Annotated in this window: 219 protein-coding genes, 4 tRNA genes, 1 rRNA gene and 1 pseudogene (1 of these 225 running past the window's edge); 163 read left to right on the top strand and 62 right to left on the bottom strand. The window is 67.7% G+C overall.

Annotation, left to right across the window (positions count from 1 at the left end; all coding sequences use genetic code 11):
- From rrf to ASF63_RS15980, 18 genes are all read left to right on the top strand, one after another.
- Nucleotides 1-91 (top strand): 5S ribosomal RNA (rrf, locus tag ASF63_RS15900); the annotation flags it as partial.
- A 72-nt stretch (nt 92-163) separates the two neighbouring features.
- Nucleotides 164-2,356: a hypothetical protein gene (locus ASF63_RS19510; RefSeq protein ID WP_235560833.1), complete on the top strand. Its 2,193-nt coding sequence runs from the start codon at nt 164-166 to the stop codon at nt 2,354-2,356.
- Nucleotides 2,356-3,393: an HAD-IIA family hydrolase gene (locus tag ASF63_RS15910; RefSeq protein WP_056516345.1), complete on the top strand. Its 1,038-nt coding sequence runs from the start codon at nt 2,356-2,358 to the stop codon at nt 3,391-3,393. Before ASF63_RS19510 ends, ASF63_RS15910 begins: the two co-directional genes overlap by 1 nt.
- 78 nt (nt 3,394-3,471) lie before the next feature.
- Nucleotides 3,472-3,648 carry a hypothetical protein gene (locus ASF63_RS19375; RefSeq protein WP_167347478.1) on the top strand — a complete coding sequence of 59 codons (177 nt, stop codon included), beginning with the start codon at nt 3,472-3,474 and terminating at the stop codon, nt 3,646-3,648.
- Nucleotides 3,645-4,442 (top strand): TlyA family RNA methyltransferase, encoded by a 798-nt coding sequence (locus tag ASF63_RS15915; RefSeq protein ID WP_056516347.1) that lies wholly within the window; start codon nt 3,645-3,647, stop codon nt 4,440-4,442. Before ASF63_RS19375 ends, ASF63_RS15915 begins: the two co-directional genes overlap by 4 nt.
- Nucleotides 4,439-5,353: an NAD kinase gene (locus ASF63_RS15920; protein WP_056516351.1), complete on the top strand. Its 915-nt coding sequence runs from the start codon at nt 4,439-4,441 to the stop codon at nt 5,351-5,353. The genes ASF63_RS15915 and ASF63_RS15920 overlap by 4 nt, the downstream gene beginning before the upstream one ends.
- The gene (gene recN, locus ASF63_RS15925; protein WP_056516354.1) at nt 5,350-7,041 is read left to right on the top strand and encodes a DNA repair protein RecN; all 1,692 of its coding nucleotides are present in this window, start codon (nt 5,350-5,352) and stop codon (nt 7,039-7,041) included. Before ASF63_RS15920 ends, recN begins: the two co-directional genes overlap by 4 nt.
- Before the next feature lie 17 nt (nt 7,042-7,058).
- Entirely contained in the window at nt 7,059-8,756 is a 1,698-nt protein-coding gene (locus ASF63_RS15930; protein WP_056516356.1) for a CTP synthase, read from the top strand.
- Between the two features lie 14 nt (nt 8,757-8,770).
- Nucleotides 8,771-9,349, top strand: a complete 579-nt coding sequence (locus ASF63_RS15935) for an NUDIX domain-containing protein (protein WP_056516359.1) — start codon at nt 8,771-8,773, stop codon at nt 9,347-9,349.
- Nucleotides 9,350-9,351: 2 nt separating this feature from the next.
- Nucleotides 9,352-10,254 (top strand): site-specific tyrosine recombinase XerD, encoded by a 903-nt coding sequence (gene xerD, locus ASF63_RS15940; protein ID WP_056516362.1) that lies wholly within the window; start codon nt 9,352-9,354, stop codon nt 10,252-10,254.
- A 166-nt stretch (nt 10,255-10,420) separates the two neighbouring features.
- Nucleotides 10,421-11,254, top strand: a complete 834-nt coding sequence (locus ASF63_RS15945; RefSeq protein ID WP_056517281.1) for a ParA family protein — start codon at nt 10,421-10,423, stop codon at nt 11,252-11,254.
- Nucleotides 11,238-12,125 carry a segregation and condensation protein A gene (locus tag ASF63_RS15950; protein ID WP_056516365.1) on the top strand — a complete coding sequence of 296 codons (888 nt, stop codon included), beginning with the start codon at nt 11,238-11,240 and terminating at the stop codon, nt 12,123-12,125. The genes ASF63_RS15945 and ASF63_RS15950 overlap by 17 nt, the downstream gene beginning before the upstream one ends.
- Complete coding sequence (scpB, locus tag ASF63_RS15955; RefSeq protein WP_056516368.1) at nt 12,115-12,717, top strand: SMC-Scp complex subunit ScpB; 603 nt, start codon at nt 12,115-12,117, stop codon at nt 12,715-12,717. The genes ASF63_RS15950 and scpB overlap by 11 nt, the downstream gene beginning before the upstream one ends.
- A gap of 70 nt (nt 12,718-12,787) precedes the next feature.
- On the top strand, nt 12,788-13,576 hold the full coding sequence (locus tag ASF63_RS15960; protein ID WP_056516371.1) for a pseudouridine synthase: 789 nt from the start codon (nt 12,788-12,790) through the stop codon (nt 13,574-13,576).
- Nucleotides 13,573-14,718: a prephenate dehydrogenase gene (locus tag ASF63_RS15965; protein ID WP_082478276.1), complete on the top strand. Its 1,146-nt coding sequence runs from the start codon at nt 13,573-13,575 to the stop codon at nt 14,716-14,718. The genes ASF63_RS15960 and ASF63_RS15965 overlap by 4 nt, the downstream gene beginning before the upstream one ends.
- Nucleotides 14,711-15,385 carry a (d)CMP kinase gene (gene cmk / locus ASF63_RS15970; RefSeq protein ID WP_056516374.1) on the top strand — a complete coding sequence of 225 codons (675 nt, stop codon included), beginning with the start codon at nt 14,711-14,713 and terminating at the stop codon, nt 15,383-15,385. The genes ASF63_RS15965 and cmk overlap by 8 nt, the downstream gene beginning before the upstream one ends.
- Nucleotides 15,378-16,898: a ribosome biogenesis GTPase Der gene (gene der / locus ASF63_RS15975; RefSeq protein ID WP_056306901.1), complete on the top strand. Its 1,521-nt coding sequence runs from the start codon at nt 15,378-15,380 to the stop codon at nt 16,896-16,898. Before cmk ends, der begins: the two co-directional genes overlap by 8 nt.
- 284 nt (nt 16,899-17,182) lie before the next feature.
- Nucleotides 17,183-18,121, top strand: coding sequence for an NUDIX domain-containing protein (locus ASF63_RS15980; RefSeq protein WP_056516377.1), 939 nt, complete (start codon nt 17,183-17,185; stop codon nt 18,119-18,121).
- Between the two features lie 233 nt (nt 18,122-18,354).
- Here ASF63_RS15980 and ASF63_RS15985 read toward each other — a convergent pair whose 3' ends face one another.
- From ASF63_RS15985 to ASF63_RS16010, 6 genes are read right to left on the bottom strand one after another with little or no spacing between them, the layout of a single operon-like run.
- Entirely contained in the window at nt 18,355-19,809 is a 1,455-nt protein-coding gene (locus tag ASF63_RS15985; RefSeq protein ID WP_056516380.1) for an HNH endonuclease signature motif containing protein, read from the bottom strand.
- Between the two features lie 38 nt (nt 19,810-19,847).
- Complete coding sequence (locus ASF63_RS15990) at nt 19,848-20,234, bottom strand: RNA-binding S4 domain-containing protein (RefSeq protein WP_056516383.1); 387 nt, start codon at nt 20,232-20,234, stop codon at nt 19,848-19,850.
- Nucleotides 20,234-20,899: a lysoplasmalogenase gene (locus ASF63_RS15995; RefSeq protein WP_056516386.1), complete on the bottom strand. Its 666-nt coding sequence runs from the start codon at nt 20,897-20,899 to the stop codon at nt 20,234-20,236. Before ASF63_RS15995 ends, ASF63_RS15990 begins: the two co-directional genes overlap by 1 nt.
- 37 nt (nt 20,900-20,936) lie before the next feature.
- A complete protein-coding gene (locus tag ASF63_RS16000) occupies nt 20,937-21,392 on the bottom strand; it encodes a hypothetical protein (RefSeq protein ID WP_056516389.1) in 456 nt (151 codons plus the stop codon).
- A 20-nt stretch (nt 21,393-21,412) separates the two neighbouring features.
- Nucleotides 21,413-21,610 carry a hypothetical protein gene (locus ASF63_RS16005; protein WP_056516392.1) on the bottom strand — a complete coding sequence of 66 codons (198 nt, stop codon included), beginning with the start codon at nt 21,608-21,610 and terminating at the stop codon, nt 21,413-21,415.
- Nucleotides 21,607-22,191 carry a GNAT family N-acetyltransferase gene (locus tag ASF63_RS16010; RefSeq protein WP_056516393.1) on the bottom strand — a complete coding sequence of 195 codons (585 nt, stop codon included), beginning with the start codon at nt 22,189-22,191 and terminating at the stop codon, nt 21,607-21,609. The genes ASF63_RS16005 and ASF63_RS16010 overlap by 4 nt, the downstream gene beginning before the upstream one ends.
- A 118-nt stretch (nt 22,192-22,309) precedes the next feature.
- On the opposite strand from ASF63_RS16010, the gene ASF63_RS16015 reads away from it, so the two are divergent.
- Nucleotides 22,310-22,386, top strand: a tRNA-Pro gene (locus tag ASF63_RS16015).
- Nucleotides 22,387-22,549: 163 nt separating this feature from the next.
- On the top strand, nt 22,550-22,717 hold the full coding sequence (locus tag ASF63_RS19180) for a hypothetical protein (RefSeq protein ID WP_157534413.1): 168 nt from the start codon (nt 22,550-22,552) through the stop codon (nt 22,715-22,717).
- An 87-nt stretch (nt 22,718-22,804) separates the two neighbouring features.
- Here the strand turns inward: ASF63_RS19180 and ASF63_RS16020 are convergent, their stop codons facing one another.
- A complete protein-coding gene (locus tag ASF63_RS16020; RefSeq protein ID WP_056516395.1) occupies nt 22,805-23,080 on the bottom strand; it encodes a hypothetical protein in 276 nt (91 codons plus the stop codon).
- Nucleotides 23,081-23,144: 64 nt separating this feature from the next.
- Nucleotides 23,145-23,630, bottom strand: a complete 486-nt coding sequence (locus ASF63_RS16025; RefSeq protein ID WP_235560834.1) for a MarR family winged helix-turn-helix transcriptional regulator — start codon at nt 23,628-23,630, stop codon at nt 23,145-23,147.
- 75 nt (nt 23,631-23,705) lie between these two features.
- Here ASF63_RS16025 and ASF63_RS16030 point away from each other — a divergent pair, with 75 nt between their 5' ends.
- Nucleotides 23,706-24,605: a VOC family protein gene (locus ASF63_RS16030; RefSeq protein ID WP_235560835.1), complete on the top strand. Its 900-nt coding sequence runs from the start codon at nt 23,706-23,708 to the stop codon at nt 24,603-24,605.
- Nucleotides 24,606-24,671: 66 nt separating this feature from the next.
- Here ASF63_RS16030 and ASF63_RS16035 read toward each other — a convergent pair whose 3' ends face one another.
- Nucleotides 24,672-26,261 (bottom strand): amidohydrolase, encoded by a 1,590-nt coding sequence (locus ASF63_RS16035; protein WP_056516400.1) that lies wholly within the window; start codon nt 26,259-26,261, stop codon nt 24,672-24,674.
- A complete protein-coding gene (locus tag ASF63_RS16040) occupies nt 26,261-27,499 on the bottom strand; it encodes an MFS transporter (protein WP_056517292.1) in 1,239 nt (412 codons plus the stop codon). The genes ASF63_RS16035 and ASF63_RS16040 overlap by 1 nt, the downstream gene beginning before the upstream one ends.
- 183 nt (nt 27,500-27,682) lie before the next feature.
- Here ASF63_RS16040 and ASF63_RS16045 point away from each other — a divergent pair, with 183 nt between their 5' ends.
- Nucleotides 27,683-28,285 carry a TetR/AcrR family transcriptional regulator C-terminal domain-containing protein gene (locus tag ASF63_RS16045; protein ID WP_056516402.1) on the top strand — a complete coding sequence of 201 codons (603 nt, stop codon included), beginning with the start codon at nt 27,683-27,685 and terminating at the stop codon, nt 28,283-28,285.
- A 324-nt stretch (nt 28,286-28,609) separates the two neighbouring features.
- Nucleotides 28,610-29,002: a hypothetical protein gene (locus ASF63_RS16050; RefSeq protein WP_056516406.1), complete on the top strand. Its 393-nt coding sequence runs from the start codon at nt 28,610-28,612 to the stop codon at nt 29,000-29,002.
- Nucleotides 29,003-29,045: 43 nt separating this feature from the next.
- Here the strand turns inward: ASF63_RS16050 and ASF63_RS16055 are convergent, their stop codons facing one another.
- From ASF63_RS16055 to ASF63_RS16065, 3 genes are read right to left on the bottom strand one after another with little or no spacing between them, the layout of a single operon-like run.
- Nucleotides 29,046-32,519, bottom strand: coding sequence for an error-prone DNA polymerase (locus ASF63_RS16055; protein ID WP_056516410.1), 3,474 nt, complete (start codon nt 32,517-32,519; stop codon nt 29,046-29,048).
- A complete protein-coding gene (locus ASF63_RS16060) occupies nt 32,519-34,057 on the bottom strand; it encodes a DNA polymerase Y family protein (protein WP_056516413.1) in 1,539 nt (512 codons plus the stop codon). The genes ASF63_RS16055 and ASF63_RS16060 overlap by 1 nt, the downstream gene beginning before the upstream one ends.
- Nucleotides 34,054-34,851, bottom strand: a complete 798-nt coding sequence (locus ASF63_RS16065) for a hypothetical protein (RefSeq protein WP_235560836.1) — start codon at nt 34,849-34,851, stop codon at nt 34,054-34,056. The genes ASF63_RS16060 and ASF63_RS16065 overlap by 4 nt, the downstream gene beginning before the upstream one ends.
- A gap of 132 nt (nt 34,852-34,983) precedes the next feature.
- On the opposite strand from ASF63_RS16065, the gene ASF63_RS16070 reads away from it, so the two are divergent.
- Genes ASF63_RS16070 through ASF63_RS16090 form a run of 5 tightly spaced genes read left to right on the top strand, consistent with a single transcriptional unit; the run spans nt 34,984 to nt 38,264 of the window.
- A complete protein-coding gene (locus tag ASF63_RS16070; protein ID WP_056516416.1) occupies nt 34,984-35,454 on the top strand; it encodes a prepilin peptidase in 471 nt (156 codons plus the stop codon).
- A gap of 35 nt (nt 35,455-35,489) precedes the next feature.
- Nucleotides 35,490-35,702 (top strand): hypothetical protein, encoded by a 213-nt coding sequence (locus ASF63_RS16075; protein WP_056516419.1) that lies wholly within the window; start codon nt 35,490-35,492, stop codon nt 35,700-35,702.
- On the top strand, nt 35,695-36,339 hold the full coding sequence (locus tag ASF63_RS16080; protein ID WP_056516424.1) for a CYTH domain-containing protein: 645 nt from the start codon (nt 35,695-35,697) through the stop codon (nt 36,337-36,339). The genes ASF63_RS16075 and ASF63_RS16080 overlap by 8 nt, the downstream gene beginning before the upstream one ends.
- 54 nt (nt 36,340-36,393) lie before the next feature.
- The gene (locus tag ASF63_RS16085; protein WP_056516426.1) at nt 36,394-37,548 is read left to right on the top strand and encodes a type III polyketide synthase; all 1,155 of its coding nucleotides are present in this window, start codon (nt 36,394-36,396) and stop codon (nt 37,546-37,548) included.
- Nucleotides 37,545-38,264: a methyltransferase domain-containing protein gene (locus tag ASF63_RS16090; protein WP_056516428.1), complete on the top strand. Its 720-nt coding sequence runs from the start codon at nt 37,545-37,547 to the stop codon at nt 38,262-38,264. Before ASF63_RS16085 ends, ASF63_RS16090 begins: the two co-directional genes overlap by 4 nt.
- 57 nt (nt 38,265-38,321) lie before the next feature.
- On the opposite strand, the gene lpdA is transcribed toward ASF63_RS16090, so the two are convergent.
- Together lpdA and ASF63_RS16100 are read right to left on the bottom strand one after the other, a co-directional pair.
- Nucleotides 38,322-39,719, bottom strand: coding sequence for a dihydrolipoyl dehydrogenase (gene lpdA, locus ASF63_RS16095; RefSeq protein ID WP_056306947.1), 1,398 nt, complete (start codon nt 39,717-39,719; stop codon nt 38,322-38,324).
- Between the two features lie 9 nt (nt 39,720-39,728).
- On the bottom strand, nt 39,729-40,379 hold the full coding sequence (locus ASF63_RS16100) for a copper resistance protein CopC (RefSeq protein WP_056516429.1): 651 nt from the start codon (nt 40,377-40,379) through the stop codon (nt 39,729-39,731).
- Between the two features lie 99 nt (nt 40,380-40,478).
- Here ASF63_RS16100 and ASF63_RS16105 point away from each other — a divergent pair, with 99 nt between their 5' ends.
- From ASF63_RS16105 to ASF63_RS16115, 3 genes are all read left to right on the top strand, one after another.
- Complete coding sequence (locus tag ASF63_RS16105; protein ID WP_056516430.1) at nt 40,479-40,964, top strand: FHA domain-containing protein; 486 nt, start codon at nt 40,479-40,481, stop codon at nt 40,962-40,964.
- Nucleotides 40,964-41,650: a MerR family transcriptional regulator gene (locus ASF63_RS16110; protein ID WP_056516431.1), complete on the top strand. Its 687-nt coding sequence runs from the start codon at nt 40,964-40,966 to the stop codon at nt 41,648-41,650. The genes ASF63_RS16105 and ASF63_RS16110 overlap by 1 nt, the downstream gene beginning before the upstream one ends.
- 99 nt (nt 41,651-41,749) lie before the next feature.
- Nucleotides 41,750-42,295, top strand: a complete 546-nt coding sequence (locus tag ASF63_RS16115; protein WP_056516435.1) for a MerR family transcriptional regulator — start codon at nt 41,750-41,752, stop codon at nt 42,293-42,295.
- An 81-nt stretch (nt 42,296-42,376) separates the two neighbouring features.
- On the opposite strand, the gene ASF63_RS16120 is transcribed toward ASF63_RS16115, so the two are convergent.
- Nucleotides 42,377-43,189 carry a ParA family protein gene (locus ASF63_RS16120; protein WP_056517297.1) on the bottom strand — a complete coding sequence of 271 codons (813 nt, stop codon included), beginning with the start codon at nt 43,187-43,189 and terminating at the stop codon, nt 42,377-42,379.
- Between the two features lie 93 nt (nt 43,190-43,282).
- On the opposite strand from ASF63_RS16120, the gene ASF63_RS16125 reads away from it, so the two are divergent.
- The 3 genes from ASF63_RS16125 to def all read left to right on the top strand — a co-directional run bounded on the left by ASF63_RS16125 (nt 43,283) and on the right by def (nt 49,497).
- Complete coding sequence (locus ASF63_RS16125) at nt 43,283-46,690, top strand: pyruvate carboxylase (RefSeq protein WP_056516439.1); 3,408 nt, start codon at nt 43,283-43,285, stop codon at nt 46,688-46,690.
- 66 nt (nt 46,691-46,756) lie between these two features.
- Nucleotides 46,757-49,006, top strand: coding sequence for a MinD/ParA family protein (locus ASF63_RS19380; RefSeq protein WP_235560837.1), 2,250 nt, complete (start codon nt 46,757-46,759; stop codon nt 49,004-49,006).
- The gene (gene def / locus ASF63_RS16135) at nt 49,006-49,497 is read left to right on the top strand and encodes a peptide deformylase (RefSeq protein ID WP_056516443.1); all 492 of its coding nucleotides are present in this window, start codon (nt 49,006-49,008) and stop codon (nt 49,495-49,497) included. The genes ASF63_RS19380 and def overlap by 1 nt, the downstream gene beginning before the upstream one ends.
- Before the next feature lie 63 nt (nt 49,498-49,560).
- On the opposite strand, the gene ASF63_RS16140 is transcribed toward def, so the two are convergent.
- A complete protein-coding gene (locus tag ASF63_RS16140; RefSeq protein WP_056516446.1) occupies nt 49,561-51,393 on the bottom strand; it encodes an AMP-dependent synthetase/ligase in 1,833 nt (610 codons plus the stop codon).
- Between the two features lie 151 nt (nt 51,394-51,544).
- On the opposite strand from ASF63_RS16140, the gene ASF63_RS16145 reads away from it, so the two are divergent.
- On the top strand, nt 51,545-52,243 hold the full coding sequence (locus ASF63_RS16145; protein ID WP_056517303.1) for a lysophospholipid acyltransferase family protein: 699 nt from the start codon (nt 51,545-51,547) through the stop codon (nt 52,241-52,243).
- Between the two features lie 37 nt (nt 52,244-52,280).
- Complete coding sequence (locus tag ASF63_RS16150; protein ID WP_056516449.1) at nt 52,281-53,621, top strand: class II 3-deoxy-7-phosphoheptulonate synthase; 1,341 nt, start codon at nt 52,281-52,283, stop codon at nt 53,619-53,621.
- A gap of 127 nt (nt 53,622-53,748) precedes the next feature.
- On the opposite strand, the gene pknB is transcribed toward ASF63_RS16150, so the two are convergent.
- Nucleotides 53,749-55,695, bottom strand: coding sequence for a Stk1 family PASTA domain-containing Ser/Thr kinase (gene pknB / locus ASF63_RS16155; RefSeq protein ID WP_056516452.1), 1,947 nt, complete (start codon nt 55,693-55,695; stop codon nt 53,749-53,751).
- 79 nt (nt 55,696-55,774) lie between these two features.
- Nucleotides 55,775-56,968: a LysM peptidoglycan-binding domain-containing protein gene (locus tag ASF63_RS16160; RefSeq protein ID WP_235560838.1), complete on the bottom strand. Its 1,194-nt coding sequence runs from the start codon at nt 56,966-56,968 to the stop codon at nt 55,775-55,777.
- Between the two features lie 221 nt (nt 56,969-57,189).
- Between ASF63_RS16160 and ASF63_RS16165 the strand changes: the two genes are divergently transcribed.
- On the top strand, nt 57,190-57,534 hold the full coding sequence (locus ASF63_RS16165) for an Rv2175c family DNA-binding protein (RefSeq protein ID WP_414843770.1): 345 nt from the start codon (nt 57,190-57,192) through the stop codon (nt 57,532-57,534).
- A gap of 56 nt (nt 57,535-57,590) precedes the next feature.
- Here ASF63_RS16165 and ASF63_RS16170 read toward each other — a convergent pair whose 3' ends face one another.
- Complete coding sequence (locus tag ASF63_RS16170; RefSeq protein WP_056516455.1) at nt 57,591-58,691, bottom strand: polyprenyl synthetase family protein; 1,101 nt, start codon at nt 58,689-58,691, stop codon at nt 57,591-57,593.
- A gap of 85 nt (nt 58,692-58,776) precedes the next feature.
- Between ASF63_RS16170 and ASF63_RS16175 the strand changes: the two genes are divergently transcribed.
- The 27 genes from ASF63_RS16175 to ASF63_RS16305 all read left to right on the top strand — a co-directional run bounded on the left by ASF63_RS16175 (nt 58,777) and on the right by ASF63_RS16305 (nt 87,681).
- Nucleotides 58,777-59,148 (top strand): DUF3040 domain-containing protein, encoded by a 372-nt coding sequence (locus tag ASF63_RS16175; protein WP_056516456.1) that lies wholly within the window; start codon nt 58,777-58,779, stop codon nt 59,146-59,148.
- Nucleotides 59,149-59,445: 297 nt separating this feature from the next.
- Nucleotides 59,446-59,877: a division/cell wall cluster transcriptional repressor MraZ gene (gene mraZ / locus ASF63_RS16180; protein WP_056516460.1), complete on the top strand. Its 432-nt coding sequence runs from the start codon at nt 59,446-59,448 to the stop codon at nt 59,875-59,877.
- A 117-nt stretch (nt 59,878-59,994) separates the two neighbouring features.
- Nucleotides 59,995-60,933: a 16S rRNA (cytosine(1402)-N(4))-methyltransferase RsmH gene (gene rsmH, locus ASF63_RS16185; RefSeq protein ID WP_056516463.1), complete on the top strand. Its 939-nt coding sequence runs from the start codon at nt 59,995-59,997 to the stop codon at nt 60,931-60,933.
- Nucleotides 60,930-61,517: a hypothetical protein gene (locus ASF63_RS16190; protein ID WP_056516466.1), complete on the top strand. Its 588-nt coding sequence runs from the start codon at nt 60,930-60,932 to the stop codon at nt 61,515-61,517. Before rsmH ends, ASF63_RS16190 begins: the two co-directional genes overlap by 4 nt.
- Nucleotides 61,518-61,556: 39 nt before the next feature.
- Complete coding sequence (locus tag ASF63_RS16195) at nt 61,557-63,338, top strand: peptidoglycan D,D-transpeptidase FtsI family protein (protein ID WP_056516469.1); 1,782 nt, start codon at nt 61,557-61,559, stop codon at nt 63,336-63,338.
- A gap of 28 nt (nt 63,339-63,366) precedes the next feature.
- The gene (locus ASF63_RS16200) at nt 63,367-64,779 is read left to right on the top strand and encodes a UDP-N-acetylmuramoyl-tripeptide--D-alanyl-D-alanine ligase (protein WP_056516472.1); all 1,413 of its coding nucleotides are present in this window, start codon (nt 63,367-63,369) and stop codon (nt 64,777-64,779) included.
- Nucleotides 64,776-65,888: a phospho-N-acetylmuramoyl-pentapeptide-transferase gene (gene mraY / locus ASF63_RS16205; RefSeq protein WP_056516474.1), complete on the top strand. Its 1,113-nt coding sequence runs from the start codon at nt 64,776-64,778 to the stop codon at nt 65,886-65,888. The genes ASF63_RS16200 and mraY overlap by 4 nt, the downstream gene beginning before the upstream one ends.
- The gene (murD, locus tag ASF63_RS16210; RefSeq protein ID WP_056516477.1) at nt 65,878-67,416 is read left to right on the top strand and encodes a UDP-N-acetylmuramoyl-L-alanine--D-glutamate ligase; all 1,539 of its coding nucleotides are present in this window, start codon (nt 65,878-65,880) and stop codon (nt 67,414-67,416) included. Before mraY ends, murD begins: the two co-directional genes overlap by 11 nt.
- Nucleotides 67,385-68,623, top strand: a complete 1,239-nt coding sequence (ftsW, locus tag ASF63_RS16215; protein WP_056516480.1) for a putative lipid II flippase FtsW — start codon at nt 67,385-67,387, stop codon at nt 68,621-68,623. Before murD ends, ftsW begins: the two co-directional genes overlap by 32 nt.
- A complete protein-coding gene (locus tag ASF63_RS16220; protein WP_056516485.1) occupies nt 68,620-69,696 on the top strand; it encodes a UDP-N-acetylglucosamine--N-acetylmuramyl-(pentapeptide) pyrophosphoryl-undecaprenol N-acetylglucosamine transferase in 1,077 nt (358 codons plus the stop codon). Before ftsW ends, ASF63_RS16220 begins: the two co-directional genes overlap by 4 nt.
- Before the next feature lie 64 nt (nt 69,697-69,760).
- A complete protein-coding gene (gene murC, locus ASF63_RS16225) occupies nt 69,761-71,158 on the top strand; it encodes a UDP-N-acetylmuramate--L-alanine ligase (RefSeq protein ID WP_056516487.1) in 1,398 nt (465 codons plus the stop codon).
- A gap of 3 nt (nt 71,159-71,161) precedes the next feature.
- A complete protein-coding gene (locus ASF63_RS16230) occupies nt 71,162-72,103 on the top strand; it encodes an FtsQ-type POTRA domain-containing protein (protein WP_082478278.1) in 942 nt (313 codons plus the stop codon).
- Between the two features lie 176 nt (nt 72,104-72,279).
- Nucleotides 72,280-73,431 carry a cell division protein FtsZ gene (gene ftsZ / locus ASF63_RS16235; RefSeq protein ID WP_056306990.1) on the top strand — a complete coding sequence of 384 codons (1,152 nt, stop codon included), beginning with the start codon at nt 72,280-72,282 and terminating at the stop codon, nt 73,429-73,431.
- A gap of 50 nt (nt 73,432-73,481) precedes the next feature.
- Nucleotides 73,482-74,132 carry a YggS family pyridoxal phosphate-dependent enzyme gene (locus ASF63_RS16240; protein WP_414843791.1) on the top strand — a complete coding sequence of 217 codons (651 nt, stop codon included), beginning with the start codon at nt 73,482-73,484 and terminating at the stop codon, nt 74,130-74,132.
- A gap of 43 nt (nt 74,133-74,175) precedes the next feature.
- Nucleotides 74,176-74,649 carry a cell division protein SepF gene (locus tag ASF63_RS16245; protein WP_056516495.1) on the top strand — a complete coding sequence of 158 codons (474 nt, stop codon included), beginning with the start codon at nt 74,176-74,178 and terminating at the stop codon, nt 74,647-74,649.
- A 45-nt stretch (nt 74,650-74,694) separates the two neighbouring features.
- On the top strand, nt 74,695-74,952 hold the full coding sequence (locus ASF63_RS16250; protein WP_056517310.1) for a YggT family protein: 258 nt from the start codon (nt 74,695-74,697) through the stop codon (nt 74,950-74,952).
- Nucleotides 74,953-75,106: 154 nt separating this feature from the next.
- On the top strand, nt 75,107-75,709 hold the full coding sequence (locus ASF63_RS16255) for a DivIVA domain-containing protein (protein ID WP_056306996.1): 603 nt from the start codon (nt 75,107-75,109) through the stop codon (nt 75,707-75,709).
- Between the two features lie 96 nt (nt 75,710-75,805).
- Entirely contained in the window at nt 75,806-76,369 is a 564-nt protein-coding gene (gene lspA, locus ASF63_RS16260) for a signal peptidase II (RefSeq protein WP_235560840.1), read from the top strand.
- Between the two features lie 2 nt (nt 76,370-76,371).
- Nucleotides 76,372-77,292: an RluA family pseudouridine synthase gene (locus ASF63_RS16265; RefSeq protein WP_056516501.1), complete on the top strand. Its 921-nt coding sequence runs from the start codon at nt 76,372-76,374 to the stop codon at nt 77,290-77,292.
- Between the two features lie 97 nt (nt 77,293-77,389).
- On the top strand, nt 77,390-77,989 hold the full coding sequence (locus tag ASF63_RS16270; RefSeq protein WP_056516504.1) for a GNAT family N-acetyltransferase: 600 nt from the start codon (nt 77,390-77,392) through the stop codon (nt 77,987-77,989).
- 31 nt (nt 77,990-78,020) lie between these two features.
- Nucleotides 78,021-78,608, top strand: a complete 588-nt coding sequence (locus ASF63_RS16275; protein WP_056516507.1) for an RNA polymerase sigma factor — start codon at nt 78,021-78,023, stop codon at nt 78,606-78,608.
- Nucleotides 78,595-79,731: a hypothetical protein gene (locus tag ASF63_RS16280; protein ID WP_056516510.1), complete on the top strand. Its 1,137-nt coding sequence runs from the start codon at nt 78,595-78,597 to the stop codon at nt 79,729-79,731. Before ASF63_RS16275 ends, ASF63_RS16280 begins: the two co-directional genes overlap by 14 nt.
- Before the next feature lie 75 nt (nt 79,732-79,806).
- Entirely contained in the window at nt 79,807-83,325 is a 3,519-nt protein-coding gene (gene dnaE / locus ASF63_RS16285; RefSeq protein WP_056516513.1) for a DNA polymerase III subunit alpha, read from the top strand.
- 116 nt (nt 83,326-83,441) lie between these two features.
- Complete coding sequence (locus ASF63_RS16290; protein WP_235560841.1) at nt 83,442-84,860, top strand: hypothetical protein; 1,419 nt, start codon at nt 83,442-83,444, stop codon at nt 84,858-84,860.
- Nucleotides 84,860-86,167, top strand: a complete 1,308-nt coding sequence (gene hisD / locus ASF63_RS16295) for a histidinol dehydrogenase (RefSeq protein WP_056516516.1) — start codon at nt 84,860-84,862, stop codon at nt 86,165-86,167. The genes ASF63_RS16290 and hisD overlap by 1 nt, the downstream gene beginning before the upstream one ends.
- Before the next feature lie 10 nt (nt 86,168-86,177).
- Nucleotides 86,178-86,648, top strand: coding sequence for a transcriptional regulator NrdR (gene nrdR, locus ASF63_RS16300; protein WP_056516518.1), 471 nt, complete (start codon nt 86,178-86,180; stop codon nt 86,646-86,648).
- Nucleotides 86,649-86,658: 10 nt separating this feature from the next.
- On the top strand, nt 86,659-87,681 hold the full coding sequence (locus tag ASF63_RS16305) for a quinone-dependent dihydroorotate dehydrogenase (protein WP_056516522.1): 1,023 nt from the start codon (nt 86,659-86,661) through the stop codon (nt 87,679-87,681).
- A gap of 73 nt (nt 87,682-87,754) precedes the next feature.
- Here the strand turns inward: ASF63_RS16305 and ASF63_RS16310 are convergent, their stop codons facing one another.
- The gene (locus ASF63_RS16310; protein WP_056516525.1) at nt 87,755-88,342 is read right to left on the bottom strand and encodes a DUF3043 domain-containing protein; all 588 of its coding nucleotides are present in this window, start codon (nt 88,340-88,342) and stop codon (nt 87,755-87,757) included.
- 46 nt (nt 88,343-88,388) lie between these two features.
- On the opposite strand from ASF63_RS16310, the gene ASF63_RS16315 reads away from it, so the two are divergent.
- From ASF63_RS16315 to ASF63_RS16335, 5 genes are all read left to right on the top strand, one after another.
- Complete coding sequence (locus ASF63_RS16315) at nt 88,389-89,810, top strand: dipeptidase (protein ID WP_235560842.1); 1,422 nt, start codon at nt 88,389-88,391, stop codon at nt 89,808-89,810.
- A gap of 71 nt (nt 89,811-89,881) precedes the next feature.
- Nucleotides 89,882-90,247, top strand: a complete 366-nt coding sequence (gene erpA, locus ASF63_RS16320; RefSeq protein WP_056307018.1) for an iron-sulfur cluster insertion protein ErpA — start codon at nt 89,882-89,884, stop codon at nt 90,245-90,247.
- Nucleotides 90,248-90,343: 96 nt separating this feature from the next.
- Nucleotides 90,344-91,246, top strand: a complete 903-nt coding sequence (coxB, locus tag ASF63_RS16325) for a cytochrome c oxidase subunit II (RefSeq protein ID WP_056307020.1) — start codon at nt 90,344-90,346, stop codon at nt 91,244-91,246.
- A gap of 3 nt (nt 91,247-91,249) precedes the next feature.
- Complete coding sequence (ctaD, locus tag ASF63_RS16330; protein ID WP_056516527.1) at nt 91,250-92,983, top strand: cytochrome c oxidase subunit I; 1,734 nt, start codon at nt 91,250-91,252, stop codon at nt 92,981-92,983.
- Nucleotides 92,984-92,986: 3 nt separating this feature from the next.
- Nucleotides 92,987-93,421: a cytochrome c oxidase subunit 4 gene (locus ASF63_RS16335; protein WP_056516530.1), complete on the top strand. Its 435-nt coding sequence runs from the start codon at nt 92,987-92,989 to the stop codon at nt 93,419-93,421.
- A gap of 79 nt (nt 93,422-93,500) precedes the next feature.
- Here the strand turns inward: ASF63_RS16335 and ASF63_RS16340 are convergent, their stop codons facing one another.
- The 7 genes from ASF63_RS16340 to ASF63_RS16370 all read right to left on the bottom strand — a co-directional run bounded on the left by ASF63_RS16340 (nt 93,501) and on the right by ASF63_RS16370 (nt 99,416).
- Nucleotides 93,501-93,920, bottom strand: coding sequence for a rhodanese-like domain-containing protein (locus ASF63_RS16340; RefSeq protein ID WP_056517315.1), 420 nt, complete (start codon nt 93,918-93,920; stop codon nt 93,501-93,503).
- An 85-nt stretch (nt 93,921-94,005) separates the two neighbouring features.
- Nucleotides 94,006-94,509, bottom strand: coding sequence for a GNAT family N-acetyltransferase (locus tag ASF63_RS16345; RefSeq protein WP_056516535.1), 504 nt, complete (start codon nt 94,507-94,509; stop codon nt 94,006-94,008).
- A complete protein-coding gene (locus tag ASF63_RS16350) occupies nt 94,506-94,919 on the bottom strand; it encodes a RidA family protein (protein ID WP_056516539.1) in 414 nt (137 codons plus the stop codon). The genes ASF63_RS16345 and ASF63_RS16350 overlap by 4 nt, the downstream gene beginning before the upstream one ends.
- Nucleotides 94,920-95,014: 95 nt before the next feature.
- Nucleotides 95,015-96,829 carry a cytochrome b gene (locus tag ASF63_RS16355; RefSeq protein ID WP_056516542.1) on the bottom strand — a complete coding sequence of 605 codons (1,815 nt, stop codon included), beginning with the start codon at nt 96,827-96,829 and terminating at the stop codon, nt 95,015-95,017.
- Nucleotides 96,826-97,902, bottom strand: coding sequence for a ubiquinol-cytochrome c reductase iron-sulfur subunit (locus ASF63_RS16360; protein WP_056516544.1), 1,077 nt, complete (start codon nt 97,900-97,902; stop codon nt 96,826-96,828). Before ASF63_RS16360 ends, ASF63_RS16355 begins: the two co-directional genes overlap by 4 nt.
- A gap of 36 nt (nt 97,903-97,938) precedes the next feature.
- Nucleotides 97,939-98,742, bottom strand: a complete 804-nt coding sequence (locus ASF63_RS16365) for a cytochrome c (RefSeq protein WP_056516548.1) — start codon at nt 98,740-98,742, stop codon at nt 97,939-97,941.
- Nucleotides 98,743-98,762: 20 nt separating this feature from the next.
- Complete coding sequence (locus tag ASF63_RS16370) at nt 98,763-99,416, bottom strand: heme-copper oxidase subunit III (protein WP_082478282.1); 654 nt, start codon at nt 99,414-99,416, stop codon at nt 98,763-98,765.
- A 192-nt stretch (nt 99,417-99,608) separates the two neighbouring features.
- Between ASF63_RS16370 and trpD the strand changes: the two genes are divergently transcribed.
- Nucleotides 99,609-100,673 (top strand): anthranilate phosphoribosyltransferase, encoded by a 1,065-nt coding sequence (gene trpD / locus ASF63_RS16375; RefSeq protein WP_056516555.1) that lies wholly within the window; start codon nt 99,609-99,611, stop codon nt 100,671-100,673.
- Between the two features lie 9 nt (nt 100,674-100,682).
- Nucleotides 100,683-101,669 carry a PHP domain-containing protein gene (locus ASF63_RS16380; protein ID WP_056516558.1) on the top strand — a complete coding sequence of 329 codons (987 nt, stop codon included), beginning with the start codon at nt 100,683-100,685 and terminating at the stop codon, nt 101,667-101,669.
- Between the two features lies 1 nt (nt 101,670).
- Here ASF63_RS16380 and ASF63_RS16385 read toward each other — a convergent pair whose 3' ends face one another.
- Nucleotides 101,671-102,606, bottom strand: a complete 936-nt coding sequence (locus tag ASF63_RS16385) for a 5'-3' exonuclease (protein ID WP_056516562.1) — start codon at nt 102,604-102,606, stop codon at nt 101,671-101,673.
- Nucleotides 102,607-102,810: 204 nt separating this feature from the next.
- On the opposite strand from ASF63_RS16385, the gene rpsA reads away from it, so the two are divergent.
- The 12 genes from rpsA (at nt 102,811) to ASF63_RS16445 (ending at nt 116,232) form a co-directional block, all read left to right on the top strand.
- A complete protein-coding gene (gene rpsA / locus ASF63_RS16390; protein WP_056377208.1) occupies nt 102,811-104,265 on the top strand; it encodes a 30S ribosomal protein S1 in 1,455 nt (484 codons plus the stop codon).
- 146 nt (nt 104,266-104,411) lie between these two features.
- The gene (locus ASF63_RS16395) at nt 104,412-105,266 is read left to right on the top strand and encodes an ABC transporter ATP-binding protein (RefSeq protein ID WP_056516565.1); all 855 of its coding nucleotides are present in this window, start codon (nt 104,412-104,414) and stop codon (nt 105,264-105,266) included.
- Entirely contained in the window at nt 105,263-106,309 is a 1,047-nt protein-coding gene (locus ASF63_RS16400) for an aliphatic sulfonate ABC transporter substrate-binding protein (protein ID WP_056516568.1), read from the top strand. The genes ASF63_RS16395 and ASF63_RS16400 overlap by 4 nt, the downstream gene beginning before the upstream one ends.
- The gene (locus ASF63_RS16405) at nt 106,306-107,166 is read left to right on the top strand and encodes an ABC transporter permease (protein ID WP_056516571.1); all 861 of its coding nucleotides are present in this window, start codon (nt 106,306-106,308) and stop codon (nt 107,164-107,166) included. Before ASF63_RS16400 ends, ASF63_RS16405 begins: the two co-directional genes overlap by 4 nt.
- A 1-nt stretch (nt 107,167) precedes the next feature.
- Nucleotides 107,168-109,168, top strand: a complete 2,001-nt coding sequence (gene acs / locus ASF63_RS16410; protein WP_056516574.1) for an acetate--CoA ligase — start codon at nt 107,168-107,170, stop codon at nt 109,166-109,168.
- Nucleotides 109,165-110,469: an O-acetylhomoserine aminocarboxypropyltransferase/cysteine synthase family protein gene (locus tag ASF63_RS16415; RefSeq protein ID WP_056516577.1), complete on the top strand. Its 1,305-nt coding sequence runs from the start codon at nt 109,165-109,167 to the stop codon at nt 110,467-110,469. Before acs ends, ASF63_RS16415 begins: the two co-directional genes overlap by 4 nt.
- Nucleotides 110,466-111,050 (top strand): CoA-binding protein, encoded by a 585-nt coding sequence (locus ASF63_RS16420; protein WP_082478284.1) that lies wholly within the window; start codon nt 110,466-110,468, stop codon nt 111,048-111,050. Before ASF63_RS16415 ends, ASF63_RS16420 begins: the two co-directional genes overlap by 4 nt.
- A 32-nt stretch (nt 111,051-111,082) precedes the next feature.
- Nucleotides 111,083-111,682, top strand: a complete 600-nt coding sequence (gene coaE, locus ASF63_RS16425; RefSeq protein WP_056516581.1) for a dephospho-CoA kinase — start codon at nt 111,083-111,085, stop codon at nt 111,680-111,682.
- Nucleotides 111,679-112,893: an MFS transporter gene (locus tag ASF63_RS16430; RefSeq protein WP_082478286.1), complete on the top strand. Its 1,215-nt coding sequence runs from the start codon at nt 111,679-111,681 to the stop codon at nt 112,891-112,893. The genes coaE and ASF63_RS16430 overlap by 4 nt, the downstream gene beginning before the upstream one ends.
- Nucleotides 112,894-112,948: 55 nt before the next feature.
- On the top strand, nt 112,949-113,740 hold the full coding sequence (locus ASF63_RS16435; RefSeq protein WP_056516586.1) for an acetyltransferase: 792 nt from the start codon (nt 112,949-112,951) through the stop codon (nt 113,738-113,740).
- 67 nt (nt 113,741-113,807) lie between these two features.
- Nucleotides 113,808-115,880 (top strand): excinuclease ABC subunit UvrB, encoded by a 2,073-nt coding sequence (uvrB, locus tag ASF63_RS16440; protein ID WP_056516589.1) that lies wholly within the window; start codon nt 113,808-113,810, stop codon nt 115,878-115,880.
- Between the two features lie 19 nt (nt 115,881-115,899).
- Nucleotides 115,900-116,232, top strand: a complete 333-nt coding sequence (locus tag ASF63_RS16445; protein WP_082478288.1) for a TfoX/Sxy family protein — start codon at nt 115,900-115,902, stop codon at nt 116,230-116,232.
- Between the two features lie 11 nt (nt 116,233-116,243).
- Here the strand turns inward: ASF63_RS16445 and ASF63_RS18910 are convergent, their stop codons facing one another.
- Nucleotides 116,244-116,486: a hypothetical protein gene (locus ASF63_RS18910; RefSeq protein ID WP_082478290.1), complete on the bottom strand. Its 243-nt coding sequence runs from the start codon at nt 116,484-116,486 to the stop codon at nt 116,244-116,246.
- 44 nt (nt 116,487-116,530) lie between these two features.
- On the opposite strand from ASF63_RS18910, the gene ASF63_RS16450 reads away from it, so the two are divergent.
- From ASF63_RS16450 to ASF63_RS16525, 16 genes are all read left to right on the top strand, one after another.
- Nucleotides 116,531-116,974 (top strand): MarR family winged helix-turn-helix transcriptional regulator, encoded by a 444-nt coding sequence (locus tag ASF63_RS16450; protein ID WP_056516593.1) that lies wholly within the window; start codon nt 116,531-116,533, stop codon nt 116,972-116,974.
- A 20-nt stretch (nt 116,975-116,994) separates the two neighbouring features.
- Nucleotides 116,995-117,726, top strand: coding sequence for a DUF4129 domain-containing protein (locus tag ASF63_RS16455; RefSeq protein ID WP_056516595.1), 732 nt, complete (start codon nt 116,995-116,997; stop codon nt 117,724-117,726).
- Nucleotides 117,723-118,262: a hypothetical protein gene (locus ASF63_RS16460; protein WP_157534414.1), complete on the top strand. Its 540-nt coding sequence runs from the start codon at nt 117,723-117,725 to the stop codon at nt 118,260-118,262. The genes ASF63_RS16455 and ASF63_RS16460 overlap by 4 nt, the downstream gene beginning before the upstream one ends.
- Nucleotide 118,263: 1 nt before the next feature.
- On the top strand, nt 118,264-119,229 hold the full coding sequence (locus ASF63_RS16465) for an AAA family ATPase (protein ID WP_056516601.1): 966 nt from the start codon (nt 118,264-118,266) through the stop codon (nt 119,227-119,229).
- Nucleotides 119,226-120,485, top strand: a complete 1,260-nt coding sequence (locus ASF63_RS16470; protein ID WP_235560843.1) for a DUF58 domain-containing protein — start codon at nt 119,226-119,228, stop codon at nt 120,483-120,485. Before ASF63_RS16465 ends, ASF63_RS16470 begins: the two co-directional genes overlap by 4 nt.
- Nucleotides 120,482-121,015, top strand: a complete 534-nt coding sequence (locus ASF63_RS16475) for a hypothetical protein (protein WP_157534415.1) — start codon at nt 120,482-120,484, stop codon at nt 121,013-121,015. Before ASF63_RS16470 ends, ASF63_RS16475 begins: the two co-directional genes overlap by 4 nt.
- Nucleotides 121,016-121,073: 58 nt before the next feature.
- Entirely contained in the window at nt 121,074-123,962 is a 2,889-nt protein-coding gene (uvrA, locus tag ASF63_RS16480; RefSeq protein ID WP_056516610.1) for an excinuclease ABC subunit UvrA, read from the top strand.
- Entirely contained in the window at nt 123,962-125,878 is a 1,917-nt protein-coding gene (uvrC, locus tag ASF63_RS16485; protein WP_056516613.1) for an excinuclease ABC subunit UvrC, read from the top strand. Before uvrA ends, uvrC begins: the two co-directional genes overlap by 1 nt.
- 30 nt (nt 125,879-125,908) lie before the next feature.
- Complete coding sequence (rapZ, locus tag ASF63_RS16490; protein WP_056516616.1) at nt 125,909-126,781, top strand: RNase adapter RapZ; 873 nt, start codon at nt 125,909-125,911, stop codon at nt 126,779-126,781.
- Nucleotides 126,782-126,849: 68 nt separating this feature from the next.
- A complete protein-coding gene (gene whiA / locus ASF63_RS16495; protein WP_056516620.1) occupies nt 126,850-127,827 on the top strand; it encodes a DNA-binding protein WhiA in 978 nt (325 codons plus the stop codon).
- 186 nt (nt 127,828-128,013) lie between these two features.
- Entirely contained in the window at nt 128,014-128,640 is a 627-nt protein-coding gene (locus ASF63_RS16500; protein WP_056307086.1) for a superoxide dismutase, read from the top strand.
- A gap of 115 nt (nt 128,641-128,755) precedes the next feature.
- The gene (gene gap / locus ASF63_RS16505; protein ID WP_056516622.1) at nt 128,756-129,766 is read left to right on the top strand and encodes a type I glyceraldehyde-3-phosphate dehydrogenase; all 1,011 of its coding nucleotides are present in this window, start codon (nt 128,756-128,758) and stop codon (nt 129,764-129,766) included.
- Nucleotides 129,767-129,776: 10 nt separating this feature from the next.
- Nucleotides 129,777-130,991 (top strand): phosphoglycerate kinase, encoded by a 1,215-nt coding sequence (locus ASF63_RS16510; RefSeq protein WP_056516625.1) that lies wholly within the window; start codon nt 129,777-129,779, stop codon nt 130,989-130,991.
- On the top strand, nt 130,982-131,773 hold the full coding sequence (tpiA, locus tag ASF63_RS16515; protein WP_056307090.1) for a triose-phosphate isomerase: 792 nt from the start codon (nt 130,982-130,984) through the stop codon (nt 131,771-131,773). Before ASF63_RS16510 ends, tpiA begins: the two co-directional genes overlap by 10 nt.
- A gap of 81 nt (nt 131,774-131,854) precedes the next feature.
- Nucleotides 131,855-132,103 (top strand): preprotein translocase subunit SecG, encoded by a 249-nt coding sequence (secG, locus tag ASF63_RS16520; RefSeq protein ID WP_053096652.1) that lies wholly within the window; start codon nt 131,855-131,857, stop codon nt 132,101-132,103.
- Nucleotides 132,103-132,456 carry an RNA polymerase-binding protein RbpA gene (locus tag ASF63_RS16525; protein WP_056307093.1) on the top strand — a complete coding sequence of 118 codons (354 nt, stop codon included), beginning with the start codon at nt 132,103-132,105 and terminating at the stop codon, nt 132,454-132,456. Before secG ends, ASF63_RS16525 begins: the two co-directional genes overlap by 1 nt.
- 72 nt (nt 132,457-132,528) lie before the next feature.
- Here the strand turns inward: ASF63_RS16525 and ASF63_RS16530 are convergent, their stop codons facing one another.
- Nucleotides 132,529-133,734: a hypothetical protein gene (locus ASF63_RS16530; RefSeq protein WP_056516628.1), complete on the bottom strand. Its 1,206-nt coding sequence runs from the start codon at nt 133,732-133,734 to the stop codon at nt 132,529-132,531.
- Nucleotides 133,735-133,842: 108 nt separating this feature from the next.
- Nucleotides 133,843-133,913, bottom strand: a tRNA-Gly gene (locus ASF63_RS16535).
- Between the two features lie 109 nt (nt 133,914-134,022).
- Between ASF63_RS16535 and ASF63_RS16540 the strand changes: the two genes are divergently transcribed.
- The 11 genes from ASF63_RS16540 to ASF63_RS16590 all read left to right on the top strand — a co-directional run bounded on the left by ASF63_RS16540 (nt 134,023) and on the right by ASF63_RS16590 (nt 143,955).
- Nucleotides 134,023-134,096: transfer RNA gene (locus ASF63_RS16540), tRNA-Pro, on the top strand.
- 62 nt (nt 134,097-134,158) lie between these two features.
- On the top strand, nt 134,159-135,685 hold the full coding sequence (gene tig, locus ASF63_RS16545; protein ID WP_056516631.1) for a trigger factor: 1,527 nt from the start codon (nt 134,159-134,161) through the stop codon (nt 135,683-135,685).
- Nucleotides 135,686-135,766: 81 nt separating this feature from the next.
- A complete protein-coding gene (locus ASF63_RS16550; RefSeq protein ID WP_056516633.1) occupies nt 135,767-136,264 on the top strand; it encodes a tetratricopeptide repeat protein in 498 nt (165 codons plus the stop codon).
- Nucleotides 136,265-136,345: 81 nt separating this feature from the next.
- Nucleotides 136,346-136,942: an ATP-dependent Clp protease proteolytic subunit gene (locus ASF63_RS16555; protein ID WP_056516636.1), complete on the top strand. Its 597-nt coding sequence runs from the start codon at nt 136,346-136,348 to the stop codon at nt 136,940-136,942.
- 20 nt (nt 136,943-136,962) lie between these two features.
- Nucleotides 136,963-137,604, top strand: coding sequence for an ATP-dependent Clp protease proteolytic subunit (locus tag ASF63_RS16560; RefSeq protein WP_045253790.1), 642 nt, complete (start codon nt 136,963-136,965; stop codon nt 137,602-137,604).
- Nucleotides 137,605-137,756: 152 nt separating this feature from the next.
- Nucleotides 137,757-138,692, top strand: a complete 936-nt coding sequence (locus ASF63_RS16565; protein ID WP_056516639.1) for a sugar-binding transcriptional regulator — start codon at nt 137,757-137,759, stop codon at nt 138,690-138,692.
- Nucleotides 138,689-139,690 (top strand): deoxyribose-phosphate aldolase, encoded by a 1,002-nt coding sequence (gene deoC / locus ASF63_RS16570; protein WP_056307105.1) that lies wholly within the window; start codon nt 138,689-138,691, stop codon nt 139,688-139,690. Before ASF63_RS16565 ends, deoC begins: the two co-directional genes overlap by 4 nt.
- An 11-nt stretch (nt 139,691-139,701) precedes the next feature.
- Nucleotides 139,702-141,144, top strand: coding sequence for an aldehyde dehydrogenase family protein (locus ASF63_RS16575; RefSeq protein WP_056516642.1), 1,443 nt, complete (start codon nt 139,702-139,704; stop codon nt 141,142-141,144).
- The gene (locus ASF63_RS16580; protein WP_056516645.1) at nt 141,141-141,992 is read left to right on the top strand and encodes an aldehyde dehydrogenase family protein; all 852 of its coding nucleotides are present in this window, start codon (nt 141,141-141,143) and stop codon (nt 141,990-141,992) included. Before ASF63_RS16575 ends, ASF63_RS16580 begins: the two co-directional genes overlap by 4 nt.
- 161 nt (nt 141,993-142,153) lie before the next feature.
- Nucleotides 142,154-143,422 (top strand): ATP-dependent Clp protease ATP-binding subunit ClpX, encoded by a 1,269-nt coding sequence (gene clpX, locus ASF63_RS16585; protein WP_056516648.1) that lies wholly within the window; start codon nt 142,154-142,156, stop codon nt 143,420-143,422.
- Nucleotides 143,419-143,955: an NUDIX hydrolase gene (locus ASF63_RS16590; protein ID WP_056516652.1), complete on the top strand. Its 537-nt coding sequence runs from the start codon at nt 143,419-143,421 to the stop codon at nt 143,953-143,955. The genes clpX and ASF63_RS16590 overlap by 4 nt, the downstream gene beginning before the upstream one ends.
- Before the next feature lie 26 nt (nt 143,956-143,981).
- Here the strand turns inward: ASF63_RS16590 and ASF63_RS16595 are convergent, their stop codons facing one another.
- Nucleotides 143,982-146,033 carry a M3 family metallopeptidase gene (locus ASF63_RS16595; RefSeq protein WP_056516655.1) on the bottom strand — a complete coding sequence of 684 codons (2,052 nt, stop codon included), beginning with the start codon at nt 146,031-146,033 and terminating at the stop codon, nt 143,982-143,984.
- Nucleotides 146,030-146,938: a LysR family transcriptional regulator gene (locus ASF63_RS16600; RefSeq protein WP_056516658.1), complete on the bottom strand. Its 909-nt coding sequence runs from the start codon at nt 146,936-146,938 to the stop codon at nt 146,030-146,032. Before ASF63_RS16600 ends, ASF63_RS16595 begins: the two co-directional genes overlap by 4 nt.
- 81 nt (nt 146,939-147,019) lie before the next feature.
- On the opposite strand from ASF63_RS16600, the gene tdh reads away from it, so the two are divergent.
- From tdh to ASF63_RS16620, 4 genes are all read left to right on the top strand, one after another.
- Complete coding sequence (gene tdh, locus ASF63_RS16605) at nt 147,020-148,063, top strand: L-threonine 3-dehydrogenase (protein ID WP_056516660.1); 1,044 nt, start codon at nt 147,020-147,022, stop codon at nt 148,061-148,063.
- Nucleotides 148,063-149,241: a glycine C-acetyltransferase gene (locus ASF63_RS16610; protein ID WP_056516663.1), complete on the top strand. Its 1,179-nt coding sequence runs from the start codon at nt 148,063-148,065 to the stop codon at nt 149,239-149,241. The genes tdh and ASF63_RS16610 overlap by 1 nt, the downstream gene beginning before the upstream one ends.
- Nucleotides 149,242-149,313: 72 nt before the next feature.
- Nucleotides 149,314-149,937, top strand: a complete 624-nt coding sequence (locus tag ASF63_RS16615) for an ArsR/SmtB family transcription factor (protein WP_056516666.1) — start codon at nt 149,314-149,316, stop codon at nt 149,935-149,937.
- Entirely contained in the window at nt 149,934-150,152 is a 219-nt protein-coding gene (locus ASF63_RS16620) for a hypothetical protein (protein ID WP_056516668.1), read from the top strand. Before ASF63_RS16615 ends, ASF63_RS16620 begins: the two co-directional genes overlap by 4 nt.
- A gap of 67 nt (nt 150,153-150,219) precedes the next feature.
- Here ASF63_RS16620 and ASF63_RS16625 read toward each other — a convergent pair whose 3' ends face one another.
- The 8 genes from ASF63_RS16625 to ASF63_RS19240 form a co-directional block, all read right to left on the bottom strand.
- Nucleotides 150,220-150,435: a hypothetical protein gene (locus tag ASF63_RS16625; RefSeq protein WP_056516671.1), complete on the bottom strand. Its 216-nt coding sequence runs from the start codon at nt 150,433-150,435 to the stop codon at nt 150,220-150,222.
- Nucleotides 150,435-153,029: a valine--tRNA ligase gene (gene valS, locus ASF63_RS16630; protein ID WP_056516674.1), complete on the bottom strand. Its 2,595-nt coding sequence runs from the start codon at nt 153,027-153,029 to the stop codon at nt 150,435-150,437. Before valS ends, ASF63_RS16625 begins: the two co-directional genes overlap by 1 nt.
- Nucleotides 153,030-153,126: 97 nt before the next feature.
- Nucleotides 153,127-153,600 (bottom strand): hypothetical protein, encoded by a 474-nt coding sequence (locus ASF63_RS16635; protein ID WP_157534416.1) that lies wholly within the window; start codon nt 153,598-153,600, stop codon nt 153,127-153,129.
- Nucleotides 153,593-154,066 (bottom strand): hypothetical protein, encoded by a 474-nt coding sequence (locus ASF63_RS16640; protein ID WP_056516680.1) that lies wholly within the window; start codon nt 154,064-154,066, stop codon nt 153,593-153,595. The genes ASF63_RS16635 and ASF63_RS16640 overlap by 8 nt, the downstream gene beginning before the upstream one ends.
- A gap of 1 nt (nt 154,067) precedes the next feature.
- A complete protein-coding gene (locus ASF63_RS16645; RefSeq protein ID WP_056516683.1) occupies nt 154,068-155,639 on the bottom strand; it encodes a hypothetical protein in 1,572 nt (523 codons plus the stop codon).
- On the bottom strand, nt 155,636-155,959 hold the full coding sequence (locus ASF63_RS16650; RefSeq protein WP_056516685.1) for a hypothetical protein: 324 nt from the start codon (nt 155,957-155,959) through the stop codon (nt 155,636-155,638). Before ASF63_RS16650 ends, ASF63_RS16645 begins: the two co-directional genes overlap by 4 nt.
- A 43-nt stretch (nt 155,960-156,002) precedes the next feature.
- Nucleotides 156,003-156,296: a WXG100 family type VII secretion target gene (locus ASF63_RS16655; RefSeq protein ID WP_056516690.1), complete on the bottom strand. Its 294-nt coding sequence runs from the start codon at nt 156,294-156,296 to the stop codon at nt 156,003-156,005.
- Nucleotides 156,296-156,703, bottom strand: coding sequence for a YbaB/EbfC family nucleoid-associated protein (locus ASF63_RS19240; RefSeq protein ID WP_056307144.1), 408 nt, complete (start codon nt 156,701-156,703; stop codon nt 156,296-156,298). The genes ASF63_RS16655 and ASF63_RS19240 overlap by 1 nt, the downstream gene beginning before the upstream one ends.
- A gap of 157 nt (nt 156,704-156,860) precedes the next feature.
- Between ASF63_RS19240 and ASF63_RS16665 the strand changes: the two genes are divergently transcribed.
- The 4 genes from ASF63_RS16665 (at nt 156,861) to ASF63_RS16680 (ending at nt 161,830) form a co-directional block, all read left to right on the top strand.
- A complete protein-coding gene (locus ASF63_RS16665) occupies nt 156,861-158,471 on the top strand; it encodes an ABC transporter substrate-binding protein (protein ID WP_056516694.1) in 1,611 nt (536 codons plus the stop codon).
- Between the two features lie 103 nt (nt 158,472-158,574).
- Complete coding sequence (locus ASF63_RS16670; RefSeq protein WP_056516696.1) at nt 158,575-159,516, top strand: ABC transporter permease; 942 nt, start codon at nt 158,575-158,577, stop codon at nt 159,514-159,516.
- A complete protein-coding gene (locus ASF63_RS16675) occupies nt 159,513-160,325 on the top strand; it encodes an ABC transporter permease (protein ID WP_056516698.1) in 813 nt (270 codons plus the stop codon). Before ASF63_RS16670 ends, ASF63_RS16675 begins: the two co-directional genes overlap by 4 nt.
- Nucleotides 160,322-161,830, top strand: a complete 1,509-nt coding sequence (locus tag ASF63_RS16680; protein ID WP_056516701.1) for an ATP-binding cassette domain-containing protein — start codon at nt 160,322-160,324, stop codon at nt 161,828-161,830. Before ASF63_RS16675 ends, ASF63_RS16680 begins: the two co-directional genes overlap by 4 nt.
- Nucleotides 161,831-161,842: 12 nt before the next feature.
- On the opposite strand, the gene ASF63_RS16685 is transcribed toward ASF63_RS16680, so the two are convergent.
- The gene (locus tag ASF63_RS16685) at nt 161,843-162,493 is read right to left on the bottom strand and encodes a pentapeptide repeat-containing protein (protein ID WP_056516703.1); all 651 of its coding nucleotides are present in this window, start codon (nt 162,491-162,493) and stop codon (nt 161,843-161,845) included.
- Nucleotides 162,494-162,813: 320 nt separating this feature from the next.
- On the opposite strand from ASF63_RS16685, the gene ileS reads away from it, so the two are divergent.
- The 4 genes from ileS to ndk are packed head-to-tail and all read left to right on the top strand — an operon-like array spanning nt 162,814 to nt 168,356.
- Complete coding sequence (ileS, locus tag ASF63_RS16690; RefSeq protein WP_056516705.1) at nt 162,814-166,179, top strand: isoleucine--tRNA ligase; 3,366 nt, start codon at nt 162,814-162,816, stop codon at nt 166,177-166,179.
- Nucleotides 166,176-167,528: a bifunctional folylpolyglutamate synthase/dihydrofolate synthase gene (locus ASF63_RS16695; protein WP_056516707.1), complete on the top strand. Its 1,353-nt coding sequence runs from the start codon at nt 166,176-166,178 to the stop codon at nt 167,526-167,528. The genes ileS and ASF63_RS16695 overlap by 4 nt, the downstream gene beginning before the upstream one ends.
- Nucleotides 167,525-167,938, top strand: coding sequence for a DUF4233 domain-containing protein (locus tag ASF63_RS16700; protein WP_235560844.1), 414 nt, complete (start codon nt 167,525-167,527; stop codon nt 167,936-167,938). The genes ASF63_RS16695 and ASF63_RS16700 overlap by 4 nt, the downstream gene beginning before the upstream one ends.
- Nucleotide 167,939: 1 nt before the next feature.
- Nucleotides 167,940-168,356 (top strand): nucleoside-diphosphate kinase, encoded by a 417-nt coding sequence (gene ndk, locus ASF63_RS16705; protein ID WP_045254652.1) that lies wholly within the window; start codon nt 167,940-167,942, stop codon nt 168,354-168,356.
- 45 nt (nt 168,357-168,401) lie between these two features.
- On the opposite strand, the pseudogene ASF63_RS18920 reads toward ndk, so the two are convergent.
- Both ASF63_RS18920 and ASF63_RS16710 read right to left on the bottom strand, forming a co-directional pair.
- Nucleotides 168,402-168,482 (bottom strand): annotated as a pseudogene (locus ASF63_RS18920) (pyruvate kinase); the annotation flags it as partial.
- Nucleotides 168,455-169,009: a vitamin K epoxide reductase family protein gene (locus tag ASF63_RS16710; RefSeq protein WP_082478292.1), complete on the bottom strand. Its 555-nt coding sequence runs from the start codon at nt 169,007-169,009 to the stop codon at nt 168,455-168,457. The gene ASF63_RS16710 and the pseudogene ASF63_RS18920, both read right to left, overlap by 28 nt.
- Nucleotides 169,010-169,292: 283 nt before the next feature.
- Here ASF63_RS16710 and ASF63_RS16715 point away from each other — a divergent pair, with 283 nt between their 5' ends.
- Nucleotides 169,293-171,785 carry an Rne/Rng family ribonuclease gene (locus tag ASF63_RS16715; RefSeq protein WP_056516715.1) on the top strand — a complete coding sequence of 831 codons (2,493 nt, stop codon included), beginning with the start codon at nt 169,293-169,295 and terminating at the stop codon, nt 171,783-171,785.
- Here the strand turns inward: ASF63_RS16715 and ASF63_RS16720 are convergent.
- Nucleotides 171,750-172,016 (bottom strand): DUF4031 domain-containing protein, encoded by a 267-nt coding sequence (locus ASF63_RS16720; protein ID WP_056516719.1) that lies wholly within the window; start codon nt 172,014-172,016, stop codon nt 171,750-171,752. The two genes, ASF63_RS16715 and ASF63_RS16720, sit on opposite strands and share 36 nt — an antisense overlap.
- A gap of 213 nt (nt 172,017-172,229) precedes the next feature.
- Between ASF63_RS16720 and rplU the strand changes: the two genes are divergently transcribed.
- From rplU to ASF63_RS16775, 11 genes are all read left to right on the top strand, one after another.
- Entirely contained in the window at nt 172,230-172,538 is a 309-nt protein-coding gene (rplU, locus tag ASF63_RS16725; RefSeq protein ID WP_028501602.1) for a 50S ribosomal protein L21, read from the top strand.
- Nucleotides 172,539-172,557: 19 nt separating this feature from the next.
- Entirely contained in the window at nt 172,558-172,815 is a 258-nt protein-coding gene (rpmA, locus tag ASF63_RS16730; protein ID WP_028501603.1) for a 50S ribosomal protein L27, read from the top strand.
- A 143-nt stretch (nt 172,816-172,958) separates the two neighbouring features.
- Complete coding sequence (gene obgE / locus ASF63_RS16735; RefSeq protein ID WP_056516723.1) at nt 172,959-174,461, top strand: GTPase ObgE; 1,503 nt, start codon at nt 172,959-172,961, stop codon at nt 174,459-174,461.
- Entirely contained in the window at nt 174,458-175,243 is a 786-nt protein-coding gene (gene proB, locus ASF63_RS16740; RefSeq protein ID WP_056516726.1) for a glutamate 5-kinase, read from the top strand. The genes obgE and proB overlap by 4 nt, the downstream gene beginning before the upstream one ends.
- Before the next feature lie 9 nt (nt 175,244-175,252).
- Nucleotides 175,253-176,506 (top strand): glutamate-5-semialdehyde dehydrogenase, encoded by a 1,254-nt coding sequence (locus ASF63_RS16745; protein ID WP_056516728.1) that lies wholly within the window; start codon nt 175,253-175,255, stop codon nt 176,504-176,506.
- Nucleotides 176,507-176,572: 66 nt separating this feature from the next.
- Nucleotides 176,573-176,797, top strand: a complete 225-nt coding sequence (locus ASF63_RS16750; protein WP_056516731.1) for a hypothetical protein — start codon at nt 176,573-176,575, stop codon at nt 176,795-176,797.
- Nucleotides 176,798-176,803: 6 nt separating this feature from the next.
- Entirely contained in the window at nt 176,804-177,406 is a 603-nt protein-coding gene (gene nadD, locus ASF63_RS16755; protein ID WP_056516734.1) for a nicotinate-nucleotide adenylyltransferase, read from the top strand.
- Nucleotides 177,403-178,728: a hypothetical protein gene (locus ASF63_RS16760; RefSeq protein ID WP_056516737.1), complete on the top strand. Its 1,326-nt coding sequence runs from the start codon at nt 177,403-177,405 to the stop codon at nt 178,726-178,728. The genes nadD and ASF63_RS16760 overlap by 4 nt, the downstream gene beginning before the upstream one ends.
- Nucleotides 178,728-179,108, top strand: a complete 381-nt coding sequence (gene rsfS, locus ASF63_RS16765; RefSeq protein WP_056516741.1) for a ribosome silencing factor — start codon at nt 178,728-178,730, stop codon at nt 179,106-179,108. Before ASF63_RS16760 ends, rsfS begins: the two co-directional genes overlap by 1 nt.
- A 1-nt stretch (nt 179,109) precedes the next feature.
- Nucleotides 179,110-179,802, top strand: a complete 693-nt coding sequence (locus tag ASF63_RS16770) for an SDR family oxidoreductase (protein WP_056516744.1) — start codon at nt 179,110-179,112, stop codon at nt 179,800-179,802.
- 159 nt (nt 179,803-179,961) lie between these two features.
- A complete protein-coding gene (locus ASF63_RS16775) occupies nt 179,962-180,186 on the top strand; it encodes a hypothetical protein (RefSeq protein WP_235560845.1) in 225 nt (74 codons plus the stop codon).
- 49 nt (nt 180,187-180,235) lie between these two features.
- Here ASF63_RS16775 and ASF63_RS16780 read toward each other — a convergent pair whose 3' ends face one another.
- Both ASF63_RS16780 and ASF63_RS16785 read right to left on the bottom strand, forming a co-directional pair.
- Nucleotides 180,236-180,415, bottom strand: coding sequence for a hypothetical protein (locus tag ASF63_RS16780; protein WP_056516749.1), 180 nt, complete (start codon nt 180,413-180,415; stop codon nt 180,236-180,238).
- A gap of 141 nt (nt 180,416-180,556) precedes the next feature.
- Entirely contained in the window at nt 180,557-181,687 is a 1,131-nt protein-coding gene (locus ASF63_RS16785) for an AI-2E family transporter (RefSeq protein WP_082478329.1), read from the bottom strand.
- Nucleotides 181,688-181,960: 273 nt separating this feature from the next.
- On the opposite strand from ASF63_RS16785, the gene ASF63_RS16790 reads away from it, so the two are divergent.
- Nucleotides 181,961-182,344, top strand: a complete 384-nt coding sequence (locus ASF63_RS16790) for a hypothetical protein (RefSeq protein WP_157534417.1) — start codon at nt 181,961-181,963, stop codon at nt 182,342-182,344.
- A 92-nt stretch (nt 182,345-182,436) separates the two neighbouring features.
- Here the strand turns inward: ASF63_RS16790 and ASF63_RS16795 are convergent.
- Nucleotides 182,437-182,509, bottom strand: a tRNA-Ala gene (locus ASF63_RS16795).
- 108 nt (nt 182,510-182,617) lie between these two features.
- Between ASF63_RS16795 and ASF63_RS16800 the strand changes: the two genes are divergently transcribed.
- The 6 genes from ASF63_RS16800 (at nt 182,618) to ASF63_RS16825 (ending at nt 187,450) form a co-directional block, all read left to right on the top strand.
- The gene (locus ASF63_RS16800) at nt 182,618-183,058 is read left to right on the top strand and encodes a GNAT family N-acetyltransferase (RefSeq protein ID WP_056516755.1); all 441 of its coding nucleotides are present in this window, start codon (nt 182,618-182,620) and stop codon (nt 183,056-183,058) included.
- A 42-nt stretch (nt 183,059-183,100) separates the two neighbouring features.
- Nucleotides 183,101-184,165, top strand: a complete 1,065-nt coding sequence (locus tag ASF63_RS16805; RefSeq protein WP_056517321.1) for an NAD(P)-binding domain-containing protein — start codon at nt 183,101-183,103, stop codon at nt 184,163-184,165.
- 63 nt (nt 184,166-184,228) lie between these two features.
- On the top strand, nt 184,229-185,020 hold the full coding sequence (locus tag ASF63_RS16810) for a hypothetical protein (RefSeq protein ID WP_056516758.1): 792 nt from the start codon (nt 184,229-184,231) through the stop codon (nt 185,018-185,020).
- Complete coding sequence (locus ASF63_RS16815) at nt 185,017-185,544, top strand: hypothetical protein (protein ID WP_056516761.1); 528 nt, start codon at nt 185,017-185,019, stop codon at nt 185,542-185,544. The genes ASF63_RS16810 and ASF63_RS16815 overlap by 4 nt, the downstream gene beginning before the upstream one ends.
- Before the next feature lie 45 nt (nt 185,545-185,589).
- On the top strand, nt 185,590-186,246 hold the full coding sequence (locus ASF63_RS16820) for an SDR family oxidoreductase (protein WP_056516763.1): 657 nt from the start codon (nt 185,590-185,592) through the stop codon (nt 186,244-186,246).
- A gap of 4 nt (nt 186,247-186,250) precedes the next feature.
- Nucleotides 186,251-187,450 (top strand): glycoside hydrolase family 3 N-terminal domain-containing protein, encoded by a 1,200-nt coding sequence (locus ASF63_RS16825; protein ID WP_056516764.1) that lies wholly within the window; start codon nt 186,251-186,253, stop codon nt 187,448-187,450.
- Between the two features lie 2 nt (nt 187,451-187,452).
- Here ASF63_RS16825 and ASF63_RS16830 read toward each other — a convergent pair whose 3' ends face one another.
- The 3 genes from ASF63_RS16830 to ASF63_RS16840 are packed head-to-tail and all read right to left on the bottom strand — an operon-like array spanning nt 187,453 to nt 190,031.
- Complete coding sequence (locus ASF63_RS16830) at nt 187,453-188,328, bottom strand: hypothetical protein (RefSeq protein WP_056517323.1); 876 nt, start codon at nt 188,326-188,328, stop codon at nt 187,453-187,455.
- A gap of 1 nt (nt 188,329) precedes the next feature.
- Entirely contained in the window at nt 188,330-189,355 is a 1,026-nt protein-coding gene (locus ASF63_RS16835; RefSeq protein ID WP_056516767.1) for an App1 family protein, read from the bottom strand.
- 4 nt (nt 189,356-189,359) lie between these two features.
- Nucleotides 189,360-190,031: a DedA family protein gene (locus ASF63_RS16840; RefSeq protein WP_056516771.1), complete on the bottom strand. Its 672-nt coding sequence runs from the start codon at nt 190,029-190,031 to the stop codon at nt 189,360-189,362.
- A 41-nt stretch (nt 190,032-190,072) separates the two neighbouring features.
- Here ASF63_RS16840 and ASF63_RS16845 point away from each other — a divergent pair, with 41 nt between their 5' ends.
- The 4 genes from ASF63_RS16845 (at nt 190,073) to ASF63_RS16860 (ending at nt 195,310) form a co-directional block, all read left to right on the top strand.
- On the top strand, nt 190,073-191,407 hold the full coding sequence (locus tag ASF63_RS16845) for an anthranilate synthase component I family protein (RefSeq protein ID WP_200934037.1): 1,335 nt from the start codon (nt 190,073-190,075) through the stop codon (nt 191,405-191,407).
- A gap of 33 nt (nt 191,408-191,440) precedes the next feature.
- Nucleotides 191,441-194,017, top strand: coding sequence for a leucine--tRNA ligase (gene leuS, locus ASF63_RS16850; RefSeq protein ID WP_056517336.1), 2,577 nt, complete (start codon nt 191,441-191,443; stop codon nt 194,015-194,017).
- A 117-nt stretch (nt 194,018-194,134) separates the two neighbouring features.
- On the top strand, nt 194,135-194,734 hold the full coding sequence (locus tag ASF63_RS16855; RefSeq protein ID WP_056516774.1) for a ComEA family DNA-binding protein: 600 nt from the start codon (nt 194,135-194,137) through the stop codon (nt 194,732-194,734).
- Between the two features lie 60 nt (nt 194,735-194,794).
- Complete coding sequence (locus tag ASF63_RS16860) at nt 194,795-195,310, top strand: hypothetical protein (RefSeq protein WP_056516778.1); 516 nt, start codon at nt 194,795-194,797, stop codon at nt 195,308-195,310.
- Between the two features lie 107 nt (nt 195,311-195,417).
- On the opposite strand, the gene ASF63_RS16865 is transcribed toward ASF63_RS16860, so the two are convergent.
- Nucleotides 195,418-196,692: an FAD-dependent oxidoreductase gene (locus ASF63_RS16865; RefSeq protein WP_056516781.1), complete on the bottom strand. Its 1,275-nt coding sequence runs from the start codon at nt 196,690-196,692 to the stop codon at nt 195,418-195,420.
- 316 nt (nt 196,693-197,008) lie between these two features.
- Here ASF63_RS16865 and ASF63_RS16870 point away from each other — a divergent pair, with 316 nt between their 5' ends.
- Complete coding sequence (locus ASF63_RS16870) at nt 197,009-199,300, top strand: ComEC/Rec2 family competence protein (RefSeq protein ID WP_235560846.1); 2,292 nt, start codon at nt 197,009-197,011, stop codon at nt 199,298-199,300.
- A gap of 40 nt (nt 199,301-199,340) precedes the next feature.
- Nucleotides 199,341-200,378 (top strand): DNA polymerase III subunit delta, encoded by a 1,038-nt coding sequence (gene holA, locus ASF63_RS16875; protein WP_056516784.1) that lies wholly within the window; start codon nt 199,341-199,343, stop codon nt 200,376-200,378.
- Nucleotides 200,379-200,512: 134 nt separating this feature from the next.
- Here holA and rpsT read toward each other — a convergent pair whose 3' ends face one another.
- A complete protein-coding gene (rpsT, locus tag ASF63_RS16880) occupies nt 200,513-200,773 on the bottom strand; it encodes a 30S ribosomal protein S20 (RefSeq protein WP_053096545.1) in 261 nt (86 codons plus the stop codon).
- A 291-nt stretch (nt 200,774-201,064) separates the two neighbouring features.
- On the opposite strand from rpsT, the gene ASF63_RS16885 reads away from it, so the two are divergent.
- The gene (locus ASF63_RS16885; RefSeq protein ID WP_414843792.1) at nt 201,065-202,339 is read left to right on the top strand and encodes an MFS transporter; all 1,275 of its coding nucleotides are present in this window, start codon (nt 201,065-201,067) and stop codon (nt 202,337-202,339) included.
- A 134-nt stretch (nt 202,340-202,473) separates the two neighbouring features.
- On the opposite strand, the gene ASF63_RS19185 is transcribed toward ASF63_RS16885, so the two are convergent.
- From ASF63_RS19185 to ASF63_RS16910, 6 genes are all read right to left on the bottom strand, one after another.
- Nucleotides 202,474-202,626 (bottom strand): hypothetical protein, encoded by a 153-nt coding sequence (locus ASF63_RS19185; protein WP_157534418.1) that lies wholly within the window; start codon nt 202,624-202,626, stop codon nt 202,474-202,476.
- A gap of 229 nt (nt 202,627-202,855) precedes the next feature.
- A complete protein-coding gene (locus ASF63_RS16890; protein WP_056516791.1) occupies nt 202,856-203,584 on the bottom strand; it encodes an alpha/beta fold hydrolase in 729 nt (242 codons plus the stop codon).
- Between the two features lie 64 nt (nt 203,585-203,648).
- Entirely contained in the window at nt 203,649-205,358 is a 1,710-nt protein-coding gene (locus ASF63_RS16895; RefSeq protein WP_056516794.1) for an ABC transporter family substrate-binding protein, read from the bottom strand.
- 116 nt (nt 205,359-205,474) lie between these two features.
- Entirely contained in the window at nt 205,475-207,418 is a 1,944-nt protein-coding gene (locus ASF63_RS16900; protein WP_056516797.1) for an ABC transporter ATP-binding protein, read from the bottom strand.
- Nucleotides 207,415-208,341, bottom strand: a complete 927-nt coding sequence (locus ASF63_RS16905) for an ABC transporter permease (RefSeq protein WP_235560847.1) — start codon at nt 208,339-208,341, stop codon at nt 207,415-207,417. Before ASF63_RS16905 ends, ASF63_RS16900 begins: the two co-directional genes overlap by 4 nt.
- 1 nt (nt 208,342) lies before the next feature.
- Nucleotides 208,343-209,326, bottom strand: coding sequence for an ABC transporter permease (locus tag ASF63_RS16910; RefSeq protein ID WP_056516800.1), 984 nt, complete (start codon nt 209,324-209,326; stop codon nt 208,343-208,345).
- Nucleotides 209,327-209,566: 240 nt separating this feature from the next.
- On the opposite strand from ASF63_RS16910, the gene lepA reads away from it, so the two are divergent.
- From lepA to hemW, 3 genes are all read left to right on the top strand, one after another.
- Nucleotides 209,567-211,420, top strand: a complete 1,854-nt coding sequence (gene lepA / locus ASF63_RS16915) for a translation elongation factor 4 (protein ID WP_056516803.1) — start codon at nt 209,567-209,569, stop codon at nt 211,418-211,420.
- Nucleotides 211,421-211,490: 70 nt separating this feature from the next.
- Complete coding sequence (locus ASF63_RS16920; RefSeq protein ID WP_056516806.1) at nt 211,491-212,144, top strand: DUF1990 family protein; 654 nt, start codon at nt 211,491-211,493, stop codon at nt 212,142-212,144.
- A gap of 51 nt (nt 212,145-212,195) precedes the next feature.
- Complete coding sequence (gene hemW, locus ASF63_RS16925; protein ID WP_056516809.1) at nt 212,196-213,413, top strand: radical SAM family heme chaperone HemW; 1,218 nt, start codon at nt 212,196-212,198, stop codon at nt 213,411-213,413.
- Between the two features lie 16 nt (nt 213,414-213,429).
- Here hemW and ASF63_RS16930 read toward each other — a convergent pair whose 3' ends face one another.
- Nucleotides 213,430-214,845: a carboxylesterase/lipase family protein gene (locus tag ASF63_RS16930; protein ID WP_056516811.1), complete on the bottom strand. Its 1,416-nt coding sequence runs from the start codon at nt 214,843-214,845 to the stop codon at nt 213,430-213,432.
- Nucleotides 214,846-214,936: 91 nt separating this feature from the next.
- On the opposite strand from ASF63_RS16930, the gene hrcA reads away from it, so the two are divergent.
- The 10 genes from hrcA to leuA all read left to right on the top strand — a co-directional run bounded on the left by hrcA (nt 214,937) and on the right by leuA (nt 224,856).
- Complete coding sequence (gene hrcA / locus ASF63_RS16935) at nt 214,937-215,968, top strand: heat-inducible transcriptional repressor HrcA (RefSeq protein WP_056516814.1); 1,032 nt, start codon at nt 214,937-214,939, stop codon at nt 215,966-215,968.
- Between the two features lie 39 nt (nt 215,969-216,007).
- A complete protein-coding gene (dnaJ, locus tag ASF63_RS16940; protein ID WP_056516817.1) occupies nt 216,008-217,123 on the top strand; it encodes a molecular chaperone DnaJ in 1,116 nt (371 codons plus the stop codon).
- Between the two features lie 14 nt (nt 217,124-217,137).
- On the top strand, nt 217,138-217,866 hold the full coding sequence (locus ASF63_RS16945; protein ID WP_056516820.1) for a 16S rRNA (uracil(1498)-N(3))-methyltransferase: 729 nt from the start codon (nt 217,138-217,140) through the stop codon (nt 217,864-217,866).
- Between the two features lie 43 nt (nt 217,867-217,909).
- Nucleotides 217,910-218,257 carry an HIT domain-containing protein gene (locus ASF63_RS16950; protein ID WP_056516823.1) on the top strand — a complete coding sequence of 116 codons (348 nt, stop codon included), beginning with the start codon at nt 217,910-217,912 and terminating at the stop codon, nt 218,255-218,257.
- Between the two features lie 64 nt (nt 218,258-218,321).
- Nucleotides 218,322-219,347: a PhoH family protein gene (locus ASF63_RS16955; RefSeq protein ID WP_235559979.1), complete on the top strand. Its 1,026-nt coding sequence runs from the start codon at nt 218,322-218,324 to the stop codon at nt 219,345-219,347.
- Nucleotides 219,348-219,363: 16 nt separating this feature from the next.
- The gene (ybeY, locus tag ASF63_RS16960; protein WP_056516826.1) at nt 219,364-219,822 is read left to right on the top strand and encodes an rRNA maturation RNase YbeY; all 459 of its coding nucleotides are present in this window, start codon (nt 219,364-219,366) and stop codon (nt 219,820-219,822) included.
- On the top strand, nt 219,819-221,114 hold the full coding sequence (locus tag ASF63_RS16965) for a hemolysin family protein (RefSeq protein WP_056516829.1): 1,296 nt from the start codon (nt 219,819-219,821) through the stop codon (nt 221,112-221,114). The genes ybeY and ASF63_RS16965 overlap by 4 nt, the downstream gene beginning before the upstream one ends.
- Nucleotides 221,107-222,003 carry a GTPase Era gene (gene era / locus ASF63_RS16970; RefSeq protein ID WP_056311591.1) on the top strand — a complete coding sequence of 299 codons (897 nt, stop codon included), beginning with the start codon at nt 221,107-221,109 and terminating at the stop codon, nt 222,001-222,003. The genes ASF63_RS16965 and era overlap by 8 nt, the downstream gene beginning before the upstream one ends.
- The gene (locus ASF63_RS16975) at nt 222,003-222,947 is read left to right on the top strand and encodes an NADP-dependent oxidoreductase (RefSeq protein WP_056516831.1); all 945 of its coding nucleotides are present in this window, start codon (nt 222,003-222,005) and stop codon (nt 222,945-222,947) included. Before era ends, ASF63_RS16975 begins: the two co-directional genes overlap by 1 nt.
- 154 nt (nt 222,948-223,101) lie before the next feature.
- The gene (gene leuA, locus ASF63_RS16980; protein WP_056516834.1) at nt 223,102-224,856 is read left to right on the top strand and encodes a 2-isopropylmalate synthase; all 1,755 of its coding nucleotides are present in this window, start codon (nt 223,102-223,104) and stop codon (nt 224,854-224,856) included.
- A gap of 69 nt (nt 224,857-224,925) precedes the next feature.
- On the opposite strand, the gene ASF63_RS16985 is transcribed toward leuA, so the two are convergent.
- Nucleotides 224,926-225,621, bottom strand: coding sequence for a trimeric intracellular cation channel family protein (locus ASF63_RS16985; RefSeq protein WP_056516839.1), 696 nt, complete (start codon nt 225,619-225,621; stop codon nt 224,926-224,928).
- Nucleotides 225,622-225,655: 34 nt separating this feature from the next.
- Here ASF63_RS16985 and recO point away from each other — a divergent pair, with 34 nt between their 5' ends.
- On the top strand, nt 225,656-226,402 hold the full coding sequence (recO, locus tag ASF63_RS16990; RefSeq protein WP_056307262.1) for a DNA repair protein RecO: 747 nt from the start codon (nt 225,656-225,658) through the stop codon (nt 226,400-226,402).
- Nucleotides 226,399-226,547: the 5' end (the start) of an isoprenyl transferase gene (locus ASF63_RS16995; RefSeq protein ID WP_056516840.1), read on the top strand. Its footprint extends 655 nt past the window's final position; only the first 149 of its 804 coding nucleotides appear in the window; the start codon lies at nt 226,399-226,401; the stop codon falls past the right edge of the window. The genes recO and ASF63_RS16995 overlap by 4 nt, the downstream gene beginning before the upstream one ends.

Here is a 226,547-nt window from a genome sequence, read left to right on the forward strand (position 1 = left end):
GCCCGGTTACATTCCGAACCCGGAAGCTAAGCCTCACAGCGCCGATGGTACTGCAGGGGGGACCCTGTGGGAGAGTAGGACACCGCCGGACTTCTTTTAAGCAAATGGCCACCCATCGTTGGGTGGCCATTTTGCGTTAACAACATCTAGAACAGGGAGCATCATGCCGGAAGACCAAGAGCGCCGTCCGCGTCGCAACGACGACAATGGATCGCGCGGTCACCGTCCTTCCGGTCGACGCCCCGACCAGAACCGCAGCAGCGGCCCCCGTCGTGATGACGCACCCCGTTCGGGGGGGTACAACCGTGATAGTGGTGCTCCTCGCACGGGTGGGTACAACCGGGATAGCCGTGATGGTGGTGCTCCTCGCACGGGTGGTTACAACCGCGATAGCCGTGACGGTGGCGCACCCCGCTCCGGCGGCTACAACCGTGATGGTGGTGCTCCCCGTTCGGGTGGGTACAACCGTGACAACCGTGACGGTGGCGCTCCCCGCTCCGGTGGATACAGCCGCGATAACCGCGATGGCGGTGCTCCCCGCTCGGGTGGTTACACCCGCGATAACCGTGACGGTGGCGCACCTCGCACGGGCGGTTACAACCGGGATAACCGTGACGGTGGCGCACCTCGCACGGGTGGCTACAACCGCGACAACCGCGACAGTGGGGCACCCCGCTCCGGCGGCTATAACCGTGATGGTGGTGCTCCGCGCTCGGGTGGTTACAACCGTGACAACCGTGATGGTGGTGCTCCGCGCTCGGGTGGTTACAACCGTGACAACCGTGACGGTGGCGCACCCCGCACGGGTGGGTACAACCGTGATGGTGGTGCTCCCCGTTCGGGTGGCTACAACCGTGACAACCGTGACGGTGGCGCACCTCGCACGGGTGGGTACAACCGGGATAGCCGCGATGGTGGCGCACCCCGCTCCGGCGGCTACAACCGCGACAACCGCGACGGTGGCGCACCCCGCACGGGTGGTTACAACCGCGACAACCGCGACGGTGGCGCACCCCGCACGGGTGGTTACAACCGTGACAACCGTGACGGTGGCGCTCCGCGCTCCGGTGGATACAGCCGCGATAGCCGCGATGGTGGCGCACCCCGCACGGGCGGCTACAACCGCGATGGTGGCGCTCCCCGCTCCGGTGGTTACAACCGCGACAACCGCGATGGTGGCGCTCCCCGCTCCGGTGGTTACAACCGCGACAACCGCGACGGTGGCGCACCCCGCACGGGTGGTTACAACCGCGACAACCGTGATGACCGTGCCCCCCGCCAGGACCGTGAATCGTCTCGCTCGTACCCGCAGCGCGGAGGAGTGGGCCGCGAACGTCCGATTCAGGCTGATGGCGACCGTCCTCGGTTCAACGACCCGCACATCCCGGACGACGTCACTGCGCGCGATCTGCACACCTCTGCTCGCAACGAGCTGAAGACGCTGAGCAAGGAGAACGCCGACCTCGTCGCGCGTCACCTGGCCATGGCATCCCGTCTCATCGACGAAGACCCTGCGCTCGCTCACGAGCACGCCCTCGCGGCGTCGCGTCGCGCAGGTCGTATCGCCATCGTCCGCGAGACGCTCGGCATCACGGCCTATGCGACCGAGGACTTCGCTCTTGCGCTCCGTGAGCTGCGCACGTACCGACGCATCTCCGGCAAGGACGATCAGATCGCCCTCATGGTCGACAGCGAGCGCGGGATCGGTCGGCCCGACCGTGCGCTCGAGACCGGCCGAGCGATCGACCGGGCCGCTCTCACCACACCTGTCCGGGTCTCGCTGGCGATCGCCATGTCTGGCGCACGCCTCGACCAGGGCGACCTGGAACTCGCACTCGGCGAGCTCGAGATCCCGGAGCTCGACCCGGATCGCGCGTTCGAGTGGAGCCCCGCGCTCTTCGCCGCCCGCGCCGCCGTTCTCGAGGACCTGGGACGCACAGATGAGGCCGAGTTCTGGGCGCACCGTGCCGAGGTCGCCGCCGAAGCGCTCGGAGTGGACGAGGCCGGCGACGAGGAGATCATCATCGAGGACGGCCTCATCGAGGGCGACTTCGACGACGAGGACCACGCAAAGCAGCCCGTGGCTGAAGACTCGGACGCTGATGCGGCTGAAGCGGTCACGGATGATGCAGATGCAGATGCAGATGCAGATGCAGATGCAGATGCAGATGCAGATGCGGACTCGGACGCAGATGCGGACTCGGACGCAGACATCGAGCCCGAGCCGTCGATCGACGACGAGGTGCGCGAGCTTCTCGGCGAGGACGAAGACGACGACGCGCTCGAGTCCGACGAGTCCGATTCCGCCCCGGAGGACGAGAAGCGCTCCGCATCCGACTCCTCCGAGGAGGCGTAGTGGGGTTGTTCTCGAAGAAGCCTGCGCTTCGGACGCCTCTCACCGGGGTCGATGCCGTGCTGGCCGACCTTGACGGTGTCGTCTACGCGGGTCCGGGCGCACTTCCGCACGCCGTGGAGAGCCTCAACGCCGCCGCGGCGTCCGCGCGACTCGGGTACATCACGAACAACGCGTCGCGCACGGATGCCTCGGTAGCCGAGCACCTGACCAGCCTCGGGCTCGATGTCGCCCCGGCCGATGTGATCACCAGCCCGCAGGCGGCGATGCGCCTGCTCGCCGGGATCGTCCCGCCTCCGGCGACGCTGCTGATCGTCGGGGGAGCAGGTCTCGTCGACGAGGCGGAGAAGGCCGGTTACACCGTGACCCGCAGCGCAGAGGATGCTCCGGATGCCGTCGTGCAGGGCTTCGCTCCCGAAGTCGCCTGGACCGATCTCGCCGAGGCAGCCTTCGCGCTGAAGGTGCCTGAAGAGGACGGAGGCATCCCCTGGATCGCCACCAACACCGACTGGACGATCCCTCGTGAACGCGGCGTCGCCCCCGGGAACGGCACGCTCGTGTCCGCCGTGCACACGGCCATCGGTCGCCTCGCGACCGTCGCGGGAAAGCCGGAGACTCCGATCTTCGAAGAGGCGACGGAGCGTTTCGGCGCGAAGAAGCCGCTTTTCATCGGCGACCGCCTCGACACCGACATCCTCGGTGCCGTTCGTGCAGGCATCGACTCCGCGCTCGTGCTCACGGGCATCGACCGTCCCAAGCACGTGCTCGCGGCTCCTGAAGGATCCCGGCCGACCTACATCCTCAGCGACCTCCGGGAGCTGCACGAGCCGTATCCTGAGGTCACGTCGAAGGACGGCATCCATTCGGTCAACGGCGCATCCGTCCGCGTCGTCGGAGCGGACGTCGAGATCGTCGCCGAGGGCGACTCGCAGATCGACCTGCTGCGTGCCGGTGCGGCCGCGATCTGGGCATCCGGAACCCCGGTGTTCGTGCTTCGCGTACCCGAGCGTCTCTACGACGACCCGTTCCACCGTCCCTGATCGGCGCCGGCGCGGGCCAGGTGGCTCGCGCCGCCGTGGCTTCGCCGACGTGTCGGCCCCGCCGCGTACAGTAGAACCGTGAGCGAAGAGACGACGAACGCACCGACCGACGGTCTGTGGAGTCGCCTGCGCCTGATCGAGGGGCAGCCTCTCGCTGCCCGTGCGGGCGCATACTCCGGGCTGCATGACGAACTCTCCCGCCGCCTCGACAGCGGCGCGAAGCTCGATCAGCGCGACGCACCGGGCGCCCGATGACGCGACTCGATGCCGCCCTCGCCGCGCGAGGTCTCGCCCGTTCGCGCACTCATGCCGCCACTCTGATCGCAGAAGGCGTGGTGAGCATCGACGGCCGACCGGTGGTCAAGGCCTCGACGCCCGTCGCTGATTCCGCCGAGATCACCGTCGCCGCGACAGATCACTACGTCGGCCGGGCGGCCCACAAGCTGATCGCCGCACTCGACGGCTTCGCGATCTCTGTCGAAGGGCGTCTCGCGCTCGACATGGGAGCCTCCACGGGCGGATTCACCCAGGTGCTCCGCGAGCGCGGAGCCCGTAGGGTTCTCGCTGTCGACGTCGGCCACGACCAGATGGCGGCGTCCATCGCGGCCGACCCCGCCGTCGTGCTCGTCGAGGGCTACAACGTCCGTCACATGACGCCCGAGAGCCTGAAGGATGTCACGGGTGAGACCGAGGCTCCCGACTTGGTCGTCGGCGATCTCTCGTTCATCTCTCTCGAGCTCGTCCTTCCCGCAGTCGCGGGCATCGCCGCGCCCACGTCCGACATCGTGCTGCTGGTGAAGCCGCAGTTCGAAGTCGGGCGCACCGCGGTGCGCGGCGGGCTCGTCACCGACCCCGCGACTCGTGCCGATGCCGTGGCACGCACCGCATGGAGCGCATTCGACGCAGGACTCGGGATGCTCGGCATCCTTCCCTCCCCGATCCTGGGGACGCACGGCAACTCGGAGTATCTTCTGCACCTCGCGCCGGGGCGCGGAAGCGATCCGTCAGAATGGTCGGACCGCATCAACACACTGGCAGGGAGACGATGAACGAGCGCAACATCCTGGTCGTCGCCCACGCCGGGCGCGAGGACACGGTCGATGCAGCCCGGAAGGTGATCGACGAGTTGCGCGGCGCCGGTGCGCGCCCGGTGCTCGCGGCCGACGACAGCGTCGACCTGCGTGCGGTCGACCCTCGCTTCGCCGACGTCGACGTGCTCGGCGAGACGGTGCAGCAGGACGAGCTCGAACTCGCCATCGTCCTCGGAGGCGACGGCACGATCCTCCGTGCCGCCGAGCTCGTGCGCGGCTGTGCGGCACCGGTGCTCGGCATCAACATGGGACACGTCGGGTTCCTCGCCGAGATCGATCGGGACGACATGGATGCGGCCGTGCGCCGCGTCATCGACCGCGACTACGAGGTCGAGGACCGTCTGGCGCTGTCGGTTCGGGTCAAGGACGTCGACGGCACGGTCGTCTACGAGACCTTCGCCTTGAACGAGGCGACGGTCGAGAAGGCCAGCCGTGAGCGCATGATCGAGGTCGTGCTCGAGATCGACGGACTCCCGCTGTCGAGCTTCGGCTGCGACGGCATGGTCGTGTCGACCCCGACCGGGTCCACCGCCTACAACTTCTCGGCAGGCGGCCCTGTCATCTGGCCGAGCGTCGAGGCCATCGCTGTGGTGCCGCTCTCAGCCCACGCGCTGTTCGCGAAGCCGCTCGTCGTGAGCCCGGATGCCGCAGTGGCGATCGAGATGCTCGAAGGCACTTCGGGCGCCGGCATCCTCTGGTGCGACGGACGACGATCGCACGACCTCCCGCCGGGTGCGCGTGTCGTGGTGCGGCGATCGTCGCGCCCCGTGCGGCTCGCCCGTCTGCACCCCACCGAGTTCACGAACCGATTGGTGCGCAAGTTCCAGCTGCCGGTCGCGGGCTGGCGAGGACAGGGGCCGATCGCATGATCGAGGAGATGCGGATGCAGGGGCTCGGCGTGATCGCCGACGCCGTGCTGCCTCTCGGCGCAGGGTTCACCGCGATCACCGGCGAGACCGGTGCGGGCAAGACCATGGTGGTGACGGGTCTCGGGCTGCTGCTCGGGCAGCGTGCGGATTCCGGTGCGGTGCGCGCAGGAGCGACGCAGGCATCGGTCGCCGGAGTATGGATCGTCCCCGAGACGGGCGACGTCGCCGACATCGTCGCGGACGCCGGGGGAGAGCTGGAACCCGCAGGAGCGGGCGCTGCCGAGCTCTACGTGTCGCGCACGCTCAGCGCCGAAGGGCGCAGCCGCGCGAGCGTCGGAGGCCGCGCAGCGCCTGCCGGGGTGCTCTCCGCCCTCGCCGAGGAACTCGTCGTCGTCCACGGACAGTCCGAGCAGCTTCGACTGCGCTCATCCGCGGCTCAGCGGGATGCTCTCGACCGCTTCGGAGGTGCCTCGATCGCCACAGCGCTCGAGGCGTACGCCTCGTCGTTCGCGCGCTGGCGCGAGCTCGACGCAGAGATCACCGACATCACGGAGAACCGCGATCGGCGGGCCGAAGAGGCCGCGCGTCTGCGCGAGGCGCTCGCCCTGATCGAGGCCGCTGCGCCCGAACCCGGCGAGGACGTCGAGCTGTCCGCGCGGGCCGAACGTCTGGCGAATGCGGAAGAGCTCCGACTCGCCGCCTCCCTGGCCCACGGCGCGCTTTCGAACGAAGAGGGCGAACCCGACGCATCCGCTCTGATCGCCGAAGCGCGTCGAGCGCTCGAGCGCGTCTCCGACACGTCACTCACCGAGATCTCCGCCGGCCTCGCCGACATCGGCTATCGCATCGCCGATGTCGCAGGCCAGCTGTCCGCGTACCTCGCGGATCTCGATGAGACCGGCCCGCATGAGCTCGCAGCGGTCGAGGAGCGCCGTGCAGCCCTCGGAACCCTGATCCGTGCGCACGGCTCGCTCGATGAAGCACTGGAGCTCTGGCAGACGGGGTCTGCTCGGCTCGCCGAGCTCGACGACGACGGCGAGCGACTGGATCGGCTCGAAGCCGAACGCGACACCGCTCGCGCCGAACTCGACGCCCGAGCCGATGCGCTGACCGCAGTGCGCACGGCAGCCGCCGCGAAGCTCGGCGTCGCCGTGAGCGATGAGCTGCATGCGCTCGCGATGCCCGACGCCCGACTCGAGGTGGCCGTCACGCCGGGCGCCGAGAGCGCACACGGCCGCGACGACGTCGCGATCCTGCTGGCACCGCACCCCGGAGCAGAGCCGCGATCGGTCGGCAAGGGCGCGTCCGGGGGAGAGCTCTCGCGCGTCATGCTCGCGATCGAGGTCGTGATCGCCGGAACAGACCCCGTGCCGACCTTCGTGTTCGACGAGGTCGATGCCGGCATCGGCGGGGCCGCAGCGATCGAGGTCGGACGACGACTCGCCCGACTTGCCGAGAAGTCGCAGGTCATCGCGGTGACACATCTCGCGCAGGTGGCGGCGTTCGCCACGAACCATCTCTCGGTCGTCAAATCCCACGACGGCGCGGTCACAGCATCCAGCGTCCGCCGTCTGGAGGGGGAGGAGCGCGAGGCCGAAATGGCCCGACTGCTCTCCGGACTGACCGATTCGGACGCCGCGATCACCCACGCTCGGGAACTTCTCACCCTCGGCACCTCCACCGACTGATAGGATCGAAGCCCGTGATGAACTCTTCTTCTGCGGGGCCCAAGAACGACACGACCAAGCACATCTTTGTGACGGGTGGTGTCGTTTCGTCTTTGGGTAAGGGGCTCACTGCCGCAAGCCTCGGAAACCTTCTGACGGCACGCGGACTCCGCGTCGTCATGCAGAAGCTCGATCCGTATCTGAACGTCGATCCGGGCACGATGAACCCGTTCCAGCACGGCGAGGTCTTCGTCACGGACGACGGCGCCGAGACCGATCTCGACATCGGACACTACGAGCGCTTCCTCGACATCAACCTGTCGCAGGCGGCCAATGTCACGACCGGTCAGATCTACTCGCAGGTGATCGCGCGTGAGCGCCGCGGCGAGTACCTCGGCGACACCGTGCAGGTCATCCCGCACATCACTGACGAGATCAAGCGGCGCATGCGTCTGCAGGCGACCGAGGACCCCCGTCCCGACGTCATCATCACCGAGGTCGGTGGAACGGTCGGTGACATCGAGTCGCAGCCGTTCCTCGAGGCGGCACGTCAGCTCCGCCATGAACTCGGTCGTGACAGCGTGTTCTTCGTGCACGTATCGCTCGTGCCGTTCATGGGTGCGTCCGGCGAGCAGAAGACCAAGCCCACCCAGCACTCGGTCGCAGCCCTCCGCCAGGTCGGCATCCAGCCCGACGCGCTCGTGCTGCGCAGCGACCGTCCGGTCAGCGAGAGCAATCGCAACAAGATCGCGCTCATGTGCGACGTCGACGCCGAGGGCGTCATCAACACGGTCGACCTGCCGAGCATCTACGACATCCCCTCGACGCTGAACGATCAGGGCCTCGACTCGTACATCGTGCGCCGTCTCGGCCTCGACCAGAAGGCCGCAGACGAGGTCGACTGGTCGCGCTGGAGCAAGGTGCTGCACGCGGTGCACAACCCCAAGCACGAGGTGACGATCGGCCTGGTCGGCAAGTACATCGACCTCCCCGACGCCTACCTCTCGGTCACCGAGGCCCTCAAGGCCGGCGGCTTCGCCCAGGAGACCAAGGTCAACATCCGCTGGATCCCCTCGGACCGCTGCGAGACCCCCGAGGGCGCGCAGGAGCAGCTCGCCACACTCGACGGCATCTGCGTCCCCGGTGGATTCGGCATCCGCGGCATCGAGGGCAAGCTCGGCGCACTGAAGTTCGCGCGCGAGCAGGGGATCCCGACCCTCGGTCTCTGCCTCGGCCTGCAGTGCATGGTCATCGAGTACGCCCGTGACGTGGCCGGCATCGCCGGAGCATCCTCGAGCGAGTTCGACCCCGAGACCACCGAGCCCGTCATCGCGACCATGGCCGAGCAGGTCGAGATCCTCGACGGCGGCGACCTGGGCGGCACGATGCGTCTCGGCCTCTATAAGGCTGCGCTGGCCGAGGGGTCGCTGGCGAGTGAGCTGTACGGTGCCTCGGAGGCCTCGGAGCGCCACCGCCACCGCTACGAGGTCAACAACGCGTATCGCACGCGTCTGTCCGAGGCCGGTCTCGTCTTCTCGGGTCTGAACCCGGAGCTCGACCTCGTCGAGTACGTCGAGCTTCCGCGCGACGTGCACCCGTACTACATCGCCACGCAGGCCCACCCCGAGCTCCGCTCGCGTCCGACCGACCCGCACCCGTTGTTCCGCGGCCTGGTCGGAGCTGCGATCGAGCGTCACCGGGCGAGCGAGCTGTTCGACGTGGAAGCCGATGCCTGAGTTCGGCGGAGCCGATGCCTGATCTCGACGCGCTGCGGGACGAGCCCTTCGAACCCGAGGTCCTCCACAGCGAGGTCGGGTTCGAGGGCGTCGTCTGGAACGTGCGCGACGACCGCGTGCGCTACGGCGATGGTGAGATCCGTCGCCAGTACGTCGCGCACACGGGCGCCGTCGCGATCCTCGCGCTCGATGACGTCGGACGCGTGCTGCTGATCCAGCAGTATCGGCATCCGATCCGTCACCGCGACTGGGAGCTGCCCGCCGGCCTGCTCGACATGCCGGGGGAGGAGCCCGTCGAGGCTGCCCGGCGCGAGCTCGCCGAGGAAGCCGACCTGGTCGCCGCGGAGTGGGAGCCCCTCGTCTCGTCCTGGACGACACCCGGCGGCAACGACGAGGTGATCCACATCTTCCTCGCGACGGGCATCTCGGCAGCGCCGTCCGCGCATGCGCGGGAGGACGAAGAGGCTGACATCCGCGTCGAATGGGTTCCGCTCGACGAGGCCGTCAGGGCCGTGCTCGACGGCCGCATGCGCAACGGCATCCTCAGCATCGGTGTGCTCGCGGCCGCGCAGAGGCTGCGCGACCGGAGCTGAGCATGCAGCTCGACCGTGCTTTGGACACGTATCTGCGCCACGTCACGATCGAGCGCGGGCTGAGCGAGCACACGATCTCGGCCTATCGCCGCGACCTCGGCGGCTACCTGGAGTGGCTGGATGCCGAGAACATCGTCGACACCGCCGAGATCACACCGGCGGTCGTCGGACGCTTCATCGCGGATCGCTCGTCCGCCGACCCGACGCCTGCCGCGACGAGCCTCGCCCGATTGCAATCGTCCGTGCGGGGATGGCATCGGTTCCTCGCCCGCGAGGGCATCGAGGTCGACGATCCCAGCGGCCGTCTGAGGCCGCCCAAGGCACCGCGCCGGCTGCCCAAGGCGCTGACCATCGACCAGGTGGAGCGGCTGCTCGGAGCGCCGAGCGCCGAGGATCCGATCGGCATCCGCGACCGCGCCCTTCTCGAGCTGCTCTACGCGACCGGCGCCCGAGTGTCGGAGGCCGTGGGCCTCGACGTCGACGACCTCGCCCACGGCGACGTCCTGCGGGTTCGGGGCAAGGGCTCGAAGGAGCGCATCGTCCCGATCGGATCGTTCGCCCGCACGGCGGTCGACGCATACCTCACGAGGGTGCGGCCGGGGCTTGCGGCGAAGGGGAGAGCGTCGGCCCGCCTGTTCCTCGGCGCGCGCGGTGCCCCGCTGTCTCGGCAGAGCGCGTGGCTCGTGATCCGTGCGGCTGCCGAGCAGGCGCACATCACCGCCGAGGTCTCGCCGCACACCCTGCGCCACTCGTTCGCGACGCATCTGCTGCAGGGCGGCGCCGACGTGCGCGTGGTGCAGGAGCTTCTCGGGCACGCGTCGGTGGCGACGACGCAGATCTACACGCACGTGTCGGTGGACACCCTGCGCGACATCTACGCGACCTCCCACCCCCGCGCCCGCTGACCCGCCACGCGCGGGCGGCGCGGCGAAAACGCGGGATCGCCGGGGCTGAGGCGTCGATCCCCCCGGGCGATCGCTAGAATCGACCAAGCACGAAGGAGCAGGAGAATCGGTGGCTGAGAACGCGGCGAAGTCCAGGGCGAAGACGTCGAAGACCGACGACACACCCATGGGACCCACCGGGCGTCCCTATCACGGCTTCGCGACCCCGGAACCGCTCGCCTCGCACGGTCCCGCTCGCATCATCGCCCTGTGCAACCAGAAGGGCGGCGTCGGCAAGACGACGACGTCGATCAACCTCGCCGCGGCGCTGGCCGAATACGGTCGCAAGGTGCTCGCCGTCGACTTCGACCCCCAGGGTGCGCTGTCGGCCGGCCTCGGCATCCAGACGCACGACGTGCCGACCATCTACGACCTGCTGCTCGACACGAAGCGCGACGCACACGACGCGATCGTGCACTCAGGCGTCGAAGGCCTCGACGTGATGCCCGCGAACATCGACCTGTCGGCAGCTGAGGTGCACCTCGTCAACGAGGTCGCGCGCGAGACGATCCTCGCCCGCGTGCTGCGTCAGGTGGCGGGGGAGTACGACGTCATCCTCATCGACTGCCAGCCGTCGCTGGGTCTGCTGACCGTCAACGCGCTGACCGCCGCGCACGGCGTGATCATCCCGCTCGAGTGCGAGTTCTTCGCGTTGCGCGGTGTGGCGCTGCTGATCGAGACCATAGACAAGGTGCGCGACCGGCTGAACCCGTCGATCACGATGGACGGCCTCCTCGCCACGATGTACGACCCGCGCACCCTGCACTCGCGCGAGGTGCTCGAGCGTGTGGTCGAGGCGTTCGGCGACGACGTGCTCGAGACCGTGATCGGGCGCACGGTGAAGTTCCCCGACGCATCGGTCTCCGGTGTGCCCATCACCGAGTTCGCACCGGAGCACGCCGCCGCCCAGGCGTACCTGCGGCTGGCGCGGGAGCTGGTCGCCCGTGGCGCTGTCGCCTGAGGTCGAGCCGTCCGACACCGCGGCTGAGGCCGCAGCCACGGCTGCCGAGGGATCGGCACCTGCCGATCTCAGCGAGCCACCTGTCGCCGATCCCGGATTCCGGGTGTCGTTGACGAACTTCGACGGACCGTTCGACCTGCTGCTCACTCTCATCTCGAAGCATGAGATGGACATCACCGAGGTGTCGCTGAGCGCCGTCACGAACGAGTTCATCGCGTACCTCAAGGAGCTCGACGACGACGAGGAGCTCGACCAGGCCTCCGAGTTCCTGGTGGTCGCGGCGACCCTGCTCGACATGAAGGTCGCCGGTCTCCTGCCGCAGGGCGAACTGGTGGATGCCGAGGCCGTGGCGCTGCTCGAAGCCCGCGATCTGCTTTTCGCACGCCTCCTGCAGTACCGTGCGTTCAAAGAGGTCGCGACGTGGTTCGCCCGCTGCCTGCAGCGCGAGGATCGCCGCCATGTGCGGGCCGTGCGTCTGGACGAGAAGCATCGCAAGAAGACACCCGAGCTCGTCTGGTCGCTCAGCGCCGACGACTTCGCCGCGCTGGCTCTGCTGGCGTTCGCGCCGAAGGAGATCCCTCACGTCGGGCTCGATCACCTGCACGCCCCGCTCGTGAGCATCCGGGAGCAGGCCGCAATCGTCGTGACCCTGTTGCGCGCCACCGAATCCGTGAGCTTCCGCGAGCTGGTCGCGGGGGTGACCGAGCCCGGGATAGTCGTCGCGCGTTTCATCTCCGTTCTGGAGCTGTACCGTCACGCGGCGCTGTCCTTCGAACAATTGGAACCGCTCGGCGAGCTGACGCTGCGCTGGGCCGCCGACTCCTGGTCGGACGAGACTCTGGCATCTCTGGGAGCCGACTATGACCGATGACGTGACAGAAGCCCCGACCGACGAGGTCGTTCGCGAATCGCCTCTCTCCGAACGGATCGAGGCGATCCTGCTGATCATCGACGAGCCGATCGGTCTCGTCGCTCTCGCGGCCGCGGTGGGCTCGCCCGTCGCTGCGGTGCGTCAGACGATCGAGACGCTCGTCGACGACTACGACGGCAAGGGGCAGGGGCCACGGCGCGGGTTCGAGCTCCGCGAGGTCGGCGGCGGCTGGCGTCTGTACGTCCGCGAGGACCACGACGACGTGGTCGCCGAGTTCGTCGGTGGCCAGGCGCCCGCACGGCTGTCGCAGGCCGCGCTCGAGACACTCGCGGTGATCGCCTACAAGCAGCCGGTCACTCGCAGCCAGGTGGCGTCGATCCGTGCGGTGAACGTCGATTCCGTGGTGCGCACGCTGCTCGCGCGCGGACTCATCACGGAGCTCTTCGCGGACTCCGAGACCGGCGCGATCAACTACGGCACCAGCGACGCACTCCTGCAGCACCTGGGCATCAACTCGCTCGACGAGCTGCCCCCCATCTCTCCTCTGCTCGACGACGGCGCGGACGGCTTCGACGAAGGGACCATCCGATGATCGGGGTCCCGGCGACGGCCGGTCGCGTGGTCTCGACGCAGAGTTTCAGTTTCGACGAAGGGACCATCCGATGAGCGGCTTCGAGACATCCGAGGGCGTGCGCCTGCAGAAGGTGCTGTCAGCGGCGGGCGTGGCCTCGCGGCGCGTGATCGAGCAGTACATCGTCGAAGGGCGTATCCGCGTCAACGGCGTGACCGTGACCGAGCTCGGCCGCCGCGTCGACCCCGAGAACGACCTCATCGACGTCGACGGCACCGCTGTGCAGCTCGATGTGTCGAAGCGCTATGTGATGCTCAACAAGCCCACCGGCGTCGTGAGCAGCCTGCGTGACGAGAACGGCCGCCCCGACCTCCGCCGGTTCACCGACGACTATGAGGAGCGCCTCTACAACGTCGGACGTCTGGATGCCGAGACCAGTGGCCTGCTGGTCCTGACGAACGACGGCGACCTCGCACACGTGCTCGCGCACCCGTCGTTCGGCGTCACCAAGGTCTACATCGCCAAGGTCGAAGGCGAGGTGACGGCTCAGACGATCTCGAAGCTCACCAAGGGGATCGAGCTCGAAGACGGGCCGATCGCCGCAGACAAGGCCCGCCTGCTCGACACTTCCCGCGGGTCGAGCCTCGTGGAGCTGACCCTGCACTCGGGGCGCAACCGGATCGTGCGCAGGATGCTGGCCGCGGTCGGCCACCCCGTCACCGAGCTCGTGCGCCGGCAGTTCGGCCCGCTGCACCTGGGAACCCTCCCGGTTGGGAAGACGCGCGAACTGACTAAAATCGAACTGGGCGCGCTCTTGACTCTGTCGCGCCGTGATTCCGGTGTCGCCGAGGCGCCAGGCGAGCAGCAGGAGAACGAGTGACCGATACGACGAGTGCGCCCACGGGGGCTCGGAGTTCCGTCGCGCCGCGAATCGCGGCCAGGCTCTCCGGAACCGTGCGCGTCGTCGGCGCCGGTCTGCTCGGTGCGAGCATCGGCCACGCGCTCCGCGCCAAGGGCATCGACGTCGTCCTCGCCGACACCTCACCCGCGCAGCTGCGTCTGGCGATCGACTACGGCGCCGGGCGTGCCGTGGCCGACGACGACGCACCGACGCTCGTCGTCGTCGCGGTGCCGCCTGACGTCACCGCCGACGTGATCGAGGCGGAGCTCGCCCGATTCCCCGATGCCGTGGTCACGGACGTCGCGAGCGTGAAGCTCGAGCCGTTCCGCAGTCTGCGTGACCGCGGTGTCGACATCACGCGCTACATCGGGTCGCACCCTCTTGCCGGACGTGAGCGCGGTGGGGCGATCTCCGCACGCGCCGACCTCTTCATCGGTCGCCCGTGGGTCGTCTGCCGCGATGCCGACACCAGGGCCGCAGACCTCGCTCTCGTCGAGGCGCTCGCTCTCGACGTCGGCGCGATGCCGCTCGAGATGACCCCGGAGGAGCACGACCGCTCCGTCGCGCTCACCTCGCACGTCCCGCAGGTCGTCGCCAGCCTTCTCGCCGGACGGCTCGCCGAGGCCGACGAGGGCGCGCTGCGCCTGTCGGGCCAGGGAGTGCGTGACACGACGCGCATCGCGGCATCCGCTCCTGAACTCTGGGTGCAGATCCTCGGCGCGAACGCCGAACCCGTCGTGGAGATCCTCGACGCTTTGGCCGCCGATCTCCGCGAGGTGTCGGACGCGCTGCGCGCCCCCGAGGCGCCCGGCGCCCGGCGCGTGGTGGCCGAGACCATCCGGCAGGGCAACGACGGCGTCGAACGTCTGCCGGGCAAGCACGGTCAGAACCAGAGGTTCGAGTCCCTCGTCGTCATGATCGACGACACCGCAGGTCAGCTCGGTCGACTGTTCGGCGAGCTCGGCGAGCTCGGCGTGAACGTCGAGGACCTCCGCCTCGAGCACTCGCCGGGTGCGCAGTTCGGTCTCGCCGAGATCAGCGTAGAACCCGCTGCACTGCACGGGGCGATCACCGGACTCCAGGAACGCGGCTGGCGGATTGCAGGTACCACCAATGACTGATTTCATCGCCATCGACGGACCCGCCGGCTCCGGCAAGTCCAGCGTCTCCAAGGCCGTCGCCCGCAAGCTCGGATTCGGCTACCTGGACACCGGTTCCGCCTACCGCGCACTCGCCTGGCATGTTCTCGACCGGGGTGCGGACACAGCGGATGCGGACGCCGTCCTCGCCGCCGTCGCCGAGTTCCCGGTGCGACTGGGCCTCGACCCCGACGACCGCACGGTGCAGGTCGGCGACGCGGATGTCACGGACGCGATCCGCGAGCCGTCTGTCTCGGGAGCGGTGAGCGGTGTCGCACGAGTGCCCGAGGTGCGCGAGCAGGTCAATCGACTGTTCCGTTCTCTCGTGGCCGACGCGCCGTACCCGGCTGTCGTCGTCGAGGGGCGGGACATCACGACCGTCGTCGCCCCGGATGCGCCCGTGCGCATCCTTCTCACGGCCGCACCCGAGGTGCGCGCCGCACGACGTGCCGGCGAGCTCGCCGGCGAGAACGCCGAGGCCGTCGCCGCCGCACTGCACAAGCGCGACGCATCCGACAGCGCCGTCGTCGACTTCCTGAACGCCGCAGAGGGCGTCGAGGTCGTCGATTCGACGGAGCTCGATTTCCCACAGACCATCGACGCCGTCCTCACGGTGATCGAACGAATCCGAGGAGTACACCATGGCTGACGACGAATACGAAGGCGGCCCCGACCAGCTCGCCGAGAAGATGGAGCAGCTCGACGAGCAGCTCGCCGAGGCACGCGCCGAGACGCTGCGTGCAGGTCTCGCCGACTACGACCTGGACGATGAGGATGCAGCCCTCCTCGCCGGGATCACGATGGGCGAGGACGGGATCCAGTTCTTCCCCGCCCTGCCTGTGGTGGCGATCGTCGGTCGGCCGAACGTCGGAAAATCCGCACTCGTGAACCGCATTCTCGGCCGCCGTGAGGCCGTCGTCGAGGACACCCCCGGTGTGACCCGCGACCGCGTGACGTACAAGGCCGAGTGGGCCGACCGTCGCTTCTCGCTCGTCGACACCGGCGGATGGGAGCCCGACGCTCGCGGTATCGACCGCTCCGTCGCCGCGCAGGCCGAGGTCGCGATCGATCTCGCCGATGTCGTGCTGTTCGTCGTCGACGCGATGGTCGGGGCCACGTCGACCGACGAGCACGTGGTGAAGCTGCTGCGCAAGAGCGGCAAGCCCGTCTTCCTCGTCGCGAACAAGATCGACGACGCCCGCCAGGAGCCCGAGGCCGCGGCACTCTGGAACCTCGGACTCGGCGAGCCGCACCCGGTCTCGGCCATTCACGGTCGTGGAGTCGCCGACCTGCTCGACGCTCTGCTGAAGACGCTTCCGGATGTCTCCGCGGTCGCGAAGGCGGAGATCGGCGGACCTCGTCGCGTCGCGATCCTCGGTCGCCCGAACGTCGGCAAGTCCTCGCTGCTCAACAAGGCAGCAGGCGAGGAGCGCGTGGTCGTCAACGACCTCGCGGGTACGACCCGCGACCCGGTCGACGAGATCGTCGAGCTCGGCGGCAAGCTGTGGCGCCTGGTCGACACCGCCGGCATCCGTCGTCGCGTGCACATGGCGCAGGGCGCTGACTTCTACGCCTCGCTGCGCACCTCGGCTGCTCTCGAGAAGGCCGAGGTCGCAGTCGTCGTCCTCGATGTCTCCGAGACGATCAGCGAGCAGGACGTGCGGATCATCGATCTCGTGCTCGAGTCCGGTCGCTCGCTCGTGCTCGCGTTCAACAAGTGGGACCGTCTGAACGACGACGACCTCGAGAACGCCGACCGCCGACGCTACCTCGAGCGTGAGATCGAGCAGGATCTCGCGCACGTCGCCTGGGCCCCGCGCGTGAACATCTCGGCCAAGACGGGCCGTCACCTCGACAAGCTGGTGCCTGCGCTCGAGACGGCTCTCGAGAACTGGGACCGTCGCATCCCGACGGGTAAGTTCAATGCCTTCCTCGCCGAGCTCGTCGCCGAGCACCCGCACCCGCTGCGTGGAGGAAAGCAGCCGCGCATCCTGTTCGGCACCCAGGCGTCGACGCGTCCGCCGACGTTCGTGCTGTTCACGACCGGCTTCCTCGACCCGGGATACCGCCGATTCATCCAGCGTCGCCTTCGCGAGCTGTACGAGTTCGACGGAACCCCGATCGTCATCAACATGCGCGTCCGCGAGAAGCGCCAGCGCTGAGTCGCGGCCGAGCCGCCAGCTGTGCCCGCGCGAACCCGCGCGGGCACAGCTGTTTCTGCGTGCATCCGCCCGAATGCTCGGGAGGTGCGATCTGCGGATACGGCTGTTCCCGCGTGCTGCCTGCATCCGCCGAATGCTCAAGACATGCGATCTGCGGGCGCGGCTGTTCCCGCATGCTGCGTGCATCCGCCGAAATCTCCACGACATGCCGCCTGCGGATACGGCTGTTCCCGCATATGACCCGCGCGGATGCCGATACCCGGATGCTGTGACAGGCTGAAGGGGTGACTGTCGTACCTCCCGCTGCCGGTGAACCTCGTCGCCCGGACGGGCCGCGGAATCCTGGCGATGCCTGGGTGATCGCGCCGTCGGGGGAGAAGTACTGGGGGCGCTTCGGCGCAGCCGGTCTGCTGGCGGTCGATCCGGGCCGCGGGATCCTGCTGCAGCATCGGGTCTCCTGGAGCCACTTCGGGGGCACTTGGGGTCTGCCTGGTGGTGCTCTGCACGCGGGCGAGAGCGCGATCGTGGGCGCCGTGCGCGAGGCGCAGGAGGAAGCAGGTGTTCCTGACGGCTCCGTGCGACCCCGGTTCACGAGCGTCCTCGATCTGGATGTCTGGTCGTACACGACCGTGATCGCCGACGTGGTGCGGCCGTTCGAGCCGGTGATCAGCGACCCGGAGAGCGTGGCTCTCGAATGGGTGCCGGTGGACGAGGTCGACTCGCGTCCGCTGCATCCGGGGTTCGGCAGCGCCTGGCCCGTTCTGCGGGAACTGCTCGGCGTACGCCCGGCGCTGGTCGTCGACAGCGCGAACGTCGTCGGTTCCGTGCCGGACGGATGGTGGAAGGACCGTGCCGGTGCCGCGACGCGCCTTGCCTCGCGTCTGGACGGACTTGCCGTATCGGCGTCTGATCTCGGCCTCGGCGGAACGACCTGGTTCCCGGAGATCGCTCTCGTGGTGGAAGGGCAGGCGCGAGGGATAGCGACGCCCTCATCCGATGCTGCTGCGGAGGCACCCGAGCTGCTCCCTGCGGGCGGCGTCTCGATCGTGCGCGCTGAGGCGGCAGGAGACGATGCGATCGTCGCCGAGGTCGAGCACCGAGTGCACGCGGGACAGCATGTCGTCGCCGTCGCGAGCGACCATGAACTGCGGGGTCGCGTCGAGGCGGCAGGCGCGGCGCAGATACACTCGGCCGGCTGGCTGCTGGATGTGCTGCCGCAGTAGTCGGCGCCGGGGCAGCACGCAGACAGATGGCGCGCGCAGACTGATGGCGCGCTCGGACTGATGGCGCGTGTGGAGAGTGATGGCGCGCGCAGACGGATGCGGCGTGGAGTCCGGCTGTCTTTGTGGACGCGGGCACGGGCGCGGGCGCGGGTACTGCGCGGTGGCAGAGAGTGGGGTGCTGCTCGTCGCGCGCGAGGCAGCGCATGCGCGGGCACGAGAACGAGGCGCAGCTCTCAGACGAACATGACCCGTCGACGCGGTGGGTCGGCGTAGCTCCGGCCCAGCGGACTCGTCCAGGTCACCGTCCCATCGGGAGTCTGCAGGGCGGTCCATCGGTAGCGTTCATCGATGTCGGGGTGCTTGAGCGAGTGGTGTGTGGTGCAGAAATGGCTGAGGTTGTCGATGCGTGTCCGCCCACCGCGCGCATGGTCGTGGTTGTGGTCGATCTCGCATCGGTGCACCGGCATCCTGCACCCGGGGAACCTGCAGTGCTCATCCCGCGCTCGAAGGAACCGCTTCATCTGCTCTGTGGGGGAGTAGGAGTCGGTTTCGGTGACCAGGCCGGTCGCGGCGAGGAACAGGCGCGCCCATCCTTTGCAGTGGCCTGCGAGACCGCGGGCGACATCGGGATCCAGCGGTCCGTGGCCGTCGAGTTCGGCTGGTCGGTCGTCGTCTCCGGCGAGAGTGCTCGCGGCGACGGTGACCTGGATGCGGGCCGAGATGTTCTCGAGCCCGGTGCCGTTCGCTTCACTCGGGTCGGCGGCGAGCAGCAGGTCGGCGAGAACATCGGCGCGGATCTGATCGAACGTGCGCATGTCGCCGGAGAGGTGCTCGATATCGGGGCTGGTCGGATCGGTCATCGGGTCGATCAGCCCAGCGAGCGGGTCGATGACGAAGGTGCCGTCGGCGGCGATGACTCCGGCTTCGAAGTAGGCGTCGTATCGCGGGTCATCGGGGGAGAGGTCGGAGAGGCGGAGCGGATTCTCGCTGTCGTCGAGCGGCTCGAGGATCGGCTCGCGCTCGTCGCGGGTGCGAGCGATCTGTCGCGCCATCTGCGTGAGCCGATCGGAGATCGCCACGGCGACCCACTCGGGCAGAATCGCTGTGAGCGCCGCCAGGCCGTCGCCGACGGACCTGATGCTGACGCAGCGTTCGGCTGCCGCGCGCCGCTGAGTCTCGACGACGGTCTCGCCGACGAGGCCCGCCGCGACCTTGCGAGCGTGGGGCTTCGTGCGCGAAGCCGTGTCGTGTTCGGCGACCACGAGCACCGCGGCCTCGTAGAGCCCCATCGTCGCGGCTTCCACACGGCCGTCTCGGATGGCGTCGTCGACGACCTCGCTGGCTCGCACGATCTCACGGACATGGTGCGCACTTATCGAGCCCGCGGCGAAGGAGGCCTGCACGGCAGGGAGCGCTCGTGACACGGTGCGCGCGTCGGTGAAGGCGTATTCGATCGACCCCTTCGGGATGCGCGCGGCCGCGGAGTACTCCGCGATCATCGAGCGATAGATCGCATCGCGGTGGTGAGGGCTGTCGGAGACGTCGCCGTCGTGGACGCCGATGCGCTCGACGAGGAGCGCGTAGGACTCGGCCTCGAGGGCAGCGATCCGACGCCGCGTGTCGACCCACTCATCGAGCAGGCGGCAGCGCTCCTCGAGATCGAGGTCGAGGTCGGTGCGCTGAGCCATGCCCCCAGTCTAGAAGATATGTTCGAAGTGGCCCAGGGCTAGCCGTGGAATATGCCGTCATCCTCCGCGCTGCGTCCGCGTAGCCGGTCGATGTCCCGGCGCTCGCGTTTCGTGGGCCTGCCAGCTCCTCGATCGCGCAGTCCCAGCGCCGCCTGCGGCTCGCGCTCCGGAGTGCGGTCCTCATATGCCAGCGCGGCGAGTGGAGCGCCGACACGCTTGACGAGCAACTGGCGGACGAAGAGGATCCGGTCGAAACCCGCGATGCGCACGCGCAGTTCGTCGCCGATCCGGATGTGCTGCGCGGCCTTGACCTTGTCGCCGTTGACGCGTACATGCCCTGCACGGCATGCAGTCGTCGCGGCGGAACGCGTCTTGTAGACGCGGATCGCCCAGAGCCAGCTGTCGACCCGTGCGGCATCAGCCATCAGGCATCTCGCTTTCTCAGTGTGATCAGCGCGCCCGCGATGATCAGTCCCTGCCCGATCGTATAGGTCGCCATGATCGCGGGGTTGCTCCAGGCGGGGAGCGAGTCGGGGAGGAAGAGGCGGAGCGCCAGCAGCGTATCGCTGGCGAGGAAGAACGCGCCGCCGACGGCGACGAGCGGGTGGCACCGGGTCGAGAACGCGGCGGTCGCGCCCAGGACGAGCCCGTAGACGGCGACGGCGATCAACAGTCCTCCCGTCTGCGGGCCGAGGAAGACCAGCATTGCGATCCACCAGGCGGCGTAGATGAGTGCCCACCACGGCATCCTTCGCACGCCGACGCGTCGGACGAAGAGGGCGATGTATGCCAGATGTGCGATGCCGAAGAAGAGGAGCATGAGCGGCACCTCGGGAGCGTCGGGGAAGAGCGCGCCCACGCTGTCGCCGAGCCAGGAGAAAACGATCGCCGCGAAGAGCAGCGCCAAGGCGGCGCGTGATCGGATCGCGCGCACCGACACGAGCACGGGGATCGCGAGCAGCGGCATCAGCAGGAGCTTGCTCGGGCCTGCGGCGGGGCTCCCGAGAGCGAGCAGCACCACATGGATCGCCGACACCGTGATGTAGGGGACGAAGGCCCACAGAGGCGGGGCGGGCGAGCGGCGTTGCATCCACCCATCGTATGGCGGGTGGCGAAGACGCCTGCTGTCAGGACTCGACGGTCACCTGGGTGATCTGGCCGTCGGGGCCGAGATGCACTGCAGGCCAGTATCCCTCGGGGAAGTGCTCGCCGCAGGAGTCGATGAAGTGGAGCACGACCGTTCCGTCGGCGGATGCCTCGAGTGTCTCGAGGGTGAGATCGGATGCGGCATCGTCGAGCTCGTGCTGCTCCGGCGTTCCCGTGCTGAACGCCGTGACGATGGCGTCGGATGCGAGGCGTCGGAGAGCCGCGAGAGCGGCGATAGTTTCGTGGACGTGGGGGAGCAGCGCACTCGCCTCATCTGTGTTCGTGCCTTCGACCATGAGATCGAGGGGTGCGCCCTGGGTGACCGTTCCGCCGGCGTACCAGTCGTGGGTGAGGACCGTGCCGTCGGTGAGCTCGGTCGTCGCGCGGGTGAGGGTGCCGAGCTCGGGGTCGTCGATGGTCGGATGCTCTTCGCTCATGCCCCCACGCTAGCGGTCGGTCAGGGCGCGAGCGAGCGGCTCTGGAGCTCGAGATGTTCGCGAAGGATGCGGATCGCCTTCGGCCCGACGCCGTGAATGGCAAGGAGTTGACGCTCGGAGGCGTCGTCGAACTGGTCGAGGCGCGTGAAGCCGTGCAGAGCCAGCTCACGTCGCGCGACCTTGCCCATCGAAGCGGGCAGGTCGGAGTCGTCGCTCATGCGGTCAGCTCCAGCGCGACGAGCGTTCGACCGGGCTTCATCTCGGTCTGCTCCGCGAATCCCGCGGCCAGGAACGTGCTCAGCGTCCCGTGGAACAGATCGTTGGTGCGCTTCTTCTCGCCGCGGGTGTCGACCGGATAGCCCTCGATGAGCCGCGCTCCGGATGCTCGCGCGAAACCGACCGCAGCACGCAGCAGCTCGTGGTTTAGCCCCGACCCTCGATGCTCGCGGCGGACGACGAAGCACGTCACCGCCCAGACCGAATCGTCGTCGAACGACTCGTCGGTGGCAGCTGCGATCATGCGGGTGCGCGGAATCCGCGCCTGCAACGAGCGCGGGCCGATGCGGATCCATCCTGCGGCCTCGCCGTCGACGTAGGCGATCAGGCCCGGAGGAGGGCCTTCGGCGATCTCGTCGCGGAGCATCTCCGTTCGCTGCGGAGTGGTCGTCTCGTTCCAGTCCTTATTGCTGAGCATCGGCCAGATGCACTGACAGCTGGCGCCGTCGCCGCCACCGGTGAGCGCATGCTGAACGTCATCCCACCGGGCGGTCGTCGCCACCTCTGTCGTGATCGTCACCATGCATGCGACCGTACGCCGGCCCTCCGACACCCCGCAACGCCCGGCGGGCGCTCGGTTCGCGGAGCGCCCGCGAGTGGGGCTAAGATAGGGGAGTTGCCTGCGCGAGAGTGCAGAACAACGGGCTGTGGCGCAGCTTGGTAGCGCACTTGACTGGGGGTCAAGGGGTCGCAGGTTCAAATCCTGTCAGCCCGACCACGAAGCCCCGGAGGACCGCAAGAATCAGGCGGATCTCCGGGGCTTTTTCCGTACCTGGGATACGCGGATCCCCACATCATCCGGATCCCGCCGCCCGTCAACCCCCTCCGCCGATCGGACGCCCACGCGTAGCGTCGGGTCTTCACCGAACAGAGGAGATGCGATGAGCGATCTGCAGAACACGCACGGAACGCCCGGTGGCGACGAAGAGGCGGACACGGCCTCCGGCGGCGCTCCTGAGGAGTCGTCGTCGAAGAGCACCGACGAGATCCTCGAGGACGAGACCACAGACGAAGACGGCAAGCCGCTCGAGAATCCGTCCGGCGGCTGAGTCGATCCCGGACCCAGACGAAACGAGGCCCCTGTCCAGCCTCCGGGCCGGATGGGGGTCTCGTGTGTACGGGAAGGGCCCGTCGAGCTACGCCGTGCGCACCGTGAGCATCCGCCAGCCCTCGGGGACCTTCGCCCGGAGGGATGTCATGTCCTCGGCTTCGATCTGCTCGATGCCGTCGACGCGCTTGAACGTGCCCATGGCCTCCATCTTCGCCTCGCCCTTGAGCATACGCACGGGGGCCGACGTCAGATCGAACCCGGGCTTGCGATGCTGCTCGAGCTCCACGAGCACCTCTGCGAGGGTCGTCCCGATCACGTCGGCGGTGCTGGACTCGACGGGGCGGATCAGAGCGATGAGCATCGTCCCAGCCTATGCCGCGATCGCAGCGCTGCCCGATGCCGCACCGGAGCGGATCGCCGAGCGTTCACCGAGGCGCAGGGGAGCGGTGCTCTCCACCCGTGAGGCGTGCGGTGATCGCCCCCGTGATCTCGGCGAGCGATTCCAGCTGCGCGGGCGTCAGCGCATCGATCACGAGCCGCCGGGCCGTCTCGATGTGCCCGGGCATCGCATGGATCAGCTCTCGTCGCCCCTCGGCGGTGAGGCGCACGTCGGTCGCGCGCCTGTCTTCGGGGCTGGGGAAGCGGTCGACGATGCCGCGGGTCGCGAGCCGGCTGCAGACATGTGAGAGCCGGGGGAGCGTGGCGTTGGTCGATGCGGCCAGCTCAGTCATCCGCAGAGTGTTCTCGGGCGCGAAGCGCAGAGCGGTCAGCACCGTGAACTCGAAATGCGTCAGGTGCGCGTCCCTCTGCAGCTGCGAGTCCAGCGCGGCGGGAAGCAGCTGCGATACGGCGATCAGCCCGAGCCAGGCTTCGGACTCGCGCTCGTCCATTCGAGGAACCCGGAATACCATGGGCTCATCGTACGTTAGTTGTAGCAACAATCAATTGAGACGACGCCCCACATCTCGGGCGGAACGGAGCCGATCATGACAGGCACGATCGACGCCTGGCGTGCCCCGGCCGTAGCCACGGCAGGCTCCGCGCCCGACGGGGCTCGGATGAACGCGGTCGAGCTGCTGGTCCGAGACCTCGACGCGATGACGGACTACTACCAGCAGGCCGTGACCCTCGACGTCCTCGACCAGTCCGGCGCGACTGCGACCCTCGGTCGTGCCGGCGAACCGATCATGCGGCTGCGCCAGGAGAAAGACCTCCCGGCGGCCGATCCCCGCGCCGCCGGGCTGTACCACACGGCGATCCTGTTCCAGGATGAGTCGCGCCTGGCGGCCGCGCTGCTGTCGGTGGCCCAGCGCGCGCCGCAGACCTTCACGGGGTCGGCCGACCACCTCGTCAGCGAGGCGTTCTACTTCACCGACCCCGAAGGCAACGGGCTCGAGCTCTATCACGACCGTCCGCGCGAGCAGTGGCAAGTCGCTCCGGACGGCTCGGTGCACATGGACTCGCTCGCACTCGACCCGAATCAGTTCCTCCGGCAGTGGCTGGCGCCGGAGGCCGTGGACGACGGCCAGACGGCGACGATCGGCCACGTGCACCTGCAGGTCGGAGACATCCCGACGGCCCGCCTGTTCTACTCCGACATCCTCGGATTCGACGTCACGGCTGCTCTCGGGAACTCGGCGCTGTTCGTGTCTGCGGGCGGATATCACCATCACATCGGCATGAACACCTGGCAGAGCGCCGGAGCAGGACCACGCGCGGCCGCCCTCGGACTCGGCGACGTGCGCGTGAGCGTGCCCACTCGCTCCGACATCGACGAACTCGCCGACCGCCTCTCGTTCCACGGCGTCCCGTCGGAGGACGACGGCCGCACGCTGCGGCTGAGCGACCCGTGGGGAACCCGGCTGGCGCTCACTCCGGACGACTGATCCGAGCTGATCGCCGACGGGCGGAGAGGCCCCAGCCGGGCAGGCCGACGATCCTCCGTCTCCTTCTCAGGCCTCGTACGCCGCGCGTCCGGCGATCACCGTCCGCACGACCCGCGCTGTGAGCAGGGAACCACTGCCCGCAGTGAACGGATCGGTGTCGAGCACCGCGAAGTCCGCTGCCTGACCGACCGCTATGCGGCCCCGCCAGGCTCCGTCGCCGATCGACGCCGCAGCATCCCGTGTGGCATGAGCGATCGCGCGATCGAGTGGCAGTGCGAACTGCGGATGCACGGCCGGCGAGTCGGGATCCAGGGCTGATGCCCGCGTCGCGGCGACATACATGTTCGCGAGAGCCTCGTGCGGGGCGGTCGGCGCATCGGTCGAGAACGCGAGCAGCGCTCCGGCATCTTCGTACTCCGGCCAGGCGAACGCACGATCGGCGCGGTCGTCGCCGAGCTGCGCGGCCCAGTTCGCGAAGATCGCCGGGTCGGCATGCACCGGTTGCATGGATGCCGTCACGCCGAGGCGCGCCATCCGCTCGGCCGTCCCGGGCGCCGCGTACTCGAGGTGCTCGATCCGGTGGCGACGCGGGAGGTCGCCGTTGACCGCGATCGCATGCTCGATGGCGTCCAGCGCGAGGGTGCTCGCCTCGTCGCCGATCGCATGCATCGCCACCTGCAACCCGGCGGCATCCGCTGCGGCGACCACCGGCAGCAGGCGCTCGGCGGGCCAGATCGGAGCCGCGTTCGTCCCGTCGGCGTAGGGCGCCCGCATCGCGGCTGTGCACGCGTCGATCGTGCCGTCGAGGACGAGTTTGATGCCGATCACCCTGACACCGGTGGTCTCAGCGTCGGCGAGTCGCGTCGCCTCGGCGACCTGAGCCAGGTTGGCCTCGTCGTCGCCGGTGTTCGCGACGAACCAGTGCGCGGCGATCCGCAGCGGGAGCCCGCCCCGTTCCGCCGCTCGTCTGAGCGCTTGCAGGGCGAGACCGTCGAATGCCATGTCGACGGCGCCGGTGACCCCGGATGCGAGGTAGGCCTCGACGACCCGCTCGACGGCGGCATCCCGCTGCGCGTCCGTGGTCACAGCGTCGCGGTGGGCCCAGGCATGCTGCTGCGCCGCGGTCTCGTAGAGCATCCCGGTCGCCTCGCCGTCTGCATCTCTTTCGATCCTTCCGCCGATCGGATCCGGTGTGTCGCGGGTGATGCCGAGGGCGCTCAGCGCGGCCGAGTTCACCCAGCAGGAGTGATAGTCGTTCGCGTCGAGGTAGACCGGGATGTCCGAGACGACGGCGTCGATCATCGCGGATGTCGGTGCGCCACCGGGTATCGCGTCGAAGAGCCATCCACGTCCGCGCAGTTCTCCGTCGGCGCTCTGTCGCGCCCGGCTCAGTCTGCTCTGGATCTCCTCGAGCGAGCCCGCGTCGGTGAGTCCCACCTGTCCGAGCGCCTCGCCCATCATGAGCAGGTGGGTATGCGCATCGGTGAATCCGGGGAGCACTGTGCGGCCACCGAGGTCGACGGTCTCGTCGACAGGAGGCGCGTCGGCTGCTGCGCCGACGAAGGCGAACGACTCCCCGTCGACGACGACGGCATCGGCCCAGGCGACGTCGTCGGCGGTGAAGAAGCGGGCGTTGCGGAAAAGCGTGCGAGCCATCAGAGGGTCTCCCGAGCGGTGTCGGCGGCACGCTCGAGGCGTGTGGAGAGGAGGGCGATCGCGCTCGCGGGCACCGCGAGGACGAAGCTCGCGATGCCGAGAGTGACGGCGAAGCCCTGGAACCCGAGAACGCTCACGAGCGCGGCGCCGATCACAGGCGTGAGTGCCGAGCCCACCAGGTAGACGGCGAGGAGCGGTCCCGACCAGCGACCGTCTGCGTCGAGTGCCGCCGAGGTCGCCACGAAGTACATGAAGGCGATCGCGTACACGGTGTTCCAGGCGATGAAGACGACGATGAACGCGGTGGGGTCGGTCGTGAATCCCTCGACGATCTTGAGCACACCTCCGGAGAGCAACAGCACCGCGAGCGGGACTGCTCGACCCAGCCGGGACCCGACGATCATCAGCAGCACAGACCCGACGAGTCCGCCCGCCGTCGCGCCGCTGAGCGCGAGGCCGAGTCCTTCCGGTGTCAGCCCCGTCTGTTCTGCGCCCATCACGCCGGCCATCGCCCAGAGCGAATCCTCACTCGCCGCCCACAGGGCGAACACGACGAGCAGACCGAAGCCGGCGATCGTGACCGTGCGCGAACGCGCGGGGGAGAGTCGGACCGTGCCGGTCGGCGGCACCTCGATCGGCATCGCTTCGGCCACCGCAGCCGCTGCCCGAGGATCCACGACCGGGGCGGCCGGCAGCCAGGCAGAGACGAGGAGACCGAGGACGCTGAACAGTGCCAGCGCGCCGAAGACGTCGATCGGGGCCAGGCCGACGAGGGGGATGACCGCGAGGACGATCGTGATCACGCCGCGGTTCGCGAGACCGTTGAAACCGGCGACACGGTCGGGGTTGCGGAAGGCGGCGAGGGCGGCGCCGGATGCCGCGACGGCACCGCCGGCGCCCGCCCCGCCGAGGAGGAGCGCCGGAAGCATGAGCGAGGGGACGAGGGCAGCCGCGGCGAAGCCGACCGCCGCGATCGCGAGCCCCGCCCGCGCGACGGTGCGTCGGTGCGCGCCGGCGCAGAGCGGCGCGATGGCGAGGCCGGTCACCGCGGTGAGCAGCAGAGTCGCGGTGACGAGCCAGCTCGCGGCGAGCACGTCGATGCCGAGACCGGTCTGCGCGGCCGTGATCATGTAGGGCGACAGGTTGACGCCGAGGTAGCCGGCGATGCCGATCGCGAAGGTGGCGGTGGCGGTGGGCAGCCGAAGGGGGACTCGGGTGCTGAGGTCGATGGCGGTCATGAATCTCCCACGGAGAGGGGGCACGTCGATGTGCGCGGATGTGATGCCGGAGTGCGTCGGGTGGGGCACGATCTCGTAAACGAATGGTGTTCGTCAACGAATGGTGTTCACTATTATGCACAGGAGGGATGCTGCGGGGAAGGACTTTCTCGCCACCCCACCGGATCAGAGAGCGAGCGTGCGATGCCCAGGCCGTCGAGTCCCCTTCTGTCGCCCGAGATCATCGGCGCGGCCGGCCTCGAGCTGTCGAGGGCGGGAGAGCCCTTCGGAGTGAATGCGATCGCCCGCAGGCTGGGCGTGCGCCCCTCGTCTCTGTACAACCACGTCGACGGCATGGACGGCATCATCGAGCTCATGCGCGGCAGGCTCATCGAGGACTACCGCGTCGAATCGCACGACGAACCCTGGGATCGGTTCCTCATCGAACTGCTCCGGCGGCAGCGGCACATGTACGCCGACCACCCGTCGCTCGTGCCTCTGCTGATCGGCAAGACCATCACCCACCCCGCGGTGATCGCGGCCTATGACGACCTCGCGACCGTGCTCGTCGAGGGCGGCTTCCCCGACGACGAGGTGCTCACGGTGATAGCGGTCATCGACGCCTTCGCGATCGGCTTCGGCCTCGACCTGGCCTCACCGGACGAGGTGTGGGAGCCCGGGGAGGGCACTCGCACACTCGGTCGGGTGCTCGACGGGGCGGAGCGTGGCACCGCCAGGGCCGACCGCACGTTCGAACTCGGCGTCGGGCTGCTTCTCGACTCGCTGCGTGCGCGCCTCGTGCGCTGAGCCGGATCGGGACGGCGACGGCGGATGATCGCACGCGCGTGCGCCCCGAGCTGAGCGGGACTGGTTGCCCTCTCGAGTCATCCAAACCCCATTTTGGATCGCTCGAGAGGGCTCACCGTCCTTCCCGGACGGTAGGGGAGGCGGCGAAAGACTTTTCGCTGCTCTCTCGACTGATATCCCCAGATGTTCAGCCGGTAGCCCCCGCTACTCCTTGCAGAATATCGCTTAATCGTCTTGTCCGCCATTTGGGGGACAAATAAATCTACGAATGTTTCTTCCGAGACTGGGGTTTGCCGCGAGAACGTCCACTCATAGAGTGGTTTCATGGACAGAAAGCTCGTGGTCAACGCGCCCCTCGCCATCGCGCACGGACACCGTGTCGAGGTGTCGGAGCACGTCGACGAGCTGACCGGTGAGTCCGTGATCCTCTCTGTCATCGACCTCGACACCCGCATCCGGTATCGCCGCCCCGAAGAGCAGCGGGAGCGGGTCAGCCGGTGGCTGGGCCGTGTCGTCGATTGCACCGTGACGATCGGTGTCGGCCACGGGACGCGCACAGTGCTCACGGTCGACATCGACGGCGACGGACGAGGTGCGACGAGCGCACGAACGGCTCTGCACGGCGCGGATGCCGCGGTGGACGCGGCGAAAGCCGAAGCAGACCGCTGGGGTGGCGGGGATCGCGTGCCCGAACCGGAGCCTGAGCGCTTCTGGTGAGCACTCCGCGGATCCCCTGAGCGGCGGTGCGCCGACAGCACGCTCATCGGAAGTCCCGCGAGCGATGGGTCACTCCGGTGCGGAGGTCCTCGAAGGCATCTGCGAGGACGTTCACGACGCCCTCCGCCGAGCGCTCGAGGATGCCGCGGATGATGAGAGCGGGCGAATCACGGGCCACCCGGTGATATCGGCTCCACACCCCTGTCGAGCAGATGACGTTGACCAGGCCGCTCTCATCCTCGAGGTTGAGGAACGTGACGCCCGCTGCGGTCGCCGGGCGCTGACGATGCGTCACGAGGCCTGCGACCTCGATGCGTCGTCCTGTCTCGTGGCCCTGGAGGTCGAGGGAGGTGAGCACGCCCCTCTCGCGGAGGAGTGCGCGGAAGTGCGCCATCGGGTGGTCATCGGTCGAGACGCCGGTGGCCCACAGATCAGCGGAGAGCCGCTCGTAGCTGGACTGATCCGTGAACAGCGGCGGCTGCACGGCGACGGTCGTTCCCGGGAGGAATCGCGAGCGGTCCTCCGCGGCCGCTCCGGACAGCCAGATCGCCTCTCGGCGCTGGAGTCCGAGACACTCGAACGCACCGGCGGTCGCGAGGGCCTCCAGCTGCGCAGCAGTGGCATCCGTCCGCCTCACCAGATCGTTCAGATCGCGGAAGAGGCCGCCTGACTCGCGCTCGGCGACGATCCGCTCAGCCAACGGCAGACCGATGCCGCGCACTCCGCCGAGTCCCATGCGCACCGCATACCCGCCGTCTCTGCGATGTGCCGCCGATTCGTCGGGCAGGGATCGGTCGAAGCGCGGCACGCGGGGTTGCAGCGGGTCGGGGCAGGAATCCAGTCCTGTCGGAGCTCGCAGGGGTGCTCCCTCGAGTGGTTCCAGGGTCTCGGTCGCACCCGAGGAGTGCAGATCGGGACGCCGGACCTCGACTCCGTGTCGACGAGCGTCTGCGGTGAGCGTCGAGGCGGAGTAGAAGCCCATCGGCTGCGACCGCAGCAGCCCAGCGAGGAACGCAGCCGGGTAGTGCAGCTTGAGCCAGGAGCTGGCGTAGACGAGCAGGGCGAAGGACAGCGAGTGCGATTCGGCGAAACCGAAGTTCGAGAACGCCTGGATCTGCGCGTAGATGCGATCCGACTGCTCGGCGGAGAGCCCGCGCCTGGTCATCCCCGCATAGAGCTTGTCGCGGACCTTCTCGATCTTCTCGAGTCCGCGCTTGGATCCCATGGCGCGTCTGAGCAGGTCGGCTTCGTCGGCTGTGCAGTCGCCGATGGCCGTCGCCATCTGGATCAGCTGCTCCTGGAAGATCGGGATGCCCAGCGTCCGCTCGAGGATCGGCTTGAGATCGTCGTGCGGATAGGGGATCTCGAGCACCACCGGGTCTTCGCCCCTGGCAGCCCTGGCACGGTTCTCCTCGTCGAGTGCGTCCTTCGCCATCTTGCGGCGGACGAAGGGATGCACCGCCCCGCCCTGGATGGGCCCAGGACGGATGAGCGCGATCTGGATGGCGAGGTCGTAGAAGGCCCGAGGCTGCAGCCGGGGGAGCAAGCCGATCTGCGCACGCGACTCGACCTGGAACACCCCGATCGAATCCGCACGGCAGAGCATGTCGTAGACCGCCGGCTCTTCTTTGGGCAGCGTCTCGAGGGTCCACCGTTCGCCCGTGGCATCGTGGATGAGGTCGAAGCAGTGCTGGAGGGCTGCCAGCATCCCGAGGCCCAGCAGATCGAACTTGACGAGCCCCATCCAGGCCGCATCGTCTTTGTCCCACTGGATGACGGTGCGGTTCTCCATGCGCGCATGCTCCACGGGCACGACCTCGCCCACGGGTCTGGCAGTCAGCACCATGCCGCCGGAGTGTATGCCGAGATGCCGAGGCGCCTTCAGCAGCTCGCCCGCATACTCGAGCACGTTCGCGGGGATGTCGTGCTCCTCGGCGACCTCGAGCCCTGTGCTCCATCCGTCGACCTGCCGAGACCAGGCGTCCTGCTGTCCGGGCGAGTAGCCGAGAGCCCTCGCCATGTCGCGCACGGCGTTCTTCGGTCGGTACTGGATGACATTCGCCACCTGCGCCGCGCGTTCCCTCCCGTACTGGCGGTACACCCACTGGATGATCTCCTCGCGTCGGTCGGAGTCGAAGTCCACATCGATGTCCGGCTCCTCCTGGCGTGTGGTCGCGAGGAAGCGCTCGAAGGGCAGGCGGTAGAGGATCGGGTCGACGGCGGTGATCCCGAGCAGATAGCAGACGGCGCTCGCCGCAGCCGAGCCGCGACCCTGACAGAGGATGCCGAGACGCTTCGCCTCGGTGACGATCCCGTGCACGATGAGGAAGTAGCCGGGGAAGTCCTTCTCCTCGATGACGTCGAGCTCGCGGCCGATCCTGCGGCGACCGTCGGCATCCAGGCGCGGATACTTCGTAGGCACGGCCTCCCACACCAGGTGTCGCAGCCAGCTCATCGGAGTGTGGCCGTCCGGCACCTCCTGCTTCGGGAGCGCAGGGCGCGCCCGGCGGAGAGGGAAGGCGGATGCCGCGGCGAGCTCCAGCCCGTACGAGATCGCGCCGGGGTGACGCCGGAAGCGCGCCGCCATCTCCGCACCGCTGCGCAGATGCGCCCCTCCGTGTGCGGGGAGCCAGCCGTCGAGATCGTCCATGCTGCGCACGGCCCGCACCGCGGCGACGGCTTCGGCGAGCGACGCCCGCTCGGGTGCGGCGTAGTGCACGTTGTTGGTCGCCACCACGGGCAGCCTCATCCGTCTGGCGAGGTCTGCGAGAGCATCGTTGCGTCGTGAGTCCTGCGGATCGCCGTGGTCGAAGAGCTCGACGGCGACGTGGTCCTGCCCGAACAGATCGACCAGGCGGCGCAGCGGGGTGTGTGCGTCACCGGCTTCGAGTCCGCGGCGGACGCCGCCCTTGCGGCACCCGGTGAGGATCGTCCAGTGCCCGTCTGCGGTGGCGGCCAGCTCGTCGAGGTCGTAGACGGGGCGGCCCTTCTCTCCACCGCGGAGGTGCGCGGCCGTCATCGCTCCGGAGAGCCGGTGGTAACCCTCCAAGCCGTCGGCGAGCACGAGCAGATGGTCGCCGATCGGATCGGGGGCGCCCCGCTGAGGTGCGTCGAGTCCGAGGGAGAGCTCGGCCCCGTACACGGTCTGCACCTTGACATCCATCAGCTCTGCGACCTCGGCGAAGCGGGCCGCACCGTAGAAGCCATCGTGGTCGGTGAGCGCCAGAGCGGTCAGGCCCAGCCGCTCGGCCTCGGCGAGGAGATCTTCGGGGGAGGAGGCGCCGTCGAGGAAGGAGTACGACGAATGCGCATGCAGTTCGGCGTAGGGGACGGCGTCCGCCGGTCGTCCGACCGTGGTCGGAGGAGTCCTCTTGCGCCGGGTGCTGATGGGGCCGGGGTCCGGACGCGTGCCCGGTCGCGTGCTCGGTGGTGTCCCGCCGGTCGGGTAGGGCGACTCCTCACCGCTGAGGGTGCGTTCCAGCTCGTTCCACGACAGAGGCGGATTGTGCCAACCCATCAGCGATACCTCCCCTCGGCCCACCAGCGATCGCCCGTGCAGAAGACCAACCAGGCGCGGTCATGATCGTCGATGATCTGCAGGCGGTGTCCTCGCTTGCCGCCGGTGGCATCCCATCGGCGCTCGTGGATGGGCCACGGGCCCGCCCATGCCTGCACATCGTCACCGTCGATGCGGCTCGGTGCCGCGGAGAGCGCCCCTCGCTCGTCGACGAGGACCGTCGCACCATCGGGAGCGAGCACTCCGATCGGCCGAGGTGGTCGGAACACCTCGGCGGGAAGCGGATCCGGAAGGCTCCCCGGCCAGGGGCGGCCGGGGTCTCGGGGTGCGACCGCGCGTTCTCCCCAGGGCGTGAGCACCTGTCGGTCGGCGAGCCAGCGCCCGCCGGAGAGCGCTGCGGTCACGACGCCCTCGTGGCCGAGCATCGTCTGCACACGGGAGATGGCGTGGTGCAGACGCTCATCGGTGCCTGAGCCGAAGAGGCCCGGCTGGTGGTGTGCGGCATCATCGACGGCCACGGGGATGATCCGCACCAGTTCGATGCCGCCGAAAGCCCGCGCCTCGTCGATCGGCTCTTTGGCGGACTCCGTCCCCAGGGCTTCGAGCTGCCAGCGGACCCTGTCTACGAGGTCGGCCGCATCGAAGCAGGTCGGGTGCAGCCAGGGGCGGGAGAACACCGCGCCGTTGTCGTCGATCAGGTCGATGCGCACCTCGGTGCACACGACCGATGCGTCGCCGAGAGCGAGCATCACCGCATCTGCCGTCTGCCGGACCGCGAATGCCACCTGATCGGCCCCGGCCAGAGCAGGCTCGAACTCGACGGAGCGCACGAGCTCGGGGTCGGGTGGCCGCGGCACCACGGCGCGGGAGTCCGCTCCGGCGGCGAGGGCGTGCAGGCGGGCGCCGCGCTCGCCGAAGCGATCACGCACCTCGATCTCGTCGAGGCCGGCGAACTCGCCGAGCGTTCGCACCCCCAGCCGGATCAGAAGACCGGTGAGCTGTTCGTCGCGCAGCACGCTCACGGGCAGCGGGTCGAGGAAGTCCTTCGCGTGCCCCGCGGGCACGACGGTGCAGGGTGTGCGCCCCCTGGCGGCGAGTTCTGCCGTGAAGGGCCCGTCGGCGATGCCGACTCGAACCTCGGGGAAGCCGGCGTCGGCGAGGACGTCGATCAGCGCCCGACCGGCTTCGGCTTCACCGTCGTGGTACCGGGAGATGCCCCGTGCGCGCACTGCCGCGAGCCCCGGACGCAGCAGAGCCGCACCGGGGGCGTGCTTCTCGATGATCTGCAGCACCGGCAGGAAGGCCCGCTCGTCTCGGGCGGCATCGTGGGCAAGCACGCGCAGCGACGAGATGTGTCCCTGCGCGACGCGGCGACGCTGACCTGCGCGTACGCCGTGCTCCCTGGCCGATGCAGTGCAGGCGATGACGGTGTTCGCCTGCACCAGGGCTGTCGGCGCATGCGGTGGGGGTCCGCCGAGAGCTGCTCGCAACGGCCAGTCGGGGAACCACAGGACCAGGACACGGAGAGGCGAGGTCATCCGGCCACCGCCAGGGGCGGGTACTCGCGCGGGGTGCCGGCTACGCCGCGCAGACCATGCAGCGTGGTCGGCTCGGCCGTGATCTCTCCGGCCCTCTTCTCGGTCGGCAGCTCCTCGACCGCTCCGTGGGTTCCGGGAAGGCGCACACGGACGCTCGAGGACAGTGGGCTGTGCCTCGTCCTCGCGGTCACTGTCGCCGTCGATCCCTCGATCAGCCCCCACCCCTCGCCGACCCCGAGCCAGTGCTGGTCATGGAGCCGGATCGCGCCCTCGCTCTGTGGCCAAGCTCCCGTGGACGTGGACTCGGTGACCAGGAGCGTGCTCCCACGATCGCGGAGTCGGGCGCTCAGACGGGACACATCGGCATCGCGTGCTCTGCTGCCCGGCTGCACCGCGATCAGCGGCACGACCTCGGCGAGTGCGGAGGTCGCGGCGAGCCAGCGGTCTCCCGGCTCGGGGACGAGGATCAACCGGGCGAGTTCGATGCCGAAGGCGGCTGCGGCCTCGACCCCCAGTGTGGGCATACCCACCACTGCGCACCAGTGCCCCTTGCTCGACGCGGCGGCGAGCAGGGCGAGGACGAGGCTGGGTGAGGGTGAGACGGTGTAGGCCGTGCCGGTCTGCAGTCCCTCTTCGGGGAGCAGGGAGGAGAAGGCCGGATCGAGGGGCAGCAGCGGATGCTCGCTGCGTCTGCGCTGCATGCGGCTGATCTCCCGGCGCAGCCGAAGCACCTCTCCGGCGCGGGAGTCGCCAGCCGGAGAGAGCGCGGTCACCGCATCGAGCCCGATCCCCATGAATCCATCCTCGAAGATATGTACTAATAAAGCAACTGGAGATGATCACGATAGTTCGAACCTCCGACATGGGGGCAGGGGGTTATCCACACCCGGCCGAAGACGGCATCCGTCTTCTCCTAGCCTTCCGGGATGGATCTCCGCAGCGTGCTCGTCGTGACCGTCCACCTGCTGCTGTTCGTGGTCGGCTGCCGACTCGTCGTGATCGACATCCGCACCCATCGGCTGCCGGACCGGATCGTCCTGCCCACCCTCGCCGCTCTCCTCGTGCTCAGTGCGGTCGATGCCCTGGTGTCCGGTGATAGCGGCGCGCTGACAAGAGCTGCGCTCGGCATGCTGATCCTCGGCGGTTTCTACGCGATGCTCCGTCTGCTCGGCCGAGAGGGGATGGGCGGGGGAGATGTGAAGCTCGCCGCCGCGATCGGTCTGGTGCTCGGATGGCACAGCTGGCAGGCGCTCGCCGTGGGCGCGGCATCGGCCTTCGTCCTCGGAGCGCTGTACGCGCTGGCGCTGATGGCATCGCACGCGGCCGACCGATCCACGCGCATCGCCTTCGGGCCGTGGATGATCCTCGGCGCGCTCCTGGGCATACTCGGGGGATGACCCCTCATCCGCGATGACGGGGATAGGGTGAGCACATGGCACTCGCACGACTTCACGGCGGCCCGCTCGACGGGCAGATCATTCCTCTCGGCGACGCGGACGACAAGCTGATCGTCCCCTACAGCGAGACCCAGGTGGTGTACAACCGACGCGGCGAGGAGCAGAACACCGGCGACGCCGACGGGCCCACCGAGATCGACTACTGGTTCGACGAGTCCCTCGAGGACCTCACTCTCACGGATGACTGAGAGCGGCCCTCCTTCGCAGTCCGGCTCCGAGCCGACCAGGGTCGTCGAAGTCGAGCGCAAGTACGACGTCGATGAGGGCACGCCCCTCCCCGAGTGGGTCGGACTGCCCGGTGTCGACGCCGTGTCCGAGGGCGAGGTGCGCGAGCTCGACGCGCGCTACCTCGACACCGATGACGCCGATCTCTCGCGTGCCGGGGTGGCGGTTCGCCGCCGCACCGGCGGCCCGGATGCAGGATGGCACATCAAGGGACCCCGCGAAGGCGACGGACGTCTCGAGATCGGCTGGCCGCTGGGCGACGACGACAGTGTCCCGGATGCGGTGACCGACACCCTCTCCCGCTGGACGAGGGGAAGGCTGACGCCACTCGCGCGCATCGAGAACAGCCGCACCGCCTATCTGCTCTCCGGAGCAGACGGCGTGATCGCCGAGTTCGTCGACGATCACGTCCGCGCGACGGACCTCCGGCAGGGCCTCCGGCGCGAATGGCGAGAGTGGGAGTTCGAACTCGGCCCGGCCGCTCCGGCGGATGCAGTGGGGCGTGCGGCCCTGTTCGATGCCGTCGAGAGGGCGATCTTCGCCGTCGGCGGTCGTGAGGCGGCATCCGGTTCGAAGCTCGCCCGTGCTCTGGGTTTCTGACACACGGCGCAAGCCCCTTCCGTCTCGCCGCGCGATGGTGCTTGAGTGACTGACATGAGCCGCCACGCCGTCCTCCGCTCGCTGCAGACGATCGTTCCCGACACTGTCCTCGAGCAGAACGAGGTGCGCGACATCTTCGCCTCGCAGCCGGATGTCGGAAGGCTCGCGCAGCGGATCATCGGCGCCTCCTTCAACGGCTCGGGAATCGACACGCGGCACACGGTCATCGACGAGTTCTCGTCGCATCCGCGGCCGGGCGAACCGATGTTCTTCGAGCGGGAGAAGAACCTTCTCCGCTCACCCGGGACCAAGGCGCGCAACGACCTCTACGTGAGGGAGGCGTCGCGTCTCTTCGTCGAGGTCGCGCGTCGCGCCCTCGATGCCGACCCCGACGTGTCCGCCGCCGACGTCACGCACGTCATCACGGCATCGTGCACGGGATTCCATGCCCCCGGCCCGGAGTACGAGATCGTGCGGGGGCTCGGGCTCCCTGACAGCGTGCAGCGCTATCACCTGGGTTTCATGGGGTGCTACGCCTCGATGCCGGCGCTCCGCGCTGCGAGCCAGTTCTGCGCGGCCGACCCAGACGCCGTGGTGCTGGTCGTCAGCGTCGAGCTGTGCACGGTGCACCTGAGATCGACCGAGGACCCTGACCTCATCGTCGCCAACTCCCTCTTCGCCGACGGAGCGGCCGCGGGCATCGTCACGGCCCGTGATCTTCCCACGCCGACTCCCGGGGTCCGTCTCGACGGCTTCCACACGGCTATCGCCGCAGAGGGCGAGCAGGACATGGCATGGACGATCGGTGACAACGGCTTCGAGATGATCCTGTCGACCAGGGTTCCGCAGATCATCGGCGAGACCATCGTCGGGGCGATCCGCCCGCTCTACGCGCGCGAAGGAGAGCTCGCCGAGGCCTTCGACGAGGGGCGCGTCGGGGACCGCGTCGAGCACTGGGCCATCCATCCCGGTGGCCGGAGCATCCTCGATCGGGTGCAGGAGCGACTGAATCTGTCGGATGCTCAGCTGCATCCCGCGCGCGAGACGCTGCGGGTGAACGGCAACATGTCGAGTGCGACGGTCCTCTTCGTCATCAAGCGCATCCTCGACGACGGCGCAGCCGACGGGTCGCGCGTCGCGGCGATGGCCTTCGGGCCGGGGCTGACGGCCGAGAGCGCCCTGATGACGGTCACCGCCGGCGTCGCATGATTCACGACCTCTCGACCCGCGCGTCCGATGCGCGAGAGCTCATGGACGACCCCGATGCGGACATCGCCATGCTCGAGCGCACCTACGAGCGTTTCCGCCTCGTGAACGCCCTGGTGTCGGGCCCGGGGGAGCTCTATCGTCGAGACATCCGCCCCCGTGCCCGGCGCGGTCCGATCCGCATCCTCGACATCGGAGCCGGCGGCGGCGACGTCTGCCGGATGATCGCGGCGAGGCTGCAGCGCGACGGACTGACCGCCGAGATCACCGCGCTGGATGCCGATGAGCGCGCGATCCGGTGGGCCGCCGCTCACGACGGGGGATCCGGCGTGCGATACCGCCGCGCGCTGTCGGAGGAACTCGTCGCGGAGGGGGAGCAGTACGACGTGGTCTTCTCGAATCACCTGCTTCACCACCTCACGACGCAAGAGCTGCAGAGCCTGCTGCTCGACTCGCGACGGCTCGTCGGCGAAGACGGGCTCGTGGCGCATCGTGACATCGCCCGAAGCAGGGCTGCATACATGCTGTACAGCGCGGTGACCTGGCTCTTCTCCGGCACGCTCTTCCGAGGGTCATTCATCCGCGAGGACGGCCTCATCAGCATCCGCCGCTCATACACATCGAAGGAGCTGACGTCGATCGTGCCGCCCGGGTGGGCCGTGCGATTCAGTCTTCCGTCGCGGCTCGAGCTGAGACGCGACGGCCGCGCCGGACGGTGATGCACGAAGGCCCGGTCACGCGTGAGCGTGCCGGGCCTTCGTGCTGATCGGGTGGGATCAGAAATTGATCATGTGACCCGCGAGGCCGTGGAAGCCCTCCTGCAGCGCCTCCGACAGAGTCGGGTGGGTGTGCACGTTGCGGGCCAGCTCGAGAGCGGTGAGGTCCCACTTCTGCGCCAGCGTCAGCTCGGGCAGGAGCTCGGAGACGTCGGGGCCGATCATGTGGGCGCCGATGAGCTCGAGGTGCTCGGCGTCGGCGATCAGCTTGACGAAGCCGACGGGCTCGCCGAGTCCGTGCGCCTTGCCGTTCGCCATGAAGGGGAACGTCGCGACCTTGATCTCGCGCCCCTCGTCCTTGGCCTGCTGCTCGGTGAGGCCGAACGAGGCGACCTGCGGCGAGCAGAACGTCGCGCGGGGCATCATGCGGTAGTCGCCGAGCGTCTGGGTCTCTGCGCCGCCGATGGTCTCTGCCGCGACGACACCCTGAGCCTCTGCCACGTGCGCGAGCTGCAGCTTGGCGGTGACGTCGCCGATCGCGTAGATGCCCTCGACGTTGGTGCGCATGTGGTCGTCGATGTCGATCGCACCGCGCTCGGTGAGCTTCACGCCGGTGGCCTCGAGTCCGAAGCCCTCGATGTTCGGGGCGAAGCCGACGGACATGAGCACCTTGTCGGCCTCGATCGACGACTGCTGCCCGTCCTTGCCGGTGTACGAGACGGTGACGGACGAGCCGTTGTCGACGACGGACTCGACCTTGGTGGAGGTCAGGATGTCGACGCCGTAGTTCTTGTACTGCTTCGCGATCTCCTTCGACACGTCCGCATCCTCGTTGGGGAGAGCGCGGTCGAGGAACTCGATGATCGTGACCTTGACGCCGTAGTTGGTCATCACGTAAGCGAATTCCATGCCGATGGCGCCGGCGCCGACGATGACGATCGACTTCGGCAGTTCGCGGCTGAGGATCTGCTCCTCATAGGTCACGACATTGTCGCTGAGCTGCACTCCGGGGAGCAGGCGGACCTTCGAACCGGTCGCGATGATCGCGTTGTCGAAGGTGACCTCTTCGGTGGTGCCGTCGGCCTTGGCGACCGAGATCGCCTTCGGGCCGGTGAAGGTGCCGCGACCGTCGTACTCGGTCACCTTGTTCTTCTTCATCAGGAAGTGGATGCCCTTGACGCGCCCGTCTGCGACGACACGGCTGCGATCGAACGCCTTGCCGTAGTCGATCGTGAACTCACCCGAGATGCCGAAGAAGTCGGCCTTGTGGTTGAGCGTGTGTGCGAGCTCCGCGTTCTTCAGAAGAGCCTTGGAGGGGATGCAGCCCACGTTGAGGCACACACCACCCCAGTACTTCTCTTCGATGATGGCGGTGGACAGACCGAGCTGCGCGCTGCGAACCGCAGCGACGTATCCGCCAGGACCTGCACCGAGGATGACGACATCGTAGTGTGGCATGCCTTAAGCCTATCGTTCCGTGGGGGCGTCGGAATCGGTCGAACCGCGGGGGCGGCGGCCCTGGATCACGAGCCAGACGACGATGCCGACGATCACGAGCACGCCGGCGATCGCGAGCACCCAGATCATGGTCGTCGCGGGGGACGAGTCGCTCTCCTCGGGTGCGGCCGTGGCGTCCGTTCCGGGGCCGGCGGTCGCGGCGGGAGTCGGCTCGGCGGTCGTGGGGGATGCCGTCGGCTCCGCGGTCGCGATGCTCTCCGTGCCGGTCGTGACGGTGAAGTCGAACTCGCCGGAGGTGGGGTGGCCGTCGCTCGAGACGACCTTCCAGACCACGTGGTAAGCACCTGCCGGCGCCTCGGCTGCGAGCGGCTGGGTGACGACCGCACCGTTCAGGGTCGGAGCGCCGTCGGTGACGGGGCTGCCCGCGGGATCCGTCACGACGATCTCGGTCGCGCCTTCGCCGTCGATGAGCTTCGCGCTGAAGGTGAGGGTGAGCTCGGTCGGCAGCGTCTCGACCGTGCCGTCGGCTTCGGGGGACGACGCGAGGAGGCTGTCGTGCGCTGAGGCGGAGAGCGGCGCGAACAGCACCAGGAACGCTGTCAGAAGGGCTGCTGCGAGAGCGATCGGGGCTGCGGGGAGGCGGCGAGCTGTGGTTTTCACATGCTCAGCCTATGAAGCATCGGTATGTGATGGCTGAGTGTGAAGGGAGCTCCCGCGTGGGGTCGCTGATCAGTTAGTCTGGAGGACTAGGAGGGCAAAGTGACAGACAGCGAAACCCGATCGGGCGGAGACGCCGCGATCCATCGTGCCGGCGAGCAGAGGCACGACGTGACGCAGACGTTCGGGCATGACTCGGACCTTTCCTTCGTGCCCTTCGGCGCGGAGCTGACGGATGTGGAACAGACCGCCATCGCGGCACTTCCCTCCGGTTCCGCACTGCTTCTGGTGCGTTCCGGAGCACTGGCAGGCGCGCGTTACCTGCTCGACACGGACGTGACGACCGTCGGTCGCCACCCCGAAGCCGACATCTTCTTCGACGACGTCACCGTCTCGCGTCGTCATGCCGAGGTCACCCGCACCGGCTCGACCTTCGAGATCATCGACCAGCGCTCTCTCAACGGCACGTATGTGAACGGTGAGCGCGTCGACCGCAGTGCTCTGGTCGACGGCACCGAGCTTCGCGTCGGCAAGTTCCGGCTGAACTTCTTCGCCTCTCCCGTCGATCGCGTCGCGGCGATCGACTGATGGCGGCTTCCCCCGCCCGCGAACGCTCGGCGTCCGCGGGTCTTCTGAGCATCGGTCAGGTCCTGGCGCGACTCACGCCAGAGTTCCCCGAGCTCACTTCGAGCAAGCTCCGCTTCCTCGAAGTTCAGGGGATCGTCACGCCGTCGCGCACCGAATCGGGCTACCGCAAGTTCTCGCAGGCCGACATCGAGCGGCTGCGCCTCGGTCTCACGCTGCAGCGGGATCACTACCTCCCTCTCAGCGTCATCCGCGAGCAGCTCGACGAGGCTGAGGCGAACGGCGAATCGGCGGCTCTCGTGCCGCCGCCCTCGATCACTCCGACGCCGCGTCGCTACCGTCGCAGTGAGCTGCTGTCGGCGGCAGGCGCGGGTCCGCAACTGCTCAACGACGCGATCAGCACCGGCGTGATCGTGGCACAGGAGAGCTACCCGGAATCCACGGTCACGTTGCTGCGCGGTCTCGTCGCTCTCGACCGCCACGGCATCGAGCCCCGGCACCTTCGCTCACTGCGACAGGGTGCCGAACGCGAGGTCGCGCTGATCGAATCGGCCTTGTCTTCACTGCTGCGCCGCACAGACGCCACGTCGCGCGCGAAGGCGAGCGACATGGCGCCGAACCTGGCCGCGAAGATCGACGAGGTGCGTTCGCTCTTCGTCAAAGACGCGATCGCACGGCTGCTTTCGTAACGAACTGATTGCGACACACCTTCGGTGTCGTACGGATGTCATTGCCGGTGCCGGAGGGCTGCTCTAGCGTGGAGGTAACGGCTCCAGGGAGGATTTCAGATGAATGCGGATGAGCGTGCAGGCGACCCGCGGTTCGTACCCGAACTCCTCTTCACCGACGGCCTGCCGGCCATGGATGACGAGGTCGGCTATCGCGGTGCCGTCGCTGCTCGTGCAGCGGGCATCACCTACCGTCAACTGGACTACTGGGCGCGCACCGAGCTGGTCGAGCCCACGGTTCGCGGCGCGAGCGGCTCCGGCTCTCAGCGCCTCTACGGCTTCCGCGACATCCTCGTGCTCAAGCTCGTGAAGAGCCTGCTCGACACAGGCATCTCGCTGCAGCAGATCCGTACCGCGGTCGACGAGCTCCGCCGCGCGGGCATCCGCGATCTGGCGGGAACGACCCTCATGAGCGACGGCGCATCCGTCTACCTCTGCACGTCGAACGACGAGGTCATCGACCTGGTCAGCCGCGGACAGGGAGTATTCGGCATCGCCGTCGGCAAGGTGCTCCGCGAAGTGGAGTCCACACTGGTCGCGTTCGATGCGACGGCACCGGACCCGGTCGACGAGCTGTCGGCGCGCCGCACCAAGCGCTCCGCCTGAGCATCCGCGGCCTCGAGCCGCGCACAGACGAAGAAACGGCCATCCTCGCCGGAGGATGGCCGTTCTGCTGTCTGCGGTCGGTCAGGCCTGAGCGCCCGTTTCCGCGACCTGGATGCGCCCCGTGCGGATGATCCGGTCGAGCAGCTGGTCGAAGTCCGAGGCGAGCTCCTGAGCCGAGTCGCCCGGCCAGATGTGGAGCGGCTTGGCCGCACCCTGTGCCTGCTGCAGCGAAGTGCGCTCGGGCAGCTGAGGGGAGAGGACGAGCGGACCGAACATGTCGCGCAGCTCCTTGATGCGGAACTGGTGCTCGATCGACTGAGGACGGACGCGGTTGACCACGATGCCGAGCGGCTGAAGGCGAGGGGAGAGACCTCGACGGATCTCCTCGATCGCGCGGAGAGCACGGTCGGCGGCGGCGACGGAGAAGAGGCCGGGCTCGGTGACGACCATCACGCGGTCGCTCGCGGCCCAGGCCGTGCGGGTGAGGGCGTTCAGCGAGGGCGCGCAGTCGATGAGCACCAGGTCGTAGTCCGCCTCGACGGCAGCCAGCGCCTCTTCGAGCTTCCAGACGTCGCGCACGCTCGGGTGCGGTCCGTCGAAGTTGATCGCGGAGGGGCTTCCGATCAGCACGTCGATGGTTCCGGGGTGCACCTTCGCCCAGCCGCTGGAGGTGATCGCCTGACGGACGACCTTCTCCTTCGGGTTCGCCAGGACATCGGCGATGTTGAGCCGACCTGCCACCTGGATGTCCATCCCGGTGGACACATCGGACTGCGGGTCGAGGTCGACGACGAGCGTTCGGACACCACGGGCGAAGGCCGCTGAGGCCAAGCCGAGGGTCACGGTCGTCTTGCCGACGCCTCCCTTGAGAGAGCTGACGCTGAGTACGTGCACGAACACCACGTTACCTTCCCCTAGGCTGGGTGCACACTCAGCCCCGCCCCATGCGCGACGATTCAGGCGTGCATCGAGCCCCCAGAGGTGTGCATGTTCCAGAAGATCCTTGTGGCGAACCGCGGCGAGATCGCGATCCGTGCCTTCCGTGCGGCATTCGAGGTCGGAGCCAGGACCGTCGCCGTCTTCCCTCATGAAGACCGTGGGTCGGTCCATCGGCTCAAGGCCGATGAGGCGTACGAGATCGGCGAGCGGGGCCATCCGGTCCGCGCGTACCTCGATGTCGATGAGATCATCCGCGTCGCGAAGGATGCGGGGGCGGACGCGATCTACCCGGGCTATGGGTTCCTCTCAGAGAACCCGGAGCTGGCGGAGAAGGCAGCCGCGAACGGCATCACCTTCATCGGCCCGCCGGCGAAGGTGCTCGAGATGGCGGGCAACAAGGTCGAGGCCAAACGTCACGCGATCGAGGCCGGTGTCCCCGTGCTCCGGTCGACCGAGGCATCTGACGACGTCGAGGCGCTCGTGGCTCAGGCGGCAGAGATCGGGTTCCCCCTGTTCGCAAAGGCCGTCGCCGGCGGTGGCGGACGCGGCATGCGTCGGGTCGAGTCGGCGGCGGAGCTGGCCCCCGCACTCGCCGAGGCGATGCGTGAGGCCGAGAGCGCGTTCGGCGACCCGAGGATGTTCCTCGAGCAGGCCGTGCTGCGTCCTCGCCACATCGAGGTGCAGATCCTCGCCGACAAGTCCGGTGAGACCGTTCATCTGTTCGAGCGCGACTGCTCGGTGCAGCGTCGCCACCAGAAGGTGGTCGAGATCGCACCGGCCCCGAACCTCGACGACAGCATCCGCACGGCACTCCACGGTTACGCCGTCGCATTCGCCCGCTCGATCGGATATGAGAATGCCGGGACGGTGGAGTTCCTTCTCGAGACGGCGGGGGAGCGCACCGGCGAGGTCGTCTTCATCGAGATGAATCCGCGCATCCAGGTCGAGCACACGGTCACGGAAGAGGTCACCGACGTGGACCTCGTGCAGAGCCAGATGCGCATCGCCGCCGGTCAGACGCTCGCAGAGCTGGGACTCGAACAGAAGAACCTGCACGTGCGGGGCGCCGCTCTGCAATGCCGCATCACGACCGAAGACCCTACGCAGGGGTTCCGACCCGACACAGGGAAGATCACGACTTACCGCTCGCCCGGTGGAGCCGGCATCCGCCTCGACGGCGGCACAGTCCACCAGGGCGCGCAGATCAGCCCGCACTTCGATTCGATGCTGGCGAAGCTGACCTGCCGCGGTCGGGACTTCCCGGCGGCCGTCGCCCGCGCGCGGCGTGCGCTGGCGGAGTTCCGCATCCGCGGCGTCTCGACGAACATCCCCTTCCTGCAGGCGCTGCTGGACGATGACGCGTTCATCGCCGGCGACGTGAGCACCTCGTTCATCGACGAGCGCCCTGATCTGCTCCGAGGGCGCGAGTCGAAGGACCGCGGCACGAGGATCCTCAACTGGCTGGTCGACGTCACGGTCAACAAGCCGCATGGCACGCACCCGGGGTCGCTCGACCCGCGGACCAAGCTGCCGGCGCTCGACCTCTCCGTCGAGCCGGCCGCGGGGTCGCGCCAGAGGCTCCTCGAACTCGGCCCCGAGGGATTCGCGAGAAGCCTGCGCGAGCAGAGTGCTCTCGCCATCACCGACACGACGTTCCGCGACGCGCACCAGTCGCTGCTCGCCACTCGAGTGCGCACGCGGGACCTCGTCGCCGTCGCCCCGCACATCGCCAGGATGACGCCCGGACTGCTCTCGGTCGAGGCCTGGGGCGGCGCGACCTACGATGTCGCGCTGCGGTTCCTCGGGGAAGACCCGTGGGAGCGCCTCGACAAGCTCCGTGCGGCACTGCCGAACGTCGCGATCCAGATGCTGCTCCGGGGACGCAACACTGTGGGGTACACGCCGTACCCGACAGCCGTGACGGAGGCATTCGTGCAGGAGGCGGCAGCCAGCGGCGTCGACATCTTCCGGATCTTCGACGCGCTGAACGACGTCGAGCAGATGCGCCCGGCGATCGAAGCCGTCCGGAACACCGGCACAGCGGTCGCCGAGGTGGCGCTCTGCTACACCGGAGACCTTCTCAACCCCGCCGAGGACCTCTACACGCTGGACTACTATCTGACCCTCGCGGACCAGATCGTCGCAGCCGGCGCCCACATCATCGCCATCAAGGACATGGCAGGACTGCTGCGCCCCGCCGCAGCGGCGAAGCTCGTCGCAGCACTGCGAGAGCGCTTCGACCTCCCCGTCCACCTCCACACGCACGACACCCCGGGCGGACAGCTCGCGACTCTTCTGGCCGCCAGCGCTGCGGGCGTGGATGCGGTGGATGCGGCATCCGCACCGCTCGCCGGCACGACGAGTCAGCCGTCGCTCTCGTCGCTCGTCGCGGCGCTCGCGCACACCGACCGCGACAGCGGCATCGATCTCGGCAGCGTCTCGGATCTCGAACCGTACTGGGAGGCAGTCCGTCGGGTCTACGCGCCGTTCGAGTCCGGTCTGCCCGGACCCACGGGGCGCGTCTACCGCCACGAGATCCCGGGCGGCCAGCTCTCCAACCTCCGGCAGCAGGCGAAGGCGCTGGGCCTCGCAGACGACTTCGAGCTCATCGAGGACATGTACGCCGCCGCCGACCGCATCCTCGGACGCGTTCCCAAGGTGACTCCGTCGTCGAAGGTCGTCGGGGACCTGGCGCTGCACCTCGCGGCGGTCAAGGCAGACCCCGCAGACTTCGAGGCGAACCCCGAGAAGTACGACGTGCCGGATTCCGTCGTCGGATTCATGGCCGGCGAGCTCGGAGATCTTCCCGGCGGCTGGCCAGAGCCCTTCCGTACCAAGGTGCTGGCAGGTCGGTCGGTGCGCACCGGACTCACCGAGATCTCGGCGGACGACGAAGCCGCACTCGCGGGCGACAGCGCAAGCCGTCGCGCTCGTCTGAACACCCTGCTGTTCCCGGCTCCGATGCGCGAATTCACTCAGATGAGGGAACAGTTCGGCGATCTCTCGGTGCTCGACACCAGCGACTACCTCTACGGACTCGTGCAGGGGCAGGAGCACCTGGTCGAGATCGACCGGGGAGTGCAGCTGTTCGTCGGTCTCGAGGCCATCGGCGACGCGGACGACAAGGGCATGCGCACAGTGATGACCACCCTCAACGGTCAGCTGCGACCGGTTTTCGTGAGGGACAGGGCGGTGGCCGTCGACACCCACGAGATCGAGAAAGCCGACACCTCGGTCGCGGGGCACGTGGCTGCGCCGTTCTCCGGTGTCGTGACGCTCAAGGTCGAGGTCGGCACCGCGGTAAGGGCCGGCGAACCGGTCGCATCCATCGAAGCGATGAAGATGGAGGCGGCCATCACCGCCTCCGTCGACGGCGTGATCGAACGCCTCGCCATCGGGACGACGCAGCAGGTCGAAGCAGGAGATCTTTTGGTCGTCATCAGCCCGGCGCACTAATCTTGTGCGGGCGAGGCCGCGCTCGACGCAGCGCACCCGAGGCCCGCACAAGCTTGGAGCGACAACGTGACCCCGAAGAACGTGGCAGATACGCCGGACGAGGAGTCCAGAGGGGTGCTCGACGACGCCGCATCCCTGGACACCTCGGGCATCGGCATCCTCGGCAACACCGCTCAGGTGAGCGTCATCCTCCCGAAGGACGACGATGACGACCTCGAAGACGACAGCGTCGTCGACGGTGAGGTCGTCGCTGATCTGATCATCGACGAGCCCGTGGCCGCTGCCAAGGCGGCAGCTGAGATCGCGGCCGCCGAGGTATCGCCGCCGGTGCTGGGATCTGCCCCGATGATCATCGAGCTTCCCGCGGAACCTGCGGGTGCGGCGGCAGAGTCCGATGCTGATGCTGATGCTGATGCTGATGCTGATGCTGATGCTGATGCTGATGCTGATGCTGATGCTGATGCTGATGCTGATGCTGATGCTGATGCTGATGCTGATGCTGATGCTGATGCTGATGCTGATGCTGATGCTGACGAGGACGACGAGGACGAGCCAGCTGTTGCTGCTCGGCCCGGTCGCTCGGCCGCGCCTGAAGCCGACACAGCGCCTGAAGCCGACACAGCGCCTGAAGCCGACACAGCGGCTGTGCCGAACGTCGACGTCGACGATGACGATGACATCGAGCCTGAGCCTGAGCCTGAGCCGGAGATCGAACACGCTGATGACGTCGCGATCGTGCCGTCACCCGAGGCGCATCTCGAGGCTGAGTCGGCCACGGACATCTCCGAGGCCGATCCCGCTGTCGATTCCCTGGTCGATCCCGCTCCAGCGGAGGAGACGGATTCGGAGACCGAGTCCGTCTCTGAGACAGATGCTGAGCTCGATGTGGTGTCTGAACCCGAGCTGGAGCCCACCCCGGAGCCGGAGACTGCACCCGAACCCGAACCCGAACCCGAACCCGAACCCGAACCCGAGCCCGAGCCCGAGCCCGAGCCCGAGCCCGAGACTGCACCCGAACTCGAACCCGAACCCGAACTCGAACCCGAGCCCCGGATCACTCGTGAGCGCGCGACCGTGCGCGATTCCCTTGCATCGACGCCAGTCGCGTCGACCGCCCCGGCGGACTCCACGGGCGCCGACGTGGTCGCCCAGGAGGCCGCGGCTGCCGCGGCATTCATCGCGAGGGCGCGCGCCGACCTCGACGCCGGGCGCGGCTCGCGCCGATCGGCGGCCGCGGCATCACTCGCCAAGAAGGAGAGCCAGCCAGTGGAACAACCCAAGAAGGCGTCGGCCCCCGCACAGGCCACCCGTGCCGGGCGCGCGGAGGTGCAGCTCGCGTCGAAGCGCCTGGACGACCTCGGCGACTCGTCACGTGAGAGCGCAGACCTCCTCACGGCGGATCGGCTGCTCGATCCACATCGACTCACCAAGCCGGAACCGGAAGGTGCCTGGAGTCACTTCCTCTATACGATCTCCGGCCGACGCATCAACATCGGCGACGGAAAGCGCGCGCGCCAGCGCAAGGCGCTGAGCGCGAGGATCGCCGCTCCGATCGTCGGGGGTGCTCGATTCATTCCCGTGCTGTCGCGCAAGGGCGGCGTCGGAAAGACGACGATCACCGCGCTGCTCGGTATGGCACTCGCGGATGCACGAGATGATCGAGTGATCGCGGTCGACGCGAATCCCGATCGCGGCACACTCGCAGAACGCGTCGTGCGCCCTCATCACAACAAGACGGTGCGTGATCTCGTGCGCATCCACGACGAGGTGAGGGGCTATCACGACATCTCCGCGATCGTCGCTCGCGATGCGACCCGACTCGACGTTCTCGCCTCCGATTCCGACCCCCGCATCGCGGAGGCCTTCAGCGACCGCGACTACCGCGATGTCGCCGGCGTCGCCGCCCACTACTACTCGCTGGTCCTGACGGACACGGGGACGGGCATCGTCCATTCGGTGATGTCAGCCACACTCGACCTCGCCGATCAGCTTGTGATCGTGTCGGGGCTCAGCGTCGATGAGGCGCGCCTCGCGTCCGAGACCCTCACCTGGCTCGAGAGCAACGGCTACGCCGAGCAGGCGCGCGATGCGGTCGTGGTGCTGAACCAGTCGACGCCCGGTGCGCCCCTCGTGCGCCTCAACGAACTCGAGGCGCACTTCCGCACGCGCGCGAAGAACGTGGTGCGGATGCCCTACGACGCGCAGATCGCCGGAGGCGGAACAATCGTGTTCGCGAACCTCCAGCCCGAGACACGCGTGGCGGCGCGAGAGCTCGCTGCGCTGCTCGTCGAGGGCATCCGGGCGAAGGGCGCCTGATGGCGGTTCGCGAGATCCGGGTCTTCGGAGACCCCGTGCTTCGTGCCGTGTGCAGCCCGATCGACGTGATCGACGACGGAGTACGGGCCCTGGTGACGGATCTGATCGACACCGTGGAGGTGCCGGGACGTGCGGGCGTCGCCGCTCCCCAGATCGGTGTCGCCGTTCGGGCCTTCAGCTACAACATCGACGGTGACATCGGCTATGTGCTCAATCCGGTCCTGACCGAGGTGCGCGGAGAGCCCGTGCCGACGGGCGAGGGATGCCTGTCGGTCCCCGGGCTCTGGCACGATGCTATGCGTCATCCGTGGGCCCGGGTCGAGGGGATCGACCTCGACGGCGAACCGGTGGTGCTCGAAGGCGATGGCCTGCTGGCGCAGGCGCTCCAGCACGAGACGGATCACCTCGACGGCAAGCTCTACCTCACGCGACTGGATGCCGAGACGCGCAAGCGCGCGATGCGCGAGGTGCGCGAGAGCGACTGGTTCTGACCGGTCGGTGAAGACGAGAAAGGGCCCCGCCGGAGCGGGGCCCTTTCTCATTCTCCGTTCGCCTCAGCCGCCGATGGCGACGTTGGTCGTCGAGACGGGCTCGTCGTAGATGGCGGCGATCTCGTCGGCGAAGTCGCTCATGATCACGTTCCGCTTGATCGAGAGCTTGGGCGTGAGGTGTCCGGACGCCTCGGTCCACTCGCTGTCGAGGATCGTGAACTTGCGGATCGACTCGGCGCGGGACACACGGGCGTTGGCGGCATCCACCGCCTTCTGGATCTCGGCGCGCACCGCATCGTTCTTCGCGGCGACCGCGAGGGACATGTCCTTGTCGAGTCCGGCATTCGAGAGCCACGTCGGCAGCATCTCGGAGTCGAGCGTGACGAGCGCCGAGATGAACGGGCGCTGGTCGCCGACCACGACGACCTGGCCGATGATCGGATTCGCGCGGATCGGGTCTTCGAGCGCGGCAGGTGCGACGTTCTTGCCGCCTGCCGTGACGATGATCTCCTTCTTACGACCGGTGATCGTGAGGAAGCCCTCGGAGTCGAAGCTGCCGATGTCGCCGGTGTGGAACCAGCCGCCTTCGCTGAATGCCTCGGCGGTGGCTTCGGGGTTGTTCCAGTACTCCTTGAACACGTTGATACCCCGCACCTCGATCTCGCCATCGTCGGCGAGACGCACGCCCACGCCGGGGAGAGCGGGGCCGACGGTGCCGATCTTCGATTTGTCGGCGAGGTTCACGGTCGCGGGGGCCGTGGTCTCGGTGAGGCCGTAGCCCTCGAGGATCACGACGCCGAGGCTGTGGAAGAAATGACCGAGTCGAGAGCCGAGCGGAGCGGAGCCCGAGACGGCGTAGACGATCCTGCCGCCCATCGCCTCGCGCAGCTTGCTGTAGACCAGCTTGTTGAAAAGCGCGAACTTGAGCCGGGTCCCGAACGGGACGCTCTTTCCCTCTTCGACCAGCTTGGAGTGCTGGATCGCGACATCGGCCGCTGCCCGGAAGATCTTGCCCTTGCCTCCGGCCTCGGCCTTCTGCTCGGCCGAGTTGTAGACCTTCTCGAATACGCGGGGCACCGCGAGGAGGAAGGTCGGCTTGAAGGAGCCGAGCGCCGGCAGCAGCTGACGGGTGTCGGGCTGATGTCCGGTGCGGACGCCCGCATGGATGTTCAGGATCGAGATGAACCGCGCGAAGACGTGCGCGGTCGTGATGAACAGCAGCGTCGAAGAACCGGGAGTCTGCACCACGGCATCCAGCGCTTTGGCGGAGTTGCGGCAGAGCTCGACGAAGTTGCTGTGAGTGAGCACGCACCCCTTGGGGCGACCGGTCGACCCCGAGGTGTAGATGAGGGTGGCGATGTCGGAGCCGACGGCGATGTTGCGGAGTCGCTCGATCTCGGCGTCCGGAACGGATGCGCCCTGCGCCGTGAGTGCGTCGATGGCGCCGAGGTGAAGCTGCCAGACTTCGCGGAGCAGCGGGAGGTCGCCACGGACCTCGTCGACCCGCGCGAAGTGCTCGGGGGACTCGACCACGAGTGCGATGGCACCGGAGTCTTCGAGGATCCACTGGATCTGCGACGGCGAGCTGGTCTCATAGATCGGGACCATCACGGCACCGGCGTAGAAGAGTGCGAAGTCGACGAGTGTCCAGTCGTAGGTGGTGCGGGCGAGGAAGCCCACCTTCTCGCCCGGCTGGATACCCGCGGCGACGAAGCCCTTGGCCAGCGCGATGACGGCGGTCTCGAAATCCGCTGCGGTGATATCGCGCCATCCGGTGCCGTCGGGGACAGCGAAGAGAGGGCGATCCGGAGTGGCCTGGACGCGCTTCGCCAGGAGGTCGGCGATGTTCGCTTCGGGATCGGCGGGGACGACGGCGGGGACTTCAAACTGGACCACGGCAGCTCCTTCGGTACCGGTCGGGCACTGGGTTGCACACGAGTCTAGGGCATGACACCGGGTCGCACCCGGCATGAGACTCAGTCGCCTTTCGCGACAGAGTGGGCGCACGCTCTGGCGGATGCCGATCCCGGCGCTAGACTTCACCTCGATGTTCTACTGGCTCATGAAGTACGTCGCGATCGGACCCGTCGTCAAGGCCGTCTTCCGACCGTGGGTGGTCGGGCGTGCGAACATCCCGGCGAACGGCGCGGCGATCCTCGCCAGCAACCACCTCTCGTTCGCGGATTCGATCTTCCTGCCGCTCATGATCGATCGCCCCATGTCGTTCCTCGCGAAGAGCGACTACTTCACCGGGCGGGGGATCAAAGGGTGGGCCACGAAGTTCTTCATGAAGGCCACCGGCCAGATCCCGATCGACCGCTCGGGAGGCAAGGCATCCGAGGCGTCGCTGAACACCGGGCTCCAGGTGCTCGGGAGAGGTGACCTGCTCGGCATCTACCCGGAGGGCACCCGCAGCCCGGATGGACGGCTCTATCGGGGGCGCACCGGCATCGCCCGGATGGCCATGGAAGCGAAGGTTCCCGTCATCCCGGTCATCATGGTCGACACCGACACCGCGATGCCGATCGGTCAGAGGGTGCCACGGGTCACACGCGTCGGGATCGTCGTCGGCGAGCCCCTGGATTTCTCGCGTTACGCGGGTATGGAGAACGACCGCTACATACTGCGGTCGGTCACGGACGAGATCATGGTCGCGCTCCAGCGACTGGGGGAGCAGCAGTACGACGACGTCTACGCGTCGACCGTGAAGGACCGTCTCCCGGTGCGCGTCACACGGCGCTCCTGAGGCATCCCGGGTTCGCGCCGAGCACTAGGCTGGAGTCATGCTCCAGCACCACATCGACGCGCTTGATGCGTGGCGTTCGCTCCCGATCAAGCAGCAGCCTCAGTGGCACGACGCCGCTCGCGTATCCGAGGTCTCCGCGCAGATCTCGACGCTTCCGCCCCTGGTGTTCGCCGGCGAGGTCGACAACCTGCGCGACCGTCTCGCACGCGCGGCATCCGGGCAGGCCTTCCTGCTCCAGGGCGGTGACTGCGCCGAGACCTTCGCCGGAGCGACCGCCGATCAGATCCGCAACCGGATCAAGACCGTTCTGCAGATGGCTGTCGTGCTGACCTATGGGGCATCGATGCCGGTCGTGAAGATGGGGCGTATGGCGGGGCAGTTCGCCAAGCCGCGATCGAGCGACACCGAGACCAGAGGCGACGTCACTCTGCCCGCATACCGCGGCGACATCGTCAACGGCTACGACTTCACCGAAGGATCGCGTCGTCCGGATCCGGCTCGACTGCTCCAGGGTTACCACACCGCCGCCTCGACGCTGAACCTCATCCGTGCCTTCACGCAGGGTGGCTTCGCCGACCTCCGCGAGGTGCACTCCTGGAACAAGGGCTTCGCCCAGAACCCGGCGAACCAGCGCTACGAGCGCATGGCCGCCGAGATCGATCGGGCCATCAAGTTCATGGAGGCGGCCGGCGCCGACTTCGACGAGCTCACCCGCGTGGAGTTCTTCACGGGGCACGAGGGTCTGCTGATGGACTACGAGCGCCCGATGACCCGCATCGACTCCCGCACAGACACGCCGTTCAACACCTCGGCGCACTTCCTGTGGATCGGTGAGCGCACGCGCGAGCTCGACGGCGCGCACATCGACTACTTCTCGAAGATCCGCAACCCCATCGGCGTCAAGCTCGGCCCGACCACGACGCCCGAGACGGCTCTGGCTCTGATCGACAAGCTCGACCCGAACCGCGAGCCCGGACGACTGACGTTCATCACGCGCATGGGAGCGGGCAAGATCCGCGACGCTCTGCCGCCGCTGCTCGAGGCTGTCCGCGATTCGGGTGCGCAGCCGCTGTGGGTCACCGACCCGATGCACGGCAACGGCATCACGACGCCCACGGGGTACAAGACGCGTCGCTTCGACGACGTCGTCGACGAGGTGCGCGGCTTCTTCGAGGCACACCGCGCTGCCGGCACGTTCCCCGGGGGCATCCACGTCGAGCTCACCGGTGACGACGTCACGGAGTGCCTCGGCGGATCCGAGCACATCGACGAGGCAGCGCTCGCGACTCGCTACGAGAGCCTCTGCGACCCGCGTCTGAACCACATGCAGTCGCTGGAACTGGCCTTCCTCGTGGCTGAGGAGCTCGAGAAGCGCTGATCCCGCATTCTGAAAAGACGAACCGCCCTTCCCGAGATCGGGGAGGGCGGTTCGTGGTTCCGGAGTCGCTCGCGCGTCTCCGCAGCCGCACGCGCGACCGGGGGTCAGCCGCACGCGCGACCGGGGGTCAGCCGCTGAGCTGGATCGAGAGCTTGACGTTGCCGCCGCGGGGGAGCTGCTTGTCGGCTCCGGGATCCTGGGCGGTGACGCGCGCCAGGTCGGCGAATCCGGGCAGGTCGCCCCATGCGGCGTAGCTGGAGGTGAAGCCGGCGTTCTCGAGAATGCCCTTGGCCTCGACGAGGGTCTTCCCCGAGACGTCCGGAACCGGGAACAGCTCCGGACCCTTCGAGACGATGAGCTGGACCGTGTCGCCGGGGCGCCAGTTGCCTTCTTCGGCGCGATCGGCGACTCCGATCACGAGGTCCTTCGCGACCGACTCGCTGAACACGGACTGGACGTCGCCCGCGACCAGGAGCTGCTTCTCGGTGAGGGTGTTCGTCGCCTGGTCCACGGACATGCCGGCCACGTCGGGGAAGGCTCCGGCCGAGACATAGAGCTCGACCGTGTCGTCTTCGAGCAGCTCGCAGCCCTCGGCGCAGGCATAGACCTCGCCGCCGTCGCGCGGGGTGACGAAGGCGTTGATCACCCGCCCGGCATCGGCATCGGAGAACAGCACCAGAGACGTCTCAGTCGTGTTGACCTTGATGCCCGACAGGTAGTCGCGGGCCTCCTGCTCGGTCTTGCCGTTGAGAGCGTCCGCCGTATGTGAAGCGGGGCCGACGGATATGTAGACCGTGACCTCGGTGCCCTTGTCGAGTCGCTCGCCTTCATCGGGATCGGTGCGGATCGCCTGATCTCGCGCCACATCGATGGAGTTCTCCTCACCACGGACAGGAACGAATCCTTCTGCGGTCAGCGCGTCGGCTGCGGCCTCGTATGAGAGCCCGGCCACCCCCGGCACAGCCACGAGGGAGCCCGGCCCGGACCCGAACCACCAGCCGACGCCGCCGGCGACGGTGGCGAGTAGTAGAACGAGGGTCAGCAGGAACGCTCCGCGTGCGCGACGTCTCGAGGACCGGCGACGCAGGAGGGTCGCGTTGTCGACGGCTTCCGGAACCGGGGCTGTCGGGTCGGCGATCACCATCGTGTTCGGCATGACCTTCGTCAGTTCGGCCGAATCGGCCTGAGAGCGCTGCGAGGTGGTCGCCGCAGCGACGGCGGGGGCTATGCCGAGGCCCCGCTCGATCTCGCGCAGACGCTCGAGCATCTGCCCGGCGTCGTCCGGGCGTTCGTCCGGCGACTTCTCGGTCGCCCACAGCACGAGCTCGTCGAGCTGCTCGGGAACCCCGGGGTTGCGCACACTCGGGCGCGGCACGGATTCGGTCGCATGCTGGAAGGCGATCTGCATGGGCTGCTCGCCCTTGTAGGGCTGCTCGCCGACGAGCATCTCGTAGAGCATGATGCCGAGTGCGTAGATGTCGCTGCGGGCATCCGCGGTGCCGCGGGTCACGAGTTCGGGGGCGAGGTAGGCGATCGTCCCGAGAAGCTGCTGCCCGGTGGCGGTGTTCGCGGTCGTCGCGCGCGCGAGCCCGAAGTCGCCGATCTTGATGCGTCCGTCCTCGGCGAGCAGGACGTTCTCGGGCTTGACGTCGCGGTGGACGATCCCGGCGCGATGCGCGGCGGAGAGTCCGGCGAGCACAGCATCCATGATCGTGATGGTCTGGGGGATCGTGAGGCGCTTCTGCTCGCGAAGGAGCTCGCGCAGCGTGATACCCGGGAGGTACTCCATCACCAGGTAGGCGAGTTCGCCGTCCTGACCCTGGTCGAACACGTTCACGACGTGCGGGTCGGCCAGTCGAGCGGCCGCACGGGCCTCCTGGATGAAGCGGCTCTGGAAGGCCGAGTCGTCGCTCAGGTGCGCATGCATGACCTTCAGGGCGATGCGTCGCTCGAGCCGGAGATCCGTAGCCACGTACACGGTGGCCATGCCGCCGCGTGCGATGCGGGCGCGTACTCGATACCGACCGTCGACAAGCCGCCCGATGAGGGGGTCGGCCTGCTGATTGGTCGTCACGTCAAGATTCTATGGAGAACTGCCTGAAAGCTTGGGGAGCGGCTCGCCCCTGGACCCTGCGGGTTTGCCCGGAAGAGGGTCACCCGTGAAGGCCGAGCCACTGGTAAGCCTGGGTCTCCCACTGGCCGTAGCGCTCAGGATAGGCCGAGATCTGCACCGCCTGCGCGGCATCCGTGAATCGCATGCCCTCCCAGCCAGTGATGTCGAGAAGCCCCCGGGAGCCCTGCCCGTTGGGGTCCGATGCGCCGCCGAAGAACACGCGGGTGCTTCGGTCGGCGTCGATCGCCTGCTCCGGTGTTCCCCAGCCCATGCTCGGTCGCTGCTGGAACAGTCCCAGTGAATCGCGGTCTCCCCACGAGAGGTTCCGCAGGCTGGATTCGACCATCGCGGTCGCGAGGGCGATGGCGATCCCGCGATCGGAGACTCCGAGATTCCGCCCGACGCTGATGATCAGGTGAGCGTTTGCGGCCTGCTCCGCGTCGAGATTCGCGAACAGCTGGCCGGGTGGTGCGGTCGCAGCGGCGGGCGCCGGTGCCGGTGCGGTGACCGCGGCGGCACCGGCGACGACGATGCTCTGCCCGGGATAGATGATCGAGCCCGAGCTCAGTCCGTTCATCGCGTAGAGCTGCGCCACGGACGTGCCGTATCGCTGAGCGATACCGAAGAGCGTGTCGCCCGCGACGACGGCATGCGTCTGCCCACCGGTCGCCACCGGGGCTGGGGCCGCGGGGGCGACGGCCACCGGTGCGGGCGTCGACGTTCCCGAGAGCGCGAGCTGCTGGCCGGGGTAGATGACGGATGCTCGGGTGAGGCTGTTCGCCGCCAGCACGGCGTCGACGCTCGTGCCGTACCGCTGCGCGATGCCGAAAACCGTGTCGCCCGCGGCGACCACGTGGGTCGCCGTCGCGGGGGCTTCAGCCGGGGGAGCGGCGGGTGCCACGGGCGCGGACGCTCCCGAGAGCGACAGCGTCTGCCCCGGGTAGATGACGGATCGCCAGGTGAGGGCGTTCCACGTGAGCACATCGACCGTGCGAAGGCCGAAGCGGTTCGCGATAGACGAGATCGTGTCGCCGGGCTGCACTGTGTATGCAGCGGGGGGCGCCTCTGCCGTCTTGATCTGGGTGGGGCTCGATTGGAGCCTCTCGATGGGCGGCGTGGCAGCGTCTGCGGATGCGGGCACGACGGCGATCGCGCCAGACAGGGTGCCCAGCACCGCGGCGGGCACTCCGAGCTGGAGATAGCGCGTTCGGCGCGCGACAGCATGCGTTCTCAAGGTGGTCTCCCTTGTTCGGCGTCTGCCCACGCTGACACGTATGTATACGGAAGTCAACAGAAGTGGCGGGAGATGTCATTGTGACGAATGGGACGAAAGTGACTCGATGGGGCGGCAGAAATGCGATGGCCGCGAAGAGATGAGATAGTTGCACCGTGTCTGTTCCGTCTGAAAGCAAGCCGTCTGAAACCTCGCAGTCCGAGACTGCGTCCGAGAACAGCGTGACCGCTCCCGGCGTCACCGCCACCGAGTGGCTGACGATGCCCGATCTCGTCGAGGTCCTCGACGAGGCCCTGGGCCGTGTGCGTCGACTCATCGACGAGCACTACCTGATCGGGTCGCGTCGCTCCGGCGTCTTCGCGGTCCCCTCGGTGTTCATCGTCGACGGCCAGCCGCTGTCCTCGCTGCGCGGAACGATCATCGTCCTGCAGGATGCCGGGTTCAGCGACGACGAGGTCATCGACTGGCTGCTCGCCCCCGAGGAGGAGCTGGGTCATTCGCCGATCGACGCACTCCTCGCGGGTCACAAGAGTGCGGTCCGCCGCGTCGCCCGCACGCTCGCCTGAACCGGCGAGCCAGATCGGAACCCAGATCGGAGCGGCGAGCCTGCTCGGAGCCGCGTTCAGGCTGACCGGACGGTCGCCGCACGCGCGAGATCGCGCAGGTCGCCCACAGCCGCATTGTCGAGACGTGCGCCAGAGAGCGCGCGGTCGGCATCCTTCGCATAGACGTCGATCATGCGCTCGACACGATCGAGCGCCCCGGAACCGGAGATGGTCGCCTGGAGGAACGCGACCTGCTCGGCTGTGAGGTCAGGGTCGCCGAGCATCTCGTCGAACAGATTGCGCGCCGAGGTGTCGAGGGTCTCCCTGGTGAGCGCCACCAGGACCGTGCGCTTGCCCTCCCGCAGGTCATCGCCCGCTGGCTTTCCCGTCACCGCGGCATCCCCGTAGACCCCCAGAACGTCGTCGCGCAGCTGGAACGCCATGCCCACCGGGCGGCCGAACCGGCGCAGGGCGTCGAGCTGATCGTCTGCACCGCCGGCGATCGCCGCGCCGAGGACCAGGGGCTGCTCGATGCTGTAGCGCGCGGACTTCAGCGAGACGACGCGGAGAGCGCGCTCGACGTGGGAGTCGGTCGCGTGCACGCTCCAGGCGGACTCCTCGGCGATGTCGAGGAACTGACCCACCGTCACGTCTCGGCGCATGCGACCGTATTCGCGGCGCACGGCTGCGGCGTGGGGCAGTGGATCGATCGCATCCTCGAGCAGATCGTCGCTCCAGGCCACGAGCAGGTCGCCGAGGAGGATCGCCGAAGATCGCCCGAACGCCGCCGCGTCGCCGACCCACCCGGCCTCACGGTGCGTCGATTCGAGCGCTCGATGCGCCGCGGGACGACCGCGGCGCGTATCGGAGTTGTCGATGAGGTCGTCGTGCACGAGGGCAGCCGACTGGAAGATCTCCAGAGCCGCGCAGACGTCCCAGAGAGCGGTCGATTCCTGGGCATCCCGATCCCTGAAGCGGGCGACCGCCTGCCACCCGGCATGGCAGAAGCGTGCGCGCAGGCGCTTGCCTCCGACGAGGGTGTCGGCCGCCGAGTCGAGCAGGCCCATGGCGTCCGGCCCGTAGTCGATCGACTCCTCCCTCATCCGGTCGAGGAAGAGCCGCAGGCGAGCGGCGACGGCGTCGGAGACGAGTGTGGGGGACGGCACGACTCCCAGCATACGTAAAGCCAAACGGGGGCCTTACGGCTAGCCCCGACCGACATACCGCGCGTAGAATGGATGGACGATACCCGAGGGGGACGAAATGCCACTCTCCGAACAGGAGCAGCGTCTGCTCGACGAGATGGAACGCCATCTCCTCCACAACGACGCCGACGTCGTGAGTGCGCCGTCAGGTGACCGCGCACTCAGCTACCGCAATCTCGTGTACGGAGCCCTGCTGCTCCTCGCGGGTGTCGGCGGATTGATCGTCGGTGTCGTGCTCGGCGACGTGTGGGGTGTCGTGGTCGGCGTCGTCGGATTCGCCGCCATGCTCGGCGGCGTGATGCTCGCCGTCACCCCGGTCCGCAGGCCGCTCTCCGCCGTTCCTCGTGAGCGGGCGCCCAAGCAGAAGAGCTCGGCATCCTTCATGGATCGCATGAACGACCGATGGGATCGTCGCCAAGACGGTCAGTGACCCACACCTCCTCTTCCTCGAAGGCCCGGATGCTCTGAGCATCCGGGCCTTCGTCGTTTCTCGGCCCGAGGGCGGGCGAGGGCGGGCTCTGCGCGCCGAGCGGGCTCTGTCCGCACCTGGCGCTCCATCTTCCTCCACCCGCCCTCCACCTCTCTCCACCGCGTAATCATGCGGAGCTTCGGCGTGCCTGCACCCGCTCAGGCCCTCAGGTCATGGATTGACCGTAGGTTTGTGGAGGAAAGTGGAGTAAAGTGGGGCGCACCTCGAGTTGGCCGGACGCAGAGGGGGTGATGGCTGATGTTGCTGGGAACGCATTCTCCGAAGTTGGACGACAAGGGACGGGTCATCCTTCCCGCGAAGTTCCGCGAAGACCTCGGTGGCGGCATCGTCGTCACGCGTGGGCAGGAACGCTGCCTCTACGTCTTCAGTACGGCCGAGTTCGAGGCGATGCACGAGCGGATCCGTCAGGCGCCGCTCGCGAACAAGCAGGCGCGTGACTTCATGCGCCTGTTCCTCTCCGGTGCGAGTGCGGAGATGCCAGACAGCCAGAACCGCATCACCATCCCCGTGCACCTTCGTCAGTACGCGGGCCTGCAGAAGGAACTCATCATCACCGGTGTCGGCGCCCACGCCGAGATCTGGGATGCCGAGAGCTGGAACACCTACCTCGCAGCCGGCGAGGAGACATATGCCGATCTCGAGCAGGAGGTGATCCCGGGACTGTTCTGACCACGGCTGTGATGCCCCGCCGCTCCTGCCCCGACACACTTCCCCGGTGCCGGGTCGAGAAGCGGAGGGGGATCAGGGCCCTGGTCTCCGACATACAGAGGTCACCCGAGAAAGATCATGAACCTCCGCGACATCCACACCCCCGTACTGCTCGATCGCTGCGTCGAGCTGCTCGCTCCCGCCCTGCAGGCCGATGGAGCGGTGCTAGTCGATGCCACGCTCGGCATGGGAGGTCACTCCGAGGCTCTGCTCGAGCGCTTCCCGAACATCCGTCTGGTAGGTCTCGACCGCGACACCGACGCGCTGCGCATCGCGGGGGAGCGGCTCGCCCGCTTCAAGGACCGGGTCACGCTCGTGCACACCGTGTACGACGAGATCGGGCTCCACGCCCAGGGCGCGGCCGGCATCCTCTTCGACCTCGGCGTCTCGTCCCTGCAGCTCGACGAAGCCGACCGCGGCTTCGCCTACTCGAAGGATGCCCCGCTGGACATGCGGATGGATCAGACGAAGGGCGTCACCGCGGCAGAGGTCATCGCGACCTACAGCGAAGGAAACCTCCGTCGCATCTTCGAGCGGTACGGCGAGGAGAAGCTGGCCGGCCGTTATGCCCGGTTCATCATCGCCGCACGCGAGAAGCAGCCGATCACCCGCTCGGGAGAACTCGTCGAGATCCTTCAGGCCGCCACTCCTGCTGCGGCTCAGCGGGCAGGGCACCCGGCCAAGCGAGTCTTCCAGGCCCTGCGCATCGAGGTGAACGCCGAGCTCAACGTGCTCGCCGACGCGATCCCCTCGGCCATGGACGCACTTGCGGTCGGCGGACGCATCGTCGTGATGTCGTACCAGTCGCTAGAGGACCGACTCGTGAAGCAGGCGTTCGCTGCAGGTGCCGCGTCGACCACTCCGCGGGGCCTGCCCGTAGAGCTCCCAGAGCACGCGCCCCGCTTCCGCATCATCACCAAGGGCGCCGAGCTCGCCGATGACGACGAGCGCGCCAGGAACCCCCGAGCGATCCCGGTTCGACTGCGTGCGGCAGAGAAGGTGCGGGAGACCTCATGAGCCTGAATGCGCTGGCACCCCGGCCTCGATCGCTGCCGGATACGCCGACGCGCGCGCCGCGTCGCCGCCTCGAGCCCGTCACGGGCACGCCGGTCCGCCGCAAGCCGAAGCTCGCCTATGCGCTCATCGCCGTCGCGGGTGCGCTGGCGATCGGAGCCGTGCAGATCGGGCTGTCGCTCGCGATCACCCAGGACTCGTTCACGCTGGCGAGTCTCTCGTCCGAGCAGCACGAGCTTGACCTCCGCACGAACGCGCTGCAGGAGGACCTGACCGGTCTGAGCTCGCCGCAGTCCCTCGCGACCGGAGCCGCAGCTCTCGGCATGGTGGTCGCCGGCTCGCCGGCCTACCTGCGACTCAGCGACGGTGCGGTGTTCGGTCAGGGAACAGGCGCGGTCGGAGCATCCACCATCGATCCGAACGGCGCCGGTGCGGTGAGCAACGCCCTGTTGAACGACGTGCCGGTGAACGCCTCCACGGAGGACGACGCCACGCCGGACGCCACGCCGGACGGCACGGCAGGGCAATCAGCCCAGGAGTTGCCGCCGGCCATCACCGACGGGCTCCCGAGCCCCAGCACCCGCTAGCCGGATCCACCGACCATCACGACCTGACGGAGAGAGTCCATGACGACACGAGCCACCCGGACGCCCCGGCGACGCACGGTCGTCGCGCTGGCGGTGATCCTGTCGATCCTCGCGGCGTTCGTCGTGCGCCTGGTGGACATCCAAGTGGTCAAGGCAGACGAGCACGTCGCCCAGTCGCTGGAGTTCATCTCCAAGGGCACTGCCATCCCCGGACAGCGCGGGTCCATCACCGATGCAGACGGTGCGGTGCTCGCCGAGAGTGTCAACGTCTACGACGCGCAGCTGAGCCCCCAGGTGATCCGACTCCTCGAAGAGGACGAGAAGAACCCGCCGGCGCTTCCGTGGGCCGAAGCGTCTACCCGCATTGCCGAGATCATGGGGCTGGATGCCGAGAAGCTCCGTGCCGACGTCGCCGCCGCGCTGGCCGCGAACCCCGACTCCCAGTACCTTCCGCTCGTGAAGGGGCTCAGCACCGAGAAGTACATCGAGCTGCGCGATCTCAAGATCTCGTCGTACCTCACGATGAAGCCGCGCGAGGTCCGGGTCTACCCGAACGGCGCGGTCGCCGGAAACCTCCTCGGATTCCTCGACGGAGCGGGCACGGCGCAGGCCGGCATCGAGAAGATGGACGAGAAGTGCCTCGCGCCGACCGACGGTGAGGAGTCGTACCGCACCGGCAAGAACGGCGTGGTCATCCCCGGCAGCGAGAGCAGGGTCGACGCCGTCGACGGCGGTGCCGTGCAGCTCACGATCAACAGCGACCTGCAGTGGTACATGCAGCAGATGATCGCCGAGGAGGCGCAGACACAGGGCGCCAAGGGCGGCACGGTGACGGTCGTCGAGGTGGCCACCGGCAAGATCCGGGCGGCTGCGGAGTGGCCGACCATGGACCCCAACGACCTGGACGCATCGTCGTCCGACACGTGGGGCAGCAAGCTCTTCACCTACCCGTTCGAGCCCGGCTCCACGTTCAAGGCGGTCACCGCCGCGGCGATCATGGAGAACGCCGGCGTGACGATGACGAGCCCCACGGTGTCGGCGTCGTCGAAGGAGAAGTTCGACAACGGCGCGGTGATCAACGACGCATTCGTGCACCCGACGTTCCAGTACACCCTCGCCGGCGCCCTCATCGACTCCTCGAACGTGGCGCTGTCGAAGTTCGGCACCATGGTGAGCCCCGATGTGCGTTACGACTACCTGCAGCGCTTCGGCGTCGGCACCAGGACTGTCGACTTCCCCGACGAGGCAGCCGGTCTGCTGCACCCGACGAGCGAGTGGGACAACCAGTCGCTGTACACGACCACGTTCGGTCAGTACTTCACCGTCACCGCCCCGCAGCTCGCCGGCGCCTACCAGGCCATCGCGAACGGCGGAGAGAAGATCGGCCTGTCGCTGATCGAGTCCTGCACGACGCCCGACGGCGAGGTGGTCGCTCCCGAGGCTCCGGCGCACGATCAGATCATCAAGCCCGAGACCGCCGCCGACCTGACGCGGATGCTCGAGAACGTCGCCGTCCAGGGCGGCAACGCCGAGCGCATCCAGGTTCCCGGCTATCGCGTGACCAGCAAGACGGGTACCGCACAGATCCCTGATGGCAACGGCGGATACAAGGCCGGCGTGTACTACACGAGCATGGTGGGCTTCGCTCCCGTCGATGACCCGCAGTACGTCGTCGTGGTCACTCTCGACGAGCCGACTAGAGTTACATCGTCTGCTGCTACCGCGTCGGCCTTCCAGAAGGCCATGACCCAGACCATGAAGACCTACCGCGTGATGCCGTCCTCCACACCGATGGACGCACTGCTTCCCAAGTTCGAATAGACGGCGCCCCGCCGCGCCTGGAGACGTCATGATCGCCCTGTCGCTTGCTGAGATCGCCGCCGTCCTCGGGGGTGATCTCCGACTCGCAGGTACCGCGACGGCCGAGACCCTCGTCGACGGCGTGGTCGACACCGATTCGCGCACCATGGCGCCCGGATCCGTCTTCGTCGCGAAGCCGGGTGCCGAGACCGACGGACACCGCTTCGTCGGATCCGCGCTGGCAGCCGGCGCCGCTCTCGCGATCGTCGAGCATCCTGTCGACGACGAGATCACGCAGATCGTCGTCCCGAGCGCTGTCGCCGCCCTCGCCGATCTGGCGCGAGAGGTCGTGGCGCGCGTGCGCGCCGAGGGGCATCTCAAGATCGTCGGCATCACGGGCTCGAACGGCAAGACGACGACCAAGAACTTCCTCGCGCGCATCCTCGCCGGCGAGGGGGAGACGGTGGCGCCCATCAACTCGTTCAACAACGAGGTGGGCGCTCCGGTGACGATGTTGCGGATCACGCACGACACGCGGTTCCTCGTGAGCGAGTTCGGTGCGGACGCGCCGGGCAGCATCGCACGCCTCGCGGGCCTCGTGGAGCCGGACATCGCCGTGGTGCTGATGGTCGGCATGGCGCACGCCGGAGGATTCGGCGGCATCGAGGCGACCGCGAAGGCCAAGTCCGAGCTCGTCTCCGCCGCCATCCCCTCGGGGACCGCCGTGCTCAACGTCGATGACCCCCGAGTCGCGGCGATGCGCGAGCTCGCCGTCTCACGCGGCATGCAGGTCGTCGGCTTCGGTCAGAGCGCTGCGGCGGACGTGCGGGCCCATGACCTGGAGGTCACCGCATCGGGCACCTCCTGCGTGATCGAAGCTGCGGGGGAGCGGCTTCCGCTCCGGCTGCAGGTCCTCGGTGCTCATCATGTCGGCAACGCTCTGGCTGCCATCGCGGCTGCGCGTGTGCTGGGCGTCTCGACGGCAGATGCTGTCGCTCGGCTCGAGACGGTCGAGATCGCCGAGCGCTGGCGCATGCAGCCGATGGGCAACGAGCGCGTGCGTATCATCAACGACGCCTACAACGCGAGTCCTGACTCCATGGCTGCGGCGCTGCGCACGCTCGCGCAGATCACCGGCCCCGACGAGCGGACGGTCGCGGTGCTCGGCGCCATGAGCGAGCTCGGCGAGACGGCGGGTGAGGAGCACGACAGGATCGGTCTGCTCGCCGTGCGGTTGAACATCCAGCGGATCGTGGTCGTCGGCCCCGAGGCTCGCCGCCTCTTCATCTCCGCGATCGGCGAAGGCTCGTGGGACAGCGAGGCCGTGTTCTTCGCCGACCAGGAGTCTGCGTTCGAGTACCTGCGTGGCGAGCTGCGCGATGGCGACCGCGTGCTCGTCAAGTCATCCAATTCCGTGGGGCTCCGGCACCTCGGCGATCGTCTGGGAGAATTGTTCTCGTGAGATCTCTCATCATGGCGGCCGCCATATCCCTCGCCTTCACGCTCTTCCTGACTCCCGTCTTCCTCCGGCTCTTCCGGAAGTGGGGCTGGGGGCAGGTCATCCGCACGCCCGAGGCGATCGAGAACCCGAGCCATGAGGCGAAGCGCGGAACCCCGACCATGGGCGGCGTGATCTTCATCGTCGGCACCATGGTCGGCTATTTCACCGGAACCTACGTGGGCGGAGGCACTCCGTCGACGTCCGCGCTCCTCGTCATCTGGCTGATGGTCGGCTTCGGAGCCGTCGGGTTCATCGACGACTACATGAAGGTGCGCAGTCAGCGCAGCCTCGGACTCTCGGGCTGGCGCAAGATCATCGGCCAGCTGCTGGTGATCATCCCGTTCGGCATCATCGCCCTGAACTTCCCGAACTCGTACGACCAGACACCGGCATCCGGCTCGATCTCGCTCTTCCGCGACATCCCCTGGCTGAACCTCTTCGCCTTCACCGCGATCCTCGGCTGGGCCCTCTACCTGCTCTGGATCTCGGTCATCGGCGTGGCGACGTCCAACAGTGTCAACCTCACGGACGGGCTCGACGGCCTCGCCGCGGGAGCCGGAGTCATCGTCGTCGGCGCCTACAGCCTGATCGCCTTCTGGCAGTTCAAACAGTCCTGCGTCGGCGAAGGCGTCGAATCGGCGGCCATAGGCGGATGCTACGAGGTGCGCGATCCGTTCAGCCTGGCGATCATCGCCGCGTCGTTCGCCGCCAGCCTGATCGGGTTCCTCTGGTGGAACGCCCCCAAGGCCAAGGTCTTCATGGGCGACGTCGGCTCGATGGCGATCGGCGGTGTGATCACCGCGATGGCGATCCTCACCCGCACCGAGCTGCTGCTCTTCGTGATCGCCGGAGTCTTCGTCCTCGCGTCGGGCTCGGTCATCCTGCAGCGCGCCTACTTCAAGGTCACTCGCGGTAAGCGGCTGTTCCTGATGAGTCCCTTCCACCATCATCTCGAGATGCGCGGGTGGTCAGAGGTGACGATCGTCGTCCGGATGTGGATCATCGCAGGACTCCTCGCCGTCTCGGCCGTCGGACTCTTCTACGTCGAATGGCTCACGCGTGTCAGCTGAGTCCAGGCTCGCGACGCTGACCAGCTGGCGCTCCGACTGGTCGGGCCTGCGGGTCGCCGTGCTCGGGCTCTCGATGACCGGCTTCTCGGTGGCCGACACGCTCACGGAGCTCGGTGCCGATGTGCTCGTGCTCAGCGAGTCTGCCGAGCAGGAATACGCCGATCTCCTGCCCGTGATCGGCGCGCGCCTCGAACTGGGCTCTCTCGTCGAGGTACCCGAGGTGCTCAGCGTCTTCGCGCCCGAAGTGATCATCGCCTCTCCCGGCTTCTCTCCCGCGCATCCCGTGATCCGGTGGGCGCAGGAGTCCGGCATCGCGATCTGGGGCGACATCGAGCTCGCCTGGCGCGTCCGCGACAAGGTGACGCGCGCCGACGGCACTCCCGCCGACTGGGTGCTGATCACCGGCACCAACGGCAAGACCACCACGACGCAGCTGACGGCATCCCTCCTCGTCGAGGGCGGGCTGCGTGCGGCCCCCTGTGGCAACATCGGAGTGCCGGTGCTGGATGCCGTGCGCGACCCCGAGGGCTTCGATGCGCTCGTCGTCGAGCTCTCCAGCCACCAGCTCTGGTACCTCGGGCAGTCCAGCGCCGAGGGGCAGCTCTTCCCGCATGCGTCGGTGTGCCTGAACCTCGCAGACGACCACCTCGTGTGGCACGGCAGCGCCCAGGCGTATCGCGACGCGAAGGCGATCGTCTATCGCAACACGCGTGTCGCCTGCGTCTACAACAAGGCCGATGAGGCCACACGGCTCATGGTCGAGGAGGCCGAGGTCGTCGACGGTGCACGAGCGATCGGCTTCGACCTCGGCATCCCCGGGCCCAGCGACCTCGGCGTGGTCGAGGGGCTGCTCGTCGATCGGGCGTTCCTCGACGATCGGGCGACCAGTGCGCTGGAGCTGACGACGGTGGCCGACCTGCAGAGCGTCGGCCTCGCCGCGCCGCACATCGTGCAGAACATCCTGGCGGCCAGCGCCCTCGCACGTTCGCTCGGGGTCGAGCCCGAAGCCATCCATGCAGCTCTCCAGTCCTTCCGACTCGACGAGCACCGTATCCAGGTCATCGCGCGTCACGCCGGCATCACCTGGGTCGATGATTCCAAGGCGACGAATCCGCACGCCGCCGCTTCGTCTCTGCGTGCCTACCCCGGAGCGGTCTGGGTCGTCGGCGGAGATCTGAAGGGCGTCGACATCGCCGATCTGGTCGCATCCGTCGGCTCGACGGCCCGTGCGGCCGTCGTGATCGGCGTCGAGCGCACCTCCGTCGTCGCGGCATTCGAGCGACACGCGCCGGGGGTGCCGGTATTCGAGGTGGATGCTGGCGAGACTGGTCACGTCATGAATCGCGTCGTGGAGATCGCCGCGGGAATCGTCGATGGCGAGGGCACAGTTCTGCTGGCCCCCGCAGCGGCATCCTTCGATCAGTTCTCCAGCTACGCGGATCGCGGACACCGCTTCGCCGAGGCGGTGCGGGACTGGATAGACCGGGGGAGCGCCGATGACGCAGGTCGCACGCCCCCCACGGTCTGAGTCCGGCCGCACCTCGTCGGGAGGCCTGGCCGCCCGTGTCTCCCTCGGGAGGCGATTCACCCCGGTCTCGACCGAGTTCCTGATGATCGCGTCGGCCGCCCTGATGCTGACGATCTTCGGACTCGTGATGGTGCTCTCGGCGACGAGTGCGACCGCGGTGGCCAAGGGCGAGAACCCGATGGACGGCGCGCTGCGCCAGGGGATCTTCGCGGTGCTCGGCATCCCGCTGATGTTCCTGATCTCGCGACTGCCGATCGCCTTCCTCAAGCGCATGGCGTGGCCTGCGCTGTTCGGCTCGATCGCCCTGCAGATGCTCGTCTTCACGCCTCTCGGCATCGAGGACGGCGGTAACCGCAACTGGATCATGATCGCGGGATTCACCCTGCAGCCGTCGGAGTTCCTGAAGCTCGCGCTCGCGCTCTGGGTCGGGTACGTGCTGCTGCGCAAACAGACGATGCTCGGAACCTGGCACCAGGTGTTCATCCCGGTGGTTCCGGTCGGAGCGCTCGCGATCGGCACGGTCATCGCCGGAAAGGACCTCGGCACCGCGATGGTGCTGGTCATCGTCCTGCTCGGCTGCCTGTTCTTCTCCGGCGTGAAGCTGCGACTGTTCATCCTGCCCGTGCTGCTCGGCGTCGTGGCGGTCATCGCCCTCGCCGTGACGAGCCCGGACCGCATGCGACGCATCACAGCCACCTGCTCCGACATGTCGGCGTACACCGGTGACTGCTACCAGTCGATCCACGGGATCTGGGGCATGGCCTCCGGAGGCATCTTCGGCGTCGGCCTCGGCAACTCGCAGGAGAAGTACGGGTGGCTGCCCGCCGCGGGCAACGACTTCATCTTCGCGATCGTCGGCGAGGAGCTCGGACTGATCGGCTGCATCGTCGTCCTCGCGCTCTTCACGCTCTTCACGGTCGGCGCCTTCCACATCATCCGCAAGACGGACGACCCGTTCATCCGCGTCGCAGCCGGTGGCATCACCGTCTGGATCACGGGCCAGGCCGTGTTCAACGTCGGCGTCGTCATCGGACTGTTCCCGGTCATGGGCGTTCCGCTGCCTTTCATGTCGCAGGGCGGCACGGCGCTCCTCGCGGTGCTCATCGCCTGCGGCGTCCTGCTGTCCTTCGCTCGCACCCTCAAGGTCCCGGAAGCACGTGCGGCTGAGCGGACCCCTTCGGCAGGGCGGGGTAGGGTCACACGGTGACCACGTACCTTCTCGCCGGCGGTGGAACCGCCGGTCACGTCAATCCCCTGCTCGCCGTCGCTGACGGACTGCGCGCCCGCGAAGCCGATGCGACCGTCCTGGTGCTGGGCACGGCGGAGGGCCTCGAGTCCCGACTCGTGCCCGCCCGAGGATACGAACTCCTCATCGTCGACAAGGTGCCGTTCCCGCGTCGTCCCAACAGGCAGGCGGCCGCATTCCCCGGACGTTTCCGTCGTGCGATCGCCCAAGTGCGTGCGCACATCCGCACGCACGCCGTCGATGTCGTGGTCGGTTTCGGCGGATACGCCTCCGCCCCAGCCTATGTGGCCGCCCGCCGAGAGGGTGTGCCGTTCGTCGTGCACGAGGCGAACGCCAAGCCCGGCCTCGCGAACGTGCTGGGTGCGCGTCGCGCCGCGGCGACCGGAGTCGCCTTCGGCGGCACGAAGCTGCGCGGTGGCGAGGTCGTCGGCATGCCGCTGCGCCGCGAGGTCATCGAGCTCGACCGCGCCGCCGCCCGTGACGAGGCCGCAGAGCACTTCGGACTCGATGCCTCTCGTCCTGTCCTGCTCGTGTTCGGCGGATCTCTCGGAGCTCAGCGCCTGAACGAGGCCCTCGCCGACTCCTGGGGCGACGTCCTCGCCGCAGGATGGCAGCTGCTTCACGTCACGGGCGAGCGCAGCGATCTCGCCGACCCCGAGGTGCCCGGCTACGCACTGCGCCGCTACGTCGATCGCATGGATCTCGCGTTCGCTCTGGCCGACCTCATCGTCTCGCGCTCCGGGGCGGCGACGGTCAGCGAGATCAGCGCGCTCGGCATCCCCGCGCTGTACGTGCCGTACTCGGTGGGCAACGGCGAGCAGCGCCTCAACGCGGCATCCGCCGTCGCCGCCGGTGCCGCGCGTCTGCTCGACGATGCCACCTTCGACGGAGACGCCGTGCGGCGCATCGTTATCCCCGTGCTGAAGGATCCGCAGCGGCTCTCGGCGATGGCGGACGCAGCAGGTCACGTGGGCACGCGCAGCGGTACCGAGAATGTCATCGCGCTCGTCGACCGAGCCCTCGGGCTCGTCTGAGTCCGCTGCAGACACGGCTCAGCGCCGCCGAAACGTCCTCACTGAAAAGTAGACTGAATCCGACATGATCAGACCTGACCTCACTCTCCCGATCCCCGAGTCGATCTCCTCCGCGCACTTCATCGGCATCGGAGGATCCGGCATGAGCGGCCTCGCCAAGATGTTCCTCGATGCGGGAATCCGCGTCTCCGGGAGCGACCGGGCGGACAGTGACAACCTCCGCGCTCTCGCAGCGGCCGGCGCCACGGTGCACGTCGGACACGACGCCGCCCATCTCGGCGATGCCGACACGGTGGTGCACACGGGTGCGATCTGGCCCGAGAATCCCGAATTCCTCCTGGCGAAGGAACGTGGATTGCACGTGATCCATCGTTCGCAGGCGCTGCACTGGCTGATCGGCGCGCGGCGACTCGTATCGGTCGCCGGCGCGCACGGCAAGACGTCGTCGACCGGCATGATCGTGACGGCTCTCCAGGCGCTGGGTGCCGACCCGAACTTCGTGAACGGCGGCGTGATCGAGCAGCTCGGTGTCTCGAGTGCGACGGGCGCGGGTGAGCTCTTCGTGATCGAGGCCGACGAATCCGACGGAACCTTCCTGCTCTACGACACCGCGGTCGCGCTCATCACCAACGTCGACCCCGACCACCTCGACCACTACGGGTCGGACGAAGCCTTCCACGATGCATTCGTACGCTTCGCCGACGCCGCCACCGAGGCCGTCGTGATCTCCAGCGATGACCTGGGCGCGCTGCGTGTGGGCGCCGGGCTGTCGCACCCGAACGTCATCACCTTCGGCCAGGCCGAAGATGCCGACGTCCGTGTCACCGACATCGTCACCGCGGGCCCCGTGTCCGCCACGATCACCCGGGGTGATGAGAGCGTGCGACTGCAGCTCGCCGTGCCCGGTGTGCACAACGCGATCAACGCGGCCGGCGCCATCACGGTGCTCATGTCCGTCGGCTTCGGGCTGACCGAGTCCGCGCGCGCCGTCGAGGGCTTCGCCGGCACCGTGCGGCGGCTCGAGAAGCACGGAATCGAGCGCGGCGTCACGGTCTACGACGACTACTCGCACCACCCGACCGAGGTGCGGGCCGCGCTCGAGGCGATGCGCTCGATCGCAGGCTCCGGCAGGATCATCGCGATCCAGCAGCCCCACACGTACTCGCGCACGAAGCACATGTTCCGCGAGTTCGCCGACGTGCTCGAGACCTACGCCGACCACACGGTCGTGCTCGACGTCTACGGCGCGCGCGAGGATCCGGTGCCCGGGGTGACGGGTGAGCTGGTCAGCGGCGCTTTCCAGAACCCCTCGCATGTGCACTTCGTCGCGGACTGGCAGCAGGCCGCCGACTACACGGCGTCTGTCGCGCGTGAGGGCGACTTCGTCGTCACGCTCGGCTGCGGCAACGTCTACCAGATCATCCCGCAGGTGCTCGAGTCGCTGCGGACCACAGAGGTCTAGGCGATGCGACGTCCGCCTCCGCTTCCCACGCCTCCCGCGGGTCTCGCGGAAGGCGAGTCCGCAGCCGGGCGACGGGCGGGCTCTCGCGGTCGCGCACGCGCTGCTGCGGGTGAGGATGGGCGCGACAATGCGGATGTCGTCGATCTCGGGGCGTACGCAGGAGACGCGGGGGCGGCGGATGCCGAACGGCCGACGTCGACGCGCGACGTCTGGCGGGCGGCGCGCGCACGGCGCAAGGCGCTCCGTGCCGAGATCCGCCGCTTCACCCAGCGCTCACGCCGCCGACGGATCATCTGGCTGAGCGCGATCGGCGCTGTCGTCCTCCTCGTCGGGGGAACGACCGCCGCGGCGTACAGCCCACTGTTCGCGGTCGAGAAGATCACCGTGGTGGGCGCGACGACCCTGGATGCCGCAACCGTCGAAGCGGCACTGGCCGACCAGATCGGCACCCCTCTCGCTTCGATCGACTCGAGCGCGGTCAAGGCCTCTCTGCTGGCCTTCCCGCTGATCGAGACCTATGCGCTGGAGGCGAAGCCCCCGCACGACCTCACGGTGCGGATCGTCGAGCGCACACCCGTCGGCGTCATCCGCTCGGAGGCGGGGTACACGCTCGTCGACGCCGCGGGGGTCGCTCTCGCGACGACGACGGACCAGCCCGCCGGACAGCCCGTGCTCGACATCGAGGGCGGCACGGACTCGGCAGCCTTCGAGAGCGCGGGTCTCGTCGTGCGGTCGGTGCCGGCCGATCTGAGGGCGATGCTCACGGGCGTGCGTGCGACGTCGCCGGATGACGTGACGCTCACGTTGAGCTCAGGTCTCACTGTGGTGTGGGGGAGCGCTGAGGACTCGCCGCTGAAGAGCGAGGCCCTTTCGAAGACGTTGATCGGGCGTCCGGACGCATCCACGATCGACGTCACTTCGCCCCACGCAGTCGTCGTCGGCTGAGGTTTCGACGGCAAACGGGCGACACGCCCGTGTCTTTGCGGGTGCGCGGGGTCGCGACGCTTACCTTCGAACAAGAGAAACCAATACCGGGAAATACTTTACACCTCTAGTTGAGGTTTAAGGTTCAACCCTCGGGATCTCGCCCAAAGACAGGCTCGACTATTCGGAGGCCGGCCATGAGCCAGAACCAGAACTACCTCGCCGTGATCAAGGTCGTCGGCGTCGGCGGTGGCGGCGTCAACGCCGTCAACCGCATGATCGACCTCGGTCTCCGCGGAGTCGAGTTCATCGCAGTGAACACCGACGCGCAGGCGCTGCTGATGAGCGACGCCGACGTCAAGCTCGACGTGGGCCGCGAGCTCACTCGCGGACTCGGCGCAGGAGCCGACCCCGAGGTGGGTCGCCGTGCAGCCGAGGACCACGCCGAAGAGATCGAGCAGGCGCTCACGGGCGCCGACATGGTCTTCGTGACGGCGGGTGAGGGCGGCGGAACCGGAACCGGTGGCGCCCCCGTCGTCGCTCGCATCGCGAAGTCGATCGGCGCACTGACCATCGGTGTCGTCACCAAGCCGTTCTCCTTCGAGGGGCGTCGTCGTCAGAGCCAGGCCGAAGCCGGCGTGGTGAAGCTCAAGGAAGAGGTCGACACGCTCATCGTGGTGCCGAACGACCGCCTCCTCGAGATCAGCGATCGCGGCATCTCGATGATCGAGGCCTTCGCCACGGCCGACCAGGTGCTCCTCGCCGGTGTGCAGGGCATCACAGACCTCATCACGACCCCGGGTCTCATCAACCTCGACTTCGCGGACGTGAAGTCGGTCATGCAGGGCGCCGGTTCGGCGCTCATGGGAATCGGATCCGCCCGAGGCGCCGACCGCGCGATCAAGGCCGCCGAGCTGGCTGTCGAGTCGCCGCTCCTCGAGGCCAGCATCGAGGGAGCTCACGGAGTCCTGCTCTCCATTCAGGGTGGTTCGAACCTCGGCATCTTCGAGATCCACGACGCCGCAGACCTCGTCAAGGAAGCCGCGCACCCCGAGGCGAACATCATCTTCGGTACCGTCATCGACGACACGCTCGGCGATGAGGTGCGGGTCACCGTGATCGCCGCCGGCTTCGACAGCGGCGAGCCCTCACTGCGCCTCGACCCGATGGTCGTCACGCGTCCCGCCGCAGCGAGCACGCTCCCCGAGGTCGCTCTCTCGAACGACGAGGAGAGCAAGCCCGCCTCCGAAGCCGTCGAGGCCGAGAAGGCTCCCCAGCGCGTCACCGCCACGAGCATCGAGCCCGCGTTCGCGGATGACGACATCGACATCCCTGAATTCCTGAAGTGACCCTCGCGCAGGGCCCCGAGGAATCTGGTCTGGCCGCGCGGCTCTCGGCGATCGATGAACGGATCGCCGAGGCCGCGCGCCTGGCCGACCGTGATCCGGGTGACATCACCCGGATCGTCGTGACCAAATTCCACCCGGCATCCCTCGTGCGCGACCTGCACGCGCTGGGCGTGCGCGAGGTGGGGGAGAACCGTCAGCAGGAGCTCTCCGCGAAGGTCGGCGAGCTCGACGGCCTCGATGTCCGCTGGCACTTCATCGGGCAGGCGCAGACCAACAAGGCCTCGGCGATCCGGCGGAGCGCGGATGCCGTGCATTCGGTCGACCGCGACAAGCTCGCCGACGCCCTGCACAGGGCTGCCGAGGGGGATGACGTCCTCGACGTCCTCGTTCAGGTCAACCTGACGGCGGACGAGGGGCGAGGCGGTGTCGCGCCCGAGCATGCCCGCTCGCTCGCCGAGCACATCTTGACCCTCCCGACGCTTCGTCTGCGAGGCGTGATGGCCGTGGCGCCTCTCGACGAGGAGCCCGCGTCGGCGTTCGCCCGGTTGCGCGCGATCGCCGATGGAGTGCGCGAGGTCGAGCCCGCGGCCGACTGGATCTCCGCCGGCATGACCGGTGACTTCGTCGAAGCCATCGACGCCGGTGCGACACACCTGCGGATCGGCTCCGCAATCACGGGACCCCGCCCCGACCGGGGTTAACCTGTGAACAGACCAACCCGACACGTTCGAACCGGAGGACACGATGGGTAACCCGCTGAAGAAGACCATGGTGTATCTCGGCCTCGCCGACGAGGAAGAGGCTTACGAGGAGCAGGCTCCGGCCCGCGCCCACCGCGAGCGTGATCGCGATCGTGACCGGGAAGAGCCCGCTCCGGCGCCCGTCACCCCGCTGCGGCGCCCCGTCGCCGTGCGCCAGCCCGCAGGAGGGGCAGTGAACGAGATCCTCACCGTGCACCCGAAGCAGTACCGCGATGCTCAGCTCATCGCGGAGAGCTTCCGCGAAGGTGTCCCGGTCATCATCAACCTCTCGCAGATGAGCGATGCTGACGCTCGCCGTCTGATCGACTTCGCATCGGGTCTCTCGCTCGGCCTGTACGGCCGCATCGAGCGGGTCACCTCGAAGGTGTTCCTGCTCTCGCCGGAGAACATCGCGGTGTCGGGCCACGGGGGAATCGCGCACGCAGACGCTGAGTCCGCGGGCTTCGACCAGTCGTAAACCGTGGGGATCGTCGTCTCCATCGTCGCCAGCATCATCCACCTGATGCTTCTGCTGTATCTGCTGGTGCTCTTCGCTCGTCTGATCCTGGGCTACATCCCGATGTTCAATCGGGAGTGGCGGCCTAAGGGGGCGGGTCTCGTCGCAGCCGAGCTCGTCTACACGCTGACCGATCCGCCCGTCCGGTTCTTCCGGCGGATCATCCCACCCTTGAGGATCGGCTCGATCTCGCTGGATTTCGGGTTCTCGATCACGATTCTGATCGTGCTGATCCTCATGAGCATCGTCCGCAACTTCATCTGAGGCCTGCCCGACTTCGACGCCGCGGAGTGTCGCGGCGTCGCGGCTGACAGGCTCGGGGACTATGCTTGGCTCCCAGGTGCGCGCCCCGGGTTCGCGCCACATCACGACCACGCCATTCTCGAAACTGGCAACCGAACTCATCGAAGGAGCCACCATGGCACTTACCCCGGATGACGTCGTCACCAAGCAGTTCCAGCACGTCCGCTTCAAGGACGGCTTCGACCCGGACGAGGTCGACGACTTCCTCGACGAGATCGTCATCGAGTGGCGCAAGGCCCTCGAGGAGAACGTCGAGCTCAAGGCCAAGCTGGCCGCGTTCGAGTCCGGCGATGCGCCGGTCGCTGCTGCGGCTCCCGCAGCCGAGGCGCCCGCGCCCGTCGTCGAAGAGGCGCCCGTCGCCGCACCGGCCGAGCCCGCTCCGTCGGGTTCCGCGACCGCGACCGCCGGCATCATCGAGCTCGCACAGCGCCTGCACGACGAGCACGTCGCCGAGGGCGAGGCCAAGCGCGCTCAGCTCATCGCCGACGCCGAGGGCGAGGTCAACCGCATCCGCACCGAGGCCGAGGCCAAGCAGCGCGAAGAGTCGGCCCGTCTCGAGCGCGAGCGCAACACGCTCGAAGCCCGCATCACCGAGCTCCGCAACTTCGAGCGCGACTACCGCTCGCAGCTGCGCGGCTACATCGAGGGTCAGCTCCGCGACCTCGACGAGAAGTCGGCGTCGACGGACTCGACCCCGGTCTCCGCGATCGGACTGTAGGTCGTCCCTTTGCCAGGACGCCCTGCCCTTCGTCGGTCGGCGGCTGGCGCGATCGTTGCGATTCTCGCAGCGATCGTGCTGGCCGCCGATCAGTTTGTGAAGCACCTCACCACCGAGAACCTGCCGCTGCAGGAGCCCGTCCCGGTGCTCGGTGAGTTCCTTCAGCTGTACTACGTGCGCAATCCCGGTGCGGCGTTCTCGCTCGGGTCAGACGTCACGTGGATCTTCACCATCGCGCTTGCGGTCGTCGCCGGTGTGATCGTGTGGAAGGCCCTCGGCCTGCACTCCCGGCTCTGGGCCGTCGTCCTCGGGTGCCTTCTCGGTGGAGTGCTCGGCAACCTCACGGATCGCCTCTTCCGCGATCCGGGTTTCCCCATGGGGCACGTCGTCGACATGATCTCGATGCCGTGGATGATGCCCGCGATCTTCAACGTCGCGGACATCTTCATCGTCACGGGCATGATCTCCGTGGCGTTGCTCGTCGTCTTCGGGCTGCGTTTCGACGGCACGCGCGAACGCGACCACGCCCCTGTGGAGACGGACGAAGAGGCTGAGGCCGTCGCCATCGCCGAAGAGGCGGATGCCATGGAGCAGACGGACGCCTCACGCGCCGACAGCACGTCTCCCGATGCGCCCGCCGCTGCGTCGGACGGGCGCTGAGCGTGGAGTTCCGCTCCCTTCCCGTTCCTGACGGGCTGGAGGGCACGCGCGTCGACGCCGCCCTGGCGAAGATGCTCGGCTTCTCCCGGACCTTCGCGGCAGATGTCGCCGCCGCCGGAGGCGTGCGTCTCGACGGCGTCACACTCGACAAGTCCGACCGTCTTCGCGGCGGCGGATGGCTCGAAGTGGAGTGGCAGCCGAAAGAGGAGCCGCGGATCATCCCGATCGCGGTACCCGAACTCGGGATCGTCTACGACGATGACGACATCGTGGTGGTCGACAAGCCCGCGGGCGTCGCCGCCCACCCGTCTGTCGGCTGGGAGGGCCCCACGGTGGTGGGTGCTCTCGCCGCCGCAGGATTCCGCGTAGCCACGAGCGGTGCGCCCGAGCGTCAGGGCGTGGTCCATCGCCTCGACGTCGGCACCAGCGGACTGATGGTCGTCGCCAAGAGCGAGTCCGCCTACACGGCCCTCAAGCACGCCTTCAAAGAGCGCACGGTCGAGAAGATCTACCACGCGGTCGTCCAGGGGCACCCCGATCCGTTCACGGGCACGATCGACGCGCCGATCGGTCGGCACCCGAATCACTCGTGGAAGTTTGCTGTCGTCACCGACGGCAAGCCCTCGGTGACCCACTACGAGACGCTCGAGGCGTTCCCCGGCGCCTCCCTCCTCGAGATCCATCTCGAGACCGGTCGCACGCACCAGATCCGCGTGCACATGGCCGCACTCCGGCATCCGTGTGTCGGCGACCCGCTCTATGGGGCGGACCCCACGCTGTCGGCGAAGCTCGGTCTCACCCGTCAATGGCTGCATGCGCACAAACTCGCGTTCACGCACCCGGCGACGGGGGAGTGGGTGCAGTTCGAGTCGGCGTATCCTGCGGACTTCGAGCACGCGCTGGCGGTTCTGCGAGGCGAGTGAACCACTCGGCCGGCCAGCGACGAGAACGGCACTCATGGCGTGCCCGGGGTTCACTGAGCGCCTAGGCGATGTCCGTAGGGTGGGCCAGACTGGGCGCATGAGCATCGAGGTGCAGCCGGCGACCGAGTTCGATGACGTGGCCGCTCTCGTCGGCCCGAAGAAGCCGACGTCGAACGTGTGCTTCTGCCTGAGCTATCGGATCGGCAGCAAGGAGAACAACGAGCTGCGAGGCGCCCAGCGCGCTGATCGGGTGCGTGAGCTCTGCCGTCAGGACCCGCCTCCCGGCGTGATCGCCTACCTCGACGACGAACCGGTCGGGTGGGCGGCAGTGCATCCGCGCAGCGATACGAGCTTCGCTCGGAACAGGCTGATCCCGAAGATCGACGATCTCGACGTGTGGTCACTGTGGTGCATCCGGGTCCGGCCGGGACACCGCAAGCAGGGGATCTCGCATGCGCTGATCGACGGGGCCGTGGCCCATGCGAAGAAGTGTGGAGCGCCGGCCATCGAGGGGTACCCCGTCGACAACAGGGGAGAGAAGGTGAATCTGACCATGGCGTACGTCGGCACGCGAGGGCTGTTCGAAGCAGCGGGCTTCACCAAGGTCGCAGACACCGACTCGACTCTCGACGGCTTCCCGCGGGTGCTGATGAGACTCGATCTTCGACAGGGGCGGAATCCGTCGAAGAAATCGTGAACCGAGCCGCGGGTCAGAGGCAATACACAGTGTGAGCACAGACAGTGAGATCATCCGCCGGTCGCTGGATCATCCGTCGGCCTTCGCCGAGCTGTTCGACCGGCACGCTCGCGCGGTGAACGCCTTCGCGACTTATCGCATCGGTCGGCATGCCGCCGAAGACGTGCTCAGCGAGACCTTCCTCGTGGCCTTCCGCCGCAGGGCGGACTTCGACCTGACGAAGGACTCGGCCTCGCCGTGGCTGCTCGGAATTGCCGCCACGCTGATCCGCCGGCATCGAGTGGTCGAGGCGAAGCACTGGCGATCGTTCGCTGCAGTGGCCTCCGGTGAGGGGCACGCGACGCTCGGCGGGCTGGAGGACGCGATGAGGCGCGTCGACGCGGAGCGTGAAGTACGTGCCCTCAGAGAGCGGATCGCGGCGCTCGCCCCGAAGGATCGGGAGACGCTGCTTCTGTACGCCTGGCAGGGGCTGAGCTATGACCAGATCGCGGAGGTGCTCTCGGTGCCTGTCGGCACCGTGCGTTCGCGGCTGAACAGGGTCCGCAAGAAGTTGGATCCTCAGCGGAGGATCCAGGCATTCGAGAAGCAGCAGGGAGGAGAAGTCCATGGACGTGTTTGAAAGGGTCCAGCAGACGAGGCCCGTGAACGAGGCCGACGAACTCGATCTCGGCTCCGCCCGCGCGCGGCTGATGAGCGCGATCGAGGCCGAGCGGCGGACGGTGAGGCCTCGGGAGTCACGGCGGCCATGGATCATCGCTGGTGGGCTCGCGGGGGCGGCCGCCGCCGTCACGGTCGGTGTTCTCGTGGTGAACGGGTTGACGAGTCCCGCGCCGACGATCGAGGCGTTCCCGACGCGGGAGCCCGGGAGTCTTCTCGTCCCCACGTCCTCACCGGAGCCGCCGACGGCGGAGACGTCAGCCGAGGTGTTGCGCGGTGCGGCGGTGGCCGCGGCCGAGTTCGTGCCTCCGATACTCGCGCCCGGCCAGTATCTCCGTCGTGAGTGGACGGCAGAGGAGCTGTATGTGTATGAAGACGCCTTCGGTTCGTGGGCTACGCCTGGATGGGGAGGCTCGCGGGAGACCGCGACGAGCGCGTGGGTGGTGGGCGCGCGCGGGACGCAGTACATCCCTGCTGATCTGGCGGACCAATGGTACGGGTCGATGGATCAAAGGGAGCTCGTATCGAGCTTCGGCGACAGCGCGGAAGTCGAGGCTGGAGCTCAGGTGCTCCCGGGGATGCTCGGATCGACCCCTCAGATCGAGCCCTACGACGTCTTCGCGCCGTGGCCCGTCGGCGGCGCGAGCGATCTCGCTTCCTTCTTCGGCGCGATGCCCGACGACCCGGAGGAGATGGTGAGCTGGGTTCGGAATCAGGTGGAGCCGGACCGACCGGGAGGGGAGGACTTCAAGGTCGGCTGGACCCTCATCGGTCTGCTCTCGTACAACGCGGGTCCGCCGGATGTCCGGGCCACGATGTACCGGGCACTCAGTCTGCTCCCGGGCGCCACGGTCGGCGAGGAACAGGCGGGAGGAGCGCGTACCCTCACGTTCGACTCTCGTTTCGGGTGGGCGTCTGATCCCTCTGACTCGTCCTTGACGCGGTTCACGGTGACCATCGACATGGCGACCGGCGACATCAGGGAGACGACGTACACGTCGGATGTCGGTGAGGGCGTCATCCCAGCCGAGGTCCCGGATTCTCGCACGATGTACACGGTCAGCGTGGTGGATGGGCTCCCGTGATGACGATGCCGACATCGGGTCGGGCGGCAGACACGCCGGCGCCCGATGTCGGACGCCGAAAGTAGACTCGAAGGCATGGCATCCGACTCCTTCGTCCACCTGCACGTGCACAGCGAGTATTCGATGCTCGACGGGGCGGCGAAGATCGCAGCGATGACTCAGGCGGCTGCGGATTACGACATGCCGGCCATCGCGGTGACCGATCACGGCAACACCTTCGCGGCCTTCGAGTTCTACAAGGCCGCAAACGCCGCGGGCGTCAAGCCGATCATCGGACTCGAGGCCTACGTCACCCCCGGCACGCACCGCAGCGACAAGACGCGAGTGCAGTGGGGCTCGCCCGATCAGAAGAGCGACGACGTCTCGGGTTCCGGTGCATACACCCACATGACGATGTGGAGCGAGAGCACGCAGGGGATGCACAACCTCTTCCGGCTCAGTTCGCTGTCGAGCATGGAGGGCTACTACTTCAAGCCCCGCATGGATCGGGAGCTCCTGCAGACGTACGGCAAGGGCCTGATCGCCACGACCGGATGCCCGTCAGGTGAGATCCAGACCCGGCTGCGCCTCGGCCAGTACGACGCGGCTCGCGCGGCGGCGGCCGAGTTCCAGGATCTGTTCGGCAAGGAGAACTACTTCGCGGAGATCATGGATCACGGTCTCTCGATCGAGCGCCGGGTCATGACCGACCTGATCCGCCTTGCCAAAGACCTCAGCATCCCGCTCGTCGGCACCAACGACTCGCACTACACGCACCAGCACGAGGCTGATGCGCACGCGGCGCTGCTGTGCGTGCAGTCCGGCTCGACGCTCGACGACCCGAACCGCTTCAAGTTCGACGGCGACGGGTACTACATCAAGACGGCCGCAGAGATGCGTCAGCTGTTCCGCGACCACCCCGAGGCATGCGACAACACTCTGCTCATCGCCGAGCGCTGCGAGGTCGAGTTCAACACCGCGGCGAACTACATGCCGCGCTTCCCCGTGCCGGACGGCGAGACCGAGGACAGCTGGCTCATCAAGGAGGTCGAAGCGGGACTCCACTACCGGTACCCGAGCGGCATCCCCGACAAGGTACGCAAGCAGGCCGAATACGAGACCGGGATCATCCTGCAGATGGGTTTCCCGGGCTACTTCCTCGTCGTCGCCGACTTCATCAACTGGGCCAAGGACAACGGCATCCGCGTCGGTCCCGGTCGTGGTTCGGGTGCCGGATCCATGGTCGCGTACGCCATGAAGATCACCGACCTCGATCCCCTCGAGCACGGCCTGATCTTCGAGCGGTTCCTCAACCCCGACCGCGTCTCGATGCCCGACTTCGACGTCGACTTCGACGACCGTCGCCGCGGCGAGGTCATCGACTACGTGACCAAGAAGTACGGCTCCGAGCGCGTCGCGCAGATCGTCACCTACGGCACGATCAAGTCGAAGCAGGCGCTGAAGGATGCCGGGCGAGTGCTCGGCTTCCCCTTCAGCATGGGCGAGCGACTGACCAAGGCCATGCCGCCGCCCGTCATGGGCAAGGACATGCCGCTCGACGGCATGTTCGACTCCGCGCACCCCCGCTACAAGGAGGCGAGCGAGTTCCGTGCGCTGATCGAGACCGACCCCGAGGCGAAGACGGTGTTCGATCGCGCACTCGGGCTCGAGGGACTGAAGCGCCAGTGGGGCGTCCACGCCGCCGGCGTGATCATGTCGTCCGAGCCGCTTCTCGACATCATCCCGATCATGCGTCGCGAGCAGGACGGCCAGATCGTCACGCAGTTCGATTACCCGTCGTGCGAGTCGCTCGGCCTGATCAAGATGGACTTCCTGGGGTTGCGCAACCTCACGATCATCTCCGACGCGCTCGACAACATCCGCACCAACAGGGGAGAGGAGCTCGATCTCGAGCATCTCGAGCTCGACGATCGAGGAGCCTACGACCTGCTCGGTCGTGGTGAGTCGCTCGGCGTCTTCCAGCTCGACGGCGGGCCCATGCGCGCGCTCATGCGTCTGATGCGCCCCGACAACTTTGGCGACATCTCGGCTCTCATCGCGCTGTACCGTCCAGGGCCCATGGGCGCGAACTCGCACACGAACTACGCGCTGCGAAAGAACGGCCAGCAGCCCATCACGCCGATCCATCCGGAGTTCACCGAATCGCTCGCCGACATTCTCGACGAGTCCTACGGCCTGATCATCTATCAGGAGCAGGTCATGGCCATCGCCCAGCGCGTGGCCGGATTCTCCCTCGGCCAGGCCGACATCCTCCGCCGGGCGATGGGCAAGAAGAAGAAGTCCGAGCTGGACAAGCAGTTCGAGGGCTTCCAGGCCGGTATGCACGCGAACGGCTACTCGGATGGTGCCGTCAACGCCATCTGGGAGATCCTGCTCCCGTTCTCCGACTACGCCTTCAACAAGGCCCACTCGGCCGCTTACGGCGTCGTGTCGTACTGGACCGCCTACCTCAAAGCGCACTATCCCGCCGAGTACATGGCCGCACTGCTCACCAGCGTCGGCGACTCGAAAGACAAGATGGCGCTGTATCTGAACGAGTGCCGCCGGATGGGCATCAAGGTGCTCCCGCCGGATGTCTCCGAATCCATCAACTACTTCGCCGCCGTCGGCGACGACATCCGATTCGGGCTCGGCGCCGTGCGCAACGTCGGCAGCAACGTCGTCGAGGGCATCGTGAAGTCGCGGAAAGACGAGCGCTTCACCTCGTTCCACCACTTCCTCGACAAGGTACCGCTGCACGTCTCGAACAAGCGCACCGTCGAGTCGCTGATCAAGGCAGGGGCTTTCGACTCGATGGGCGACTCCCGCCGGGCGCTGCTGGAGATCCATGAGGATGCCGTCGAGGCCGCCGTCGATCGCAAGCGGAACGAAGCGCAGGGCGCGATCGGCTTCGACTTCGACAGCCTGTACGAGGGCATGGACGAGGCAGCGCCGGCCAAGGTCCCCGCGCGACCTGAGTGGATCAAGAAGGACAAGCTCGCATTCGAACGCGAGATGCTCGGTCTGTACGTCTCCGACCATCCGCTCGCCGGGCTCGAAGTGCCTCTCGCGAAGCATGCGTCGATCTCGATCCACAACCTCATCAACTCGGAGGAGATGCAGGACGGCGAGCAGGTCACCGTCGCGGGGCTCGTCACCAGTGTCCAGCACCGCGTAGCGAAGGCCAGCGGAAACCCGTACGGCATGATCACGGTCGAGGACTTCAACGGCGAGGTGACGGTCATGTTCATGGGCAAGACCTACACCGAGTTCCAGCACATCCTCCAGCAGGATTCGATCCTGGCTGTCCGCGGACGCGTCTCGAAGCGCGACGACGGGCTCAACCTCCACGCGCAATCGGCATTCGCACCCGACGTCGGCTCTTTCGATGCGGCAGGACCGCTCGCACTCGTGCTGGCTGAGCAACGAGCGACCGAGAGGGTCATGCACGAGCTCGCCGAGGTCCTGCGCCGACACAACGGAGACACCGAGGTGGTTCTGCGCGTGCACCGTGGCGGCACGGCGAAAGTGTTCGACGTGCCGATGCCCGTGAAAGTCTCCGCCGACCTGTTCGGCGATCTCAAATCACTCCTCGGACCGAGCTGCCTCGGCTGACCCGAGCCTATACACGAGTCGCCCGATGACGTCCTCCCGGATGCACCGGGTAGTATCAGGACGCGTTCGGGTGCAGGGCGTCAGAGCCTCTGCACCGTGGCGAAAGGACCACCCCCATGAGCACGGAATCCCCCTTCCTGAACAGTGACGCCTCGGATGCAGACGGTGCAGCCGCGGCCTCCGAGTCCACGGTCGACGAGGTCTTCTCCGACGACGACGGTGTCCTCTACGACGACGAGGTGACACCGGAGTTCGGCATCCTCGGGTTCACCCTGCGTGAGCTCCTCATCGTCGGTGTCTGGCTCGTCGCATTCATCTCGTCGTTCTTCCCGCATGCGGTCGACGCATCGATCTGGAGCACCGGCATCCAGTGGATCCTTCCGATCGGTGTGCCCACGGTCGCGGTCTTCCTGCTCATCCTGCGCCGCTTCTCACCGGACGGCATCCGCCGGGTCGGCTCCCTCGGGATCGATCAGTTCGCCTCTGTCGCCTTCTCCGTCGCTGCCGTCTTCTGGATCGGTGCGCTGTGGAACGCGGTCGCCTTCGCCATCGAGTTCGGCATCTTCGCTCTCTCCTGGAGCGGCATCGTCCAGCTCGTCGCATCGCTCGCGCTCGTCGTCCTCACCGTGTTCGCGCCGCTGGTCCCCGGGCTCAGGGAAGACTTCCACGGCCGCCTCGTCACGCTCGCTCACCGCAACGCGAACCCGGTGCGTCCGGTCATCCCGCGGCCGCGCCCTGAGCCGACGCCCGCGGTGGAGGCGACTTCGGTGAGCGCCTCGCGAGACGCCGAAGAATCCTCGCCGGGTGCGCCTCTCGCCGGGGCGGGCTATGCGACCGTGCCCTCGTCCGAAGCGACAGCCCAGGACGCGGCAGCCCAGGACATGACAGCCCAGTACGCGCCCGACACGACCGAGCAGTACGCGACTGACACGACCGAGCAGTACGCGCCTGACGAGACCGTCCCTCACGAGGCCGTCCGTAGCGCCGAGCAGGTGCCGCACACCACGCAGGCATTCCCTGCCGACGGACTCGACGTCGAGCTCTCCGGGCAGCAGGCGACCGACGAGGTCGCCAGGCTCGATCTGGCCCAGCAGGTGCCGCTCGCCGCGCACGCATCCGGCGGAGGAACGGGCACAGAGCAGGCCACGTCCGATGAGGACTACGCCCCGGCATACTCCCGCAGCAACCGGGGCCAGGAGCCCGAGATCGTGTCCGACACCGGAAGCATCGAGTCGCTTCTGGGTGCGACGGCTCAGGACGTCTCGTCTCCCGAGACGACTGCGTTCCCTGCCATCGACGACGACACAGACGCCCACGCGAACCACGCATACGACGCTGCCCCTGCCGCGCAGCCGTTCTGGGTGCTCGCTCCGACCGAGCGCGACGTGCACGACGAGCGGGGAGAGGCGATCTTCCAGATCGGTCCCAATGCCTGGGCTCTCGTCATCGAAGACCGTGGCGGCGCCTACGTCGTGCGGCACGACGACGGCCGCATCGGCTACCTGCACGACATCGCAGACATCACGAAGGGCTGATCTTGCGCACGATCGATCTGCGGGGGCGCGAGCTCTCGCCGGCAGACATGCTCGCGGCCGTGCCGCGGGCCACACAGGCGCGCGCAGAGGCCCTCGATACGGCGGCGCGGATCGTCGAGGACGTGCGGGCGCGTGGCGAAGAGGCGCTCCGCGAGCAAGCCGACAGATTCGACCGCGTCTCCGGACACGAAGTCCGAGTGCCGGCTCAGCACATCGCCGATGCCCTCGAGATCCTGGCGCCGGAGGTCCGCGCCGCGCTCGAGGAGGCGATCCGTCGAGTGCGCATCGCCTCGGCGGCCCAGGTCCCCGCACCCCAGGTCACCGAGATCGGTGCCGGCGCCAAGATCACCCAGCGCTGGCAGCCGGTCCACCGTGCGGGCGTCTACATCCCCGGGGGCAAGGCGGTCTATCCGTCGAGCGTCATCATGAACGTCGTCCCGGCGCAGGTGGCAGGTGTCGAGCAGATCGCGCTCGCATCCCCTCCACAGGACGACCAGGACGGACGCGTCCACCCGACGATCCTCGCAGCGGCCGGTCTCCTCGGCATCACGGAGGTCTACGCGATGGGCGGCGCAGGAGCCATCGGAGCATTCGCGCACGGCGTCGCCGACATAGGTCTCGATCCGGTCGATGTGCTCTCGGGGCCGGGGAACAACTACGTCGCCTCAGCGAAGAGGGCTGTTGCCGGCGTCGTGGGCACGGATTCCGAGGCCGGTGCCACCGAGATCCTCGTCGTCGCGGACTCGGCAGCGGACCCGCGTCTGATCGCCGCCGACCTCGTGAGCCAGGCGGAGCACGACGAGCAGGCCTCGGCGGTCCTCGTGACGGACTCGGAGGACCTCGCGGACCGCGTGGCGTCCGAGGTCGCCCGGCAGGCCGCGTCGACCCGCCACGCCACCCGCGTTGCGGCCGCGCTCGACGGCCCGCAGTCCGCGATCGTCCTCGTCGACGATCGTGCGATGGCCACGGCGTTCAGCAACGCATACGCGCCGGAGCACCTGGAGCTGCACCTCGGCGATGCCGAGACCGCGGCCGCCACATTCACCAGCGCCGGTGCCGTCTTCGTCGGCGACCACACGCCGGTGAGCCTCGGCGACTACATGGCGGGCAGCAACCATGTTCTTCCCACCGGGGGACAGGCGCGCTATGCGCCCGGGCTCGGCGCCTACACGTTCCTCCGCCCGCAGCAGGTGATCTCGTACGATCGTGCTGCCCTCGCCGAAGTCCGTGCCGGAGTCGTCGCCCTCGCCAACACCGAGGTGCTTCCCGCGCACGGTGAGGCGATCGAGGCTCGTTTCACGGCGTAGGATCGGTCAGATGCACTGCCCCTTCTGCCGTCACTCGGACTCTCGGGTCATCGATTCCCGCACCAGCGACGACGGTCTGTCGATCCGCAGACGACGGCAGTGCCCCGAGTGCGGCGGCCGGTTCACGACGACCGAGACGGCGAGCCTCAACGTCATCAAGCGGTCAGGCGTCATGGAGCCGTTCAGTCGCGAGAAGGTCATATCCGGTGTGCGCAAGGCCTGCCAGGGTCGACCCGTCACCGAAGCCGACCTGGCCATCCTCGCCCAGCGGGTGGAGGAGGCCGTGCGGCAGACCGGTGTGTCGCAGCTCGACACGAACGAGATCGGGCTGGCGATCCTCGGCCCGCTCCGCGATCTCGACGAGGTCGCGTACCTGCGGTTCGCGAGTGTCTATCAGGCGTTCGATTCGCTCGAGGACTTCGAGAGCGCGATCACCGATCTCCGCGCCGACCACGTGAAGCCGGAGCCCGCCGACCGGTAATCTGGCAGGGATGTATCCGCTGCTCTTTCGCGCTGTCCTGTCGCGCTTCGACCCCGAGTTCGCCCATCACGCCGGGATGGCGGTGATCCGTGTACTCGGCGTGCCCCCGTTCTCCTGGGCGACTCGTGCGGTCACGAAGCCCGACCCGTCGCTGCGTGTCGAGGCGCTCGGGCTGACCTTCTCGTCTCCGTTCGGCATCGCCGCGGGCTTCGACAAGAACGCGATCGGAGTACGCGGGCTCGCTGCGCTCGGATTCGGGCACGTCGAGGTCGGTACGGTGACCGCGATCCCGCAGGAGGGCAACCCCAAGCCGCGACTCTTCCGGCTGGTCGCCGACCGGGCCGTCATCAACCGCATGGGCTTCAACAACGAGGGTGCGGATGCCGCCGCGCGGCGACTCGCGAAGCTGCGCAGAGGAGCCCCGGAGACGGTGATCGGCGTCAACATCGGCAAGAGTCGGGTCGTCGACGTCGAGGATGCGACCGCCGACTACGTCGCCTCCGCGACCAGGCTCGCACCGCTCGCCGACTACTTGGCGGTCAATGTGTCGTCGCCCAACACGCCCGGCCTTCGCGGCCTGCAGGCCGTCGAGACGCTTGCTCCACTGCTGAGGGCGGTGCGTGCGGCATCAGGATCCACGCCGTTGCTGGTCAAGATCGCCCCCGATCTCCCGGACGACGAGATCACGGCGATCGCGAAGCTCGCCGTCGACGAGGGGCTCGCGGGCATCATCGCGCACAACACGACGATCAGCCGGGAAGGCCTGACCACGGATGCGGCGACCGTCGAGGCGGCGGGAGCCGGCGGCCTCTCCGGTGCACCGCTGAAGGAGCGGTCGCTGCAGGTCCTCCGACTCGTCCGCACCGCGGTCCCCGAGGACTTCTGCGTCATCGCCGTCGGGGGAGTGGAGACCGCCGCGGACGTGCAGGAGAGACTCGCCGCCGGGGCGACTCTCGTCCAGGGATACACGGCATTCCTCTACCGCGGCCCGTTCTGGGGACGCGAGCTCAACAGGGGCCTCGTGCGCCGCTGAGGCCGCCGTACACGAAGAAGAGGCGTCTCGTGCTCGTGAGAGCAGGAGACGCCTCTTGCATATGACGGGGTTGTCAGGCGGGGTAGTCGCCGCGCTTGACCTGGGCCTTCGGCAGGCGCATGAAGCGCATCTGCAGCGACCGCATGGCGGCGTACCAGCCGAGGCCGCGCTCCATGCGCTCCTGGCCGAACTTCGCTGCGACCTTGCGCTTGACGCGGAAGCCCAGGAGCACCATGCCGCCGATCGCGAGGATCAGGTAGGCCATCATGACCAGGTACGCCCAGCCGGCGACGGCGAATCCACCGATCGCGAGATTGGCGGGGAGCAGCGAGATGAGGATCACGAGAACCATCACGCCCATCACGAACTCCGCGGGGTGCCATCCGGCATCCACGTAGTCGCGCACCCAGCGGCGCTGCGGGCCCTTGTCGCGTGCGGGCAGGAACTTCTCCTCGCCGGCGGCGAGACCTGCCTGCGCACGGTTGCGTCGCTCGTTGAGCTCGGCACGTGCCGCGGCCTTGGCCTCCTTGGTGTTCGCGACGAGAGGGCGACGGCGTGCGGCCTCCTGCTCGGCCCGGGTCGGCGTCGCGCGGCCCTTGCCCGAGCCTGGCGTCTCGGAGGCGTCGTCGTTCGTCGGAGGGGAGACAGGGGAAGTGGCCACGAGGTTCCTCGGTTCGGTGAAGGTGGATCACCTTAAGATTACTCGCATGACATCTCCTGCCCAGCCCGGTGACCAGAATCTGTCCAGCGACCGCGAGCCCGCCGTCCTCGAAGCGGCATCGACAGGCTTCCCCGCGGCGCTGAGCGACCTCGGTCGGCTCGTGCGCATCCCCGGGATGGCCTGGCCCGCTTTCGACCAGACGCAGCTGGAGCGCAGCTCTGAGGCCGTCGCCGCTCTCGCGACCGACACCGGAGTCTTCGACGAGGTCCGCATCCTTCGTGCCGCGATCCCCGGCACCGACGAGCACGGTCAGCCGGCAGTGCTCGCCACGCGTGCCGCGCGCAACGGCAAGCCCACCATCCTGCTCTACGCGCACCACGACGTGCAGCCTCCCGGTGATGACGCGCTGTGGCAGACGCCGCCGTTCGAGCCGACCGTTCGCGACGGACGCCTCTACGGGCGCGGAGCAGCCGATGACAAGGCGGGGATCATGGCGCACATCGCCTCGATCCGCGCCGTGGCCGAGGTGATCGGCGACGACCTCGAACTGGGGATCGCGATGTTCATCGAGGGCGAAGAGGAGTACGGGTCGCGCTCGTTCGCGCAGTTCCTCTCGGACAACAAGGAGGCGCTGCGCGCTGACGCGATCGTGGTCGCCGACTCCGGCAACTGGGACTCGGTCACCCCGGGGCTGACGGTGTCTCTCCGTGGGAACGCGCGATTCACGGTGCGGGTGCGCACCCTCGACCATGCATCCCACTCGGGGATGTTCGGCGGAGCGGTGCCCGACGCCATGATGGCGACTGTCAAGATGCTCTCCACCCTGTGGAACGACGACGGCTCGGTCGCAGTGGAGGGGATGACGGAGCGGGATGCTCCCACGCCCGAGTACGGCGAGGACACCCTCCGCGATGAGGCGGGGCTCCTGCCGGGCACCTCCCCGATCGGGGACGGCACGATCCTCAGCCGGATCTGGAACAAGCCGGCCGTCACCGTCATCGGCATCGACGCGACGAGTGTCGAGGCGGCATCCAACACGCTCCTGCCCGAGGTCACGGTCGTCGTGAGCGCCCGTGTCGCCCCCGGCCAGTCCGGTGAGGAGGCATACGCTGCCCTCGAGGCGCACCTCCGCGCGCACGCGCCGTTCGGCGCCGAGCTGACGTTCTCCGACGTCGACCTGGGCAACGGATTCCTGGTGGACACGAGCGGCTGGGCCGTCGCGCTCACGCGCGATGCGATGCGCGACGGCTACGGCGTCGCGCCGATCGACCTCGGTGTCGGTGGATCCATCCCCTTCATCGCCGACCTCGTCCGGGAGTTCCCTGACGCGCAGATCCTGGTGACCGGCGTCGAGGACCCGCACTCCAGGGCGCACAGCCCCAACGAATCCCTGCACCTCGACACCTTCCGTCACGCGGTCGCGACCGAGGCGCTTCTCCTCTCCCGCATGAACGACATCATCATCTGAGCCCGTTCCGCCAAGCGGAGGGTAAAATCGAGACACCAGCCGTGCGAGCGCGGCCCGTCACAAGGAGCGACATGAGCGACACCACACTGACTGCAGCAGAGACCACCCAGGCGCACGGCGTGAAGCTGACCGACGCCGCGGCCACGAAGGTCAAGAACCTCCTCGAGCAGGAGGGTCGCGACGACCTGCGCCTGCGCGTCGCCGTCCAGCCCGGCGGATGCTCCGGCCTGATCTACCAGCTGTACTTCGACGAGCGTTACCTCGAGGGCGACGAGACCGTCGACTTCGACGGTGTCGAGGTCATCATCGACAACATGAGCGTCCCGTATCTCGACGGCGCATCGATCGACTTCAAGGACACGATCTCGGAGCAGGGCTTCACGATCGACAACCCCAACGCCGCGGGCAGCTGCGCCTGTGGAGACAGCTTCCACTGATCCGAACCCCTCCGCCAACCTGCGTGGTTGGCATGAATCAGGTGTGAGGTTGCCCTAGACTTGGGTGTGCCCTGTCCGCAATCTGAAAGGTGCATCGTGCCCTCGAAACGCCGCCTTCGTTGGGCCGCTCTTCCCCTGGGAGTAGTGGCAGCCGTGGCCCTGGCGGGATGTACTGCCACCGAGCTGAACGGTTACCTCCCTGGCTTCGTGGAGGGTGAGCCTGCGGCCACCAACCAGACCGAGCGCGTGTCCTCGCTCTGGGTGAACTCCTGGATCGTCCTCCTCGCCGTCGGCGTGATCACCTGGGGCCTGATGGCCTGGGCTGCGATCGCCTACCGTCGCCGCAAGGGACAGACCGGCCTGCCGGTGCAGATGCGCTACAACATGCCGATCGAGATCTTCTACACGATCGTGCCGCTCATCCTGGTGCTGGGAATGTTCTTCTTCACTGCTCGCGACCAGAGCGCGATCGAGGCGAAGTGGGATGACCCCGACGTCGAGATCACCGCGATCGCCAAGCAGTGGGCGTGGGACTTCCAGTACGACGGGGAAGAAGAGGACAACTCCGACGCCGTCTGGACCATGGGCATCCAGGCTCAGCCCGACGCCGCCGGCAACATCGACCAGGCTCAGCTTCCGACCCTGGTGCTGCCGGTCGACCAGAAGGTCACCATCAACCTGCAGTCGCGCGATGTCATCCACTCGTTCTGGATCATCGACTTCCTGTACAAGAAGGACATGTACATCGGGAAGGACAATTCCTGGTCCTTCATCCCGACGCGCGTCGGCGAGTACGCCGGCAAGTGCGCCGAGCTGTGTGGTGAGTACCACTCGATGATGCTGTTCAACGTCAAGGTCGTCGAACAGGACGAGTACGACGCCTACCTCCAGTCGCTCGAGGAGGAAGGCAACACCGGCGACATCACGGATGCGTACGACCGTCTGTCGAACTTCCCGGGCACCACCGCAACGACCGACTCCGAGGAAGGAGAGGAGTAAGCCATGTCGACAACTGAAGCCCCCCGCACCGACGAGGCCCCCCGCTCCCGACCCACGACTCTGCCCGCACGCCAGGCCGCTCTCATGAGCTCCTCGCGCGTCGAGCAGAAGGGCAACATCGTCGTCAAGTGGATCACCTCCACCGACCACAAGACGATCGGGTACATGTACCTCATCGCCTCGGTGCTGTTCTTCCTGCTCGGTGGCGTGATGGCCCTCGTCATCCGTGCAGAGCTGTTCGCTCCCGGGATGCAGATCATCCCGACGAAGGAGCAGTACAACCAGCTCTTCACTATGCACGGCACGATCATGCTGCTGATGTTCGCGACGCCGCTCTTCGCGGGCTTCGCGAATGCGATCCTGCCACTGCAGCTCGGAGCCCCTGACGTCGCGTTCCCGCGTCTGAACGCCTTCGCGTTCTGGCTCTTCCTCTTCGGATCCACGATCGCCGTGGCCGGCTTCCTCACCCCTCAGGGTGCGGCATCGTTCGGATGGTTCGCCTATCAGCCCCTCGCGAGCGCCTCGTTCTCGCCGGGTGCAGGCGGAAACCTCTGGATGGTCGGTCTCGGAATCTCCGGGTTCGGCACGATCCTCGGTGCGGTCAACTTCATCACCACGGTCATCACGATGCGTGCGCCCGGCATGACCATGTGGCGTATGCCGATCTTCTCGTGGAACACGCTCATCACGAGCCTCCTCATCCTGATGGCCTTCCCGGTGCTCGCAGCTGCGATCTTCGCCGCGGCCGCCGACCGAATCCTCGGCGCGCACATCTACGACCCGGCCAACGGCGGCGTTCTGCTCTGGCAGCACCTGTTCTGGTTCTTCGGTCACCCCGAGGTCTACATCATCGCCCTGCCGTTCTTCGGCATCGTGTCGGAGATCTTCCCGGTGTTCAGCCGCAAGCCGATCTTCGGATACAAGACCCTGGTCTATGCGACGATCGCCATCGCGGCGCTCTCGGTCGCGGTGTGGGCTCACCACATGTACGTGACGGGATCCGTGCTGCTGCCGTTCTTCGCCCTGATGACCATGCTCATCGCGGTGCCGACCGGTGTGAAGATCTTCAACTGGATCGGAACGCTCTGGCGAGGGTCCGTGACGTTCGAGACGCCGATGGTGTTCGCACTCGGCTTCCTCGTGTCGTTCGTCTTCGGCGGTCTGACCGGCGTCATCCTCGCGGCTCCGCCGCTGGACTTCGCTCTGTCCGACTCCTACTTCGTGGTCGCTCACTTCCACTACGTGGTCTTCGGTACGGTCGTGTTCGCGATGTTCGCCGGCTTCTACTTCTGGTGGCCGAAGTGGACCGGACGCATGCTCAACGAGCGTCTCGGCTACGTGCACTTCTGGATGCTGTTCATCGGCTTCCACATGACGTTCCTCATCCAGCACTGGCTGGGTGTCGACGGCATGGTTCGTCGCTACGCCGACTACTCGGCGGCAGACGGCTGGACCTGGCAGAACCAGGTGTCGACGATCGGCGCGATCATCCTCGGTGCATCGATGCTGCCGTTCTTCCTGAACGTCTGGATCACGGCACGCAAGGCGCCCAAGGTCACGGTCAACGACCCGTGGGGCTACGGCGCATCGCTCGAGTGGGCGACCTCATGCCCGCCGCCGCGTCACAACTTCACGTCGATCCCGCGCATCCGCAGCGAGCGTCCTGCATTCGACCTGAACCACCCCGAGGCGGCGGAGTTCACGCCTGCCGCTCCCGGCGAGCGAGAGGGCCACTGAGCCATGCGCGACAACGTCATTCTCTGGTGGATCCTGACCGCGTTCTTCGCACTGGTCGGAGTCGTCTACACCGGCTGGCACATCCTGGCGACTCCGTCGGAGAACTTCGCCGAGCGGATCGAATGGGTCGGTACCGTGGCGCTGTTCTTCGCAGCCTTCATGGGTGCGCTGATCGCGTTCTACCTCGATCGCACGCACAAGGCGCAGAACGGCGAGCTGCCCGAGGACATCCTGACGAGCGACATCGACGACGGTGACCCTGAGCTCGGTGAGTTCAGCCCCTGGTCCTGGTGGCCGATCGTGCTGGCTGGATCCGCCGGCATCTTCGTGGTGGGGCTCGCAGTCGGACAATTCCTGCTTCCGATCGGCCTGGCGATCTTCGTGGTCGCAATCATCGGTTGGGTATACGAGTACTACCGCGGCAACTTCGCCCGCTGAGATTCTCGACGAAGGCCCCTGGGATCAGATCCCAGGGGCCTTCGTCGTGTCCCGTAGGTCGAATGATCGGTGGGGAATGCTACGCCTTCGTGCGCACCCGAGCAACACCGGTGAGCGGATCGACAGGGCGGTGGTGCACGCCGTCCGCGTCCTCGACCGGATACCCTTCGCGAACCCAGTACTCGAAGCCGCCGATCATCTCGCGCACTTCATACCCGAGCGCGGCGAACTCCCGGGCGCCCTTCGCGCCGGCGTTGCACCCGGGGCTCCAGCAGTAGACGACGACCGCGGCATCGGCGGGAACCTCGACCGGAGCGCGGGTCGCGATCTCGCTGTAATGCATATGGACGGCGCCTGAGACACGCCCCTGTGCCCATGCCTCGTCAGAGCGCACATCGATGACCACGATCTCCTCTCCGGCCTTCAGAGCGGCATGGACGTCGCTGGCGTCGGTCTCGTAGGCGAGTTTGGCGGCGAAGTAGTCTGCGCGATCGATCATGATCCCAGCGTAGGGACGCATTCCCTTGGGCGCCCTCGTCTTCCGGACGTGGGCACACCGGATTCCGCCAAATCGAAGTGAGCGGTCAGAGCTCCACGGTCATCTGCACGCGCCGTCCGTAACGGTCGAGCGAGAGCGTGGCCTCGGTGTCCACGAGGCCACGCTGGAACGGTGTCTCCGGGATGCTCTCCAGGAATCCGCACGAGGCGTAGAACGGGGCATTCCACGGAACCTCGGCATAGGTCCGCAGTGACATTCGCGTGTAGCCGCGTCCGCGGGCTTCGTCCAGAGCCGCGACGACGAGGCGGCGTCCGTAGCCCTGTCGACCGGAGGAGGGGAGGACGGACAGCTGCTCGAGGTGGGCGTGGCCGTCGGCGTCGAGCACATGGACGAATCCGACGGGGGAGGAGTCCTCGGGGTCTTCGACGACGAGGACGAAGCCGGGCGCTCCGAGTCGCTCCGCGCCGTCGCCGGCCGGCGGCCATTCCGGTGCCCCCAGGCTGTCGATCAGGAGCGCGTCGGCGTGCGCCTCGATGGCGTGCAGGACTTCGGCGTCCGCGGGGACGGCCGCACGGATGGTGCCGCTCATCGTGGCCCCTCCGCAACCGCCGCGACGGCTTCTATCTCGACCAGCTGGTCGTCGTAGCCGAGCACCGTGACGCCCAGAAGCGTACTCGGCGCGTCGTGGTCGCCGAAGGCGGCATGTACGACGTCCCAGGCGGCCACCAGGTCCTGCTGGGACGACGAGGCAGCCAGGACGCGTGTGCTGATGACGTCGGTGAGAGTCGCGCCGCTGGCGCGCAATGCTTCGCGCAGTGTCTCCACGCAGCGGGCAGCTTGTGCGGCGTAGTCGCCCGGCGCGGTGGTGCTGCCGTCGTCTTCGAGCGGGCACGCGCCGGCGAGGAAGATCAACCGGGATCCGGATGGTGCTGTGGCCGCGTACGCGTAGGGCGCAGCGGCGAGATCGGCGGAACGGATGAGTTGGACTGCTGAGCTCATGTCACGATCCTTCCACGCTCAGGTGGGAGGCTCCCGGACATGAAGAAGGCCCTGTCCGAAACGGACAGGGCCTTCTTCATGGGGGAGCGGCGGTCTTACTCGCCGTCCTCCGACTTCTTCTTGCGAGGCTTCTTCACCGGCTCGGTCGAAATGACCGTGCTGGGAGTGTTCGACGTCTCGTCGATATGTGTCTCGCTGACCGTGAGAGGCGCGTCAGGGAATCCTGCACGCTCGTGAGCGCCCTGGATCTCGGCAGCCTCGGTCTCGTCGTTGTGAGCCTCGACGTGGTGCTGGTGAGCATCCGCGGCCTCGACCTCGGCCTGCGTGAGCGGGGCCAGACGATCCTCGAAGAACCAGCGCGAGACGGAGGACCGCAGGTTCTCGGTCCACGAGATGCGTCCCTTCGCGTTCGGGCGGACGACCAGCGGCTCGTAGCCGTCGACGTCGATGAGCTTCCAGCGGTCGTACTTGTCGACCGGCTGGTGCACCTCGATGAACTCGCCACCGGGAAGGCGGACGATGCGGCCCGACTCGAAGCCGTGCAGGACGATCTCGCGATCCTTCTTCTGCAGGGCGAGTGCGATGCGCTTCGCCACGAAGTACCCGAGTACCGGTCCGACGAACAGCAGTGCCTGGAGTGCGTGGATCACACCCTCCATCGTCAGCATGAAGTGCGTCGCGATGAGGTCCGAAGAGGCTGCAGCCCACAGCACCGCGTAGAAGATGACGCCGGCAACGCCGATGGCGGTGCGGGTCGCCGCGTTGCGCGGACGCTGAGCGATGTGGTGCTCGCGCTTGTCTCCGGTGACCCACGCCTCGATGAAGGGGTAGATCGCGACGAGCACGATGAACAGTCCGAGGACGACCAGCGGCAGCAGGATTCCGAACGACCAGGTGTGATCGAGGAACACGATGTCGAGGTTCGACGGCGCAAGACGCAGCGCACCGTCAGCGAATCCGATGTACCAGTCAGGCTGGGTACCGGCGGAGACGGGGGACGGGTCGTAGGGGCCGTAGTTCCAGATCGGGTTGATCTGGAAGAACGTCGCGATCAGCACGATGGTGCCGAAGACGATGAACAGGTAGCCGCCCATCTTCGACATGTAGACCGGCATCATCGGGTAGCCCACCACGTTGTCGTTCGTGCGGCCGGGGCCGGCGAACTGCGTGTGCTTGTTGACGATCATCAGCATCAGGTGCACCACGATGAGCGCGATGACGAGCATCGGCAGCAGCAGGATGTGAAGCGTGTAGAGGCGGCCCACGATCGCCGTACCGGGGAACTCGCCACCGAAGAGCAGGAACGATGTCCACGTGCCGATGAGGGGGATACCCTTCACCATTCCGTCGATGATGCGGAGGCCGTTGCCCGACAGGAGGTCGTCGGGCAGCGAGTAGCCGGTGAAGCCCTCGGCCATCGCGAGGATGAACAGCACGAAGCCGATCACCCAGTTGAGCTCGCGCGGCTTGCGGAACGCGCCGGTGAAGAACACGCGCAGCATGTGGACGCCGATGCCGGCGACGAAGACCAGGGCGGCCCAGTGGTGGATCTGGCGGACCAGGAGACCACCGCGGAGGTCGAACGAGATGTTCAGCGACGACTCGAGCGCCGCCGACATCGCGATGCCACGCATCGGGGCGTACGCACCGGTGTAGTGGGTCTCGACCATCGACGCCTCGAAGAAGAACGTCAGGAAGGTTCCGGACAGGAACACGACCACGAAGCTCCACAGCGCGATCTCGCCGAGCATGAACGACCAGTGGTCGGGGAAGATCTTGCGTCCGAGCTCCTTGACGAAGCCGGAGATGCTGGTGCGCTCATCGATGTAGTTCGACGCGGCGCCGACGAATCGGCCGCCGAGGGGCGCCTTGTTGTCCTTGTCCTCTTTGGACAGCGTTGCGGTGCTCAATGGCGCTCCCAGAAGCTCGGGCCGACGGGCTCGGTGAAGTCACTGCGTGCGACGAGATAGCCCTCGTCGTCGACGGTGATGGGCAGCTGCGGCAGCGGGCGTGCGGCCGGGCCGAAGATGACCTTGGCGTGGTCCGTGACGTCGAACTGCGACTGGTGGCAGGGGCACAGCAGGTGGTGCGTCTGCTGCTCGTACAGAGCGACAGGGCAGCCGACGTGGGTGCAGACCTTGGAGTACGCGACGATGCCGTCGTACGACCAGTCCTTGCGGTCCTCGGCCTCGACGAGCTGCTCGGGGCGCAGGCGCATCATCAGCACGATGGCCTTGGCCTTCTCCTCGAGGTAGCCGTCGTGATGGCTGAGGTCGGCGAGGTCCTCGGGGATCACGTGGAACGCGGAACCGAGGGTGACGTCAGCCGCGCGGATGGGGGTGCCGTCGGGGTCGCGCACGAGACGCTGACCCTTCTCCCACATCGTGTGCTTCAGCAGCGCGACCGGATCGCCCGCGGTGGGGTCGTCAGGGGTGCTGTGCGGAGCGAGGCCACGGAACAGGGTCACGCCGGGGATGATCGATGCCACGATCGCTGCGAACAGCGAGTTGCGGATCATGGTGCGGCGTCCGAAGCCGGACTCCTCGTTCGCGGTCTCGAACGCCTCGATGACAGCTTCGCGCGTCGATTCCTTGCCACGGGTGGGGTGGCGGTACTCGATGTGCTCCTTGTCGCTCATGAGCGCCTTGGACCAGTGGATCGCCCCGATGCCGATCGAGAGCAGCGCGAGTGCGATGCCCAGACCGATGAAGAGGTTGTTCTGACGGATGTCGATGAGCGCGCCGCTCTCGATGGGGAACAGCATGTAGGCGGCGACCGCCCAGATGCTTCCTGCCAGCGAGAGGTAGAACAGGGTGTAGACCGTGCGCTCCGCAGCCTTCTCAGCGCGCGGGTCCTTGTCGGTCATCCGCTCGCGGTGCGGCGGCAGCCCGGGGTTCTGCACGGGATCGCTGACTGCGACACCCAGCCCCGGAGAGGGCTGGTAGGCCCTGTCAAGAGCCTGCGAGTCGTCGTCGTGTGCCATGGTGCTCCTCGTACGTTCCTCTTCGATGAATAAGCGTCAGTTGGACTTCGCCGTGATCCACACGGTGATGGCGACGAGCGCGCCGATCCCGAAGATCCAGACGAACAGGCCCTCGGAGACGGGACCCAGCGAACCGAGCGAGAATCCGCCGATCTGCACGGACTGCTGCTGGTAGAGCAGAGCCGAGATGATGTCGCGCTTGTCTTCGTCCGACAGGTTCATGTCGCCGAAGACGGGCATGTTCTGGGGGCCGGTGACCATGGCCGCGTACATGTGCAGTGCGCTGGTCTCGGTCAGGGCAGGGGCGTACTTGCCCTCGGTGAGTGCACCACCGGCTGCTGCCACGTTGTGGCACATGGCGCAGTTGACGCGGAACAGCTCGGCGCCGTTCGCGACGTCGCCGCCTCCGTCGAGGATGTGCTCTTCGGGGAAGGTCGGGCCGGGAGCGGACTCCTGCACGAACGACGAGATCGCCAGGATCTGGTCCTCCGTGAACTGCGGCGTCTTCTGCGGAGCCTGCGGTCCCTGCATCTGCAGAGGCATGCGTCCGGTGGACAGCTGGAACTCGGTCGCGAGCTCGCCCACACCGTAGAGGCTGGGTCCGTTCGGGGTGCCCTGCAGGTCGAGGCCGTGGCAGGTGGCGCAGTTCGCCGTGAACAGCTTCTCTCCGTCTTCGACGGTGAGGGTGCTCTCAGCGGTGGTCTGCGTGTCGGTCGCAGCGAAGGCTGCGGATGTTCCGGCGTACACGGCGCCGGTGATCATGAGGCCTGCTCCGATGAGTGCCACCGCAGCCAGGGGACTGCGACGGCCGTTCGAACGGCGCTTCTTCTCTCGTGCCATCTCGGGGATCAGCTCCGCTCTTATTTCAGGAAGTAGATAACGACGAACAGCACGATCCAGACGACGTCGACGAAGTGCCAGTAGTAGGACACCACGATCGAGGACGTCGCCTCTTTGTGCCGGAAATTCTTGACGGCGTATGCGCGGCCGATGACGAGGAGGAACGCGATGAGACCGCCGGTGACGTGCAGTGCGTGGAAGCCGGTCGTCAGGTAGAACGCGGATGCGTAGGAGTCGGCGTTGATCGGCATGCCCTCAGCGACGAGCTGTGCGTACTCCCACACCTGGCCGGACACGAAGATCGCGCCGAGTGCGAAGGTGAGGAAGAACCACTCGACCATGCCCCACCCGAAGAGGCGACGACGGCCGGCGAGGTTCTTCTGCCCCTTGGCGATGCGGTACGGCTGGAGGTCCTCTGCCGCGAACACGCCCATCTGGCACGTGAAGGAGGAGAACACCAGGATCGCCGTGTTGACGAACGCGAACGGGACGTTCAGCAGTTCGGTTCGGTCGGCCCAGAGCTCCGGTGAGGTGCTGCGGAGAGTGAAGTAGATCGCGAAGAGTCCCGCGAAGAACATCACCTCGCTGCCGAGCCACACAATGGTGCCGACAGCTACCGGGTTGGGGCGCTTGATCGTTCTTGCCGCCGGGGCATACGTCGCTGAGGTCGTCACCCTTCCATTATGGCCGATCCTCGGGCGTGATTCTCGCACCGGGGGACCCCGATTCGCTGTCATGCGACTTAGGTAACCCTAAGAAAACACTGCGAATCCTCGGTGAATCCGCGGGAAACAGGGGGTGCCGTGGGCGGAGGTGCCCGCGCGGAAGAGTCTGCACGTTTTCCCGACGCCGATAGGATCGCACACATGGCTGATTCCCTGACCTGGTCCGACGTGCTCACCACTCTTCTGGAGCGCCGGGACCTCAGCGTCTGGGAGTCCACGTGGGCCATGCGTCAGATCATGCGCGGCGATGTGACCGAGGCGCAGCTCGCGGGCTTCCTCGTCGCTCTGCGAGCGAAGGGGGAGACGATCGACGAGATCGTCGGATTCCGTGACGCGATCCTCGAGGCGGCGGTTCCGCTTCCCGTGTCGCCGAACGTGCTCGACATCGTCGGCACCGGTGGCGATCGGGTGGGCACGGTCAATGTCTCGACGACCGCAGCGGTCATCATCGGCGCCACCGGGGTTCCCGTCGTGAAGCATGGCAATCGGGCTGCGAGTTCTGCCTCCGGATCGTCGGACGTGCTGAGCGCGCTGGGACTCGAGCTCACCCTCGACCCTGCAGCGGTGTCGTCGATCCTCGATCGCACGGGCATCACCTTCGCGTGGGCCGGCGCCTTCCACCCCGGCTTCAAGCACGCGGGCGCCGTTCGCGCAGAGCTCGGGGTGCCGACCGTGTTCAACATGCTGGGCCCGCTGTGCAATCCCGCCCGAGCCGAGGCCAACGCCGTCGGCGTGGCGCAGCTCGAGCGCGTCCCGCTCATCACCGGAGTGTTCCGCACCCGCGGTGCGACAGCGCTGGTGTTCCGCGGTGACGACGGCCTGGACGAGCTCACCACGACGGGTCACAGCCGCATCTGGGAAGTGACTCGCGGTGACATCCATGAGCACGACCTCGATCCGCGTGACCTCGGCATCCCCGTCGCCGACCTCGCCGACCTGATCGGCGGCACCCCCGACCACAATGCGGCAGTGCTCCGTCGCACTCTCGACGGTGAGAAGGGCGCAGTTCGCGACATCGTGCTGCTGAACGCCGCGGCAGGGATCGTCGCGTTCGAGCTGTCGCAGGATGCCACGCAGGTGCAGCGTCCGATCCTGGAGCGACTGCGCGAGGGATACGAGCGAGCGGCGACCGCGGTGGACGACGGCCGAGCGATCGCGAAGCTCGACGAGTGGATCAGCGTGAGCCGAGAGCTCGCCTCCGCGTAGGGGAGAGACATGGATCCCGTCGCCGCCCTGCTCGAGATCGCTTCTCTGCTGGAGCGCGAACGGGCCTCGCGCTACCGGGCGAAGGCGTTCCGCCAGGCGGCGGCGGCTCTGCAGCAGCTGTCGGCGGATGTCCGTGAGGACCCCACTCGGTTGCGTGCCGCCAAAGGAATAGGGGAGTCGACCTTCGGTGTCATCCGGCAGGCGCAGGCCGGGGAGGTTCCGGACTATCTCGTCGAGCTTCGCGGAGAAGTCGAGCCGGAGAAGGTCTCGCAGTTGCGGGGCAGGCTTCGTGGAGATCTGCACGCCCACACGGATTGGTCCGACGGCACCACGCCCATTCCCGTCATGGCGGCGGCGGCGAGGGCGCTGGGGCACGAGTATCAGGCGATCACCGATCATTCCCCGCGTCTGCGGGTGGCCCGCGGACTCTCTGCCGAGAGGCTCCGCGAGCAGATCCCGCTCGTGCGGGCGGAGTCAGGAGACGGATTCACGCTGCTTGCGGGTATCGAGGTCGACATCCTCGAGGACGGCTCCCTCGACCAGGAGGACTCGCTGCTCGGCGATCTCGACATCGTCGTGGCATCCGTCCATTCGAAACTGCGCATGGAGGCGAGGCCCATGACGGCGCGGATGATCGCTGCCGTGTCGGCTTCGCGAGTGAACGTGCTCGGCCATTGCACCGGACGCCTCGTGCAGGGGGAGCGAGGCACGCGGCCCGAGTCGCAGTTCGATGCCCGCGCCGTCTTCGCGGCCTGCGCCGAGAACGGCGTCGCGGTCGAGATCAATTCGCGGCCGGAGCGTCAGGACCCGCCTGACGAGCTGATCGCGATCGCCCTCGACGCAGGATGCCTCTTCTCGATCGACTCGGACGCGCACGCGCCGGGTCAGCTCTCGTTGCTCGATCGCGGCGCGGAGCGCGCGGAACGGGCGGGAGTGCCCGCATCCCGCATCATCACGACCTGGGGTCTCGATCGTCTGCTCGCCTGGGCGAAGTGACTCAGCCCTCGACGGTCGCCACGGCTGCGACGGCGCGGGCCATCGACGATCCGAGGTTCCACTTCTCCGCGAGCGCCGTCGCGGCATCCGCCTCGGCCGGGTCGAGCGGCCGCAGGGCCTCGGTCGGCGCCGCGATGTCGAGATCGGGTGCCACGGCGACGACCGTCGGCGCGACGTCGAGGTAGTCGGACGCGGCGAGGATCTTCGCTCGAACCCCGGCGCTCATCCCTTCACCGGCTTCTGCTGCCGCGCGGATCCCGACGAGATCGCCGTGCGACTGCAGCAGGGTCGCGGCGGTCTTCTCGCCGACCCCGGCGACGCCGGGCAGCCCGTCGGACGCGTCGCCGCGCATCGTGGCGAAGTCGGCATACTGACCGGGGAGCACGCCGTACTTGGCCACGACCACGGCATCCGTCACGATCTCGAGATTGCTCATGCCGCGTGCCGTATAGACGACGCGCACGTCTCTCGCGTCATCGACGAGCTGGAACAGGTCGCGGTCGCCCGTGACGATGTCGACGGGCATCGTCGAGTGTGTGGCGAGGGTGCCGATGACGTCGTCCGCCTCGTGTTCGGCGACACCGATGATAGGGATGCCGAGGAGGCCGAGCGTCTGACGGATCAGCGGGATCTGCGCCTCGAGCGGATCGGGGACCTCTTCGACGTCGGGGCCCGCCGCCACCACCTCGACGACTCGGTGCGACTTGTAGCTCGGGATCAGATCGACCCTCCACTGCGGCCGCCAGTCGTCATCCCAGCAGGCGACCACGTGCGTCGGCTCGTAGAGCGTGATGAGCTTCGCGATGATGTCGAGCAGGCCGCGAGCCGCGTTGATCGGGGAGCCGTCCGGCGCCGTCACCTTGTCGGGAACGCCGTAGAAGGCGCGGAAGTAGAGACTGGCGGTGTCGAGCAGGAGCAGCTTGTCGGCGCGTGGCATGTCGACAGTCTGTCAGCGCGCAGGCCGCGCGTGGTATCTCATCCTTCGCGCGGCCCCGAGATCTGATAGCCTTGATTGTCACTCGTGGCGTGCCTACGCATGCCTGGGTGGCAGAAACCAAATCAATCGCTGCAGAGCTCGTGATCGGCCGTGCGCGGCCGGAGCTTTCAGCCCGAGTCTCCATTCACAAGGACAACCCACTACATGACTACCGCAACGACCGCCCCGGCCACCAAGCAGGTCGCCATCAACGACATCGGATCTGCTGAGGACTTCCTGGCCGCGGTCGAGAAGACCCTGAAGTTCTTCAACGACGGCGACATCATCGAAGGCACGATCGTCAAGATCGACCGCGATGAGGTCCTCCTCGATGTCGGATACAAGACCGAGGGTGTCATCCCCTCGCGCGAGCTCTCGATCAAGCACGACGTCGACCCCAACGAGGTCGTCAAGGTCGGCGACGAGGTCGAGGCCCTGGTTCTCCAGAAGGAGGACAAGGAAGGCCGTCTGATCCTCTCCAAGAAGCGCGCTCAGTACGAGCGTGCCTGGGGAGACGTCGAGAAGATCAAGGAGAACGACGGCGTCGTCACCGGTACGGTCATCGAGGTCGTCAAGGGTGGACTCATCGTCGACATCGGCCTCCGTGGCTTCCTCCCGGCCTCGCTCATCGAGCTGCGCCGCGTCCGCGACCTCACGCCGTACCTCGGCCAGGAGATCGAGGCCAAGATCCTCGAGCTCGACAAGAACCGCAACAACGTCGTGCTCAGCCGCCGTGCGCTGCTCGAGCAGACGCAGTCGGAGTCGCGCACCACTTTCCTGAACAACCTGCACAAGGGTCAGGTCCGCAAGGGTGTCGTGTCGTCGATCGTCAACTTCGGTGCATTCGTCGACCTCGGCGGCGTGGACGGCCTCGTGCACGTCTCCGAGCTGTCCTGGAAGCACATCGAGCACGCCTCCGAGGTCGTCGAGGTGGGCCAGGAGGTCACCGTCGAGATCCTCGAGGTCGACCTCGACCGCGAGCGCGTCTCCCTGTCGCTGAAGGCGACGCAGGAGGACCCGTGGCAGGTCTTCGCCCGCACCCACGCGATCGGTCAGGTCACGCCGGGTAAGGTCACCAAGCTCGTTCCGTTCGGTGCGTTCGTTCGCGTCGCAGACGGCATCGAGGGCCTCGTCCACATCTCCGAGCTCTCCAGCAAGCACGTCGAGCTGGCCGAGCAGGTCGTGTCGGTCGGCGAAGAGGTCTTCGTCAAGGTCATCGACATCGACCTCGAGCGTCGCCGCATCTCGCTCTCGCTCAAGCAGGCGAACGAGGCCGTCGACGTCAACGGCACCGAGTTCGACCCGGCGCTCTACGGCATGCTCGCCGAGTACGACGAGGCCGGCGAGTACAAGTACCCGGAGGGCTTCGACCCCGAGACCGGTGCATGGAAGGAAGGCTTCGACACCCAGCGCGAGGCATGGGAGCAGGAGTACGCTGCAGCCCAGGCTCGTTGGGAGGCCCACAAGGCTCAGGTTGCCAAGGCAGCCGAGGCCGAGGCGGCCGCTGGCGACGACTTCGGTGGCCAGGTCTTCTCGAGCGAGGTCGCAGGCGCGGGCACGCTCGCTGACGACGAGGCTCTCGCGGCTCTCCGCGAGAAGCTCTCGGGCGGCAACGCTTAAGCATCACGCTCTGGAACGGGCCGTCATCCTTCGGGGTGGCGGCCCGTTCCGCGTATCCACCCGTGTCCGTGAGGCGTGCAGGGCTACGTGACCGATCATTACGTCCGCATTCGTAACATTCCGGCGGGTTGGACAGCATGGGGGGTATGACCTCCCTCCTCTCGGCGCCCTCCACGGCGCGCGGTGCGGCGAATGCCGGCACGGCGCAGCCGGTGCGCCTGCAGGGCGTGGAGCGGAGCTTCCCCCTCGCACGCGGTCGGCGTGACGTCCTCCGAGGTGTCGACGTCGAGGTCATCGCCGGTGAGATCGTCGCGATCGTCGGTCCTTCCGGATGCGGCAAGTCCACGCTCCTGCGTCTGGTCGGCGGGCTGGATGCGCCGACGAGCGGCCGCATCCTGCTCGATGACTCGGGCGTCGCCGACGTCGACGAGCGCACCGCGATCGCCTTCCAGGAGCCTCGGCTCCTGCCATGGCGGACCATCGCGCAGAACGTCGAGCTCGGGCTTCCCCGCGGCACCGCACGACGCGAAGGGCGCGAGCGCGTGCGTGAGCTGCTCGAACTGGTCGGTCTCGAGCAGGCGGCAGACCAGCGCCCGCGTGAGGTGTCGGGTGGAATGGCGCAGCGCGCCTCACTCGCCCGCGCGCTCGCTCGCAACCCCGGCGTCCTGCTCCTCGACGAGCCTTTCGGCGCGCTCGACGCCCTCACGCGGCTGCGGATGCACGATCTCCTTCTGAAGATCCACGCCGCAGAGCCCACGACCGTCCTCCTCGTCACCCACGACGTCGAAGAGGCCCTCTACCTGGCCGACCGCGTGCTGCTGCTGCGCACGCTGGTCGGCGACGCCGAGACCGACGCGCCCTCCATCGCGCGCACGATCACGGTTCCAGGCATCCGCCCCCGCGACCGCGCCGATCGCGGCCTCGCCGACCTCCGTGCCGAGCTCCTCGAAGGACTCGGCGTCGACACCCACCACAGCACCGCCACCGAGGAGACCCGATGAGCACCATCACCCGCCGAATCATCCCCGCGATCGCGATCGCCGGGACGATGATGCTCGTCGCGTCCGGCTGCGTCGCCGGGGAGAACGCCACGGCCTCGGACACGTCGAACGACGATGCCGCCGCCACCGGCGAGTGGTCGTCGGACACGCTGTCGATCGACTTCGCCACCTACAACCCGTTGAGCCTCGTGATCCGCGACCAGGGAATCCTCGAGGACATCCTGGGCGACGACGTCGACGTCGAGTGGGTGCAGTCCGCCGGTTCCAACAAGGCGAACGAGCTGCTGCGCTCCGGGTCGATCGACGTGGGATCGACCGCGGGTTCCGCGGCGCTCCTCGCCCGTGCGAACGGTTCGCCGATCCAGGTCATCGACATCTTCTCGCAGCCCGAGTGGTCGGCGATCGTCGTCGGCCCCGACAGCGACATCACGTCGGTCGAGGACCTCGCGGGCAAGTCGGTCGCCGCCACGAAGGGCACGGACCCGTACTTCTTCCTGCTGCAGTCCCTCGAGGAGGCCGGCCTGTCGGTCGATGACGTCGAGGTGCAGAACCTCCAGCACGCGGACGGGCGCGCAGCGCTCGACGGCGGGTCGGTCGACGCCTGGGCGGGCCTTGACCCGATCATGGCCGCGGCCGAGGTGGAGTCGGGCGATCAGCTCATCTACCGCAACGTCGACTTCAACACCTACGGATTCCTGAACGCCACCGAGGACTTCATCGAGAACCACTCGGACCTCGCACAGGCGGTCGTCGACGCCTACGAGCAGGCGCGCGAATGGGCCCTCGAGAACCCCGACGAGACGGCCGCGCTGCTGGCCGAGGTCGCGGGCATCGACATCGAGGTCGCGAAGACCGTCATCACCGAGCGATCGAACCTCGATGTGAGCGGCATCCCGGGAGATGACCAGGTCGCGGTGCTCGAGAAGATCGCTCCCGTGCTCGTCGACTCCGGTGATGTCCAGGGCGGCAAGGACTCGGTCGACAAGGCGCTGGACTCGATCGTGAACGCCACCTTCGCAGAGAAGGCGGTCGGGGGCGAGTGAGCCTTCCCGACCAGCGCGTGGTGGTGCCCGCGGACGCACGGGAGGCGCTCGACGCCGCTCGTGGCGTCCGTCGGCATGCTGAGGTGGGCGCACGGCACGCGTGGGACCGCCCGGTGGTGCGCGTCATCGGCGGATTCCTGCTGCCCGCTCTCATCATCATCGCCTGGCAGGTCGTGACGACCACCGGACTTGTCGCGCCCTACCTCCTCCCGTCCCCTGAGTCCGTCTTCGCCGCCGGTGTCGAACTGGCCGACCGCGGTCTGCTCTGGACCCACATCGCGATCTCGGTGCAGCGCGTGCTGCTCGGCTTCGCGATCGGATCCGTGATCGGACTCGCGATCGCGGGGATCGTCGGTCTCTCGAGGATCGGCGATGTTCTGCTCAGCCCCACGCTCTCGGCTGTCCGTGCGGTCCCGTCTCTGGCCTGGGTGCCGCTCCTGATCCTCTGGATGCAGATCGGGGAGGAATCCAAGGTGACGCTGATCGCCATCGGTGCGTTCTTCCCCGTTTACACGACCGTCGCATCGGCGCTCCGACACGTCGATCCCCAGCTCGTCGAGGCGGGACGCTCATTCAGTCTCCGCGGCTGGTCGCTGTTCCGGACCGTTCAGCTGCCCGCGGTCGTGCCTTCGGTGGTCGCAGGCCTCCGCCTCGCACTCGCGCAGGCCTGGCTGTTCCTCGTAGCCGCCGAGCTGATCGCCTCGTCGATGGGACTCGGGTTCCTGCTCACGGACTCGCAGAACAGCGGACGCGTCGACAGGATCATCCTGTCGATCGTCCTGCTGGCGCTTCTCGGCACGATCACCAACGCTCTTCTCGTGCTGGTCGAGAAGTATCTGCTCCGACGGTGGGTGTGACGTGACGGAAGCCCGCCTGCACGAGACCCGCACGTACTCGGCGCCCGCGGGGTTCGCCGCGGCGGCGAACGTGACCGCCGAGGCATACGCCCGGGCGGAGTCCGATCCGACCCTCTTCTGGGAGCAGGCGGCCGAGCGGCTCGACTGGGCCGAACCCTGGCACACGGCTCACGAATGGGATCCGCCCGTGGAGGACGCCGTTCCCGCCGCGCGCTGGTTCGTCGGCGGACGGCTCAACGTCGCGTACAACTGCGTCGACCGCCATGTCGAGGCCGGCCGCGGCGACAAGGTCGCCCTGCACTTCGAGGGCGAGCCGGGGGATCGCATCGCCGTGACGTACTCGGACCTCCAGGACAGGGTGTCGCGCGCGGCCAACGCGCTCATCGCACTCGGCATCCGTCCGGGCGACCGTGTCGTCATCTATCTCCCGGTGCTGATCGAGACGGTCGTGATCACCTTGGCCTGCGCGCGCATCGGAGCCGTGCACTCGCTGGTGTTCGGCGGGTTCTCCGCCGAGGCGGTGCGGTTCCGTCTCGTCGACACCGGAGCCAAGCTGCTCGTGACGAGCGACGGCCAGTTCCGGCGTGGCGCCGCCACCGAGGTCAAATCGACGGCCGACATCGCAGCCGCGGATCTGCCCGACCTCGAGCACGTCCTCGTGCTCCGGCGCACCGGCCAGGATGTTCCCTGGACCGAGGGACGAGACGTCTGGTGGCACGACGTCGTCGACACCGCCTCGTCCCGGCATGATCCTCAGGCGTTCGATGCCGAGCATCCGCTCTTCATCATCTACACGTCGGGAACCACCGGGAAACCGAAGGGGCTCGTCCACACATCCGGCGGGTACCTCACACATGCGAGCTGGGCGCATTGGGCCCATTTCGACGCGAAACCCGATGACGTGCACTGGTGCACGGCGGATCTCGCCTGGGTGACCGCCCACACGTACGAGATCTACGGTCCTCTCTCGAACGGTCTGACGCAGGTCATCTACGAGGGGACGCCGGACACGCCGCACCGCGAGCGACACCTCGAGATCATCGAGCGCTACGGCGTGACGGTGTACTACACCGCGCCGACCCTGATCCGCACCTTCATGACCTGGTTCGGCGCAGAGCTGCCGGAGGGGCACGACCTGTCGACGCTGCGTCTGCTCGGCACCGTCGGCGAGGCGATCAACCCCGAGGCGTGGATCTGGTTCCGCCGCAACTTCGGGCGCGACGAGCTCCCGGTGGTCGACACCTGGTGGCAGTCCGAGACCGGGGCGGCGATGATCGCGCCGCTTCCCGGTGTGACGACGCTCAAGCCGGGCTCCGCATCCGTGCCGCTGCCCGGCATCGACGCGACCGTGGTCGATGCGAACGGCGATGAGGTCGCGCCAGGAAGATCCGGAACGCTCGTGGTGCGGCGTCCGTGGCCGGGGATGGCGCGGACCGTGTGGGGGAACTCCCAGCGATACCGTGACGCGTACTGGTCGGCCTACGCCGGACACGGCGAGCACGGCGGATACTACGTCGCCGGTGACGGGGCCACACGCGATGCCGACGGTTACATCTGGATCCTCGGCCGCCTCGACGACGTCGTGAACGTGTCGGGCCACAGGCTCTCCACGATCGAGATCGAATCGGCGCTCGTGGCGCACGACACGGTGGGGGAGGCAGGCACCGCAGGCGTCGCCGACCCGGTCACCGGGCAGGCCGTCGTCGCATTCGTCACCGCGTCAGGACGCGCAGAGGTCTCGACCTCGCAGCTGCGAGGACAGGTCGCCACGGCGATCGGACCCGTCGCCAAGCCGAAGCACATCGTCGTGGTCCCCGACCTGCCCAAGACTCGATCCGGCAAGATCATGCGACGACTGCTCGCGCAGCTCTGGGAGGCCGAACAGGACCGGCGCGCAGGTCGCGCACCCGCGCCGCTCGGCGACACGACATCTCTGCAGAACCCGTGGGCCGTCGACGACATCGCCGCCGTGCTCGAGACCGCTGAACTGAGGACACAATGACGGAAGAACACCGCTTCGGGTTTCGTACGAGGGCTCTCCACGCCGGAGGCACACCGGATGCCGCGACGGGTGCCCGCGCCGTGCCGATCTACCAGACGACGTCCTTCGTGTTCGAGGATGCGACGGATGCCGGCAACCTCTTCGCGCTGCAGAAGTACGGCAACATCTACTCCCGCATCGGCAACCCCACCGTCGCCGCGCTCGAGGAACGGCTGGCATCGCTCGAGGGCGGGATCGGCGCTGTCGCGACCGCATCCGGCATGAGCGCCGAGTTCATCACGTTCGCCGCGCTCGTCGGCGCCGGTGACCACGTGGTCGCCTCGGCGCAGCTGTACGGCGGTACCGTGACCCAGCTGGATGTGACACTGCGTCGATTCGGCGTCGAGACCACGTTCGTCGCCTCCACGGACCCTGCCGATTACGCGGCGGCGATCCGGCCCGAGACCAAGGTCGTCTACGTCGAGATGATCGGCAACCCGTCCGGTGAGATCGCCGACATCGAAGGCCTCGCGGAGGTCGCGCATGCCGCCGGTGTGCCGCTCGTCGTCGACGCGACCCTCGCCACTCCGTACCTCGCACGGCCGCTCGAGCACGGCGCCGACATCGTCATCCATTCGGTCACGAAGTTCCTCGGCGGGCACGGCACGACGCTCGGGGGCGTCGTGATCGAGAAGGGCACGTTCGACTGGGGCAACGGGCGCTTCCCGCAGATGACGGAGCCCGTCGAGTCGTACGGCGGGATCAAGTGGTGGGACAACTTCGGCGAGTACGGGTTCCTCACCAAGCTCCGCACCGAGCAGCTGCGCGACATCGGACCGGCGCTGAGCCCGCAGTCCGCCTTCAACCTCTTGCAGGGGGTCGAGACGCTTCCGCAGCGCATCGACGCACATCTCGTCAACGCGCGCATCGTCGCGGACTGGCTGGCATCTGACCCCCGCGTGGAATACGTGACCTGGGCGGGGCTCGAGGGGCATCCGCATCATGAGCGCGCCGCGAAGTACCTGCCGCTCGGGCCGGGGTCGGTGTTCGCCTTCGGGGTCAAGGCCGAAGACGGTCGCGCGGCGGGGGAGACGCTGATCGAGAACCTCCAGCTGGCATCGCACCTCGCGAACATCGGTGACGCGCGCACGCTCGTCATCCACCCGGCATCCACCACCCATCGACAGCTCACGGAATCGCAGCTCGTGGCGGCCGGAGTGCGCCCCGACCTCATCCGGATCTCGGTGGGCCTCGAGGACGCCGACGACATCATCTGGGACCTCGACCAGGCTCTCAGCACCGCGACGGGAGCGAACAGATGAGCGACGCCAACATCACGGGGGCAGACGCCTGCGCTCTCCCCACACCTCAGGATGCTGCAGCATGCGCGCTTCCCGGAGCCGCCCCGCTGCACCCTGAGCGCACGTGGGAAGGGCCGAGCCAGCAACAGCGTTTCGGCATCCTCCGACGCGCGAAGTCCGTCGCGATCGTCGGCGCATCGAACAACCCGGCCCGCGCGTCGTACTTCGTCGCGACCTATCTGCTCTCGAGCACCGCGTACGACGTCTACCTCGTCAATCCGCGTGAGTCGTCCATCCTCGGACAGCCCGTCTATGCGTCGCTCGCCGACCTCCCCGTCGTCCCCGACATCGTCGACGTGTTCCGTCGGCACGAGGATCTTCCCGGCGTCGCGCAGGAGGCGATCGATGCCGGAGCGCAGACGCTGTGGCTGCAGTTGGGGTCATGGAACGAGGATGCGGCCGCCCTCGCCGAGGACGCAGGGCTCGCCGTGGTGATGGATCGCTGCATCAAGATCGAGCACGCGCGGTTCCACGGCGGACTGCACCTCGCCGGGTTCGACACGGGTGTCATCAGCTCCCGGCGTCAGCTCCTCGGACGCTGAGCACGGCCGGGTTCGAAGCCTAGACTGGCCGCATGGCTCTCATCGCGCTCACCGGCGGCATCGCCTCCGGGAAGTCGACCATCGCACGACGATTGGCGGAGAGGGGAGCAGTCATCGTCGACGCCGATCAGATCGTCCGCGACGTGCAGGCACCAGGGACTCCGGTTCTCGTCGCCATCGCCGAGACGTTCGGTGCAGAGGTCATCGCCGCCGACGGCTCGCTCGATCGTGCCGCCCTCGGTGCGCAGGTCTTCGGAGATGCCGGGCAGCTGGCGCAGCTGAACGCGATCGTGCACCCTGCGGTCCGCGCCGAGTCGCAGCGCCGGTTCGACGAGGCGATGTCCGCCGATCCTGCGACGGTCGTCGTGTACGACGTGCCGCTTCTGGTCGAGGCGCGGGTCGACGATCCATGGGATCTGATCGTCGTCGCACACGCGCCCGTGGAGGAGCGCAGGCGTCGGCTCGTGGAGATCCGCGGGATGGCGGAGCAGGCCGCGCAGGAGCGGATCGACGCGCAGGTCTCCGATGAGCGCCGCCTGGCGATCGCCGACGTGGTCATCGACACGTCCGGATCGCTGGAGCAGACCCTCGCTCAGACGGATGATCTCTGGGAGCGGATCAGCACGTCGTGACCTTCACCGGTCACACCCCGGGATCGCCCGTCTACCGACGCCTGATCGTCGGTCTGTTCTTCGCGGGTATCGCGACCTTCGCGCAGCTCTATTCACCCCAGGCCGTGTTGCCGCAGCTGTCCACAGCTCTCGGGATCTCGCCGGCGAGCGCCGCGCTCAGCGTGTCGGCGGCGACGCTCGGGCTGGCGGCCGCCGTCATCCCATGGTCGATGGTGGCGGACCGCATCGGGCGGGTGCAGGCGATGGCGATCGGCGTGCTCACGGCGACCGTGCTGGGCATCCTCGCCCCACTCAGCGCGGGGATGGAGATGCTCCTGACGCTGCGCCTGCTCGAAGGCGTCGCGCTCGGGGCTGTGCCTGCGGTCGCGCTCGCGTACCTGAGTGAAGAGGTCAGTCCGCGAAATGCGGCCGCCGCAGCAGGAAGCTACATCGCGGGGACGACGGTGGGTGGGCTCGTCGGCCGGGTAGTGTCCGGCATCGTCGGCGAGCAGGCGGGGTGGCGGGAGGGCATGTGGACGGTCGCGGGGCTGTGCGCGCTGGCGGCAGTGCTGTTCCTGTGGCTGACACCGAAGGCGCAGGGCTTCGTCCCCGGAAGGTTCCGTGACGACGCCGGACCGAGAATGCTCACGCGCCTGCTGGCGCCGCTGCGCTCGGGGCGTCAGCTCGCACTGTACGCCCAGGGCTTCCTGCTCATGGGGGCGTTCGTGGCCGTCTACAACTACCTCGGATTCCACCTCGCCGAACCGCCCTTCGCGCTGCCGGCCTGGGTGGTGACGCTGCTCTTCCTCGCCTACCTCGCCGGCACCGTCTCGTCGCCCTGGGCCGGCTCTCTGGCTTCCCGTTTCGGGCGATACCCCGTGCTGTTGGGCGCGATCGCCGTGATGGCCACGGGGGCGGCCGCGATGCTGGCGCATGCCACTCCGATCGTGCTGCTCGGGCTGCTCCTTTTCACGGGAGGCTTCTTCGGGGCGCACGCGGTGGCATCGGGGTGGGCGCCGGCGGCTGCGGGACCCGCCAGCAGAGCACAGGCATCCTCGCTCTACTACTTCGGCTACTACGCAGGATCGAGCCTGTTCGGCTGGGCGCTCGGCATCGTGTTCGGCCAGGCGGACTGGGTGTGGTTCATCGTCGCGGTCCTCGCGATGTGCGCCCTCGCGGCGTCCTCGGCGGTCGCGAAGCTGCGCGGATCGCCAGCCGCCGGTTCCTCGTGAGCGAGTGCGGCGCCGCGAGAGTCGCAGGGCAGCGGCTTCCTGGGAGGATGGGCGCATGAGCCTGAATCTCCTCGCGGCCTACGACGCACAGCTCCGAACCGATGCCGAGACCGCTCACGCACTGGCCGTGGCCCCGATGGGGCCCCTCCGTCTCGCAGTGTTCCCGGGCGGTCGCGGGTTCGTGTCGTACGCGGACCTGGACGGTGCGGATGCCGCGCGGACGGCCGAGCTCGTCGACGCCGCGCTGGAGCACTTCCGCGGCATCGCCGGAATCACGAGCGTGGAGTGGAAGACGCGCGGCCACGACCACGCTCCTGGTCTGCACGATGCGCTCATCGCGCGAGGGTTCGTGCCGGAGGACACCGAGTCGATCATGATCGGCGAGGCGGGGCTGCTCGCCGAGGAGGTCGCGGCTCCCGACGGAGTGGAGCTGCGCCGCGCCCGCACCGAGGTGGAGGTGCTGGCCATGGAGGAGATGCAGGGCACCGTCTTCGAGGATCCGCACTGGCGTGCACGGGCGGAGACGACTCTGCGGCGCATCCGCTCGGATGACACGGTGGAGCTGTGGATCGCCGTCGCGGACGGGGCGGTGATCAGCGCAGGCCGCCTCGAACCCGTGGCGGCGACGGACTTCGCGGGGCTCTGGGGCGGTGCGACGATCGCGTCATGGCGCGGCCGGGGGATCTACCGCGCACTCACCGCGCGACGCGCACGCTCCGCTCTCGCTCGCGGCAAGCGGTACCTCCAGTCCGACTCGACGGAGTTCTCCCGGCCGATACTCGAGCGCGCAGGGCTGATCAAAGTGTCGACCACCACTCCCTACGTCTGGGCGCCGGAGGCGGACTGAAGAGCTCTCCGTTCGCTGCTGACGGACGCGCGACCCCGGTGTCGGTGGCCCGGCATACGCTGGAGGTATGCAACCCACGCGCAGTGTCCGTCCCTTCGAGGTCATCAGCGAGTACGAGCCTGCCGGCGACCAGCCGAAGGCCATCGCCGAACTCGCATCGCGCATCAATGCCGGCGAGACAGACATCGTGCTTCTCGGCGCGACGGGTACCGGCAAGTCGGCCACCACCGCGTGGCTTGTAGAGCAGGTGCAGCGCCCGACGCTCGTGCTCGCCCACAACAAGACGCTCGCCGCCCAGCTCGCCAACGAGTTCCGCGAGCTGATGCCGAACAACGCGGTCGAGTACTTCGTCTCCTATTACGACTACTACCAGCCCGAGGCGTATGTCCCGCAGACCGATACCTTCATCGAGAAGGACTCGTCGATCAACTCCGAGGTCGAGCGTCTCCGTCACTCGACCACGAACTCGCTGCTCAGCCGCCGCGACGTGATCGTCGTCTCCACCGTCTCCTGCATCTACGGCCTCGGTGCGCCTGAAGAGTACCTTCGCGCCATGGTCGCCCTCCAGGTGGGTGAGCGGTACGACAGGGATGCGCTCATCCGGCAGTTCATCGCGATGCAGTACAACCGCAATGACGTCGACTTCTCGCGGGGTAACTTCCGCGTGCGCGGCGACACGATCGAGATCATCCCGGTGTACGAGGAGCACGCGATCCGCATCGAGCTGTTCGGCGACGAGATCGAGGCGCTGTACTCCCTGCATCCGCTCACCGGCGAGATCATCGAGAAGCTCGATGCGGTCCCGATCTTCCCCGCTTCGCATTATGTGGCGGGAACCGACGTGGTCCAGCGCTCCATCGGCACCATCGAGCACGAGCTCGAAGAGCGGCTCAAGGAGTTCGAGCGTCAGGGCAAGCTGCTCGAGGCACAGCGTCTGCGGATGCGCACCACGTTCGACCTCGAGATGCTGCAGCAGCTGGGCTTCTGCTCGGGGATCGAGAACTACTCCCGGCACATGGACGGACGTCAGCCCGGCGAGCCGCCGCACACGCTGCTCGACTTCTTCCCCGACGATTTCATGCTCGTGATCGACGAGTCGCACGTCACGGTGCCGCAGATCGGTGCCATGTACGAAGGCGATGCGTCGCGCAAGCGCACCCTCGTGGAGCATGGATTCCGTCTGCCGAGCGCGATGGACAACCGCCCGCTGCGTTGGGACGAGTTCAAGAACCGCATCGGTCAGACGGTGTACCTGTCGGCGACCCCCGGCAAGTACGAGATGGGCATCGCCGACGGCGTGGTCGAGCAGATCATCCGCCCGACCGGCCTCGTCGATCCGCACATCATCGTGAAGCCGTCGAAGGGCCAGATCGACGATCTCCTCGAGGAGATCCGGGTTCGCGTGGGGCGTGACGAGCGCGTACTCGTCACGACGCTCACCAAGAAGATGTCCGAAGAGCTCACCGACTTCCTCGGAGAGCACGGCGTGCGGGTGCGCTACCTCCATTCCGATGTCGACACGCTCCGTCGTGTCGAGCTGCTCAGCGAGCTGCGGGCCGGCGTCTACGACGTGCTCGTCGGCATCAACCTGCTCCGCGAAGGTCTCGACCTGCCCGAGGTGTCGCTGGTCGCGATCCTCGATGCCGACAAAGAGGGCTTCCTGCGCTCCGGCACGTCGCTGATCCAGACGATCGGCCGCGCGGCGCGAAACGTGTCGGGTGAAGTCCACATGTATGCCGACAAGATCACCGATTCGATGGCCAAGGCCATCGAGGAGACAGACCGTCGTCGCGAGAAGCAGGTGGCCTACAACCTCGAGCACGGCATCGACCCCCAGCCGCTGCGCAAGCGGATCGCCGATATCACCGAGGTGCTCGCTCGAGAGGGCGCGGACACCGCCGAGATGATGTCAGGGCGCGGGCGTGCGACCGGCAAGGGCAAGTCGCCGACACCGAATCTCCGTCGCACGGGGATCGCGGCCGAGGGCGCTCAGCAGCTCGAAGCCGTCATCCAGGACCTGTCCGACCAGATGCTCGCGGCCGCGGCCGAACTCAAGTTCGAGCTCGCCGGGCGACTGCGCGACGAGGTGCAGGACATGAAGAAGGAGCTGCGCGCCATGGAGAAGGCCGGGCACGCCTGAGTCCCAGGAGGCGACGACGATGGATGCGTCAGGAGAAGAGCTCGCCGACCGCGTGCGCGCGCTGCTGACCCTCGACGGAGAGGTCGAGGAGAAGCGGATGTTCGGCACCCGCGCCTTCCTTCTCGACGGACACATCCTGGTCGGAGCCCGCAGCGGTGGGGTGCTCCTCGTCCGAGTGGATGAAGAGCACGGCGCGGCGCTGATCACCAGACCCGGCGTCGAGACGGCGGTCATGGGACCCCGGACGATGGGAACCGGATGGCTCGACGTGTCGCCAGGAGCGCTGGTCGGCGATGACGATCTGGCGTTCTGGCTCGACGTCGCGCGCGAAGACGCAGCCCGCGACGATTGACCGCTCGATTATCAGGGGCAGTGGACGAGCGTCTTCGGGCCTGAGCGATCGATCTCGTGGTCGCTCATCGGGGCCCCGCAGAGCGGGCAGGCCCGTTCTGCTCTCTCGGCAGCGCTCGGGGGAGGCGTCTTCTCGTAGGGGCCGACCGACGCGGGGCCGGCCAACCGGATCAGATTCGAGTTGATCCAGGAGTAGAGGCCACCTGCCTCGCGGATGCGCGAGCGAAGAGGAGGGCGATCACTGGAGCGTGCCATGTTGCTTAGTGTACTAACTATTAGTGCCGTTGTATAGTCGAGCCGTGACCGCTACGGATGATCTGCTCAAGCTGGACAACCAGCTCTGCTTCGCCCTGGTGACCGCCGCGCGCAACGTCGTCGCGATCTACCGACCGATCCTGGAACCGCTCGGGCTCACGCATCCGCAGTACCTCGTGATGCTCGCGCTCTGGGAGCGCGCTCCGCGCCAGCTCAATGATCTCGCCGCTGATCTCGCTCTCGAGCCGGCCACCGCGTCGCCGCTGGTCAAGCGCCTCGAGGCCGACGGCCTGGTCGCCCGGCAGCGCAGCTCGGAAGACGAGCGCCGCCTCGACATCACCCTCACGGATGCCGGTCGGGCGCTCCGCGAGCGCGCGCTCGATGTTCCTCGTCAGGTCATGGCGGCGGTGGGTATGGATCTCGAGCAGATCGCGACCCTGCGCGACGGGTTGTCGGCTTTCGCGGGTCGCCGCCCGACCCCGGAGTGACCGCGTCATAGGGTGTGGGCATGCCGAGTGACCGCCCGACGACCGATGCGCGTCGGGGTGTTCGTCGGCTCGGACTCGTGAGCGCCGTCGCCGCACTCTTCCTCATCGTGATGATCGCCGCCGCGATCCAGGGTCCACCGACATTCCGTCCGTCGGAGCCGGTGCCGCCCCCGTCAGAGCCGCCGGTTCCCACGACTGCGCCCGGCGCGACGGGGCTTCCGGAAGAGGTCGAGATCGACCCCACGAGTGCCGCGGTGGTGCAGGTGCTCGCAGTGATCCTCATGCTCCTCGTGGTCGCGGGTGTCATCGCGCTCCTCGTGATCGTCGTTCGAGCGCTGCTGCGGGCCTGGCGCAACAGGCCCACGGAGCGGCGCGACGGGGTCGAGGTCGCTGCCGAGGTCGCCGAGGTGGCTGCGGTTCCCGAACCGGAGGTGGTGGTCGAAGCCATCCGGCGCGGCATCGCCGGGGCGCTGCAGGCCATCGACGAACGCGCGCTGCCCACAGACGCCGTCATCGCCGCGTGGGTCGGACTCGAGGAGAGCGCGGCGGATGCGGGGGTCACACGCGCTCCGAGCGAGACGCCGGGGGAGTTCGCACTCAGGATCATCACGCGGCGCTCCGGCATCGAGGACGACGCCTCGGAGCTGCTGAACCTGTTCGAGCGGGTGCGCTTCGGCGCCCACGAAGCCAGCGAGTCGGAGAGGCACGCCGCACGCGCTGCGCTCCGCCGGATCGAAGAGGTATGGCGATGAGGTGGGGGCGCACCGTCACTGCCTCGGCTGCCGGAGTGATCGCCGCGCTGGTGCTCACCGGTTTCGGGTTCACCTGGCCTTTCGTGATCGGGTGGAGTCTTGTCGTGGTCGCGCTCGCGCTTCTCGCGCAGCTCGTGGTGCCACTCGAACCCGGCGTCGACGCCCCGCACATACCCGTGGAGCCCGATCGACGGCCGACGGAGATCTCCCGCATGGCGTGGGCGCTTAACACGCACACGGGGCTCGCCGGCACGCAGATCACGCGCCGCGTGCGGGAAACTCTCCGCAAACGCCTCCAGCGACGCGGAGCAGACCCGTCAGACCCCGCGAAACGGTCGGAGATCGTCGCGCTGATCGGCCCCGACCTGTGGGCTCGGCTGGAGGGCCCTGGCACCACCATCGTCGACATCGAGCGAGCGCTCGACGTGATCGACGCTCTCAACCCGGCGCACTCCGCAGAGACTACGACGGCGACGCCCGGCACACCGCCCTCATCCACCGGCCGCGCGTCGCTGCTCCCGAGACACAGGAGATGACATGACAACGTCCACCGAGATCGCCGAGGCCGGCGCTCGAATCCTCGCCGCCGTGCGCACCGTCGTCGTCGGGATGGATGACCCGCTCGAGATCGCGCTCGCCTCGATCCTGGCCGGGGGGCACGTGCTCTTCGAAGACGTGCCAGGGCTCGGCAAGACCCTTGCGGCCCGCAGCCTCGCCTCGGCGCTGGGGCTCTCGTTCCGTCGGCTCCAATGCACCCCGGACATGCTCCCGGGCGATGTCACCGGGTCGTACGTGTACGCGCCCGACTCATCGGACTTCGTCTTCCGGCCGGGGCCGATCTTCACCGGCCTCCTCCTGGCGGACGAGATCAACCGCACGACGCCGAAGACGCAGTCGGCGATGCTCGAGGCGATGGCCGAGCGGCAGGTCACGGTAGAAGGCAACAGCTTCCCGCTGCCCGCGCCCTTCCACGTGATCGCCACGTCGAACCCCATCGAGTACGAGGGCACCTACGCCCTCCCCGAGGCGCAGCTCGACCGGTTCATGGTCAGGCTCTCGGTGGGGTATCCCGATGTGTCAGGTGAGGCGCAGATCCTGCAGAACCGCGTCAGCCGACGGCAGGAGGCCACGCACGTCGCGGCCGTCATCGACGCGGAACGTCTGGTCGAGCTCCAGGCCGTGGTCGAGGCCATCCATGTCGACGAGGACATCGCGCGCTACTGCGTCGAGATCGCACGCGCGACACGGACGGCGCAGAATGTCGAAGTCGGGGCCTCCCCGCGCGGCTCGCTCGGGCTGCTGCTGCTGGGTCGCGCCCTGGCCGCGCTGGACGGTCGGGACTTCGTGCGGCCGGACGACATCAAGCGGATCGCCGTGCCCGTGCTCGCCCACCGCCTCACCTTGACACCGCAGGCCTGGGCGCAGGGCGCCTCAGCCGCCGACGTCGTGCGAGCGGTGGTGGGTCAGGTGCCCGTTCCTCCGACCGTGAAAGAGCGCGTGTGACGAGACCATCGATGCACGGTCGCTGGAGTCCCGCGTTGGTCGTCGCCATCGCCGGCTCGATCGTCCTCGCCGTCATCGGCCTGCTGTTCTCGCGTCCTGACGTCGTCGCCATGGGTCTTCCCGTGGCCCTGTGGAGTGCTCTCGCCCTCGGGCGAGGAACCTCGGGTGTCGGGGTCGTGCCGAGCGTCGCTTCGCGTCCCAGCGCCGATGGCGAGCTGCTCACCGCGATCTCGGTCGAGAGCGACGCCGAGATGGTCGAGCTGGTCGTCGTGCAGTCCGAGCGCAGGACTCGACGCGCGATCGTTCCCGGCGCCGGCGCCACGGTTCTCGCACGGAGCCGCGTCCTCCACTCGGGCCCTGCGCTTCCTGTGCAGGTCTCGACGCGCGGTCTGGCGCTCGACGGTGCCGTGCTCGCGGCGCCGTCCGAGATCGTCCGGAGCAGACGCCAGGTCGCTCCGTCACCGCGAACGGTCGGGATGCTGCCGCTGCCGAGACGCCTGACCGGTCTGCACGGCTCGCACGAGGGTCGGCGCCCGGGGCGGGGCGGTGACTTCCGGGAAATCCATGCGTTCGCGCCCGGAGATGAGCTGCGTCGCGTCGACTGGCGCGCGACAGCGCGGATGGCGCGGAGGCCGGGTGATCTGCTGGTGCGGCGCACCCACACGCTCAGCGATGCGTCCGTGGTGATCGCGATGGACACCTCGGAAGACCTCGGCGCGGTCGTGTCGTCGTGGGGGAGCGGGGACTTCGAGCGCAGCGGAGTGACGTCGCTCGACAACGCCCGTGAGGCCGCTCGGGGGCTCGCCGGAGCCGCTATCGATGCCGGCGACCGCGTCGCCCTGCACGTCCTCATGCATGGCGGGCGTTCGGTGCGCAGCGGCGGAGGCTCTCGTCATCTCGCACGCCTCGAAGCGGCGATCGCGGCGACGGGGCAGGCTCGCGACGACGCGGCCTTCCGCAGGACCCCGCATGTCCCGCACGGCTCGGTCGTCCTCGTCCTGTCCACGTTCTTCCAGGGGGCTGCCGCCCAGACCGCGCTGATGTGGCGGGCGAGCGGTCACCGCGTCGTCGCGATCGACGTGCTGCCGCGGCTCGATCGCTCCCGCCTCACTCGTCCTCAGCTCATCGGCCTGCGGACGGTGCTCGCGGAGCGGGAGAACGTGTTCGCCGACCTGCACGGTGCGGGCGTCGACGTGGTGACATGGGCGGACGATCCGTCCTCCGCGCTGCGCGAGATCGCGAGGGCCAGGCGATGAGAGCGCGGAACGACACGTTGCAGACCGCGCCCGCCGTCTCCTGGATCGTGGTGCGGGTCGTGTTGATCGCCGTCGTCGCGGTCGGGGCGTTCGTGCTCAATCCCCTCGTCGGGTGGCAGTGGGCCGCCGTCATCCTTGCGGTGACCGCCGCGGTGTTCCCGCAGACGTTCGCCGCGTGGGGCGGGGCCGCGTGCATCGTGATCGGGATGCTCTTGTCCGAGCCGGAACTCGGTCGGGCGATGCTCGCGGTGCTCGTCGTGCACGCGGTCCACGTCTTGACGTCGCTGACACTCGTGATCCCTCGCGGCTCACGGGTCGTGCTCGCCGCGCTGCGCCCGACCGCCATCCGTCTCGTCCTGGTGCAGGCGATCGCCCAGCCGCTGACGGTCGCCGTCATGCTCGGCATCGGCGGAGCCGAGGGCACCGCGCCGTGGGCGGTCGTCGCCGGCGGAGGCGCGGTCGTCGCGATCGCGGTGCTGCTGCTCGTGAAGGCGAATCAGCGCCAGTCAGACGTGCGGCGGCGAGTGTGAGCGCCTTCCTGTGAGCCCTCACGGAGCCAATGTCCGTGGCCCCTCGTAGACTTGATCAGTGCCTATCGTCCCGGTTGCAACCCCAGGAAAACTCAGTGTTCGCGGTGCCCGCGTCCACAATCTCAAGAATGTCGACATCGACATCCCACGCGACTCTCTCGTCGTGTTCACCGGCCTGTCCGGATCGGGAAAGTCCAGTCTCGCGTTCGACACGATCTTCGCGGAAGGGCAGCGTCGCTATGTCGAGTCGCTGAGCGCCTACGCGCGTCAGTTCCTCGGCCAGGTCGACCGACCGGACGTCGACTTCATCGAGGGACTGAGCCCTGCGGTGTCGATCGACCAGAAGTCGACCAACCGCAACCCGCGGTCGACGGTCGGCACGATCACCGAGATCTACGACTACATGCGCCTGCTCTGGGCCCGCATCGGCATCCCGCATTGCCCGGAGTGCGGTGAGCGCATCCAGCGCCAGACCGTTCAGCAGATCGCCGACCAGCTCATGGAGCTGCCTGAGCGCACCCGCTACCAGATCGTCGCGCCCATCGTCTCGCAGAAGAAGGGCGAGTTCGTCGACCTCTTCCGTGAGCTCGGGGCCAAGGGATATTCGCGCGCGATCGTCGACGGCGATCTGATCCAGCTCGCGGAGCCGCCCACGCTCAAGAAGAGCTACAAGCACGACATCGCAGTCGTCGTCGACCGTCTCGTGGCGGCTGACGACATACTCGGTCGCGTCACCGATTCGGTCGAGACCGCACTGGGGCTGGCCGGCGGCGTGGTGCAGGTGAACTTCGTCGACGAAGAGGGCGACGACGCCTGGCAGTCGTTCTCCGAGAAGCTCGCATGCCCGAACGGTCACGCGCTCTCTCTCACCGAGATCGAGCCGCGCACCTTCTCGTTCAACGCGCCGTTCGGCGCCTGCCCGGCCTGCTCGGGACTCGGCACGCGCATGTCGGTCGACATCGACCTGATGCTCGGCGACGAAGAGCTCTCCATCCGCGAGGGTGCGATCGTCCCGTGGACCACCCAGGGCAAGGGCCTCTTCCAGTACTACGAGCGACTGCTGGAGGGGCTGGCCGACGACCTCAAGTTCTCGCTCGACACTCCATGGCAGGACCTCAGGGTCGACGTGCAGGACGCGATCCTCCGCGGTGACAACTACAAGGTCACCGTCAAGTTCAAGAACCGGTACGGGCGCGAGATGCGCTACGCCTCCGGCTTCGAGGGCGTCGTCCCCTACATCGAGCGGCAGTACGCCCAGGCCGAGTCCGACACGCAGCGCTCGCGCTGGGGCGAGTATCTCCGCGAGGTGCCGTGCCCGGTGTGCGACGGCAACAGGCTCAAGCCCGAGGTGCTCGCGGTGCAGGTGCACGGCCACTCGATCGCCGAGGTCTCGCACCTCAGCCTCGCCGATGCCCGTTCCTTCATGGAGACTCTGACGCTCACCGATCGTGAGGCCAAGATCGCGGCGCAGGTGCTGCGCGAGATCCGCCTGCGACTCGACTTCCTGCTGCAGGTCGGCTTGTCCTACCTCAACCTCAGCCGCTCGGCCGGTTCGCTCTCGGGTGGCGAGGCGCAGCGCATCCGACTGGCCACCCAGATCGGATCCGGGCTCACCGGCGTGCTCTACGTTCTCGACGAGCCCTCGATCGGCCTCCACCAGCGCGACAACCGGCGCCTGATCGACACTCTGCTCAAGCTCCGTGACCTCGGCAACACTCTCATCGTCGTCGAGCACGACGAAGAGACCATCGAATCGGCCGACTGGGTCGTCGACATCGGGCCGGGAGCGGGTGTGAACGGTGGCGAGGTCGTGCACTCCGGCTCGTACTCGGCACTCCTGAACGAGCCGAATTCGATGACGGGACAGTACCTGTCCGGTCGTCGCGAGATCCCCACCCCCTCGAAGCGTCGCAAGCTTGACAAGAAGCGCATGCTGAGCGTCGTCGGCGCCCGCGAGAACAACCTCAAGAACGTGAGCGTCAACTTCCCGCTCGGCGTCCTGACGGCTGTGACGGGAGTGTCAGGATCGGGCAAGTCCTCGTTGGTCAACGACATCCTCTACCAGGTGCTCGCGTCACGACTCAACGGTGCACGCACCGTGCCCGGAAAGCACACCAGGGTCTCGGGGCTCGACAACCTCGACAAGGTCGTTCACGTCGACCAGGCGCCGATCGGACGCACCCCGCGCTCCAACCCGGCGACCTACACCGGTGTGTTCGACCGCATCCGCTCGCTGTTCAGCGAGACGCCCGAGGCGAAGGTCCGCGGCTACCAGCCGGGGCGCTTCAGCTTCAACGTCAAGGGCGGCCGCTGCGAGGCGTGCTCGGGTGACGGCACGATCAAGATCGAGATGAACTTCCTCCCCGACGTGTACGTCGACTGCGAGGTGTGCCACGGAAAGCGCTACAACCGCGACACCCTCTCGGTGCACTACAAGGGCAAGAACATCGCCGAGGTGCTCGAGATGCCGATCGCGGAGGCCGCGGAGTTCTTCGAGCCGATCCAGGCCATCCACCGCTACATGAAGACCCTCGTCGACGTGGGTCTGGGGTACGTGCGTCTCGGACAGTCCGCGACGACCCTCTCCGGCGGCGAGGCGCAGCGCGTCAAGCTCGCCACCGAGCTCCAGCGTCGCAGCAACGGCCGCAGCATCTACGTGCTCGACGAGCCGACGACCGGTCTGCACTTCGAAGATGTGCGCAAGCTCCTCGAGGTGCTGAACGGCCTCGTCGACAAGGGCAACACGGTGATCGTCATCGAGCACAACCTCGATGTGATCAAGTCCGCGGACTGGGTCATCGATCTCGGACCGGAGGGCGGTTCCGGTGGCGGTGAGATTCTGGCGACCGGCACTCCCGAGCAGATCGCCCGGGTCGAGGACAGCCACACAGGTCAGTTCCTCGCCGAGATCCTGGGTGAGGGGCGCGCCGCGAAGAAGGCCAGCTGATGGCCGACGTGCTGCCGTACAAGCCGAGGGCCGGTGAGATTCCGACCAACCCCGGCGTGTACCGGTTCCGCGACGCCGACGGCCGCGTGCTCTATGTCGGCAAAGCCAAGAACCTGCGTCAGCGCCTGTCGAACTACTTCGCGCCCCTGCGAACGCTGCACGAGCGCACCCGGCGGATGGTGACCACGGCGTCGTCGGTCGAGTGGACGGTCGTGTCGACCGATGTCGACTCGCTGCAGCTGGAGTACATGTGGATCAAGGAGTTCGATCCGCCCTTCAACGTGCGGTACAAAGACGACAAGTCGTACCCGTTCATGGCGGTCACCCTCGGAGACGAGGCTCCTCGGGTGATTGTCACCCGGAACCGCAAGATCCCCGGTGCGCGGTACTTCGGCCCCTATCCCAAGGTCTGGGCGGTGCACGAGACGATCGATCTGATGGTCAAGGCGTTCCCCATCCGCACCTGCAGCGACTCGAGCTACAAGCGGGCCATGCAGACGGGGCGACCGTGCTTCCCCGGGCAGATCGGCAAGTGCGGCGGGCCGTGCTCGATGACCGTCACGATCGACGAGCACCGCGCGATGGTCGACGACTTCGTCGCCTTCATGGCCGGTGGTGACGAGCGGTTCACGCGCGAGCTGACCACCAGGATGCTCGCAGCTTCAGCGGCGATGGACTACGAGGCCGCGGCCAAGTACCGCGACAAGCTCTCGGCGATCGAGGCCGTGCTCGGCAAGAGCGCGCTGGTGCTGGCGACCGACGAGGACGCGGACCTGTTCGGCATCGCGGAAGACGAGCTCGCCGCCGCCGTGCAGCACTTCGTGATCCGCGGTGGACGCGTGCGCGGTGTCCGCGCGATGACGATCGAGAAGGAGATCGACATCTCCGGCGCCGAGCTCGTCGACCAGGTTCTGCAGCGCGCCTACGGAGATGCGCAGGACGTGCCTCGGCGAATCCTCGTGCCGTCGCTTCCCGACGACGCGGCCGAACTCGAGGTGTGGCTCCGCGAGCGACGGGGCAAGAAGGTCGAGATCGCGGTCGCTCAGCGCGGGCAGCGCGCCGATCTGATGCGCACGGCGACGCTCAACGCTCAACAGGCGCTGATCCGCTACAAGACTCGACGCACGAGTGACTACGTCGCGCGCACCCAGGCGTTGACCGACCTGCAGGATGCGTTGGGTCTGACCGAAGCGCCCCTGCGCATCGAATGCTTCGACATCTCGCACCTCGGTGGCACGAACGTGGTCGCCTCGATGGTCGTCTTCGAAGACGGCCTTCCGCGGAAAGACCAGTACCGATCGTTCAACATCCCCGAGACGACCGACGACACCGACTCGATGTACCAGGTGCTCCGTCGACGCCTGGCATACCTCGATCGCCCGGAGGAGGCCGACGAGCCTGCAGCGGTCGTGGCGGTCGCCGGTGAGACGGGGGAGGGCCTCGAAGAAGTCGTCGTCGAGGTCAAGCGCAAGCCGCGGTTCGCCTATCCTCCCCAGCTGCTGCTCGTCGACGGCGGTCAGCCGCAGGTCGAGGCGGCGGCGCGGGCCCTCCGCGATGCCGGACACACCGAGATCGCGGTGTGCGGCATCGCGAAGCGACTCGAGGAGATCTGGCTTCCGGGCGAGGACTTCCCGGTCATCCTGCCGCGCACGAGCGAGTCCCTCTACCTGCTCCAGCGCCTGCGCGATGAGGCCCACCGCTTCGCGATCACTCACCAGCGCAAGCGACGCAGGAACGACATCTCGTCGGTGCTCTCCGAGGTCCCAGGTCTCGGTGCATCCCGTATCAAGGTCCTTCTCAAACACTTCGGATCCGTCACCGCACTCCGGGCCGCGGCGCCAGGAGAGATCGAAGAGGTGCAGGGGATCGGCCCCGTGCTCGCTCAGAACATCCATACGCATCTCTCCACTCGCTAGGCTGGTGCATGCGGGGGAGAAGGAGTAACCATGGCTGACGGGGAAAAGGGCGAGTTCCTCATCGTCACGGGCATGTCGGGCGCTGGACGCACGACGGTCGCGAACGCACTCGAGGATCTCGGCTGGTATGTCGTCGACAACCTGCCACCGCAGATCCTCCGCCCGCTGCTCGACCTCACCGACATGGGCGGCACCGCGCTGCCCAAGGTCGCCGCGGTGGTCGATGTCCGAGGACGCAATCTCTTCGACGACTTCCCCGGAGTCGCTCGGGCCCTGCGATCGCGCGGGTCCGTCCGGGTGCTGTTCCTCGATGCCTCCGACGACGTGCTCGTCCGGCGGTTCGAGTCGGTGCGCCGACCGCAACCGCTCCAGGGAGACGGCACGCTTCTCGACGGCATCCGCATCGAGCGTCACAAACTCGCTCCGATCAGGGAGTCCGCCGATCTCGTCATCGACACCTCGGCGCTCAACATCCATCAGCTCGCCACCCAGGTCTCCGATCTGTTCTCGGAGGAGGGCGCTGCTCGCCATCGCGTGACGCTGATGAGCTTCGGCTTCAAGTACGGACTGCCGACGGACGTCGATCTGGTCGCCGATATGCGCTTCCTTCCCAACCCGTTCTGGAACGAGGAGCTGCGCGGACTCACCGGCAAGGATGAGCCCGTCAGGGACTATGTGCTGTCCCGCGAGGGCGCCACCGAGTTCCTCGATGCCTACACCGCAGCTCTCACCCCGGTGCTCGAGGGGTATCAGCGCGAGAACAAGAGCCACTCGACGATCGCGATCGGGTGCACCGGCGGCAAGCACCGCTCGGTCGCCATGGTGGAAGAGCTGGCTCGTCGGGTCGCGGCCGTGCCCGGCGTAGCGGTGAACGTGCGTCATCGGGACCTCGGCAGGGAATAGCAGGAGCCTCCGTCAGAGTAGGCTGGAGGTTTGCGTCGCGATCCGGCGCGTGAGCGTAGAGGAGTGTCGTGGCACTAACCACCGACGTCAAGGCTGAGCTGGTCAGCATCCGTAATGCACCCCCGACGGTGCGTGTCGCGGAGGTCACCTCGATCCTCCGGTTCGCCGGCGGATTGCACTCCATCGCCGGGCGGGTCGCCGTCGAGGCGGAGGTGGATGCCGAGATCCTCGCGCAGCGCGTCGCCCGCGACCTCGCCGAGATCTACGGTGTTCGGCCCGAGATCGCCCAGGTGCAGTCCAGCACCGCGAACGACGGTGCCCGCTGGGCCGTCAGGGTCATCGCGTCCGGCGAGACGCTCGCCCGCCAGACCGGGCTGCTCGACCAGCGTCGTCGCCCCGTCCGCGGCCTGCCCAACCGCCTGACCACCGGGTCTCGCGCCGAGATCGCCGGCCTCTGGCGTGGCGCGTTCCTCGCTGCAGGAACCCTCAGCGAACCAGGCCGATCGGCCATGCTCGAGGTCGCCTGCCCATCGTCCGAAGCCGCTATGGCTCTCGTGGGTGCTGCGCACCGTCTGGGCGTGGCTGCGAAGGCCCGCGAGGTGCGCGGCATGCCCCGCGTCGTGGTCCGCGAGGGGGAGGCGATCCGCACGATCCTCAGTGAGATGGGTGCTCAGAAGACCGCCGTCACCTGGGAGGAGATGCGCCAGCGCCGCGAGGTGCGCGCGGGTGTCAACCGACTCGTGAACTTCGACGACGCGAATCTGCGTCGCTCCGCGCAGGCCGCCGTCGCCGCGTGCGCCCGGGTCGAGCGGGCGCTCGAGATCCTGGCCGAAGATGTGCCCGACCATCTCAAGGTCGCCGGAGAGCTCCGCCTCGCACACCGCGACGCGAGCCTCGACGAACTGGGTCACCACGCCGACCCGCCCATGACGAAGGATGCCGTCGCAGGACGCATCCGTCGCCTTCTGGCCATGGCGGACAAGCGCGCGCAGCAGGAGGGCATCCCCGGCACCGAGGCGGCGGTGCCCGCCGGACTCGACGTCTGAGCCGTCCATCGACATCGGCGAGGCGATCCCTGTCAAGGGGTCGCCTCGCTTCGTCATATGGGGGAAGGATCAGGGTCGTCGACACGTTGTCGTCACTAGGATGAGTTAAGTCCGCTCTACGCCGCACCTCGGCGGCGCAGAGGATCGGCAAGCGCCGCGGCGCGGCGCGGATTGGATGAAAGCGACATGGCGATTTACACGCTCCCCGACCTTCCCTACGACTTCGCAGCCCTCGAGCCGCACATCAGCGGCAAGATCATGGAGCTGCACCATGACAAGCACCACGCGACCTACGTCGCCGGCGCGAACACCGCCCTCGAGCAGCTCGCCGAGGCCCGTGACAGCGGCAACCTCGCCAACGTGAACAAGCTCGAGAAGGACCTCGCGTTCAACCTCGGCGGTCACGTCAACCACTCGATCTTCTGGACGAACCTGTCGCCGACCGGCGGCGGACAGCCCGAGGGCGAGCTCAAGGCCGCCATCGACGAGTTCTTCGGCTCGTTCGAGAAGTTCCAGGCGCACTTCACCGCCAACGCCCTCGGCATCCAGGGCTCCGGATGGTCGGTGCTCAGCTGGGATTCGATCGGTCAGCGCCTGATCATCCAGCAGCTGTTCGACCAGCAGTCGAACACGGCAGCGGGCACCGTGCCGCTGTTCCAGCTCGACATGTGGGAGCACGCCTTCTACCTCGACTACCTCAACGTGAAGGCCGACTACGTCAAGGCCGCATGGAACATCGCCAACTGGGAGAACGTCGCCCAGCGCTTCGAGGCCGCCCGCGAGAAGACGAACGGCCTGCTGGTACTGTCGTAATCGGGTCGCGTCCCGACGGGCCTGGTCTCGTCGGGACGCCATCTCAGCCAAAAACCCCCGCGCACCGCGCACGCACGATTGCTGCGCACAGCGCACGAGAAACAGGGAGACCTGAGTGTCTGTCAAGATCGGTATCAACGGCTTCGGCCGTATCGGACGCAACTACTTCCGCGCGGCTCTCGCGCAGGGAGCTGACATCGAGATCGTCGCTGTCAACGACCTCACCGACAACAAGACCCTTGCCCACCTTCTGAAGTACGACTCGGTGGGCGGCGTCCTCGATGCTGACATCAGCTACGACGACGAGAGCATCACGGTCAACGGCAAGGCCATCAAGGCGTTCGCAGAGCGCGACCCCGCCGGTCTCCCGTGGGGCGAGCTGGGCGTCGACATCGTCATCGAGTCGACCGGCTTCTTCACCAAGGCCGAGCTCGCCAAGAAGCACATCGAGGCAGGCGCCAAGAAGGTCCTCATCTCGGCACCGGGCACCGGCGTCGACGGCACGTTCGTCATGGGCGTGAACGAGGACACGTACAACCCGGAGACCGATCACATCATCTCCAACGCCTCGTGCACGACCAACTGCCTCGCACCGCTGGCACAGGTCTTCAACGACGCCTTCGGCATCGACCGCGGCTTCATGATGACGGCTCACGCCTACACCGCAGACCAGAACCTGCAGGACGGCCCGCACAGCGACCTGCGTCGTGCCCGCGCCGCCGCCATCAACATCACCCCGGCGTCCACCGGTGCCGCCAAGGCGATCGGCGAGGTCCTCCCCGAGCTCCAGGGCAAGCTGAGCGGCTCGTCGTACCGCGTGCCGGTTCCCACCGGCTCGATCGTCGACCTCACGCTGATCACCGACCGTGAGAACCTCACGGTCGAAGAGGTCAACGAGGCGTACAAGAAGGCTGCGGCCGAGGGTCGCCTCGCCGGCTTCCTGCAGTACAACGAAGATCAGATCGTCTCGAGCGACATCGTGCACAACCCGCACTCGTCGATCTTCGACGCCACGCTGACCAACGTCAGCGGCAACCTGGTCAAGGTCTCCAGCTGGTACGACAACGAGTGGGGCTACTCCAACCGCCTCGTCGACCTGACCGAGTACGTGGCAGAGCGTCTCTGAGACATCTCCCATGACTCTGCGCACCCTGGATTCACTGGGTTCGCTCGAGGGCAAGCGCGTCATCGTCCGTTGTGATCTCAACGTCCCCCTGCGGGATGGGATCATCACGGACGATGGCCGTGTCCGCGCCTCGTTGCCGACCCTCAATGCACTGATCAACGCGGGCGCCCGCGTCGTCGTGTGCTCGCACCTCGGACGACCCGACGGTGCGCCCGACCCGCAGTACAGCCTCGCGCCGGTCGCCCAGCGACTTTCCGAGCTGCTCGGCAAGCCGGTCGCGTTCGCTCGCGACACAGTAGGCGAGTCGGCGCAGGAGGCAGTCGCCTCGCTCGAGGATGGCGGCATCGTCGTCATCGAGAACCTGCGGTTCAACCCGGGGGAGACCTCGAAGGACGACGCTGAGCGTGGCGCCTTCGCGGCTCAGCTCGCAGAGCTCGGCGACGTCCTCGTCTCCGACGGCTTCGGTGTCGTACACCGCAAGCAGGCGAGCGTCTACGACCTCGCCGAGCTGCTGCCGTCCGCGGCCGGTCTGCTCATCGCAGCGGAGCTCGATGTGCTCGACCGCCTCACCGAGAACCCGGAGCGCCCGTACGCGGTCGTGCTCGGCGGCTCGAAGGTGAGCGACAAGCTCGGCGTCATCTCGCACCTGCTGCCTCGCGTGGATCGCATCCTCGTCGGCGGCGGGATGCTGTTCACCTTCCTCAAGGCACAGGGCCACGCCGTGGCATCCAGCCTCCTCGAAGAGGATCAGCTCGAGACCGTCCGCGGCTACATCGCCGAGGCCGAGAAGCGCGGCGTGGAGCTGGTGCTCCCGACCGACGTGGTGGTCGCATCCTCGTTCTCGGCCGACGCCGACCACGAGGTCACGGCCGCCGACGCCATCGAGAGCACCGCTTTCGGTGCGTCGGGCATCGGCCTGGACATCGGTCCGGATACGGCCGCTCGGTTCGCCGAGGTCATCCGCGGATCCAAGACCGTGTTCTGGAACGGGCCGATGGGCGTGTTCGAGTTCCCGGCCTTCGCGGGCGGCACCAAGGCAGTCGCGCAGGCGCTCACCGAGGTCGACGGTCTCAGCGTCGTCGGCGGTGGCGACTCGGCTGCGGCCGTGCGTCAGCTCGGCTTCACCGACGACCAGTTCGGTCACATCTCGACCGGCGGCGGCGCCAGCCTCGAGTTCCTCGAGGGAAAGAAACTACCCGGCCTGGAGGTGCTCGGATGGGCCTGAACGCCCGTACCCCGCTGATCGCGGGAAACTGGAAGATGAATCTCGACCACCTGCAGGCGGTCGCATTCGTGCAGAAGCTGCACTGGACGCTCAAGGATGCCAAGCACGAGGACGGCTCGGTCGAGGTCGCGGTGTTCCCGCCCTTCACCGACATCCGCAGCGTGCAGACGCTGATCGACGCGGACAAGATCCCGTTCGCGCTCGGCGCGCAGGACATCTCGGCACACGACTCCGGTGCATACACCGGTGAGGTGTCGGGGGCGTTCCTCGCGAAGCTCGACGCGAAGTACGTGATCATCGGCCACTCGGAGCGCCGCGAGTACCACGCGGAATCCGACGAGGTCGTCGCGGCGAAGACGAAGGCCGCGCTCAAGCACGGCCTCTCGCCGGTGATCTGCGTAGGCGAGACCGCGGAGGATCTCGAGAAGTTCGGCGCGAGCGCGGTTCCGGCCGGACAGCTCGAGGCTGCTCTGCAGGGACTCTCCAAGGATGCCGACATCGTCGTGGCGTACGAGCCGGTATGGGCCATCGGCTCCGGCCAGGCAGCGACGCCGCAGCAGGCGCAGGATGTCTGCGCTGCCCTGCGCACGGTGATCGCCAAGGTCCTCGGTGACGATGCTGCGGCGCGCACCCGGATCCTGTACGGCGGATCGGTCAAGTCGGCGAACATCGCGAGCTACATGCGTGAGCCCGATGTCGACGGCGCACTCGTCGGAGGCGCGAGCCTCGTGGTCGACGAATTCGCCGCGATCATCCGGTTCGAGAAGCACGTCGGCGTGTGAGTGTGGCGGGGCTCCGGCCCCGCCGCACCGTATACTTGACCGTTACCGGGGCAATCCTGCCCCAGCGAAAGGCTCTTCCTCGTGGAAATTCTCGAGTTCGTCCTGCAGGTGGTGCTGGGCATAACCAGCGTCCTGCTGACTCTCCTCATCCTCCTCCACAAGGGTCGCGGTGGCGGCCTGTCGGACATGTTCGGTGGCGGAATGACGTCGGCTGTGGGCTCGTCGGGTCTCGCTGAGCGCAATCTCAATCGATTCACCGTGATCCTCGCTCTGGCGTGGTTCGTGTCGATCGTCGCGCTCGGTCTCATCACGAAGTTCGAGGTGATCTGATGGCTACCGGCGGCAATGCGATCCGAGGGACCCGTGTCGGTTCCGGCCCCATGGGCGAGCAGGACCACGGCTACCACGCCGACCGCATCGCGGTGTCCTACTGGGACGGTCTCGGCAACGAGACTGTCCGCTACTTCGCGGCGGGTCTTCCTGAAGAGGAGATCCCCGAGACGATCGACCACCCGCAGTCCGGGCTGCCTGCCGGGCGCGACAAGGCCAACCCGCCTGCGCTCGCGAAGGCGGAGCCGTACAAGACTCACCTCGCATACGTGAAGGAGCGTCGTACCGACGAAGAGGCCGTCCAGCTTCTCGAAGACGCGCTCACTCAGCTGCGTGAGCGTCGGGGCCAGTGACCTCGATCTGATCTCAGAGAAGAAGCCGTCGCGATCTCATCGCGACGGCTTCTTCCATATCCGGTGAAGGTCTCAGCGGCATCCGGCCGCGGCGTCGATATAGGACTGCGGCGGGTAGCCGTACGCCCAGACTCCGTTCGCGTCGTCCGTGAATCCCATGCTGATGGCCCACGCGGTGGCCCATTTCTCGATGCTGTCCTGCGTCGACGAGTCGTACATGTCCTCGCACTTCACGCTGATCGCGTGACCGACCTCGTGCGCGACGAGTGCCTTGCTGCGATCGGCCGGCCATTGCTCCGCCACGGAATTCGAGAGCTCTATCACCGCACGATCGGGTTCGTCCCACCACCAGGTCGTCAGGCCGCCCATGCTCCCGTTCTCGCCGGCGTTGTTCACGAGCGGGTTCCAGTCGAACTCGAGCAGAACGCCGGGCGCCAGCGACCGGGCATACGCCTCGATCTCGAGCCGCACGCCCTGCAGAGGGCCGGCCTTCTCGCTCAGCTCCGCGTTCTCGGAGGCGACGACCTGCGCCGCGGCATCCTGCAGTGCCACGAAGGTGGCGACGGCGGAGTCGTCGAGAGCGGATGCGCCGGCGGCGGTCGAGGCGGCATCACGCAGCGCGATGACATCGTCGTTCTTGGCCGACAGGTGCGCGGCCTCGAAGGGAGCGGCTGCGGTCGCGGCAGAGCCCAGGAACGCGAGACCGGCATCCGTCACCAGCGTTTCGACGTCCGCGAGCGCAGGGGACTCCTCGGAGAGCTCCGTGTCGAGGTCCTCAAGATCCTGGATGTCGAGCCGGAGCCCCTCGGATGCGCCGAACAGCTCCCAGAAGACGGTGGGCTTCGCTCCTGCATCAGGCAGCGCGGTATCGAGGACCTGATCGGCGGATGCCGAGGCATCGGAGGCTTCGGTGATCGATGCAGACAGTGCCTCTTTCGCGGTCGCATCTGCGAGCACGCCAGAATCGCTGTTCAGCAGGAGGGTCGCGGTGTCGGAGGTCGAGGCGAGCTGGTCAGAGGCGAGCGTGACTTCTGCGATCGTGTCCTGTGCGGTATCCCTCGCGCCGTCGAACTCCGCACGCGTGTCGTCGTACCCCAGGTTCGCGGTGATCTGCAGCGCTCCCACGACCGCGACGGCGACGAGTGCGCCGAAGATGCCGATGAGAAGTCCCGTCCTCCTCTTGCGCGGCCGCGGTGCCTGCGGGAACGCGCTTACGATGTGCGCGGGTAGGACATGGCCTCCGGGTGAGGGCTCGGAGAAGCCGTGGGGAGCAGACATTCGGTGGGGACCTCCGGTCGGGACCTGCGTATCTCGACTCTGCCAGAAGAACGCCCGGTGAACGGGAAAACGTCGAAGGCCCCCGCGTCTGCGGGGGCCTTCGGAGTGAGGGGCTGACGAGAATCGAACTCGCATCATCTGTTTGGAAGACAGAGGCTTTACCACTAAGCTACAGCCCCGTTGTCGGCCTGATCCGGGAGGACTGTGCCGACTCATCGATCATAGCGGACTGACGGAGGTGCTCGTGTCCGTTAGACTCGGTGGGGCTGAATCTGCATGCGGATTCCCCGGGGCGTAGCTCAGTTTGGTAGAGCGCCCGCTTTGGGAGCGGGAGGTCGCAGGTTCAACTCCTGTCGCCCCGACATGGCTTCAACGGCCTGACAGCCGCGATTCAGCGCGGAAATCACAAGGAGAGCACACCAGAATGGCGAACAGCACCGTCGAGAAGCTGACCCCGACCCGGGTCAAGCTCAGCATCACGGTCACCCCCGACGACCTCAAGCCCAGCATCGCGCACGCCTACGAGCACATCGCTCAGGACGTTCAGATCCCCGGCTTCCGCAAGGGCAAGGTCCCCGCTCCGATCATCGACCAGCGCATCGGTCGTGGCGCGGTCATCGAGCACGCGGTCAACGAGGGCCTCGACAAGTTCTTCCGCGACGCGACCGTCGAGCACAAGCTCCGTGTCGTCGGCCGCCCCGCAGCCGACATCACGCAGTGGCCGAACGAGAAGGACTTCTCGGGCGACCTGCTCGTCGACATCGAGGTGGACGTCCGCCCCGAGATCGAGATCCCCGCGTATGACGGCATCACCCTGACGGTCGACGCCGTCGAGGCCGACGAGGCTGCGCTCGACGCAGAGCTCGAGAACCTGCGCGCCCGCTTCGGCACGCTCGTTCCCGTCGACCGCCCCGCAGCGAAGGGTGACTTCGTCGAACTCGACCTCGTCGCCACCATCGACGGCGCCGAGATCGACCGCGCCGAAGGCGTCTCCTACGAGGTCGGCTCGGGCGAGCTGCTCGAGGGCATCGACGATGCGATCGAGTCGCTCACCGCAGGCGAGGACACCACGTTCCGCTCCGCACTCGTGGGCGGCGACCACGCCGGCTCCGAGGCCGAGGTCTCCGTCACCGTCAAGGCCGTCAAGGAGCGCGAGCTCCCCGAGGCAGACGATGACTTCGCGCAGATCGCCAGCGAGTTCGACACGATCGCCGAGCTCCGCGCGAGCCTCGCCGAGCGCGTCTCGCAGCAGGGCGTCTTCACGCAGGGCTCCGCTGCGCGTGACAAGCTCGTCGAGACCCTGCTCGAGCAGATCGACATCCCCGTGCCGCCGAAGCTCATCGAGGACGAGGTGCACAACCACCTCGAGGGCGAGAACCGCCTCGAGGACGACGTGCACCGCGCCGAGGTCACCGAGGCGAGCGAGAAGCAGTTCCGCACGCAGGTGCTGCTCGACACGATCGCCGAGCAGGCCGACGTGCAGGTCTCGCAGGAGGAGCTCTCGCAGTACCTCATCCAGTCCGCATCGCAGTACGGCATGGCTCCCCAGGAGTTCGTCGAGGCGCTGCAGTCGTCGAACCAGCTTCCCGCGCTCGTCGGCGAGGTCGCCCGCAACAAGGCCCTCGCCATCGCACTCGGCAAGGTCAAGGTCGTCGACACGAACGGCAAGCCCGTCGATCTGTCTGACTTCGTCGTGACCGACGACGAGGCCGAGGCTGAGACCGAGGCTGCGGCTGACGAGAAGCCCGCCAAGAAGGCTCCGGCGAAGAAGGCCCCTGCGAAGAAGGCCGACGACGCCGAGGCGGCTGAGAAGCCGGCCGCGAAGAAGCCTGCTGCGAAGAAGGCCCCTGCGAAGAAGGCCGACGACGCCGAGGCCGCCGAGAAGCCGGCCGCGAAGAAGCCCGCTGCCAAGAAGGCTCCGGCCAAGAAGGCAGCCGACAAGGCTGAGTGATCGAAAACGATCTCTGAGGAAGGGGCGGATGCTGCGGCATCCGCCCCTTTCTCGTGAACTGACGAGATGTGAAGTGAGGACATGACGAAGACCTGGGATGAGCGCGTCGACGAGGTGTGGGACGACGCGAGCGGTGAAGAGGTCGGGGACGACACGATCGCGAGGATCGACGCCCTCGCCGCCGAGCGAGGGAGCGACGATGCGCGCGCCGAGTTCGAACGTGCCGGAGCCCGTGACTCGGCAGGTCGGCCCGCCGAGGCGGTGGAGCTGTACCGACGCGCGCTCGCTCTGGGCCTCGACGATGAGCACCGCCCCCAGTGCGTGATCCAGTTGGCGAGCTCGCTGCGCAATCTCGGAGAGTACGATGATGCCCTCGCCGTGATCCGCGCGGAGGAGGAGCTGTCGGGCGACGGTCCCTACCGAGACGCCGTGGCCACAGTGCACGCGCTGATCCTGGCGAGCTCGGGGCGCCCGGCGCAGGGACTCTCGGTCGCGCTGCTCGCGCTCGTTCCGCACCTGCCGCGGTACCACCGGTCGATGACCGCATACGCGCACGAGATCGCGGAACTCGACGCCTGATATGCCGACGGCGAACACGGCCTGAGCGCTGCGTTGTCGCCGGTAGATTCGAATCACTGAAACACGGAATCAGGAGCTGACATGGCTGCAGAACCCCTCCTCGCTACGAGCGTCTTCGACCGACTGTTGAAAGACCGCATCATCTGGCTGGGATCGGAGGTGCGCGACGACAATGCGAACGAGATCTGCGCGAAGATCCTCCTTCTCGCCGCAGAGGACTCCGAGAAGGACATCTACCTCTACATCAACTCGCCCGGCGGATCGATCACCGCGGGCATGGCGATCTACGACACGATGCAGTTCGTCCCGAACGACATCGTCACCGTCGGAATCGGCATGGCCGCTTCGATGGGTCAGCTGCTGCTGACCGCCGGCACCAAGGGCAAGCGCTACATCACGCCCAACGCCCGCGTGCTGCTTCACCAGCCGCACGGTGGCTTCGGCGGCACCTCGAGCGACATCCAGACGCAGGCGCAGCTCATCACCTCGATGAAGAACCGCCTCGCCGAGATCACCGCGGCACAGACCGGCAAGTCCGTCGAGCAGATCAACGCCGACGGCGACCGTGACCGCTGGTTCACCGCCGACGAGGCGCTCGAGTACGGCTTCGTCGACCACATCCGCGACTCGGCCACCGACGTCGTCGGTGGCGGCGGAACCGACCAGGACATCAAGTAACGGAAAGCGAAAGGACTCTCATGTACTCACCCACCTTCCGCTCTGCCGGCGACCTGCCCTCCAGCCGCTACGTGCTTCCTCAGTTCGAGGAGCGCACGGCTTACGGCTTCAAGCGCCAGGATCCCTACAACAAGCTGTTCGAAGATCGTGTGATCTTCCTCGGCGTCCAGGTCGACGACGCGTCGGCCGACGACGTCATGGCCCAGCTCCTCGTTCTCGAGAGCCAGGACTCCGAGCGCGACATCACGATGTACATCAATTCGCCCGGTGGTTCGTTCACCGCGATGACGGCGATCTACGACACGATGCAGTACGTCGCGCCGCAGATCCAGACCGTCGTGCTCGGTCAGGCGGCTTCCGCCGCCTCCGTGCTGCTCGCGGGCGGCCACCCCGGAAAGCGTCTCGCTCTGCCCAACGCCCGAGTGCTCATGCACCAGCCGGCGATGGGTGAGGCCGGACACGGTCAGGCGTCGGACATCGAGATCCAGGCGGCGGAGATCCTCCGCATGCGCACCTGGCTCGAGGAGACCATGGCTCGCCACACCGGCAAGCCGGTCGAGCAGGTCAACCGCGACATCGACCGCGACAAGATCCTGTCCGCCGCCGAGGCGCTGGACTACGGCATCGTCGATCAGGTGCTCACTTCGCGCAAGCGCGCGTAGTCATCGCTGGTCTGAAAGGACGTCGGCCTCCGGGTCGGCGTCCTTTCGTCGTATCCGGCGGATGCGCGGGAGTCTCGGCGGTCCTGCTCATATGAGCATTCGGATGCGCGAACGGTGATCCGCGCGTAGACTGAACGGCGAAGGAGGATGCCATGGAAGACGAACTCACGATGGTCCGAGTCGCAGAGCTCTACTACGACGAAGACAAGACGCAGGACGAGATCGGCGCCCTCCTCAAGCTCTCCCGCTGGAAGGTGGGCCGTCTGCTCACTCAGGCGCGCGAGCGCGGCATCGTCCGAATCGAGATCGTGCATCCGCGCGCTCGGCGCCTCGGTCTCGAGCGCCAGCTCGTCGAGCGCCACGGATTGCGGGCGGCAGTCGTCGTCCCCTCTCCCGACGGCGACGACGGAACGCTCGAACGCGTCGCGCAGGCTGCCGCCGACTTCCTCACCGCCATGCGTCCGGTTCCGCGCACCCTCGGCGTCAGCTGGGGACGCACGCTCCGTGCCGTCGCCGAAGCGCTGCCCGACGGATGGGCCACCGGCGTCACGGTCGTGCAGCTCAACGGGGGAGTGAGTCTGAACCGTCGCTCGGGCGGAGCCGCGGGCCTCGCCGTCACGATCGCTCAGCGCGCCTCCGGTCATGTGTCTCTGTTGCCGAGCCCGGCGATCCTCGAACGCGTCGAGACCAAGCAGGCGATCGAGGCCGACCGCACGGTCGCTGCCGTCCTCGAAGAGGCTGCCGAGGCGCAGGCGTTCCTGTTCACGGCCGGCCCCTGCGACGCCACCTCGGCCCACGTCGAGAACGGGTATCTCTCGGCGTCCGACGTCGAGGAGCTCGCCCGCCGCGGCGCCGTAGGCGATGTCCTCGGCCGCTACATCGACGCGGACGGCAACATCGTCGACCCGCAGCTCGACGCCCGGACGGTCGGAGTCGACCTCGGTCGGCTGCGCGCCGCGAAGCGCTCGATCTTCGTCACCGCGGGTGACGCCAAGCATGACATCGCGCGTACAGTCGTGACCAGCGGCCTGTGCAGCGTCCTGGTGACAGATGAGACCACAGCACGAGCATTGTTGGAGGAACAATGACGACCCAAGAACTCAGCCGCAGAGCGGCGGTGGACGTCCTCGGCGGTGAGCCGGATGACGCCACGCTCCGCCGCTTCCTGCATGGACTTCCCGGCGTCGACGCCGTCGGACTCGAGCAGCGCGCTGCCGGTCTCGGCACGCGATCGATCAAGACGACGTCGAAGGCCTGGGCCCTCGACACCATCATCAAGCTGATCGACCTCACGACCCTCGAAGGTTCGGACACGCCCGGCAAGGTGCGCTCGCTCGTCGCGAAGGCCAAGAACCCGGATGCCGCAGACCCGTCGACCCCCAAGGTCGCCGCCGTCTGCGTGTACGGCGACATGGTCGGCGACGCGGTCGAGGCGCTCGGTGCGTTGCACGGAGATCCTGACGACGGCCTGATCTCGGTCGCCGCGGTAGCCACGGCCTTCCCGAGCGGACGCTCATCGCTGGCGATCAAGCTCGCCGACACGGCCGAGGCCGTCGCGGCTGGTGCCGACGAGATCGACATGGTCATCGACCGCGGGGCATTCCTCTCCGGTCGCTACGGACTCGTGTACGACCAGATCGCCCAGGTGAAGGAGGCGTGCCGTCGTGCGGACGGCTCGTACGCCTCGCTCAAGGTCATACTCGAGACCGGTGAGCTGAACACCTACGACAACATCAAGCGCGCGTCGTGGCTCGGCATCCTCGCCGGCGGCGACTTCATCAAGACGTCCACCGGCAAGGTGCAGCCCGCGGCCACCCTGCCGACGACGCTGCTGATGCTCGAGACGGTGCGCGACTGGCACCGCGGCACGGGGGAGCGCATCGGCGTGAAGCCCGCCGGCGGCATCCGCGCCTCCAAGGACGCAGTCAAGTACCTCGTCACCGTGGCCGAGACCGTGGGCGAGGAGTGGCTCCAGCCGCACCTGTTCCGCTTCGGCGCATCGAGCCTGCTGAACGACGTGCTGTTGCAGCGTCAGAAGCTCACCACCGGCCACTACTCCGGCCCCGACTACGTCACGATCGACTAGGAGCCCCGAATATGTCATTCCTGGAATACGCTCCGGCACCGGAGTCGAAGTCAGTCCTCAACCTCAAGGACAGCTACGGCCTGTTCATCGACGGCGAGTTCGTCGACGGCTCGGGCCCGAGCTTCACCACCATCTCGCCCTCCGACGAGACCCGCATCGCCGAGATCGCGTCCGCGAGCGATGAGGACATCGATCGAGCGGTCGCCGCCGCCCGCCGCGCATACGACAAGACCTGGTCGAAGATGAGCGGTCGCGATCGGGGCAAGTACCTGTTCCGCATCGCCCGCCTCGTGCAGGAGCGCGCTCGTGAGCTCGCCGTCGCCGAGAGCCTCGACAACGGCAAGCCGATCAAGGAGAGCCGCGACGTCGACGTGCCCCTGGTCGCATCCTGGTTCTTCTACTACGCGGGCTGGGCCGACAAGCTCGACCACGCAGGGCTCGGAGCGAACCCGCGCGCGCTCGGCGTCGCCGGGCAGATCATCCCCTGGAACTTCCCGCTGCTGATGCTCGCGTGGAAGCTCGCCCCCGCCCTTGCCGCCGGGAACACCGTCGTGCTCAAGCCCGCGGAGACCACGCCGCTCACGGCGCTGATCTTCGCGGAGATCCTGCAGCAGGCCGATCTTCCGGCGGGTGTGGTCAACATCGTGACGGGTGCGGGCGCGACCGGCGCCTCTCTCGTGCGCCACCCGGATGTCGACAAGGTGGCCTTCACCGGCTCGACCGGAGTCGGCCGCGACATCGCCCGTGCTGTCGCCGGAACGAACAAGAAGCTCACGCTCGAGCTCGGAGGCAAGGCCGCGAACATCGTGTTCGACGACGCGCCCATCGACCAGGCCGTCGAAGGAATCGTCAACGGCATCTTCTTCAACCAGGGGCACGTGTGCTGCGCCGGAAGCCGATTGCTCGTGCAGGAGTCGATCCATGACGAGGTCATCGATCGCCTGAAGAACCGCCTCTCGACCCTGCGTCTGGGTGACCCGCTCGACAAGAACACCGACATCGGCGCGATCAACTCGGCCGCGCAGCTCGCCCGTATTCGCGAGCTCAGCGACATCGGCGAGGCCGAGGGCGCGGAGCGCTGGACGGCGGACTGCGCGATCCCCGACAAGGGATTCTGGTTCGCGCCGACGATCTTCACCGGAGTCGAGGCTTCGCATCGCATCGCCCGTGACGAGGTCTTCGGTCCCGTCCTGTCGGTCCTCACGTTCCGCACGCCCGCTGAGGCCATCGCGAAGGCGAACAACACGCCGTACGGTCTCTCCGCGGGTATCTGGTCGGACAAGGGCTCCCGCATCCTGGCGGTCGCTGACCGGCTCCGCGCCGGCGTCATCTGGGCCAACACGTTCAACCGTTTCGACCCGTCGAGCCCGTTCGGCGGTTACAAGGAGTCCGGATACGGGCGTGAGGGTGGACGTCAGGGCCTCACCGCGTACCTGAAGGGGGCCGCAGCATGAGCAAGCGAATGACCGTTCCAAAGACGTACAAGCTGGCCATCGGCGGCACGTTCCCCCGCAGCGAGTCGGGTCGTACCTACGAGGTGCTGTCGGCGAAGGGGGCGTTCCTGGCGAACGCCGCTCAGGGCTCCCGCAAGGATGCCCGCGATGCCGTCGTCGCCGCCCGCGCAGCCGTCAAGGGCTGGTCGGGAGCGACCGCCTACAACCGCGGACAGGTGCTCTATCGTGTCGCCGAGGTGCTCGAGGGCCGCCGGGCGCAGTTCATCGACGAGATCACCGCACAGGAGGGGGCTTCGGCCTCCGCCGCAGCCGCGCAGGTGGACGAAGCGATCGACCTCTGGGTCTGGTACGCGGGCTGGTGCGACAAGTACGCACAGGTCGCGGGCAACGCGAACCCCGTGTCAGGGCCGTACTTCAACATCTCGGTGCCCGAGCCGACCGGCGTCGTCGCGATCGTGGCACCCCAGGATTCCGCTCTCCTCGGGCTGGTCTCGGTGGTCGCCCCCGCTCTCGTGGCGGGCAACACGGTCGTCGTGATCGCGAGCGAGCGGCATCCGCTCTCCGCCGTCAGCCTCGCCGAGGTGCTCGCGACGAGCGACGTGCCGGGGGGAGTGGTGAACGTCCTCACCGGGTCGCCGGCCGAGATGGCACCGTGGCTCGCCTCGCACCAGGACGTCAACGCCCTCGATCTGGCCGGTGCAGGCGATCTCGAGTGGATCGACATGCAGATCGCCGCGGCCGACACGCTGAAGCGCGTCCTCGCTCCGGGTGAGGTGGTGGCTTCGCCCGAGCGCATCGGCGCCTTCACCGAGGTCAAGACGGTCTGGCACACCAAGAGCATGGTCTGAGCTGACCTGGAAGGCCCGTCCCGCGCGTCGCTCGGGGCGGGCCTTTCGCGTGCGAGTCGATACGGACTCGAGATGTCCTCCGCCGCGCCAATGCGTCCCGGTGTCGGATGCAGCGGTTAGGCTCAGTAGACGATCTCTGGATCCCCCCTAGGAGGACGCGCATGGCCCGTATCGGTGAAAGCGCTGACCTGTTCAAGTGCTCGTTCTGCGGAAAGAGTCAGAAGCAGGTGCAGCAGCTCATCGCTGGCCCCGGTGTGTACATCTGCGACGAGTGCGTCGAGCTGTGCAACGAGATCATCGAGGAGCGGATGGCGGAGTCCTCCGCCGAGGGCGGTGCAGACTTCGAGCTGCCGAAGCCCCGCGAGATCTTCTCCTTCCTCGAGGAGTACGTCGTCGGTCAGGAGCCCGCGAAGAAGGCACTCGCCGTCGCGGTCTACAACCACTACAAGCGCATCCGTGCACACGGCACGCTCCAGACGGCCGAGCAGAAGGCCGAGAGCATCGAGATCGCCAAGAGCAACATCCTGCTCATCGGCCCGACGGGCTGCGGAAAGACTTATCTGGCGCAGACGCTCGCGAAGCGCCTCAACGTGCCGTTCGCGGTCGCCGACGCCACCGCGCTGACCGAGGCCGGCTATGTCGGCGAGGACGTCGAGAACATCCTGCTGAAGCTCATCCAGGCGGCGGATTACGACGTCAAGCGCGCCGAGCAGGGCATCATCTACATCGACGAGGTCGACAAGATCGCCCGCAAGGCCGAGAACCCGTCGATCACCCGCGACGTGTCGGGCGAGGGCGTGCAGCAGGCGCTGCTCAAGATCATCGAGGGCACCGTCGCATCCGTGCCGCCGCAGGGCGGGCGCAAGCACCCCCACCAGGAGTTCCTGCAGATCGACACGTCGAACGTGCTGTTCATCGTCGCCGGCGCATTCGCCGGGCTCGAGGACATCGTCTCGGCGCGCGTCGGCAAGCACGGCATCGGCTTCGGCGCCCCGCTGCACGACAAGGGCAAGGATCTCGATCTGTTCAGCGAGGTGCTTCCCGAGGACCTGCACAAGTTCGGTCTGATCCCCGAGTTCATCGGCCGACTGCCCGTGGTCACCTCGGTGTCGCCGCTCGATCAGAATGCCCTGATCGACATCCTCACCGGTCCCCGCAACGCGCTCGTCAAGCAGTACCAGCGCATGTTCGAGCTCGACGGCGTGCAGCTCGAGTTCGAAGAAGACGCGCTGCGGTCGATCGCCGACCTCGCGGTCGAGCGCAAGACCGGTGCACGCGGACTCCGAGCGATCCTCGAAGACGTGCTCGGTCCGATCATGTTCGAGATCCCCTCCGCTGAAGACGTCGCCAAGGTCATCGTGACCCGCGCGGCCGTCGATGAGGGTGCACCTCCCACGATCGTGATGGAGCGCAAGCGCAAGAGCGCGTGAGCCCGGCGCCCGTGCCCTGGCGGGTCATCGACAGCGAGACCGTCGTCGCCGACCGCTGGATCCGTGTGCGCGCGGACGACTGCCGTGATGCGGAAGATCGTCGGATCGCGCCCTATTACGTGCTCGAGTACGGGGACTGGATCTCACTGCTCGCGCTGGATGCCGACGGCGACGCGATCATCGTCGAGGAGTACCGCCACGGAGCGGGGATCATCGCGATGGGGACGATCGGAGGCGGCGTCGAACCCGGCGAAGCCCCGATCGGGACAGCGGCCCGGGAGCTCCGCGAGGAGACGGGCTACGAGCCGGGTGAGATCGTCGAGCTCGGATCCACCTGGGCGAACTTCGGCAACCACACCAACCGCGTGCATCACTTCCTCGCCCGCGACTGCGTCCGCGTCGCCGAGCAGGAGCTCGACGACAGTGAGGCGATCGCCGTGCATGTGGTGTCTCTCGACGGTCTCGGCGAGCACCTCGCTCAGAGTTATCACCAGCTCACCTGGTACAAGGCGATGGAACTGCTCGACCGCTGAGACGAGGGGGCCCCCGACGATCCTCCTCAGGTATCGAGCCCGCGACGCTTCAGCAGAGGGGCGATCTCGGCGTCGCGGCCACGGAAGTCGCGGTACGCGACGAGAGGGTCCTTCGATCCGCCGACCCCGAGGAGGCGCGCGCGGAACCTATCGCCGTTCTCGCGCGTGAGCCCGCCGTTCTCTCGGAACCAGTCGACGGTGTCGGCGTCGAGCACCTCGCTCCAGATGTAGGAGTAGTACCCGGCGCTGTATCCGCCCGAGAACACGTGCGCGAAGTAGGTCGACGAATAGCGAGTCGGCACCACCGGGTCATCGAGACCGATGTCGGCGAGCGCCGCGCTCTCGAACGAGGAGACGTCGGCGATCTCCCCGTCGGGCCCGACTCGGTGCCAGGCCTGGTCGAGCCAGGCGGCCGCGAGGTACTCGCTGGTGTCGTGCCCCTGGTTGAAGGTCTCTGTCGCGCGCAGGCGCTCGACGATCGCCGGGTCGAGTGCCTCACCGGTCTCATGGTGACGCGCGTAGTTGTCGAGCACCTCGGGCCAGAGGATCCACATCTCGTTCACCTGGCTGGGGAACTCGACGAAGTCGCGGAAGACGTTCGTGCCCGCGAAGTGCGGATACGTCACCACGGCGAAAAGTCCGTGCAGGGCGTGCCCGAACTCATGGAAGAGCGTGGTGACCTCATCGAGGGTCAGCAGGGTCGGCTCCCCGTCGCCGGGAAGCGGCACGTTGAGGTTGTTGACCACGACCGGCAGCGTGCCGCGGAGGTGCGACTGGCTCACGATGGGGTTCATCCATGCGCCGCCACGCTTCGAGTCGCGCGTGTAGAGATCGAGCACGTACAGTCCGAGGGCGGTGCCGTCGGCGTTGTGCACCTCGAACACGCGTGCGCCCGGGTGGTAGGCCACCAGGTCGTGCCGTTCGGTGAAGGTGACGCCGTAGAGCTGGGTGGCGGCGAAGAACACGCCGTCCTGCAGCACCCGCTCGGCTTCGAACCACGGTCGGAGCGCGCTCGTGTCGATGTCGTAGCGCGCGGTGCGCACCTTCTCGGTGTAGAAGGCCCAATCGTGCGCCTCGACGGGGAAGGGCGCGCTCTCGGTCTCGTCGACGATCGCCTGCAAGGCCTCCCGCTCCGCACGGGCGTTGCGCGCGGCCGGGGCGGCGAGCTCACGCAGCATCCGCTCGACCGCCTCGGGAGTCCCTGCCGTCTCGTCGGCCGTGACGTATGCCGCGTGCGATGCGTAGCCGAGCAGTTCCGCACGCTCTGCGCGAAGTCGCACGATCTCTCGCAGCACCGGCCGGTTGTCGTTCCCGTTGTCGCGTGATGCCCGGACGCGGGATGCGTCCATGATCCGTCGCCGCGCCTCGCGATCACGCAGCTGCGCGAGATATGGGTGCCCCGTGAACAGGGGCAGCGAGATCAGGAACCTGCCGTCGAGACCGCGCTCCTGGGCCGAGCGCGAGGCGGCGGAGAGCTCTCCCGCACTGAGACCGGCGAGCTCCTCGGCGGAGTCGAACACGACGGCCAGGTCGTTGGTGTCGTTCAGCAGGTTGCGTTCGAACGTGTTGTTGAGCGTCGAGAGCTGCTGGTTGAGCAGAGTGAGCCGCTCCTTTGAGGCGTCATCGAGGGCGGCGCCCGCGTGGGTCATCTCACGGTGGTGCCGCTCGACGAGATATCGCTGCTCGTCGTCGAGGTCGAGTTCAGCGAGCTGTGCGTGCACCTGCTGCACGCGCCAGTACAGGGCACCGTCGAGGGTGATCGCATCCTGATGCGCTGCCATCAGGGGAGCGAGGTGCTCGTCGATCTCCTGGATCTCGGGCGTCGCATCAGCCGAGGTCACCGTGTAGAACGCGTGCGCGACTCTGTCGAGCAGGTCGCCGGAGCGCTCGAGCGCGTCGATCGTATTCTCGAAGGTGGGCATCGAGCGCACCATCGTGATCCGCGAGATCTCGCGGAGGTGCTCATCGAATGCGGCCTGGAAGGCGGGAAGGTAGTGCTCGGGCCTGATCGCGGCGAAGTCAGGAAGACCGTAAGGGAGAGTGGACGGCTGGAGCAGCGGGTTCGAGGCGTCGGTCATCCTCTGAGCCTAGCCATCACCCGCTGGAGGGCCTCGACGACGAGGCGGACGGACTGCCGTCTCAGGTTCTCGGGGCGGGCGAGCACATCGATCATCCGGTGGGTGCTGACTCCTCGCAGCGGGAGGCGGACGATGTCACGATCGTCGACCGTGCGGGTCGTGTAGCGGGGCAGCATCCCCAGCACTCCGCCAGCGGCGACGACGGCGGCGATCGCCCCGTAGTCGTTGATCCGGTGGCGGATCTCGACGGGGCGACCGGCCACGGCGGACACCGCGCGCAGCACGTCGTCGGGGGAGTAGCCGACACGGCTCGTGACCCACGGGCTGTCGACCACGTCGAAGGGTGTCACCTGGCCACGCGCGGCAAGGGGGTGGGATGCCGAGACGGCGACGTCGAGCGGCTCCCGCACGAGCGCAAGGCTGCGCACCCCGTCGGTGGGCCAGGGAGGAGAGTGCTCCATGCGATGGGCGAGCACGAGGTCGTAGCGGGCGGTGAGAGCCGGAAAATCGCTCTGAGCCACATCCTCGTCTGTGAGCTGCACGGTCGGCGGCGCATCCGCGGCGTCGAGCTCTCGGATCAGCGAGCCGAACAGCGCCTGTCCCACGCTGTGGAATCCGCTGACCGTGACGATGCCGGTGCTGTCGCCTTCGAAGTCGTCCACCGCGCTGCGCGCTGCGGCCATGGCATCGATCGCGTCGGCGCCGGCCGTGGCGAGCACTTCGCCTGCGGCGGTCAGCGCCAGGCGGCGCCCGTCTCTGCGCGTGAGCGGCGTGCGAAAGCTCCGCTGCAGCGCAGCGAGGTGCTGCGATACGGCCGAAGGCGTGACGTGCAGGTTCTCGGCGACGGCGGCGACGCTGCCCAGCGCGCCGAGCTCTCTGAGGATCTGCAGCTGATGGAGTTCCATGCTCACAGATTAGCGATCGCTACATCATTGATGCAGAAGTTCGAGATTGCTCTACATCGATAGTCGCGATGGGATCGAAGTATGAAGGCACTGTTCAAAGCGGAACGCGCAGCCGGTCTCGAGCTCGTCGATCGTCCTGAGCCCACAGCGGCGGCTGACGAGGTGGTGATCCGCGTTCTGCGCACGGGGATCTGCGGCACCGACCTCCACATCCGTCGCTGGGACGAGTGGGCCGCGTCCGCGATCGAGGCTCCGCTCATCCCCGGCCACGAGTTCTACGGTGAGGTCGTCGAAGTCGGGCCGCTCGTGCATGACATCGCGGTGGGCGACCGCGTCTCCGGCGAGGGGCACATCGTCTGCGGCACGTGCCGCAACTGCCGGGCGGGGCGTCGGCAGATGTGCATCCGCACGGTCGGCCTCGGGCTGCAGCGAGACGGCGCCTTCGCCGAGTTCCTCGCCCTGCCGGCTGCCAACGTCTGGGTGCATCACGCCGACGTCGCACCGGAGCTCGGCGCGATCTTCGACCCGCTCGGAAACGCCGTGCACACGGCGCTCACCTTCCCGCTCGTCGGCGAGGACGTGCTCGTGACGGGGTGCGGGCCGATCGGTCTGATGGCGATCGCCGTCGCCCGGCATGCCGGAGCCCGCTTCATCGCGGCGACGGACGTGAGTGCTCCCCGTCTCGAGATGGCGCGTCTGATGGGCGCCGACGAGGTCGTCGACGTCTCGGTCCGCGACATCCGTGATGCACAGCACTGCCTCGGATTGCGGGAGGGATTCGACATCGGGTTCGAGATGAGCGGTGCGGCGACGGCGCTTCCCGCCATGATCGACAACATGAACCACGGTGGTCGGATCGCGATGCTCGGACTGCCCAGCACCGGGTTCGACATCGACTGGGGCAAGCTCGTCACCCACATGCTCACGATCAAGGGCATCTACGGACGCGAGATGTTCGAGACATGGAACGCGATGGGGGCGATGCTGCAGACCAGCGCGACTCTGCGCGACTCGATCGGACGGGTGATCGCCGATGTGATCCCCGCCAGGGATTGGGAACAGGGTTTCGCCGCGGCAGAGTCCGCGGGAACGGGAAAGATCATCCTCGATTGGACGGAGCTGTGATGTACGGGACATTCCGGAAGCATGTGGCGGACGAACTCGACGGCATCGAGGCTGCGGGCCTCACGAAGCACGAACGCGGCATCCGCGGGCCGCAGAGCGCCGAGATCACGGCGGACGGTGCGGAGGTGCTCAACTTCTGCGCCAACAACTATCTGGGGCTCGCGGACGACCCGCGAATCCTCGAGTCCGCGACCACAGCGCTGCAGGAGTGGGGCTACGGGCTCGCCAGCGTCCGCTTCATCTGCGGCACCCAGGAGCAGCACCTGGAGCTGGAGCGCCGACTCGCGGGGTTCCTCGGAACGGACGATGCGATCCTGTACTCCTCGTGCTTCGACGCCAACGGGGGAGTGTTCGAGACGCTGTTCGGTGCCGAGGATGCGATCATCTCGGACGAGCTCAACCACGCGTCGATCATCGACGGGATCCGTCTCTCCAAGGCTCGTCGACTGCGGTATCGAAACCGCGACATGGCGGATCTCGAGGCGCAGCTGCAGGCGGCATCCGATGCTCGTTTCCGGGTGGTCGTCACGGACGGCGTCTTCTCGATGGACGGCTACATCGCACCCCTCGCCGAGATCTGCGACCTGGCCGAGCGCTACGACGCCCTCGTGTTCGTCGACGATTCGCACGCGGTCGGATTCGTGGGAGAGAACGGCCGGGGCACACCGGAGCTCTGCGGGGTCGCGGATCGGGTGGACATCTACACGGGCACGTTCGGCAAGGCCCTCGGTGGAGCATCCGGTGGCTACGTCGCCTCGCACGCCGACATCGTCGCTCTGCTGCGTCAGCGCTCGCGCCCGTATCTGTTCTCGAACACGCTCGCGCCCGCGATCGTGGCAGGAACCCTGACCGCTCTCGACCTGGTCGAGGGTTCGGCCGATCTCCGAGCGCGTCTGCGCGACAACGCCGCCCTGTTCCGCGAGCGGATGACGGCGGAGGGGTTCGATCTGCTGCCGGGGGAGCATCCGATCGTCCCGGTCATGTTCGGCGACGCGGCTCTCACGGCGCGAATCGCGACGGAGATGCAGGCGCAGGGCATCTATGTGACCGCGTTCAGCTTTCCCGTCGTTCCCCGCGGACGGGCGCGGATCCGCGTGCAGCTGTCGGCGGCGCATACGGCCGGGCAGGTCGAGAGATGCGTGGCCGCCTTCGTCGCCGCGCGAGCCGTCGTGAGCTGACGGTGGTGTGGCAAAGACTTCTTTGCAAAAGAATGCTTGCAAAGAAGTCTTTGCAAGAGTATCTTTGCATGCATGGCAGACGAAGAGCAGTTGCGACGACTCGATTCCGGGGCGCTCAAGGCCCTGGCTCACCCGCTGCGTGTGCGGATCTTCGATCTGCTCAGCGCACATGGGCCGCAGACGGCGAGTTCGCTCGCATCGATGCTGGGGGAGACCTCCGGGTCCACCAGCTACCATCTGCGCACTCTCTCGGCACATGACCTGATCCACGAGGTCGAGGGGCGGGGCACAGCGCGCGAGCGCTGGTGGGAGCTGCCCGAGGGGCGCATCGACATCCCCGGTCCGAGCCAGAGCATGTCGCCCGCGAACCGGGCAGCGGCGCAGATCGTGTCGTCGGAGTTCTTCCGCCTGCGGCACGAGACCCTGATGTCCTACGTCAACCGGCCGGACACCGAGGTGCCGGCGGGCTGGAAGGACGCGGGCCTGATCGCCACGACCCTCCTCGAGATGACCCCCTCGCAGATGGAGGATCTCAAGGACGAGCTCATGGGAGTCATCGAGAGTGCCGTAGGTCGATATCGCGGCCAGACCGGGCCAGACGTGCGCCGGGTGTCGATGCGCACCGAGCTCTTCGACCTTCCGGCGACCGGGCCGGTGCTCTCCGATGCCGCTGACTCGAACGAGGAGGAATCATGACCAGCGCGACCATCCGCCTCGTCGCACCGACACAGGCCGAGCGGCAGCTCCTCGGCCTCGCCGATCTCCTCACGGGATTCGTCGAGCGACGCATCACTCGTCGGGCCCAGAAGCGAGCCCTCGCGCTCGACCTCCTGCGGGAGCAGCAGACCAGGCGACAGGACCCCCGCGCGGTCGAGCACATGCTCGCGCAGATCGGGCTCCCTCGGCGCTGAGACGTTCCGATGACAGCGAAGCCCCCTGCCGCAGGCGCGGACAGGGGGCTTCGTCGTCAGAGCTCGGTCAGTCGTCGAACGGGCGGGCGATCACGTCACCGGAGCCGGTCTGAACGACCTCCCAGCCCGCATCGAGCTCGGCGGTCGCGCGGCCCTCGAGCCAGGTGAGCGTCCAGTGCCCGGTGAGACCGCGCGATTCGACCTCGGAGATCGCCGGCCGGAGCGCGGCGGGAACGGATGCCGGCGGCTCGGAGCCGGTGGCCCATCGCGTGCCCAGCTGCATCAGGCGCCCTCGACCGGGGCGAGCTCGATCGCGGTGACCGCGAACTCGTCCGCCTCGGTGAACTCGAGGTCGGCGATGCGCCCGACTGCTCGGAGATCGTCGGCCGCGGCGCGGAGCGCCTCGAGCTTGGCGGCAGGGGCGGCTATCGCCGCACGTGACACCGGGGTCTTCTGCGACGCCTTCGCCTCGGTCTTGGCGCGGCGAATGCCGATCAGGGCCTCGCTCGCCGCCGACAGCACAGCCGTGTCGCCCTCGATGCCGAGTGCCTCCGGCCAGGCCGCGGTGTGCACCGAGCCCTCTTCGAACCACGACCACACCTCCTCGGTCGCGAACGAGACGATCGGTGCGAGCAGGCGCAGCAGCGTAGACAGCGCCAGGCGCAGCGCGAGCGCGGCGGATGCCTGACCCACGTCGTTCTGGTTGTACGCGCGCTCCTTGACGAGCTCGAGGTAGTCGTCGCAGAAGGTCCAGAAGAACGCCTCGGTGACTTCGAGCGCCTTCGCCTGGTCGTAGTTCTCGAACGCCCTGGTGGCCTCTGCGATCACGGCGTCGAGCCCGGTGAGCATCGAGGCGTCGAGCGCATGCGTCACCTGCGCGCCCTCGGGCACGGGGAACGACAGCACGAACTTCGCGGCGTTCAGCACCTTGATCGCCAGGCGGCGACCGATCTTGACCTGCGTCGGGTTCTGCGGGTCGAAGGCGGCATCCATGCCCAGGCGGCTGGAGGCGGCCCAGTAGCGCACCGCATCCGATCCGTGGGTCTCGAGGATGTCCGCCGGCGTCACGACGTTGCCCTTCGACTTCGACATCTTCTTGCGGTCGGGGTCGACGATGAAGCCCGAGATCGCGGCGTTGCGCCACGGCGAACGGCCGTCTTCGAGGGTCGAACGCAGCATGGTCGAGAAGAGCCAGGTGCGAATGATGTCCTGACCCTGCGGGCGCAGGTCGAACGGGGCCGTGAGGTTCCACAGCTCCTCATCGCGCTGCCATCCGCCGGCCAGCTGCGGGGTCAGGGACGACGTGGCCCAGGTGTCGAGGATGTCGGCCTCGGCCTCGAATCCACCGGCCACTCCACGCTGATCCTCGGTGTATCCCGCAGGTACGTCGGTCGTCGGGTCGATGGGCAGGGACGCGTGGTCCGGAGCGAGCACGCGGTCGTAGTCGCGATCGCCGTTCTCGTCGAGTCCGTACCAGAGCGGGATCGGCACGCCGAAGAAACGCTGACGCGACACGAGCCAGTCGCCGGTCAGGCCGCCGACCCAGTTCTCGTAGCGCACGCGCATGAACTCCGGGTGCCAGGCGAGTTCGGTTCCGTGCGCGAGCAGCTCGTCGCGGAGCTTCGCGTCACGGGCGCCGTTGCGGATGTACCACTGCCGCGTCGACACGATCTCGAGTGGACGGTCGCCCTTCTCGAAGAACTTCACCGCGTGATTGAAGGGCTTGCCGACCGCGGTCATGTCGCCGGTCTCCTGAAGCTTCTCGACGATCGCCTTGCGGGCCGAGAACACGGTCTTGCCGGCGAGCTCGGCCGTGTACCAGTCGATGGCCTCGGGGCTCGCCACGATCGACGGGGCAGTGGGCAGGAAGCGCCCGTCCAGGCCGATGGTCGTCATGTTCGGCAGGTCGCCGCCGGTGGTGGTGCGCAGCTCCCGCCACCAGATGATGTCGGTCACGTCGCCGAAGGTGCAGACCATAGCCGCACCCGTTCCCTTGTCGGGTTGCGCGAGGTGGTGTCCGTGGACCTCGATCTCGGCGCCGAAGAAGGGCGTCCGCACCTTCGTGCCGATCAGGTGCTTGTGCGGGCCCTCGGGGTGCGTCACGATCGCGACGCAGGCGGGGAGCAGCTCCGGGCGGGTGGTCTCGATCGTGATCGACCCCGAACCGTCTGCGAAGGGGAAGTCGATGGTGTGGTAGGCGGCCTGCTGATCGCGGTCCTCGAGCTCCGCCTGGGCGATGGCCGAGCGGAAGTCGATGTCCCACAGGGTCGGAGCGAGCGACTGATAGGCCTCGCCGCGCTCGAGGTTGCGCAGGAACGCGAGCTGGCTCTGACGGATCGTGTCGTCGGAGATCGTGCGGTACGTCTGGGTCCAGTCGACGCTGAGGCCCAGCTGGCGGAACAGGGCCTCGAACTGCTTCTCATCCTCGATGGTCAGGCGCTCGCACAGCTCGATGAAGTTGCGGCGGCTGATCGGCACCTGATCGGCGGCGCGGCTGGACTTGTTGTCCCCACCCTCGAACGGCGGGGTGAAGTCTGTCTGGTACGGGAGCGTCGGATCGCAGCGCACGCCGTAGTAGTTCTGCACGCGGCGCTCGGTGGGCAGTCCGTTGTCGTCCCAGCCCATCGGGTAGAACACGTTCTTGCCGCGCATGCGCTCGAACCGCGCCTTGACGTCGGTGTGCGTGTACGAGAACACGTGACCGATGTGCAGACTGCCGGATGCCGTGGGCGGGGGAGTGTCGATCGAGTACACGCCCTCGCGGCCGGACTGCGCGGCGCGGAGCCGATCGAACAGGTAGGTGCCCTGCTCGGACCACGACTCACCCCACTTCGCTTCGAGGCCTTCGAGCACGGGCTTGTCGGGAATCACGGACATGGAGGTCTCCTCGAGCGATGTATGCGGCACTGTGTGAGCGTGCCTGAGTGTGGGTTGTGCCCCACAGTCTAATCGCCGCGAACGTGTGGGGAATCCCTCACTCGCCCCAGACGGCCTCGATGATCGTGCGCGCATCGTCGGAGTCGAGGAGCAGCGTGGTCTCGGACGATCCGAAGAGCTCCAGGTCGGGGCTCACCTGCACCGCGATCTGTTCGAGATCGATGAAGTCGCCGTCGGCGTTCTGCACAGACATCCGAATCTCGTCGGTCGGCAGGTCGTTCTCGGCCAGGATCACGCGCAGGAAGGCCGCAAGGTCGTTCTCGTCGATGGTCTCTCTGTCGACGTCGATGCCGACGTCGAGGTAGAAGGTGAAACCGTCGAGGCCCTTGGCGGCGAACGAGTCGGTCACGCCCCGACCGGACTCGGCAAGCGCTGCGGGGATCGTCTCGGCGAAGTCGCCGTCGGCGAGCTCCTTCGTGATGACCCCGCACCCCGCGAGCGCCATTCCCACTGCGGCGATCACACCGATTCCGAGGACGCGCAACCGGCGTGACGTAGAGCGATCACTCACCCCAGACCGCCTCGACGATCGCCGCGGCCTGGTCGTTCGTGACCTGGATGTCTCCATAGGTGCTCGACGAGATCTTCAGATCGGGCGAGATGCTCTGGACCAGCGCCTCGAGGTCGACGGATTCCTCGTCGCTTCCGTTGACGCCGAGGTCGATCTCGTCGCTGGGTACGTCGTTGTTCTCGAGAATGATCCGGAGGATTCTCGCGAGGTCGTCGGCCGAGGCGTCGTCGTGGTCGAGATCGACTCCCACGCTCAGGTAGAAGGTGAAGCCGGAGATCGTCTTCTCGGCATAGGAGTCGGTGATGCCGATGTCGGACGCCGCCAGGGCAGCGGGGATCGTCTCGGCGAAGTCCCCCTCGGAGAGCTCCTTCGTGACGGCGCCGCACCCGCTCAGCGCGACCATCGCTGCGCCGAGGGCGAGGACCGCGACTCCACGAACGAGTCGAGTGACGCCGGTGGTGCTCATGTCAGCGTTCCACTCCCTGATAGACCTGGTGATCGACGACCGTACCACCGAGACCCGCGAGATCCCAGGGATCCGTGCCGTTGTTCGCGGCGTGGTATCCGCTCTCCCAGTCGCCGACGGAGTCTGCGTAGAGCGCGTTGTTGTGCGCGCTGAATCCGTGTGATCCCGGAGGGTCCGGAAGGGTGATCTGGTGGATGTTCGGCGGGAGCACGGTCACGGGGGTGTTCGGGATGTCGATCGGCGACTGGCCGGGCAGCCCCGGTACGCCGACGAGGCTCCCATCCAGCATCGGCACGACGTCCGTCGCGTGCTGGAACGCGTAGACCGGCACGTTCGGCGGCACGTGGAAGTTGTCGACGGGCGAGCCGTTGGTCACGACCCCGATCGGGTTGTACGGGAAGGACGAGTCCGCAGCGAGGTTCGCCGCCATGATGCCCCCCTGACTGAAGCCGGTCAGAACGACATCTGATCCTGCGGGGATGCCCGCCTGCTGCATCGCGTCCAGCACCGCGCGCTCGTACTGTGTGCGGAAGAGCGGATTGTCGAGCATCAGAGCGAGGTTGTTGTCACGGTCGTTCATCGCGCCCGCGGGGCCTCCGACCTCCCACGCCTGCGTCGAGGGCAGCGACACGACCCAGTGGGTCGATCCGTCGGGTGCGACGACCTGCTTGATGTCGATGGCGGTCGAATTCTCGCCGCCCATCGAATCGGTCGTGCCGTTGACCGAGACGAGGTCCGACAGGGAGTCGAGGGAGGTCACCCCGTGAGCGTCCTTCCAGGCCTCGAGCTGATCGTCGGTGAGCGTCGACGGATCGATCTCGTTCACGCGCGCGTCATCGGTCAGGAAGTCGTGCAGGACGTTGCCGAACACCAACCCGAGCGGTCCACCGGTGAGCGCTCCGACCAGAGGCAGCATGTCCACGAGCAGGTCGCGGAGCGTCGCCAGTGCATCCCCGATGAGAGGGACCAGCTTGTACAGCAGCTGAGCGAGTGAGACGACGGCGCCCGTGAGGCTCTTCACCAGAGCGCCTGCCGAGGTGATGAAGTCGGCGGCGGACGATGCGAAGCGTTTGATGTCGTCGATCTTCTTCAACGGGTTGAGGCTGAAGCTGAAGAGGTCATCGGCGAACCTGCTGAGGCTCCCGAGGAAGTCGCAGATCAGAACCCTCGTTGACTCGATGATCTGGCTGACCAGCCGCACGGCGCTCGCGGTGGCCCCGGTCCACTGCGCGGCGTCCTCGGCGACGGACAGCAGGTCGCCGTAGCGGGCCCGAAGCGCGCGGACCGTCCGTCCGTCCATGTCTGCGAGTTTCGGCTCGGCGTCCCGCAGGGTCTCGACGACCCGGCGGAGGGACTTCTCGGCGTCCTCCCATCGCGAAGCGAATCCGCCGACCGTCCCCGGGTCGCCGAGGAGGTCGTCGAACCACTCGCGCAGCGGGGCGATGTACTGCATCAGCATCCCTGCGAAACCCGGGATGCTCGCGCAGTCCGCCTGCGATGCACTGGGCCCGGGCGCCCCGGCGGCCCAGGATCCGGAGCGCACCTGGCCGCTGATGCCAGCGATCGCGCTCACAGCTCGCCCTCGATCGTGCCGAACGCCTTGACGGCGCCGTCCTCGATCTCGCCGAACGCATCGACGATGCCTTTGAGCCCTGTGCCGGTCGCGTCGGCGAGCTCGGTGGCCGCCGTGAGCGTGGACTCGGATGCATCGGCGAGCGCGTCGATGGCGGGGCCGAGCAGCGGGCCGCACATCGCTCCGAAGGCCGACTGCCCGACGCCTCCCGCCGCTGTCTTCGCTGCGGTTCCGAGGAGCTCGGCGGCGGTGGTGAGTGATTTCACGTGTGCGCGAAGCTCATCTTCGTCGATGATGATCTGCTGATTGGCTGCGGTCATCGTGATCGGTTCCCCCCGATTGTGTGTCTTGTGTGATCCGGCGTCAGCTGCCGCCGAGGACGCGCTGGCCGGCCAGATCCGCGTCCGAGTACTGGGTTGCGAGCTCTCCTAGGGCGTCGGAGATCGCGACGATGAGAGCGGTGCGTTCGCGCATGAGTCCGTCGAACCTGCTCTGCGCCGAGTCGAACGCGAGCTGCGCCTCGCCCGACCACGATCGACGCAGGATCCCCGCGTGGGCGGTGAGCTCCTCGAGAGCGGCGTCGATGCTTCGCGAGGCGACGCTGATCGCCTTCGCCGCCTTCGCCACCTGCGCCGGATTGACCTCGATGACGCCCATCAGCGGTACTCGATCGTGCTGCCGCCTGCCTGCGGGAAGGCGGTGTCGATGTCGTTGCGCACGGCCGCGACGAGCGGCGAACTCTCGCCGAGAGTCAGGCTCATCGATGCGAGCACCTGCTCTGCGGCCGCACGCTGCGCCTTCGCGATCGTCGCGGTGATGAGTCCGCCGAGTGCCGCGGCGTCAGTCGCAGTGCTGATCGACGACAGCTGCACCGACTCGATCCCGCCTGTGGGGCGCGCGGTGACCGTGACGCGACCGTCCGCAGACGAGACCGTAGCCGTGGTCTCAGCCACTTCATCCTCGAGCTTCGCCGACTCCGCGGCCAGGTCCTGCGCGTGGGCGATCTGGGCATCGATCTTCGCGTTCAGCGCGGCGATCGTGTCCGAAAGTTCCTCGGTTGACACTGCTACCCCCTCCTCCGGTGTCCTCGCAGTATATGAGGAGCGAGTGAAGTGGTGAAGGCCGCGGCGCCCCCGTGTCACCGAGGACGTCCTAGAATTGGATCGAGTCCAATAACTGATGCATCCGCGTCGTCTCCCGCATTCCCTCCCGAGGAACAGCATGCCCATCTCCTTCCTGCGCCGCGCGATCCCGCTCGCTGCCACCGTCGCCGTGAGCGCTCTCATGCTCAGCTCCTGCGCCGCTCCCTCCTCCGAGTCCGACGGCGGGGAGCTCGTCTGGTCGATCGAGGGTGCGAACCTCTCGGCCGGTCACATGGACCCGCAGGTGAGTCAGCTCGACGTCTCGGGCATGGTGCAGCGCGCCGTGCTCGACTCTCTCGTGTTCCAGGAGGATGACGGCTCGTTCACCCCGTGGCTCGCGAAGGAGTGGACCGTCTCGGACGACAGCACCGAGTACACCTTCGTCCTCCGCGACGACGTGACCTTCACCGACGGCGAACCCTTCGACGCCGAGGCGGTCAAGGCGAACTTCGACCGGATCGTCGATCCGGAGACGGAATCGGCCCAGGCGGCGTCGATGCTCGGAGCCGACTTCTACGAGGGAACGGAGGTCGTCGACGAGCACACCGTGACGGTGAGCTTCACCCAGCCGTACGCGCCGTTCCTGCAGGCGGCCAGCACCCCGCAGCTCGGGTTCTATTCTCCTGCCGTGCTCGAGGAGTCCGCAGATCAGCTGAAAGCCGGAGGGCCCGACGTCACGGTCGGCACCGGTCCGTTCGTGCTCACCGAGTACACGCCTGACCAGGAGCTCGTGTACACCCGTAACGACGACTACGCCTGGGGCCCGCACGGCGAAGAAGCGCCGAAGGTCGAGACGCTGCGCGTCGAGATCCAGCCGGAGGGGTCCGTGCGCACCGGGGTTGTGCAGAGCGGCGAGGCTGATCTCGCGAGCAACATCCCGCCGAACCTCGCCGGAGATCTCGGCGACGGCATCACCGTCGACTCGATCGAATACCCCGGCCTGCCCTACTCGCTGTATCTCAACGAGAAGTACGGGGTCTTCGCAGACGAGAAGGTCCGCCAGGCGTTCGCCCGGGGCATCGACGTCGATGCGGCGGTCGATGAGATCTTCTTCGGACAGTTCCCGCGGGCGTGGAGCGTGCTCGGGTCGACGACCCCCGGCTACGACTCCTCGCTCGAGGACAGCTGGCCGTTCGACGCCGCCGCGGCGAGCGCACTGCTCGATGAGGCCGGTTGGACGGAGCGCGACAGCGATGGCATCCGCATGAAGGACGGTCAGCGTCTGTCGGCGCGGTGGATCGCCTGGACGCCGGTGCCGGACGACCGCGCGGCTCTGGCGAACGCAATCCAGTCGGACCTCAAGGGGATCGGCTTCGAGGTCGTGCGCGAGGTGCTGGAACCGGGTGCCTACAACGAGCAGTACGGTCCGAAGACGTTCGACCTCACCGACTGGGGCTTCTCGGGCGTCGACCCGGACTTCCTGCGTGCGCACCTGCACACGGACGGATTCCAGAACGCCTCGCAGGTCACGGATCCCGAGATCGACGCCCTGCTCGATCAGGCCGTCGGGTCCAGCGACCAGGACCAGCGCAACAGCATCTACACGCAGCTGCAGGAATGGAACGCGGAGTACACGGCGATCGTGCCGCTGTACAGTCCGTCTGCCATCACCGCCGTCGGCGAGCGCGTGAGCGGTCTGGACTACGACCTGTACGGACGCCCGCTGTTCTTCGACGTGAGCGTCGGCTGACGCCTGGGTCGTCGAGCCACCTCCGGTATATCGCTGCGGTATCGTTCGTGAGCGAGCGCCGCGTACCGGAGGATGCTCAGGAACTGTCGAGAGGGCGCGAACGGTGAAGGCAGCGCTCCTCCGCATCGCCGGTCTCGCAGCATCCGTCGTGATCGTGCTCTGGGGTGCGGCGACGTTGGTCTTCCTGGCGTTCCGCATCATTCCGGGCGATCCGGTGTCGGTGATGCTCGGGCCGCAGGCGCAGGTGAGCGAAGCGGTGAAAGACGGCATCCGCGCAGAGCTCGGCCTCGATCGGCCCCCGCTCGAGCAGTATCTGACCTTCATCGGTCAGCTCGCCCGGGGAGACCTGGGGGAGTCGTACCAGCTGCGGATGCCGGTGGCCGAGGTCATCGGTCGTCAGCTCGGGGCGACTCTGCAGCTCTCAGCGCTGGCGCTCGTGATCGCGGTGCTGCTCGCGCTGGCCGTCGCCCTGCTGGTGCGCGGTCAGGCAGGGCGAGCGGTCGCCGCGGGCATCGAACTCGTCATCCTGTCGTCGCCGGTGTTCTGGATCGGCCTGATCCTGCTCAGCGTCTTCGCGTTCGGCCTCGGATGGTTCCCGGTCTCGGGCGCACGCAATCCGGCGACGATCGTGCTGCCGGCCATCACCCTCGCGCTGCCGGTCGCTGCACTTCTCAGCCAGGTCCTGCGCGACGGACTCATGCAGGCCGAGCGGATGCCGTTCGCCGAGACCGTCAGGGCCCGAGGCGCGAGCCCGTCGTGGTTCACGCTGCGTCACGGGCTGAGGCATGGCGCCGCGAATGCGGTGACCCTGGCCGCGTATCTGACGGGATCGGTGCTCGGCGGAGCCGTGCTCGTCGAGACCGTGTTCGCCCGCGCAGGCCTCGGGCGGGTCACCCTCGCGGCCATCACCAACCGCGATCTGCCCGTGATCACGGGGATCATCCTGCTCAGCGCCGTCGTGTTCGTGATCGTGAACCTCGTGATCGAGCTCCTGCACCCGCTCATCGATCCACGTCTTCGCACGGAACGCGGGGGTGTGCGATGAAGCGCGCCCAGGTCGTTCTGCTCTGGTGCGCGGTGGCCGTGCTGCTGGTGCTCGCGTTCGCCGCGGCCTTCCCCGGAGTCCTCGCGACGCACGACCCGCTCCAGACCGATGTGCGCGCGTCGCTGCTTCCGCCGAGTGCCGAGCACCTGTTCGGCACCGATCAGAGCGGCCGCGACGTGTACTCGCGGGTGGTGCACGGGGCCGGGCGCTCGATCGGAATCGGTCTGCTCGCTACCGGCATCGCGCTCGCCGCAGGATTGCTCATCGGCGCGCTCGCAGGACTCGCCCCGCGGGGAGTCGACGCAGCGCTCATGCGCGTCAACGACGTGCTCATGGCCTTCCCCGAGTTCCTGGTCGCACTGGTCGTCGTGGCGGTGCTCGGGCCAGGGCCGGTCAACATCGCGATCGCGGTGACGCTCGCGGCCGTCCCCGTCTACATCCGTCTCGCCCGTGTGCAGACCCGCACGCTCCGCACTGCCGAGCACGTCGAGGCCGCACGCATCCTCGGGGTTCCTCCCGTACCCGCGTTCGTCCGGCACGTGGTGCCGGGGGTGCTCGGCTCGTTGAGCGTGCTCGCGACGATCGGCATCGGATCGAGCATCCTCGCCGCGGCCGGACTCAGCTTCCTCGGCCTCGGTCCCTCGGAGCCGACGCCCGAGTGGGGACTCATGCTCGCGGGAGGACGCAATGTGCTGGGGCAGGCCTGGTGGATCGCCGTCTTCCCCGGCATCGCGATCACCGTGACCGTGATCGCAGCGACCATCGTCGGCCGGGTCCTGCGTGCCAGAGCAGAGGGGCGGACATCATGACCGCTGCGCTGGAGATGACAGGGCTGCACATCGACTTCGGCGGGGTGCCCGTGGTCGACGGGGTGTCGTTCACCGTGTCGCCTGGTGAGTGCGTCGCGATCGTGGGCGAGTCGGGGGCGGGCAAGTCGCTCACCGCCCGGGCGCTGCTCGGACTCACGCCCGCAGACGCCCGCGTGCGCTTCGATCGGCTCGTCGTCGACGGGACGGATGTCGCGCGATTCGGAGGGCGGCGCTGGCGGTCGCTCCGCGGCGCCGGCATCGCGCTCGTCTCGCAGGATGCTCTCGTGTCGCTCGATCCGCTGCAGCGAGTGGGATCGGAGATCGCTGAGCCTCTGCGTCTCCATGGTCTCGTCTCCGGGCGAGCGGCGCTGCGCGAGAGGGTTCAGGACCTCCTGCACCGGGTGTGGATGCCGGATGCCGCCCGCCGCGCGCGGCAGTATCCGCACGAGCTCTCCGGAGGGCTACGGCAGCGAGCGCTGATCGCCTCGGCCATCGCGGCGGAACCGGCGATACTCGTCGCTGACGAGCCGACCACGGCTCTCGATGCGACGGTGCAGGCGCGGATCCTCGGACTGCTCCGCGACATCGCGGATGCCGGCACCGCGATCGTGTTCATCAGCCACGACTTCGCGGCCGTCCGTCGGATCGCCGATCGCGTGCTGGTCATGCGCGACGGCGCGGTGGTCGAGTCCGGGACGGTGGCGGAGGTGCTCGAGGCGCCCCAGCACGAGTACACCCGGCAGCTGATCGCCGCGACCATCCACGAGCCCAGGGTGACTTCGGCCGAGGACGCCTCGCCCGTGCTCGTCGCGACCGGCGCGACCAGGACTTTCGGCGAGATCGCAGCGGTGAGTGATGCGTCGTTCGCCGTGTACGAGGGACGCACGCTCGGGATCGTCGGGGAGTCGGGCTCGGGCAAGACGACGCTCGCGCGGATGATCGTCGGCGTCGACCAACCGGATGACGGAGGCCTGCGCTGGATCGGAGAGCACCGCGTGCAGCTGGTGCATCAGAACCCCCTCGGCGCGTTCGACCCTCGGTGGACGATCGGACGCTCACTGAGGGAGGCGCTCGCCGCAGGAGGCGTGCCTCGCACGCTGCGTGCCCGACGTGTGGCCGAGCTTCTGGCCGAGGTCGACCTCGACCCCGTGCTGGCGAGCCGTCGGCCAGCCGCGCTGTCGGGCGGGCAGCGTCAGCGCGCGGCCATCGCGCGGGCGCTGGCGGCCGAGCCCGAGGTGCTGGTCCTGGACGAGCCGGTCTCAGCTCTGGATCCGTCCGTGCGCGAACGCGTGCTCCAGCTGTTGCTCCGACTGCAACGGGAGCGTCGGCTGACCATGATCTTCGTCTCCCATGATCTCGACGTCGTCGGAGCGGTCGCCGACGACGTGCTCGTGATGCAGGACGGCGTCATCGTCGAGCAGGGCGCGATCGCCGACGTGTTCGCATCGCCGCAGCATCCGTTCACACAGGAGCTGCTCGAGGCGAACCGGCCCGCCAGTCCCTGACTGAACGCCCCGTCAGTCCTTGACCTGGATGCCGATCCCCGCGGCGAGCACCGGAGCGAGCTGCTGCACCTGGAAGCTGCTCAGGGTCGTCCCGCGCAGGCTGTTCGCATCGAGGAACGCCGAGGCGTCGAGCCCGCGCAGGTCGACGTGCGTGGCGCGCATGCCTCGCGAGTCCACCTCGTCCGAGCGCGTGTCGGTGAAGCGCACCCGGGCGAGCTCGGCCTGGGGCATGTCGATCGTCCGGATGCTGCACGCGGTGATCTCGATGTCGGCTGCCCGCACCCCGCCGAGGTTGAGATAGTCGATGCGCACATCGCGGAGCTCCAGCTCGTCGATGCGGGCGCTGCTCAGATCGAGTGTGCCGATGCGGCCTCCGCTGATGCGGACACGGCGCACGCCGGCATCCCTCATCCGCAGTGAGGCGATGCGGACACCCGCCATGTCGACGTCGATGAGCGTGGCTCCGGTCAGGTCGACGCTGTCGGCATCGGCCGTGATCGTGCACTGCTCGAGTGAGGCGTGGGCGAGGTCGGCCGCGACCTCGAGATCGAGCCGGGCCGCGAGCAGATCGGCGCTGCGCCTCGCGCTCGCGGGCTCGAACTCGAGCGGAAGGTCGGGAGGCGAGACGCGGGGAGCCGCAGGGGATTCGGGGGAGCGGGCCATGCTTCGAGGGTAGGGGGTGGGGGAGACACTCCCCGGCTCGGTCGCTTCTCCCTCGGCCCCCTCGGGAGGCGCACGCCCCGCACCGCGCGTACAATGGGAGCCAAGAGCTGTGATCCGGACATCACCGGGGAGCTCTCGGAAGAACGGTCGGCCCCGCCAGGGCGGACTCAGTAGAACCGAGCGGGGCAGGCCCGTCACAGCCGCAGTGAGAGTGGCTCCGCCGAGAGGCGCGGCACGCGAGGTGGTACCGCGGTCCCCGGAACGACACGCCGGACGGATCGTCCTCGCAGCAGCATCCGCCACGACTCCTGCGAGACGACATGACCTACCCGCGTTCCTCCTTCGGCCCCGCCGCCGACCAGGCTGCCTCCGTCGCCCCGAGCCCTCGGTTCCCCCAGATCGAGCGCGACGTGCTCGACTTCTGGGAGACCGACCAGACATTCCGCGCCTCCATCGAGCAGCGCGAGGGCGCTGACGAGTGGGTCTTCTACGACGGCCCGCCGTTCGCCAACGGGCTGCCGCACTACGGGCATCTGCTCACCGGCTACGCCAAGGATGTCTTCCCGCGATTCCAGACCATGATCGGCAAGAAGGTCGATCGCGTCTTCGGCTGGGACACCCACGGTCTGCCAGCCGAACTCGAGGCCATGAAGCAGCTCGGCATCACCGAAAAGAGCGAGATCGAGGCCATGGGCATCGACGTCTTCAACGCGAAGGCGAAGGACTCGGTGCTCAAGTACACGCACGAGTGGCAGGACTACGTCACGCGTCAGGCCCGCTGGGTCGACTTCGAGCGCGGCTACAAGACGCTCGACCTCGGGTACATGGAGAGCGTGCTCTGGGCGTTCAAGACCCTGTTCGACAAGGGCCTCGCCTATGAGGGATACCGCGTGCTGCCGTACTGCTGGCGCGACGAGACCCCGCTGTCGGCGCACGAGCTGCGCATGGACGACGACGTGTACCAGAACCGTCAGGACCCGTCGGTCACCGTCACCTTCCCGCTGACGGGCGCCAAGGCAGAGGCCCTCGGCCTCACCGCCGTGCGGGCACTCGCCTGGACGACCACGCCCTGGACACTCCCCACCAACCTCGCGCTCGCCGTCGGCCCCGACATCGAATACGTCGTGCTGCCTGCCGGCCCCGGCGGAGCGGCCGACGTGCACCAGGTGGCAGGAACGACGGATGCCGCTGTCGAGGCCGCAGCACATCGCTATCTCCTCGCTCGCGAGCTGCTCGGCGGGTACGTCAAGGACCTCGGTTACGAGAGCCTCGACGAGGCGCTCGCCGCGGTCGACGCGACCGTGCGGGGTGCCGACCTTGCGGACGTCACCTACGACCGTCTCTTCGACTACTACGCCGACACCGAGACCTACGGCACCGAGAACGCCTGGCGCATCCTCGTCGACGACTACGTCACGGTCAGCGACGGCACCGGCATCGTCCACCAGGCTCCGGCCTACGGTGAGGACGACCAGCGGGTTGCGGGTGCCGCCGGCATCCCGACGATCCTGTCGCTCGACGATGGCGGACGCTTCCTCCCCAACGTCACCGACGTCGCGGGCCAGCTCTGGATGGACGCGAACACGCCGCTCATCCGTCTGCTGCGCTCCGAGGGCCGCCTCCTGCGCGAGCAGAGCTACGTGCACTCCTACCCGCACTGCTGGCGCTGTCGGAACCCCCTGATCTACAAGGCCGTCTCGAGCTGGTTCATCCGCGTCACGGACATCAAGGACGACCTGCTCGCGAACAACGAGCAGATCACCTGGGTGCCCGAGAACGTCAAGCACGGCCAGTTCGGCAAGTGGCTCGAGGGGGCGCGCGACTGGTCGATCAGCCGCAACCGCTACTGGGGCTCGCCGATACCGATCTGGAAGAGCGACGACCCCGAGTACCCGCGCGTCGACGCCTACGGCTCACTCGAGGAGATGGAGCGCGACTTCGGCACGCTTCCGCGCAACCCCGAGGGCGAGATCGACCTGCACCGTCCGTACATCGACGACCTGACACGTCCGAACCCCGATGACCCGACCGGCAAGAGCACCATGCGCCGCATCGAGGACGTCTTCGACGTGTGGTTCGACTCGGGCTCCATGCCGTACGCGCAGGTGCATTACCCGTTCGAGAACCAGGAGTGGTTCGACACGCATGCACCGGCCGACTTCATCGTCGAGTACATCGGGCAGACGCGCGGCTGGTTCTACGTCATGCACGTACTGTCGACCGCGCTGTTCGACCGCCCGGCGTTCACCGGTGTCAGCTGCCACGGCATCGTCCTCGGCAACGACGGCTACAAGATGTCGAAGTCGCTGCGTAACTATCCCGACGTCTCGGAGGTGCTCGACCGCGACGGTTCCGACGCGATGCGCTGGTTCCTCATGTCGAGCTCGGTGCTGCGCGGCGGCAACCTCGCGGTCACCGAAGAAGGCATCCGCTCGGGCGTGCGCGAGTTCCTGCTGCCGCTGTGGAACTCGTGGTACTTCTTCGCGACGTATGCGAACGCGGCGAAGCCCGGCGGGTACGAGGCTACGTGGCGTACGGATTCCACCGATGTGCTCGATCGCTACATCCTGGCTCGTCTCGGCGACCTGGTGCGCGATGTGCGTGCCGACCTCGAGGGACTCGACTCCACCACGGCCTCCGCGCGTCTGCGCGACTTCGCCGAGGTGCTCACCAACTGGTACATCCGCCGATCACGCGACCGGTTCTGGGAGGGATCGAACGCCGATGCGTTCGACACGCTCTACACGGTGCTCGAGACGCTGACCCGCGTCGCCGCGCCTCTCGTGCCGCTCATAAGCGAGCGCGTGTGGCAGGGGCTCACGGGCGGACGCAGCGTGCACCTGCAGGACTGGCCGGACGCCAGCGCGTTCCCTGCGGCCGACGAGATCCGCGACGCGATGGATGCTGTCCGCGAGCTGTCGAGCGTCGCCAACGCGCTGCGCAAGAAGGAGAAGCTGCGCGTGCGGCTGCCTCTCGCCCGACTCACCGTCGTGTCGCCGCTCGCGGCCACGCTCGGCCAGTTCGAGGACATCCTGCGCGAGGAGCTCAACGTCAAGTCGGTCGAGCTCGTCGAGCAGTCGGAGACGACTGCCGTGGACTACGGCATCAGTCACCGGCTCAGCGTCAACGCCCGTGCCGCGGGCCCGCGCCTCGGCAAGAACGTGCAGACCGTGATCAAAGCCGCGAAGGCGGGGGACTGGTCGGAGAGCGACGGAGTCGTCACCGCGGGCGGCATCGCGCTCGAGCCGTCGGAGTACGAGCTCGCGCTCGAGACCACCGGACGTCCGGAGGGCGAGGCGCTCGCACTCGTGCCGGCCGGCGGCTTCGTGCTGCTCGACACTCAGACCACGCCGGAGCTCGAAGCCGAAGGCCTGGCGCGTGACGCGATCCGCGTCGTGCAGGAGGCGCGTAAGAACGCCGATCTCGACGTGAGCGACCGCATCGTGCTCGCGCTCAATGTGAGCGCCGCCGATGCCGAGGCTCTGCAGACGCACGCCGAGCTGATCGCGGGGGAGACCCTCGCTGTGGGCTTCGCGGTGCTCGCGACCGACGAGATCGCCGCTCTGGCGCAGGAGGTGACGAGCCCGGGTGACGGCGTGTTCCGCAGCGGCGCCACGGCCCTCGGTGCCGACAAGCGCCCGATCATCGTCACGATCGACACGAACATCGAGGAGCCGAGCGCATGAGCGCACGAGACAGGGCGGATGCCGTCTACGAGACGCTGCTGAGCCGCGCGGGCGAGCGCTGGGTGCAGCCGCGCAAGGAGCGCACCGCACGCATCCTCGCGTTCCTCGACGACCCGCAGCGCACGTACCGCGTCGTGCACATCACGGGGACGAACGGCAAGACGTCGACGGCCCGCATGATCGAGAGCCTGCTCAGGGCGCACGGTCTGCGCACCGGACTCTTCACGAGCCCGCATCTCGAGCGCTTCACCGAGCGCATCATGATCGACGGTCAGCCGATCGAGGATGCCGCGGTCGCCGACGCCTGGGACGAGATCGAGCCCTTCGTCAGGATCGTCGACGCCGAGCTCGAAGCTGCAGGCGAGGAGCCGCTCACGTTCTTCGAGCTGCTCACCGTGCTGGCGTTCGTCGCGGTGGCCGATGCCCCGGTCGACGTCCTCGTGCTCGAGGTGGGCATGGGCGGCGAATGGGACTCGACCAACACCGCCGACGGCGATGTCGCGGTGTTCGCACCGATCGACATCGACCACGCCGATCGCCTCGGTGGCTCGATCGCCGAGATCGCCACTGTCAAGTCAGGGATCATCAAAGAGGGCGCAGCCGTCGTCTCTGCGCAGCAGCCGGACGAGGCCGCCGACGTGCTTCGGCGCGTCGCCGCGGAGAAGCACGCCACGATCGCCTTCGAGGGCGATGAGTTCGGTCTCACCGACCAGAAGCTCGCGGTCGGAGGGCAGCTCATCTCGATCCGCGGGCTCGCGGGGGAGTACCTCGAGGAGTACCTGCCGCAGTACGGCGCGCATCAGGGGCACAACGCCGCTCTCGCGGTCGCCGCAGTGGAGGCGCTCATCGGCGGTGGGCAGCAGCAGATCGCGGCCGACATCGTCTCGGAGGGGCTGCAGGGCGCGACGTCTCCCGGTCGCCTTCAGCTGCTCGGCATCTCGCCCACGGTGATCGTGGATGCGGCGCACAACCCGCACGGGGCCGCAGCCCTCGCTCAGGCGATGGACGACAGCTTCGACTTCGACGAGTGGGGGGTCGTTCTCGGCGTCCTCGGCGACAAGGATGCGGCGGGCATCGTGGCGAAGCTCGCGCCGGCGGCAGCCCACGTCTTCGCCACCGCCCCCGATTCCGACCGGGCGAGCGATGCGGATGCGATCGCCGATCTCGTCGAAGCCGCGGGGCAGCGAGCGACCGTGCATCCGACCCTCGCCGAGGCGGCGGACGCCGCTCGCGAGTGGGCGGCATCGTCCGACCGCCGTGCGGTGGTCATCGCAGGATCCGTCGTGCTCGCCGGCGAGGCCATCTCCCTCTCGGAGCAAGAGGATTGGAAGTCGGGGTGGCGGGCGTGAGCGCCGAGTCGGCACTCCCTCGTCCGCCTCGTGCACCGCGCACTCTGGTGCAGAAGCTCGCGCCGATCGTGCTCGGATTCGAGTCGATCGTCGTGTTCCTCGCGGGGCTCACGGTCTTCGGGCTGAAGACGCTACCGCCGGGCATCCCGCAGTGGTGGGGGATCGTGGGAGGAGCGATCGTCGGGCTCGCCTGCATCGCCGTCGCGGGGATGATCACGAAGCCCTGGGCCATCACCGCGGGCTGGGTGATCCAGGTCATCATCGCGCTGGCCGCGATCCTCGTTCCCGCCATCCTGCTGGTCGTCGTGATTTTCGGCGGCATGTGGGGATATGCGACGATCATGGGGGCTCGATTGGACGCACGACGTCCTGACGGGCCCGCGACCGAGACTCAGACAGAGAGTGAATAACATGGCCACCGAAGAAACCCTCGTCCTCGTCAAGCCCGACGGTGTCGCGCGCGGCCTCACCGGAGCGATCCTGGCGCGCATCGAATCGAAGGGCTACGCGCTCGTCGACATCCGTCTGGTCGAACCCGACCGCGACCTCCTCGCCGAGCACTATGCGGAGCACGAGGGAAAGCCGTTCTACGAGCCGCTCCTCGAGTTCATGCTCTCGGGTCCGTCCGTGGCGATCCGCCTCGCGGGCAACCGTGTGATCGAAGGGTTCCGCTCGCTCGCGGGCACCACTGACCCGACGACCGCGGCACCCGGCACGATTCGTGGCGACTTCGGCCGCGACTGGGGCCTCAAGGTCCAGCAGAACCTCGTCCACGGCTCGGACAGCCCCGAGTCCGCCGCACGCGAACTCGGCATCTGGTTCGACTGAGCATCCTCGCAACGACGAAGCCCGCCGCACGATCTCGTGCGGCGGCACCGCGTTCGCGACGTCCGAGGTCTCGGCGCGCGTGGGGACGGGGCTGTTGATCATCGACTCGAGCATCTGCGTCGCCACAGTGGGACCCAGACCATGAGCTTGTCGGCGCGTTCCTGGGCCTTCTCGCTCTTCGTGAAGGTGCCGTTGCGGGCCAGATGCAGCATGGTCGCGAAGAACGTCGGGATCGTGACGGCCCAGGTGACCATGCACCAGGGGCACAGCACGCCGAGGTTCGACGCGTAGAGGCTCTGGCCGATCAGCCAGCACACCAGGCCGAATGCGAACGTGATGCCGGCGCCGAAGGCGGCCCAGAACCAGCGGGGGAAGCGGGCTCCGGCGAGGATCGCGACGCCGATGACCAACGGCGCCATCCATCCGGTCAGCCCCAGCAGCGGGTTGGGGAAGCCGAAGATCTCACCCTGCCATGAGCCGAGGTTCTTGCTGCACTGGATGAACGGACTGACATCGCAGGCGAGTGCATCGGTCGGGTTCTCGAGCAGCACGAACTTCTCGACCGTGAGCTGGAAGGCGGCGAACCAGCCTACGACGCTCGCGATGATCAGCCAGACGGCATAGATGACGGGGCGGGTTCGCTGCTCGCTCATATGTGGATTATCCCAGTGATCACTATGGATCGGGCGTGAGGCGGGCCGGAGAAAACGACGCGAGCACGCGACGATGCCGCGAACCGGCCCACTTGGTGCGATAATGGCCTGTGATGCATCGCTCGACGTTGTCGTTGTGGGCATCGACGCAGACTTCGGGGCCGTATGCCCCTCGCGATCAGAGCCATGAGCCGGTCGCACACCGAATGAGTTCGCGGCACCTGTAGGCGCCGCATGAGATTTAGCGGAACACGAAGTGTCCGCCACGAGGAGCACGCCAGAGATGGCCGATGAGAACAATGACTACGACGCCCCTACCCTCGACTTCTCTTCGGATGCTCACGCACCCGACGAGGTAGTCGCCGACGCTCCGGAGGCTGACGGCACGCCCGATGCTCCGGAGAGTGGCGAGGCCGAGGCCCCCGTCGCCGAGGACGCCCCTGTGACGCAGGACGCGCCCGTGGACGCGCCCGACGAGGCTCCTGCTGCTGAGGAGCCTCCTGCCGCTGAGGAGGCTCCTGCCGCTGAGGAGGCTCCTGCTGCTGAGGAGGCTCCCGTCGTGGACGAGAAGCCGGTCGTGGACGACAAGCCCGCGGACGAGAAGCCCGTCGAGGCTCCCGAGCCCGAGGCGCCCCAGGCGATCACCGCAGTGTCGCTGGGTCTCCTCCCCGAGGTCTTCGTCTCTCAGGTCTCCACTCAGCTTCACTTCTACGCGCCCGAGGTCGTGCCGCTGCCGGCCCGCCCGGGTCGTGAGCGCGTGTTCGACCGCATCGCCGAGCGCGAGCCCGACGACTCCGCATCCGGCCGTCGCGGCCGTCGCCGTCGCGGAGGCTCCGACGACGGAGACCAGCGCGAGCCGCGCGAACAGCGTGACGAGCCGCGCCAGCCGCGCCAGCGCGTCGTCGAGTACATCACCGAGCCGAAGGCGATCAAGGGTTCGACCCGTCTCGAGGCCAAGAAGCAGCGCCGTCGTGACGGTCGTGACGCCGGTCGTCGTCGTCCGGTCGTGACCGAGGCCGAGTTCCTGGCTCGCCGCGAGTCGGTCGACCGCAAGATGGTCGTCCGGTCGAAGAACGGTCGCACGCAGATCGGCGTTCTCGAAGACGGTGTGCTCGTCGAGCACTACGTCGCCCGCAACCAGGATGCGTCGCTGATCGGCAACGTCTACCTCGGCCGCGTGCAGAACGTCCTTCCGAGCATGGAGGCCGCGTTCGTCGACATCGGTCGCGGCCGCAACGCCGTGCTGTACTCGGGCGAAGTCGATTGGGACGGCGTCGAGACAGGCAACCAGCCCCGCCGCATCGAGCTGGCCCTCAAGGCGGGCGACCGCGTCCTCGTGCAGGTCACCAAGGATCCGGTGGGCCACAAGGGTGCACGTCTGACCAGCCAGATCTCGCTCCCCGGCCGGTACCTCGTGTACGTGCCCGGCGGTTCGATGAACGGCATCAGCCGCAAGCTGCCCGACAACGAGCGCACGCGCCTGAAGCGCATCCTCAAGGAGGTCCTGCCCGAGTCTTCGGGTGTGATCGTCCGTACGGCGGCCGAGGGCGCCACCGAAGACCAGCTGACGCGCGACGTGCAGCGACTGACGTCCCAGTGGGAGCACATCCGCAAGCAGGTCGAGAGCCAGCAGGCGCCCGCACTGCTGCACGCCGAGCCTGACCTCCTGGTCAAGATCGTGCGTGACGTCTTCAACGAGGACTTCACGAAGATGCTGATCCAGGGTGAGGAGTCGCAGCGCACGATCCGCGCGTACCTCGAGAGCGTCGCCCCCGACCTGCTCGAACGAGTGGAGTCGTACGAGGAGGAGACCGATCCGTTCGATGCGTTCCGCATCACGGAGCAGATCGAGAAGGCCCTCGACCGCAAGGTCTGGCTGCCCTCGGGCGGCTCGCTCGTCATCGACCGCACCGAGGCCATGACGGTCGTCGACGTCAACACGGGCAAGTTCGTCGGCTCCGGGGGAAACCTCGAGGAGACCGTCACCAAGAACAACCTCGAAGCCGCGGAGGAGATCGTCCGCCAGCTCCGGTTGCGCGACATCGGCGGCATCATCGTCGTCGACTTCATCGACATGGTGCTCGAGTCGAACCGCGATCTCGTGCTGCGTCGCCTGATCGAGTGCCTGAGCCGCGATCGGACGAAGCACCAGGTGGCCGAGGTCACTTCGCTCGGACTCGTCCAGATGACCCGCAAGAAGCTCGGACTCGGCCTTCTCGAGACTTTCAGCGAAGCATGCGACGTGTGCGCCGGTCGCGGTGTCATCGTGCACCACGACCCCGTCGTGAAGCACCGTGCCAGCAGCGGCAACAGCAATGGCAACGGCAACGGCGGTTCCTCGTCGAACCGTCGCCAGCGCGGTGGCAACGGACAGAGCCAGAGCCAGAGCCAGAATCAGAGCCAGGCGCCGGCGTCGGTGACGACCCACAGCATCCCCGAGGGCGCGAAGTCCGCGCTCGCGCAGATCGCAGCATCGACTCGCGCTCCGAGTGCCGAGGAGTCTTCGGCCGATGTCGTCGTCGCCGCTCCGGTCAAGGTGCCTGTCGCGCAGGAGCGCACGAAGAAGCCCCGCAAGAAGCGCGGCGCCGATCGCAATGCGCCGAAGTCCCCGGCCGAGGCGCTGCTCGACTCGGTGCTGGATGCGCTTCCGGAACCGAAGGCTCCTGGCCAGGGACGCGGTCGTCGCCGTGTCTCTACGGCCGCTCTCACGGGCACTCCGGTGTCGGTGAACTCCGAGCCGTCAGCGCCGGTCGCGGGCGGGGATCCGCAGTCCTGACGCGATCAGTCGCCGTACCAGCTCCTTGCCGTCGACGTGTTGCGCGCCGGCGGCGATGAGCTTGGGGACGAGCTCTTCCGGCACGTCGTAGTGGTCGAGGTCGAACGCGCGCGCAGGCACGTCGTGAGACCTCGCGAAGGCGTGGAGCTCGTCCAGGTTGTCGTCGCTGACGAGGTGAGCCCACAGACGCCCGTGCGCGGGCCAACGAGGGTCATCGACGAGAACGGTCATCTCGTCAGCCTATGGCGGGACACACCGGACAGCACGTTTTGCCACAGTGTCCCGCTTCCGGTAAAGTAGTCCCTTGGTGCGTATGCCGCGTCGTCCTGGACGGTCGAAGCGGAGAGTCTTGCGTTCGTACCCGTCGCTCCCGGCGATGCATGCAAGCAACAGTCTTCCCGTGAGATCTCGGAGCCGCGAGCTCCCCAACGAAACAGGTATGAAGTGGTTTACGCAGTAGTGCGCGCCGGTGGGCGGCAGGAGAAGGTCGAGGTCGGCACGATCGTTCAGCTCGACCGTGTCAAGGCTGCCCAGGGCGAGAAGATCGAGCTGGCCGCAGTGCTGCTCGTCGACGGCGCCACGGTGACCACCGACGCTGACTCGCTGGCGAAGGTCAAGGTCACGGCTGAGGTCATCGGCAACCTCCGCGGCCCGAAGATCATCATCCAGAAGTACAAGAACAAGACCGGCTACAAGAAGCGCCAGGGCCACCGTCAGGAGCTCACGCGCGTCAAGATCACCGGCATCAAGTAAAGACCGAGGAGACCAGGACATGGCACATAAAAAGGGCGCAAGCTCCACCCGTAACGGTCGTGACTCCAACGCTCAGCGACTTGGCGTCAAGCGCTTCGGTGGGCAGCAGGTTCTCGCCGGCGAGATCATCGTCCGCCAGCGCGGCACGCACTTCCACCCCGGCGTGAACGTCGGCCGTGGCGGCGACGACACGCTGTTCGCTCTGGCCGCCGGTGCGGTCCAGTTCGGCGCGAAGGGCGGCCGCAAGGTCGTCAACATCGTCGCCGCTGCTGAGTGATCACAGCACGACAGTAGACATCCGATTCGGGGCGGGCTTCGGCCCGTCCCGAATTCTGTATTTGGCCGAATTCAGATTCTGGCCGAATTCTGTTTCAGGCCGAGACTCCGTCTCGGGCCGAAATCATCATTGAGGAGTGGGACATGGTCAGTTTCGTCGACACCGTGACGCTGCATCTGCGCGCGGGCAAGGGCGGCAACGGCTGTGTCTCGGTGCACCGCGAGAAGTTCAAGCCGCTCGGCGGCCCCGACGGCGGCAACGGTGGCGACGGCGGCGACGTCGTCCTCGTCGCGGACACCCAGACGGGCACGCTTCTCTCGTACCACCACTCCCCGCATCGCAGCTCCGGCAATGGCGGTCCCGGCATGGGCGACCACCGCGCAGGATTCATGGGCGAGGACCTGGAGCTTCCCGTTCCCGTCGGCACCGTGGTGAAGAACCCGGCCGGCGAGGTGCTGATCGACATGATCGAGCCCGGTGAGCGGTTCGTCGTCGCGAAGGGCGGATACGGCGGCCTCGGAAACGCGGCTCTCGCGACTCCCAAGCGCAAGGCGCCCGGATTCGCGCTGCTCGGCACACCCGGCACCGAGGGCGACGTCATCCTCGAGCTCAAGACGGTCGCGGACGTGGCCCTCGTGGGCTATCCGTCTGCCGGCAAGTCGAGCCTGATCGGTGCGATCTCGGCCGCTCGTCCGAAGATCGCCGACTACCCGTTCACCACGCTCCACCCGAACCTCGGAGTGGTTCAGGCGGGAGAGTCGCGGTACACCGTCGCCGACGTCCCCGGTCTGATCGAAGGCGCGAGCGAAGGACGAGGCCTCGGTCTCGAGTTCCTGCGCCATGTCGAGCGCTGCACGGCTCTCCTGCACGTGCTTGACTGCGCGACGCTCGAGCCTGGGCGCGACCCGATCTCCGACCTCGACGTGATCCTCGGCGAGCTCGCGGCGTACGAGGTCCCCGAGGGTCAGACCCCTCTGCTCGAGCGTCCTCAGCTCATCGCGCTGAACAAGATCGATGTCCCCGAGGCCCGTGACCTCGCCGACCTCGTGCGCCCCGACCTCGAGGCTCGAGGCTTCCGTGTCTTCGACATCTCCACCGTCTCGCATGAGGGACTGCGTCCGCTGACCTTCGCGCTAGGCGAGATCGTCGACGCGCACCGTGCCGAGCTCGCGGCCAATGAGACGCCGCGCGAGCGCGTCGTCCTCCGCCCGCGGGGCCCCAAAAAGGGCTTCGAGATCCGTGTCGAGGGCGGCACCTACGGCAACCTCTACCGCATCCTCGGCGAGAAGCCGGTGCGCTGGGTCCAGCAGACCGACTTCCAGAACGAGGAAGCAGTCGGATTCCTCGCCGACCGCCTCGAGAAGCTCGGCGTCGAGGATGAGCTGTTCCGCCTCGGTGCGGTGCAGGGGTCGACCGTGGTCATCGGCGAGGGCGACAGCATCGTCTTCGATTGGGAGCCGACCATGACCTCTGCGGCAGAGCTCATGACCGCTCCGCGAGGCACTGACCCTCGTCTGGCGCCGAACAGCCGTCGCACCACTTCCGAGCGTCGCGAGACCTACTACGAGCGGATGGACGCCAAGGCCGAGGCCCGCGCCGAGGTCGAGGCTCAGCGACTCGCGGCGTACCGCGAGGACGGCGAGTGACCGCTCGCACCAGGGCGGACCTCGCCACCGCCTCGCGGATCGTCGTGAAGGTGGGGTCGTCCTCGATCAGCGGAGAGTCGTCCTGGCGCATCCCCGTTCTGGTCGAGGCGCTGGCCGCAGCTCATGCGCGCGGCGCCGAGGTGATCCTGGTGTCGTCCGGGGCGATCGCCACCGGCATCCCGTTCCTTCGTCTCGACGCGAGGCCCACCGATCTCGCGACGCAGCAGGCGGCGGCGGCCGTGGGCCAGAACATCCTGGTTTACCGTTACCAGGAGTCGCTCCGTCCCTTCGACATCGTCGCCGGCCAGGTGCTGCTCACCACCGGCGACCTCGAGAACCCGACCTCACGCTCGAATGCGCGCCGGGCCATGGAGCGGCTGCTGGGTCTGCGCATCCTGCCGATCGTCAACGAGAACGACACGGTGGCGACGCAGGAGATCCGCTTCGGCGACAACGACCGCCTCGGCGCGCTCGTCGCGCAGCTGATCGAGGCGGACGCGCTCGTGCTGCTCAGCGACATCGAGTCGCTCTACACGAAGCCGCCGTCCGATCCGACGGCCGAACCGATCGACGTCGTCGCGCCGGATGCCGACCTCTCGGGTCTCGAGTTCGGTTCGACGGTCGTGAACAGCGTCGGAACCGGGGGAGCGGCGACCAAGGTCTCGGCTGCGCGGCTCGCGGCGGCCTCCGGGATCGGTGTGCTCGTGACCAGCGCGGACCTGGTCGATCAGGCGCTCTCGGGGGCCGACATAGGGACCTGGTTCGAGCCGGCGCTCTCCTAGACTGGGCGGATGACCGACCAGACTCCGCAGGTGCGCCTGGAGCGCGCCAAAGAGGCCTCCCGCGCCACCGCCGCGCTGACCAGCGACGATAAGGCCCGCGCCCTCGAGGCGATCGCTGTCGCCCTCGAACAGAGCGCGCGCAGGATCATCGAGGCCAACGCACTCGACATCTCCCGGGGTCAGGCCGACGGCATCGGAGACTCGCTGATCGATCGCCTGCGCCTCGACGAGAAGCGCGTCACAGCCCTCGCCTCGGCGGTCCGTGACGTCGCCGCGCTGCCCGACCCCGTCGGACGGGTGGTCGGCGGGCACCGGATGCCGAACGGCGTCGCGCTCGAGCAGGTCAGGGTTCCGTTCGGGGTCGTGGGAGCGATCTACGAGGCGCGCCCCAACGTCACGGTCGACATCGCCGCGCTCGCCCTGCGGTCGGGCAATGCCGTTGTGCTGCGCGGAGGCAGTGCCGCGCGAGACTCGAACACCGTGCTCGTGCAGATCATGCGTGATGCGCTGGAGGGCGCGGGTGTCACACCCGAGGCGGTGCAGACCGTCGACGACTTCGGGCGCGACGGCGCCAAGGCTCTCATGCACGGTCGTGGCTTCATCGACGTGCTGATCCCTCGTGGCAGCGCCGGACTCATCGAGACGGTCGTCACGGAGTCGACGGTTCCCGTGATCGAGACCGGCGCAGGAAACGTGCATATCGTGCTCGACGAGAGCGCTCCGGAAGACTGGGCCTGCGACATCGTCGTGAACGCCAAGGTGCAGCGGCCCAGTGTCTGCAACGCGGTCGAGACGGTCCTCGTGCTGCGCCAAGGCGCTCCGAGGCTGGTGCCCCTGGTCGCGAGCGCCCTGCAGAGCGAGGGCGTCGCGATCCACGGTGACGACATGGTCGCCGGGCTCGTCTCGAACGTGATCCCCGCGACCGAGGAGGACTGGGCGACGGAGTATCTCAGCCTCGACATCGCGATCAAGGTCGTCGACACGCTCGACGACGCGATCGCGCACATCCGTCGCTACAGCACCGGGCACACGGAGTCGATCGTGACCACCGACACGCGCAATGCGGAGCGCTTCCTCGCCGAGGTGGACTCGGCCGTTGTGATGGTCAACACCTCGACCCGCTTCACCGATGGAGGCGAGTTCGGGTTCGGCGCGGAGGTGGGCATCTCGACCCAGAAGCTGCACGCGAGAGGGCCGATGGGGCTTTCCGAGCTGACCAGCACGAAGTGGCTGGCGCGTGGGTCGGGGCAGATCCGCGGCTGAGGGCTAGACTAGGGGGCGCTGTGGCTCCTCGTGAGTCATGCCCGCCAGCCACGAAACGGAGTCAGGATGAACCTCGTCGCACAGATCGCGATGGCCGCTGCCGAAACCGAGCATCACGGCAATGTCCAGCTCGATACGCTGATCTTCGGCGTGATCGCGATCATCGCGTTCGCTTTCCTCGGCCTCGTCACGCTGTCGTACAAGAACGTCGCCAACCGTCACTCCGCCAAGGCCGACGCCTGGGCGGCGAAGCACGGCAAGGACGGCCACGAGGCAGGGCACGGCCACTAGGCCCCTATGGACGACACGACCTCGCGTCCGGCGCGCATCGGTGTGATGGGCGGCACCTTCGACCCCATCCACCACGGGCACCTGGTCGCCGCCAGCGAGGTCGCGCACTCCTTCGATCTCGACGAGGTCGTCTTCGTCCCGACGGGACGCCCCTGGCAGAAGCCGGAGGTCACTCCGAGCGAGCACCGCTATCTCATGACGGTCATCGCCACGGCATCCAACCCGCAGTTCACGGTCAGCCGGGTCGACGTCGACCGCGAGGGCCCCACCTACACGATCGACACCCTGCGTGATCTGAAGAAGAGCCGGCCCGATGTGGAACTCTTCTTCATCACCGGAGCCGACGCCGTAGCGCAAATTCTCAGTTGGAGGGACCATGATGAACTGTGGGAGTTGGCCCACTTCGTCGCGGTCTCACGTCCAGGACACGTTCTGAGCACTGACGGCCTCCCGAGCGACAACGTCAGCCAACTGGAGGTGCCGGCGCTGTCCATCTCGTCGACGGCCTGCCGTGCGCGGGTTCGTGAGGACGAGCCGGTCTGGTACCTCGTCCCCGACGGAGTCGTTCAATACATCGCGAAGCATCATCTGTATCGGAGCAAGGCATGAGTACATCGGATCGGCAGGATCAGGGTCCGCTGACGCGTAAGCAGCTGCGTGAGATCCGGTTGACTGGTTCCACGCCTGTCATCACCCCGGAAGAGGCCGCGGCGGCCGCCGTCGCGGCGCCGCCCGTTCCGCCGCTGCCCGGCGCGGATGAGGCGGTCGACCAGATCGACGCGTCGCCCGCACCAGCCGACGATGCTGCGGCGCAGGGTGACGGCGATGCTTCGTCCGCTACCTCCGGCGATGCCGGTGCTCCCTCCGGCGATGCCGGTGCTCCCTCCGGCGAAGCCGTTGCTACCTCCGGCGAAGCCGGTGCCGTTCCGCTGACGCGCCGTCAGGTGCGCGAGCGGGAGCTCGCCAAGACGGGTTCCGTTCCGGTCGACGGCGGAGATGAGACCGACGGATCGGGCGCGGAAGAGGCTCCGGTCGAGGAAGTGCCCGTCGAGGATGCACCTGTCGAGACGGCCGCCGCGGCAGAACCTCTGCTCGACAACCCTGCTCTCGCCAACTCGGTTCCCGCCTACACCCCGCCCGTGCCGGCGGACGACATCGACGATGCCGATGACGAGGTCGACGAGGAGATCGCGCACACCCCGGTCAGTGCCTCGACGAGTGTCGACTCCTCCGGCGAGGTTCCTCTCGCTCCCGCTGCGGGAGATCCCGCGGGCGACGAGACGGACGCCGAAGAGGATGCCGTCGCCGCCGTCGCAGAGCTCGGGATCGAGGTCGAGTCTGCGGACGAGCACGACGAGATCGACCCGGACGATGTCCTCGCCGATGTCGACCGCAAGGACGACGCCGACCTCTCGGACGGCGAGCACCCCACGGTGAACCCGGCGTTCGGTCAGGGTCTCCTCAGCGACGAGGCGGACACCCGCAAGCCCTTCTCGCCGTCTTTCGACGAACTGCTCACGGTCGGAGACTCGACCGGTTCGCAGCACCTCGCTCCGAACACGTTGATCTTCAATCCCTCGCCGGGAGACGGTTCGCTGTCCGGTCCTGTCGCCTCGACGGGTGAGATCCTCGTGACCGGCTCATACGAACTCCCCAAGGGCCTCGGCTCCCAGGGCCACGCGCACGGCACCACCGACGGCAAAGACGTCGACGCCGTGCTCATCGACGGCGAACTGCCTCCGGCATCCTCGCCCACGCCGATCGCCGCCAGTGCGGCCGTCAGCACCATCAAGCCCGCAGGCGAGGTCATCCGCCCGCCCGCCCCCGAAAAGGGCAACAAGCTCATGCTCATCCTCGCGATCGTGGCGGGTGGTCTCGCGCTCGCGCTGGGCGTTTCCCTGATCGTCGCCTTCACCACGAATGTGTTCTGATGCAGTCACCTGAAAACGCCGTTGAGATGCTCCAGCTCGCGGCAGACGCCGCCGTCTCGAAGGGCGGTGAGGATCTCGTCGCGCTGAACGTGTCGGAGCCGCTGCCGCTCGTCGACATCTTCCTGCTCATCACCGGAAACAGCGAGCGCAACGTCGCCGCGATCGCCGACGAGATCGAGGACAGACTGATCGAGGCAGGGCACAAGCGTGTCCGTCGCGAGGGCCGCGCGGAGGCCCGTTGGGTGCTCCTCGACTTCGGCGACCTGATCGTGCATGTCTTCCACCAGGAGGAGCGGGTCTACTACGGCCTCGAGCGCCTGTGGAAGGACTGCCCCGTGGTCCCGTTCGAGCTCGCCGACTCCGCCGCAGACCGCGGCTGACATGAGCGTTCACCTGATCACCGGTGCCGGGTCCGGCATCGGTGCGGTATTGGCGCGCCGTCTGCTCGACCGGGGTGATCAGGTCGTGGTGCTCGCACGCGATGCTGGTCGTGCCAAGGAGATCACCGCAGCGCTTCCTGGGTCCTCTGCGATCGTCGGCGACCTCGCCCAGCCGGGGCGGCTGTCGTGGGCGCTGTCCAAGCAGACGGCTCTTCCCGAGCGCATCGACTCGCTCGTGCATGCGGCCGGAGTCGTCGACCTCGGATCCGTGGCAGACCTGCCGGCCAACCTGTGGGAGCGTCAGCTCGCGGTGAACCTCGTGGGACCGGCAGAGCTCACGCGGCTGCTGCTGCCCGTGCTGCGCGTCTCGCGTGGTCGGGTGGTCTTCGTCAACTCGGGTGCCGGTCTGCACGCACATGCGGGTTGGTCTGCCTACGCAGCCTCGAAGCACGGTCTCAAGGCGCTGGCCGACTCCCTGCGCGCCGAAGAGGCCGAACATGGCGTCCGAGTCACCTCGATCTATCCCGGGCGCACAGCGACCCCCATGCAGGAGCGGGTGCATCAGCAGGAAGGTCGCGAGTACGACGCCGCGCGCTTCATCTCGGCGGACTCGGTCGCGACCACCATCCTGACCGCGCTCGATCTCCCTGATGACGCCGCCCTGACGGATCTGACGATCCGCCCGACCGGCTGATCTCGAGGCCGGCTCCGGCTTCTGACCCTGTCAAGGGGGTATCCGCCGCAGCGTCCGCGATGGATGATCTGCTGGGGGAGAGAAGTCTTGGAGGGCTGTTTGATGTCTGGCGATCCAGAGCCTAGATATGTACTGCGACGTGTCACCGCATCGGAGTGGGTGATCAACGACCGGCGGTACGACACTGACGATCCACGGCACGTCGTGGCCTGCGTCTACGACGCGGACGGCGGGGTCGAGGTCGTCCGACTTCGCGATCTGCCGCTCGAGACCCGCTATCCGAACGCTTCAGAGGTGCTCGAAGCGGTCGTGCGCGCCAAGGATCCGAGCAGAGCGACGCGGCCGATCGTCATTCCGTCTCATCCTCCGCTCTTCGCCAGCTGAGGGAGTCGTGCGGCGGGATCCGTTCGCGAACCCCGCCGCACGCCTGAGTTCAGGCTCCGTCGTCGGACGCCGGTCGTTCCGCAGCGAGGCGATCAGCCTCGGCCCCGTCGACCTGATCGGCATCGACGTCCGTGTCGAGCACGGCTTCGCCGTCGACCTCGCGCTCGGGAACGCCTGTGGGGTCGCCGTCGTCAGGCAGTGGCACCAGCGGTGGGATCGGTGTGGACATGATGGGCTCCTCTCGTGTCATCGTGGCGACACGCTAGGGCGCTCGGCACCCGACCGGGGAGCGGGTTGACCGCGCAGCCCACGAGGAGTAGGTGATCGTCGGATGACCCGCGGCGCCGGACAGCCCGCTCGGTCTGGAGGATCACACCTCTTCCGGGCGCTTCTTCCGGAACGGGCGGGCCGGGGTGTGCGGGCCGTCCCACACGGTGATGATCCCCCAGGCGACGGCGGCGATCGGCACCGAGAGGACGGCACCGACGATTCCGCCGAGGATCGTGCCGGTGGTCAAGGCGAGCAGGATCACGAGGGCGTGGAGCTTCAGCGAACGAGCCATCACGACGGGCTGCAGGAAGTTGCCCTCGAGCTGGTTCACGAGGACCACGATTCCGACGACGATGAGGGCAGCGACCGGACCGTGCGTGACGAGGGCGACGAGAGCCGCCAGGATCCCGGCGGCCGTCGCGCCGACGAGCGGGATGAACGCCGTCAGGAAGACGATCACCGCGAGCGGGATCGCCAGCGGGATCTGAAGGATCGCGAGGCCGATCCCGATGCCGAGGGCGTCTGCGGCCGCGACGATGGATGTACCGCGGATGTAGCCGCCGAACACGTCGACCGTCTTGTCACCGATGCGGCGGGCCCGCTCGTAGTTCGTGCCGGTGAAGGGGCGGAGCAGGAACTCCCAGATGCGCGGTCCGTCTTTGAGGAAGAAGAAGAGCACCACGATCATCAGGGCGAGGCCGGTGAAGAAGCTCGCGGTCGCCGAGACGCCCGCGAGTGCTCCGCGTCCGAAGGAGGCGCTGGTGAGGAATTCCCCGGCGCTCGCCCACACGTCATCGAGATCGATCGCCGAGATGTCGAACGGCAGCGTGCCCAGCCACGCCGTCACCTGTGCGATGCCGTCGGTGGTGGATTCGACGAGGTCGTCCCACTGGGAGCGAACCGTGAGGACGATCACCCACACGATGCCCCCGAGGATAGCGATGATGCCGATCAGCGCGATCCACGTCGCCAGGATCGAAGGGACTCCCTTGCGTCGCATCAGAGCGACGAGAGGATGGATGGCGGACGCGAGGATCAGCGCGATCGTGACCGGGATGAAGACCAGAGACAGCTGGGTGATCACCAGGACGCCGACGGCGACGAGCGCGAGCACCGCCAGCGTCTGCAGACTGCGGGTCGCAGCCAGTCCAAGGCCGCGGGACCAGAGGCCGGGCTCTCTGGGCGCTCCGACGCTGTCTGACAGGGGCTCCGGTCGTCGAAAAAGTCCCAGCACTCGTGTTCTCCCGCTCTTCAGGGATCGCCGCTCCGGCGATCGATGGCCTCGTATGTCTATCCGGGACGCAGGGCGAAGGCAAGCCCCTGGCGTCCTGCACACACCCCAGTCTGTCGCGTTCACCGGGCGACGCTGCACGTGACGACGCCGTATGGCGCAATTCGGATCGATTCGTCGCGTAACAGAAGCCAGGTCCGCGACTCTCTATAGATGTGAGGGCGATATGACGCGCGGTCGTGCGTGCGCCGTCGAATGAGAGGAGCGACGCCGATGAGCGTGCTGACCCGGACGCGGCTACGTCATCGATACCGTGCAGAAGCCACGATGCAGTCGGCGGTCAGGGACTTCTCGGCGGTCGGACTGCCGGCTGACCCGCTCTTCGCTCGAATCGAGCTGGGGGAGGAGGGCACGTTGGCCGCTCGCATAGACGTCGCCGATCGAACGTTGCGTGTCTGCGCCGAGCAGCATCAGCGGCTCGCTGTCGCGGTCGCGTCGTTCCTCCAGGAGGGTGAGTTCCTCCGCGGGAATCAGTGGCCGACCATTCCCGGTTTGGGTCTGCTGCGGCCGATGGCGCAGGGCGACCGAGCCGTCTGGGCTCTGCCGGATGGCGACATCCTCTGCGACATCGGCGACCTGTTCGAACCGGTCCCGTAGTCGCGGGCCCGCACTGCACTGCGGACTGTGCAGGCACGGCCGGATCCGCGTGCAGATACAAGAAAACCCGCGATCTCTCGCGGGTTTCGTTGTGGACCTGGGGGGACTCGAACCCCCGACCCCCTGCATGCCATGCAGGTGCGCTACCAGCTGCGCCACAGGCCCAGAACTGCTTCCTGACTGCTCGAAGCAACTTGAACAGAGTACTACACGGATCGCGCGCAGCACCAATCGGGGCAGGCCTCCCGGGCGCGTCGCCCTAGGGTGGACGGCATGACGAACATCACCGCTGTCACGCGAGACGACTTCGAGGAATGGTCGGCCTTGTGGGCCGGCTACCTGACGTTCTACGGAGCGCAGATCGCCGACGCTGTCACGAGGCACACCTTCGAACGCATCGTCGGCGACCGCGAGATCCACGGCGCCATCGCACGCGACGGCGCCGGCCACGCGATCGGCATCGTGCACTGGCTCACGCACCCGGCGACGTGGAGCGACGCCGACTACTGCTATCTCGAGGATCTCTTCGTCGCCGCGGAGTCGCGCGGGTCCGGCGCCGGACGGGCGTTGATCGCCCACGTGCGCGACTGGGCGGAGGCGCAGGGCTGCGCGAAAGTGTACTGGCTCACGCAGGAGGGCAACACCACTGCGCGGACGCTCTACGAACGCGTGGCGACGCACACCGGCTACACGCACTACCAGATCTCGCTCTGACAGCGCCGGAACAACGACACGCCCCCGAGCGTTGACATGACCGTGAGCATCCTGGACAGCGTCGTGATCGGCGCCGGTCAGGCCGGTCTGTCGGCCTCCTTCCATCTGACCCGGCTCGGCATCTCCCACGTCGTGCTCGACTCCGACGCCGAGCCCGGCGGTGCCTGGCGGCATCGGTGGGATGCCCTCACGATGCGTGACGTGCACGGCGTGGCCGAGTTGCCGGACGATGCGCCCCCTCCGCGTGACGGGCAGCGAGCGAACATCGCAGTTCCGGCATACTTCGCGGCATATGAGAGTGAGCATCGGCTCCCGGTGGTCCGTCCGGTGCGCGTCGACCGGGTGACGGACGAGGACGGGATCCTCGTGGTGCACGCGGGGGACCGGCGATGGCGGACACGGACGATAGTGAACGCCACGGGCACCTGGACTCATCCGTTCCTGCCGCACTACCCGGGAATGGAGACCTTCCTCGGGGAGCAGTTGCACACCGTCGACTACCCGGGTCCTGCGCACTTCGTCGGCAAGAGGGTGCTCGTCGTCGGCGGCGGAGCCTCGGCCGTCCAGTTCCTCGGAGCGCTCGCCCCGCTCACCGACACGCTCTGGACGACCCGCACGGAGCCCGTGTGGCGGAACGACGACTTCACCCCGGAAGCAGGGGCTGCGGCGGTCGCTCTCGTCGAGCAGCGTGTGGCGCAGGGCCTTCCGCCGCAGAGCGTGGTGAGCGTGACGGGCCTGATGCTCCGCCCGCAGGAACGCGAGGCCGAGCGGCTCGGTGCCTATGCCGCACGTCGCCCGATGTTCGCTCGCATCGAGCCGGACGGCGTCCGCTGGGCCGACGGGTCGTTCGAACGCATCGACGTCATCCTGTGGGCGACCGGGTTCCGTCCCGCGATCGCCCACCTCGCGCCGCTGCACCTGCGCAGTGCGGCGGGCGGCATCCAGCTCGACCGAAACGGACGTGGAACGACTGCGGTGCAGGATCCTCGAATCCAGCTCGTCGGCTACGGTCCGTCCGCGAGCACGATCGGAGCGAACAGGGCTGGGCGCTCGGCGGCAAAGGGCGTGCAGAGAGCGCTGGCCGCGGCATCCGCCCGCACCATGTGAGTCGGCCGGATCCGGCGCACCCGATTCCGCGATCCGGCCACGTGTCGTCGCTACGCTGAGGGCATGATCCGCATCATCGTCCTGGTCATCTGGCTGCTGCTTTCGGCATGGCTCGTCATCTGGACCGGCGAAGGCCTGTTCGGCATCGATCAGCGCGAGTCGATCCTGCCGTTCTCCGGGGAGGACACCCTGGGCGGACCGATCATCATCGGGGTCGCCTGGGGGCTGATCCTCACCTTCGGAGGCACGATGTCAGGCCTCGGTCGCCGTAAGAGGGTGCGGGGGGAGTCGCAGATCGGCGTGGGGCGCATCGTCGAGATCTCCCGCACCGGTCTCACCGTCAACGATGTGCCGCAGTACGACCTGTTCATCCGGGTCACCCCGAAAGCCGGGGAGGACTTCGTCGGACAGCTGCGGATGCTGGTCGAGCCCAGCGATCTCGCCGCTCTCCAGATCGGACAGCCGATCCCTGTGAGGTACAGCCTCACCGACCAGGACACGGTCGAGCTCGCAGACATCACCGATCCGACTGTTCGGGACGCGATGCTGCAGTGGAGGATCGATCGCGGTCTCATCGACCCTCGTCTGGTGAAAGCGCGAACGACGGGCATGCAGGTGCCCGCGTCGGTGCTGGCGGTGCGACCGACCGGACGTCGCCTCGAGGGCCAGAGCGAGCTCGAGCTGAAGGTGCTCATGGCGCCAGAAGGGGCGTCGACGTGGGAGACCGACACGACGGTGTTCGCGTACCCCGAGGCGATCTCGCGGTTCCAGGTCGGTGCGCCGATCTGGGCGTTCTACCGCCGCGAGGATCCGAAGACCGTGGCCGTGACGATCGAGAAGGAGGCCGGACGATGAACATCCTCGACACACTGATCTGGTTGATCAACTTCCCTGCGGCGCACGGGTACGCGATGGTGTTCATCGCCGGCTTCTCGATCCTCGGTCTGTTCGCCATGTCCGCCTCGGGTTCTGCTCCCGGCATGTCGATACGACGTGTCCGCGAGCGCGAAGGGCTGCTCCACGGCGAGGCGGCGACACGAGGACAGGCGGTGGGCACCGCACGTCGCATCGTGTTCCGCATCCTCGCCTTCGGCATGCTGGCGAACCTCGTGATCGGCATCCTCAGTCTCACGGGTGTGCCGATCACGCGCGCCTACATCCACGAGCACGGTCAGCCGACGACGGGCACCGTCGACGGCGACTGGGTGACGTTCACTACCTCGAGCGGTGTGGAGTACACGATCGAGAGCAACTTCTTCACGCCGGCCGTGTACCCCGATCGCGATGCCTACCTGCCCTCCGGCGAGCCGGTCGTGGTCCGCTACCTCCCAGGGCACCCGCAGGCCTTCGTCATCGACAGCTCGCAGGGCCCTCGCTGACCCCACCTCCGAGCCGGTGTCGGTAGAGGCGCGTAGGGTGAAGACATGTCGCGAATCATCGTCTTCGGCGGCCACGGCCGCATCGCTCTGCTGCTCGCTCCTCTCCTCGTCGCCCGCGGCGATGAGGTCACATCGGTCATCCGCAACCCGGATCACGTCGCCGAGGTCGAAGAGACGGGAGCCCGCGCGCTGGTCGCAGACGTCGAGACCCTCGGCACGACCGAGCTCGCGGACATCATCCGAGGCCACGACGCGGTGGTGTGGTCGGCAGGAGCCGGCGGCGGATCCGCGGAGCGCACCTACGCGGTCGACCGCGACGCCGCGATCCGCACGATGGATGCCTCGGTCGAGGCCGGAACCGGACGCTACGTCATGGTGTCGTGGATCGGCTCGAAGGCCGACCACGGTATCGCGGAGGACGCGGACTTCTTCCCGTATGCCGACGCGAAGTGGGCGGCCGACGAGCACCTGCGCGGCACCGAACTCGACGGCACGATCCTCGGGCCCGGAACGCTCACGTTCGACGAGCCGACCGGCCGCATCGTCCTCGACCCCGAGGGCAAGGGAGAGGTCTCCCGCGCCGATGTGGCAGCGGTGATCGCCGAGTCCGTCGCCAACCCGTCGACCTTCGGTCGCACCATCCGGTTCGGGAACGGCTCAGGCGACTCGGCGGTGCCGATCGCCGACGCCCTCAGCGCCTGACGCCATGTTCCGGCGACGCGCCTGGGCGGTCGGAGCAGCGGCGATCGTGGGGCTCTGCGCACTCACGGCCTCCTCGTCGGCATCCGCCCAGGTCACAGGCCGCGCTGAGGCCCCCACGGTGGCCGCCGAGGCGATTGCAGAGGCCGCAGGGCCTGATGAGCGCGCCGAGATGCTGGTCGGGCGTATGACGACGGCACAGCAGGCGGCGAGCATTGTGATGGGGCACATTCCGACGACGGATGCGGCGGCGTTGAGCGCCTACATGGCCCAGGGGCTCGGTGGATTCATCCTGATGGGCGCGAACATCCCGGCGACGGATGGGGAGCTCGCGGCACTCACCGCATCGCTGACGATCGACCCCGAGCTTCCTCCACTCATCGCGATCGACCAGGAGGGCGGCATCGTCTCGCGCCTTCCTGCCGACGACTACGCCGCATCGACGACTCTGAAGTCGCTGCCTGTCGCCGACACCGCTGCGGCCTTCTCCGCCAGGGCGGCGCTGGTCGCCAAATCGGGGATCACCGTCGACTTCGGCACGGTCGCGGATGTGACCGCCGATCCGTCGTCGTTCATCTACGGCCGGGCGCTCGGCACGGATCCGAAGTCATCGGCGGATCGGGTCGCCGCCGCCACGGCAGCCCAGGAACCCGTTGTCGCGTCGACGCTCAAGCACTTCCCCGGGCACGGTGCGGCTCCAGGCGACTCGCACCATGCGATCCCCTCGACGGTTGAGACGCTCGACGAGTGGCGCGCGAAGGACGCCGTGCCGTTCATCGCCGGCATCGACGCCGGGGCGTCTCTGCTGATGTTCGGCCATCTCGCGTACACGTCGGTGGACCCGGCACCCGCGTCGCTCTCCGCACGGTGGCACGAGATCGCCCGCGACGAGCTGGGGTTCGACGGCGTGCTCGTCACCGATGACCTCGGGATGCTGCAGTCCTCAGGGCTTCCCGAGTATGCCGACCCGGTGGCCAACGCCGTCACGGCGGTCGCAGTGGGAAACGACCTGGTTCTCATGATCGCCGGGTCGACAGCCGACACTGCATCCGAGATCGTCGCAGGGATCACCGCGGCGGTCGACTCGGGAGCACTCCCGGCAGAACGGCTCGCCGACGCTGCCACGAGGGTGGTGGCGCTCAGGCTCCAGTCCAGTGCGGCGAGCGCTGAGTGGTCGCTGTGCGCGGAGTGCGAGCCCGCCGGCTGACGTCAGGCGCTGACTGCCACCGGCTGAGCGGAGCCGAGCCAGGCCTGCAGGAGCGCGGCGCGAAGACGCGTGCCGCGCTCGGCGAACCCGCGCTGCTGTCGCACGTACTCTGCTTTGCCTTCGGCGGTCTCGATGGGCACCGGCACCACGTCCCAGGCGGACAGATCGTAGGGCGAGGCCTGCATGTCGAGCAGCCGGATGTCGCGGGCGAGCTCGAACGAGTCGAGGAGCAGCTCCCCGGGGACGAGGGGGCCGAGCTTCAGAGCCCACTTGTACAGGTCCATGCCGGCGTGCAGGCAGCCAGGCTGTTCGAACAGGGGCTGATCGTCGCGTGTCAGCTCTGTGCGGTTACGGGGTACAGCCTCGGGCGTGAAGAAGCGGAACGCGTCGAAATGCGTGCACCGCAGGTCGTGGTTCTCGACGACCGCGTCGGTGCCGGCCTGTCCGAGCCGCAGGGGAACCGGATGCCGGTGCTCGTCGGCCCGGTACACCATGGCCCACTCGTGCAGACCGAAGCAGCCGAACTGTCCGGGGCGTGAGGCGGTGCGCCGCAGCATCCGCTCGATGAGGGCCGCGAGGTCGGACTTCTCGTGAGCGAACGCCGCGGCATCCGGGATCGCGCTGTCGGCGTCGGCACCGGGGGAGTACCAGCGCCAACTCAGCCGCTCGGAAGCCTGCTCGAGCTGCACGCCTGCTCCGGGGTGCCACCGCCGCAGCTGGGCGGGCTTGTAGTTGTAGTAGGTGAAGAGGAAGTCCCAGACCGGGTGCTTCTCGCGCCGGGATGCTCTCTCCCTGTGCGCGGAGGTGAGCGCATCCGCCCGAAGCAGGTGAGCATGCTCACGCTCCAGCCACTCGTGTCTGGGGAGGGAGGTGGTCATGTCAGCGGAGGATGCCGGCTTCGCCGAGCAGATCACGCAGCCCTGCGCCGTCCTCGGCGCTCACCCAGGGGGCGACGCCTTCGGAGTGCGGCTCGTGGCCCGCGCGGCCACCGGCGAGCACGGCCTCGGCCGGCAGCAGTCGACGGATCGCGACACCGGCCACCGAGTCGGGATGCTCGTCCATGAACTCCGAGTAGATCGACTCGTCGTGCTGCCCGTCGTCGCCGATGAGCAGCCACTTGACGTGCGGGAACTCCGACGCAAGGCGTCGCAGGTTGGTGAGCTTGTGCTCGCGTCCGCTGCGGAACCAGCGGTCGTGCGTGGGGCCCCAGTCGGTGAGGAGCATGGAGCCTGCCGGGAACAGGTGGCGTCCGAGGAAGCGACGGAGCGTCGGGGCGACGTTCCATGCCCCGGTGGAGAGGTAGATCATCGGGGCGCCGGGGTGCTCGCGCAGCACCTGGTCGAGGAGCACGGCCATGCCGGGAACCGGGATGCGGGCATGCTCGTCGACCACGAAGGAGTTCCAGGCGGCGATGAAAGGACGAGGGAGGGCCGTCACCATGACGGTGTCGTCGACATCAGAGACGATGCCGAAGTGCGTCGACTCCGCGACGATGAACGCCGTGGCCTCGACGGGCTCCTGCCCCTCGACGGAGAAGGTGAACGTCTGCCATCCGGGCTCGAGATCGACGTGGACCACAGAGTCGATCACGCCTCCACGGTCGGCGACGACGTGGTGCACGGAGTCACCGATCCGCACCGCGACCTTCGCGAAGCTGACGGGGATCCCGACGAAGCTCCGCCAGCCGCGCACGCTCGCCGGTTCTCCGTCTTTCGTGCTGCGCTGCGGCGGCACGATCAGCACGCGTCCTACGACGCGCACCCATCCGGGGCCGCCATACCCGGGGAACGGGAGGATGGTCGCGGTGCGACCGCGACGGCGCGCTCGCTTCTCCCGCCACACGTGGAGGCGGTGTTCGAGACGCGCGAACCAGTGGATCCGGGGCGCCGGGGGTGACGAAGCCATTGCTTCAGTCTTTCACGTCGGTCGCGTCCTCCGTGTCGGAGATGTCGAGGTGACGAGCCTCGAGCCGCGAGAGCACCTTCTTCGCGACGAAGACCGCGAGCAGGAACAGGGCGATGATGCCCACGAAGATGTAGCCCGCGTAGTGCACGCGGTCGGCGAGCTCGTCGAAGCTCCCGGCGGCGAGAGACGTGATGCTCACGTACGCCGTGGCCCAGATCAGGCAGGCGGGCGCCGTCCATGCGAGGAAGCGGCGATACGAGTAGTGGCTCATGCCCACGGTGAGGGGGACGAGCGAATGCAGCACGGGGAGGAAGCGCGAGAGGAAGATGGCGATGCCGCCTCGGCGGGCGAGATACCGCTCGGCGCGGATCCAGTTCGCCTCCCCGACCCGACGCCCGACCCACGACGCGCGGATGTGCGGACCTATCCAGCGTCCGAGCCAGAATCCGATGCTCTCGCCGATCAGAGCGCCGACCACGACGGCGATGACCATCGCCACCGCCTCGGGCAGGCTGGTGATGCCGATCGATGCGACGAGGACGACCGTGTCTCCGGGGAACACCAGGCCGATCAGCACGCTGGTCTCCAGCATGACCGCAAGCCCGGCCACGAGAGTCCGAGCGACCGGGTCGATCGATCGCATGAACTCGATCAGCCACGGCACCAGGTCGTCCACCCTTTGAGAATACGGGAGACGCCGCGGCCTAGGCTGAGAACGTGCCCGAACGTCTGAGCACCCGCGTCCTGGCGGACCGGGTGGATCCCGCCGCGCTCTTCCTCGCGCTCGAGCGGGCAGAGCCCGACGTCTTCTGGCTCGACGCCGGTGCCTCTGCGTCCGAGGGGTGGAGTTTCATCGGAACGGGAGAGCCGTCCGCTTTCCCCGAGGACGTTCCGCTGGATGCGTCCGCGGGGGACCGGCCTGCCCTCGACGGGGATGGCTCGCGTCCTCCGCTGCGAGGCGGCTGGGTCGGCTGGTACGACTACGAGACCGGTGCCCGCGCCGCAGGGGCCCCGACGTCCGATTCCGCCCAGTCCGCAGGCGGCGCCTGGGTGCGCATCACCCGCTTCGCCGCGTTCGACCACTCGACAGGGCGAGTCTGGGCCTGCGCGGCCGAGGATCTGGACGACTGGGCGGCATTCGTCACGGAACAGCGCTCCGTCGACGCGCAGGACGCCCCCGCGCTCGCCGCGGAGCCGCGCCGAGTGGACGCCAGGCACACCGCCGAAGAATACGCGGCCCTCATCGAACGGTGTCGCGACCTGATCCGGGCCGGGATCGCCTACCAGCTCTGCCTCACCACTCGGTTCACGGTTACCGGGGAGCACGATCCCGTATCCGTCTACCGTCGGCTGAGATCCGCGACCCCCGCCCACCACGGAGGTTTCGTGCGGATCGGAGGACGCTCCCTGCTCAGCGCGAGCCCGGAGCAGTTCCTGCACGCCGAAGGCGGAGTCATCCGCACCCGTCCCATCAAGGGGACGCGACCGCGCAACGACGACCCGGTGCAGGATGCGGCGCTCGCCGCGGAGCTCGCGACGGACGTCAAGGAGCGCGCCGAGAACGTCATGATCGTCGACCTCATGCGCAACGACCTCTCGCAGGTGTGCGAGCCGGGGTCGATCCGTGTCGACGCGCTGTGGGCGATCGAGAGCTATCCGGCCGTGCATCAGCTCGTCAGCACGGTCAGCGGCACGGCGGCCGTCGGCACCACCACGGGCGCCCTGTTCGCGGCGTCCTTCCCCGCGGGGAGCATGACCGGCGCCCCCAAGCTGTCGGCGATGACGCAGCTGTATGACCTCGAGGGCGGCCCCCGAGGGGTCTACGCCGGATGCTTCGGATACATCGGCGACGACGGCTCGCTCGACCTGGCGATGGTCATCCGCAGCATCGTCATCGACGCGGAGAGTGCGGTGATCGGAGCGGGCGGCGGCATCACGTGGCGGTCGGTCGCGGCATCCGAGGTCGCGGAGGTGGCGACGAAGGCGCGGGCGCCCCTTGCGGCCCTCGGCGCGGAAATGCCTGCGGCCTGGGCTTCCGATATCCTGAACTGATCCCCTTTTCCCTTCAGATTGGTCGTGCGTTCGTTGTCTGAGAACCTGTCCACCTCTCCCGTCGACGAGGAGACCTCCTCGGCGCACGCTATCCAGGCCAAGTGGCAGAAGTACTGGGCGGAGAACGAGACGTTCCTCACCGGCGGCGACGACGACAAGCGGCCGCGCCGCTACGTGCTGGCGATGTTCCCGTACCCCTCCGGCGACCTGCACATGGGACACGCCGAGAACTACCTCTACTCCGACATCGTGGCCCGTTTCTGGCGCCACCGCGGGCACAACGTGCTCAACCCGATCGGGTGGGACTCCTTCGGTCTGCCAGCCGAGAACGCGGCGATCCGCCAGGGAGCCGACCCGCGCGAGTGGACGTACCAGAACATCGCCCAGCAGAAGCAGGCGTTCCAGAACTACGGCGTCTCGTTCGACTGGTCGCGCGTGCTGCACACCTCCGACCCCGAGTACTACCGCTGGAACCAGTGGCTGTTCCTGAAGCTGCACGAGCGCGGTCTGGCATACCGCAAGAAGAGCGCCGTCAACTGGTGCCCGAACGACCAGACGGTGCTCGCGAACGAGCAGGTCGTCGACGGACGCTGCGATCGCTGCGGCGCCGAGGTCGTGAAGAAGAAGCTCACCCAGTGGTACTTCAAGATCACGGACTACGCCGACCGCCTGCTCGATGACCTGAACCAGCTCGAGGGCTTCTGGCCGCACAAGGTTCTGCAGATGCAGCGCAACTGGATCGGCCGCTCGGTCGGTGCCGACGTGGACTTCCGCATCGAAGGCCGCGACGAGCCGGTCACGGTGTTCTCGACGCGTCCCGACACGCTGCACGGTGCGACGTTCTTCGTCGTGGCTCCGGATTCGGACCTGGCGAGCGAGCTCGCGAAGGACGCTCCTGTCGAGGTGCGCGAGCGCTTCGAGACGTACCTGGGCGATGTGCAGAAGACCACCGACGTCGACCGTCAGGCGACCGACCGCCCGAAGACCGGTGTCTTCCTCGAGCGATTCGCGATCAACCCGGTCAACGGCGAGAAGCTGCCTGTGTGGGCCGCGGACTACGTGCTGGCCGACTACGGTCACGGCGCGGTCATGGCCGTGCCCGCGCACGACCAGCGCGACCTCGACTTCGCCCGTGCCTTCGATCTGCCGGTCAAGGTCGTCGTCGACACGACGGCGCCGATCACCGGTGCGATGCCCGTCATCGAGGTCGACGACGAGGGTGTGCCGATCGACACGGGGGCCGCTCTCGACGAGCAGAACCCGGCATCCACCGGCATCGCCCTGACGGGGGAGGGCCGGATGATCAACTCCGGCGCCCTGAACGGTCTCTCCAAGCGCAACGCGATCGCCCGTGCGATCGAGCAGCTCGAAGCCTCGGGAACGGGTCGCGCGGCGAAGAACTATCGCCTCCGCGACTGGCTGATCTCGCGCCAGCGCTTCTGGGGCACGCCCATCCCGATGCTGCATGCCGAGGATGGCCGCATCATCCCGGTGCCCGAAGACCAGCTGCCGGTGAAGCTGCCCAGTGTCGAGGGACTCGACCTGAAGCCCAAGGGCTCGTCGCCGCTGGGCGCAGCCGAGAGCTGGGTGCGCACCGTGGATGCCGCGAGCGGCGACCCCGTGCTGCGTGACCCCGACACCATGGACACGTTCGTGGACAGCTCGTGGTACTTCCTGCGCTTCCTCTCGCCGAACAGCGACACCGTGGCGTTCGACCCGGCTCAGGCGGCCCGCTGGTCGCCGGTCGACTCGTACATCGGCGGGGTCGAGCATGCGATCCTGCACCTGCTCTACGCGCGCTTCATCACCAAGGTCCTGTTCGACATGGGGCTGATCGACTTCACAGAGCCGTTCTCGAACCTGATCAACCAGGGGATGGTTCTGCTCGACGGCGCGAAGATGTCGAAGAGCAAGGGCAACCTGGTGCTGTTCGAGGAAGAGCTCGACGCGTACGGCGCTGACGCGCTGCGCGTGGGTCTCGCGTTCGCGGGGCCGGTGGAGGACGACAAGGACTGGGCCGACGTCTCGACGACCGGCGCGCAGAAGTTCCTCGCCCGCGCTCTGCGGATCGCCCGTGAGGTGGAGTCTCCCGTCGACGTGGTGTTCGCCGGAGGAGATGCGGCGCTCCGTCGTGCCACGCACAAGCTGCTCGCGGATGCACCGGCCCTCGTCGAGCAGACGAAGTTCAACGTGCTGGTCGCACGCCTGATGGAGCTGGTGAACATCACCCGCAAGACCATCGACGGCGCTGCGGGTGCTGCGGATCCGGCTGTCCGCGAGGCCGCCGAGACCGTCGCCGTGATGCTCGACCTGATCGCGCCGCACACCGCGGAGGAGATCTGGGAGATCCTCGGTCACGAGCCTTCCGTGGGCCTCGTCACCTGGCGTTCGGCCGACCCCGCTCTGCTCGTCGAGGACACCGTGACGGCTGTCGTGCAGGTGGGCGGCAAGGTCCGCGCCCAGCTCGAGGTGCCCGCGCGCATCGGCGAGGCCGAGCTCGAGGCGCTGGCACGCGCCGATGAGCGCGTGATCCGTTCGATCGGTGACCGCGAGATCGTCAAGGTGGTCGTGCGCGCCCCCAAGATCGTCAGCATCGTCGTCAAGGGCTGACCGCCCGCGTCGTCGCAGACGACGCACCGGCTCTGCACATCAGGCCGCCCGCGGGGGTTCTCCCCGTCGGGCGGCCTCGCGCATGACGGCGTCCGATCGCTCGCTTAGCGTTGCGGGATGCCCGAGACCGCCGCTCCGTCGCCCCAGCCGCGCCGGTTGCGATTGGGCGTCGGCGCAGCGATCGTGCTGGCGCTCGTCGTGCTGTCGGCGGCCGTCGGACTCGGGCTGATGCGAGGGCAGGCGGCGCCGACCGAATCGGTGCCGCTGGCCACCGACGCAGCAGTGGGCGGCGGCTCGACGGGTGATCTCTATGTGCATGTGCTCGGCGCCGTCGAGCATCCGGGGCTCTACGTCCTCGATCTCGACTCTCGGCTGGTCGACGCGGTGGCGGCTGCGGGCGGAACCACCGACGACGCCGACCTGACCGCGATCAACCTCGCGCGTGTGCTCGCGGACGGCGAGCAGATCATCGTGCCGACGGTCGGCGCGGTAACGGACGGGCCGGGGGCCGTGGCGCCCTCCGACGATCGCATCGATCTGAACACGGCGGATCAGGCCGCGCTCGAGACGCTGCCGCGCATCGGGCCCGCCCTGGCCGAGAGGATCATCGCCTGGCGCGACGAGAACGGGAGGTTCCAGTCCGTCGACGACCTCCTCGCGGTGCCGGGCATCGGCGAGAAGCTGCTCGCCGGCATCCGCGACGGTGTGCGGGTGTGAGGCGCGACCCGCGTCTTCTGCCGGAATACCGGCGGATGCTCGTTTCGATAGGCTCCGCCCATGACGTTGCATCGAACTCGTGCGTTCTCCCGCCATGCAGCCCTCGTGGTCGGCGCTCTCCTCGTGCTCGTGGGGGTCTCCGGGTGCGCGGCCGACGGCGGGCCGGGCGATGGCGGCGCAAGTGCGGAGTCCGCGGCGACGGAGACGCCCACCGCGGCCCCGACGACGGAACCTTCGAGCGCGGCGGACGATGAGGTGACGTGCAATGCGTTCGGCGACGTACAGACGATCCTGCACAACGCTCAGGCCGCGTTCTACGACGAGCGCATGACCGAGCGAGAGCTGGACGGCTGGACTGCGCTCGCATCGCGCGTGCTCGGCAACATCCCCGCGGCGGACGACGGGCGCGTCTCCGACGCTCTCGCAGCCGTCAAGGAAGCCGTGCCCGCAGTTCAGGCGCCCCTGGGGCCGAGCAACATCCTTTCGCGCGAGTGGGACGTTCCCGGGGCTGAACTGCTGGCAGCCTGCGAAGCCGCAGGATTCCCCGTCATCACCAACGGGTTCATCGGAGGCTGAGCCACCACCGCACGGCTCGGTCGTCGCCGCTGCACGACAGGACGCCGCGGTGCGACAAACGGCCGAGCGTGACGCGAGTGACCGCGAACCGCGACGTGACGCCACCGTCAGCGGTGAAGTGATGCGGCGCTTCTCGAAGTTCCTGCGTCGCTTAGAACCGCGCGTGCGGCACGTTCGCCCGATGCGAGGGCGCCTTGAATCGACGCGGTGTCGCGGTGGTCGCCTGCGACGTACAGCCGCTCGGCGTAGCGCGGCGAGCGTGCTGCACCCAGGGGCGCCGGTTGGGCCGGGAGCGCGTCGGTGATGTCGTCGCGCCGGATCAGCTTCCATGCACTGATGTCCGCACCCCAGATCTCACTCAGGTGGCGGCGGACGTCGTTCTCCTCGGCGGGATCAGCGCCGCGCGGCAGCAGGCAGGTCGCGGCGATGAGGTGGCGTCCGGCCGGGGCGTACGCGGGTACGGTGTGCGTCATCACCACGGTGTTCACGACGGGGCCTCGGCCTCGGCCGTCGACGGTCAGCAACGCGGATGCGGTCGGAGGTTCGGCGGCGGCGAACCACCACGTCTGCAGACCGTTCGTCGCCGGACGGGCGAGCCCGGTGAGGTCGGTGACCGCATCGGGGCTGACCGCGACGACCACCCGAGTCGCGCGGACGGAGTCGCCGTCGGCCAGCTCCACCCTGACGCCTTCCCCGAGCGCTGTCATGCGTTCCGCGCGGGCGTCGAGACGGATGTCGGCTCCCGTCGCGCGCGCGTGCGCGGCAAGCTGCTCGGGGACCGCAGCGATCCCTTGTGCGGGTAGGCCGGGGCGGCCGAGCACGAAGTACCGCACGAGCAGCCGGGCGAATGCGTTCGACGTCTCGCCACCGCCCTCCGCCAGGACCCCGGCGAGGAACGGCTCGAGCACTGCGGTGCGGAGCGGGCCGCTGAGGCCCACGGCATCCCATGCCTCGCGCAGGGTGACATCGTTTCGGGCGAGACGGGAGAGAGGACGCACCAATGCCGGCGTGGTCCAGCGGGCCAGCGCGAAGGCATCCCTGCCGTTCACCAGGCCGCTGCGCAGCGAAGTCGCGATCGACAGCGGATACCGCAGCGGATGTCGCAGTTCGGCCATCCCCTCCGCTGTGCGGACCCGCACACCCACCGGGAAGCTTCCCAGGGCGAGCGCGTCGAGATCGACGCTGCGCCGGAGCGCCGGGTAAGCCGGGTTGAGTACCTGGAACCCGCGATCCAGCCGAAACCCATCGACGATGTCCGTGCGCTGGCGTCCTCCGACCGCATCCGCGGCCTCGAGGACGACGACATCGAGCCCGCCTGCGGAGAGCAATCCGGCGCATCGGAGCCCCGCGAGTCCGGCGCCGATCACGATAACGTCATGCATTCTCGACGACCTCCCCTCGGCGGGTCGCCCGCGTCGTGAGGATCCCGAAGCGCCGACTCCATGTCCCCAGCGTACGACGGGATGCCGGCGAGCGGACGCCGATGCCGAGTCAGCCCGCGCACCGCCCTGTGACGCCATTCAGAGCCTCGCCCGCCGCTTCTGCACATCGCGACATCGATGACCTCTCTCCACAGTGAGCGGGTCAGCGTCGGAGAGGCCGCCGCGGGGGACTTTAGGTTCTTCTGATGCAGACATCCACGAACAGCGTCAGCATTCGATGGATGGGCACCGTCACCATCAGCGACGGCGTGCGCGGGTGAAGCGCGATCTGCGCCTCCTGCCCGTTGCCGGGGGAGTCTGGGGGGCCGCTCTCCTGTGCGTCTTCGTCTCTGCCGCGGCGGGGTGGTGTGCCCTCGTGGGTGTGTTCGGAGCAGTCATCGTGTGTGCGGTCCTGCTGAGACGCGCAGACCGAGTCGCATCGCGGGCAGCGCTGATGGTGGTCGTGCTCGCCGCGATCGCGGCGGTCGCGGTCACTGCGATGTCCTCACTGCCCGGGCGTGACGGCGCAGCGTCGTGGGATGGGCGTGTGGTCGAGGCGACCGGGGAGGTCACCTCGTCGGCGTCGGTCGGTCGGGACGGGCGCCTCTGGATGGAGGTGCAGCTTACGGGGATCGGGTCGCCGGGGTCGGTGCGGGCGGCCTCGGCGCCGGTGCGGATCGGGATCGATCCGGCTGACGGGTTCGATCTCGGTGCGGCTGTCCGGGTGACGGGAGAGGCTGCGGCGACGGACCCGGGGGAGAGGTCGGCACTGGTCGTGTTCGCGAGCAGCGCGTCGGTCGAGGCGCGCGCGTCGGGGGTGTTCGCGGTGGCGTCCGATGTCCGGGGCGCATTCATCGAGCGCTCATCGCGGCTTCCCGAGCCCGGGGCCGGTCTGCTCCCAGGGCTCGCGGTCGGCGACACCCGTGCGGTGTCGACCGAGCTGAGCGACGACATGCGCACCAGCGGGCTCAGTCACCTGACGGCCGTCAGCGGGGCGAACTGCGCGATCGTCGTCGGCGCCGCGTTCTGGTTCGCGGCGCTGTGCGGAGCGGGTCGCGTGACAAGGGTCGTGGCGGCGGCCGTCGTGCTCGCCGGGTTCGTCGTGCTCGTCACCCCGGAGCCGAGCGTGATCCGCGCCGCGGTGATGGCCGGTGTCGCGATGCTCTCCCTGCTGCTCGGGCGTCCGAGTGCGGGGGCCGGGATGCTCTCGCTCAGCGCCGTCGGCATCCTGATCGCCGATCCCTGGCTCGCCTCGACGCCGGGGTTCGCGCTGTCGGTCGCCGCCTCCGGTGCGCTGATCATGCTCTCGCCGTCGCTGACGCGAGGCCTCGCGCGGTGGATGCCGCAGCCACTGGCACTCGCGATCGCCGTGCCGACCGCCGCGCAGCTGGTCTGCGGACCGGTGATCGCTCTGTTCGCAGAGCAGCAGTCGCTCGTCGGACTCGTGGCGAATCTGCTGGCTGCGCCGGCTGCACCGATCGCCACGATCATCGGGCTGCTCGCCTGTCTCACGGCGCCCTTTCCCGTGGTCGCCGACCTCCTGGCTGCGTCCGCGTGGCTGCCCGCCGCATGGATCGCCGAGACCGCTACCATCACGGCCGGGCTGCCGTTCGCGCAGATCGTGATGGAGCCGGGCATCACCAGTGCCGCGCTCGTCGCTGTGGTGAGCGGAGCGATAGGGGTCATCCTCGTGGACGGGTTTCGCAGGGGAAAGATCGTCCGGGGTGCGGCCTCAGGCATTCTCGCGATCGTGCTCGCTCTGGGCGGTGCCCACGTCGTCCTCGACGGACCACTGGCGAGTGCGACCAACCCCGACGGCTGGTCGGTGGCCGCGTGCGATGTCGGTCAGGGCGACGCCCTCGTCATCAGATCGGAGGGCCGCATCGCTCTGATCGACACCGGCCCCGCCCCCGAGCCTGTGGCTGCCTGCCTTCGCACGCTCGGCGTCGATCGGATCGATCTGCTCGTGCTCACGCACTTCGATCTCGATCACGTAGGTGGGGTCGAGGCCGTGCGGGGGCGAGTCGACACGGTTCTGCACGGCCCCACGGGCGAGAGCGGCGACGAGACGATGCTGCAGCGCCTCGCCGAGGGCGGGGCGACGGTGATCGCGGCGGCGGCAGGGCTTCACGGCGAGCTCGGAGCGGCATCCTGGCAGGTGCTCTGGCCGCAGCGCGGATCCGCGGCATTCCCACCGGGGAACGACCAGAGCGTGGTGCTCGAAGTCGGAGGTGGCGAGGTGCCGCGGTCGCTCTTCCTCGGAGACCTTTCGGCCGAGGCGCAGCGGATGCTGTCGCGCACCGCGCACATTCGGGGGAGCTTCGCGGTGGTCAAGGTCGCGCATCATGGGAGCGCCGATCAGGATGCCCAGCTCTACGTCGACCTGCATCCGCTCGTGGCGCTGTTCAGCGCCGGCGAGGACAACGACTACGGCCATCCGCGCGCTGAGACACTCGCCTCTCTCGCGGCCACCGGCGCGCGCGTGCTGAGGACCGATCAACGGGGGCGGCTCCTCGTCGGACTCGAAGACGGCGCACTGCAGTTCTGGACCGAGAAGCAGCCGCCATGACCGCGAGATCGACGTCGGCGGCCCCCGGTAGGCTGTGAGCATGGCTGCTTCTCGTACCCCCTCCCGCGGCGGTGCGAAGACGGCCAAGGTCGCGCAGGTCTCGTGGCGGGAGCCCCGGCCCGCGCCCGTCGTCCTGGTCTTCGGGCCTGAAGAAGTCTGCGCGGAGCGCGCGATCGCCGGGGTTCGCGATTACCTCCGCGCCGAAGATCCGGCGCTCGAGATCACCGACGTCCGCGCCGACGACTACGCGCCGGGCACGCTTCTCTCGCTCACCTCGCCGTCACTCTTCGGCGAGCCGCGTCTCGTGCGCGTCTCGGGAGTCGAGAAGTGCTCGGACGCCTTCCTCCAGGAGGCCGTGTCATACCTCGAGCACCCGCAGGAGGGTGCCACCGTCATCCTTCGGCACACCGGTGCGAGCGTCCGCGGCAAGAAGCTGCTCGACGCGCTGCGCGCAGGCACGGGCGACGGCATCGAGATCCCGTGCCCTGCGATCAAGCGCGACGGTGATCGGGTCGACTTCGCGGCGGGGGAGTTCAAGGCGGCCAAGAAGCGTATCGCGCCCCCGGCGCTGCGTGCCCTCGTGTCGGCGTTCGCCGACGACCTCACCGAACTCGCGGCCGCATGCCAGCAGCTGATCAACGATGTCGAAGGCGACATCACTGAAGACGTCGTCACCAAGTACTACGGCGGTCGAGTCGAGGTGTCGGCGTTCGTCGTCGCCGACACGGCGATCGCGGGGCGCTACGGCGAGGCCCTCGTCGCGCTGCGGCACGCACTCGCCTCGGGAGCCGATCCCGTGCCGATGGTGGCCGCCTTCGCGATGAAGCTGCGCACCATGGCGCGCGTCGCCGGCAACCGCGAACCCAGCCGCCAGCTCGCGCAGCGCCTCGGCATGAAGGACTGGCAGGTCGACCGCGCGAAGCGCGATCTCGCCGGATGGAACGAGCGCTCCCTCGGGATGGCCATCCAGGCCACGGCCCGCGCAGACGCCGAGGTCAAGGGTGCATCGCGCGATCCGATCTTCGCCCTCGAGCGCATGCTCACTGTCATCGCCACTCGGCAGCCGTTCGGAGAGTGAACCTCGTCGCCCTCCGGGGGCGATGGCGGCGCGACACCGCTCGGCCGCGAGCCCGGCGTACGCCCAGCGCACGCGAAAGAGCCCGCCCCGCGAACGGGACGGGCTCTTGTCACACCCTCAAGCAGGGGATCGGCTCAGAGAGCGGAAACCTGCTTGGCGATGGAGGACTTGCGGTTCGCAGCCTGGTTCTGGTGGATGACACCCTTGCTGACGGCCTTGTCGAGCTTGCGGGAAGCAGCCTTCAGGGCAGCCTCGGCTGCAGCCTTGTCACCGGAGACGACAGCGGCGCGCGTCGCGCGGATGTGCGTCTTCAGCTCGCTCTTCACGGCCTTGTTGCGCTCGTGAGCCTTGTCGTTGGTCTTGTTGCGCTTGATCTGCGACTTGATGTTTGCCACGTGTGGACGCTTTCTGTACGGAGTTATTAGGAATGCCGGCAGAAGAAGAGGGCTTCCACGCGGCGGTCGTGAGGGAAGAACCCACACGCAAGCCAAGAACCAACTCTACCAGCATCAGGGCGTTTCGCCCTAAACGGGGCGCGGGCCGTGCGCGACGACAGGGACGACACGCGGCGGCGGCATCGAGACTCGGTCGCGCACGAGACGGCACCGGGTGCACAATCATCAATATCCCGACATCCTCGTCGTGACATCGACGTCAAGGAGCGCCATGACTTCTGCCCTCCCGCCCTGCTCCCGCGCGACAGGGACGACCCCGCAGGCAGCGCAGAGGTGAGCGCCCTGAAGAAGGTCGGCGCGCGATGGATGACGGTGTTCACCCTCGCGTGGCTGGCGATCTGGACCGTGCAGCTGACCCCCGTGCAGCTGCTCCTTCCGCTGCAGCTCAACACCTCGGATGACGACTGGATCAGCGGGGTCGTCTCCTCCGGTTTCGTGCTCGGCATCGGCGGACTCGCGGGCATCATCGCCGGGCCAGTCGCAGGCGCGCTCTCCGACCGTGCCGGGGTCGGCAGGCGTCGGAGGCGTCCCTGGGCGATCGGCGGAGTCGTCCTCACCGCTGTGTTCCTCGTCGTCACCGGGTTCAGCGAGGGGCCCTGGGCCGTCGGAGGAGCCTGGGTCGGGGTGACGATCGGTGTGGCCGTATCGTCGGCCGCGTTCACCGCCCTGATCGCCGACCAGCTTCCCGCGACGCAGCGCGGCGCGGCATCCGCGGCTGTGGGCTCGAGCCAGGCCGTCGGAATCGTGCTCGGCGTCGGACTCGTCGTGCTCCTCAGCCTCGGAATCCGCGACGGCTACCTGCTGCTCGCGGCGGTGATCGCAGTGATCGGCACAGGTGCCGCCCTCATGCTGCCCGATCCGCCCGCGCCCGTCGAGGCTGCGGCGATCAGCGCCGCAGCGGTCGACAAGGATCGTCGTCTTCTGGCATCCCTTCGCGATCGGGATTTCGCCTGGATGCTGTGGGGGCGCCTGGTCACCAACATCGGCAACGCGCTCGGAACGGCTCTGTTCCTCTTCTTCCTGCTCCACGGCCTGCACCAGGAGACGGTCGTCGCTCAGGACAACCTGCTGCTGCTGATCGTCGTCTACACGCTGTTCGTCGTGCTCGCGTCGGTGCTCACCGGCATCGTGTCCGACCGCACCGGCAACAGGCGCACCCTCACGATCCTGGCAACACTCGTGCAGGCCGCGTCCGGCGTCGTGATCGCCGTCGTGCCGACCTTCGAGGCGACCATGATCGCCGCAGCGCTCATGGGGCTCGGCTACGGAGCGTTCTCGACTGTCGGGCTGGCCTTCGCCGCCGACCTGCTGCCGGACGAGAAGGACAACGCCCGCGACCTCGGGATCGTCAACGTGACGGCCGCGCTCGGCCAACTGATCGGCCCTGTTCTCGGTGCGGGCCTCGTGGCGCTCGTCGGCGGCTTCTGGCTCGTCTTCGTCGCAGCCGCGGTGTTGTCGCTCGTCGGCGGCGCACTCACCGCTTTCGCGAGGCAGCCCGCTCACTAGACCGGATCAGTTCAAGTTGCGCGACGCCCCGAGTGCGGACGCGATTAGGCCGTACATCTGATGCGTTCTCACAGAGAACGTTGCGGAGTCGGTGGCAAGCCCACCGACTCCGCGTGATCTGAGAGATCGAACTCTCAGATCTTGTAGCAGCGGACGCCCTTTCCGGGCGCCCACACGCACCAGATGCCCTTGCCCCCGCTGTACCCGAATCCACCGGAGGGCGTGTCGGGCTGACCGATCGACCATGCGGCCGCCGCAGGTCCCACGGGTGCAGCGAAAGTGAGCATCGCTGCAACCATCACTGCAATGACGGTTGACCCGGTCATACGCTTCTTCGAAATCATCATTTGAACCCCCCAAGGAACGAACATCATTTTCACGCGTAGGAACTTCGCGTGAAAGCACCATATGTGCGTCCGCTTTTCGAGGGATCTGCCATTTGGCCATTGTTGGTAGATGTGAGTCCAGGTCAGCCGTCGGCGTGGCGCTGGCTAGTGCTTTCGCGAGGCAGTCTGCTCACGAGGTTGACTCAGCCTCGACTGTCGCGATCGCGAGCCGCAGCACCGCGTTGAAGATCTGCGGTCGCATCGCCGTGACGAGGTGGGTCGTGCGCGGCACGACGATGAGCTCCGCATGCGGTGCGAGGCGCTGGAACAGAGCCTCGTTGACCCGCAGCTGATCCCACCGCCCGTTCACGAACCACAATGGCATCCTGATCCGGGCGACGGCTGTGGCGAGGTCGAGGGTGGCGAGGTTGCGCAGCGCCGTGTCTTGAGTGTCGAGGGCGTAGCCTCCCGCGGCGAAGTCCGATCGGGTCTCTTCGGGGATCGTCGCCTCGAGGATGCGCTGCGTGAACCACATGCCTCGGTCGGGCAGCCGATCGACAGCTCTCGCGATCACCCGGTAGGCGGCAAGTCCGGCGCCGCGGGGGAGCGACGTGCACGACGCCGCGATGAGCCCAGCGACCTGTGGAGTCTGAGCACCGCCGACGTACGCGAGAGACAGCAGCCCGCCCATCGAGTGCCCGACGAGCAGGACGGGCCCGCGTGATGCCGCGTCCCGCACCGCGACGTCGATCGTGTGCAACGCCTCGTGCAGGGTGAAGTCCTCATCCATGCGGGTTCCATGACCCGGGAGATCGACAGCGGTGGAGGGCACTCCCTGATCCGCGAGGAAAGCCACCTGCGACCGCCACATGGTCGCAGACGTGCGGATGCCGTGCACGAAGACGATCTGGACGCTCACGCGTTCAGCATAGAGAAAGCGGGGCCGGTGGATGAACCACCGACCCCGCTTCCCAATGCGGTTGTTACTTCTCCCAGCCGACGTTCTCAACCGGGGACACTCCGAAGAGATCCAGGCCGACGTAGGGCTCGGGGGTCAGGTTCGCGAGACCGTCCTTCACCGTGAAGATCGAGGGACCGTTGTAGAGCGGGATGACGCCCCAGGTCTCCTTGATGATCTCCGGCTCGAGCTTCATGGTCGCCGCGGTCCAGTCCTCCGGCGTCGTCTGAGTCTCGACCTCGTCCTTGATCTTCTCGTCGATGTCCGCAGTGCCCGTTCCCGAGAGGTTCAGGCTGCTGTCGGAGCAGTAGAGCTGGCAGAAGTACAGCGGTCCGAACGGGTCGGAGTCAGTGAACCGCAGCGAGAATCCGTCCCAGTTCTTCGTGCTGAAGTCGGTCGAGAAGTCTGCAGGTGCGCGCTTCTCGATCTGCAGGTCGATGCCGACGGCCTTCTCCTGCTGCTGGAGGGCCTTCGCGAGCGCCTCGATCGTCGGGTCGTCGCTGTGCACCGGGTAGACGACCTCGAGCTTCACGCCGTCCTTCTCGCGGATGCCGTCCTCGCCCTCGACCCAGCCCGCGTCATCCAGGAGCTTCTTGGCTCCGTCGACGTCGAACTTCAGTCCGGCCTCGGCGAACGAGTCCTTGTAGCCGTCCTGGAAGTCGTACATGTTGAGCGACCCTGCGGGAGCCTCTTCGTAGTCGAGGCCGTTCCAGGCGATCTGCTTCTGCTGATCGATGTCGATGGCCTTGAAGAAGGCCTCGCGCACCGCGATGTCCTGAAGCTGCGGCTTCTCGGCATCGAGGATGATGATGGTCTTCGCGGTCTGCTGAGAACGGTAGGTCGTGACATCTTCCATGTCGGCGACCTGCGCCAGTCGATCCTTCGTGTTGGTGCCGACCATGTCGATCTCGCCGTTCTTGAACGCGTTGATCGATGCAGAGGCGTCGAGACCGGTGAAGGTGACCTTGTCGAGCAGCGGAGCGTCGCCCCACCACTTCTCGTTCGGCTCGAAGGTGGCCGTCTGGCCGTTGAGGTCGAAGTCGGTGAGCTTGTACGGACCGGCTCCCCACTCGGGGTGCGCGTTCTCGATGTACGCGGTGTTGAACACCTCGGGCGAGTTGACCGCCGGGTTCAGAATGCCCGTGAGGAACGGCATGCTCGGCCAGGCGAACTCACCCTTGAAGGTGACGATGACGTCCTTGTCGGTCTCGCCGGGCTCGACCGACTCGATCTCCTTGTAGCCGTCAGTGGCGCTCGCCTCGTAGGCTTCATCTTCGCCGCTGTTGGCCTTCCACGTGGCTTCGAACGCGGTGTAGTCGATCGGGGTGCCGTCGTTCCAGACGGCCTTCTCGTTGACCTTCATCGTGATGACGGTCTTGCCGTCCTTCGTGCTGATGTTCCAGTCGTCGAGGTACGCCGGGTTCGCCGACACGTCGCCCTCAGGAGACATCAGGAACACCTGCGGGTTGTACCACTGGGCGAGGCGAGTGGTGTCAGCGCTGGCGTTTCCGTTGAACGGATTCATCTGCGGAGTGATCTCGTTGATCGGGAAGTTGACCTCGCCTCCTTCCTTCAGGTTCTCACGCGGCTGCGGGTTGTAGTCAGCCGACTTCGTCTCCTGGGGCTCGTTGCCGCCGTCGGTCCCGCCGTTGCCGCCTGCTGTGCAGCCGCTGATAGCGAGTGCCAGGGCGCCGCTGAGCGCGATAACGCCCATCAGCTTCGTGGTGCCTTTCATGGTGCTCCTTTCGCCTTTCGGCGTAGTCATAGAAGGGAGGCTAGTTCGCTTTCGCCCGAAAGGCTCGGGTGCGCGAGTGAATATCCCCTAACCGTTATCGGACAGTGACCGTCCGATCAGGAGACGAGGGGTCGGGTCGACATCGTCTCCGGATCGAAGACGATGCGCTCGCGCCCACGTTCGATGTCAGGGTCGGGAACCGGGATCGCCGACAGCAGAGCCTTGGTGTAGGGGTGCTGCGGATTGTCGAACACGTCGTCGACGTCGCCGTGCTCGACGAACTCGCCGAGGTACATCACGGCGACGCGGTCTGCGATATGACGGACCACAGAGAGATCGTGCGCCACGAAGAGATACGACAGCCCGAGCTTGACTTTGAGCTCGTCGAGCAGGTTGATGACACCTGCCTGGATCGATACGTCGAGGGCGGACACCGGCTCGTCGAGCACGACGATCTTCGGGTTGGTGGACAGAGCTCGTGCGATGCCTATGCGCTGACGCTGACCTCCCGAGAATGCACCGGGGAATCGGTCGAGGTGAGCAGGGTTCAGGCCGACGATGTCCATCAGCTCCTGCACGCGCTGATAGGCATCGGCCCTGCTCACGCCGATCGCGATCATGGGCTCGGCGATGATCGCGCTCACCGTCATGCGGGGGTCCAGAGCACCCATCGGATCCTGGAACACGATCTGGATGTCGCGACGCAACTCCCGCTCCTGGCGTCCGCTGGTGATGTCGCCCACGCGTGTGCCAGCGACCGTGATGTCGCCGTCCTCTTGCTTCGCGAAGTCCATGATCTGCAAGAGCGTCGTCGTCTTTCCAGACCCGGATTCGCCGACGATGGCCATCGTCTCACCCTCGCGGACGTCGAAGCTGATCCCCTTGACGGCGTGTACCTCTCCGACCTTGCGCTTGAAGATCGCGCCCTTCATCAGTGCGAAGCTCTTGTTGAGGTTGCGCACCTCGAGCGTCACGGGGCGCTGCTCCCGGGGCGTGCGGGTCAGGGCGCTCTCCGGGATCACGGGCACGGGATAGACCGGGCGGCCGGAAATCAGCCCGCCGTCCTCGATCTCGTGCGAGCGGATGCAGGCTGCGCTGTGCGCCTCGTCCGTGCCCGTCGAGACCGGCAGCAGTTCAGGCTCCTGCGCACGACAGGCATCCATGACGATGGGGCAGCGGTCGGCGAAGGGGCAGGCATTGGGAAGGTCGATCAGCAGAGGCGGGTTGCCCTTGATCGGGATGAGCGGCTGCTTCTCCGCCTTGTCGACGCGCGGGATCGCGCCGAGCAGCCCGATCGAGTACGGCATCCGAGTGCGGTGGAACAGCTCTCGTGCCTCGGCATGCTCGACCGGCTTTCCCGCGTACATGACGATGACATCGTCTGCGGTGCGGGCCACGACTCCCATGTCGTGGGTGATCATGATCACCGCGGCCCCGGTCTCGTCCTGCGCCTTCTCGATGAGATCGAGGATCTGAGCCTGGATGGTCACGTCCAGGGCCGTCGTCGGCTCGTCGCAGATGATCAGCTTCGGATTGTTGGCCATGGCGATCGCGATGACCACACGCTGGCGCATGCCGCCCGAGAACTCATGCGGGAAGGACTTCATCCGCTTCTCAGGCTCGGGAATCCCGACGAGCGACAACAGTTCGACAGACCGATCCCAGGATTCACGCTTCGAGAGGTTGCGGTGCACGGTGAGTGCCTCGATCAGCTGGTCACCGATCGTGTACACCGGCGTAAGGGAGGTGAGCGGATCCTGGAAGACCATGGTCATGCCGTTGCCGCGGATCATCGACATCTGCTTGTCGGTCTTGCCGAGGAGCTCCTGACCGTCGAAGACGATCGACCCCGTGACCCTCGCGTTGTCGTCGAGCAGACCCATGATGGCCAGCGAGGTGACGGACTTGCCCGAGCCCGACTCCCCGACGATTCCGAGAGTCTTGCCCACGTGGAGGTCGAAGGAGACGCCGCGGACGGCATCCACGCGACCGGCCTCCGAGGGGAAGCTCACCCGGAGGTCGCGGACGGACAGGACGGGGGTTTCGGTGTGGATGCTCATGCGCGGCCTCCTGCTGCCGAGGTGGGATCGAGTGCGTCGCGCAGGCCGTCGGCCACCAGGGCCATCGAGACGGTGAGCATGACGAGTGCAGCGGCGGGGAAGTAGAACACCCAGGGCGCGCTGGTGATGGTGTTCGCCCCGCTGCCGATCAGCGACCCGAGGGAGACGTCGGGAATCTTTACTCCGAAGCCGATGAACGACAGCCCGGTCTCGGTGATGACCGCGGCGACGACGCCGAGGGTGAAGTTGATGACGAGGAGCGACCCGATGTTGGGCAGCAGGTGCCGCAGCACGATCTTCATGCCGCGGACGCCCATGTACCTCGCCGCTTCGACGTACTCCCGCTCACGGAGCGAGAGCGCCATGGTCCAGATCACGCGCGCCTGGAAGAACCAGCCGATGAAGATCAGGGCGAGGGAGATCACCCTCCAGTCGCCGCCGGCGGTGTTCGACACCAGCGCGAGGATGAGGAACGTCGGGATCACCATGAGGAAGTGGATGATCAGGAGCGTGGTGCGCTCGATGCGTCCGCCGAAGTACGCGGCCGCAGTGCCGACGATCGCGGAGATCGCGGTCGTGCCCACAGACACGGTGACGGCGATCATCAGGGAACGCTGTAGGCCGATCGAGACCTGAGCGAACAGGTCGTTGCCGGCGGGCGTCGTCCCGAACCAGTGATCGGCGGAGGGAGCGGTGCCGAGGTTCAGGAAGTCGAGGACGATGTGATCGTATCGGGCGACGAGCGGACCCACGATGGCGAACAGCACCAGCGCCAGGAAGACGAAGACGCCGAACACCGCGGGACGGTTGCGAGTGAACCGGCGGTAATAGAGCCCGAAGGTGGACATCCGCTTGCGCTGGACGACGGCCGGAACCACCGGCTCTTCCGGGTGAAGGGTGGGGTCGATCATTTCGGTGCTCATGTCAGCTCACTCTCACTCGCGGGTCGAGGGCGACGACGGCGATGTCCGCGAGGATCGCGCCGATGGCGGTGAGCACGGCCCCGAAAGCGGCCACCGCTACGACGCCGTGGACGTCGTTCTTGCTGATCGTGTCGATGAAGTACTTGCCCATTCCGTTCCACCCGAAGATCGACTCCGTGAGGATCGCCCCTGTGAAGACTGTCGGGATGGTGAAGGCGAGCTGCGTGGCGACCGGGATCAGCGACGGGCGCAGCGCATGCTTGCGGATCGCCTGCTGCTTCGTGAGACCCTTGGCGCGCGCGGTGCGCACGTAGTCGGCCTTGATGTTGTCGAGCAGCAGAGAGCGCTGAAGCAGGTGGTAGTTCGCATAGCCGGTCAGCACCAGGGCGATGGTCGGCAGCGTGAGATGCTGCAGCTTGTCGATGATGAAAGGGAAGAATCCGTCGATGTTCTTCCCACCGGATCCGGTGACGTAGAAGACGCGGGCCCCGACCAGCTCATTGAAGGAGATCGCCAGAAGCACGATCCCGAGCGCTGCGACGACGATGGGGATGTTCATCGTCACGATCGACGTCGCCTGGCCGATGCGGTCGCCGAGCTTGTACTGCCGCGAGGCCGTGTAGACGCCGAGGGCGATGCCGAGTGCCGCACCGAGGATCGTCGCGCCGATCACCAGCTCTCCCGACACCCACATGCGGTAGGCGATCTGGTCGTTCACGGACTGGCCGACGGGGCTCTGGCCCCAGTCCCAGCGGAAGATGATGCCGCTGAACCACGCCCACCACCGCTCGAGGAGAGGGACCGTGTCGCTCAGATTGAACGGCTCCAGCATCCGGGTGATCTCGTCGGGACTGAGCGGTGGCCGTCGACCCACGTAATTGCTCCGAGGATCCAGGAAGCTCCACGCCAGGAAGTAAGTGACGTTGGTGGCGACCAGGATCATGAGGAACCAGCCGAGCGAGCGGCGCAACAGATACTTGATCAAGGTGATGATTCTTTCTCTTTTACAGACGCGCGCGGGATCCGCCGACGCAACGCTGAGCCGGGAAGACAGTCAATCACCATCTGCCGATCTGCGCGACACGACGCCTGCACGTGGTCTGTGACGGAGTCTTATCGCTCACGGGATCCGGTGTCACGGATGGCTCCCGGGCAACCTCGGCAGAATATCACCGGATCGGGCGAAGCGAGCATAAGCCTCGCCTCACCGTAGAATCGACGGGACATGTCACCACGCGCTCTCACTCCTCTTCAGCCTGCCGCGACGCCTGCGAAGCAGATCCGCAACTTCTGCATCATCGCGCACATCGATCACGGCAAGTCGACCCTCGCCGACCGCATGCTCCAGATCACCGGCGTGGTCTCGGACCGTGACATGCGCGCCCAGTACCTCGACCGCATGGACATCGAGCGCGAGCGCGGAATCACGATCAAGAGCCAGGCCGTGCGGATGCCGTGGGAGATCGATGGCGAGACCTTCGCGCTCAACATGATCGACACCCCTGGCCACGTCGATTTCACGTACGAGGTGTCGCGCTCTCTCGCCGCATGCGAGGGAGCCATCCTGCTCGTCGACGCCGCACAGGGCATCGAGGCTCAGACCCTTGCGAATCTCTATCTGGCGCTCGAGAACGATCTGCACATCATCCCGGTGCTCAACAAGATCGATCTGCCGGCCGCTGACCCCGACAAGTACGCCAAGGAACTGGCATCCCTCATCGGCGGCAAGCCCGAAGACGTGCTGCGCGTCTCGGGCAAGACCGGTGTCGGGGTCGAGGAGCTGCTCGACCGCCTGGTCAAGGAGATCCCCGCTCCTGTCGGCGACGCCGAGGCGCCTGCTCGAGCCATGATCTTCGACTCCGTCTACGACGCCTACCGCGGCGTCGTCACCTACGTCCGCATGATCGACGGCAGCCTGTCGCCCCGCGAGCGCATCCAGATGATGTCGACGGGTGCCAACCACGAGGCGCTCGAGGTCGGCGTGTCCAGCCCCGAACCGGTGCCGTCCAAGGGGCTCGGCGTCGGCGAGGTGGGCTACCTGATCACCGGTGTGAAGGACGTCCGTCTGTCGAAGGTCGGTGACACGATCACGACGGCACGCAGGCCCTCGACCCAGGCTCTGCCGGGCTACACCGACCCGAAGCCCATGGTCTTCTCGGGGGTCTACCCGATCGACGGCAGCGACTACGCGGAGCTCCGTGAGGCGCTCGACAAGCTCAAGCTCTCCGACGCCTCGCTGCAGTACGAGCCCGAGACGTCGGTCGCCCTCGGTTTCGGCTTCCGCTGCGGGTTCCTCGGTCTTCTGCACCTCGAGATCATCACCGAGCGGCTCGAGCGTGAGTTCGGTCTCGACCTCATCACCACCGCACCCAGCGTGATCTACGAGGTGCTCACGAGCGACACGGGCGAGACCGTGACGGTCACGAACCCGAGCGAGTACCCCGACGGGCGCATCGGTTCGGTGTCGGAGCCCATGGTCAAGACGGCCATCCTGCTGCCCAAGGACTACGTCGGCACCGTGATGGAGCTGTGCCAGTCGCGTCGCGGAGCACTGCTGGGCATGGAGTACTTCTCCGAGGAGCGCGTCGAGCTCCGCTACATGATGCCGCTCGGTGAGATCGTCTTTGACTTCTTCGATCAGCTCAAGTCGAAGACACAGGGCTATGCCTCGCTCGACTACGAGCCCGCCGGACAGCAGGAGGCGGACCTGGTCAAGGTCGACATCCTCCTGCAGGGTGACAAGGTCGACGCGTTCAGCTCGATCGTGCACCGCGACAAGGCCTACGCCTACGGCACCCTGATGACGGAGCGACTGCGCAAGCTGATCCCTCGCCAGAACTTCGAGGTGCCGATCCAGGCCGCCATCGGCGCCAGGATCATCGCCCGCGAGACGATCAGGGCGCTGCGCAAGGACGTGCTCGCCAAGTGCTACGGCGGTGACATCAGCCGCAAGCGCAAGCTCCTCGAGAAGCAGAAAGAGGGCAAGAAGCGCATGAAGATGGTGGGCCGTGTCGAGGTGCCGCAGGAGGCGTTCATCGCCGCGCTCTCCGGCGACGTCGAGGGCAAGGACAAGAAGTAGAGGCCCACGAGCCGGGCATCCTCGGCGCGTGGGGGTGACCGTCCAGGGAACGGGAAGTAGGCTGGAACTCATGCGGCGCGGGACTTTCCGAGACGACACGGTGGACTATGCGGCCGTGGGTGCGACCCACGCGCCCGATCTGATGCAGTACCCGCCGGAGCGCAGCCTCCCGGCGGAGAACTCCTGGCGGATCGGCAGCGGCATCGAACGCTTCCAGTCCGCCGGTGAATCGCTCCTGACCTGGACGGCGCAGCGCGCCTCGGGCCTGAGCGTCGAGGATGTCCGCCCGGCACCGGGCCCCGCCTACGCCGGAGTGAGCTTCGATGCGGAGGGCACCCCGATCGCCCCGAGCAAGAACGACGTCGAGCAGCGCTTCGACGCCGAGGGCACTCCGTTCGCAGGGCCGGGGATGACCCTTCGTCTGCACGGGCGTGTGAGCGGGATGCGCGCGGATGCCGAACTCCGCGTGATCTCGGTCACCGAAGAGAAGCGCCGCATCGGATTCGTGCTGGGCACGGTCGGCGGCTCCGTCGTGCGCGGTGAGGAATCCTTCGACATCGACTGGCGCGAGGACAACGACGAGGTGTGGTTCTCGGTGCGCGCATTCGATGCGCCCAACTCCCTGCTGTACCGCGTCGTTCCCGCGCTCGTGAAGCGCCGCCGCCGCGAGCTGTTCGCACGCTACCTGCGGGCGATCTCTCCGCTCTACGCGACTCCGGTCTGATGGCCACGGTTCTTTCATGGCCACGGTTCTCCTGATGGCCACTGTTCTCTGATGGCCGGTCCCCTTCCCGTGGGTGATCCGGCACCGGCAGACGGACGCTTGCCGTCCGATCTCGCGATCGACCCGGCTGCGCCGTTCTCGGCCTATCTGCACGTCCCCTTTTGCCGGGTGCGCTGCGGCTACTGCGACTTCAACACCTACACGTCCGGCGAGCTCCGCGGTGCGAAGCAGGAGGACTACGCCTCGACGCTGATCACCGAGATCGACCTGGCGAAGCGCGTTCTCGCGGATGCGGGCGCGCTGCGCCCGATGGACACCGTGTTCTTCGGCGGAGGCACGCCGACTCTCCTGCCCGCGGGAGATCTCGCCCGGATGCTCGGCGCGGCGACCGACGCGTTCGGTCTGACGGACGGCGCCGAGGTCACGGTCGAGGCGAACCCCGACACGGTGACGCCCGAGGTCGCCCGCACGCTCGCGGATGCCGGTGTGACGAGGCTCTCGATCGGCATGCAGTCGGCAGTGCCGCATGTGCTCGCCGCTCTCGACCGCACCCATCGCCCCGAGAATGTGACGACGGCGGTCGCCGCGGCGAAGGACGCAGGCCTCGCCGTGAGCGTGGACCTCATCTACGGAGCGCCGGGGGAGTCGCTGGCCGACTGGGAGGCATCGCTCGATGCGGCGCTCGCACTCGAGTCGGACCACATCTCGGCGTACGCGCTGATCATCGAGGACGGCACGAAGCTCGCGCGGCAGATCCGCCGAGGCGAGGTGCCGGCGCCGGACGACGACCTGCAGGCCGACATATACGAGCTCGCCGATGCGCGTCTCGCGGCGGCGGGCTTCGACTGGTACGAGATCAGCAACTGGTCGCGCACTGTGGAACAGCGCTCGCGACACAACCTCGCGTACTGGCGGGGGAGTGACTGGTGGGGCTTCGGCCCCGGCGCGCACAGCCACGTCGCAGGGCTCCGGTGGTGGAACGTGAAGCACCCGGCCGCCTATGCGCAGCGTCTCGCCGCCGAGGAGTCGCCGGCCGCCGGAACCGAGCGTCCCGATGCGAAATCGAGGACCCTCGAGCGCATTCTGCTGCTGAGCCGCATCCGCGAGGGGATCGCGGTCGCCGACCTGCAGCCGGACAAGCGCACGCGTGTCGCCGGCCTGATCGCGGACGGCCTCGTCGACCCTGCCGCCGCGGTGCGCGGGCGCGTGCAGCTCACGCTGCGCGGGCGCCTGCTCGCCGACGCAGTGGTGCGCGAGCTCACGGACTGACCACGGGGCGGGGTCGCTACGGCAGCAGGTCGAGTGCCTCTGCACGTCGCTGTGCGACGGTGGAGGTCTGGGTGTCGAACAGTCGCGTCATCCGTTCGGGGCCGAACCGCGGCCACCCCGGGTCACCGGTCTTGATGAAGGCGATCCACGCCGAGTGCATCTCGTCTGCAAGGTTCTGCGGCGCATCGGCTCCGGCGAGCCGTTGTGCTTCGGGGTCGCCGAGGCGGTCGAACACGAAACCCAGCTCGAGAGCGTGAGCCGCACGCAGGTCGCGGACAGTGCTCTGCCAGGCGAATTCGTAGACGTAGGTCGGCGCCGTGCGCGCCTGTGCCAGCCGGGTCAGCGGCGCGCGCAGCATGAAGTCGGTGGCGAGCTGGCCGAAGATCTCGCCCGTGGAGGCTCCGGGGAAGGTCGCACGATAGGCCGCGACGGCCGTCCTCGGGATCCGCAGAGCGAGTCGTGTGAGCAGCAGCTTCGCCGGACTGATTCCGGCGAGAGCTGCCGGAGGGAACCAGAGACGATACTCGTCCGTGTTGCTCCCGATGAGAAGCGGGACCTCGGTGTCGGCGAGGACCTCGTGCGGCGACCGCGGAAGCGAATCGGCATCCACCGCGAACTGGAACCCGGGCGCCCCGCCCAGCGGAGACGAGCCGCCGGCCTGTCGCCTGCGCGCATGGAGCAGCTTCGCAGGAGACGCTCCCAGGAAGCCCGCGCGGTCGGCCCTGATGCCGAGCTGCTTCGCCAGCTGCGCCGTGACGCGGCCCGCTTTCTTCGCGGTCTGCGCCTCGAGCGGTCCGGATTCGATGATGGCCCGCGCGACCAGCGAGCGCGACGAGGGGTTCGCGAGCAGACCGGCGACGATCGCACCCCCGGCGGATTCGCCCATGACCGTGATCTGCGCCGGGTCGCCGCCGAATGAGGCGATCTCGCTGTGCACCCAGGCGAGCCCGGCCGCGGCATCCTGCAGACCGAGATTCCGAGGGGCATCATCGAGCACCGAGAAGCCTTCGGAGCCCAGACGGTAGTTGATCGATGCGAACACGATCCCCGCCCGAGCGAACGAGGCTCCGTCGTAGAGGGGGAGCGCGGCGGTTCCCCGCTCGAGCGCACCGCCGTGGATCCAGAGGACGACCGGCGCGCCCGCGGCATCATCAGGCGCCCAGATGTTGACCGAGAGGATCTCATCTCCCGGGATCTCGACCGAACCCAGAAGGTCGCCGACCGCCCCGGGGTACGGATGCTGAGGAGCCGTCGGACCGAATGCCGTGGTGTCCCTGACGCCCTCCCACGCGGGTGCGGGCTGCGGCGCGCGAAAGCGGTTCGGCCCGAACGGGGCGGCGGCGTACGGGATGCCGAGGTAGCGACGCACTCCGTCGATCGCTTCGCCCCGCACGATTCCGGTGGACACGGTGACCTGCGGCGCGACACTCATACCCGTCATCGTAGGGGGATCAGCGCGGCACCCGCCTCGGCGGGTAGAATTGGCACTCGTACCCAGTGAGTGCCAGAGGGAGGGGGATGCGATGGTCAGTGAAAGAGGCCTCCAGGTTCTCCGCGCGATCGTGCAGGACTACGTCGAGACGCACGAGCCGGTCGGCAGTCGATCGATCGTCGACCGCTATTCGTTCGGTGTGTCCGCTGCGACGATCCGCAACGACATGGCACTGCTCGAAGACGAAGAGCTCATCGCCGCGCCGCACACATCGTCGGGTCGCGTCCCGACCGACAAGGGCTACCGTGTCTTCGTCGACCACCTCGCGCAGCTGCGTCCGCTCACGGTCGCTCAGCGCACGGCGATCGAGTCGTTCCTGACGGCACCCTCCGATCTCGACGACCTGATGGTGCGCACCGTCCGTGTGCTCACCCAGCTCACGGGCCAGGTCGCCCTCGCTCAGTACCCGTCGTTCGCACGGGCGCACCTCACCCACCTCGAACTCGTCGCGTTGTCGCCCAATCGGGTGCTGATCGTCCTCGTCACCGATGCGGGTGGGGTCTCCCAGCGCATGGCGCCGCTGCCGGTCGATGTCGATGAAGCCGACATGGCGATCCTCCGTGCGCGGCTGTCGGCGCTCATCACGGGGCGAGCGGTGAGCGATGCGGCCGAGCGACTGCAGAATCTGCTCGCCGCAGACGAGCACTCGCGCGACGTCGCGCTGCGGGCACTCGCGACGATCATCATCGATGAGCTCGGGGCTTTCCGTCAGGAGCGCCTCGTGATGGCGGGAGCGGCGACCCTCGCGCGACGCGAGCAGGACTTCCGCGGCAGCATCCACCCTCTGCTCGAGGCGATCGAAGAGCAGGTCACCCTGCTGCGCCTGATGAGCGAGATGGAGGCGGACTCACATGGCCTCGCGGCCAGCATCGGTACCGAGAACGCCTCGTTCGGCCTCGGCGAGGCATCGATCGTGGCCAGCAACTACGCCGCGCCCAGCGGCACGGCGCGTGTCGGCGTGATGGGGCCGACGCGCATGGACTATCCGAGCAATCTCGCGGCTGCGCGGGCTGTCGCCCGCTATCTCTCGCGGATGCTCGATGAAGACGAGGCGTCCCGCTGACGCGGGCGCCCAGAGAACAGCACACGCAGAAGGGCCATTGTGGCAGACCACTACGAGGTACTCGGCGTCTCTCGCGACGCCTCCACCGACGAGATCAAGAAGGCGTACCGACGTCTGGCTCGTCAGCTCCACCCCGACGTGAACCCGGGTGAAGACGCAGCCGAGCGGTTCAAGCTCGTCACGCACGCGTACGACGTGCTCAGCGACGACGAATCGCGTCGTCGCTACGACATGGGCGGCGGAGACGGCGCTGCCGGCAACTTCGGCGGCTTCGGCGGTTTCGGAGACATCTTCGAGACGTTCTTCGGGGCGGGTCAAGGCGGCGGCAGGGGAGCGCGCCCGCGGTCCCGCCGTGAGCGCGGGCAGGACGCCCTGGTGCGAGTGACGCTCGATCTGGGCGACGTCGTGTTCGGTGCGCACCGCGACATCGAGGTCGACACGGCAGTCCTGTGCGAGACCTGCAACGGCTCGTGCTGCCAGGAGGGCACGTCTCCTGTCACCTGCGACATCTGCGGAGGATCCGGTCACGTGCAGCGTCAGGTGCGCAGCCTGCTCGGCAACGTCGTGACGTCGCAGCCCTGCGGCACCTGCGAGGGCTACGGCACGACAATCCCCTACCCGTGCGGCACCTGCGGCGGGCAGGGACGCGTGCGCTCGCGCCGCACGGTCTCGCTCGACATCCCGGCCGGCGTCGAGACGGGCCTGCGTCTGCAGCTCCCCGGATCCGGCGAGGTCGGCAAGGCCGGCGGCCCGAACGGCGACCTGTACGTCGAGGTCACCGTGAATCCGCACCCTTCGTTCAGTCGTGACGGCGATGACCTGCTGGCGACGCTGGAGGTGTCGATGCCTGACGCGATCCTCGGCACCGAGACCACGATCCAGGGGCTCGACGGCGAGGTGGACCTCGAGGTCCGCTCCGGCGTGCAGTCGGGTGACGTCCTGACGATCAAGGGCCGCGGCATCACTCCGCTGCGAGGCAGCCAGCGCGGCGATCTCCGCGTCGGCGTCCAGGTGGTCACCCCGACCAAGCTCGACTCCGCACAGCGGGCGCTCATCGAGGACTTCGCGAAGAAGACGAAGGCGCCGGGACCCCAGCTCGCGCAGTTCCAGCAGGGACTCTTCTCGAAGCTCCGCGACCGCTTCCGCTCGCACTGACCCGGACGGCGCTCATGGCTCTGCACTTCCTCCTCGAATCGTCGTCGGATGCCGCGATCGGCGACCTCGTGTCGCTCACCGGGGCCGAGGCCAAGCATGCCGCGGTGGTCCGCCGTCTCCGCGTCGGCGAGGCGGTGACTGTGGGCGACGGTGCGGGCGTATGGCTCACCGGCGTCGCAGAGGAGGTCTCGCCCTCCCGTGTCGACGTCCGTGTGTCCGAGCGATCCGCAGACCCCGCGCCCACTCCGCGTCTCGTCCTCGTGCAGGCGCTGGCGAAGGGCGATCGCGACGAGCTCGCGGTGCAGGCAGCGTGCGAGCTCGGCGTCGACGAGATCGTGCCGTGGCAGGCGAGCCGCAGCATCTCGAGGTGGGAGGGCGCCAAGGCGGTCAAAGGCCGAGAGCGCTGGGCGACCATCGTCCGCGAGGCAGCCAAGCAGGCGCATCGTGCATGGGTTCCCGAGGTGGCAGCCCCGGCATCGACCGCAGATCTCGTGAAGCGTGCATCGTCCGAGCGTGTGCTGCTGCTCGATCCGAGCGCGACCACCCGGTTGTCGGAGCTCCACCCCGACGGTCGAGACCTCGTGCTCGTGGTCGGGCCGGAGGGCGGCATCTCGGACGACGAGCTGAAGAAGCTGTCTGACGCCGGCGCCGAGCGCGTGCTGCTCGGAGACACGGTGCTGCGCACCTCGACGGCCGGCCCCGCAGCGATCGCGGTCCTGTCCGTGGCGCTCGGCCGCTGGTGATCGGCTACGGGCCCGTCAGCGCTGCGGTCAGTAGACTGGGAGCATGTCCGAGCCCTCGATCTTCACGCGCATCCTGAACGGTGACATCCCGGGCGAGATCCTGCTCGACACCGGTCGGGTGTTCGCGATCCGTGACATCAACCCGCAGGCGCCGCTGCATGCGCTCGTGATCCCCAAGACCGAGGACTACCGCGACGTCACCGAGCTCGCGGCCGGTGACCCCGGTCTTCTCGCGGAGGTCGTCGCAGCGGCCGAGCAGCTCGCGTCCGAACACGCGAACGGCGAGTACCGTCTCATCTTCAACAACGGCGCGAGCGCCGCCCAGTCCGTCTTCCACGTGCACGCCCATGTGCTCGGCAACATCGAGGAGAACAAGCTCGTTGGCTTCTGACGAAAACGATTCCGTGACCGCATCCGACACCGCCGTCGAGAAGATCTACGCCGACGGTGTCGCCATGGTGCAGCTCCTCGGCCCCCAGGACCGACTGCTGCGGATGCTCGAGAAGGAGCACCGCGACGTCCAGGTGCTCGTGCGCGGCAACGAGATCACGCTCACGGGCGCGGCTGACGCCGTCGCGAAGGCGAAGACGCTCGTCGACGAGCTGATGACCATGACGAAGGCCGGCCACGACCTCGCCCCGAGCGATGTGACCAGCTCTGCGCGCCTCCTGCGCAATGACGGCGGCCCGCGCCCGAGCGAGGTGCTCGGCGAGGCCATCCTGTCGACCAGGGGCAAGGTCATCCGACCCAAGACCCTCGGCCAGAAGGAATACGTCGACGCGATCGAGGAGAACACGATCGTCTTCGGCATCGGCCCGGCCGGTACCGGAAAGACCTACCTCGCGATGGCGAAGGCCGTCCAGGCGCTGCAGCGCAAGGAGGTCACCAGGATCATCCTCACGCGTCCGGCGGTCGAGGCCGGCGAGCGACTGGGCTTCCTGCCCGGCACTCTCACCGACAAGATCGACCCGTATCTGCGCCCGCTCTACGACGCGCTGAACGAGATGATGGACCCCGAGATCGTCCCTCGCCTGATGGCGACGGGGACGATCGAAGTGGCGCCGCTCGCATACATGCGCGGCCGCACGCTCAACGACTCGTTCGTCGTGCTCGACGAGGCGCAGAACACGACGCCCGAGCAGATGAAGATGTTCCTGACGCGTCTCGGCTTCGGCTCGAAGATGGTCGTCACGGGTGACATCACCCAGGTGGATCTTCCCCAGGGTTCGTCGGGACTGCGTCTGGTGACGCGAGTGCTCGACGGCATCGACGACATCCACTTCGCCCGCCTCACGAGCGAGGACGTGGTGCGCCACTCCCTCGTCGGTCGCATCGTGGACGCGTACAGCGAGTACGACGAACGTCGCACCGCTCAGCGTTTCGAGCGCGAGCAGGCTGCCGAGTTCGCCAATCGCGCCGACCGCCGAGGTGCGCAACGACCAGGACCCCGGGACCGGATGCCGAAACGCGGCCTCTCCTGATGAAACGAGCACAGCCATGATCGAGATCAACAACGAGTCGGCCATCGATGTCGACGAGACGGTGCTGCAGCGACTGACCGACTTCAACCTCGCGCAGATGCATGTCAGCCCAGATGCCGAGGTCGCGATCGTGCTCGTCGACGAGGGCGCCATGGAGGCACTCCACGTGCAGTGGATGGACGAGCCCGGTCCCACGGACGTGCTCAGTTTTCCGATGGACGAGCTGCGCCCCGGCACCGAGGATCGCCCCACGGCCCCCGGGCTGCTCGGAGACATCGTGCTGTGCCCGCAGGTCGCCGAGGCGCAGGCCCAGGCGGCCGGTCACACGCTGATGGACGAGCTGATCCTGCTGACCACGCACGGCCTTCTCCACCTGCTCGGGTTCGACCACGCCGAGCCCGATGAGGAGCGCGAGATGTTCGGACTGCAGAAGGAGCTCATCCAGGGCTTCGCCGCGTCTGAACGTCGACGATGACCGCGGCCCTCCTTCTCGCCGGCGCCGTTCTGCTGGTCGCGTTCGGCGGCCTCATGGCTGCGATCGACGCGGCCTTCGGCGTCACGTCGCGCTCCGACATCGCCGAGATGGGCACAGAAGGACGCAACGCCCGGCAGCTGGCCCGCATCGCCGCCGATCCTGACGCTCACGTCAACGCTGTCGCCTTCATCCGCGTTCTCGCCGAGACGGCCGCAGCGGTGCTCGTCACGGTCGCTTTCAGCATCCTGTTCGACAACATCTGGTGGGCGATGCTCGCCGCGGCGCTGCTGATGACGGGCATCAGCTTCGTGCTGGTCGGGGCGAGTCCTCGATCCTTCGGTCGTCACCATGCTGAGGGGATGCTGCGCGCGAATGCGCCGGTCGTCCGCGGACTGCGCGTCATCCTCGGGCCGCTCGCCCAGGGACTCGTCGTGCTCGGCAACCGGGTCACCCCAGGGCGCGGGCGCAGCTCGTTCACCTCTGAGGAGCAGCTGCTGAGCATGGTCGACGAGGCTGCTTCGAACGATCTGATCGAGGCGGACGACCGCGACCTCATCCACTCCGTCTTCGACTTCACCGACCAGTTCGTGCGTGCAGTGATGGTGCCGCGAACCGAGATGGTGACTGTCGACGCGACGGCGACGACGAGCGAGGCCATGACGTTGTTCCTGCAGCGCGGCGTCTCACGCATGCCCGTGGTCGACGACGATGCCGATGATGTCGTCGGAGTGCTCTACCTCAAGGACCTCGTGCTGTTCGCGTTCCGAGACGAGAACGCGTGGCGTGCCGCATCCATCCGTCCGATCTCGCGGCCGGCGACCTTCGTCCCCGAGTCCATGCGCGCGGAGACGCTCCTGCAGCAGATGAAGCGGGATGCCGTGCATGTGTGCCTGGTGATCGACGAACACGGCGGAATCTCGGGCCTCGTGACGCTCGAGGACCTCATCGAGGAACTCGTGGGCGAGATCTCCGACGAGTACGATCAGGTGTCGGCTGAAGTCGTCGAACTCGGCGACGGACGCTACCGCGTGAGCGCCCGACTCTCGTTGGAAGATGTCGGCGATCTCTTCGGCCTCGAACTCGAGGACGAGGACGTCGACTCCATAGGCGGTCTGCTCGGCAAGGCGCTCGGTCAGGTTCCGCAGCCGGGAGCCACGGCGACGGTCGACGGACTGACGCTCACCGGCGGAGCCTCCAGAGGGCGAGGCCGCGGTATCGCGACGGTCTTCGTCGAACGAGCAGAGAACGACGCGGAATCGACCGCAGACGAGAGAGATGACAACGATGACTGAGCAGACGCGAAGCGGATTCGTGACCTTCGTGGGACGGCCGAACGTCGGGAAGTCGACTCTCACGAACGCACTGGTCGGCGAGAAGATCGCGATCACGAGCGAGAAGCCCCAGACGACACGACGGGCGATCCGCGGGATCGTGAACCGCCCGGAGGGACAGCTCGTCATCGTCGACACCCCCGGCATCCACAAGCCACGGACGCTCCTGGGCGAGCGGTTGAACGATCTCGTCGAGCAGGTTCTCGGCGACGTCGACGTCATCGGCTTCTGCGTGCCTGCGACCGAGAAGGTCGGTCCCGGTGATCGCCGCATCGCCGCGTCGCTCGACGGATATCGCCGCGCCAAGAAGATCGCGATCGTCACGAAGACGGATGCGGCCAGCCGTGACGACATCACCGAACGACTCATGGAGGTGGATGCGCTTCGCGAGGACTGGGACGCCGTGATCCCGATCTCCGCTCTCACGAACGACCAGCTCGAGGTTCTCGCCGACGAGGTGCTCTCCCTCATGCCCGAGGGGCCGGCGCTCTACGGCGAAGGCGTCACCACCGACGAGTCGGAGGAAGACCGGATCGCGGAGATGATCCGTGAGGCCGCGCTCGATGGCGTGCGCGACGAGCTGCCGCACTCGATCGCGGTCGTGATCGACGACATCGCCCCGCGCGAGGGTACCGACCTGACCGACGTCCACGCATCGATCGTGGTCGAGCGTGACAGCCAGAAGGCGATCATCATCGGCCACAAGGGCAAGCGCCTCGCCGACGTGGGGCGGCGCGCACGCGTCGGCATCGAGGAGCTCCTGGGTACCCGGGTGTTCCTCGGGCTGCACGTCAAGGTCGCGAAGGAGTGGCAGCGCGACCCGAAGCAGCTGGGTCGCCTCGGCTTCTGATGGCCCGCCACTGGATCGCCACCTCTTGGGGCTCGCCGGACGCCTGGCAGTTCGTCGAGTACGAGGTGCCGCGTCCGGGCCCCGGTGAGGTCACCATCCGGGTGCACGCGGCCGGAGTGAACCCGGCGGACGCGAAGCATGTCGCCGCGGCCAGGCCAGGCGCCGAACTCCCGGTGCCGATCGGATACGAGATCTCGGGTGAGATCACGGCGCTCGGACCGGACACGAGGATCGGGTCGGGCGACGCCGCGGTCGGCGACGAGGTCATCGCGTTCCGCGTGAGGGGCGGGTACGCCACCGAGTTGACCATCCCAGCGGAGAAGGCGTTCGCGAAGCCGACCACTTTGACGCACCCCGAAGCGGCCAATCTCCTCCTCGCCGGTACAACCGCAGCAGAGATGCTGGATGTGACGGGTGCCGCCCGCGGTGAGACGATTCTGTTGCACGGCGCATCCGGCGCTGTCGGCGTGAGCGTGCTCCAGCAGGCGGCACGTCGAGGCATCCGTGTGATCGGCACCGCCAGCGTCGGCAGGTTCGACGTCGTCGAGCGATTCGGCGGCATCCCTGTGGCTTACGGGCCGGGCCTCATCGATCGGGTCAGGGATGCCGCGGGTACGACAGCCGTATCGGCAGCCCTCGACGCAGTGGGCACCGACGAAGCCGTCGACGTGTCGCTCCGACTCGTCACCGACCGGGGACGCATCGTGACGATCGCCGCTGCGGGCAGGGCGAAGAGCGACGGCATCCTGGCGATCGCCGGCTCGATGCCCGAGAGCGCGCGGTTCCGGGATGCCGTGCGAGGAGAGCTGGTCGCGCTCGCGCAGGCTGGAGAGCTGGTCGTACCGCTGGCGAGGACCTTCCCGCTCGAGGACGCGCCGGCAGCGCTCGCACTCCTCGCCGACGGGCATCCAGGCGGCAAGCTCGCACTGGCCCCGTCGGCGTAGTCGGACGCTTCCCGCAATCCTGCTACCATGGCCGCATGCCTTTCGGCGGTCTGCTTCTTCTTAGCTGCCGCGACGAGTCCTAAAGCTAGGGCCTTCCTCGTCGCGGCGCTTGTGTTGGCCCGTTCACATTTCTGACGAAGAGAAGAAGCCCACCATGCAGAACACTCAGCGCCCGTCTGCGATGCCGATCCACAAGTATCGGCCGTACCACGAGCAGATCGCGGTCAACCTGCCTGACCGCACTTGGCCCGACGCCCGCATCACCGAAGCCCCGCGCTGGTGCGCGGTCGACCTCCGCGACGGAAACCAAGCGCTCATCGACCCGATGTCGCCCGAGCGCAAGCGGGTGATGTTCGAGCTGCTCGTCAGCATGGGCTACAAGGAGATCGAGGTCGGGTTCCCGTCGGCGAGTCAGACCGACTTCGACTTCGTCCGTCAGCTCATCGAAGAGAACCTGATCCCGGACGACGTCACGATCCAGGTCCTGACACAGGCGCGAGAGCACCTGATCGCTCGCACCTACGAGTCGATCGCCGGGGCCAAGCAGGCGATCGTGCACCTGTACAACTCGACCAGCGTGCTGCAGCGCGAGGTCGTGTTCCGCACCGACAAGCAGGGCATCATCGACATCGCGCTCGAGGGCGCGCGCCTGTGCCGTCAGTACGAGAAGACGATCCCCGACACGAAGGTCTATTACGAGTACTCGCCCGAGAGCTACACGGGCACCGAGCTCGAGTTCGCCGTCGATGTCTGCAACCAGGTGATCGAGGTCTTCGAGCCCACCGCAGACCGCAAGGTCATCATCAACTTGCCTGCCACCGTCGAGATGGCTTCGCCCAACGTCTATGCCGACTCGATCGAGTGGATGAGCCGCAATCTCGCGCACCGTGAGAACGTGATCCTGTCGCTGCACCCGCACAACGACCGTGGAACCGCGATCGCTGCGGCCGAGCTCGGCTACATGGCAGGTGCAGACCGCATCGAGGGCTGCCTGTTCGGCAACGGCGAGCGCACGGGCAACGTCGACATCGTGGCGCTGGGCATCAACCTGTTCACGCAGGGCATCGACCCGCAGATCGACTTCGGCGACATCGACCAGGTCAAGCGCACGGTCGAGTACTGCAACCAGCTGCCGGTGCCCGAGCGCAGCCCCTGGGCGGGCGACCTCGTCTTCACCGCGTTCAGCGGATCGCACCAGGACGCGATCAAGAAGGGCTTCGAGGCGATGGCCGCGCGTGCCGATGCAGAGGGCGTCACGGTCGACGACATCGAGTGGGCCGTTCCCTATCTGCCCGTCGACCCCAAGGACCTCGGTCGTTCCTACGAGGCCGTGATCCGCGTGAACTCGCAGTCAGGCAAGGGCGGCGTCGCCTACCTGCTCAAGGCCGACCACGCGATCGACCTGCCGCGCAAACTCCAGATCGAGTTCTCGGGCGTCGTGCAGACCAAGACCGACGCCGAGGGTGGCGAGGTCACGAGTGAGCAGATCTGGTCGATCTTCAACGACGAGTACCTGCCCGCCGCCGACACCGAGGCCAAGTGGGGCCGGTTCGAGTTGCTCTCTACGCAGACCCGCAGCGACATGTCGGGCGACGTGGTGCTCGATGTGACGCTGCGCGACGATGACCAGCAGGTCGCCGTCGCAGGCAACGGCAACGGGCCGATTGCGGCGTTCATCGAGGTTCTGCGCGGTCAGGGCTTCGACATCACGCTCTACGACTACGTCGAGCACGCTCTCAGTGCCGGTGGTGACGCGCAGGCCGCGGCCTACGTCGAGCTGCAGGTCGGCGACCAGCGTCTGTGGGGCGTCGGCATCGACGGCGACATCTCGACCGCATCCCTCAAGGCGATCGTCTCGGGTGTCAACCGCTCGATCCGCACACGCCAGCAGGAGCTCGCCGCAGTCTGACCTTCGACGAGAACGCCCCCTCGGTCAACGATCGAGGGGGCGTTTCGTCTTCTGACGGGCGAGGACCGGTCACTCGGCGCTGGGCTTGATGATCGGGATCACGCCGGTTTCGGCCGCCACCTTGCGGCGGTAGATGCGACGCTGTTCGGGCAGCGAGACGTCGAAGGTGACGGCGAGGATGCGGATGACGCTCGTGACCGCGATGCCGATGACGGCCGCGAGGGTGATGGGCATGCCCAGTGCGACGGCGATGACGATGAACGTGCAGCCGGCGCCGGCCGCGACCGCGTAGAGCGAGCCGACGTGCATGATGGCGGTCGGCAGGCCCATCAGCATGTCTCTCAGCACACTGCCGCCGACGGCCGCGCAGACGCCGATGAAGACCGCCGGCACTTCGGGGATGCCGAACGCGAGCGCCTTGCTCGTCCCGAAGGCGCCGAACATCCCGATCACGACGGCATCGAGCACGACGATCGCCGTGTTCAGCCGGGTGAACAGCCCGGCGAGGAGCATGCCGAGCAGCGCCGCTCCGCCGGCGGTCACCAGATACCACTGGTTCTGCAGCGTCGCCGGAGTCTGACCCAGCAGGATGTCGCGGATCAGACCGCCGCCCATGCCGATCATGATCCCGATGATCGAGACGCCGAGCCAGTCGAGCCGCCGTTGCCCCTGGAATCCGGAGGCGAACATGGCGCCCTGCACGCCGCCGAGGCCGACGCCGAGCAGGTCCGCCCAGAGCGGAATGATGAAGAGCGGTTCGGTCACGCCCCTATTCTCCCGCACGGAGGATAATCGAACGGTGCCCACTTACCGAGACGAAGCGGTGATCCTGCGCACCCACAAGCTGGGTGAGGCGGATCGCATCGTCACGATGCTCTCGCGGCGTCACGGCAAGATCCGGGCCGTCGCGAAGGGGGTGCGCCGCACGTCATCGAAGTTCGGCTCGCGGCTCGAGCCGTTCATGGTCGCCGACGTGCAGCTGTACCAGGGCCGCACACTCGACATCGTGCAGCAGGCGGAGTCGCTCGGCTCTTACGGATCCGACATCGCGGCGCACTACGACCGGTTCACGTCGGCCAACGCCATGGTCGAGACCGCCGATCGTCTGAGCGACTCCGAGGCGACGCCGGAGCAGTACCTGCTGCTGGTCGGCGGTCTCCGCGCGCTGTCCCGCGGTGAGCACTCTCCCCGCAGCATCCTCGACTCCTATCTGCTGCGCGTGATGGCGCTCTCGGGGTGGGCGCCGTCGCTGGGCGACTGCGCCCGGTGCGCCGCACCCGGCCCCCATGCCCACTTCGTCGGCCAGCTCGGCGGGGCGGTGTGCGTGAACTGCGCGCCGGCCGGAAGCCCGAAGGTCGCCGAGAAGACCCTGTCGCTGCTCCGCTCGCTGATGGCCGGCGATTGGGAGACGATCGACGCCGCGCCCCACGCCGACAACGCTGCCGCATCAGGTCTCGTCGCGGCGTACGCCCAGTGGCACCTGGAGCGCGGCATCCGTTCGCTCGCGCACCTCGTGGCCGACATCCCCCGAGAAGGAGCACGGTGAGCCCGAAGCCCTACACCCACAAGGATGCCGTGGCGTACCGCCCGCTCGACTGGACGGGCGTGTATCCGCCGAGCTTCCCCGCAGTGCCCGAGCACGTCGCTATCGTCATGGACGGCAACGGGCGCTGGGCGAACCGCCGCGGTCT

This window comes from Microbacterium sp. Leaf320 (assembly GCF_001423485.1).
Classification (GTDB): Bacteria; Actinomycetota; Actinomycetes; order Actinomycetales; family Microbacteriaceae; genus Microbacterium.

Excerpts from the sequence above, each read along its gene's own strand:
- ASF63_RS16090 (WP_056516428.1), top strand. The coding sequence starts at position 37,545 with ATGATTCACGACCTCTCGACCCGCGCGTCCGATGCGCGAGAGCTCATG.
- ASF63_RS16905 (WP_235560847.1), bottom strand. The coding sequence starts at position 208,341 with ATGAGCACCGAAATGATCGACCCCACCCTTCACCCGGAAGAGCCGGTG.
- ftsW (WP_056516480.1), top strand. The coding sequence starts at position 67,385 with ATGACGCAGGTCGCACGCCCCCCACGGTCTGAGTCCGGCCGCACCTCG.
- ASF63_RS16345 (WP_056516535.1), bottom strand. The coding sequence starts at position 94,509 with ATGAGCGGCACCATCCGTGCGGCCGTCCCCGCGGACGCCGAAGTCCTG.
- rpmA (WP_028501603.1), top strand. The coding sequence starts at position 172,558 with ATGGCACATAAAAAGGGCGCAAGCTCCACCCGTAACGGTCGTGACTCC.
- ASF63_RS16820 (WP_056516763.1), top strand. The coding sequence starts at position 185,590 with ATGTCGCGAATCATCGTCTTCGGCGGCCACGGCCGCATCGCTCTGCTG.
- ASF63_RS15930 (WP_056516356.1), top strand. The coding sequence starts at position 7,059 with ATGAACTCTTCTTCTGCGGGGCCCAAGAACGACACGACCAAGCACATC.
- ASF63_RS16050 (WP_056516406.1), top strand. The coding sequence starts at position 28,610 with ATGGACAGAAAGCTCGTGGTCAACGCGCCCCTCGCCATCGCGCACGGA.
- ASF63_RS16615 (WP_056516666.1), top strand. The coding sequence starts at position 149,314 with ATGGCAGACGAAGAGCAGTTGCGACGACTCGATTCCGGGGCGCTCAAG.
- ASF63_RS16075 (WP_056516419.1), top strand. The coding sequence starts at position 35,490 with ATGGCACTCGCACGACTTCACGGCGGCCCGCTCGACGGGCAGATCATT.
- ctaD (WP_056516527.1), top strand. The coding sequence starts at position 91,250 with ATGTCGACAACTGAAGCCCCCCGCACCGACGAGGCCCCCCGCTCCCGA.
- ASF63_RS16395 (WP_056516565.1), top strand. The coding sequence starts at position 104,412 with ATGACCTCCCTCCTCTCGGCGCCCTCCACGGCGCGCGGTGCGGCGAAT.
- ASF63_RS16500 (WP_056307086.1), top strand. The coding sequence starts at position 128,014 with ATGGCGATTTACACGCTCCCCGACCTTCCCTACGACTTCGCAGCCCTC.
- ASF63_RS16115 (WP_056516435.1), top strand. The coding sequence starts at position 41,750 with ATGAATGCGGATGAGCGTGCAGGCGACCCGCGGTTCGTACCCGAACTC.
- ASF63_RS16025 (WP_235560834.1), bottom strand. The coding sequence starts at position 23,630 with ATGGTATTCCGGGTTCCTCGAATGGACGAGCGCGAGTCCGAAGCCTGG.
- scpB (WP_056516368.1), top strand. The coding sequence starts at position 12,115 with ATGACCGATGACGTGACAGAAGCCCCGACCGACGAGGTCGTTCGCGAA.
- ASF63_RS16770 (WP_056516744.1), top strand. The coding sequence starts at position 179,110 with ATGAGCGTTCACCTGATCACCGGTGCCGGGTCCGGCATCGGTGCGGTA.
- ASF63_RS16150 (WP_056516449.1), top strand. The coding sequence starts at position 52,281 with ATGCTCCAGCACCACATCGACGCGCTTGATGCGTGGCGTTCGCTCCCG.
- ASF63_RS15945 (WP_056517281.1), top strand. The coding sequence starts at position 10,421 with ATGGGACCCACCGGGCGTCCCTATCACGGCTTCGCGACCCCGGAACCG.
- clpX (WP_056516648.1), top strand. The coding sequence starts at position 142,154 with ATGGCCCGTATCGGTGAAAGCGCTGACCTGTTCAAGTGCTCGTTCTGC.
- ASF63_RS16400 (WP_056516568.1), top strand. The coding sequence starts at position 105,263 with ATGAGCACCATCACCCGCCGAATCATCCCCGCGATCGCGATCGCCGGG.
- ASF63_RS16290 (WP_235560841.1), top strand. The coding sequence starts at position 83,442 with ATGAGCACGGAATCCCCCTTCCTGAACAGTGACGCCTCGGATGCAGAC.
- ASF63_RS16675 (WP_056516698.1), top strand. The coding sequence starts at position 159,513 with ATGAAGCGCGCCCAGGTCGTTCTGCTCTGGTGCGCGGTGGCCGTGCTG.
- ASF63_RS15995 (WP_056516386.1), bottom strand. The coding sequence starts at position 20,899 with ATGCAACGCCGCTCGCCCGCCCCGCCTCTGTGGGCCTTCGTCCCCTAC.
- tpiA (WP_056307090.1), top strand. The coding sequence starts at position 130,982 with ATGGGCCTGAACGCCCGTACCCCGCTGATCGCGGGAAACTGGAAGATG.
- ASF63_RS16060 (WP_056516413.1), bottom strand. The coding sequence starts at position 34,057 with ATGACCTCGCCTCTCCGTGTCCTGGTCCTGTGGTTCCCCGACTGGCCG.
- ASF63_RS16085 (WP_056516426.1), top strand. The coding sequence starts at position 36,394 with ATGAGCCGCCACGCCGTCCTCCGCTCGCTGCAGACGATCGTTCCCGAC.
- ASF63_RS16945 (WP_056516820.1), top strand. The coding sequence starts at position 217,138 with ATGGCTCTGCACTTCCTCCTCGAATCGTCGTCGGATGCCGCGATCGGC.
- ASF63_RS16475 (WP_157534415.1), top strand. The coding sequence starts at position 120,482 with ATGAGAGCGCGGAACGACACGTTGCAGACCGCGCCCGCCGTCTCCTGG.
- obgE (WP_056516723.1), top strand. The coding sequence starts at position 172,959 with ATGGTCAGTTTCGTCGACACCGTGACGCTGCATCTGCGCGCGGGCAAG.
- coaE (WP_056516581.1), top strand. The coding sequence starts at position 111,083 with ATGGCTCTCATCGCGCTCACCGGCGGCATCGCCTCCGGGAAGTCGACC.
- ASF63_RS16145 (WP_056517303.1), top strand. The coding sequence starts at position 51,545 with ATGTTCTACTGGCTCATGAAGTACGTCGCGATCGGACCCGTCGTCAAG.
- ASF63_RS16445 (WP_082478288.1), top strand. The coding sequence starts at position 115,900 with ATGGATGCGTCAGGAGAAGAGCTCGCCGACCGCGTGCGCGCGCTGCTG.
- leuA (WP_056516834.1), top strand. The coding sequence starts at position 223,102 with ATGCAGAACACTCAGCGCCCGTCTGCGATGCCGATCCACAAGTATCGG.
- ASF63_RS16595 (WP_056516655.1), bottom strand. The coding sequence starts at position 146,033 with ATGACCGACGCCTCGAACCCGCTGCTCCAGCCGTCCACTCTCCCTTAC.
- ftsZ (WP_056306990.1), top strand. The coding sequence starts at position 72,280 with ATGAGCCAGAACCAGAACTACCTCGCCGTGATCAAGGTCGTCGGCGTC.
- dnaE (WP_056516513.1), top strand. The coding sequence starts at position 79,807 with ATGGCATCCGACTCCTTCGTCCACCTGCACGTGCACAGCGAGTATTCG.
- ASF63_RS16895 (WP_056516794.1), bottom strand. The coding sequence starts at position 205,358 with ATGAAAGGCACCACGAAGCTGATGGGCGTTATCGCGCTCAGCGGCGCC.
- ASF63_RS16815 (WP_056516761.1), top strand. The coding sequence starts at position 185,017 with ATGAACATCCTCGACACACTGATCTGGTTGATCAACTTCCCTGCGGCG.
- ASF63_RS16695 (WP_056516707.1), top strand. The coding sequence starts at position 166,176 with ATGAGCGCACGAGACAGGGCGGATGCCGTCTACGAGACGCTGCTGAGC.
- ASF63_RS16385 (WP_056516562.1), bottom strand. The coding sequence starts at position 102,606 with ATGCCACGCGCCGACAAGCTGCTCCTGCTCGACACCGCCAGTCTCTAC.
- ASF63_RS16560 (WP_045253790.1), top strand. The coding sequence starts at position 136,963 with ATGTACTCACCCACCTTCCGCTCTGCCGGCGACCTGCCCTCCAGCCGC.
- ASF63_RS19510 (WP_235560833.1), top strand. The coding sequence starts at position 164 with ATGCCGGAAGACCAAGAGCGCCGTCCGCGTCGCAACGACGACAATGGA.
- tdh (WP_056516660.1), top strand. The coding sequence starts at position 147,020 with ATGAAGGCACTGTTCAAAGCGGAACGCGCAGCCGGTCTCGAGCTCGTC.
- ASF63_RS16525 (WP_056307093.1), top strand. The coding sequence starts at position 132,103 with ATGGCTACCGGCGGCAATGCGATCCGAGGGACCCGTGTCGGTTCCGGC.
- ASF63_RS16975 (WP_056516831.1), top strand. The coding sequence starts at position 222,003 with ATGGCCCGCCACTGGATCGCCACCTCTTGGGGCTCGCCGGACGCCTGG.
- ASF63_RS16195 (WP_056516469.1), top strand. The coding sequence starts at position 61,557 with ATGACGACACGAGCCACCCGGACGCCCCGGCGACGCACGGTCGTCGCG.
- ASF63_RS16575 (WP_056516642.1), top strand. The coding sequence starts at position 139,702 with ATGTCATTCCTGGAATACGCTCCGGCACCGGAGTCGAAGTCAGTCCTC.
- ASF63_RS16245 (WP_056516495.1), top strand. The coding sequence starts at position 74,176 with ATGGGTAACCCGCTGAAGAAGACCATGGTGTATCTCGGCCTCGCCGAC.
- ASF63_RS16000 (WP_056516389.1), bottom strand. The coding sequence starts at position 21,392 with ATGAGCGAAGAGCATCCGACCATCGACGACCCCGAGCTCGGCACCCTC.
- ASF63_RS16550 (WP_056516633.1), top strand. The coding sequence starts at position 135,767 with ATGACGAAGACCTGGGATGAGCGCGTCGACGAGGTGTGGGACGACGCG.
- rsmH (WP_056516463.1), top strand. The coding sequence starts at position 59,995 with ATGAACCTCCGCGACATCCACACCCCCGTACTGCTCGATCGCTGCGTC.
- uvrC (WP_056516613.1), top strand. The coding sequence starts at position 123,962 with ATGGCCGACGTGCTGCCGTACAAGCCGAGGGCCGGTGAGATTCCGACC.
- ASF63_RS16760 (WP_056516737.1), top strand. The coding sequence starts at position 177,403 with ATGAGTACATCGGATCGGCAGGATCAGGGTCCGCTGACGCGTAAGCAG.
- ASF63_RS15920 (WP_056516351.1), top strand. The coding sequence starts at position 4,439 with ATGAACGAGCGCAACATCCTGGTCGTCGCCCACGCCGGGCGCGAGGAC.
- holA (WP_056516784.1), top strand. The coding sequence starts at position 199,341 with ATGGCTGCTTCTCGTACCCCCTCCCGCGGCGGTGCGAAGACGGCCAAG.
- ASF63_RS16565 (WP_056516639.1), top strand. The coding sequence starts at position 137,757 with ATGGAAGACGAACTCACGATGGTCCGAGTCGCAGAGCTCTACTACGAC.
- ASF63_RS16055 (WP_056516410.1), bottom strand. The coding sequence starts at position 32,519 with ATGGGTTGGCACAATCCGCCTCTGTCGTGGAACGAGCTGGAACGCACC.
- hemW (WP_056516809.1), top strand. The coding sequence starts at position 212,196 with ATGGCCGGTCCCCTTCCCGTGGGTGATCCGGCACCGGCAGACGGACGC.
- ASF63_RS16920 (WP_056516806.1), top strand. The coding sequence starts at position 211,491 with ATGCGGCGCGGGACTTTCCGAGACGACACGGTGGACTATGCGGCCGTG.
- ASF63_RS16720 (WP_056516719.1), bottom strand. The coding sequence starts at position 172,016 with ATGACCGTTCTCGTCGATGACCCTCGTTGGCCCGCGCACGGGCGTCTG.
- recN (WP_056516354.1), top strand. The coding sequence starts at position 5,350 with ATGATCGAGGAGATGCGGATGCAGGGGCTCGGCGTGATCGCCGACGCC.
- ASF63_RS16305 (WP_056516522.1), top strand. The coding sequence starts at position 86,659 with ATGTATCCGCTGCTCTTTCGCGCTGTCCTGTCGCGCTTCGACCCCGAG.
- mraZ (WP_056516460.1), top strand. The coding sequence starts at position 59,446 with ATGTTGCTGGGAACGCATTCTCCGAAGTTGGACGACAAGGGACGGGTC.
- ASF63_RS16110 (WP_056516431.1), top strand. The coding sequence starts at position 40,964 with ATGGCGGCTTCCCCCGCCCGCGAACGCTCGGCGTCCGCGGGTCTTCTG.
- ASF63_RS16555 (WP_056516636.1), top strand. The coding sequence starts at position 136,346 with ATGGCTGCAGAACCCCTCCTCGCTACGAGCGTCTTCGACCGACTGTTG.
- ASF63_RS19180 (WP_157534413.1), top strand. The coding sequence starts at position 22,550 with ATGAGCGATCTGCAGAACACGCACGGAACGCCCGGTGGCGACGAAGAG.
- ASF63_RS16860 (WP_056516778.1), top strand. The coding sequence starts at position 194,795 with ATGACGTTGCATCGAACTCGTGCGTTCTCCCGCCATGCAGCCCTCGTG.
- rsfS (WP_056516741.1), top strand. The coding sequence starts at position 178,728 with ATGCAGTCACCTGAAAACGCCGTTGAGATGCTCCAGCTCGCGGCAGAC.
- rapZ (WP_056516616.1), top strand. The coding sequence starts at position 125,909 with ATGGCTGACGGGGAAAAGGGCGAGTTCCTCATCGTCACGGGCATGTCG.
- ASF63_RS16190 (WP_056516466.1), top strand. The coding sequence starts at position 60,930 with ATGAGCCTGAATGCGCTGGCACCCCGGCCTCGATCGCTGCCGGATACG.
- def (WP_056516443.1), top strand. The coding sequence starts at position 49,006 with ATGGCGGTTCGCGAGATCCGGGTCTTCGGAGACCCCGTGCTTCGTGCC.
- ASF63_RS16810 (WP_056516758.1), top strand. The coding sequence starts at position 184,229 with ATGATCCGCATCATCGTCCTGGTCATCTGGCTGCTGCTTTCGGCATGG.
- nrdR (WP_056516518.1), top strand. The coding sequence starts at position 86,178 with ATGCACTGCCCCTTCTGCCGTCACTCGGACTCTCGGGTCATCGATTCC.
- ASF63_RS16620 (WP_056516668.1), top strand. The coding sequence starts at position 149,934 with ATGACCAGCGCGACCATCCGCCTCGTCGCACCGACACAGGCCGAGCGG.
- erpA (WP_056307018.1), top strand. The coding sequence starts at position 89,882 with ATGAGCGACACCACACTGACTGCAGCAGAGACCACCCAGGCGCACGGC.
- xerD (WP_056516362.1), top strand. The coding sequence starts at position 9,352 with ATGCAGCTCGACCGTGCTTTGGACACGTATCTGCGCCACGTCACGATC.
- ASF63_RS16200 (WP_056516472.1), top strand. The coding sequence starts at position 63,367 with ATGATCGCCCTGTCGCTTGCTGAGATCGCCGCCGTCCTCGGGGGTGAT.
- ASF63_RS15935 (WP_056516359.1), top strand. The coding sequence starts at position 8,771 with ATGCCTGATCTCGACGCGCTGCGGGACGAGCCCTTCGAACCCGAGGTC.
- ASF63_RS16800 (WP_056516755.1), top strand. The coding sequence starts at position 182,618 with ATGACGAACATCACCGCTGTCACGCGAGACGACTTCGAGGAATGGTCG.
- ASF63_RS16710 (WP_082478292.1), bottom strand. The coding sequence starts at position 169,009 with ATGAGCGAGCAGCGAACCCGCCCCGTCATCTATGCCGTCTGGCTGATC.
- ASF63_RS16600 (WP_056516658.1), bottom strand. The coding sequence starts at position 146,938 with ATGGAACTCCATCAGCTGCAGATCCTCAGAGAGCTCGGCGCGCTGGGC.
- ASF63_RS16170 (WP_056516455.1), bottom strand. The coding sequence starts at position 58,691 with ATGCTGGGAGTCGTGCCGTCCCCCACACTCGTCTCCGACGCCGTCGCC.
- ASF63_RS16230 (WP_082478278.1), top strand. The coding sequence starts at position 71,162 with ATGCGACGTCCGCCTCCGCTTCCCACGCCTCCCGCGGGTCTCGCGGAA.
- ASF63_RS16950 (WP_056516823.1), top strand. The coding sequence starts at position 217,910 with ATGTCCGAGCCCTCGATCTTCACGCGCATCCTGAACGGTGACATCCCG.
- ASF63_RS16530 (WP_056516628.1), bottom strand. The coding sequence starts at position 133,734 with ATGTCTGCTCCCCACGGCTTCTCCGAGCCCTCACCCGGAGGCCATGTC.
- trpD (WP_056516555.1), top strand. The coding sequence starts at position 99,609 with ATGGCTGATTCCCTGACCTGGTCCGACGTGCTCACCACTCTTCTGGAG.
- ASF63_RS16045 (WP_056516402.1), top strand. The coding sequence starts at position 27,683 with ATGCCCAGGCCGTCGAGTCCCCTTCTGTCGCCCGAGATCATCGGCGCG.
- ASF63_RS16255 (WP_056306996.1), top strand. The coding sequence starts at position 75,107 with ATGGCACTTACCCCGGATGACGTCGTCACCAAGCAGTTCCAGCACGTC.
- ASF63_RS16005 (WP_056516392.1), bottom strand. The coding sequence starts at position 21,610 with ATGAGCGACGACTCCGACCTGCCCGCTTCGATGGGCAAGGTCGCGCGA.
- ASF63_RS16825 (WP_056516764.1), top strand. The coding sequence starts at position 186,251 with ATGTTCCGGCGACGCGCCTGGGCGGTCGGAGCAGCGGCGATCGTGGGG.
- ASF63_RS16040 (WP_056517292.1), bottom strand. The coding sequence starts at position 27,499 with ATGACCGCCATCGACCTCAGCACCCGAGTCCCCCTTCGGCTGCCCACC.
- ileS (WP_056516705.1), top strand. The coding sequence starts at position 162,814 with ATGACCTACCCGCGTTCCTCCTTCGGCCCCGCCGCCGACCAGGCTGCC.
- ASF63_RS16790 (WP_157534417.1), top strand. The coding sequence starts at position 181,961 with ATGAGCGTGCTGACCCGGACGCGGCTACGTCATCGATACCGTGCAGAA.
- deoC (WP_056307105.1), top strand. The coding sequence starts at position 138,689 with ATGACGACCCAAGAACTCAGCCGCAGAGCGGCGGTGGACGTCCTCGGC.
- lpdA (WP_056306947.1), bottom strand. The coding sequence starts at position 39,719 with ATGCCACACTACGATGTCGTCATCCTCGGTGCAGGTCCTGGCGGATAC.
- ASF63_RS16680 (WP_056516701.1), top strand. The coding sequence starts at position 160,322 with ATGACCGCTGCGCTGGAGATGACAGGGCTGCACATCGACTTCGGCGGG.
- ASF63_RS16415 (WP_056516577.1), top strand. The coding sequence starts at position 109,165 with ATGACGGAAGAACACCGCTTCGGGTTTCGTACGAGGGCTCTCCACGCC.
- ASF63_RS15990 (WP_056516383.1), bottom strand. The coding sequence starts at position 20,234 with ATGGCTGATGCCGCACGGGTCGACAGCTGGCTCTGGGCGATCCGCGTC.
- ASF63_RS16030 (WP_235560835.1), top strand. The coding sequence starts at position 23,706 with ATGACAGGCACGATCGACGCCTGGCGTGCCCCGGCCGTAGCCACGGCA.
- ASF63_RS16125 (WP_056516439.1), top strand. The coding sequence starts at position 43,283 with ATGTTCCAGAAGATCCTTGTGGCGAACCGCGGCGAGATCGCGATCCGT.
- hrcA (WP_056516814.1), top strand. The coding sequence starts at position 214,937 with ATGGTCAGTGAAAGAGGCCTCCAGGTTCTCCGCGCGATCGTGCAGGAC.
- nadD (WP_056516734.1), top strand. The coding sequence starts at position 176,804 with ATGGACGACACGACCTCGCGTCCGGCGCGCATCGGTGTGATGGGCGGC.
- ASF63_RS16460 (WP_157534414.1), top strand. The coding sequence starts at position 117,723 with ATGAGGTGGGGGCGCACCGTCACTGCCTCGGCTGCCGGAGTGATCGCC.
- ASF63_RS15960 (WP_056516371.1), top strand. The coding sequence starts at position 12,788 with ATGAGCGGCTTCGAGACATCCGAGGGCGTGCGCCTGCAGAAGGTGCTG.
- ASF63_RS16365 (WP_056516548.1), bottom strand. The coding sequence starts at position 98,742 with ATGGCACGAGAGAAGAAGCGCCGTTCGAACGGCCGTCGCAGTCCCCTG.
- ASF63_RS15915 (WP_056516347.1), top strand. The coding sequence starts at position 3,645 with ATGACGCGACTCGATGCCGCCCTCGCCGCGCGAGGTCTCGCCCGTTCG.
- valS (WP_056516674.1), bottom strand. The coding sequence starts at position 153,029 with ATGTCCGTGATTCCCGACAAGCCCGTGCTCGAAGGCCTCGAAGCGAAG.
- ASF63_RS15985 (WP_056516380.1), bottom strand. The coding sequence starts at position 19,809 with ATGGCTCAGCGCACCGACCTCGACCTCGATCTCGAGGAGCGCTGCCGC.
- ASF63_RS16020 (WP_056516395.1), bottom strand. The coding sequence starts at position 23,080 with ATGCTCATCGCTCTGATCCGCCCCGTCGAGTCCAGCACCGCCGACGTG.
- ASF63_RS16080 (WP_056516424.1), top strand. The coding sequence starts at position 35,695 with ATGACTGAGAGCGGCCCTCCTTCGCAGTCCGGCTCCGAGCCGACCAGG.
- uvrB (WP_056516589.1), top strand. The coding sequence starts at position 113,808 with ATGCAACCCACGCGCAGTGTCCGTCCCTTCGAGGTCATCAGCGAGTAC.
- ASF63_RS16065 (WP_235560836.1), bottom strand. The coding sequence starts at position 34,851 with ATGGGGATCGGGCTCGATGCGGTGACCGCGCTCTCTCCGGCTGGCGAC.
- ASF63_RS16035 (WP_056516400.1), bottom strand. The coding sequence starts at position 26,261 with ATGGCTCGCACGCTTTTCCGCAACGCCCGCTTCTTCACCGCCGACGAC.
- ASF63_RS16685 (WP_056516703.1), bottom strand. The coding sequence starts at position 162,493 with ATGGCCCGCTCCCCCGAATCCCCTGCGGCTCCCCGCGTCTCGCCTCCC.
- ASF63_RS16865 (WP_056516781.1), bottom strand. The coding sequence starts at position 196,692 with ATGCATGACGTTATCGTGATCGGCGCCGGACTCGCGGGGCTCCGATGC.
- ASF63_RS16640 (WP_056516680.1), bottom strand. The coding sequence starts at position 154,066 with ATGAGCACCACCGGCGTCACTCGACTCGTTCGTGGAGTCGCGGTCCTC.
- ASF63_RS16315 (WP_235560842.1), top strand. The coding sequence starts at position 88,389 with ATGACATCTCCTGCCCAGCCCGGTGACCAGAATCTGTCCAGCGACCGC.
- ASF63_RS16010 (WP_056516393.1), bottom strand. The coding sequence starts at position 22,191 with ATGGTGACGATCACGACAGAGGTGGCGACGACCGCCCGGTGGGATGAC.
- ASF63_RS16965 (WP_056516829.1), top strand. The coding sequence starts at position 219,819 with ATGACCGCGGCCCTCCTTCTCGCCGGCGCCGTTCTGCTGGTCGCGTTC.
- ASF63_RS16350 (WP_056516539.1), bottom strand. The coding sequence starts at position 94,919 with ATGAGCTCAGCAGTCCAACTCATCCGTTCCGCCGATCTCGCCGCTGCG.
- ASF63_RS16340 (WP_056517315.1), bottom strand. The coding sequence starts at position 93,920 with ATGATCGATCGCGCAGACTACTTCGCCGCCAAACTCGCCTACGAGACC.
- ASF63_RS16175 (WP_056516456.1), top strand. The coding sequence starts at position 58,777 with ATGCCACTCTCCGAACAGGAGCAGCGTCTGCTCGACGAGATGGAACGC.
- ASF63_RS16650 (WP_056516685.1), bottom strand. The coding sequence starts at position 155,959 with ATGACCGCAGCCAATCAGCAGATCATCATCGACGAAGATGAGCTTCGC.
- ASF63_RS16420 (WP_082478284.1), top strand. The coding sequence starts at position 110,466 with ATGAGCGACGCCAACATCACGGGGGCAGACGCCTGCGCTCTCCCCACA.
- ASF63_RS16360 (WP_056516544.1), bottom strand. The coding sequence starts at position 97,902 with ATGGCACACGACGACGACTCGCAGGCTCTTGACAGGGCCTACCAGCCC.
- der (WP_056306901.1), top strand. The coding sequence starts at position 15,378 with ATGGCTGACGACGAATACGAAGGCGGCCCCGACCAGCTCGCCGAGAAG.
- lepA (WP_056516803.1), top strand. The coding sequence starts at position 209,567 with ATGTCACCACGCGCTCTCACTCCTCTTCAGCCTGCCGCGACGCCTGCG.
- ASF63_RS16900 (WP_056516797.1), bottom strand. The coding sequence starts at position 207,418 with ATGAGCATCCACACCGAAACCCCCGTCCTGTCCGTCCGCGACCTCCGG.
- ndk (WP_045254652.1), top strand. The coding sequence starts at position 167,940 with ATGGCCACCGAAGAAACCCTCGTCCTCGTCAAGCCCGACGGTGTCGCG.
- ASF63_RS16655 (WP_056516690.1), bottom strand. The coding sequence starts at position 156,296 with ATGGGCGTCATCGAGGTCAATCCGGCGCAGGTGGCGAAGGCGGCGAAG.
- ASF63_RS16610 (WP_056516663.1), top strand. The coding sequence starts at position 148,063 with ATGTACGGGACATTCCGGAAGCATGTGGCGGACGAACTCGACGGCATC.
- ASF63_RS16780 (WP_056516749.1), bottom strand. The coding sequence starts at position 180,415 with ATGTCCACACCGATCCCACCGCTGGTGCCACTGCCTGACGACGGCGAC.
- ASF63_RS16930 (WP_056516811.1), bottom strand. The coding sequence starts at position 214,845 with ATGAGTGTCGCGCCGCAGGTCACCGTGTCCACCGGAATCGTGCGGGGC.
- ASF63_RS16830 (WP_056517323.1), bottom strand. The coding sequence starts at position 188,328 with ATGACCACCTCCCTCCCCAGACACGAGTGGCTGGAGCGTGAGCATGCT.
- ASF63_RS16435 (WP_056516586.1), top strand. The coding sequence starts at position 112,949 with ATGAGCCTGAATCTCCTCGCGGCCTACGACGCACAGCTCCGAACCGAT.
- ASF63_RS18910 (WP_082478290.1), bottom strand. The coding sequence starts at position 116,486 with ATGGCACGCTCCAGTGATCGCCCTCCTCTTCGCTCGCGCATCCGCGAG.
- ASF63_RS16380 (WP_056516558.1), top strand. The coding sequence starts at position 100,683 with ATGGATCCCGTCGCCGCCCTGCTCGAGATCGCTTCTCTGCTGGAGCGC.
- era (WP_056311591.1), top strand. The coding sequence starts at position 221,107 with ATGACTGAGCAGACGCGAAGCGGATTCGTGACCTTCGTGGGACGGCCG.
- ASF63_RS16625 (WP_056516671.1), bottom strand. The coding sequence starts at position 150,435 with ATGCAGCTGGGCACGCGATGGGCCACCGGCTCCGAGCCGCCGGCATCC.
- ASF63_RS16835 (WP_056516767.1), bottom strand. The coding sequence starts at position 189,355 with ATGGCTTCGTCACCCCCGGCGCCCCGGATCCACTGGTTCGCGCGTCTC.
- ASF63_RS16580 (WP_056516645.1), top strand. The coding sequence starts at position 141,141 with ATGAGCAAGCGAATGACCGTTCCAAAGACGTACAAGCTGGCCATCGGC.
- ASF63_RS16855 (WP_056516774.1), top strand. The coding sequence starts at position 194,135 with ATGCCCGAGACCGCCGCTCCGTCGCCCCAGCCGCGCCGGTTGCGATTG.
- rpsA (WP_056377208.1), top strand. The coding sequence starts at position 102,811 with ATGACTACCGCAACGACCGCCCCGGCCACCAAGCAGGTCGCCATCAAC.
- ASF63_RS19185 (WP_157534418.1), bottom strand. The coding sequence starts at position 202,626 with ATGCTCACTTTCGCTGCACCCGTGGGACCTGCGGCGGCCGCATGGTCG.
- tig (WP_056516631.1), top strand. The coding sequence starts at position 134,159 with ATGGCGAACAGCACCGTCGAGAAGCTGACCCCGACCCGGGTCAAGCTC.
- ASF63_RS16070 (WP_056516416.1), top strand. The coding sequence starts at position 34,984 with ATGGATCTCCGCAGCGTGCTCGTCGTGACCGTCCACCTGCTGCTGTTC.
- ASF63_RS16455 (WP_056516595.1), top strand. The coding sequence starts at position 116,995 with ATGCCGAGTGACCGCCCGACGACCGATGCGCGTCGGGGTGTTCGTCGG.
- ybeY (WP_056516826.1), top strand. The coding sequence starts at position 219,364 with ATGATCGAGATCAACAACGAGTCGGCCATCGATGTCGACGAGACGGTG.
- murC (WP_056516487.1), top strand. The coding sequence starts at position 69,761 with ATGATCAGACCTGACCTCACTCTCCCGATCCCCGAGTCGATCTCCTCC.
- ASF63_RS16510 (WP_056516625.1), top strand. The coding sequence starts at position 129,777 with ATGACTCTGCGCACCCTGGATTCACTGGGTTCGCTCGAGGGCAAGCGC.
- ASF63_RS16335 (WP_056516530.1), top strand. The coding sequence starts at position 92,987 with ATGCGCGACAACGTCATTCTCTGGTGGATCCTGACCGCGTTCTTCGCA.
- cmk (WP_056516374.1), top strand. The coding sequence starts at position 14,711 with ATGACTGATTTCATCGCCATCGACGGACCCGCCGGCTCCGGCAAGTCC.
- ASF63_RS16250 (WP_056517310.1), top strand. The coding sequence starts at position 74,695 with ATGCTTCTGCTGTATCTGCTGGTGCTCTTCGCTCGTCTGATCCTGGGC.
- ASF63_RS16745 (WP_056516728.1), top strand. The coding sequence starts at position 175,253 with ATGACCGACCAGACTCCGCAGGTGCGCCTGGAGCGCGCCAAAGAGGCC.
- ASF63_RS16665 (WP_056516694.1), top strand. The coding sequence starts at position 156,861 with ATGCCCATCTCCTTCCTGCGCCGCGCGATCCCGCTCGCTGCCACCGTC.
- ASF63_RS16280 (WP_056516510.1), top strand. The coding sequence starts at position 78,595 with ATGGACGTGTTTGAAAGGGTCCAGCAGACGAGGCCCGTGAACGAGGCC.
- ASF63_RS16270 (WP_056516504.1), top strand. The coding sequence starts at position 77,390 with ATGAGCATCGAGGTGCAGCCGGCGACCGAGTTCGATGACGTGGCCGCT.
- ASF63_RS16715 (WP_056516715.1), top strand. The coding sequence starts at position 169,293 with ATGGCCGATGAGAACAATGACTACGACGCCCCTACCCTCGACTTCTCT.
- ASF63_RS16750 (WP_056516731.1), top strand. The coding sequence starts at position 176,573 with ATGAACCTCGTCGCACAGATCGCGATGGCCGCTGCCGAAACCGAGCAT.
- ASF63_RS16465 (WP_056516601.1), top strand. The coding sequence starts at position 118,264 with ATGACAACGTCCACCGAGATCGCCGAGGCCGGCGCTCGAATCCTCGCC.
- ASF63_RS16955 (WP_235559979.1), top strand. The coding sequence starts at position 218,322 with ATGGTGCAGCTCCTCGGCCCCCAGGACCGACTGCTGCGGATGCTCGAG.